The organism is Nonomuraea sp. NPDC004702 (assembly GCF_053601695.1).
Genome location: NZ_JBSGCE010000008.1, coordinates 54,215 through 250,635 on the forward strand (window position 1 = coordinate 54,215; position 196,421 = coordinate 250,635).

The 196,421-nt window shown below is 70.2% G+C and carries 197 protein-coding genes, 1 tRNA gene and 2 pseudogenes (1 of these 200 cut by a window edge); 119 read left to right on the forward strand and 81 right to left on the reverse strand.

What is annotated here, in order from left to right:
- Window positions 1-471, reverse strand: the 5' portion of a protein-coding gene (locus ACWEJ6_RS12955; RefSeq protein WP_358290632.1) for a phosphoribosylaminoimidazolesuccinocarboxamide synthase. The gene continues 366 nt to the left of window position 1, outside the view; only the first 471 of its 837 coding nucleotides appear in the window; its start codon is at window positions 469-471; its stop codon lies off the left edge, out of view.
- A complete protein-coding gene (gene purD, locus ACWEJ6_RS12960; RefSeq protein ID WP_452423604.1) occupies window positions 468-1,685 on the reverse strand; it encodes a phosphoribosylamine--glycine ligase in 1,218 nt (405 codons plus the stop codon). Before purD ends, ACWEJ6_RS12955 begins: the two co-directional genes overlap by 4 nt.
- Before the next feature lie 462 nt (window positions 1,686-2,147).
- Here purD and corA point away from each other — a divergent pair, with 462 nt between their 5' ends.
- Window positions 2,148-3,164: a magnesium/cobalt transporter CorA gene (corA, locus tag ACWEJ6_RS12965; protein WP_352357551.1), complete on the forward strand. Its 1,017-nt coding sequence runs from the start codon at window positions 2,148-2,150 to the stop codon at window positions 3,162-3,164.
- A gap of 63 nt (window positions 3,165-3,227) precedes the next feature.
- Here the strand turns inward: corA and ACWEJ6_RS12970 are convergent, their stop codons facing one another.
- Window positions 3,228-4,136 (reverse strand): glycerophosphodiester phosphodiesterase family protein, encoded by a 909-nt coding sequence (locus ACWEJ6_RS12970; protein WP_357966003.1) that lies wholly within the window; start codon window positions 4,134-4,136, stop codon window positions 3,228-3,230.
- A 155-nt stretch (window positions 4,137-4,291) separates the two neighbouring features.
- On the opposite strand from ACWEJ6_RS12970, the gene ACWEJ6_RS12975 reads away from it, so the two are divergent.
- Complete coding sequence (locus tag ACWEJ6_RS12975) at window positions 4,292-4,978, forward strand: GNAT family N-acetyltransferase (RefSeq protein ID WP_452423606.1); 687 nt, start codon at window positions 4,292-4,294, stop codon at window positions 4,976-4,978.
- 208 nt (window positions 4,979-5,186) lie between these two features.
- On the opposite strand, the gene ACWEJ6_RS12980 is transcribed toward ACWEJ6_RS12975, so the two are convergent.
- The 3 genes from ACWEJ6_RS12980 to fbaA form a co-directional block, all read right to left on the reverse strand.
- Window positions 5,187-6,470 (reverse strand): adenylosuccinate synthase, encoded by a 1,284-nt coding sequence (locus ACWEJ6_RS12980; protein WP_358290619.1) that lies wholly within the window; start codon window positions 6,468-6,470, stop codon window positions 5,187-5,189.
- Window positions 6,471-6,598: 128 nt separating this feature from the next.
- The gene (locus tag ACWEJ6_RS12985; RefSeq protein ID WP_352318011.1) at window positions 6,599-7,009 is read right to left on the reverse strand and encodes a DUF3151 domain-containing protein; all 411 of its coding nucleotides are present in this window, start codon (window positions 7,007-7,009) and stop codon (window positions 6,599-6,601) included.
- 34 nt (window positions 7,010-7,043) lie between these two features.
- Window positions 7,044-8,066, reverse strand: coding sequence for a class II fructose-bisphosphate aldolase (gene fbaA / locus ACWEJ6_RS12990; RefSeq protein ID WP_352318009.1), 1,023 nt, complete (start codon window positions 8,064-8,066; stop codon window positions 7,044-7,046).
- A 126-nt stretch (window positions 8,067-8,192) separates the two neighbouring features.
- On the opposite strand from fbaA, the gene ACWEJ6_RS12995 reads away from it, so the two are divergent.
- Together ACWEJ6_RS12995 and ACWEJ6_RS13000 are read left to right on the forward strand one after the other, a co-directional pair.
- Window positions 8,193-8,903, forward strand: coding sequence for a DedA family protein (locus ACWEJ6_RS12995; RefSeq protein WP_358290615.1), 711 nt, complete (start codon window positions 8,193-8,195; stop codon window positions 8,901-8,903).
- An 89-nt stretch (window positions 8,904-8,992) separates the two neighbouring features.
- Window positions 8,993-9,397, forward strand: coding sequence for a hypothetical protein (locus ACWEJ6_RS13000; RefSeq protein WP_452423609.1), 405 nt, complete (start codon window positions 8,993-8,995; stop codon window positions 9,395-9,397).
- Here ACWEJ6_RS13000 and pyrE read toward each other — a convergent pair.
- Both pyrE and ACWEJ6_RS13010 read right to left on the reverse strand, forming a co-directional pair.
- Window positions 9,372-9,905 (reverse strand): orotate phosphoribosyltransferase, encoded by a 534-nt coding sequence (gene pyrE / locus ACWEJ6_RS13005; protein ID WP_352357535.1) that lies wholly within the window; start codon window positions 9,903-9,905, stop codon window positions 9,372-9,374. The genes ACWEJ6_RS13000 and pyrE overlap by 26 nt on opposite strands.
- 10 nt (window positions 9,906-9,915) lie before the next feature.
- Window positions 9,916-10,614 (reverse strand): hypothetical protein, encoded by a 699-nt coding sequence (locus ACWEJ6_RS13010; RefSeq protein ID WP_452423611.1) that lies wholly within the window; start codon window positions 10,612-10,614, stop codon window positions 9,916-9,918.
- Between the two features lie 111 nt (window positions 10,615-10,725).
- Between ACWEJ6_RS13010 and ACWEJ6_RS13015 the strand changes: the two genes are divergently transcribed.
- Together ACWEJ6_RS13015 and ACWEJ6_RS13020 are read left to right on the forward strand one after the other, a co-directional pair.
- The gene (locus ACWEJ6_RS13015) at window positions 10,726-13,062 is read left to right on the forward strand and encodes a sigma-70 family RNA polymerase sigma factor (protein ID WP_452423613.1); all 2,337 of its coding nucleotides are present in this window, start codon (window positions 10,726-10,728) and stop codon (window positions 13,060-13,062) included.
- 186 nt (window positions 13,063-13,248) lie between these two features.
- The gene (locus ACWEJ6_RS13020) at window positions 13,249-14,511 is read left to right on the forward strand and encodes an NYN domain-containing protein (protein WP_452423615.1); all 1,263 of its coding nucleotides are present in this window, start codon (window positions 13,249-13,251) and stop codon (window positions 14,509-14,511) included.
- Window positions 14,512-14,580: 69 nt separating this feature from the next.
- On the opposite strand, the gene ACWEJ6_RS13025 is transcribed toward ACWEJ6_RS13020, so the two are convergent.
- Both ACWEJ6_RS13025 and ACWEJ6_RS13030 read right to left on the reverse strand, forming a co-directional pair.
- The gene (locus tag ACWEJ6_RS13025; protein ID WP_364327633.1) at window positions 14,581-15,210 is read right to left on the reverse strand and encodes a response regulator; all 630 of its coding nucleotides are present in this window, start codon (window positions 15,208-15,210) and stop codon (window positions 14,581-14,583) included.
- A gap of 3 nt (window positions 15,211-15,213) precedes the next feature.
- Complete coding sequence (locus ACWEJ6_RS13030) at window positions 15,214-19,404, reverse strand: HAMP domain-containing protein (protein ID WP_452423617.1); 4,191 nt, start codon at window positions 19,402-19,404, stop codon at window positions 15,214-15,216.
- Between the two features lie 189 nt (window positions 19,405-19,593).
- Between ACWEJ6_RS13030 and ACWEJ6_RS13035 the strand changes: the two genes are divergently transcribed.
- Window positions 19,594-21,069: a PP2C family protein-serine/threonine phosphatase gene (locus ACWEJ6_RS13035; protein WP_452423619.1), complete on the forward strand. Its 1,476-nt coding sequence runs from the start codon at window positions 19,594-19,596 to the stop codon at window positions 21,067-21,069.
- Window positions 21,070-21,119: 50 nt separating this feature from the next.
- Here the strand turns inward: ACWEJ6_RS13035 and ACWEJ6_RS13040 are convergent, their stop codons facing one another.
- The 3 genes from ACWEJ6_RS13040 to rho all read right to left on the reverse strand — a co-directional run bounded on the left by ACWEJ6_RS13040 (window position 21,120) and on the right by rho (window position 25,175).
- Window positions 21,120-22,886 carry a S9 family peptidase gene (locus ACWEJ6_RS13040; RefSeq protein WP_358290594.1) on the reverse strand — a complete coding sequence of 589 codons (1,767 nt, stop codon included), beginning with the start codon at window positions 22,884-22,886 and terminating at the stop codon, window positions 21,120-21,122.
- Between the two features lie 145 nt (window positions 22,887-23,031).
- Window positions 23,032-24,042, reverse strand: a complete 1,011-nt coding sequence (locus ACWEJ6_RS13045; RefSeq protein WP_387677601.1) for a putative RNA methyltransferase — start codon at window positions 24,040-24,042, stop codon at window positions 23,032-23,034.
- A 20-nt stretch (window positions 24,043-24,062) separates the two neighbouring features.
- Window positions 24,063-25,175: a transcription termination factor Rho gene (rho, locus tag ACWEJ6_RS13050; RefSeq protein ID WP_452423622.1), complete on the reverse strand. Its 1,113-nt coding sequence runs from the start codon at window positions 25,173-25,175 to the stop codon at window positions 24,063-24,065.
- A 386-nt stretch (window positions 25,176-25,561) separates the two neighbouring features.
- On the opposite strand from rho, the gene ACWEJ6_RS13055 reads away from it, so the two are divergent.
- The 4 genes from ACWEJ6_RS13055 to ACWEJ6_RS13070 are packed head-to-tail and all read left to right on the forward strand — an operon-like array spanning window position 25,562 to window position 27,837.
- Window positions 25,562-25,702 (forward strand): hypothetical protein, encoded by a 141-nt coding sequence (locus ACWEJ6_RS13055; RefSeq protein WP_352321299.1) that lies wholly within the window; start codon window positions 25,562-25,564, stop codon window positions 25,700-25,702.
- Between the two features lie 10 nt (window positions 25,703-25,712).
- Window positions 25,713-26,453 (forward strand): MBL fold metallo-hydrolase, encoded by a 741-nt coding sequence (locus ACWEJ6_RS13060; protein WP_452423625.1) that lies wholly within the window; start codon window positions 25,713-25,715, stop codon window positions 26,451-26,453.
- A 24-nt stretch (window positions 26,454-26,477) separates the two neighbouring features.
- Window positions 26,478-27,344 carry a TolB family protein gene (locus tag ACWEJ6_RS13065; RefSeq protein WP_452423627.1) on the forward strand — a complete coding sequence of 289 codons (867 nt, stop codon included), beginning with the start codon at window positions 26,478-26,480 and terminating at the stop codon, window positions 27,342-27,344.
- A 10-nt stretch (window positions 27,345-27,354) separates the two neighbouring features.
- The gene (locus tag ACWEJ6_RS13070; protein WP_452423629.1) at window positions 27,355-27,837 is read left to right on the forward strand and encodes an NUDIX domain-containing protein; all 483 of its coding nucleotides are present in this window, start codon (window positions 27,355-27,357) and stop codon (window positions 27,835-27,837) included.
- Here ACWEJ6_RS13070 and ACWEJ6_RS13075 read toward each other — a convergent pair.
- Complete coding sequence (locus tag ACWEJ6_RS13075; RefSeq protein ID WP_387677614.1) at window positions 27,796-29,697, reverse strand: sensor histidine kinase; 1,902 nt, start codon at window positions 29,695-29,697, stop codon at window positions 27,796-27,798. The genes ACWEJ6_RS13070 and ACWEJ6_RS13075 overlap by 42 nt on opposite strands.
- A 62-nt stretch (window positions 29,698-29,759) precedes the next feature.
- On the opposite strand from ACWEJ6_RS13075, the gene ACWEJ6_RS13080 reads away from it, so the two are divergent.
- The gene (locus tag ACWEJ6_RS13080) at window positions 29,760-30,173 is read left to right on the forward strand and encodes a hypothetical protein (RefSeq protein WP_387677616.1); all 414 of its coding nucleotides are present in this window, start codon (window positions 29,760-29,762) and stop codon (window positions 30,171-30,173) included.
- A 2-nt stretch (window positions 30,174-30,175) separates the two neighbouring features.
- On the opposite strand, the gene ACWEJ6_RS13085 is transcribed toward ACWEJ6_RS13080, so the two are convergent.
- Window positions 30,176-30,628 (reverse strand): hypothetical protein, encoded by a 453-nt coding sequence (locus ACWEJ6_RS13085; RefSeq protein WP_387677617.1) that lies wholly within the window; start codon window positions 30,626-30,628, stop codon window positions 30,176-30,178.
- 74 nt (window positions 30,629-30,702) lie between these two features.
- Here ACWEJ6_RS13085 and ACWEJ6_RS13090 point away from each other — a divergent pair, with 74 nt between their 5' ends.
- On the forward strand, window positions 30,703-31,230 hold the full coding sequence (locus ACWEJ6_RS13090; RefSeq protein ID WP_352357502.1) for a DUF6886 family protein: 528 nt from the start codon (window positions 30,703-30,705) through the stop codon (window positions 31,228-31,230).
- On the opposite strand, the gene ACWEJ6_RS13095 is transcribed toward ACWEJ6_RS13090, so the two are convergent.
- From ACWEJ6_RS13095 to lysS, 4 genes are read right to left on the reverse strand one after another with little or no spacing between them, the layout of a single operon-like run.
- Window positions 31,205-32,167 (reverse strand): ketopantoate reductase family protein, encoded by a 963-nt coding sequence (locus ACWEJ6_RS13095; protein ID WP_452423632.1) that lies wholly within the window; start codon window positions 32,165-32,167, stop codon window positions 31,205-31,207. The two genes, ACWEJ6_RS13090 and ACWEJ6_RS13095, sit on opposite strands and share 26 nt — an antisense overlap.
- A 19-nt stretch (window positions 32,168-32,186) precedes the next feature.
- Window positions 32,187-32,915 (reverse strand): glycosyltransferase family 2 protein, encoded by a 729-nt coding sequence (locus ACWEJ6_RS13100; protein ID WP_352321313.1) that lies wholly within the window; start codon window positions 32,913-32,915, stop codon window positions 32,187-32,189.
- 60 nt (window positions 32,916-32,975) lie between these two features.
- A complete protein-coding gene (locus ACWEJ6_RS13105; RefSeq protein ID WP_452423635.1) occupies window positions 32,976-33,515 on the reverse strand; it encodes an AAA family ATPase in 540 nt (179 codons plus the stop codon).
- 13 nt (window positions 33,516-33,528) lie between these two features.
- Entirely contained in the window at window positions 33,529-35,142 is a 1,614-nt protein-coding gene (lysS, locus tag ACWEJ6_RS13110; RefSeq protein ID WP_452423637.1) for a lysine--tRNA ligase, read from the reverse strand.
- A gap of 89 nt (window positions 35,143-35,231) precedes the next feature.
- On the opposite strand from lysS, the gene ACWEJ6_RS13115 reads away from it, so the two are divergent.
- A complete protein-coding gene (locus ACWEJ6_RS13115; RefSeq protein ID WP_452423639.1) occupies window positions 35,232-35,747 on the forward strand; it encodes a DinB family protein in 516 nt (171 codons plus the stop codon).
- A 4-nt stretch (window positions 35,748-35,751) separates the two neighbouring features.
- Here the strand turns inward: ACWEJ6_RS13115 and ACWEJ6_RS13120 are convergent, their stop codons facing one another.
- On the reverse strand, window positions 35,752-36,864 hold the full coding sequence (locus tag ACWEJ6_RS13120; RefSeq protein WP_452423641.1) for an ROK family protein: 1,113 nt from the start codon (window positions 36,862-36,864) through the stop codon (window positions 35,752-35,754).
- A gap of 90 nt (window positions 36,865-36,954) precedes the next feature.
- Here ACWEJ6_RS13120 and xylA point away from each other — a divergent pair, with 90 nt between their 5' ends.
- From xylA to ACWEJ6_RS13135, 3 genes are read left to right on the forward strand one after another with little or no spacing between them, the layout of a single operon-like run.
- The gene (gene xylA, locus ACWEJ6_RS13125; RefSeq protein WP_352357490.1) at window positions 36,955-38,106 is read left to right on the forward strand and encodes a xylose isomerase; all 1,152 of its coding nucleotides are present in this window, start codon (window positions 36,955-36,957) and stop codon (window positions 38,104-38,106) included.
- Complete coding sequence (locus ACWEJ6_RS13130) at window positions 38,103-38,846, forward strand: sugar phosphate isomerase/epimerase family protein (RefSeq protein WP_452423643.1); 744 nt, start codon at window positions 38,103-38,105, stop codon at window positions 38,844-38,846. The genes xylA and ACWEJ6_RS13130 overlap by 4 nt, the downstream gene beginning before the upstream one ends.
- Complete coding sequence (locus ACWEJ6_RS13135) at window positions 38,843-39,946, forward strand: Gfo/Idh/MocA family protein (protein WP_452423645.1); 1,104 nt, start codon at window positions 38,843-38,845, stop codon at window positions 39,944-39,946. The genes ACWEJ6_RS13130 and ACWEJ6_RS13135 overlap by 4 nt, the downstream gene beginning before the upstream one ends.
- A gap of 9 nt (window positions 39,947-39,955) precedes the next feature.
- Here ACWEJ6_RS13135 and ACWEJ6_RS13140 read toward each other — a convergent pair whose 3' ends face one another.
- Entirely contained in the window at window positions 39,956-41,236 is a 1,281-nt protein-coding gene (locus tag ACWEJ6_RS13140; protein WP_452423647.1) for an esterase-like activity of phytase family protein, read from the reverse strand.
- A gap of 313 nt (window positions 41,237-41,549) precedes the next feature.
- Here ACWEJ6_RS13140 and ACWEJ6_RS13145 point away from each other — a divergent pair, with 313 nt between their 5' ends.
- From ACWEJ6_RS13145 to ACWEJ6_RS13160, 4 genes are all read left to right on the forward strand, one after another.
- On the forward strand, window positions 41,550-41,825 hold the full coding sequence (locus ACWEJ6_RS13145; RefSeq protein ID WP_387677640.1) for a hypothetical protein: 276 nt from the start codon (window positions 41,550-41,552) through the stop codon (window positions 41,823-41,825).
- A gap of 120 nt (window positions 41,826-41,945) precedes the next feature.
- On the forward strand, window positions 41,946-42,308 hold the full coding sequence (locus ACWEJ6_RS13150; protein ID WP_452423649.1) for a nuclear transport factor 2 family protein: 363 nt from the start codon (window positions 41,946-41,948) through the stop codon (window positions 42,306-42,308).
- A 458-nt stretch (window positions 42,309-42,766) separates the two neighbouring features.
- Window positions 42,767-43,114: a hypothetical protein gene (locus tag ACWEJ6_RS13155; protein WP_452423651.1), complete on the forward strand. Its 348-nt coding sequence runs from the start codon at window positions 42,767-42,769 to the stop codon at window positions 43,112-43,114.
- A 17-nt stretch (window positions 43,115-43,131) separates the two neighbouring features.
- Window positions 43,132-43,485 (forward strand): YbaB/EbfC family nucleoid-associated protein, encoded by a 354-nt coding sequence (locus ACWEJ6_RS13160; protein ID WP_358290528.1) that lies wholly within the window; start codon window positions 43,132-43,134, stop codon window positions 43,483-43,485.
- A 15-nt stretch (window positions 43,486-43,500) separates the two neighbouring features.
- Here the strand turns inward: ACWEJ6_RS13160 and ACWEJ6_RS13165 are convergent, their stop codons facing one another.
- Window positions 43,501-44,409, reverse strand: coding sequence for a hypothetical protein (locus ACWEJ6_RS13165; RefSeq protein WP_452423654.1), 909 nt, complete (start codon window positions 44,407-44,409; stop codon window positions 43,501-43,503).
- 165 nt (window positions 44,410-44,574) lie between these two features.
- Between ACWEJ6_RS13165 and ACWEJ6_RS13170 the strand changes: the two genes are divergently transcribed.
- From ACWEJ6_RS13170 to ACWEJ6_RS13180, 3 genes are all read left to right on the forward strand, one after another.
- Window positions 44,575-44,805 (forward strand): hypothetical protein, encoded by a 231-nt coding sequence (locus ACWEJ6_RS13170; protein WP_452423656.1) that lies wholly within the window; start codon window positions 44,575-44,577, stop codon window positions 44,803-44,805.
- Window positions 44,806-45,091: 286 nt separating this feature from the next.
- The gene (locus ACWEJ6_RS13175) at window positions 45,092-45,667 is read left to right on the forward strand and encodes an RNA polymerase sigma factor (protein ID WP_452423658.1); all 576 of its coding nucleotides are present in this window, start codon (window positions 45,092-45,094) and stop codon (window positions 45,665-45,667) included.
- Window positions 45,664-46,524 (forward strand): hypothetical protein, encoded by an 861-nt coding sequence (locus ACWEJ6_RS13180; RefSeq protein WP_452423660.1) that lies wholly within the window; start codon window positions 45,664-45,666, stop codon window positions 46,522-46,524. The genes ACWEJ6_RS13175 and ACWEJ6_RS13180 overlap by 4 nt, the downstream gene beginning before the upstream one ends.
- 11 nt (window positions 46,525-46,535) lie before the next feature.
- On the opposite strand, the gene ACWEJ6_RS13185 is transcribed toward ACWEJ6_RS13180, so the two are convergent.
- A complete protein-coding gene (locus ACWEJ6_RS13185; RefSeq protein ID WP_452423662.1) occupies window positions 46,536-47,087 on the reverse strand; it encodes a hypothetical protein in 552 nt (183 codons plus the stop codon).
- A gap of 30 nt (window positions 47,088-47,117) precedes the next feature.
- Window positions 47,118-47,681: a hypothetical protein gene (locus ACWEJ6_RS13190; RefSeq protein WP_452423664.1), complete on the reverse strand. Its 564-nt coding sequence runs from the start codon at window positions 47,679-47,681 to the stop codon at window positions 47,118-47,120.
- Window positions 47,682-47,724: 43 nt separating this feature from the next.
- On the opposite strand from ACWEJ6_RS13190, the gene ACWEJ6_RS13195 reads away from it, so the two are divergent.
- Entirely contained in the window at window positions 47,725-49,128 is a 1,404-nt protein-coding gene (locus ACWEJ6_RS13195; protein ID WP_452423666.1) for a hypothetical protein, read from the forward strand.
- A 454-nt stretch (window positions 49,129-49,582) separates the two neighbouring features.
- On the forward strand, window positions 49,583-50,125 hold the full coding sequence (locus ACWEJ6_RS13200; RefSeq protein WP_452423668.1) for a hypothetical protein: 543 nt from the start codon (window positions 49,583-49,585) through the stop codon (window positions 50,123-50,125).
- Window positions 50,126-50,203: 78 nt separating this feature from the next.
- On the opposite strand, the gene ACWEJ6_RS13205 is transcribed toward ACWEJ6_RS13200, so the two are convergent.
- From ACWEJ6_RS13205 to ACWEJ6_RS13215, 3 genes are all read right to left on the reverse strand, one after another.
- Window positions 50,204-50,824: a TMEM175 family protein gene (locus tag ACWEJ6_RS13205; RefSeq protein WP_352357460.1), complete on the reverse strand. Its 621-nt coding sequence runs from the start codon at window positions 50,822-50,824 to the stop codon at window positions 50,204-50,206.
- A gap of 463 nt (window positions 50,825-51,287) precedes the next feature.
- Window positions 51,288-51,361, reverse strand: a tRNA-Pro gene (locus ACWEJ6_RS13210).
- Between the two features lie 64 nt (window positions 51,362-51,425).
- A complete protein-coding gene (locus ACWEJ6_RS13215) occupies window positions 51,426-52,289 on the reverse strand; it encodes a metallophosphoesterase (protein ID WP_352321394.1) in 864 nt (287 codons plus the stop codon).
- 89 nt (window positions 52,290-52,378) lie between these two features.
- Here ACWEJ6_RS13215 and ACWEJ6_RS13220 point away from each other — a divergent pair, with 89 nt between their 5' ends.
- A complete protein-coding gene (locus ACWEJ6_RS13220; RefSeq protein WP_352321362.1) occupies window positions 52,379-52,834 on the forward strand; it encodes a GatB/YqeY domain-containing protein in 456 nt (151 codons plus the stop codon).
- Between the two features lie 594 nt (window positions 52,835-53,428).
- On the opposite strand, the gene ACWEJ6_RS13225 is transcribed toward ACWEJ6_RS13220, so the two are convergent.
- Window positions 53,429-55,780 carry a transglycosylase domain-containing protein gene (locus ACWEJ6_RS13225; protein ID WP_452423671.1) on the reverse strand — a complete coding sequence of 784 codons (2,352 nt, stop codon included), beginning with the start codon at window positions 55,778-55,780 and terminating at the stop codon, window positions 53,429-53,431.
- A gap of 244 nt (window positions 55,781-56,024) precedes the next feature.
- Between ACWEJ6_RS13225 and ACWEJ6_RS13230 the strand changes: the two genes are divergently transcribed.
- The gene (locus tag ACWEJ6_RS13230) at window positions 56,025-56,321 is read left to right on the forward strand and encodes a WhiB family transcriptional regulator (protein WP_090771382.1); all 297 of its coding nucleotides are present in this window, start codon (window positions 56,025-56,027) and stop codon (window positions 56,319-56,321) included.
- Window positions 56,322-56,374: 53 nt separating this feature from the next.
- On the opposite strand, the gene ACWEJ6_RS13235 is transcribed toward ACWEJ6_RS13230, so the two are convergent.
- Both ACWEJ6_RS13235 and ACWEJ6_RS13240 read right to left on the reverse strand, forming a co-directional pair.
- Window positions 56,375-57,502: an ArsA family ATPase gene (locus ACWEJ6_RS13235; RefSeq protein WP_452423673.1), complete on the reverse strand. Its 1,128-nt coding sequence runs from the start codon at window positions 57,500-57,502 to the stop codon at window positions 56,375-56,377.
- On the reverse strand, window positions 57,499-58,503 hold the full coding sequence (locus ACWEJ6_RS13240) for an ArsA-related P-loop ATPase (RefSeq protein WP_452423675.1): 1,005 nt from the start codon (window positions 58,501-58,503) through the stop codon (window positions 57,499-57,501). Before ACWEJ6_RS13240 ends, ACWEJ6_RS13235 begins: the two co-directional genes overlap by 4 nt.
- A gap of 131 nt (window positions 58,504-58,634) precedes the next feature.
- Here ACWEJ6_RS13240 and ACWEJ6_RS13245 point away from each other — a divergent pair, with 131 nt between their 5' ends.
- The 4 genes from ACWEJ6_RS13245 to ACWEJ6_RS13260 are packed head-to-tail and all read left to right on the forward strand — an operon-like array spanning window position 58,635 to window position 60,898.
- Complete coding sequence (locus ACWEJ6_RS13245; RefSeq protein ID WP_452423678.1) at window positions 58,635-58,790, forward strand: hypothetical protein; 156 nt, start codon at window positions 58,635-58,637, stop codon at window positions 58,788-58,790.
- Entirely contained in the window at window positions 58,787-59,245 is a 459-nt protein-coding gene (locus ACWEJ6_RS13250; RefSeq protein WP_358290489.1) for a RidA family protein, read from the forward strand. The genes ACWEJ6_RS13245 and ACWEJ6_RS13250 overlap by 4 nt, the downstream gene beginning before the upstream one ends.
- 49 nt (window positions 59,246-59,294) lie before the next feature.
- Window positions 59,295-60,113, forward strand: a complete 819-nt coding sequence (locus tag ACWEJ6_RS13255) for an NUDIX hydrolase (RefSeq protein WP_358290486.1) — start codon at window positions 59,295-59,297, stop codon at window positions 60,111-60,113.
- Entirely contained in the window at window positions 60,110-60,898 is a 789-nt protein-coding gene (locus ACWEJ6_RS13260; protein ID WP_452423680.1) for an MBL fold metallo-hydrolase, read from the forward strand. The genes ACWEJ6_RS13255 and ACWEJ6_RS13260 overlap by 4 nt, the downstream gene beginning before the upstream one ends.
- Here ACWEJ6_RS13260 and ACWEJ6_RS13265 read toward each other — a convergent pair.
- Window positions 60,880-61,560 (reverse strand): Crp/Fnr family transcriptional regulator, encoded by a 681-nt coding sequence (locus tag ACWEJ6_RS13265; protein ID WP_352321378.1) that lies wholly within the window; start codon window positions 61,558-61,560, stop codon window positions 60,880-60,882. The genes ACWEJ6_RS13260 and ACWEJ6_RS13265 overlap by 19 nt on opposite strands.
- 133 nt (window positions 61,561-61,693) lie before the next feature.
- Complete coding sequence (locus tag ACWEJ6_RS13270) at window positions 61,694-62,122, reverse strand: hypothetical protein (protein ID WP_452423682.1); 429 nt, start codon at window positions 62,120-62,122, stop codon at window positions 61,694-61,696.
- A gap of 76 nt (window positions 62,123-62,198) precedes the next feature.
- On the opposite strand from ACWEJ6_RS13270, the gene nth reads away from it, so the two are divergent.
- Window positions 62,199-62,921, forward strand: coding sequence for an endonuclease III (gene nth / locus ACWEJ6_RS13275; protein WP_452423684.1), 723 nt, complete (start codon window positions 62,199-62,201; stop codon window positions 62,919-62,921).
- Window positions 62,922-62,970: 49 nt separating this feature from the next.
- On the forward strand, window positions 62,971-63,636 hold the full coding sequence (locus ACWEJ6_RS13280) for an NUDIX hydrolase (RefSeq protein WP_397154719.1): 666 nt from the start codon (window positions 62,971-62,973) through the stop codon (window positions 63,634-63,636).
- Window positions 63,637-63,651: 15 nt separating this feature from the next.
- On the opposite strand, the gene ACWEJ6_RS13285 is transcribed toward ACWEJ6_RS13280, so the two are convergent.
- Window positions 63,652-64,143, reverse strand: a complete 492-nt coding sequence (locus ACWEJ6_RS13285; RefSeq protein ID WP_352321385.1) for a HEAT repeat domain-containing protein — start codon at window positions 64,141-64,143, stop codon at window positions 63,652-63,654.
- 103 nt (window positions 64,144-64,246) lie between these two features.
- Between ACWEJ6_RS13285 and ACWEJ6_RS13290 the strand changes: the two genes are divergently transcribed.
- Entirely contained in the window at window positions 64,247-65,437 is a 1,191-nt protein-coding gene (locus ACWEJ6_RS13290; RefSeq protein WP_364327501.1) for a MarP family serine protease, read from the forward strand.
- Here ACWEJ6_RS13290 and ACWEJ6_RS13295 read toward each other — a convergent pair.
- The 4 genes from ACWEJ6_RS13295 to acs form a co-directional block, all read right to left on the reverse strand.
- Complete coding sequence (locus ACWEJ6_RS13295) at window positions 65,434-65,877, reverse strand: DUF309 domain-containing protein (protein WP_358290468.1); 444 nt, start codon at window positions 65,875-65,877, stop codon at window positions 65,434-65,436. The genes ACWEJ6_RS13290 and ACWEJ6_RS13295 overlap by 4 nt on opposite strands.
- A 15-nt stretch (window positions 65,878-65,892) precedes the next feature.
- On the reverse strand, window positions 65,893-66,810 hold the full coding sequence (locus ACWEJ6_RS13300) for an alpha/beta fold hydrolase (protein ID WP_387677880.1): 918 nt from the start codon (window positions 66,808-66,810) through the stop codon (window positions 65,893-65,895).
- Window positions 66,800-67,240: a phage holin family protein gene (locus ACWEJ6_RS13305; RefSeq protein WP_352321392.1), complete on the reverse strand. Its 441-nt coding sequence runs from the start codon at window positions 67,238-67,240 to the stop codon at window positions 66,800-66,802. The genes ACWEJ6_RS13300 and ACWEJ6_RS13305 overlap by 11 nt, the downstream gene beginning before the upstream one ends.
- Window positions 67,241-67,426: 186 nt before the next feature.
- Window positions 67,427-69,400, reverse strand: coding sequence for an acetate--CoA ligase (gene acs / locus ACWEJ6_RS13310; protein WP_452423688.1), 1,974 nt, complete (start codon window positions 69,398-69,400; stop codon window positions 67,427-67,429).
- Between the two features lie 371 nt (window positions 69,401-69,771).
- Here acs and ACWEJ6_RS13315 point away from each other — a divergent pair, with 371 nt between their 5' ends.
- The 8 genes from ACWEJ6_RS13315 to ACWEJ6_RS13350 all read left to right on the forward strand — a co-directional run bounded on the left by ACWEJ6_RS13315 (window position 69,772) and on the right by ACWEJ6_RS13350 (window position 76,787).
- Window positions 69,772-70,551, forward strand: coding sequence for a Fic family protein (locus tag ACWEJ6_RS13315; protein ID WP_358290459.1), 780 nt, complete (start codon window positions 69,772-69,774; stop codon window positions 70,549-70,551).
- A 734-nt stretch (window positions 70,552-71,285) separates the two neighbouring features.
- Complete coding sequence (gene ssd / locus ACWEJ6_RS13320) at window positions 71,286-72,326, forward strand: septum site-determining protein Ssd (RefSeq protein WP_452423691.1); 1,041 nt, start codon at window positions 71,286-71,288, stop codon at window positions 72,324-72,326.
- The gene (locus tag ACWEJ6_RS13325) at window positions 72,323-73,486 is read left to right on the forward strand and encodes a TadA family conjugal transfer-associated ATPase (protein WP_452423693.1); all 1,164 of its coding nucleotides are present in this window, start codon (window positions 72,323-72,325) and stop codon (window positions 73,484-73,486) included. The genes ssd and ACWEJ6_RS13325 overlap by 4 nt, the downstream gene beginning before the upstream one ends.
- Before the next feature lie 13 nt (window positions 73,487-73,499).
- A complete protein-coding gene (locus tag ACWEJ6_RS13330; protein ID WP_452423694.1) occupies window positions 73,500-74,213 on the forward strand; it encodes a type II secretion system F family protein in 714 nt (237 codons plus the stop codon).
- A gap of 270 nt (window positions 74,214-74,483) precedes the next feature.
- Complete coding sequence (locus tag ACWEJ6_RS13335; RefSeq protein ID WP_452423696.1) at window positions 74,484-75,272, forward strand: type II secretion system F family protein; 789 nt, start codon at window positions 74,484-74,486, stop codon at window positions 75,270-75,272.
- Window positions 75,273-75,438: 166 nt separating this feature from the next.
- A complete protein-coding gene (locus ACWEJ6_RS13340; RefSeq protein WP_452423699.1) occupies window positions 75,439-75,819 on the forward strand; it encodes a DUF4244 domain-containing protein in 381 nt (126 codons plus the stop codon).
- Complete coding sequence (locus tag ACWEJ6_RS13345; protein WP_397213596.1) at window positions 75,816-76,196, forward strand: TadE family type IV pilus minor pilin; 381 nt, start codon at window positions 75,816-75,818, stop codon at window positions 76,194-76,196. Before ACWEJ6_RS13340 ends, ACWEJ6_RS13345 begins: the two co-directional genes overlap by 4 nt.
- 228 nt (window positions 76,197-76,424) lie before the next feature.
- Window positions 76,425-76,787, forward strand: a complete 363-nt coding sequence (locus ACWEJ6_RS13350) for an Rv3654c family TadE-like protein (protein ID WP_452423701.1) — start codon at window positions 76,425-76,427, stop codon at window positions 76,785-76,787.
- A gap of 277 nt (window positions 76,788-77,064) precedes the next feature.
- On the opposite strand, the gene ACWEJ6_RS13355 is transcribed toward ACWEJ6_RS13350, so the two are convergent.
- The gene (locus tag ACWEJ6_RS13355; RefSeq protein ID WP_452423703.1) at window positions 77,065-77,928 is read right to left on the reverse strand and encodes an NAD(P)H-binding protein; all 864 of its coding nucleotides are present in this window, start codon (window positions 77,926-77,928) and stop codon (window positions 77,065-77,067) included.
- Window positions 77,915-78,283: a VOC family protein gene (locus ACWEJ6_RS13360; RefSeq protein ID WP_452423705.1), complete on the reverse strand. Its 369-nt coding sequence runs from the start codon at window positions 78,281-78,283 to the stop codon at window positions 77,915-77,917. The genes ACWEJ6_RS13355 and ACWEJ6_RS13360 overlap by 14 nt, the downstream gene beginning before the upstream one ends.
- Window positions 78,284-78,346: 63 nt before the next feature.
- Here ACWEJ6_RS13360 and ACWEJ6_RS13365 point away from each other — a divergent pair, with 63 nt between their 5' ends.
- Entirely contained in the window at window positions 78,347-78,805 is a 459-nt protein-coding gene (locus ACWEJ6_RS13365) for a MarR family winged helix-turn-helix transcriptional regulator (RefSeq protein ID WP_358290429.1), read from the forward strand.
- A gap of 604 nt (window positions 78,806-79,409) precedes the next feature.
- Here ACWEJ6_RS13365 and ACWEJ6_RS13370 read toward each other — a convergent pair.
- Window positions 79,410-81,764 carry a DEAD/DEAH box helicase gene (locus ACWEJ6_RS13370; protein ID WP_452423707.1) on the reverse strand — a complete coding sequence of 785 codons (2,355 nt, stop codon included), beginning with the start codon at window positions 81,762-81,764 and terminating at the stop codon, window positions 79,410-79,412.
- A gap of 409 nt (window positions 81,765-82,173) precedes the next feature.
- Between ACWEJ6_RS13370 and ACWEJ6_RS13375 the strand changes: the two genes are divergently transcribed.
- The 5 genes from ACWEJ6_RS13375 to ACWEJ6_RS13395 all read left to right on the forward strand — a co-directional run bounded on the left by ACWEJ6_RS13375 (window position 82,174) and on the right by ACWEJ6_RS13395 (window position 90,521).
- Entirely contained in the window at window positions 82,174-82,524 is a 351-nt protein-coding gene (locus ACWEJ6_RS13375; protein WP_043629845.1) for an STAS domain-containing protein, read from the forward strand.
- Window position 82,525: 1 nt separating this feature from the next.
- Complete coding sequence (locus ACWEJ6_RS13380) at window positions 82,526-82,951, forward strand: ATP-binding protein (RefSeq protein ID WP_358290423.1); 426 nt, start codon at window positions 82,526-82,528, stop codon at window positions 82,949-82,951.
- Window positions 82,952-85,190: 2,239 nt separating this feature from the next.
- Window positions 85,191-87,503, forward strand: a complete 2,313-nt coding sequence (locus ACWEJ6_RS13385; RefSeq protein WP_387677930.1) for a sodium-translocating pyrophosphatase — start codon at window positions 85,191-85,193, stop codon at window positions 87,501-87,503.
- 339 nt (window positions 87,504-87,842) lie between these two features.
- Entirely contained in the window at window positions 87,843-88,310 is a 468-nt protein-coding gene (locus ACWEJ6_RS13390; RefSeq protein WP_452423710.1) for a SixA phosphatase family protein, read from the forward strand.
- A 15-nt stretch (window positions 88,311-88,325) separates the two neighbouring features.
- A complete protein-coding gene (locus ACWEJ6_RS13395; protein ID WP_452423712.1) occupies window positions 88,326-90,521 on the forward strand; it encodes an FUSC family protein in 2,196 nt (731 codons plus the stop codon).
- Here the strand turns inward: ACWEJ6_RS13395 and serB are convergent.
- The 4 genes from serB to ACWEJ6_RS13415 all read right to left on the reverse strand — a co-directional run bounded on the left by serB (window position 90,511) and on the right by ACWEJ6_RS13415 (window position 94,152).
- Complete coding sequence (gene serB / locus ACWEJ6_RS13400) at window positions 90,511-91,728, reverse strand: phosphoserine phosphatase SerB (RefSeq protein WP_352357394.1); 1,218 nt, start codon at window positions 91,726-91,728, stop codon at window positions 90,511-90,513. The genes ACWEJ6_RS13395 and serB overlap by 11 nt on opposite strands.
- A gap of 79 nt (window positions 91,729-91,807) precedes the next feature.
- Entirely contained in the window at window positions 91,808-92,392 is a 585-nt protein-coding gene (locus tag ACWEJ6_RS13405; protein WP_397154682.1) for a hypothetical protein, read from the reverse strand.
- Window positions 92,393-92,488: 96 nt separating this feature from the next.
- A complete protein-coding gene (locus tag ACWEJ6_RS13410; RefSeq protein WP_452423715.1) occupies window positions 92,489-93,499 on the reverse strand; it encodes an S-adenosylmethionine:tRNA ribosyltransferase-isomerase in 1,011 nt (336 codons plus the stop codon).
- On the reverse strand, window positions 93,496-94,152 hold the full coding sequence (locus ACWEJ6_RS13415) for an SDR family NAD(P)-dependent oxidoreductase (RefSeq protein ID WP_387677940.1): 657 nt from the start codon (window positions 94,150-94,152) through the stop codon (window positions 93,496-93,498). Before ACWEJ6_RS13415 ends, ACWEJ6_RS13410 begins: the two co-directional genes overlap by 4 nt.
- A gap of 122 nt (window positions 94,153-94,274) precedes the next feature.
- Between ACWEJ6_RS13415 and ACWEJ6_RS13420 the strand changes: the two genes are divergently transcribed.
- Window positions 94,275-95,393: a GAF domain-containing protein gene (locus tag ACWEJ6_RS13420; RefSeq protein ID WP_452423717.1), complete on the forward strand. Its 1,119-nt coding sequence runs from the start codon at window positions 94,275-94,277 to the stop codon at window positions 95,391-95,393.
- Window positions 95,390-96,013, forward strand: coding sequence for a response regulator transcription factor (locus tag ACWEJ6_RS13425; RefSeq protein WP_352357384.1), 624 nt, complete (start codon window positions 95,390-95,392; stop codon window positions 96,011-96,013). Before ACWEJ6_RS13420 ends, ACWEJ6_RS13425 begins: the two co-directional genes overlap by 4 nt.
- 8 nt (window positions 96,014-96,021) lie before the next feature.
- Here the strand turns inward: ACWEJ6_RS13425 and ACWEJ6_RS13430 are convergent, their stop codons facing one another.
- Window positions 96,022-96,684, reverse strand: a complete 663-nt coding sequence (locus tag ACWEJ6_RS13430) for a hypothetical protein (protein WP_452423720.1) — start codon at window positions 96,682-96,684, stop codon at window positions 96,022-96,024.
- A gap of 169 nt (window positions 96,685-96,853) precedes the next feature.
- Here ACWEJ6_RS13430 and ACWEJ6_RS13435 point away from each other — a divergent pair, with 169 nt between their 5' ends.
- On the forward strand, window positions 96,854-99,640 hold the full coding sequence (locus tag ACWEJ6_RS13435) for a serine/threonine-protein kinase (RefSeq protein ID WP_452423722.1): 2,787 nt from the start codon (window positions 96,854-96,856) through the stop codon (window positions 99,638-99,640).
- Window positions 99,641-99,645: 5 nt separating this feature from the next.
- Here ACWEJ6_RS13435 and ACWEJ6_RS13440 read toward each other — a convergent pair whose 3' ends face one another.
- Complete coding sequence (locus ACWEJ6_RS13440) at window positions 99,646-100,362, reverse strand: hypothetical protein (RefSeq protein WP_452423724.1); 717 nt, start codon at window positions 100,360-100,362, stop codon at window positions 99,646-99,648.
- 68 nt (window positions 100,363-100,430) lie between these two features.
- Between ACWEJ6_RS13440 and ACWEJ6_RS13445 the strand changes: the two genes are divergently transcribed.
- The 3 genes from ACWEJ6_RS13445 to ACWEJ6_RS13455 all read left to right on the forward strand — a co-directional run bounded on the left by ACWEJ6_RS13445 (window position 100,431) and on the right by ACWEJ6_RS13455 (window position 102,523).
- Window positions 100,431-101,219 (forward strand): ABC transporter ATP-binding protein, encoded by a 789-nt coding sequence (locus ACWEJ6_RS13445; protein ID WP_452423726.1) that lies wholly within the window; start codon window positions 100,431-100,433, stop codon window positions 101,217-101,219.
- A gap of 95 nt (window positions 101,220-101,314) precedes the next feature.
- Window positions 101,315-102,241, forward strand: a complete 927-nt coding sequence (locus tag ACWEJ6_RS13450) for an SPFH domain-containing protein (RefSeq protein WP_452423728.1) — start codon at window positions 101,315-101,317, stop codon at window positions 102,239-102,241.
- Between the two features lie 51 nt (window positions 102,242-102,292).
- Window positions 102,293-102,523, forward strand: a complete 231-nt coding sequence (locus ACWEJ6_RS13455) for a hypothetical protein (RefSeq protein WP_352319104.1) — start codon at window positions 102,293-102,295, stop codon at window positions 102,521-102,523.
- On the opposite strand, the gene ACWEJ6_RS13460 is transcribed toward ACWEJ6_RS13455, so the two are convergent.
- From ACWEJ6_RS13460 to ACWEJ6_RS13475, 4 genes are all read right to left on the reverse strand, one after another.
- Entirely contained in the window at window positions 102,520-103,359 is an 840-nt protein-coding gene (locus ACWEJ6_RS13460) for an NAD(P)H-binding protein (RefSeq protein WP_387677963.1), read from the reverse strand. The two genes, ACWEJ6_RS13455 and ACWEJ6_RS13460, sit on opposite strands and share 4 nt — an antisense overlap.
- 29 nt (window positions 103,360-103,388) lie before the next feature.
- Window positions 103,389-104,210, reverse strand: a complete 822-nt coding sequence (locus ACWEJ6_RS13465) for a Rieske 2Fe-2S domain-containing protein (RefSeq protein WP_352357371.1) — start codon at window positions 104,208-104,210, stop codon at window positions 103,389-103,391.
- Window positions 104,211-104,330: 120 nt separating this feature from the next.
- Complete coding sequence (locus ACWEJ6_RS13470; protein ID WP_352319099.1) at window positions 104,331-104,942, reverse strand: HD domain-containing protein; 612 nt, start codon at window positions 104,940-104,942, stop codon at window positions 104,331-104,333.
- A gap of 1 nt (window position 104,943) precedes the next feature.
- Complete coding sequence (locus tag ACWEJ6_RS13475; protein ID WP_452423731.1) at window positions 104,944-105,432, reverse strand: molybdopterin dinucleotide binding domain-containing protein; 489 nt, start codon at window positions 105,430-105,432, stop codon at window positions 104,944-104,946.
- 143 nt (window positions 105,433-105,575) lie between these two features.
- Between ACWEJ6_RS13475 and ACWEJ6_RS13480 the strand changes: the two genes are divergently transcribed.
- Window positions 105,576-105,683 carry a DUF397 domain-containing protein gene (locus tag ACWEJ6_RS13480; RefSeq protein ID WP_452423733.1) on the forward strand — a complete coding sequence of 36 codons (108 nt, stop codon included), beginning with the start codon at window positions 105,576-105,578 and terminating at the stop codon, window positions 105,681-105,683.
- 182 nt (window positions 105,684-105,865) lie between these two features.
- Here ACWEJ6_RS13480 and ACWEJ6_RS13485 read toward each other — a convergent pair whose 3' ends face one another.
- A complete protein-coding gene (locus ACWEJ6_RS13485; RefSeq protein WP_397154657.1) occupies window positions 105,866-107,266 on the reverse strand; it encodes an MFS transporter in 1,401 nt (466 codons plus the stop codon).
- Between the two features lie 109 nt (window positions 107,267-107,375).
- Here ACWEJ6_RS13485 and ACWEJ6_RS13490 point away from each other — a divergent pair, with 109 nt between their 5' ends.
- The 4 genes from ACWEJ6_RS13490 (at window position 107,376) to ACWEJ6_RS13505 (ending at window position 110,559) form a co-directional block, all read left to right on the forward strand.
- Entirely contained in the window at window positions 107,376-108,203 is an 828-nt protein-coding gene (locus ACWEJ6_RS13490) for a helix-turn-helix transcriptional regulator (protein WP_387677976.1), read from the forward strand.
- 59 nt (window positions 108,204-108,262) lie between these two features.
- A complete protein-coding gene (locus ACWEJ6_RS13495) occupies window positions 108,263-109,336 on the forward strand; it encodes a CapA family protein (protein ID WP_452423736.1) in 1,074 nt (357 codons plus the stop codon).
- A 41-nt stretch (window positions 109,337-109,377) separates the two neighbouring features.
- Window positions 109,378-109,551, forward strand: a complete 174-nt coding sequence (locus tag ACWEJ6_RS13500) for a hypothetical protein (RefSeq protein WP_452423738.1) — start codon at window positions 109,378-109,380, stop codon at window positions 109,549-109,551.
- A 417-nt stretch (window positions 109,552-109,968) separates the two neighbouring features.
- On the forward strand, window positions 109,969-110,559 hold the full coding sequence (locus ACWEJ6_RS13505) for a TetR/AcrR family transcriptional regulator (protein WP_387678343.1): 591 nt from the start codon (window positions 109,969-109,971) through the stop codon (window positions 110,557-110,559).
- Between the two features lie 190 nt (window positions 110,560-110,749).
- Here the strand turns inward: ACWEJ6_RS13505 and ACWEJ6_RS13510 are convergent, their stop codons facing one another.
- On the reverse strand, window positions 110,750-111,043 hold the full coding sequence (locus ACWEJ6_RS13510; RefSeq protein WP_358290353.1) for a hypothetical protein: 294 nt from the start codon (window positions 111,041-111,043) through the stop codon (window positions 110,750-110,752).
- Window positions 111,044-111,216: 173 nt separating this feature from the next.
- Between ACWEJ6_RS13510 and ACWEJ6_RS13515 the strand changes: the two genes are divergently transcribed.
- Entirely contained in the window at window positions 111,217-111,747 is a 531-nt protein-coding gene (locus tag ACWEJ6_RS13515; protein ID WP_352357346.1) for a tetratricopeptide repeat protein, read from the forward strand.
- A 153-nt stretch (window positions 111,748-111,900) separates the two neighbouring features.
- Here ACWEJ6_RS13515 and ACWEJ6_RS13520 read toward each other — a convergent pair whose 3' ends face one another.
- The 7 genes and pseudogenes from ACWEJ6_RS13520 to ACWEJ6_RS13550 form a co-directional block, all read right to left on the reverse strand.
- Window positions 111,901-112,554 (reverse strand): hypothetical protein, encoded by a 654-nt coding sequence (locus ACWEJ6_RS13520; protein WP_452423741.1) that lies wholly within the window; start codon window positions 112,552-112,554, stop codon window positions 111,901-111,903.
- Window positions 112,555-112,772: 218 nt separating this feature from the next.
- A complete protein-coding gene (gene clpB / locus ACWEJ6_RS13525) occupies window positions 112,773-115,343 on the reverse strand; it encodes an ATP-dependent chaperone ClpB (RefSeq protein ID WP_352357342.1) in 2,571 nt (856 codons plus the stop codon).
- Window positions 115,344-115,373: 30 nt separating this feature from the next.
- Window positions 115,374-115,697, reverse strand: a pseudogene (locus ACWEJ6_RS13530) (heat shock protein transcriptional repressor HspR); the annotation flags it as partial.
- A gap of 3 nt (window positions 115,698-115,700) precedes the next feature.
- Window positions 115,701-116,882 (reverse strand): molecular chaperone DnaJ, encoded by a 1,182-nt coding sequence (gene dnaJ / locus ACWEJ6_RS13535; RefSeq protein ID WP_387677989.1) that lies wholly within the window; start codon window positions 116,880-116,882, stop codon window positions 115,701-115,703.
- Between the two features lie 21 nt (window positions 116,883-116,903).
- Window positions 116,904-117,503 (reverse strand): nucleotide exchange factor GrpE, encoded by a 600-nt coding sequence (gene grpE / locus ACWEJ6_RS13540; protein ID WP_387677992.1) that lies wholly within the window; start codon window positions 117,501-117,503, stop codon window positions 116,904-116,906.
- Window positions 117,503-119,374, reverse strand: coding sequence for a molecular chaperone DnaK (gene dnaK, locus ACWEJ6_RS13545; protein ID WP_364327391.1), 1,872 nt, complete (start codon window positions 119,372-119,374; stop codon window positions 117,503-117,505). The genes grpE and dnaK overlap by 1 nt, the downstream gene beginning before the upstream one ends.
- A 238-nt stretch (window positions 119,375-119,612) precedes the next feature.
- The gene (locus tag ACWEJ6_RS13550; protein WP_452423744.1) at window positions 119,613-120,056 is read right to left on the reverse strand and encodes a hypothetical protein; all 444 of its coding nucleotides are present in this window, start codon (window positions 120,054-120,056) and stop codon (window positions 119,613-119,615) included.
- Between the two features lie 81 nt (window positions 120,057-120,137).
- Between ACWEJ6_RS13550 and ACWEJ6_RS13555 the strand changes: the two genes are divergently transcribed.
- Together ACWEJ6_RS13555 and proC are read left to right on the forward strand one after the other, a co-directional pair.
- Window positions 120,138-121,019, forward strand: a complete 882-nt coding sequence (locus ACWEJ6_RS13555) for a proline dehydrogenase family protein (RefSeq protein ID WP_452423746.1) — start codon at window positions 120,138-120,140, stop codon at window positions 121,017-121,019.
- 39 nt (window positions 121,020-121,058) lie between these two features.
- Complete coding sequence (gene proC / locus ACWEJ6_RS13560; RefSeq protein ID WP_352357328.1) at window positions 121,059-121,853, forward strand: pyrroline-5-carboxylate reductase; 795 nt, start codon at window positions 121,059-121,061, stop codon at window positions 121,851-121,853.
- A gap of 34 nt (window positions 121,854-121,887) precedes the next feature.
- Here the strand turns inward: proC and ACWEJ6_RS13565 are convergent, their stop codons facing one another.
- The 4 genes from ACWEJ6_RS13565 to ACWEJ6_RS13580 all read right to left on the reverse strand — a co-directional run bounded on the left by ACWEJ6_RS13565 (window position 121,888) and on the right by ACWEJ6_RS13580 (window position 125,306).
- Window positions 121,888-122,631 carry an ABC transporter permease gene (locus ACWEJ6_RS13565; protein ID WP_452423748.1) on the reverse strand — a complete coding sequence of 248 codons (744 nt, stop codon included), beginning with the start codon at window positions 122,629-122,631 and terminating at the stop codon, window positions 121,888-121,890.
- Complete coding sequence (locus ACWEJ6_RS13570; RefSeq protein ID WP_352325260.1) at window positions 122,628-123,518, reverse strand: ABC transporter ATP-binding protein; 891 nt, start codon at window positions 123,516-123,518, stop codon at window positions 122,628-122,630. Before ACWEJ6_RS13570 ends, ACWEJ6_RS13565 begins: the two co-directional genes overlap by 4 nt.
- 82 nt (window positions 123,519-123,600) lie before the next feature.
- Window positions 123,601-124,260, reverse strand: coding sequence for a response regulator (locus ACWEJ6_RS13575; protein WP_387678005.1), 660 nt, complete (start codon window positions 124,258-124,260; stop codon window positions 123,601-123,603).
- Window positions 124,257-125,306, reverse strand: a complete 1,050-nt coding sequence (locus ACWEJ6_RS13580; RefSeq protein WP_452423751.1) for a sensor histidine kinase — start codon at window positions 125,304-125,306, stop codon at window positions 124,257-124,259. Before ACWEJ6_RS13580 ends, ACWEJ6_RS13575 begins: the two co-directional genes overlap by 4 nt.
- 205 nt (window positions 125,307-125,511) lie before the next feature.
- On the opposite strand from ACWEJ6_RS13580, the gene ACWEJ6_RS13585 reads away from it, so the two are divergent.
- The 9 genes from ACWEJ6_RS13585 (at window position 125,512) to ACWEJ6_RS13625 (ending at window position 132,728) form a co-directional block, all read left to right on the forward strand.
- Window positions 125,512-126,675 carry an acetoin utilization protein AcuC gene (locus ACWEJ6_RS13585; protein WP_358290323.1) on the forward strand — a complete coding sequence of 388 codons (1,164 nt, stop codon included), beginning with the start codon at window positions 125,512-125,514 and terminating at the stop codon, window positions 126,673-126,675.
- A 52-nt stretch (window positions 126,676-126,727) separates the two neighbouring features.
- On the forward strand, window positions 126,728-127,510 hold the full coding sequence (locus ACWEJ6_RS13590; protein ID WP_452423753.1) for a phosphatase: 783 nt from the start codon (window positions 126,728-126,730) through the stop codon (window positions 127,508-127,510).
- Between the two features lie 312 nt (window positions 127,511-127,822).
- On the forward strand, window positions 127,823-128,026 hold the full coding sequence (locus tag ACWEJ6_RS13595; RefSeq protein WP_026214222.1) for a helix-turn-helix domain-containing protein: 204 nt from the start codon (window positions 127,823-127,825) through the stop codon (window positions 128,024-128,026).
- A gap of 175 nt (window positions 128,027-128,201) precedes the next feature.
- Window positions 128,202-128,300, forward strand: a complete 99-nt coding sequence (locus ACWEJ6_RS13600; protein ID WP_018654693.1) for a 30S ribosomal protein bS22 — start codon at window positions 128,202-128,204, stop codon at window positions 128,298-128,300.
- A 22-nt stretch (window positions 128,301-128,322) separates the two neighbouring features.
- On the forward strand, window positions 128,323-129,318 hold the full coding sequence (locus ACWEJ6_RS13605; RefSeq protein ID WP_358290316.1) for an NAD-dependent epimerase/dehydratase family protein: 996 nt from the start codon (window positions 128,323-128,325) through the stop codon (window positions 129,316-129,318).
- On the forward strand, window positions 129,315-130,214 hold the full coding sequence (locus ACWEJ6_RS13610) for a lysophospholipid acyltransferase family protein (RefSeq protein WP_387678017.1): 900 nt from the start codon (window positions 129,315-129,317) through the stop codon (window positions 130,212-130,214). Before ACWEJ6_RS13605 ends, ACWEJ6_RS13610 begins: the two co-directional genes overlap by 4 nt.
- Before the next feature lie 72 nt (window positions 130,215-130,286).
- Entirely contained in the window at window positions 130,287-131,072 is a 786-nt protein-coding gene (locus ACWEJ6_RS13615; protein ID WP_358290313.1) for an SDR family NAD(P)-dependent oxidoreductase, read from the forward strand.
- A 58-nt stretch (window positions 131,073-131,130) separates the two neighbouring features.
- Window positions 131,131-131,712, forward strand: a complete 582-nt coding sequence (locus ACWEJ6_RS13620; protein WP_387678020.1) for an RNA polymerase sigma factor — start codon at window positions 131,131-131,133, stop codon at window positions 131,710-131,712.
- Between the two features lie 2 nt (window positions 131,713-131,714).
- Window positions 131,715-132,728: an LCP family protein gene (locus tag ACWEJ6_RS13625; RefSeq protein WP_452423757.1), complete on the forward strand. Its 1,014-nt coding sequence runs from the start codon at window positions 131,715-131,717 to the stop codon at window positions 132,726-132,728.
- 107 nt (window positions 132,729-132,835) lie between these two features.
- Here the strand turns inward: ACWEJ6_RS13625 and ACWEJ6_RS13630 are convergent, their stop codons facing one another.
- The 3 genes from ACWEJ6_RS13630 to ACWEJ6_RS13640 are packed head-to-tail and all read right to left on the reverse strand — an operon-like array spanning window position 132,836 to window position 135,002.
- Entirely contained in the window at window positions 132,836-133,705 is an 870-nt protein-coding gene (locus tag ACWEJ6_RS13630; protein WP_358290304.1) for an HAD family hydrolase, read from the reverse strand.
- Between the two features lie 22 nt (window positions 133,706-133,727).
- Window positions 133,728-134,378, reverse strand: a complete 651-nt coding sequence (locus ACWEJ6_RS13635; RefSeq protein ID WP_452423759.1) for a DUF5667 domain-containing protein — start codon at window positions 134,376-134,378, stop codon at window positions 133,728-133,730.
- Between the two features lie 60 nt (window positions 134,379-134,438).
- Window positions 134,439-135,002 (reverse strand): sigma-70 family RNA polymerase sigma factor, encoded by a 564-nt coding sequence (locus tag ACWEJ6_RS13640; protein ID WP_357966288.1) that lies wholly within the window; start codon window positions 135,000-135,002, stop codon window positions 134,439-134,441.
- Window positions 135,003-135,290: 288 nt separating this feature from the next.
- On the opposite strand from ACWEJ6_RS13640, the gene ACWEJ6_RS13645 reads away from it, so the two are divergent.
- A complete protein-coding gene (locus tag ACWEJ6_RS13645; protein WP_452423762.1) occupies window positions 135,291-136,685 on the forward strand; it encodes a putative quinol monooxygenase in 1,395 nt (464 codons plus the stop codon).
- On the opposite strand, the gene ACWEJ6_RS13650 is transcribed toward ACWEJ6_RS13645, so the two are convergent.
- The gene (locus ACWEJ6_RS13650; RefSeq protein WP_352322537.1) at window positions 136,682-136,915 is read right to left on the reverse strand and encodes a glutaredoxin family protein; all 234 of its coding nucleotides are present in this window, start codon (window positions 136,913-136,915) and stop codon (window positions 136,682-136,684) included. The two genes, ACWEJ6_RS13645 and ACWEJ6_RS13650, sit on opposite strands and share 4 nt — an antisense overlap.
- Before the next feature lie 113 nt (window positions 136,916-137,028).
- Between ACWEJ6_RS13650 and ACWEJ6_RS13655 the strand changes: the two genes are divergently transcribed.
- The 7 genes from ACWEJ6_RS13655 to hemL all read left to right on the forward strand — a co-directional run bounded on the left by ACWEJ6_RS13655 (window position 137,029) and on the right by hemL (window position 144,478).
- Window positions 137,029-137,706, forward strand: a complete 678-nt coding sequence (locus ACWEJ6_RS13655) for a redox-sensing transcriptional repressor Rex (RefSeq protein ID WP_352322536.1) — start codon at window positions 137,029-137,031, stop codon at window positions 137,704-137,706.
- Window positions 137,703-138,959, forward strand: a complete 1,257-nt coding sequence (locus tag ACWEJ6_RS13660; RefSeq protein ID WP_452423764.1) for a glutamyl-tRNA reductase — start codon at window positions 137,703-137,705, stop codon at window positions 138,957-138,959. Before ACWEJ6_RS13655 ends, ACWEJ6_RS13660 begins: the two co-directional genes overlap by 4 nt.
- Entirely contained in the window at window positions 138,956-139,861 is a 906-nt protein-coding gene (gene hemC, locus ACWEJ6_RS13665) for a hydroxymethylbilane synthase (RefSeq protein WP_387678039.1), read from the forward strand. Before ACWEJ6_RS13660 ends, hemC begins: the two co-directional genes overlap by 4 nt.
- 35 nt (window positions 139,862-139,896) lie before the next feature.
- A complete protein-coding gene (locus ACWEJ6_RS13670) occupies window positions 139,897-141,402 on the forward strand; it encodes a bifunctional uroporphyrinogen-III C-methyltransferase/uroporphyrinogen-III synthase (RefSeq protein WP_358290288.1) in 1,506 nt (501 codons plus the stop codon).
- Entirely contained in the window at window positions 141,399-142,382 is a 984-nt protein-coding gene (hemB, locus tag ACWEJ6_RS13675; RefSeq protein ID WP_397154615.1) for a porphobilinogen synthase, read from the forward strand. Before ACWEJ6_RS13670 ends, hemB begins: the two co-directional genes overlap by 4 nt.
- A gap of 128 nt (window positions 142,383-142,510) precedes the next feature.
- Window positions 142,511-143,140: a bifunctional DNA primase/polymerase gene (locus ACWEJ6_RS13680; RefSeq protein ID WP_452423767.1), complete on the forward strand. Its 630-nt coding sequence runs from the start codon at window positions 142,511-142,513 to the stop codon at window positions 143,138-143,140.
- 48 nt (window positions 143,141-143,188) lie between these two features.
- Window positions 143,189-144,478 carry a glutamate-1-semialdehyde 2,1-aminomutase gene (gene hemL / locus ACWEJ6_RS13685; protein WP_452423769.1) on the forward strand — a complete coding sequence of 430 codons (1,290 nt, stop codon included), beginning with the start codon at window positions 143,189-143,191 and terminating at the stop codon, window positions 144,476-144,478.
- On the opposite strand, the gene ACWEJ6_RS13690 is transcribed toward hemL, so the two are convergent.
- Window positions 144,420-145,319 (reverse strand): EamA family transporter, encoded by a 900-nt coding sequence (locus ACWEJ6_RS13690; RefSeq protein ID WP_452423771.1) that lies wholly within the window; start codon window positions 145,317-145,319, stop codon window positions 144,420-144,422. The genes hemL and ACWEJ6_RS13690 overlap by 59 nt on opposite strands.
- Window positions 145,320-145,502: 183 nt before the next feature.
- Between ACWEJ6_RS13690 and ACWEJ6_RS13695 the strand changes: the two genes are divergently transcribed.
- On the forward strand, window positions 145,503-146,423 hold the full coding sequence (locus tag ACWEJ6_RS13695) for a LysR family transcriptional regulator (RefSeq protein ID WP_352357281.1): 921 nt from the start codon (window positions 145,503-145,505) through the stop codon (window positions 146,421-146,423).
- Window positions 146,424-146,478: 55 nt separating this feature from the next.
- Here the strand turns inward: ACWEJ6_RS13695 and ACWEJ6_RS13700 are convergent, their stop codons facing one another.
- Window positions 146,479-147,339, reverse strand: coding sequence for a DMT family transporter (locus ACWEJ6_RS13700; protein WP_352357279.1), 861 nt, complete (start codon window positions 147,337-147,339; stop codon window positions 146,479-146,481).
- Between the two features lie 241 nt (window positions 147,340-147,580).
- On the opposite strand from ACWEJ6_RS13700, the gene ACWEJ6_RS13705 reads away from it, so the two are divergent.
- The 5 genes from ACWEJ6_RS13705 (at window position 147,581) to ccsA (ending at window position 152,080) form a co-directional block, all read left to right on the forward strand.
- On the forward strand, window positions 147,581-148,219 hold the full coding sequence (locus tag ACWEJ6_RS13705; protein WP_358290273.1) for a histidine phosphatase family protein: 639 nt from the start codon (window positions 147,581-147,583) through the stop codon (window positions 148,217-148,219).
- Between the two features lie 71 nt (window positions 148,220-148,290).
- A complete protein-coding gene (locus tag ACWEJ6_RS13710) occupies window positions 148,291-148,854 on the forward strand; it encodes a TlpA family protein disulfide reductase (protein ID WP_357966320.1) in 564 nt (187 codons plus the stop codon).
- On the forward strand, window positions 148,847-149,569 hold the full coding sequence (locus ACWEJ6_RS13715; protein WP_364327320.1) for a cytochrome c biogenesis CcdA family protein: 723 nt from the start codon (window positions 148,847-148,849) through the stop codon (window positions 149,567-149,569). Before ACWEJ6_RS13710 ends, ACWEJ6_RS13715 begins: the two co-directional genes overlap by 8 nt.
- The gene (gene resB, locus ACWEJ6_RS13720; RefSeq protein WP_387678053.1) at window positions 149,569-151,131 is read left to right on the forward strand and encodes a cytochrome c biogenesis protein ResB; all 1,563 of its coding nucleotides are present in this window, start codon (window positions 149,569-149,571) and stop codon (window positions 151,129-151,131) included. The genes ACWEJ6_RS13715 and resB overlap by 1 nt, the downstream gene beginning before the upstream one ends.
- Window positions 151,121-152,080 (forward strand): cytochrome c biogenesis protein CcsA, encoded by a 960-nt coding sequence (gene ccsA / locus ACWEJ6_RS13725; RefSeq protein WP_452423776.1) that lies wholly within the window; start codon window positions 151,121-151,123, stop codon window positions 152,078-152,080. Before resB ends, ccsA begins: the two co-directional genes overlap by 11 nt.
- On the opposite strand, the gene ACWEJ6_RS13730 is transcribed toward ccsA, so the two are convergent.
- Entirely contained in the window at window positions 152,077-152,364 is a 288-nt protein-coding gene (locus tag ACWEJ6_RS13730) for a PLDc N-terminal domain-containing protein (protein ID WP_352322521.1), read from the reverse strand. The two genes, ccsA and ACWEJ6_RS13730, sit on opposite strands and share 4 nt — an antisense overlap.
- 123 nt (window positions 152,365-152,487) lie before the next feature.
- On the opposite strand from ACWEJ6_RS13730, the gene ACWEJ6_RS13735 reads away from it, so the two are divergent.
- Both ACWEJ6_RS13735 and ACWEJ6_RS13740 read left to right on the forward strand, forming a co-directional pair.
- The gene (locus ACWEJ6_RS13735) at window positions 152,488-153,465 is read left to right on the forward strand and encodes a hypothetical protein (RefSeq protein WP_358290264.1); all 978 of its coding nucleotides are present in this window, start codon (window positions 152,488-152,490) and stop codon (window positions 153,463-153,465) included.
- 10 nt (window positions 153,466-153,475) lie between these two features.
- On the forward strand, window positions 153,476-153,718 hold the full coding sequence (locus ACWEJ6_RS13740; protein WP_357966334.1) for a hypothetical protein: 243 nt from the start codon (window positions 153,476-153,478) through the stop codon (window positions 153,716-153,718).
- 165 nt (window positions 153,719-153,883) lie between these two features.
- Here ACWEJ6_RS13740 and ACWEJ6_RS13745 read toward each other — a convergent pair whose 3' ends face one another.
- The gene (locus tag ACWEJ6_RS13745) at window positions 153,884-154,105 is read right to left on the reverse strand and encodes a BldC family transcriptional regulator (protein WP_026214226.1); all 222 of its coding nucleotides are present in this window, start codon (window positions 154,103-154,105) and stop codon (window positions 153,884-153,886) included.
- 257 nt (window positions 154,106-154,362) lie between these two features.
- Here ACWEJ6_RS13745 and ACWEJ6_RS13750 point away from each other — a divergent pair, with 257 nt between their 5' ends.
- The gene (locus tag ACWEJ6_RS13750) at window positions 154,363-154,581 is read left to right on the forward strand and encodes a DUF4229 domain-containing protein (RefSeq protein WP_352357263.1); all 219 of its coding nucleotides are present in this window, start codon (window positions 154,363-154,365) and stop codon (window positions 154,579-154,581) included.
- On the opposite strand, the gene ACWEJ6_RS13755 is transcribed toward ACWEJ6_RS13750, so the two are convergent.
- On the reverse strand, window positions 154,578-155,783 hold the full coding sequence (locus ACWEJ6_RS13755; protein WP_387678062.1) for a hypothetical protein: 1,206 nt from the start codon (window positions 155,781-155,783) through the stop codon (window positions 154,578-154,580). The genes ACWEJ6_RS13750 and ACWEJ6_RS13755 overlap by 4 nt on opposite strands.
- A gap of 150 nt (window positions 155,784-155,933) precedes the next feature.
- Here ACWEJ6_RS13755 and ACWEJ6_RS13760 point away from each other — a divergent pair, with 150 nt between their 5' ends.
- From ACWEJ6_RS13760 to ACWEJ6_RS13850, 19 genes are all read left to right on the forward strand, one after another.
- A complete protein-coding gene (locus tag ACWEJ6_RS13760; protein WP_364327303.1) occupies window positions 155,934-156,650 on the forward strand; it encodes a demethylmenaquinone methyltransferase in 717 nt (238 codons plus the stop codon).
- A gap of 160 nt (window positions 156,651-156,810) precedes the next feature.
- Window positions 156,811-156,981 carry a hypothetical protein gene (locus tag ACWEJ6_RS13765; protein ID WP_387678065.1) on the forward strand — a complete coding sequence of 57 codons (171 nt, stop codon included), beginning with the start codon at window positions 156,811-156,813 and terminating at the stop codon, window positions 156,979-156,981.
- Window positions 156,982-157,079: 98 nt separating this feature from the next.
- Window positions 157,080-157,241 (forward strand): hypothetical protein, encoded by a 162-nt coding sequence (locus ACWEJ6_RS13770; RefSeq protein ID WP_387678068.1) that lies wholly within the window; start codon window positions 157,080-157,082, stop codon window positions 157,239-157,241.
- A gap of 183 nt (window positions 157,242-157,424) precedes the next feature.
- Complete coding sequence (locus ACWEJ6_RS13775; RefSeq protein WP_452423780.1) at window positions 157,425-158,678, forward strand: geranylgeranyl reductase family protein; 1,254 nt, start codon at window positions 157,425-157,427, stop codon at window positions 158,676-158,678.
- A 64-nt stretch (window positions 158,679-158,742) separates the two neighbouring features.
- Window positions 158,743-159,138: an NADH-quinone oxidoreductase subunit A gene (locus ACWEJ6_RS13780; protein WP_352322513.1), complete on the forward strand. Its 396-nt coding sequence runs from the start codon at window positions 158,743-158,745 to the stop codon at window positions 159,136-159,138.
- A 2-nt stretch (window positions 159,139-159,140) separates the two neighbouring features.
- A complete protein-coding gene (locus tag ACWEJ6_RS13785; RefSeq protein ID WP_352322512.1) occupies window positions 159,141-159,692 on the forward strand; it encodes a NuoB/complex I 20 kDa subunit family protein in 552 nt (183 codons plus the stop codon).
- 98 nt (window positions 159,693-159,790) lie between these two features.
- A complete protein-coding gene (locus ACWEJ6_RS13790; protein ID WP_358290768.1) occupies window positions 159,791-160,396 on the forward strand; it encodes an NADH-quinone oxidoreductase subunit C in 606 nt (201 codons plus the stop codon).
- Window positions 160,393-161,718 carry an NADH-quinone oxidoreductase subunit D gene (locus ACWEJ6_RS13795; RefSeq protein ID WP_358290248.1) on the forward strand — a complete coding sequence of 442 codons (1,326 nt, stop codon included), beginning with the start codon at window positions 160,393-160,395 and terminating at the stop codon, window positions 161,716-161,718. The genes ACWEJ6_RS13790 and ACWEJ6_RS13795 overlap by 4 nt, the downstream gene beginning before the upstream one ends.
- Window positions 161,715-162,371: an NADH-quinone oxidoreductase subunit NuoE gene (nuoE, locus tag ACWEJ6_RS13800; protein ID WP_387678071.1), complete on the forward strand. Its 657-nt coding sequence runs from the start codon at window positions 161,715-161,717 to the stop codon at window positions 162,369-162,371. Before ACWEJ6_RS13795 ends, nuoE begins: the two co-directional genes overlap by 4 nt.
- A complete protein-coding gene (gene nuoF / locus ACWEJ6_RS13805; RefSeq protein ID WP_352322509.1) occupies window positions 162,368-163,660 on the forward strand; it encodes an NADH-quinone oxidoreductase subunit NuoF in 1,293 nt (430 codons plus the stop codon). The genes nuoE and nuoF overlap by 4 nt, the downstream gene beginning before the upstream one ends.
- Complete coding sequence (locus tag ACWEJ6_RS13810; protein WP_452423784.1) at window positions 163,657-166,044, forward strand: NADH-quinone oxidoreductase subunit G; 2,388 nt, start codon at window positions 163,657-163,659, stop codon at window positions 166,042-166,044. The genes nuoF and ACWEJ6_RS13810 overlap by 4 nt, the downstream gene beginning before the upstream one ends.
- Window positions 166,041-167,345 (forward strand): NADH-quinone oxidoreductase subunit NuoH, encoded by a 1,305-nt coding sequence (gene nuoH, locus ACWEJ6_RS13815; RefSeq protein ID WP_352322507.1) that lies wholly within the window; start codon window positions 166,041-166,043, stop codon window positions 167,343-167,345. Before ACWEJ6_RS13810 ends, nuoH begins: the two co-directional genes overlap by 4 nt.
- Window positions 167,332-167,847, forward strand: a complete 516-nt coding sequence (gene nuoI / locus ACWEJ6_RS13820) for an NADH-quinone oxidoreductase subunit NuoI (RefSeq protein ID WP_352357245.1) — start codon at window positions 167,332-167,334, stop codon at window positions 167,845-167,847. Before nuoH ends, nuoI begins: the two co-directional genes overlap by 14 nt.
- Complete coding sequence (locus ACWEJ6_RS13825) at window positions 167,840-168,622, forward strand: NADH-quinone oxidoreductase subunit J (protein WP_352357243.1); 783 nt, start codon at window positions 167,840-167,842, stop codon at window positions 168,620-168,622. The genes nuoI and ACWEJ6_RS13825 overlap by 8 nt, the downstream gene beginning before the upstream one ends.
- Window positions 168,619-168,915 carry an NADH-quinone oxidoreductase subunit NuoK gene (gene nuoK, locus ACWEJ6_RS13830; RefSeq protein ID WP_352322504.1) on the forward strand — a complete coding sequence of 99 codons (297 nt, stop codon included), beginning with the start codon at window positions 168,619-168,621 and terminating at the stop codon, window positions 168,913-168,915. Before ACWEJ6_RS13825 ends, nuoK begins: the two co-directional genes overlap by 4 nt.
- Window positions 168,916-168,927: 12 nt before the next feature.
- Entirely contained in the window at window positions 168,928-170,841 is a 1,914-nt protein-coding gene (gene nuoL, locus ACWEJ6_RS13835; protein ID WP_357966359.1) for an NADH-quinone oxidoreductase subunit L, read from the forward strand.
- Window positions 170,841-172,400, forward strand: coding sequence for an NADH-quinone oxidoreductase subunit M (locus tag ACWEJ6_RS13840; RefSeq protein WP_352322502.1), 1,560 nt, complete (start codon window positions 170,841-170,843; stop codon window positions 172,398-172,400). The genes nuoL and ACWEJ6_RS13840 overlap by 1 nt, the downstream gene beginning before the upstream one ends.
- Window positions 172,397-173,986, forward strand: coding sequence for an NADH-quinone oxidoreductase subunit NuoN (gene nuoN, locus ACWEJ6_RS13845; RefSeq protein ID WP_358290238.1), 1,590 nt, complete (start codon window positions 172,397-172,399; stop codon window positions 173,984-173,986). The genes ACWEJ6_RS13840 and nuoN overlap by 4 nt, the downstream gene beginning before the upstream one ends.
- An 11-nt stretch (window positions 173,987-173,997) precedes the next feature.
- Window positions 173,998-174,987, forward strand: a complete 990-nt coding sequence (locus tag ACWEJ6_RS13850; RefSeq protein WP_387678081.1) for a polyprenyl synthetase family protein — start codon at window positions 173,998-174,000, stop codon at window positions 174,985-174,987.
- Here ACWEJ6_RS13850 and rarD read toward each other — a convergent pair.
- Window positions 174,949-175,878: an EamA family transporter RarD gene (gene rarD, locus ACWEJ6_RS13855; RefSeq protein ID WP_387678083.1), complete on the reverse strand. Its 930-nt coding sequence runs from the start codon at window positions 175,876-175,878 to the stop codon at window positions 174,949-174,951. The two genes, ACWEJ6_RS13850 and rarD, sit on opposite strands and share 39 nt — an antisense overlap.
- A gap of 170 nt (window positions 175,879-176,048) precedes the next feature.
- Here rarD and msrA point away from each other — a divergent pair, with 170 nt between their 5' ends.
- Complete coding sequence (msrA, locus tag ACWEJ6_RS13860; RefSeq protein WP_358290230.1) at window positions 176,049-176,711, forward strand: peptide-methionine (S)-S-oxide reductase MsrA; 663 nt, start codon at window positions 176,049-176,051, stop codon at window positions 176,709-176,711.
- A 503-nt stretch (window positions 176,712-177,214) separates the two neighbouring features.
- Here the strand turns inward: msrA and ACWEJ6_RS13865 are convergent.
- Both ACWEJ6_RS13865 and ACWEJ6_RS13870 read right to left on the reverse strand, forming a co-directional pair.
- Entirely contained in the window at window positions 177,215-179,116 is a 1,902-nt protein-coding gene (locus ACWEJ6_RS13865; RefSeq protein ID WP_452423789.1) for a hypothetical protein, read from the reverse strand.
- Window positions 179,117-180,217: 1,101 nt separating this feature from the next.
- Entirely contained in the window at window positions 180,218-180,538 is a 321-nt protein-coding gene (locus tag ACWEJ6_RS13870) for a hypothetical protein (RefSeq protein WP_452423791.1), read from the reverse strand.
- A gap of 114 nt (window positions 180,539-180,652) precedes the next feature.
- Here ACWEJ6_RS13870 and ACWEJ6_RS13875 point away from each other — a divergent pair, with 114 nt between their 5' ends.
- Together ACWEJ6_RS13875 and ACWEJ6_RS13880 are read left to right on the forward strand one after the other, a co-directional pair.
- Window positions 180,653-181,894: a helix-turn-helix domain-containing protein gene (locus ACWEJ6_RS13875; RefSeq protein WP_452423793.1), complete on the forward strand. Its 1,242-nt coding sequence runs from the start codon at window positions 180,653-180,655 to the stop codon at window positions 181,892-181,894.
- 7 nt (window positions 181,895-181,901) lie between these two features.
- Window positions 181,902-182,378: a hypothetical protein gene (locus tag ACWEJ6_RS13880; RefSeq protein WP_452423795.1), complete on the forward strand. Its 477-nt coding sequence runs from the start codon at window positions 181,902-181,904 to the stop codon at window positions 182,376-182,378.
- Between the two features lie 99 nt (window positions 182,379-182,477).
- Here ACWEJ6_RS13880 and ACWEJ6_RS13885 read toward each other — a convergent pair whose 3' ends face one another.
- Both ACWEJ6_RS13885 and ACWEJ6_RS13890 read right to left on the reverse strand, forming a co-directional pair.
- Window positions 182,478-183,878, reverse strand: coding sequence for a replication initiator (locus ACWEJ6_RS13885; protein ID WP_452423797.1), 1,401 nt, complete (start codon window positions 183,876-183,878; stop codon window positions 182,478-182,480).
- Window positions 183,879-184,543: 665 nt separating this feature from the next.
- A complete protein-coding gene (locus ACWEJ6_RS13890) occupies window positions 184,544-186,052 on the reverse strand; it encodes a recombinase family protein (protein ID WP_452423799.1) in 1,509 nt (502 codons plus the stop codon).
- 40 nt (window positions 186,053-186,092) lie between these two features.
- Here ACWEJ6_RS13890 and ACWEJ6_RS13895 point away from each other — a divergent pair.
- From ACWEJ6_RS13895 to ACWEJ6_RS13905, 3 genes and pseudogenes are all read left to right on the forward strand, one after another.
- Window positions 186,093-186,191 (forward strand): annotated as a pseudogene (locus ACWEJ6_RS13895) (peptide-methionine (S)-S-oxide reductase MsrA); the annotation flags it as partial.
- A gap of 55 nt (window positions 186,192-186,246) precedes the next feature.
- Window positions 186,247-186,555 carry a type II toxin-antitoxin system prevent-host-death family antitoxin gene (locus ACWEJ6_RS13900; protein WP_237103413.1) on the forward strand — a complete coding sequence of 103 codons (309 nt, stop codon included), beginning with the start codon at window positions 186,247-186,249 and terminating at the stop codon, window positions 186,553-186,555.
- A 3-nt stretch (window positions 186,556-186,558) separates the two neighbouring features.
- Complete coding sequence (locus tag ACWEJ6_RS13905) at window positions 186,559-187,077, forward strand: type II toxin-antitoxin system RelE family toxin (protein ID WP_452423801.1); 519 nt, start codon at window positions 186,559-186,561, stop codon at window positions 187,075-187,077.
- A gap of 992 nt (window positions 187,078-188,069) precedes the next feature.
- On the opposite strand, the gene ACWEJ6_RS13910 is transcribed toward ACWEJ6_RS13905, so the two are convergent.
- Window positions 188,070-188,285, reverse strand: coding sequence for a hypothetical protein (locus tag ACWEJ6_RS13910; protein WP_364327272.1), 216 nt, complete (start codon window positions 188,283-188,285; stop codon window positions 188,070-188,072).
- Between the two features lie 111 nt (window positions 188,286-188,396).
- Here ACWEJ6_RS13910 and ACWEJ6_RS13915 point away from each other — a divergent pair, with 111 nt between their 5' ends.
- The 4 genes from ACWEJ6_RS13915 to ACWEJ6_RS13930 all read left to right on the forward strand — a co-directional run bounded on the left by ACWEJ6_RS13915 (window position 188,397) and on the right by ACWEJ6_RS13930 (window position 192,029).
- Complete coding sequence (locus tag ACWEJ6_RS13915; protein ID WP_452423804.1) at window positions 188,397-189,173, forward strand: hypothetical protein; 777 nt, start codon at window positions 188,397-188,399, stop codon at window positions 189,171-189,173.
- A 584-nt stretch (window positions 189,174-189,757) separates the two neighbouring features.
- Entirely contained in the window at window positions 189,758-190,720 is a 963-nt protein-coding gene (locus ACWEJ6_RS13920) for an N-acetyltransferase family protein (protein ID WP_452423806.1), read from the forward strand.
- A 295-nt stretch (window positions 190,721-191,015) separates the two neighbouring features.
- Complete coding sequence (locus ACWEJ6_RS13925; protein ID WP_387678103.1) at window positions 191,016-191,471, forward strand: helix-turn-helix domain-containing protein; 456 nt, start codon at window positions 191,016-191,018, stop codon at window positions 191,469-191,471.
- A gap of 3 nt (window positions 191,472-191,474) precedes the next feature.
- A complete protein-coding gene (locus tag ACWEJ6_RS13930; RefSeq protein ID WP_452423808.1) occupies window positions 191,475-192,029 on the forward strand; it encodes a PIN domain-containing protein in 555 nt (184 codons plus the stop codon).
- Between the two features lie 195 nt (window positions 192,030-192,224).
- Here ACWEJ6_RS13930 and ACWEJ6_RS13935 read toward each other — a convergent pair whose 3' ends face one another.
- Window positions 192,225-193,298: an erythromycin esterase family protein gene (locus ACWEJ6_RS13935; protein WP_452423820.1), complete on the reverse strand. Its 1,074-nt coding sequence runs from the start codon at window positions 193,296-193,298 to the stop codon at window positions 192,225-192,227.
- The gene (locus ACWEJ6_RS13940; protein ID WP_452423810.1) at window positions 193,231-194,436 is read right to left on the reverse strand and encodes an SDR family oxidoreductase; all 1,206 of its coding nucleotides are present in this window, start codon (window positions 194,434-194,436) and stop codon (window positions 193,231-193,233) included. The genes ACWEJ6_RS13935 and ACWEJ6_RS13940 overlap by 68 nt, the downstream gene beginning before the upstream one ends.
- A 117-nt stretch (window positions 194,437-194,553) precedes the next feature.
- On the opposite strand from ACWEJ6_RS13940, the gene ACWEJ6_RS13945 reads away from it, so the two are divergent.
- Window positions 194,554-195,450 (forward strand): LysR family transcriptional regulator, encoded by an 897-nt coding sequence (locus tag ACWEJ6_RS13945; protein ID WP_452423812.1) that lies wholly within the window; start codon window positions 194,554-194,556, stop codon window positions 195,448-195,450.
- Window positions 195,451-195,694: 244 nt separating this feature from the next.
- Here ACWEJ6_RS13945 and ACWEJ6_RS13950 read toward each other — a convergent pair whose 3' ends face one another.
- On the reverse strand, window positions 195,695-196,291 hold the full coding sequence (locus tag ACWEJ6_RS13950) for a hypothetical protein (RefSeq protein WP_452423815.1): 597 nt from the start codon (window positions 196,289-196,291) through the stop codon (window positions 195,695-195,697).
- Window positions 196,292-196,421: the final 130 nt, after the last annotated feature.

The window sequence follows — 196,421 nt, forward strand, 5'->3', positions numbered from 1 at the left end:
GTCGGCCGTCTCCGCGCCGACCTCGGCGACCACCTGCTCGAAGGAGATCGGCTCGTCGTGCTCTCCCTGGGGGGCCTTCGTCGAGGGGGTGAAGATCGGCTCCGGCAGCCGGGAGCCGTCCTCCAGACCGGGGGGCAGCGGCACCCCGGAGACCGTGCCGGTCGCGCGGTACTCCGACAGGCCGCCGCCGGTCAGGTAGCCGCGGGCCACGCACTCCACCTGGACCATGCGCAGCGGCTTGCACAGCACGCTGCGCGCGTCGTCGCCCCTGGCCAGGATGTGGTTGGGCACGACGTCCTTGAGCTGGTCGAACCACCACAGCGACATCTGCGTGAGGATCGCGCCCTTGTCGGGGATGCCGGGCTCCAGCACGTAGTCGAAGGCCGAGATGCGGTCGGAGGCGACCATCAGCAGCAGGCCCTCGTCGGTCTCGTAGAGGTCGCGTACCTTGCCGGAGTGCAGATGCTTCATCGGGCGATGTCCGTCCTGTGGTGCGAGCCGCGCAGCTCGACGCGGTCGACGAGGTCGTAGGCGTTGCGGCGGGCGCTCGCCTGGTCGGGGCCGTGGCCGACGACGGTCAGCACCCGGCCGCCGTTGGAGACGACCTCGCCGCCGGGGCCGCGCGCGGTGCCGGCGTGGATCACGTACGCGTTCTCGGTCTCGGTCAGGCCGGTGATCACGTCGCCCTTGACCGGGGTGTCGGGGTAGTTCTCCGCCGCGATCACCACGGTCACCGCCGAGCCGTCCTTGAACACCGGGTCGAGGCCGAGCTCGCCGGTGGCGCAGGCCATCAGCAGCCCGCCGAGCGGCGTCTCCAGCCGGTCGAGCAGCACCTGCGTCTCGGGGTCGCCGAACCGGGCGTTGAACTCGACCACCTTCGGCCCCTTCTGGGTCAGGGCCAGCCCCACGTAGAGCACCCCCTGGTACGGCAGCCCGCGCCGCCCCAGCTCGGCGATCGTCGGGTGCACGACCTCGCGCATGACCTGCTCGGTCAGCCCTTCCGGCGCCCAGGGGAGCGGCGTGTACGCGCCCATGCCGCCGGTGTTGGGCCCCTCGTCGCCGTCGTAGGCGCGCTTGAAGTCCTGGGCGAGCTGGAGCGGCACCGCCGTGCTGCCGTCGCACAGCGCGAACAGCGACACCTCGGGCCCGTCGAGGAACTCCTCGATGACCACCCGCTCGCAGGCCCGCGCGTGCGCCAGCGCCTGGTCGCGGTCGCGCGTGACGACCACGCCCTTGCCGGCGGCGAGGCCGTCGTCCTTGACGACGTAGGGGGCGCCGAACTCGTCGAGCGCGGCGGCGGCCTCCTCCTCGGTCTCGCAGGTGCGGGCCCGGGCGGTGGGCACGTCGGCGGCATTCATGATCTCCTTGGCGAACGCCTTGGAGCCTTCGAGCATGGCCGCCTCACGGGTCGGCCCGAAGCAGGCGATGCCGGCCTCGCGCACGGCGTCGGCCACGCCCGCGACGAGCGGCGCCTCCGGCCCGATGACGACGAGGTCGGCCCCCAGCCGCCCGGCCAGCTCGGCCACCTGCGCGGGATCGACGGGATCGACGGGATGAACGGTCGCGACGCCCTCGATGCCCGCGTTACCGGGAGCACAGTGGAGCTCGCTGACCTGGGGATCGAGTTTGAGCGAACGGCACAGGGCGTGCTCACGCCCTCCGGAACCAATGACTAGAACGCGCACGTGCCCCATTGTCGCAGGCCCGGACCCCCCGCCCGGCGCGGGTCCCGGGCGGGTTGCAGGCACGTCGAATGCCGGAACAAGCCCGCATCTTTGTGCGGTTCTACCTGAACCGAGCACCCTCCGGCGAGTATCGTCGTTTGGGTTCACCCGCCTGTGGTAGGTTAAGGCGGCTTTGCGGCGTCTCTTGTGATTGGAGGTGGTCCGGGATGAAACCTGGTGATCCCAGCAGTACGTGCTCTCCCACGTACGCCCCAGTTACCCCCGACCACTCCAATCCGGCAGCCTGATCGTGCCTCCACGCATTTGTGTCGATTGAGGTGACTTTTCATCGCGCGTGGAGCGTGCCAGGTCGGGCGGAAAGGGACTGCCATGCGCTCGTCCACGCTTTTCCGTCGCATCAACCGTCACCCTGTTCAGCCGCACGCCGGACGCCCGCTCACCAAGCCGGTGCGTGAGGTCTGCGTGCCCCCTGTCGACTCCATCGTCGAATTCGGCGCCTACATCCAGGGCAAGAAGGTCTGCGCCCCGGGCATCGTCGAGTCCCTCGACCTCGTCCGCGAGCACAACAAGAACTCCGACGGCGCGAACGCGTTCGTCTGGGTCGGGCTGCACGAGCCCGAGGCGCCCGAGGTGGAGTGGTTGTCCGAGGTCTTCGGGCTGCACCCGCTGGCCGTCGAGGACGCGGTCAAGGCCCACCAGCGTCCCAAGGTCGAGCGCTACGGCGAGTCGCTGTTCATGGTGCTGAAGACGGTCGCCTACCTCGACCACGACGAGCTGACGGCCAACAGCGAGATCATCGCCACCGGCGAGATCATGGTGTTCCTCGGGGTCGACTTCGTGGTCACCGTGCGCCACGGCGAGCACTGCCCGCTGACCCTGGTCCGCGAGCGCCTTGAGGACAAGCCCAAGCTGATGAACCGCGGCCCGGCCGGCGTGCTGCACGCCATCGCCGACCACGTCGTCGACCAGTACCTCCAGGTGGCCGACCTGATGCAGCTGGAGCTCGAAGAGGTCGAGGCGACCGTCTTCGCCGACGTCAGCTCCCGCGACATCAACCGGATCTACCAGCTCAAGCGGGAGATGCTGGAGATGAAGCGGGCCGTGACCCCGCTGCAGTCGCCGCTGTCGGCGCTGCCGCAGCGCCGCGTCATCCCCTCGGAGATGCGCGAGTACTTCCGCGACGTCGGCGACCACCTGTCCCGCGTGTGCGAGCAGGTCGAGTCCTCCAACGAACTGTGCAGCTCGATCCTGCAGGCCGCCCTGGCCCGCTCGAACGCCCTGGCCAACGAGGACATGCGCAAGATCTCGTCGTGGGTCGCCATCCTGGCCGTGCCGACGATGATCGCCGGCATCTACGGCATGAACTTCGACTTCATGCCCGAGACCAAGCAGGTCTGGGGCTATCCGGCGGTGCTGGCCGTGATGATCACTGCCTGCGTGCTGCTGCACCGCGGCTTCCGCCGCAACGGCTGGCTCTGAACGACGCGCCCGGACGCTCGGGGGCTCGTGCGGTGCTCAGACGCTCACGGGCTCGCGCGGTGCTCAGACGCTCACGGGCTTGAGCGGCCGGACGCCCTCCGGCAGGTCGAGGCCGCGCTCGCGCCACAGCTCCCGCATGCGGTCGGGATAGTCGGTCACGATCCCGGCCACGCCGAGGTCGATCATGCGGCCGGCCAGGGCCTGGTCGTTGACCGTCCAGACCGCCACGTCGAGGCCCGCCGCGGCTGCCTGGGCCATCAGCTTCTCGTCGACCATCACGTGCTCGGGCGAGAGCGTGGTGGCCCCGGCCTCGCGGGCGGCGGCCGGGATGTCGTCGCCCAGCCCGCCCTCGTGCCAGTGGAGCGTGTCGAGCTCGATCAGCGCGAACCGCCTGGCCGCCGGGGCGAGCCGGGCCGCGTGCCTGATGACGCGCCAGTCGAAGCTCAGGACGGCGGCGTTGCCCAGCCGGCCGTGCCGGTCGAGCTCCTCGACCACCAGCTCGGTGAACATCTCCGGGTCGGCCGTCAGCTCCGGCCTGGTCGGGTCGGACTTCAGCTCGACGTGCAGCCGCACGTGCTCGGCCTCGTAGGCGTTGACCAGTCCGAGCACCGCGCCGAGCGTCGGCATCCTGGTCTCCGGCATGGCGACCTGGGTGAGCGCGAACGGGTCGTCGAGGTGACGCGGCAGGCGTACGCCCACGTCGAGCGTGCGCAGCTGGGCGAGGCTGAGCGCGTTGATCGGCTTGCCCACGTACGGGAAGAGCGGATCGCCCTGCCGCAGCGGACGGCGGTCGGCACTGGTGACGGCCGAGACCGTCAGGTCGTGCGTGAGCACGAGGCGGCGATCGGCGGTGAGGGCGACGTCGAGCTCAAGCGCGTGAACGCCCAGCTCCATCGTGCGGCTCAGCCCTGGCAGGGTGTTCTCCGGCCACAGGCCCCGCGCTCCTCGGTGACCATGAATCTCAACGCGCACACCGGGGACACTACCCGGCGCGAGGCCCGCTGAGGCAGTGCCACGCCGTGTCCTTTTTATCCTGCTACGCCCTGGTCGGAAGGGAAGGCGCCAAGAGGACTCTCCGCCCGCTTATTGCACGATAAATGCAACTACCTTGCAATAAGCTGGAGCTCATGACGGAGGTTCTCAAACATGCCCATTCAGCAACAGTCCGGGCATGGGTGGACGGCTGGGTGATCTCCCGCAACGCCCCGCGGCCCGTACCCGAACCGTGGGGCCTCAGAGTGGACGTCGGCCTTCCCGGCCACGTGGCGCGGCACGTCGTCCCCACCCCTACCGCGGAGATCCTGGACCACCTGACCGGCACCCTCACCGTCCCCGGCACCTGGCTCAAGCTCTGCGCCCCCGCCGAGGCGGTCGCCCCCTCCCTGCCCCCGCAGTGGTCCGTGCAGGAGCAGGAGTACATGATGACCACCGCGTCCCTGGCCCGCACCACCCCGAAGGCCCCCGCGGGCTACACCCTGGCGATCACCACCAGGGCGGGGGTGACCGTGGCCCGGCTGCTCACCGCCGCGGGCGAGGTCGCGGCGCGCGGCCAGTTCGCCGTCGCGGACCGGGCCGCCGTGATCGACCAGGTGGAGACGGCCGCCGAACACCGCCGGCGCGGCCTCGGCACGGTCGTCATGGCCGCGCTCGCCGCCGCCGCCGTCTCCCGGGGCGCCCGCACGGGCATCCTGGTCGCCACCGAGGCGGGCCAGGCCCTGTACGAGACCCTGGGCTGGACCCTGCACACCCCGATGACCGCCGCCGTCCTCACCGCCGCGGACCCGGCGGAGGAGGAGCCCGCCGTCGGGCCGTAGTCCGGTGACACGCGGGGAGCCCGCCGTCGGGCCGTAGTCCGGTGACACGCGGGGAGCCCGCCGTCGGGCCGTAGTCCGGTGACACGCGGGGAGCCCGCCGTCCCGCCGTAGTCACCTGACACGTGAGGAGCCCGCCGTCCGGCCGTAGTTCCTTTCACACGCGAGGGGCCCGGCGCGTTGTCGCGCCGGGCCCCTCGTCACGTGCCGGTCAGACCAGCGACCGCACCACGACGGTCTGGTCGCGGCCGGGGCCGACGCCGATCGCCGAGATCGGCGCCCCGCTCATCTCCTCCAGCGCCCGCACGTACGACTGCGCGTTCGGCGGCAGGTCGTCGAACGACTTGGCGTTGGAGATGTCCTCCTTCCAGCCCGGCAGCTCCTCGTAGACCGGGACCGCGTGGTGGAAGTCGGTCTGGGTCATCGGGATCTCGTCGAACCGCTCGCCGTCGACCTCGTAGGCCACGCACACCGGGATGCGCTCCAGCCCCGACAGGATGTCGAGCTTGGTGAGGAAGTAGTCGGTGACCCCGTTGATCCGGGTCGCGTAGCGGGCGATCACCGCGTCGAACCAGCCGCAGCGACGGTCGCGGCCGGTGGTGACGCCGTACTCGCCGCCGGTCCTGCGCAGCCACTCGCCCGTCTCGTCGGTCAGCTCGGTCGGGAACGGCCCCGAGCCCACGCGGGTCGTGTACGCCTTCAGGATCCCGATGATCTTCGTGAGCCGGTTCGGCGGGATGCCCGCCCCGGCGCACGCGCCCCCGGACGTCGGCGAGGAGGAGGTGACGAACGGGTACGTGCCGTGGTCGATGTCCAGCAGCGTGCCCTGACCGCCCTCCAGCAGCACGAACTTGCCCTCGTCCAGCGCCTTGGAGAGCACCAGCGAGGTGTCGGCGATGTGCGGCTTGAGCCGTTCGGCGTAGGCCAGGTACTCCTCCAGCACGGCGGCCGGGTCGATGCCGCGCCGGTTGTAGACCTTGGTCAGCACCTGGTTCTTCTCGGTCAGCGCGACCTCGATCTTCTTGGCCAGGATGCCCGGGTCGAGCAGGTCCTGGACCCGCACGCCCATCCGGGCGATCTTGTCGCCGTACGCGGGGCCGATGCCGCGTCCGGTGGTGCCGATCTTGGCCTTGCCCAGATAGCGCTCGGTGACCTTGTCCAGCGCCTTGTGGTGCGGCATGATCAGGTGCGCGTTGGAGGAGATCAGCAGGCGTTCGGCGGAGATGCCCCGCGCGGCCAGCCCGTCGATCTCGCTCAGCAGCACCCCCGGGTCGATCACCACACCGTTGCCGATCACCGGTACGACGTCCGGCGACAGGATCCCCGTCGGCAGAAGATGCAGAGCGTATTTCTGGTCACCGATGACGACGGTGTGTCCCGCGTTGTTGCCACCCTGATAACGGACGACGTAGTCGACGTCGCCACCGAGCAGGTCGGTGGCCTTGCCCTTGCCCTCATCGCCCCACTGGGCCCCAACGAGAACGGCAGCCGGCATTGTTCAGTCTCCCGAGCACAAAACGAAACCCCTGGCGCAAGTGCGACAGGGGCTCTTGCGTAGAGAGACTACCCGAGTCTGCCCATTCGTCCCAAGGCGCGTGGGCCCAATGCGGGCCCAATGCGCTGCTAACCCTTGGTCAGCGCCTCATATCCGGTCTCGCTGCTGTCCTTGAGGAACTGCAGGCAGCGCTCGGCCTCGTCCTTCTCGCCGATGGACTGCGCCGCCCTGGACAGGGCGTGCAGGCAGCGCAGGAAGCCGCGGTTGGGCTCGTGCTCCCAAGGGATGGGACCGTGGCCCTTCCAGCCGTTCCTGCGCAGCTGGTCGAGGCCGCGATGGTAGCCCGTGCGGGCGAAGGCGTAGGAGGTGACGGCATGGCCCTGCGCGAAGTACTCCTCCGCGAGCGCGGCCCAGGCCGCCGGGTGGGCGGGGAAGCGGGCGGCCACGTCGGCGGCCTTGGCCCCGGATTCCAGCGCCTCCCTGGCCTCGGGCAGGTCCGGCAGGTGAGTCGGGGGCGGCCCGGCGAGAAGGTTATCCATAGGACAAGTCATACCCGCCGTGCCGCCCAAGTGGCTAGGAGATCTTCGTCCCACTGCTCTTGAGGTTGTGGCAGGCCTCCGCCACGCGGGCCGCCATGCCGGTCTCGGCGCTCTTGCCGTAGGCGCGCGGGTCGTAGGCCTTCTTGTTGCCGACCTCGCCGTCGACCTTCAGCACGCCGTCGTAGTTGCGGAACATGTGGTCGGCGATCGGCCTGGTGAAGGCGTACTGGGTGTCGGTGTCGACGTTCATCTTCACCACGCCGTAGGAGATGGCCTCGTGGATCTCCTCCAGCAGCGAGCCGGAGCCGCCGTGGAAGACCAGGTCGAACGGCTTGTCCTTGCCGTACTTGGCGCCGACCGCCTCCTGGATCTCCTTCAGCACGCTCGGCCGCAGCTTCACGTGGCCCGGCTTGTAGACGCCGTGCACGTTGCCGAACGTGGCGGCCAGCATGTAGCGGCCCCGGTCACCGACGCCGACGGCCTCGGCCGTGGCCAGCGCGTCTTCGGCGGTGGTGTAGAGCTTCTCGTTGATCTCGCCGACGACGCCGTCCTCCTCGCCGCCGACGACGCCGATCTCCATCTCCATGATGATCCGGGCGCGGGCGCACTTGTCCAGGAGCTCCTTGGCGATCTCCAGGTTCTCCTCCAGCGGCACGGCCGAGCCGTCCCACATGTGCGACTGGAAGAGCGGGTCGAGGCCCTTGGACACCCGCTCCAGCGAGATGTCGATCAGCGGCCGCATGTAGCCGTCGAGCTTGTCCTTCGGACAGTGGTCGGTGTGCAGCGCCACCGTGACCGGGTACTTGGCGGCCACCACCCGGGCGTACTCGGCCAGCGCGGTCGCGCCCGTCACCATGTCCTTGACCGTCGTGCCGGAGAGGAACTCGGCGCCGCCGGTGGACACCTGCACGATGCCGTCGCTCTCGGCCTCGGCGAACCCGCGCAGCGCGGCGTTCAAGGTCTGAGAAGAGGTCACGTTGATCGCCGGATAGGCGAACCCGCCCGCCTTGGCACGGTCGAGCATCTCGGCGTAGACCTCTGGAGTCGCGATGGGCATGAGTCATCTCCCTGAGAAGTACGGCTTCGCGCCTGCCCAGTATCCCGGCTCCCAACCACAACTGGTAGTGACAACGCGTGCCGGATGGCCACATCCGATTCGCTCGGCTCCAGGTAGGCTCACGGGGTGGACTGGCTCTGGAATCTCCTCGACCCGACGTGGTGGCTCACCATCCTCGGCGCCTTCGCCACCATCGGCGTCCTGGCGATCATCTTCGCCGAGACGGGTCTGCTGCTCGGCTTCTTCCTGCCGGGCGACTCGCTGCTGGTGGCGGCGGGGATCTTCAGTTCCGCGTCGCTGGTCGTGGGCGAGGCGCCGCCGATCTCCTTCCCCGTCCTGGTGATCGGCACACCGTTGTGTGCCATCGCGGGCGCCCAGCTCGGCCACTTCCTGGGGGCCAGGTTCGGCAGGAAGATGTTCGACCGGCCCGACTCGCGGCTGTTCAAACGCGAACACGTGGTGCGCGCCGAGGAGTTCTTCCAGAAGTTCGGCCCGGCGCGGGCGGTCGTGCTGGCGCGGTTCGTGCCGATCGTCCGCACGTTCATGAACCCGGTGGCCGGTGTCCTGGAGATGCCCGCCAGGCGCTTCTTCCTGTGGAACGTCATCGGTGGCGTGGTCTGGGTCGAGGGCCTGGTGCTGCTCGGCTACTTCCTCGGCAGCAAGGTCGATCCCAAGCAGATCGACAAGTACATCCTGCCGGGCGTGTTCATCATCGTCTTCATCTCGCTGATCCCGATCATCGTCGAGGTCGTCAAGAAGCGCCGCGAGCGCAAGCGGCTGCCGCTGCCCAACGGCAAGCACCACCGCGTGCCCTCCAGCACCGACCCCCAGCACTGACAGCAGGCACCGGCCCCCGGCGCTGACCGGGGGCCCTTGAGTTACCACCGGGTACAGTGCCCCCTGTGGGACGCCACAGGTCAGATCCGATGGGAATCGCCCGATCCGCCCTCGTCGTCCTCGCGGTGGGGGCCGTGGTGACGCTGGTGGTCGTCGGCGTGCGCGCCCTGATCGGCTCGTCCGGCTCGCAGCCGGAGCGGCCGCCCTCCGCGGCAGGGTCCACGGTCGTGCGGGCGAGCGAGGGCAGGGCGCCGACCGTGCGCATCGAGTGCGTGGCCGAGGTCTGCCCCACCGTGACCGTCCGCGTCCCCGGCGGGGACGTGCTGCACCATCGCGAGATGAGCAAAGGCGAAGAGGTCAGCTACTTCGAGCCCGAGCTCGACGTCGTGCTCGGCGACGCGGGCACCGTCCGCGTCACCGAGAACGGCAGCCCCCGCGCCCCCGGCGAGCAGGGCGCGAGGGAGGCCTTCACAGCCCGAGGTCCTGGAGGGTGAAGGCGGTGCGGTAGTCGAGCCCCTCCTCCGCCATCCGCGCGCCCGCGCCCCGGTCGACGATGGTGGCCACGGCCACCACCTCGGCGCCCGCCTCCCGCAGCGCCTCCACGGCGGTCAGCGGCGAGCCGCCGGTCGTCGAGGTGTCCTCCACGGCCAGCACCCGGCGGCCCTTCACCTCGGGCCCCTCGATCCGGCGCTGCATGCCGTGCGACTTCTGCGCCTTGCGCACCACGAACGCGTCGAGCGTGCGCCCGCGCGCCGCCGCCGCGTGCAGCATCGCGCAGGCCACCGGGTCGGCGCCCATCGTGAGCCCGCCGACGGCGTCGAAGTCGAGATCGTCGGTCAGGTCGAGCATCACCTTGCCGACGAGCGGCGCGGCCACCCCGTCGAGCGTGATCCGCCGCAGGTCGAGGTAGAAGTCGGCCTCCTTGCCCGAGGAGAGCGTGACCTTGCCGTGGACGACGGCCTTGCGCTTGATCTCGGCCAGCAGGTTGTCGCGGTCTGTCATGCGCCCAAGCTTAGGGTCCCAGGCTCAGCGTCCTGATGAGAGCCAGGGCCTGCGCGTGCGCGCGGGGGAGCCGGCGCACCCGGACGCGGGGGTGGCGGCCGTACAGGATCTCCGTGGCGCGCAGGTCGGCGATCTTGCCGGCCAGCCGGTCGTCCTCCCTGGTCACCGCGCCGACGCGGGTGGGCGCGAGCAGCGCCAGCGTCTCGTCGCCGGTGAACGCCCTGCGCAGCGCCGTGGCCAGGTTGAGCGCCGCCGCCAGCCGCTCGGCCAGTTCGGCGATCTGCCCGTACGGCTCGGCCACCACCAGCAGGTGCCCGCCCGCGACCGCCCCCCGGTAGAGCTCGCCCAGCCTGGTACGCAGGTAGGCCACCGTGGCCAGGCCGGTCAGCGGGTCCTCGCACTGCAGGTCGTTCATGGGCGCGAAGCTCTGCTCGGCCCACCCGGCCGCGTACGCCCGTACCAGCGGGAACGTCGGCTCTCCTCGATCGGTGACGGCGAACAGCGCCGCCAGATCGCCCAGCCCCTCGCTGATCCCGACCCCCGCCCCGGCGCGCGCCGCGCCCAGCTCCTCGCAGGCGCGCCGCAGGTCGCCGCCGTCCGTCACGGCCCTGATCGCGTACGCCACCGCCGGGGTCCACCAGTCGTCGGCCAGCGACCAGCCCTCCGCCATGCTCCGCCCGCGCCAGCGCGACAGCACGTCCTCGTCCATGCGTCCTCCCGTGGTCCTCGGAGGTAAAGACGGCGCTGCGGTTTAGTCATGACGGAGAATGCGGAATGATTGCGCGGGGCAACCCATCGTAATCGTGAGGTCACAATGAGTGTGGAATCGCCGCGAAGCGATGCGGACCTGCTGAAGGAGGTCCGCGCCGGCGACGCGACCGCGTACGGACGGCTCTACGAGCGTCACGTGGCCGCGGCCCGCGCGCTGGCCAGGCAGCTCGTCAGGGGCGAGTCCGAGGTCGAGGACGTCGTGGCCGAGTCGTTCACGAAGATCCTCGACCTGGTGGGCAGGGGCGGCGGGCCCGAGTCGGGGTTCCGCACGTACCTGCTGACCGTCGTGCGCCGTACCGTCTACGACCGCGGCCGGGTCGAGAGCCGCCAGGTGACCACCGGCGAGATCGAGCGCTACGACGCGGGCGTGCCCTTCGTCGACCCCGCGCTCGTCGGCCTGGAGCGGTCGATGATCTCGCGCGCGTTCCTGTCGCTGCCCGAGCGGTGGCGGGCGGTGCTCTGGCACACCGAGGTGGAGAAGTGCAAGCCCGCCGAGGTCGCGCCGCTGCTCGGCCTGTCGGCCAACGGGGTGGCGGCGCTGGCCTACCGGGCGCGCGAGGGGCTGCGGCAGGCGTACCTGCAGATGCACCTGCGCGCGGCGCCGCAGCACGAGTGCCGTCCGGTGCTCGGCAAGATGGGCGCCTACGTCAGAGGCGGCCTGGCCAGGCGCGACTCGCGCGCGGTCGACGACCACGTCAACGACTGCGAGGAGTGCCACGGCGTCCTGCTCGAACTGACCGACGTCAACCGCGGCCTGCGGGTCATCGTCGGCCCGCTGATCGCCGGCCCGGTGTTCGGCGGCTACGCCGCGGCGCTGGCCAAGGCGGGCGTGGCCGGCGGCGGAGCGGGCTGGCTGCTGCGGCTGTTCGGCTGGTTGCGGCGGGCGCCCTCGCGGCAGCAGGTCGTGGCGGCGGGCGGTGTCGCGGTCGCGTCCGCGGCGGTGGCGGCGTTCGTGCTGGTGTCCGGGGAGTCGCCGGTGGCCGAGCGGCCGGTGGCCACGCCCACACTGGTGGCCCGGCCCCCGGTGTCGGTGCGGCCGGTGCCGCTGCCCGTGGCGAGCGAGCCGCCGGCGCGCGTCCCGCCGCCGCGGCGGGAGCCGCGGGGCAGGGCGCGGCTGCGGGCCACGATCGGCGCGCTCGGCGCGCTCGTACGCGCCCAGCCCGGCATCGTCGGCATGCGCCTGCGCAACGACGGCGACGGCCCGAGCGGCGAGCTGGCCGCGACCGTCGAGCTGCCGCCCGGTGTGACCCTCCTGCCGCCGGCCAGACGCGGGCACGGCGTGGCGCTGCTCGAACCCGTGGGCACGGTCGACGGCTGGGCCTGCCGGCAGGCCGGGCAGGGCGCGCGGTGCGCCAGGCGGCCGCTGGCCGCCGGGGAGGGCACGGCGGTGTTCCTGCGCGTGCTGGTGTCGGAGCTGGCTCCGGAGGGCGCCGGGCCCGCTGTGCGCGTCGACGCCGACGACCTCCACGTCGACGCGCGGGCCGCGCAGGGCGTGCGCACGGTGGGGGCGTCGGCCAGGTTCGCCACCGAGGGCAGGGTGGCCGTCCGGGCGATCGGCAACACGCTGCTGAGCTGTCCCGAGGAGCACGACGGCTGTCCCGAGGCCAGGCGCCGCCTGGGCGACCAGCGCGACAACGACCTGTGGCCGATGACCCCCCTCGACCAGGACGCCAGCCCGGCCACCAGCGCCTCCAGCGCGGCCCGGCTCACCCTGCCCAAGGACAGCAGGGTCGTGTGGGCGGGCCTCTACTGGTCGGCGAGCGGCGCGGCGGCGGGGCCCGTCAAGGTCAGGGCGCCGGGCCGGCGCACGTACGTGTCGGTCCGTCCCGACCACGTCACGGCCCTCGACATGCCGCTCGGCCCGGCCTACCAGGCGTTCGCCGACGTCACCGCGCTGGCCGGGCAGGCGCGGCCGGGCGGCCTGTGGTGGGCGGCCGACGCGCCGATGGCGGAGGGGGCCTCCAGCCACGCCGGGTGGAGCCTGGTGGTGGTCGTGACCGGGCCGCGGCAGTCGTACAGCCAGGCCGTGGTGCTCGACACGGCGACCGTGATCGGCGGCGCGGACCGGAAGGTGCGCATGCCGCTCGGCGGCCTGAGCCCGGCCGCCGCGCCGGCCCGGGCCGAGCTGGTGACCTGGGAGGGCGACGCCGATCTCCAGGGCGACAAGGTCTCGCTCGGCACCGGCGCGATCGTCCCGGAGGGCGGCGACCGCGAGCGCGCCAACGTCTTCGACGGCTCCGCCAACGGCGCCGGGGGCATGACCTTCGGCGTCGACGTCGACACGGTCGACGCCGAGCTGGGCCGCGATCCGGCGCTGACGATCGTGACCGACAAGGACGTCGTGCTCTTCGGAGCGGCCGCGCTGACCGTCAGGGCACGCTCATGACCGCAAACAGGACGAACTGGTACGGTCTGCCTAAATGGTCCGGCTGCACGGCGGCCCGCGGTCGAATCGTCGGGATTCACCCTCGCGCGATCACCTGCTTTCATTACCCTGAAAGAGGGCCGCCGAGTCCGGTCTCTGACGGTGCAGAGCCAGCAAGGTCGGACCACCAGGAAAGGGGCGGTGTCAGTGGATCGCTGTGCGCTGTTCGTGGACGCCGGCTATCTGCTGGCAGACGGAGCGATGGCCGTGCACGGCACTCGCCATCGAGAGGCCGTCGCCTGGGACTATCCCGGGCTCCTCCAGCTGATGACCAACCTGTCGCGCGAACGCACGGGCCTGCCGCTGCTGCGGTGCTACTGGTACGAGGCGACCGTCGAGGGCCGCCGCACCCCGGAGCACGACGCGCTGGCCGACATCCCGGGCCTCAAGCTCAGGCTCTCGCGTATCCGGCCGGGCCGCCGCGAAGGCGTCGACGCCCAGGTCCATCGCGACCTCATGACCCTCGCCCGCAACAACGCCATCTGCGACGCCGTCGTCGTCAGCGGCGACGAAGACCTCGCCCAGGTGGTGTGCGACGCACAAGACCTCGGCATCAGGGTCACCGTCATCCACATCGCCGCCGACGGCGGGTGGGCCGTGTCCCGGTCGCTGCGGCAGGAGTGCGACGACCTGGTCGAGCTGGGCAACGCCCACCTGCGGCCCTACGTCACGATGGTGAGCGGCGTCACCGAGTCCTCCAACGGCCACCACCAGCCGCTCAGCAACGGGCACGCCGCCCCCTCGCTGCCGCCCGCGCCGCCGGCCGCGCCCCCGGTGACCCCGACGGCCTCGCTGCCGCCGGCGTCGTCCGCGGGCAGCCACGCGGCCGGGCAGCACTCCGGGAGCCACGCGGCCCCCTCCTCCGGCCAGTCGTCCGCCAACGGGCAGGGGTCCTCGGGCGGGCGGTCGGCCACGCCGCCGGTGCTGCCGTCGTACTCGGGGTACCAGGAGCAGCCGCCGTCGATCCCGCCGTCCGTGCCCCCGTCCGTGCCGCCGTCCGCGCCGGCGACCGGGCCGCTGCAGCAGCCGCAGTCCGCCTCGCCCAGCACCGGGCAGTTCGCCACGCCGTCCTCGGGAGGCGCCTACCAGCCGGCGCAGCTCGGGCCGTACACCGGGCCGCAGGCCGCGCCCGTCTCCCCGCCGCCCGCTGCCACCGCCGGGGCCACCACGCTGGCCGACGCCGTGAAGGCCGCCCATCGCGAAGGGCACGACTTCGGCGAGTCCGTGGCCCGCGACGCACCCGCGCTGTGGCTGGAGGCGGTGCTGGCCCGCAAGCCGCGCATGCCCTCCGACCTGGAGGCCCGCCTCCTGCAGGGCTCCTCGCTGCCGATCGACTTCCTGCTGCACGACGAAGTCCGCCACGCCCTGCGCCGCGGCTTCTGGGACGCCCTCGAACGCGCCCGCCACTGACCGCCTCCCGCGCGCAAGCCGGACGCCCGGGCGCCATGAGCGGCGGCCCGGGCGTCGGGCTGGACGAGATCAGGAGAGCGCGTCGAAGCCGGCGCGCAGATGGGCGACCCGATCGCCCAGGTCGGCCAGCGGCACGGCGAGCGCCGGATCCTGCGACTTGCGGGCCAGCTCCCGTACCCGGGCCAGCTCGTCCTCCACCGCCGTCAGCCGCCGGGACAACTCCGGCAGGACCGAGGCGTGGTCACCCGCCCCGGGCGGCAGCTCGCCGGTCAGCCGCTCGCGGAGCAACGACGCCTGCTCGGCCAGGCGCTTGTTCATGTTGTAGAGCTCGGTGAACACCGACACCTTCGCCCGTAGCACCCAGGGGTCGAACGGCTTGGTGAGATAGTCGACCGCCCCCGCCGCGTATCCGCGGAAGGCGTAGTCGGGGGCGCTGTCGACCACGGTCAGGAAGATGATCGGGATGTTCCTGGTCCGCTCCCGCCGCTTGATGTGGGCGGCCGTCTCGAAGCCGTCCATGCCCGGCATCCGGACGTCGAGCAGGATCAGCGCGAACTCGGTGTTGAGCAGCGCCTTGAGCGCCTCCTCGCCGGACCTGGCGCGTACGGGCACCAGGTCGAGCGAGCTGAGGATCGCCTCCAGGGCGATCAGGTTCTCCTCGCGGTCGTCGACCAGGAGGATCTTTGCACGGTCCGGCATCGATCACGACCCTTCAGCGGTTGAGGGCGACGAGTCGGTCGTGGCTCCCCGCCCACGGCTGAGCCAGCCGCGCAGCCGTTCGAGCAGGCGATCGACGTCGACCGGCTTGGGCACGTAGTCGGACGCGCCCGAGGCGATGCTCTTCTCGCGATCACCACGCATGACCTTAGCGGTCAGCGCGATGATCGGCAGGTCGGCGAACTGCGGCATGCGCCGGATGGCCGAGGTCGTGGCCCAGCCGTCCATCTCCGGCATCATGATGTCCATCAGCACGAGCGCGACGTCCTCGTTCCGTTCGAGCTGCTCGATGCCCTCGCGGCCGTTCTCGGCGTAGACCACCGTCGATCCGTGTCGTTCCAGCACGCTGGTGAGGGCGAACACGTTGCGGATGTCGTCGTCGACGATGAGGATCTTGGCGCCGTTGAGCGGGTCGTCGCCCTGCCACTGGGCGGGCGTCTCCACCGGCGGCTCGACCAGCTCGGGCATCGGCATGTCGAGCGGCGGCGGCTCGGGCAGGGTCGCGGCGGCGGCCTGCTCCTCGGCGGGCGAGGTCATGAGCTGCCGGCGCGGGGCCGTGCTGCCGTCGGTGGCGGCCAGCGGGCCGGTGTAGGAGGCCGGCAGGTAGAGGGTGAACGTGCTGCCCCTGCCCAGCTCGCTCTCGACGTGGATCTCGCCGCCGAGCAGCCGGGCGATGTCGCGGCAGATGGCCAGGCCGAGGCCGGTGCCGCCGTACTTGCGGCTGGTGGTGCCGTCGGCCTGCCGGAACGCCTCGAAGATGACCTCGCGCTTGTCGGGCGCGATGCCGATGCCGGTGTCGATCACCTGGAAGGCCAGCAGGTCGGTGGCGTCGTGGAGGGTGTCGTCGTCGAAGTCGATCCCTCGGGGGGCCGCCGCGACCCGCAGCTTGACCTCGCCCTTCGGGGTGAACTTCACCGCGTTGGACAGCAGGTTGCGCAGCACCTGCTGCAGGCGCTGCTCGTCGGCCCGCAGCTCGCTCGGCACGTCGGAGGCCACCTCGACGCCGAAGGACAACCCCTTGTCCTGGGCCAGCGGCGCGAAGGCCGCCTCCAGCAGGTCGACCATCTTGGGCAGCGACACCTGGATCGGATGGATGTCCATCCGGCCCGCCTCCACCTTCGACAGGTCGAGCATGTCGTTGATGAGCTGCAGCAGGGCCGAGCCCGCGCTGTGGATCGTGCGGGCGAACTCGACCTGCTGGGACGTCAGGTTGCCCTCGGCGTTCTCGGTCAGCAGCTTGGCCAGCACCAGCAGGCTGTTGAGCGGCGTGCGCAGCTCGTGGGACATGTTCGCGAGGAACTCGGACTTGTACCGCGAGGAGACCGCGAGCTGCTCGGCGCGCTCCTCCAGGGTGCGGCGGGCCTGCTCGATCTGGAAGTTCTGGATCTCGATCGCGCGGTTCTGCTTGGCCAGCAGCGCCGCCTTGTCCTCCAGCTCGGCGTTGGACCTGCGCAGCTCCTCCTGCTGCCGCTGGAGCTCGTCGGAGCGCTCCTGCAGCTCACGGGTGAGCCGCTGGGACTCGGTCAGCAGGTCTTCGGTGCGGGAGTTGGCGATGATCGTGTTCATCGTGACGCCGATGGTCTCGACGAGCTGCGTCAGGAAGTCGAGGTGCACCTCGCCGAACGGGGTGAAGGAGGCCAGCTCCAGCACGCCGAGCACGCGGTTCTCGAACAGGATCGGCAGCACGACGATCTGCGCGGGCGTGGACTGGCTGAGCCCGCTGTCGATGGTGATGAACTGCGGCGGCACGTCGTCGAGGATGATGTGCCTGCCCTCGGCCGCCGCCTGGCCGACGATGCCCTCGCCGATCGCGAAGCGCCGGCGCGGCCCCCGGTCGGGACGCACGCCGTAGCCGCCGATCAGCGTCAGCTCGTGGTCGCCCTCGGGGTCGATGCCGTAGAAGGCGCCGTAGCGGGCCGAGACCAGCGGAGTGAGCTCGCTCATCGTCAGCTTGGCCACCTCGAACAGGTCGCGGTGGCCCTGCATGAGCCGGGAGATGCGGGCCAGGTTGGACTTCAGCCAGTCCTGCTCCTGGTTGGCCTGGGTCGTCTCGCGGAGGTTGGCCACCATCGAGTTGATGTTGTCCTTCAGCTCCGCCAGCTCGCCCTGCGCCTCGACGGCGATCGACCGGGTCAGGTCGCCCCGGGCCACGGCGCTGGTCACGGTCGCGATGGCGCGCACCTGCGTGGTCAGGTTGCCGGCCAGCTCGTTGACGCTCTCGGTGAGCCGCTTCCAGGTGCCCTCGACGCCCTCGACCCGGGCCTGGCCGCCGAGCTGGCCCTCCGAGCCCACCTCGCGGGCCACGCGGGTGACCTCGGAGGCGAAGGAGGACAGCTGGTCGACCATCCGGTTGATGGTGGTCTTCAGCGCCAGGATCTCGCCCTGGGCGTCGACGTCGATCTTGCGGGTCAGGTCGCCGTTGGCCACGGCCGTGGTGACCTCGGCGATGTTGCGCACCTGATAGGTCAGGTTGTTCGCCATGAAGTTGACGTTGTCGGTGAGGTCCTTCCAGACGCCCGACACGCCCTGCACCCGCGCCTGGCCGCCGAGCTGCCCCTGCGTGCCCACCTCGCGGGCCACGCGGGTGACCTCGTCGGCGAAGGACGACAGCTGGTCGACCATCGTGTTGAGGGTGTCCTTGAGCTGCAGGATCTCGCCCTGTGCGTCAACGGTGATCTTCTTCGACAGGTTGCCCTGCGCCACCGCGGACGAGACGGCCGCGATCTGGCGCACCTGCGAGGTGAGGTTGTTGGCCATCGAGTTGACGTTGTCGGTGAGGTCCTTCCAGACCCCGGACACGCCGCGGACCTGCGCCTGGCCGCCCAGCTGGCCTTCGGTGCCCACCTCGCGGGCCACGCGGGTGACCTCGGAGGCGAACGAGGACAGCTGCTCGACCATCGTGTTCATGGTCGACTTGAGTTCGAGGATCTCGCCCTGGGCGTCGACGTCGATCTTGCGGGTGAGGTCGCCGTTGGCCACGGCCGTGGTCACCTGGGCGATGTTGCGCACCTGGTAGGTGAGGTTGTTGGCCATCGAGTTGACGTTGTCGGTGAGGTCCTTCCAGACGCCCGACACGCCCTTCACCTCGGCGCGCCCGCCGAGCTTGCCCTCGGTGCCGACCTCGCGGGCGACTCGGGTGACCTCGTCGGCGAAGGACGACAGCTGGTCGACCATCGTGTTGAGGGTGTCCTTGAGCTGCAGGATCTCGCCCTCGGCGTCAACGGTGATCTTCTTCGACAGGTTGCCCTGGGCGACCGCCGTCGCGACGGTGGCGATCGAGCGCACCTGCGAGGTCAGGTTGTTGGCCATGAAGTTGACGTTGTCGGTGAGGTCCTTCCAGACGCCCGACACGCCGGTGACCTGCGCCTGGCCGCCCAGCTGGCCTTCGGTGCCCACCTCGCGGGCCACGCGGGTGACCTCCTCGGCGAAGCCCGAGAGCTGGTCGACCATCGTGTTGACGGTGTTCTTCAGCTCGAACATCTCGCCCACGGCGTCGACCGTGACCTTGCGGCTCAGGTCGCCCTTGGCGACCGCCGTGGTGACCACGGCGATGTCGCGGACCTGCGCGGCCACGCGCGAGGACATCGTGTTGACGGCCTCGGTGAGGTCGCGCCAGCTTCCCGACATGCCCCGCAGGTTGGCGCTGCCGCCCAGCCGGCCCTCGGTGCCCGCCTCGCGGGCGACCCTGGTGACCTCGGAGTTGAACAGGGCGAGCTGGTCGACCATGCCGTTGATGGCCTTGCCCAGGCGGCGCACCTCGCCGCGGGCCGACCGGTCGAGGTCGATGCGCCGCGACAGGTCGCCCTTGGCCACCGCGTCGATCACGTCGGCCGCGCCGCTGACCGGGCTGACCAGGGCGTCGATCAGCATGTTGACCGACTCGACGCTCTCGGACCACGCCCCGACGCCCGGGCCGGGCGTCAGCCGCTCGCCGAAGCGCCCTTCCTTGACGACTTCTTTGCGAACTCTTGCCAGCTCGTTCGCGAGATGTTCGCGGCGGTCGGCCACTTCGTTCAGCAGCAGGCGCACTTCGCTGAGGATGCCGGGAGGAGCGTGCGGGACCCGACGCCGGAAATCGCCGTCACGCCAGGAGAAGAGAGTCTCCAGCACGGGAACGAGATCCGATTCCGTATAGGTCCGCTCCTCCGGGCTTGATGCGGCCTTGGCCGTGGTCATGGGGCCTCCTTCACTCGCGACGGGTCCCGGCGAGTGATTCAAGTCTGTCACGATGAGTAGCTCGTAGTCCTGCCCTTGGATTTACCCCAAGTCAGTGAGAAGTGTGGTAGGCACGATGGGATGACTGCTTCTCCCCACGCGGTCCTGGCCGCGACCTTCGCGCCTGGCGATACCGCTGTGACGGCTGCGATGAGGTTCACGCGCGAGGTGATGACCGCGTGGGCCACCGTCAGCGTGCTCCACACCGCCGAGCAGGTGGCCGGCGATCTGGCGGAGCAGGTCTCTGACGAGCCGTTTGAGGTGATTTGGAAGCATTACGGGGACTCAGTCCAGGTCGAACTGCGGCAGCGGATCACCGCGCACGGTGACCCGAAGGCTCCTTCCGTGAACGTGGAGGAGTGGGGAGTCACCTTCGCGGGCGATTCCCGTGTCCATTGGGCAAGGCTCACGCTACCCGGCTCCGTGGACCAGGTGGCCGCCGAATGGGCGGAGGAGAGCGCTCGGGGCCCCCACTGGCTCGGCTTCCTGGCCGACGCCAGCGACCTGCTGGCCGGCACCCTCGACCCCGACATGGTCCCGGCGATCATCGCCCAGATCGTCGTGCCGCGCCTGTCGAGCTGGTGCGCGGTCTACACCGCCGGCAACTCGGGCGGCCCGCTGCGGCTGGTCTACCTCTGGCACGCCGACGAGGCCCGCATCGACGGCCTGCGCGAGCAGCTCACGGACATGGACGTCGGCGCGGCCGACACCAGGGCCACGTCCGTCATCCACCTGAACGACTCCCAGGTGCTGGCCGTGCCGCTCACCGCGCGCGGCCGCGGGCTCGGCATGATGTGCCTGGGCCGGTCCGACCGCTTCCCCGACGAGGTCATCCAGTTCGCCGACGACATCGGCAGGCGCGCCGCGCTGGCCATGGACAACGCCCGGCTCTACGCCCAGCAGGCCGCGGCCAACCGGGCGTTGCAGCGCAGCCTCCTGCCGCCCAACGAGCCCGAGGTGCCCGGCCTCGACTACGGCGTCATCTACGAGCCCGCCGGCGAGGCCAACGAGGTCGGCGGCGACTTCTACGACCTGTTCAAGGCGGGCGACGACTCCTGGCGCTTCGCGATCGGCGACGTCTGCGGCACCGGCCCCGAGGCCGCCGCGGTGACCGGCCTGGCCCGGCACACGCTGCGCCTGCTGGCCCGCGAGGGCTACGGCGTCGCCGCGGTGCTCGGCCGGCTCAACCAGGCGATCCTGGAGGAGGGCGAGCGGGCCAGGTTCCTCACGCTGCTCCACGGCGACATCACGCCCGTGGCGTCCGGCCTGGAGGTGCGGCTGGTGTCCGCCGGCCATCCCGAGGCGCTGCGGCTCAGGCCGAGCGGCAAGGTGGAGGCGGTGACGACGCCGCAGTCGCTGCTCGGCGTCTTCCACGAGGTCGTGTTCGAGGCCGACACCATCCATCTCGACCACGGCGACGTGCTGCTGGCCGTGACCGACGGCGTGACCGAGCGGCGCTCGGGCGGGCGGCTGCTCGACGACGACGGCGGCCTGGCCAAGCTGCTGGCAGAGTGCGCCGGGCTGTCGGCCAGGGCGGTGGCCGAGCGCATCCGCAGGGGCGCGGCGGAGTTCGCCGCCGAGCCGAGCGCCGACGACCTCGCCATCGTGGTCCTGCGCGCGCGCTGACCGGCGCGGGAGCGTCCCCGCAGGAGCGCTCCCACGACGTGCGCGCGAGGTCAGCCGACGTGCACGTGCTTGCGGGCGAACTCCAGTTGCAGGGCCGTCTGCGCGATGCGCTCGGCGACCACGAGCGAGCCGCGGATGGCGCCGTAGGTGTAGAGCTCGTGCTCGCGGCCGTGCTCGGCGAGCTTGGCGACGTACTTCTCGATCTGGCGCAGCGGGCAGCGGGTGTCGTTCTCGCCGGCGAGGATCAGCAGGGGGCTCTTGATCTGGTCCACGTAGGTGATCGGCGAGCAGAACGCGTACCGCTCGGGCTGCTCGTCGGGGGAGCCGCCGAGCAGGGCGCGCTGGTAGGCGCGCAGGCTCTCGGCCTCGTCCTCGTAGCAGGTCTGGTGGCAGGCGATGGGCACCGCGGCGATGCCCGCGGCCCACAGGCCGGGCTGGACGCCCAGGCCGAGCAGCGAGAGGTAGCCGCCCCAGGCGGTGCCGGCCAGGATCAGCCGGGCGGGGTCGATCGTCCCCCGGTCCACCAGCGCCTGGCGCACGGCGGCGATGTCGGCCAGCTCGATGTGCCCGACGTCGCCGTGCAGCGCGTCCCGCCAGGCGGAGCCGTAGCCGGTCGAGCCGCGGTAGTTGACGCGGACGACGGCGAAGCCCGCGTCGACCCAGGCCGCGACCTCGGGGGAGAAGGCGTCGCGGTCGTGGTCGGTCGGGCCGCCGTGCATGAGGAAGACCGCCGGGTGGGGCGCCGCGCCGGTCTCGGGCTTGGACACCAGCGCGTGGATGCGCCCGCCTGGCCCTTCGACGTCGAGGTCCTCGACGGGGACGCTCGGCGGCGCCGGCGGGCCGCCCGCGTTGAGCACGACCTGGCCGTTGCTCGACCGGATGACCGGCGGGCGCGAGCCGCTGGACCAGGAGTACTCGATGTGGCCGCCGGGCCGCGGCGCGGCCTCGTCGATCACGCCGTGCGGGGTGTCGATGAGGGTCAGGACGCCGCCCGCCAGGTCGTAGCGGTGCAGGTAGCTGCGGGCGCGGTGGTCGCGCACGATCAGCAGGCCGCGGCCGTCGTCGAACCACTCGGCGGCCAGGTCGCCGGGGTCCTTCAGCCAGATCTCGCGCTGCTCGTCGGTGACCGGGTCCCAGACCAGGGGCTCGTGGCGCTGGCGTCGCTCGTGCAGCGTCAGCAGGCGGCGGTCGCCGAGCACCGGGGCGAAGCGGAGGCCGTGCACGCCCTTGTCGGGGCCGTCGTAGAGCTCGCCGACGGTCTCGCCGTGCTGGTCGACGACGCGCAGCGCCGGACGCCGGAAGTCGCCGTACTCGCCGTGGTTGATGGCGATGAGGGAGCCGTCGAGGGACATGTCGGTCACCCAGGCGGCCTCGGCGTGCTCGTACAGCAGCTCGGCCGGCGCGCCGGGGCGTACCAGATGGATCCGGAACGTGCCCTCGCTGGCCAGGCTGATGGCGGCCAGGCCGGTGGCCGACAGCGCGATGCCGCCCGGCTGGCCCGGCGGCAGGCCGGGCGCGGCCGGCTCGCTCGGACCACCCGCGAACGGCTGGCGCCACCAGGTGCCGAACTCGTCGCCGTCGGTGTCGGCGAACCAGTAGATCCACTGTCCCGCCGGGTCGATCGCCGCGTACGCGGTGCCCTTGGGCCGGTCGGTGACCTGGCGCACGGCGCCGGTCGCCCGGTCCCAGGCGTAGACCTCCCACGTCCCGGTGGCGTTGGAGCGGTAGATGGAGCGGTTCGGGGCCTGGCGGGCCCAGGCCGGCAGCGTCATGCGCGACGCGCGGAACCTGGCCTGCCAGCGTTCCTCCGCCTTCATCCGGCGCGCCCCCTCCCATCGATGGCCCACGCCCTCTGGGTGCGGGATGCCGTCCAGTATTGCGCCTGAGTCGGGGAAATACTCGGGGAATGTGGGGGAATTTCGGACTAAATGCCCCATCAGTAACACCAGTCGCAGATGCCCGTCAAGGAACAGGTCTTGAACGGGGCTCAGGCTCGAAGATAGACAGATGAAACGCGGCTCTGACCGTAACTTTATTCTGGCCATTCTTGGCATGTCGGCTGAAATAACCGGATATGCGGGCGGCCAGCTCGGCGGAATCAGTGTGCCACGCGCTCGGGCCCATTCCCACGACCTGGACCAGCTCGTCCGGTCCGAGCTCCATGTCGAACTCGATCGCGCGCCGTCCGGTCATGGTGAACCCCTGCATGCTGCGGGCGACCCGGAGATCCTTCTCCTCGTCCACCGAGAGCAGCCCCAGCTCCCCGACCAGCGGGCTCAGGTGCGCCGCCGCGGGGGTCGCGACGACCGCGGCCCCTCCAGGGCGCAGGATCCGCCGGAACTCGGGCCCGTTCCTGGGCGCGAACACATCGATCACCACATCGGCCACCCCATGCCGGATCGGGAGCGGCCGCCACACGTCCGCCACGAACGCCCCCAGCCTCGGATGCGCCCGCGCCGCCCGCCGTACGGCGTGCTTGGAGACGTCGAACGCCATCCCGATGCCATCGTCCACCGCATTGAGCACGGCCGCCAGGTAGTGCCCGGTGCCCGTGCCGGCGTCGACGATCAGCGGTGCGACCCTGCCCGCCGCGCCGAGACCTTCGACGGTCACCGGCCCACCTTGCGGACCGGCCTCCACTCCCGCCCCACCGTACGCTCCCGGCCCGGTTTCGTCATTCGATTCAGTAGAAGATTCACGTTTTTCTCCGGCCGCCACCCGTACGCGTACGGTTTCCGCCAGCGCCTGCGCCAGCGGGGCATAGTGCCCGGCCGCCAGGAACTCGGCCCGCGCGGCCACCATCGCGGCGCTGTCGGCGGTGCCGGGCGGGCGTGACCCGGTGAGCAGGCTGACGTACCCCTGCTTGGCCACGTCGAAGGAGTGCCCCCGCGCGCACCGCAGTGCGCCCTCGGCGAGCTCCACGTCCGCGTGGCAGACGGGGCAGATCAGATGTTCGACGATGTCGGCCAGCATGCGCCCATTCTCCAGCGGCCTCACGCCGCCGCGCGCAGCGCCTCCAGCAGGAACGCGGCGTTGGACGGCGTCGCGCGCAGTTTGCCGACGAGCGTCTCCAGTGCCTGCTGCCGGTCCAGCCCGGCCAGCGTGCGGCGCAGCCGCCAGATCACCTGCCGCTCCTGCGGGTGCAGCAGCAGCTCCTCGCGCCTGGTGCCGGAGGCCTCCAGGTCGACCGCCGGGAACAGGCGTCGCTCGGCCAGGTCGCGGGCGAGGTGGAGCTCCATGTTGCCGGTGCCCTTGAACTCCTCGTACAGGCTGTTGTCCATGCGGGAGCCGGTGTCCACGAGGGCGCTGGCGAGGATGGTCAGCGAGCCGCCGCCCTCGACGTTGCGGGCCGCGCCGAAGAAGCGTTTGGGCGGGTAGAGGGCGCGGGCGTCGATGCCGCCGGTGAGCACCCGGCCGCCGCCGGGCGCGAGGTTGTTGTAGGCCCGGCCGAGCCGGGTCAGCGAGTCGAGCAGCAGCACGACGTCGCGGCCGCCCTCCACCAGGCGCTTGGCGCGTTCGAGGGCCAGCTCCGCGACGGCGGCGTGGTCGCGGTCGGGATGGTCGAAGGTGGAGGCGAAGATCTCCCCCTGGACGGAGGCCCGCATCTCGGTCACCTCCTCGGGCCGCTCGCCCACGAGCACGACCATGAGGTGCACCTCGGGATGGTTGCGGGTGACCGCGGCGGCCAGCGCCTGCAGCACCATCGTCTTGCCGGCCTTGGGCGGCGCCACGATGAGACCGCGCTGTCCCTTGCCGATGGGCGCGACCAGGTCGATGACCCGGGTGCTGAGCGACCCGGTCTCGATGACCAGCCGCTCGTCCGGGTGGACGGGCGTCAGCTCCTCGAACCGCGGCCGGTCCCGCCACTCGGCCAGGCCGTTGACGGACTGGACGCCGGCCAGCTTGTTCCCGGCCACGGTGGCCACGACGCGGTCGCCGCGCCGCAGCCCGAGCTGCCTGACCCGCTCGGGCGGCACACGGACGTCGCCCGGCCCGGGAAGGTGTTCCGCGCGGATGAAGGCGGACTTCTCCTGTACGTCGAGGAGGCCGCTCACCTGCCCTGCGGGCGTTTCCGCGCGCTGTTGCGGAATGGTGTGAACAGACATGATGAGCCCCTTTGGGGGAGATGCGCCGACCGGAGATCGGCGAGTGCGATGAAGAAGCCGGGCCCGGAGAAACCTGGGCGGGGCTGGAGCAGAACCAGCGGAGCGGAAGCTCAACGCTTGTGGGGAAGATACCACACGTTCCGCCCCATCAAACGCCTAGCCCTCTTGGACTATTCCCGGACGGTTCTGGTGTGTTCTGCCGCGTGTCCCGGCCCGTACGCGTGACAATGTTCTTCATCGCACCCGGCCGTGAGGAAGACCCCCGGCCGGCGGTGCGAAGGCACACAACCCCCATCAGCGCAGCGGCACCGTGTCAAGTGACATGCAGGACCCCTGCAACTCGGCGGGGGTTCCATGGACACATCCGAGCTCCTTGGGGGAACACCATGAACACCGTCCACTGCCCGCAGTGCCAGCACACGCTCGACGAGGGCCCGATCATGTACCGGTGCGCCCACTGCTGCCGCGCCGTCTACGCCGCCGACCTGGAGAACGAGTACGTTCCGCGGCAGCCCGTCGCCGCCTAACCTAGGCGGGATGAAGCACAGCCCCATCACCGTCTCCGGCGTCGAGGTGACGCCGCTCTGCGACGCGGTGGGCCCGATGGGCCCCGCGATCCGCCTCCCGCTCGCCGAGATGTTCCCCGGATCCGGTCCGGCGGACGATCCGTGGGTCCTGCACTTCCACTGCTACCTGCTGCGCGACGGCGCAGGCCGCCTCACCCTCGTCGACACCGGCATCGGCGGGGAGGACTCCCCGGCGGCCAGTTGGGCGCCCGTGCCCGGCGTCCTGACGGACGAGCTGGCGGCGGTGGGCGTCGTGCCCGCCGACATCGGCACCGTCGTCCTCACCCACCTGCACAGCGACCACGCGAGCGGCGCGGTCACAGACGGCCGGCCGGTGTTCGAGAACGCGCGCCACGTGCTCCAGCGGGCCGAGGTGGACTCGGCCTCCGGAGCCATGTCCGACCTGCTGCTGACCCCGCTCAAGGACCAGCTCCACGTCGTCGAGGGGCAGGCCGAGATCGCGCCGGGCATCCACGTCCAGCACACGCCCGGCCACACCCCCGGTCACCAGATCGCCAGGGTCGGCGACCTGGCCATCACCGGCGACCTCGTGCTCCACCCGGTGCAACTGGCCGACCCGGGCATCCACTACGTCTACGACGACGACCAGGAGGCGGCCGCGCGCACGCGCACCGAGGTCCTGGCGGCGTTGCGGGCCGAGCGGGCGACGATCGCCACCGCGCACTTCAGCGAGCCGTTCATGCGTCTTTGATCCGTTACGGCACCATTGGCTGTCATGAAGATTCGTGTTGTGGCCGGGATCGCCCTCGGCGCCGCGCTGCTGGCCCCCGCCCCGGCGTCGGCGGCCACCGCGCCCGAGCTCTCGGGCGCCGCCGTCTACGCCGACGACGGCCACCGGCTCGCCCGCTACGAAGGCGGTGAGTGGAGCACCCTCGCCAAGATCGGCGCGCTGCCGCAGTTCGCCGTCTCGCCGGACGGCAGGAAAGCCGCCTGGGTGACCGACGGCGGCGACCTCCAGGTCAAGGACGGCGCCAAGACCGTCACCGCGGCCACGAAGCTCCAGGGCGGCACGCCGTGCCTGACCCCCGTCTGGTCGCCCGACTCGACGCAGGTCGCCTACGTCGGCAAGGGCGAGACCGTCATGGCGGTCAAGGCCGACGGCACCGGCAGGCGCAGGCTCGGCACGTCCAAGGGCGTGTGCCATCTGGCGTGGGCGGCGGGCGGCCGTTACCTCGCGGGCTACACCGGCGAGGCCGACGCCGTCTACCGGCTCGACGTCAGGACAGGGAAGGCCGCCAGGGCCAAGGGCGTCAAGCTCGTCACCCACGTGCAGAGCCTGTCGCCGAACGGCCGCAACGCGGTCGTCGCGGTCCCGGCCGATCCCGCCGCGCTCGGCGACGGGAGCTGGCCGGCGGCCTTCAAGCCCGCCGTGGTCGACCTGGTGACGGGCCGGAAGCTCACCCCGGCCGTCAAGGGCCGGCTGATCGGCGCGTTCTACCTGGCCGACGGGCGGCTGGTGGTCCGCGTGGCGGGCGGCGCGCACAACACGCTGGTCGTGCTGGACGCGGCGGGCAAGGAGAGCCAGCGGATCGAGGAACCGGCCAGGGCCAGGACCCAGGCGCTGCTGCAGGTGCTGCCGTAACGTTGGCCCGGTGAACGATTTCTGGTCCACCGTCAACCGGGTCGTCACCGGGGCCGCGGCCTACATCACCGACGAGCGGGGCCGGGCCCTGCTCGTCAAGCCCAACTACCGCGACCACTGGTCCTTCCCCGGCGGCATCATCGACGCGGGGGAGCACCCGGCGCAGGCGTGCGCCAGGGAGGTCGCCGAGGAGCTCGGCCTGGTGCTGGAGGTCGGCCGGCTGCTCGCCGTGAGCTGGGTCGACGGCCTGGCCTACGTGCCGTACGCGATGGTCAACTTCATGTTCGACTGCGGCGAGCTGCCGTCGGACGCGGTGATCACCCTGCAGGCCGAGGAGCTGGACGACCACGGGTTCTACACCCACGAGGAGGCCGCCCGCCTGCTGCCCGCCCACGGCCACCGGCGGCTGCTGGCGGCCGCGCGGGCGCGGGCCTCGGGCGGGACGGCCTACCTAGCTCCCGGCGAGGACCGGCTGGTCGGCCAGGAGGGCTGAGGGCAGGAAGACCATCGCGGTCAGGCCGCCGTAGGGCGAGGGCGCGAGGGTGACCTTGATGTCGTGCCGGGCGGCCAGCCGGCCGACCACGAACAGGCCCAGCCGGTCGCTCTGCGCCAGGTCGAACTCCGGCATCTTGGCCAGCCGGTCGTTGAGCTCGTCCAGCTCGACGCGGGGCAGGCCGAGGCCGCGGTCCTCGATCTCGATCATCAGGCCGTTCGGGGTGCTCGAACTGCGCACGTCCACCCTGGTCTGCGGGGGTGAGAAGAGGGTGGCGTTCTCGACCAGCTCGGCCAGCAGGTGGGCCACGTCCGTGACGGTCGCGCCGAGCAGCGCGGTCTGCGGCGGCGGAAGGATCTCGACGCGCTCGTACTCCTCGACCTCCGCGACGGCCGCGCGCAGCACGTCGAGGATGGCCACCGGGTTGCGCCAGCCGCGCCCGGGGGCCTGGTCGGACAGGATGATCAGGCTTTCCGCGTGCCTGCGCATGCGGGTGGTGAGGTGGTCCAGCTTGAACAGGTCGGCCAGCAGGTCGGGCTCCTCGGTGGCCCGCTCCATGCTGTCGAGCTGGAGCAGCTGGCGGTGCAGCAGCGACTGGTTGCGCCGGGCCAGGTTCACGAAGACCTGGCTGACGCCGTGCCGCAGCCTGGCCTGGTCGACGGCGGCCTCCACGGCCGTGGACTGCACGTGGTTGAAGGCCCGCACGATGTCGGCGACCTCGGAGGTCTCCGTCCTGACCTCCAGCGGCGCGACCTCGGCGGCCGTGGGCGGGCGGGTGTTCGTGCGCAGCCGCTCGATCAGCCCGGTCAGCCGCACCTCGGCCAGTTCGGTGGCCGCGTCGCGCAGCCCGGCCAGCTCGCGGACCAGCCGCCGGCGGAAGCGCAGCGACAGCAGGATCGAGGCGAGCACGGCGAGCAGGCCCACGCCGCCGGCCACGCCGATCTTGATCAGGATGCTCCCGGCGGCCGGCGTCACCCGGGCCACGATGCCCTCCACGGCCTGGCCCTGGTCGCGTTCGAGCACCGCCCACAGGTTCTGGCCGTCCACCTCCCAGGTGGCGGCGGTGGCGGGCAGGCCGTTCATCGCGGCCTGGCCCCGGATGGCGTCCTCGGCGTCGAGGAACTCCTTGTAGACGGGGGAGGTGGCCAGCTGCGCGTACGGGCCGCGCAGGCCGCCGTCCAGGTGCGAGAGCGCCTGCGAGTACAGCAGCCGCCGGGTCGCCACCATCCCGGTGAACGCCTCCCGCTCGACGGCCTCGACCCGCCCTCTGGCCAGCACCACGACGATCATCGCGCGCTCGCGCGAGACCAGGTCCTTGGCCTCGCCGAGCATGGTGACGGCCCGCGCCTGCCGGTACAGCGACATGTCGGGCACCAGCACCATCGCGTCGTACATGCGGAAGGAGGCGTCCACGATCTGGCTGTAGCCGTCGATCACGGCCAGCGGCGCGACTGTGCCGCCGTCCACCTCGGCGCGGATGCCGGACAGCAGGTCGAGCTTGGCGTTGAGGACGTCGAGCTGCGTGCGCATCTCGGGCGACATCCCGCGCTGGTCCTTGGCCAGCTTGCGGAAGGCCGCCACCGCCCGGTCGGTCTGCCCGCGCTGCCTGGCCAGCTTGTCCGCGCCGCGGTGGGTGGCCAGGAACTCGACCGAGGCCAGCCGCTCGTCCTGGAGCTCGGCGTTGATCCGCTCCGACGGCGTGGCCAGGTTCGAGGCCAGCTTGTTGATCTCCAGCAGGCGCAGGCCGTCGCCGCCGGTCAGGCCCGCCGCGAACGCCCACAGCCCGACCAGGGACAGCAGCGGCACGAGCAGGAGGATCAGGAGCTTCAGAGCAATGGGACGGCCACGCGTGGGGGGCATGCGACCTCCGGGTGCATGATGAGATCGCCTCGCAGATTACACCCCCCTTTGGAAGGATTTCTGTGCGTCTTCCGCGTTCCGCCGCCGGGTGGACCATCGGCGTCTTCGGCGTGCTCGCCTTCGCACTCGGGCTCGTCGGGCTGCTGTCGCCGGACTCCCTGCTGGTCCTGCTGGGTTTCGAGGTGCTCGGCGTACGCCCGTCCGGCGACTACACGCTGGTCTACATGGCGGCTTCGTCGATGGCGGCGGTGAACATGGGGGTCTATTACGTTTTCGCGGCATCCGCCGACTACACGCCGTTCTTCCGGTGGACCGTGCCGTTCCGGCTGGTGACGTTCGCGGTGTTCACGACGCTGGTGCTGACGGGGGCGGCGCCGGGCGAGTTCTTCGGCGTGGGGCTCTGGGAAGGCGTGGGAGCGCTGGCCACGGGGTTCGCGCTCTGGCGCGAGGGCAAGCTGCTGCCCTCGCGCCCATGAGCTCACGGCCTGGTGTCGTCGGGGCGGCCGCCGGCCACCAGCCGGTCGCCGTCCACCGGTTCGTGCGCGGCCCGCTCGCTCGCGACCCGTTCGTGCGCGACGCGGCCGTCCGTTCCGCCGTCCGTCACGCCGTCGCGCGCGGCGCGGTTGCGGTCGCGTTCGAGCCGCCGTTCGAGGTCGCGCTTCTCGTCCTCCAGGCGGGAGACCCGGTCGGACGCCTCGGCGCGGACGGCCCGCAGCCTGCGGCGCTTCCTGGCGGTCCTGCGCGACCCGGCGCCGATCAGCCAGATCCCCGCCAGCAGGGCGGCCGCGACGACCGCTCCGGCGAGGAACATCTGGACGTGGTCGAGCTGGTAGGTGTTGCCGAACAGGATGTACCTGGAGCTCTCCTCCGTCACCACCAAGGCGACGGCGCCGCCGGCGAGCAGGACCAGGATCAGACCCAATAAGACCATCCGAACTCACCCCTTGTCGTCAGAGCGCGTTTCTTCTGCCCTGACGGAGACGGGGTATGCGCATGATGGCGGGTATGAGACCCGAGCCCGGCCAGGTGCTGCACTTCTCCGAGGACCCGACCATCGAGCGGTTCGTGCCCCATGCCGCGGTGACGTCCTCGCTCGGCGAGCCGTACGTGTGGGCGGTCGGCCACGACCGCTGCCCCGACCACTGGTTCCCGCGCGCCTGCCCGCGGGCGATGGCCTGGCGCGGGCCGGACACCACCGACGAGGACGTGGCCAGGATCGCCGGCGCGGGCTGCGGCGACCGCGTGCACGCCGTCGAGTACGCCTGGCTCAAGGCCATCATGGACGTGCGCCTGTACGCCTACCGCCTGCCCGCGGCCGGGTTCGCGCCGATCGGCGACCCGCCGCACGCCGTGGTGTCGCGGGAGCCGGTCGTCCCGATCGGCCCGCCCGAGCCGGTGGGCGACCTGTTCGAGCTGCACGAGCAGGCCGGGATCCAGCTGCGCGTGCTGGACAACCTGTGGCCGTTCTGGCACGAGGTGACCGGCAGCAGCATGGAGTTCAGCGGGATCAGGCTGCGGAACGCGCGTCGATGAGCGCGGTCAGCTCGGCCACCGGCATCGAGGCGGGCGGCAGCTTCTCGCGGGCGACCCGGTTGGCCTCGCGGCGCAGCACTTCGTTGACCGGCGTGGGCACGCCGTGCTCGCGGCCGAGCAGGACGATCTCGCCGTTGAGGTAGTCGGCCTCGATCGAGCCGCTGCCCCTGGCCAGGCTCTGCCAGGACGATCCGCCGCCCCGCCGGACGCCTTCGATCGGCACGACGTCCACCTGGTGGCCGCGGACCCGGCGCTCGTCCTCGGCGGTGGAGTAGGGGATGCCCGCGTGCTCGAACACGCTTATGGCCTCGGCGCGGGCCCGGTCGGCGAGCTCTGCCATGCCGTCGGCGTGCCCGACGAGGGCTTCGACGGCGTTGCCGAGGTTGTTGAGCAGCTTGCCGTGCTTCCAGCGCATGACGTCGGGGGTGGCGCGGCCGAGCAGCCCGTGTTTGCCGAGGTCGTCGGCGATCTGCCCGGCGAGGTCGTCCACACCCCGGGGGTAGCGCCCGACGTGCAGCAGGCCCGAGTACGGCCGGCCGTAGGCGGCCACGACGCCGGGTTCGAGGTGCTGGGACGGCAGCCACACGCACATGCCGTAGACCCGCTCGGACCTGCGCAGGACGGTGCGCTCGTTGGCCACGCCGTTCTGCGCGCACACGACCGGCAGGTCCGTCGGCCAGGGATCGAGGGCGGCCAGGGTGTCCTGGGACTTCGTGGCCAGGATCAGCACGTCGTCGTCGCGGGTGGGGATCGGGCCGGAGGCCGCGGGGATGCGCAGGGTCTCGTCGGAATCGGGGGTGATCAGGCGGAGTCCGTCACGCTTGAGCGCCTCGTGGTGCGCGCCTCTCGCGACGAGCACGACCTCGTGCCCGCCCTGGTGGAGGCGGGCGCCGATGGTGCCGCCGACTGCTCCTGCTCCGATCACTATGTAGCGCATTGTCCGAGAATGTCACTTCTTACTTCGCGAGCGCCACCTCGGTCTGCGGCATCAGGGCGGTCCCGCGCGTACGCTCGCGCATGATCGTCTTCAGCACGCGCCAGCCGTCGCGCACCGCGTGCAGGTTGCTCGCGCCGTGGATCCGGGAGCGCTCGTGGCTGGGCACCTCGTGGATGACCAGGCCGGCCTGGGCGGCCCGGACGTTCATGAGGGTCTCGATCTCGAAGCCGTCGCAGTCGAGCTCCATGACGTCCAGGTGGTCGCGCCAGAAGGCGTTGTAGCCGTAGCACAGGTCGGTGAAGCGGGTGCCGTACAGCATGTTGGTCAGGCCGGTGAGGAACTTGTTGCCCAGCGACCGGATGGGGCTGAGGTCGTCGGAGCCGCCGCCGGGGGCGTACCGGGAGCCCTTGGCGAAGTCGGCGCCGTCGATGAGGGTCTCGACGAACGAGCGGATCTCCTTGCCGTCGGTGGAACCGTCGGCGTCGATCATGACGATGATGTCGCCCCGGGCGGCCTGGAAGCCCTCGATGAGGGCGTTGCCCTTGCCGCGCCGGCTCTGCACGACGACCCGGAGGTCGGGGCGCAGCCTGCGCGCGACGGCGACGGTGTCGTCGGTCGAGTTGCCGTCGACCAGGATCACCTCGTCGATCCAGTCGGGCAGCGTGGCGAAGACGTGGGGAAGGTTCTCGGCTTCGTTCATCGCGGGGACGATGACACTGACACTGGCGGCGAAGGGCTGCTTGTTCATGGGTACAAGGTGCACCTGCACACATGCAGCCCACTTGACACTGCCTTGCAGTGATCCTACTTATATGCGATCTCCACCCACCAATGCCTCGTCCGCCCGCGCGAGGATCTCCTCGACGGTCTCGGCGGGGGACTGGGCGGAGGTGTCCAGCCACAGGCCGATGCGCGGCGTTTCGGCCCGCAGGGCGGCGTCGAGCTGGGCGATCGTCCAGGCGCCGTAGCCGGTCTTGGCGCGTTCGCGCTCGCGGCACTCGACGGCGGCGGCGTCGGGGGCGAGCACGACCACCCGGAGCGGACGGGTGCGGATCCACCCGGTGAACCGCTCCAAGTCCTCTCCAAGGACCACATCTTGCACAATTGCTGTAAATCCGGCTTCGAAATACAAGTCCGCCGTTTGGGCCGCGAGCCGGTAGCGCAGCTGCAACTGGCGCACCGCCTCCTCCTCCGACCCGGGCGTCATCTCGGCCCGGCCGCCCACGACCATGCGGCGGAAGGTGTCGCCCCGGACGTGGGCCGACCGCGGCAGGCGCTCGGCCAGCGCCTGGGCGACCGTGGACTTGCCCGCGGCCGAGATCCCGGTGACCAGGACGACGCCGTTCACCCGCGGCCGCACCTCATCCGCCGACCAGCTTCCGCACCCGGTCGGCGCCCACCGCCATGAGCAGCGTGGGCAGCCGCGGCCCGGTGTCGCGGCCCACCAGCAGCCGGTAGAGCAGGACGAAGAACGCGCGCTGGGCCGCCTTCAGCTCCGGCGTGGGCTTGGCGTCGGCGTCGAGGCCCGCCTGGAGCTTCGGCACGCCGTAGACCAGGCTGGTCAGGCCGTCGAGCGTCCAGTCGTCGAGGCCGTCGGCCAGCAGCCGCAACGACTCGCGCTCGGTCTGGCCGAGGGAGTCGAGCAGGTCCTGGTCGGGCGTCTCGCGCACGTGGGTGCGCTGGTCGGCGGGCAGGTGGTCGGCCACCCAGCGCTGCGCCCGGTCGAGCCGGGGGCGGGCCTGGTCGAGCCGGTCGACGGCGTCGAGGTCGCGCAGGATGCGCAGCGCCTGCTCGTCGTGGCCGGTGGTGATGTCGAGGATCGAGGCCAGCGTGCGGTAGGGCACCGGGACCGGCGTGACCGGCAGCGGCCCGGCGGCGGTGCCCACGGCGCGGGCGTGGGCGGCCAGCTCGGCGGGCTGGGCCTGGCCGGAGTCGACCTTGCGGGCCAGGGCGTCCCACTCGTCGTAGAGGCGCTGGATCTCCTGGTCGAAGGCGATCTTGAAGGACTGGGCGGGCTTGCGGCGGGCGTACAGCCAGCGCAGCACGGGCGCCTCCATGATCCCCAGCGCGTCGGCCGGGGTCGGCACGTCGCCCTTGGAGCTGCTCATCTTGGCCATGCCGGTGATGCCGACGAAGGCGTACATCGGGCCGATCGGCTGCTCGCCGCCGAACACCTCGCCGACGATCTGGCCGCCGACGACCCAGGCCGAGCCGGGGGAGTGGTGGTCGACGCCCGACGGCTCGAAGACCACGCCCTCGTACGCCCACCGCATCGGCCAGTCGACCTTCCACACCAGCTTGCCGCGGTCGTGCTCGGCCAGGCGCACGGTCTCGCCGAACCCGCACTCGCAGGTGTAGGCCAGCTCGGTCGTCTCGTCGTCGTACGCGGTGACCTTCGTGAGGTCGCGCTCGCACAGCTCGCAGTACGGCCGGTACGGGAAGTAGTCGGCCACCTCCCGGCCGCCGTCCTTGGTCCGGTACGCCGCCAGGATCGCGTCGATCCGCGACCGCTCGCGCATGGCCAGCAGGATCTGCTCCCGGTAGGCGCCCGAGGTGTACTGCTCGGTCTGGCTGATGCCCCGGTAGTCGACGCCCAGCTCGGCCAGCGCGGCGGTCATCGGCGCCTTGAAGTGCTCGGCCCAGTTGGCGTGCGGGCTGCCCGGCGGGGCGGGCACCGAGGTCAGCGGTTTGCCGATGTGCTCGGCCCAGGACGGGTCGACGCCCGCGGGCACCCGCCGGAAACGGTCGTAGTCGTCCCAGGACAGCAGGTGGACGCAGTCGAGGCCGCGCCGCCTGATCTCGTCGGCGACGAGGTGGGGGGTCATGACCTCACGCAGGTTGCCCAGGTGGATGGGGCCCGAGGGGCTGAGCCCGGAGGCGCAGACGATCGGTTTGCCCGGGGCACGACGCTCCGCCTCGGAGATCACCTCGTCCGCGAACCTGGAGACCCAGTCGGCCTCTGCACTTTCCGCCATCGAGCCATTGTCGCGGCTCGCCCGGGTCATACGCGAACCGGCCGAAAATCCGGTGCGTCGCCGATGAGCCCTGCAGTAGCCTCCCGCGCATGACGCCACCCCGTGTACGTCCGCCCTTCGTGGCCGACGAACGTACCCAGCTCGTCGGCTGGCTGGACATGCAGCGCGCGATCGTCCACTGGAAGTGCGAGGGGTTGTCCGAGGCCGACGCCCACCGGCCGGTCCTGCCGACCTCGCCCCTGATGACGGTGGCCGGTCTGGTCGCCCACATGCGCTGGACCGAGCACTGCTGGTTCGAGGTGCTCTTCCTGGGCGGCAGCGCCGAGGGCAACCCGCAGTTCCTGGAGGAGCCCGAGGACGCCGACATGCTGGTCGAGGGCGTCACGCTGGCCCAGCTCCTCGACGACTACGCCAAGCAGTGCGAGCGCTCCAACGAGATCGTCGCCGCCCACTCGCTCGACGACGTCGGCAAGCACCCCGACTTCCGGTCGGCGGCGTCCTCGCTGCGCTGGGTGCTGATCCACATGGTCGAGGAGACCGCCAGGCACGCCGGCCACCTCGACATCGTCAGAGAGCTGGTCGACGGGAACAAGGGCTACTACTGACCCGTCACACGCCCAGCACGTCCGCCGGGTCGGCGACGATCCGCTGGATGATCAGCCCGGCCGCCCCCAGCACCGCCGCGTCGGCGCCGTTGGCCGAGACGACCAGGGCGGGTGGCGTGCCGCGCATCTGCCCCAGCCGGGCCGCCAGCACGTCCCGGGCCGGGGTCTCCAGCCACGGGAACAGCGGGGCGAAGACGCCGCCGAGCACGATCCGGCCGGGGTCCAGCAGGTGCACGGCCGACGTGAGCGCCACCCCGAGCGCCTCCCCGGCCCGCGCGCAGGCGGCCAGCGCGCGCCGGTCGCCCGCGGTCAGCGCGTCGGCCAGGGCGGCGACCGAGTCCAGGTCGCCGAGCAGGGCGTCCTGGCCCGCGTACACCTCCAGGCAGCCGCGGCCGCCGCAGCGGCAGGCGGGGCCGTCGGGGGTCACGACGACATGGCCGAGCTCGCCGGCCAGCCCGTACGTCCCCCGGAACACGGTCCCGTCCACGACCAGCCCGGCGCCGACGCCGATCTCGCCGGAGACGTAGAGGAAGTCCGTCGCCCGCGAGCCGAACCACAACTCGCCCAGCGCCGCCAGGTTCGCCTCGTTGTCGACCGCGCACGGCAGGTCGAGCAGGTCGGCCACCCGTACGTCCCGCCAGCCCAGGTGGGGGGCCTTGCGCAGCAGGCCGTCCTCGACCGTGCCGGGCACGGCCAGGGCGGCGCCGATGATCCGCAGCCCGGCGGCCTCGGCCTCCGCGGTGACCTCCTTCACCAGGTCGCGCAGCAGTTGCAGCACGTCGGCCGGGTCGGAGCCGCGGTTGTCGGCCGGACGGACGCGGCGCAGGCGTACGGACCGGGTCAGGTCCACCACGCAGGCGGCCAGATAGTCGATGTTGACCTCCAGCCCGAGCGCGGCCACCCGGTGCCCGCTCAGCCGCACGGCCACGCCGGGCCGCCCGCGCTCGCCGTCGCGCACCGCGCCCGACTCGCTCACCGCGCCGGCCTCCAGCAGGGCCGCGACCAGGCTGGACACGGTGGTCTTGGTCAGCCCGGTGAGCTCGGCCAGCGCCGCCCTGGTGAGCGGGCCATGCCCGTGGACGGCCTGGAGTACCACGGCCAGATTGCGGGCACGCATGGAATCATGCCGGACCCCCCTTGACGCCACCATGCATGCCTCCTCAGGATTATGTACAGATTATGGACTAAAGGTAGGGGACGTCAGCAAATGTCATCCTTCACTCCGACACCCGCCGATCGCTTCACCTTCGGACTCTGGACCGTGGGCTGGCAGGCCCGTGACCCGTTCGGCGACGCGAGCCGTCCCGCGCTCGACCCCGTCGAGAGCGTGCACCGGCTGGCCGAGCTCGGCGCGTACGGCGTCACCTTCCACGACGACGACCTGCTGGCCGTCGAGCCCGACCGGGACAAGGCGATCGCCGCCTTCCGCAAGGCCCTGGACGAGACCGGGATGAAGGTCCCGATGGCCACCACGAACCTGTTCACCCACCCGGTGTTCAAGGACGGCGCGTTCACCAGCAACGACCGCGACGTGCGCCGGTACGCCCTGCGCAAGGTCATGCGCAACATCGACCTGGCCGCCTCGCTCGGCGCGACCACGTACGTGTGCTGGGGCGGCCGCGAGGGCGCCGAGTCCGACGCGGCCAAGGACGTCAAGGCGGCCCTCGACCGCTACAAGGAGGGCCTGGACCTGCTCTGCCAGTACGTCCTCGACCGCGGCTACGACCTGCGCTTCGCCCTGGAGCCCAAGCCCAACGAGCCGCGCGGCGACATCCTGCTGCCGACCATCGGCCACGCCCTGGCGCTCATCAACGACCTGGAGCACCCGGAGATGGTGGGCCTCAACCCCGAGGTCGGCCACGAGCAGATGGCGGGGCTCAACTTCGTCCACGGCATCGCCCAGGCGCTGTGGCACGGCAAGCTGTTCCACATCGACCTCAACGGTCAGCACGGCCCGAAGTACGACCAGGACCTGATCTTCGGCCACGGCGACCTCAAGAGCGCCTTCTTCCTGGTCGACCTGCTGGAGAACGGCGGCTACGACGGCCCCCGGCACTTCGACTACAAGCCGCTGCGCACCGAGGACCCCGACGACGTGTGGGACTCGGCCGCCGCGAACATGCGCACGTACCTGATCCTGAAGGAGAAGTCGCGCGCCTTCCGCGCCGACCCCGAGGTCCAGGAGGCCCTGCGCGCCTCCCGCGTGGACGAGCTGGCCCGGCCCACCCTCGCCGCGGGCGAGACCTGGCAGGACCTGGCCGCCGACGACTTCGACCCCGAGGCGGCCGCCCGGCGCGGCTTCCACTTCACCCGGCTCAACCAGCTCGCCCTTGAGCACCTCATGGGGGTCCGTGGATGACCAGGCCGCTCAGCGTCCAGCTCTACACCGTCAGGGAACAGCTCGCCGCCGACCGCGACGGCACCCTTGAGCGCATCGCCGGCATCGGTTACGGCGCCGTCGAGCCCTTCGACCCGACCGCCGACCCCAAGGGCTTCCGCCAGGTGATCGACGACCTGGGGCTCACGGTGAGCAGCACGCACGCGTACGCGCTGCTCAGCCAGGAGCCCGCCGAGGTCTTCGACGCCGTCGCCACGGTCGGCGCCGACCTGGTGATCATCCCCGGCGGCGTCCCCGAGGCCGAGTTCACCACCCGCGACGGCCTCTCGCGCACCGCCGACCTGCTGAACGGCCTGGCCGAGCAGGCGGCCGGGCACGGCATGCGCATCGGCTACCACAACCACTGGTGGGAGATCGAGCCCAGGATCGACGGCCGGCACGCCATCGAGGCGCTGGCCGACCTGTTAGCCCCCGAGGTGTTCCTGGAGATCGACACGTACTGGGCGGCCGTGGGCGGCGCCGACGTGCCCGCCCTGCTCGGCCGCCTGGCCGGGCGCACCCTCGCGCTGCACGTCAAGGACGGGCCGATGGTGAAGGGCGAGCCGCACACGGCGGTGGGGGCGGGCGCGATGCCGGTTGCCGAGATCCTGGCCGCCGCGCCGGACGCCTGGCGGATCGTCGAGCTGGACACGTGCGCGACCGACCTGTTCACCGCCCTGGCCGACAGCCACGCCCACCTGACCGGCCTGGAGGGCTCGTGAGCGGCGGGCCGGTCGGCGTCGCGGTCGTCGGCGCCGGGGTGATCAGCGCCCAGTACCTGCGCAACCTCACCGCCTTCCCCGACGTGCGGGTGCTCGGCGTGGCCGACCTCGACACCGGCCGGGCCGCCGCGGCGGCCCGCGAGCACGGCGTGCCCGCCTCGGGCAGCCTGGCCGAGATCCTCGCCCTGCCCGAGGTCGAGATCGTGGTCAACCTGACGGTCCCGGCCGCGCACGCGGCCGTCGCGCTGGAGTCCCTGCGCGCCGGCAAGCACGTGTACGGCGAGAAGCCGCTCGCCCTGGACATGGACCAGGCGGCCAAGGTTATGGCCGAGGCCGCCAACCTGGGCCTGCGCGTCGGCGGCGCCCCCGACACCTTCCTCGGCCCAGGGCTCCAGGCCGCGGCGCACGCCCTGCGCTCCGGCCTGATCGGCGAGCCGGTCGGGATCACCGTCGCCTTCCAGAACCTGGGCCCGGAGTCCTGGCACCCCGATCCCGAGTTCTACTACCGGCCCGGCGGCGGCCCCCTGTTCGACATGGGCCCCTACTACCTCACCGCGCTGGTCTCCCTGCTCGGCCCGGTCGCCCGGGTCGCGGGCGGCACCCGCAGGGCCCGCGCCGAGCGGGTCGTCGGCTCCGGCCCCAAGGCCGGCACCCTGTTCCCCGTGGACGTGCCCACCCACGTCAACGCCTTGCTGGACTTCCCCGGCACGGCCACCGCCACCGCCACCTTCAGCTTCGACTCGCCCGTCAGCCGCAAGCTGATCGAGGTGATCGGCACGGAAGGAGCCCTGCTGCTGCCCGACCCCAACACCTTCGGCGGCCCGCTGCTGGTCCGCGGCCCGCACGACCCCGACTGGCGGGAGCTGCCCGTCGCCGCCGACCAGGCCGGGCGCGGCATCGGCGTGCTCGACCTGGCCCGGTCGCTGCGCGCGGGCACGCCGCACCGGGCCTCGGGCGAGCTGACGCTGCACGTGCTGGAGCTCATGACGGCCATCACCGAGTCGGGCGAACGCGCCGAGTTCCGCCCGATCACCTCGGCCGTGACGGCCCCCGAGCCCCTGCCCGCCGGCTGGGACCCGTACGCCAGCACGTTGTCCTGACGGGACGGCTCAGAAGAGCGGCTTGGCCAGCCGGATCGTCAGGATCCGGCTGGTCACCCCCGAGTCCACCAGGCGGCCGTCGGCGTCGAAGGTGCCGAGGCCGAAGTCGTTGTCGTTGGCCACGGCGAGCGTCACCGGGTCGAGCAGGGCGACGCCCTCGATCTTGCCGGGCAGGCCGGGGATCGCCGCCAGGTCCACGGCCAGGGCCTTGGTGGCGACGGTGACGTTCGACGGCAGCGACGCCTCCAGCGAGGGCGTGGTGGCCGGGTCGTCGTGCCGGCCGCCGAGCAGGTTCGTCGCCCGGCGCAGGTCCACGGTGTAGAGACGGGCCACGGCGTCGGTGCGCTCCTGGAGCAGCAGGCGGCCGGGGCTCAGCACGTTGAGGGCGGAGATCTTCATGTCGCCCTGCTCGGCCGCCGGGTCGAAGCCGGCCACGTTCTCCATCGTGTAGGCCCACTCGCCGGTCGGGCGGCCGGTACGCAGGTCCACCCGCAGGATGCGGGCCGTGCTCGACGCCTTGCCGGTCTTCTTGTCGGGGTTGGCGAGCGGGCTCTGCACGGCCAGGTACAGGGCGCGCTCGGCCTGCGAGACGCCGAGCGCCTCGATGCCGCGGTTCTGCTGCCGGGTCGCCAGGATCCCGGGCAGCGTCTCGTGGACCGGGTAGCCGGCGCCGGTGAGCTTCAGGCCCTTGGGGACGTACCTGGCCAGGACGCGGCCGTCGCTCGCCACGTGCAGCAGCGAGGGGGAGTACTCGTCCACCAGCCAGAAGCCGCCGCGGCCGTCGGTGACGACGTCCTCGGTGTCCAGGCCGTTCGGGTCGTAGGGGAGCTGCGTCAGGCCGTCCCAGGTGTAGGGGATCTCGTCGTGGCCGGACTGGTTGGACAGGCCGGTGATCGGGGTGCCGTCGGAGGTCTTCAGCGGGATGCTCTCCACGATGCGCGCCGTGTCGTGCCGCACGGCCACGCGGACGATCGCCGGCGCGAACTCCGGCACCGGGAACGTGCGCCGCTTCTCACCGTTGATCTTGGGCTCGCCGTTCGGGCCGCGGTCGGTGACCATCCAGTACTCGCCCGCGCGCCTGGCCGGGAACAGGCCGCTGCCGAGGCCGCCCAGCTTGACGCCGCGGGAGTCCTTGACGATGCCCGGCTCGAAGGCGGCCAGGTCGGGGGCGGGCAGCGTCACGTCGGACAGGACGCGCGGCTGCCGTCCCGAGGCGGCGTCGGCGGGCGCGGCGACGGTGGTGGCGAGGGCCGCGCCGACGGCCAGCATGGCGATGAACGAACGAGACATGACGCTTCCCTTGGCAGCAAATCTACAGATAAGGGTCGAAAGGTATCCGTGCTGGATGTCCTGCCGTTGAAGGGCGCGTGAATTCGTCACACGACATCCCACGAAATTTCACGACGGTCGGTGACATATCGTCAACGTCACGATCACGGCCGGCCCCGACCCCGGCAGGTACCTGTGCCGTACGGCCTTCTCCTGGAACGGCTCCCTGTCGGGCGAGGGCTGCACGGGCTGAGCCCGTCCCGGGTTCCTTGCCTGCCGGTGAGGTCCCCGGTTCGGCCGTTCCCTTCCCTTCGTTCGGGGCAGGAGGGTGCTCATGACCCATGACCCCTTCGAACCCCCCGGAACCGGGCTCATCACCTCCTGGATCGCGCTCCTCGACAACGCCCGCCACGAGAACCGGGTCATCTCGGTACGCCTGCTGAGCGGCGACTGCTTCACCGGCCACGTCACCCGCCGGGGCGACTCCGTCGTCACCGTCGAGTCCTCGGAGCGGACCTCCGGCGTCCGGGAGCACAACCTGGCCATCAGCGCCATCGTGTCGATCACCTTCGAGTCGCCGCCCGCTCCCGGCGGGGCCTCGCCCGCCTGAGCGCCCGCCGGAACGCCCGGCTGTGCGCCGGACGCGCCGGACGCGCCGGCCTGTCGCACGGGAACGCGTCGTCCCGTATCGTCCGCAGCAGCGACCCCGTCCACGTGAGGAATGATCAACATGTCCCACGATGTGGTACGACGCGTTTTCCAGGTGGTCGACTCGTTCGACCCCGACAAGTTCGCCGAGCTGCTGGCCGAGGACGCCACCCTGGTGTTCGGCAACGCCGAGCCCATGGTGGGACGCGCCGCCGTCGCCGCCGGCCTGCGGACGTTCTACTCGACCATCGGCGGCCTGCGGCACCAGATCGTCCGGGACTGGCAGGCGGGGGCCGACACGATCGCCGAGACCGAGGTGACGTACCGGCGGCTCGACGGCAAGGAGGCCGCGGTGGTGGCCGTGTCGATCTGGCGCACCCGGGACGACGGCCTGATCTCGGACTACCGCATCTTCGCCGATCTAGCCCCCGTATACGAGCCGTAGCCCCTGCCCTGTATTCCTGTCGGTATTGTGGACAACTCTCGTGTGCCCGCCGGCGGCCACGTACCGACAGGAGAACCGTCATGCCCACCTACGAGCCGCCCACCCCCACCCCGACCGGTACCCCCGCCCCGAGCCCCACGCCCCCGACCCCCAGCGAGCCCCCGACCCCCAGCCCCACGACCCCGTACCCCACCCCCACCCCGACCTCCACGGCAACCCCGTCACCCACCGCGACCCCGACTCCGACCGGGACCCCGACTGCCACCGGGACGCCAACCCCAAGCGGGACACCCACCCCGACCGGGACCGGCAGCCCGACCCCGACCGGGACCCCGACCCCCACTGGGACCCCGACCCCGACCACCACCCCCAGTGCGACGCCGAGCCCTTCAGGGGTGGCTCCGGCCCCGAGCGCCACCCCCTCGACCCCCGCCCCGGCCGCCCCCCAGGGCTCCGGGATGCCGACCACCGAGGTGCACGGCACCGCCTTCACCAAGGCCGCCGGCGCCTTCCTCGCCGAGCGCACCGAGTTCGCGACCGACACCCGCCGCATCCTCGACGCCCTCGACGCGCTGGGCGACTTCGCCGGCACCGACGAGACCGCGAACACCTTCAAGAAGAACTACGTGACGGCCCTGGAGAAGGCCGAGACCTACGTCGACGCCCTGCGCGACGTCTATCCGGCGGTGGCCGACCGCCTGGCCGACATGCGGACCAGCTTCGACGTCGCCAACTGGGCCACCATCGCCTCCCTGCCCGAAGTGTCCGACCCGCCCAAGCTCGCCCCCGACGGACAGTTCGCCTGACACCCCTGGAGCCCCCGATGACCACCCCCGAAGACCCCACCCCCTACCTCGACGACGAGATGCGCCGGCTCCTCGGCCAGTTCCAGGCCGACATCCGCCCGCTGGAGGAGTTGCAGGAGAGCCTCGACGCCGTCCGCGGCCGTGGCGAGGCCGCCGACGGCCAGGTGAGGGCCGAGGTGCTGCCGACCGGCGCGCTCGGCGGCCTGCGCATCGATCCGCGGGCCATGCGACTGGGCGCGGACGCCCTGGCCGAGGCCGTCCTGGCCGCCGCGAACGCCGCCGCCGAGGACCTCGCCGCCCAGATGACCGGCCTGATGACGACCGGTCTGACCCCTTTCGCCGACGAGGTCCGTCGCTTCACCCGGGACTGACGACGTGACCGGCACTCAGTACCGGCGCCACCGCCTGAACTGGTCCTGGCCCGCGGCGACCCCCAGCTTGGCGAGCATCTGCTGCCAGGTCGGCAACAGGCTGACCGGGTCGTCCACGACGTCGCCCGGCCGGTTGAGCGCGTTGGCGGTGGTGCTGAAGATGGTGGACCCGGTCAGGAACACGACCGCGTTACGCGCCGCCGGGTTCTTCGGCAGCACGTTCGCGGCCTTGCCGAAGTTGGCCGGGTCCACGTGGTAGAAGACCATGGCCGCCGCGAAGTTCTTCAGCATGTACTCGCCGCGGTCCCCCCAGGAGCCGGTGTCCTCGCCGCGCGCCAGCTTGAGCCCGTCGACGACCGCCTGGTCGAGCACGGTGTAGGCCAGGCTGCCCCCGACGGCGTAGATGAACCGCTTCCCTACGGCGTTCTCGAACATCTTGAGCAGCAGCCGCGCCTGCGACCTGCGCATCGCCCAGTTGATCAGCACCTGGACCTTTTTGTCGATCGCGGGCCAGCAGAAGAACATCAGCAGTTCGATCCACTGGATCATGGCCATCGTGCGCAACGCGTGCTGGGTCCGTTCCAGCAATTCCGCGTAATCCTCGACCGCGTCCGCCAGTCCGCGGATGTAGGCGGAGACGCGCGGCGGATAGGGTGCGATCTCCCGGTTGAAATACGTCCGGAACGCGTCGATGCCCGCTCCGCTGTTCGGTGGCAGCCAGACCCGGGCCGCGACCTCCTCCACGTCGTCAAGGCTGGCGTTCACGCGCCCGGCCAGTTGGCGCAACAACTCCGCGGCCGCCCGCGCCTTCGCCGGATCGCCGTCGGGATAGGCCACGCTCAACATCTGCAGAACCACACCGCCCACCCCGACGGCGGAGAACATGAACCCCGCCATGGGCAGCGCCCGGGAAGAAGGACTCATTCGACAACCCCATTCTCCTGATATCGGCAATAGTCATAGGATCATCCCACCAATGCTCTTGATTACGCCAGTCCCGGCCGGAACAGAACGACGGAACTGAGCCTTGAACCGGCCCGCAATTTCTCAATGGCCTCAATGCGGCTCATGTTCTGCATCGGAGGTACGGTGACCCCCGAATTCGCTCACATCTCCGCCGGACACCATCCCGATCCCGCACTGTCGATGTCCCTGCACGCCGACGCCTATACCGACCCGAAATGGCACGACATCGACCAGCGGGCCATCTTCGCCCGTTCCTGGCAGTGGCCGTGTCACGTGGAACGCCTGCGGACGCCGGGCGGCTACGTGACGGGGACGGTGGCCGGTGCCCGTCCCACGCCTGGAACTTCGACCTGACCGGCCGCCTGGGACGAGCGCGCAACACCGGCGGCATGCCCGGCTTCGACCCCTCCACGGTCTGCCTCGACCGGATCCAGGTCACCGAGCTCGCCGGCATGATCTACGTCAACCTGTCCCCCCTGAGAGATCGTCTACGACCCCGGCGGCTCGGGCCTGTCGGAACACCCCGACCAGAAGGCGCGCTTCCGGAGCCGGAGGCGGCCTTCTGCGTATTCGTCTGTCACGCCTGGAACCATCCGGACACCTGCCTGTTGTGACATACCCCTACGGAAGGGACGACCGCGTGGGCCCACCGGACCCCCGGCAGCGCTTCGAGGAGCTCTACACCGAGCACTACGCGACCGTCTCCGGCCATGTGCGGCGGCGCAGCGACGACCCTCACGACGTCGCCGACGTCATCGCCGAGACGTTCACGACCGCCTGGCGGCGGCTCGGCGAGGTGCCGACCGGCGACCGCGCCCGGCTCTGGCTGTACGGCGTGGCCCGGCGCACCCTGGCCAACCACCGCCGCGGCGAGTCCCGCAGGGCGGCCCTCACCACGCGCCTGCGCGCCGAGCTCGCGGAATGGACCGGCCCGGCGGCGGACCACGCGGCGGACCCGGGGGCGGACGCCGTGCCCGAGACCGCCCGCGCGGCCTTCATGCGGCTGTCCGCCGACGACCGCGAGGTGCTCTCGCTCGTCGCCTGGGAGGGGCTCGGCAATGCCGAGCTGGCGCAGGTGCTCGGCTGCTCGCGCCTCGCCGTCCGGCAGCGCCTGCACCGCGCGCGCAAGCGTCTGGCCGTCGAGCTCGCCGCCGACGACCCCGATCTCGCCCGGTACGGCCCGCGGGCCGTCCGTCTCGCCAAGGAGACCTCATGAACCCGCAGCTCGACGACATCGTCAGGCGGCTCGCGCCGCCCGCCGGGCCGGGGCTGACGCCCGGCGCCAAGGAGACGATGTACAAGATCATGGACGAGGAGCCCGCCCCGGCCCTGCCCGCGCGCAGGAGGCGGCGCGCCCTGCTCGCGCTGCCGGCCGCGCTGGGCGCCCTCGCGGCGTCGCTGGCCGTCATCGTCACCCTCGGGCCCGCCTCGGCCTCGGCCCTCGACGTCAAGGACGAGGGGGGCTACTTCGTCATCGAGGTCAAGGACGTGTTCGCCAAGCCGGAGGTGTACCAGCAGCAGCTGCGCGAGGCCGGGCTCGACGTCAAGCTGCGGCTGTTGCCCTCCACGCCGAGCAACGTCGGCTCGGTCGCCCCGAGCACGGTGGAACCGGACGGGATCAAGGTGATCGACCGGCAGGAAGGCTGCGAGACGGTGGGCGGCTGCCCGATCAGCATCAAGGTCCGCCGGGACTTCAAGGGCTCGGCCGAGCTCGTCCTCGGCCGGGAGGCGCGTCCCGGTGAGGAATACCAGATCATCACCGGCTTCGACGTGCCCGGCGAGCCCATGCACTGCGCGCCGTACTACAACAGGCCCGTCAGCGAGGTGCGCGCCCTGCTCAAGGACCGGGGGGTGGACATCCAGGCGTTCGACGTCCTCGGTCCCGCCTTCTGGACGAAGGAGGGCAAGGAGACCGAGCCGGTGACCAAGGCGTCGGTCCCGGAGACCATGCACGTCGTCGGCGGCTACCTGACGATGGCCGGTAAGGCGGCAGTCCAGGTCAGCGACTCGGACCTGCCCGCCGACCTCGTGCGCACGCTGAAGGAGAAGGCCGGATGCCCGCCTGAGACGTGATCGTCATCGCGCTACCCGGAGCCGACCTTGTCGTCGGAGGCCGGCGGGACGGCGGAGAACTCCGGCCTGCCGGCCGCGCGATAGAGCACGACGACCAGGGCGACGAGCGCGACGAACCAGCCGACGAGCAGGACGGGTGACAACTCGCTGTAGCCGTGAGCGGCCAGCAGGCCGGCCGTGCCCAGACCCGTCACCGCCCAGCGCAACACGTCCAGCAGGGGGACCTGTGAGCTGCCGCCCCCCGAGCGCATCCGGGTCATGAGCGCGTCCGCGATCAGCCAGACGGTGACCAGGCCGCCGACCGTGGCGGCGGTGCCGATCATGTACGTGATCGGCTCGTACGTAGGCGTACCGCCCGTGAAGACGGCCACCAGTGAGACGGGGATCATGCCGACCGCCCACGCTTGGGCCCTGGCGAAGGCGTCGCCCGGCCGCTGCAGACGCAGCAGCCCGTCGGCGCACAGTCCCCAGCCGACGGGGTCGAACAGCAGGTCGAGGCCGTTGAAGCGGAGGGCGCCGAAGGCGATGACCAGCCCGGTGGCGATCTTCGTGACGGGACGCACGCGCAGTGCCCTTCTCGTGTGGGGCGGCGGTCAGAACTCGCCGCTCACCGCCTTGTTGCACGCCATCGTGGCCAGGCCGCGCTGCCAGGCGACGGGAACACGGTCCGTCCTCCCTGTCTTCTCCCACGAAGCCGGCGTCACATCCGACGAACCCGACCCCAGCCAGGTCCGGTAGGTGAATCGGATCGGCTGCGGCTCGTGCGGCACCGCCCCGCAGTCGGTGATGACGATGCGCCGGCTCACCGTGCCGAATCCGTCGCCCTCAACAGTGATCTCGGCCGATTCGCCCAGCGATTCCTCGGGTGGGAGCAGGCGCAGCCCCGGTATGGACAGCGAGATATCCGTGATGGTGAATGGGGAAATCGCCTCGTTCTCAAGCTCGATCTCGGCCCTGGTGGACAGCACGCCATTGTCGTCCACCTGAGCCCCGACAAAGAAGTCGTCGATTAGCCAGTTGGTCTGCGGCGTTATCGCCCCCGACCACGACAAACCCCCCGCCACACACGTCAGCACGAGACAACAGGACACCACGAGCGGCAATCGTCGCGTACGCCGGGCAACGCCGAATTGCTGCCATATATCCGCTGAACTCACGAGACGGAACCATATATCGTGGCGCCTTGTGACGATACCCCCGGTGATTTTCTGGGTGGCGGTGCTGGTCACCGTACTGGCCGCAGCCGTGCCCCTCAGTCAGGGGCGCCTCGACCGGTTCGCCGTTCTGACGGGCCTCACCGTCACCAGCGCCAATGGCCGCCGGATCGTCGCCTATTTCGCTGGGCTGCGCCGGTGGCGGCTGGTGGCCGTGGTCCTCGCCGCCCCTGTGGCGGGGCTGACTGCGGATCCGTTCTATCTCGTTCTGGGCTGGTGCGCGGTTCCGGTTCTCGGTGTCGTACGGCCGCCGGCCGCTGACGCCCTTTATCGACGAGCTTGGCTGCTCGCCGTGTGCGGTTCCGCCGTGACAGGTTGCTACCTTCTGATATCGCGCGGATTCACCTCGACCCGGCTGGCCCATGCTGCCCTCGTGGTCGCGGTGGTGACGGTGATATCGCGCGGCGAGCGAAAGGCCCGGCCGGAAATGCCGGACCAGACGGAGTCGGCCATTCGCCGATGGTCTGTTCGCACCGGCTATTTGGCGGGAATCGCGACAGTGCTCGCCGGTGTGCTCATCGCGCCCCGGCAGGAGCCGGCGAGCGAACCGCAGCAGTACACGACGCCCCGGCAGTTTCCGGAGCAGCAGGCTTCCTTCCGGAAAATCGGCAAGGTGAAAAGGCCCACCTGCCCATGGTCCGATCAGATGGACGACCCGTGCCGCTACTGGCTGGTGGACGGCGACCCGTTCCCGCAGGCCGCGCCGTACGTCCTCATGAAGGGCGGGGCGCCGAGGGCGGCGCCGTTCGTGGTGAGCCCCGATCGGCGAACCGCCGTCTACCTGGACCGGACCTCGCGCCGCATGGTTCACGAACACGCGGGGAACCGGCGTGATCTCAGCGGCCGGCTCGCCGACGCGGACGTGCCCGAGGTGAGCATCAGCGACCGCGGCCGGTACGTCGCCCTGACCAAGAACGGCACCCGCGTCATCGACACCAAGTCGTGGAACGAGATCACGCTTCCCGGCGCGCTGCAAGTGCTTGAGGTCAACTCCGCAGGCGTGGTGACCACGACGGATTCCCGCCTGGTGGCCCACGACCATCGCGGCAAGGAACTGCTGAACATCGCCATCCGCGACGTGCTTCTGGACTCCCGCACCGCCTTCCTCAAGCCGGACCGCAGCCGGCTCGTGGTCATCAGCGATTACGGCGAACTCGTCGAGACCTACGACCTCACCACCCGCAAGCGCATCCACCGCGTGCGCCCCCGCCTCCCCGGCGGGGATGCGATCGAAGCAGGCGAGGGCTGGTCGACCAAGGGCCCCTTCCAGGTTCTCCGGGAGAACGCGGGGGCGGGGGAGCGCAGAACCTTCTTCCTCGACCTGGCAACCGGCAAGACCCGGTACGTCAAGAACGGCCTGCCGGACGGCTACCAACCCGCGAACCAGTAGAAAGAACCCGACACGGACCGTCCTGCCTGGTCCCTTCACCGCGGCACCCACCGAACTCGCCACCTCACCCGTGCAGTGAGCCCCCCGGCGCCGCGGGTGAGATCTGATCTGGCGATGTACGCGTAGGCAGGTGGTCCCACCGAGTTCTCGGGCGGCGTCCTTCGCTTTGTTTCACCATGGAGACGGCGGAAACCGCAAGGTCTATGTTGAAGGCGTGGAGCTCATAGAAGAACGTGAGTGGAATGCCGGCGCGCACGGCACCGAGAGTCCAGCGCGGCGAGGCGAATGCACGTGGGGAGCACCTTGCCCGAATCAGGCGACCCGAAGCGTCCTGGTGCGTGATGCCCGCGGAGAGAGTTGGTGGGCGGTGTGCGACCGGCACTTCGCTGACTCTCCGGTCTTTCGGTAGGCGTAACACCTCGACATGTAGGCCGGGAGTGGAAGGCAGAGCGGCATGAGCGACGCCGATGTGAAACAGATTGCCGCGTTGCTGAGGGAGCGGAACGGTGTCGATGAGAAGATCGCAGCGACTATCCAGCGTCCCATGACCGCGGGCCATCTGGGCGAGTGGATCGCAGCGCAAGTCTTCGGAATCCAGTTGGAGACGTCCGCCGTGGCCGCCGCAGTCGATGGCCAGTTCACGTCCGGTCCGTTGCGTGGCCGCACTGTCAATGTGAAGTGGTATCTCAAGCGCGAGGGCCTACTGGACGTCACCGAGCGGACAGTGCTCGACTACTACCTCGTGCTGACGGGGCCTGCATCTCCGGCGGCTTCGTCGCGAGGCGGCACTCGTCCTTGGTGTATCGAGTCGGTGTACTTGTTCGACTCCAAGCAGTTGCTGGCGGAGCTCCGTGCGCGCGGCGTCAAGATCGGAGCCGCCTCCAGCGTTCGAGCAGCGCAGTGGGCGGCAACGGAGATTTACCCGAACGCACATAGCCCGGCACTTTCAGTAACCCCCGAGCAAGCAGACCTGTTGCGACTTTTCGCACTTCGATGAGGCTGTCTGCCCGTGCGATCCTGCATGGGCAACGCTCTCGACAGGCCACCGCCGCCGTCGATGATGGCCTGCCGGGTGCTACGCAGCCTGTCGCCTGGGGCGCATGTCGAACATGTAGAAGATCAGCAGCAACACGTAGAACACGAGCGCGCCAATCGCGCTGAGCGCGCCGATGACGGTCGCGACGAGATAGAGCACCGGCCCCATGCCCCAGCGAAATCGCAACGAGCGCGCCTCGGCCGGAGTGATGTGCCCGCCGAGGTGACGATGCCCTGACGAGGCGTACCACCACACGGCGTTGTAGAAGATGCCGCCGATCACCAGCACGATTCCGTAGAAGACGGCGGCCATCTGGGTGCCGTGGTCGGCGTGCAGCGCCTCGGCCAGCACATGCGTGGGAAACGGCAGGAAGGCGACATCCATCAGGAGGAGCACGTTGAGGGCCAGCAGCAGGCCGTCAGTCCTCTGGATGAAGTGGAACATCCGATGGTGGTTCATCCAGATCATCCCCACCAGCAGGAACGTCACCATGTAGGCGAGGTAGGACGGCCACAGGCCGATCAACGCACCCCCGAGGTCCTCTTCCCAGCCTTCGGGCAGCCGGATCTCAAGCACCAGCAGGGTGATTGCGATGGCGAAAACGCCGTCGCTGAACGCCTCCAGGCGCCCGGTGCTCATCACGGAAGAGTCATCGCTCACGCCGCGTATCGTAGCGAGGGGATCAAGTCGCCCGATGACGGGCAGTTCGGTGAATTTCTACTGCTAGGCGGGACTCGGTGCCGTCTCGGCGGCACGGCGGGGCTGAACGTCGTAAGCACACCGAAGAACCTCAACCTTGACCATCCCGTGTGGCGCGGTCAAGCAAGGCGAATCGGAACCGGCTGGACACCTCGCGAACTACGTAAATCGTTCGTCTCCACCATGAGGGACCAGGGCGTCCCCATCGCCGATCTCATGGGGCACGCCGGGCACAGACGTCACAGAAGCGGTCTACCGGCACCAGCTCAAGCCGATGATCACCAAGGGCGCCCACACCGTGAACACGACCTTCGGTGACAAGCCAACGGGATGAGTCCGAATGAGATGACTCCCGTCGACTGCCGGAAATGGAAAAGGGCCCGACCCGCTTAGCGGATCAGACCCTCTACCTGGTCAAACTGTGTCGGGGTGGCGGGATTTGAACCCACGACCTCTTCGTCCCGAACGAAGCGCGCTGCCAAGCTGCGCTACACCCCGGTGCACGCCCGTCTTGCGCGTGCTTGAGAAAGTCTAGCGGACTTCGCGGGTACTCGTGACCGCCTCAGCGTCGCGGAACCAGCGTGAGCAACGTCGCCTCCGGGAAGCACGCGAAACGGGCCGGTGCGTACGGCGAGGTGCCGAGGCCGGCGGACACGTGCAGCCAGGCGTTCTCGTGCCGGCTCAGGCCCTTCACACGGGCACGGTCGATGCCGCAGTTGGTGACCAGGGCGCCGTAGAACGGGACGCAGAGCTGGCCGCCGTGGGTGTGGCCGGCGAGCAGGAGCTGGTAGCCGTCTTCGGCGAAGCGGGTCATGTTGCGGGGCTCGGGGGAGTGCATGACGCCGAGGCGGAGGTCGGCGTCGGCGGGGGCCGGGCCGGCGACCAGGTCGTAGCGGTCGCGGGAGATGTGGGAGTCGTGGATGCCCGCCACCGCGACGTCGAGGTCGCCGATCTTGACGCGGGCGGTGGTGTTGTTCATGTCCAGCCAGCCCTCGGCGGCCATGCCGGCGCCCAGTTCCTCCCACGGGAGGTTGGGGATGTGCTGACGGCGGTCGTTCTTCGAGGTACGCCAGAGGTAGCGGGCCGGGTTCTTCGGCTGGGGGGCGTAGAGGTCGTTGGACCCGTAGACGAACAGACCGGGACGGGACAGCAGCGGCTCCAGGGCGTGCAGGAGCGCGGGGACCGCTTCGGGGTGGGCGATCGAGTCGCCGGTGTTGACCACCAGGTCGGGCTCCAGGGCGCCCAGGGAGCGCACCCAGTTGATGAGCATCGTGCGCCTGGGGGTCAGGTGCAGGTCGGACAGGTGCAGCACGCGTACGGGACGCCGCCCGCGCTCCAGCACCGGCACGTCGAAGCGGCGCAGGCGGAACCAGTTGCGCTCCACGACGGAGGCGTAGCCCAGCCCGGCCAGGCCGAGACCGATCATGGACAGGGGCACTGCGACGGCTTTCCTCACGTACTCATGATGCCTGACAACGGGCACGAGCCGTCCCGGCAGACGGCAAGATGGACCGCATGAGCGCAATGAAGGACAAGCTGAAGGCCGATCTCACGGCCTCGATGAAGAGCCGGGACGAAGTCCGTCTCCGGACGATTCGCATGGCTCTGGCGGCCGTGAACGTCGAGGAGGTGGCGGGCAAGGCGGCCAGGGAGCTCAGCGATGACGAGGTCATCAAGGTGCTGACCAAGGAGGCCAAGAAGCGGCGCGAGGCCGCCGAGGCGTTCCAGAACGCCGGACGCACCGAGCAGGCCCAGGCCGAGCTGGACGAGCAGGCGGTGCTGGAGGAGTACCTGCCGGCGCAGCTCTCCGACGAGGAGCTGGCCCAGATCGTCGACGCGGCCGTGGCCGAGACCGGCGCGTCGGGGCCGCAGGCCATGGGGCAGGTCATGAAGGTGGTCAACCCCAAGGTCGCGGGCAGGGCCGAAGGCGGCCGCGTCGCCGCCGCCGTCCGCGCCCGCCTCACCGCCTGACCCCGGCCCCCTTCCCCCCACCGATCGCCACACCGCGCCGCCTTCGCACGGGACGCCTTCGCGTGGGACGCCGCCCCCGCGACCCGAGCCTCGGGACGCCGCCCTCGGGACACCAGCCTTGGGGCGGTAGCGGCCCCACAGGACGACGCAAGTGGTCCGCGGTCGCGGCGACGGCCCGACAGGGCGGTGGCGGTTCACATGGCAGCGGCGGTCCGACGGAGCGGCTCGTGGTGGCGGCAGCGGCCTAGAGGCGGTGGTGGTGCGAAGGAGCCGCGGCGATGGTCCGACGTGGCGCTAGCGGTCCTAGACGGCTGCGGCGTTCTGACGGAACGGTGGCGGCGGTCCGACGTGGCGGCCCGAGGGGGCGGCAACTGGCCTGCAGGCGGTGGTGGTCCGAGGGAGCGGCGCTGCCGGTTCGCCGGGCGGCCGCGGCGAGCGGGCCGCGGCGTCTGGGTGAGGGGCGTTGTGGGAGGTGGTCGGGGACGGCCGGCTGAGGGCCGTCCCCACGGAGCCTCTGAAGGCGTTGTGCGAGGGGCTGGGCGGCCATAGAGGGGCAATCGGTGGCCAAGGCCGTTCGGGGCCGCCCAGTGTCTCTCAGCGGCGGGTTCGGGCCGCCGGGGCTGTGGGCCCGAGGTTGGCCTGGCCGCCGAGCCCGTCGCCGAGTCCTCCGCCGAGCCCTCCGCCGCCGAACCCGTTGCCCGGCCGCTGCCAGTCGCCCGGCCCGCGCCCGTCCCCGCCGCCGTCGCCGCCGTCGCCGCCGTCGCCGCGGTCGTTGTGGTCGCCGAAGAAGTTGTCGAACGGATCGCCGTCCCTGGGCCCCTCGTCGCCGTCGCGCTTCTTCTTCTTGGGCTTCGGCGCGCACTTGTCGGAGCAGCCGCCGAACCGCGAGTGGTCCACCGGCGTGAACTCCACCGGCTCCACCCCCTTGAGCGCCTGCATCATCGCCTGCTTCCAGATGGGCCCGGAGATCGAGGCGCCGTACACGTACGGGAAGTACTGGCCCCCGATCGTGACCCCGATCAGCTTGTGGGTGGAGGCGCCGCGCGGGTCGCCGAGGCTCACGGCCGAGGACAGGTTCGGGGTGTAACCGGCGAACCAGGCGGACATGTAGTCGTCGGTCGTCCCGGTCTTGCCGGCCGCGTCACGACCGATGCCGCCCACGCCGCTCATCGTGCCCTTGGTGAACACGCCCGACAGGATGCCGCTGACCGCGTCGGCGACCTCCTCCTCCATGACCTGCGAGCACTTCGGCTTGTACTGCTTGGCGGCGCCGTTCCTGTCCTTGATCTCGGTGATGGCCAGCGGCTTGCAGTACTGGCCGCGCGAGGCGAACACGGCGTAGGAGTTGGCGATCGTCACGGGGTCGACCTCGTTGACGCCCAGCGTGAACGTCTCGACCTCGCGCAGCTTGCCGCCGTCGGCCCGCTTGACGCCGAGGCGCTTGGCGAGCTTGACGACCTTGCAGAGCCCGACCTCCTGCTCCAGCTTGAGGAAGAACGTGTTCACCGAGCCCCACGTGCCGGTCTGCAGGGTCTTGAAACCGCCGCCGCCCTCGCTGGAGTTGTGCGCGGTGTGCGAGGGGTCGCCGACGTTCTCGCCCTTGCAGTCCTTGAACGAGTTGTAGCCGCTCGCGGTGAACCCGGCCGGCGAGGGGAAGCCGTCGCCGTACTTCAGGCCCTCCTCCAGGGCGGTGGCCAGCGTGTACGCCTTGGCCGTCGAGCCCTGCTGCAACCCGCGCCCGCCGCCGTGCGCGGCGTCGGCGACGACGTTGTAGCTCATCTCGTTCTTCTTCTTGCTGCCGCCGAACTTGCGCGAGGCCGCCATCGCCTTGATCTCGCCGGTGCCGGGCACGACCATGGCCTGCGCGGCCACGGGCTTGTCCTTGGGGCTGACGTACTTCTTGATGGCCTTCTCGGCGGCCTTCTGCATCTTGGGGTCGAGCGTGGTCTTGATCGTCATGCCGCCGCGCTGGAGCAGCTTCCTGCGCTCGTCCTGGTTCTTGCCGAAGTCGTCGTTGTTGAGGATCTCGTACTGGACGTAGAGGCAGAAGTACGGGAACTTGCTGGCCTCGCAGCCGCCGGGGAACTTGACGTCCTTGTAGCCGAGCTTCTCGGCCTTGGCCGCGTCGGCCTCCGCCCGCGTGATCTTGTGGATCTCGGCCATCCGGTCGAGCACGGTGTTGCGGCGCATCAGCAGCCGTTCGCGGGACTCGGGGCCGACGTTGGGGTCGGTGCGGGCCGGGTTCTGGACGGCGCCGGCCAGCGTGGCGGCCTCCGACAGGTCGAGCTCGGAGGCGGGCTTGTCGAAGAAGCGCCTGGCCGCGGCCTGGATGCCGTGCGCGCCCGCGCCGAAGTAGGCGATGTTGAGGTACTTCTCCAGGATCTGCTGCTTGCTGTACTTGCGCTCGATCGCCATGGCGTACCGCAGCTCCTGGAGCTTGCGGGACATCGTCGGGGCGATGGCCGCCTGCTGCTCCTCCGGCGTCTCGGCCTTGTTGACCAGCACCTGCTTGACGTACTGCTGGGTGATCGAGGAGCCGCCCTGCATGACGCCGCCGCCGGTGAGGTTCTTCACCAGGGCGCGGGCGGTGCCCTCGACGTCGATCGGGCCGTGCTCGAAGAAGCGGAAGTCCTCGATCGCGATCAGCGCGGTCTGCATGATGGGCGCGACCTTGTCGAGGGTCACGGACTGCCGGTTCTCGTAGTAGAACTGGGCGATCTGCTTGCCGTTGGCGTCGACCAGCTTCGTGCGTTCCGGCAGCGGGGGTTCGTCGAGTTCCCTGGGCTTGAGTTCGAGTCCGTCCATGGCGGTCTTGGCCGACACGCCCGCCCCGCCGACCGCCGGCAGCGCCACCGCCGCCGCCAGCACACCCGCCGCCGTCCCGGCGATGATCAGACGCAGGACGCTGAGGAGCGGGTGGGAGCGGTCTTTGCCCTTCGCTTGCACGCTCCCAAGGGTACGTCGAAACACTGTCCTTATCGGTAACACGACACCATTTCGCCTTGACTGGGAGGGGTGACTAGTCATTCCCGGTCAACAGTCCGGCGAGAAATTGGTCCTCTGGGGTCTGTCGGCCCGAACGTGAAGTTGCGTACGTTCATCCTCTGCGGCAACTGAATACGGAGGCTCGGCGCCCGCGCCCGTCGGCCCCAAATGACGACTGACCACCTAAGGGGAGTGGGGTCGAAAAATGTGGATCACGGATTGGACCTCCCGTGCCGCCTGTAAGGGTGCGGACCCGGACGCGCTGTTCGTCCAGGGCGCCGCACAGAACAGGGCGAAGCTGATCTGTCGAGGATGCCCGGTCCGTACCGAATGCCTCGCCGATGCGCTGGACAACCGCATCGAGTTCGGGGTGTGGGGCGGTATGACCGAACGCGAACGCCGTGCGCTGCTCAGGCGCCGGCCCGACGTGGACTCGTGGCGCGACCTGCTCGAGTCCGCGAAGGAAGAGTACGAACGGACCAATGAGCTGATCGCGGGCTGATCTGGCCCGCGGCGGGAGAGCACGGCCGGCGCCGCCCGTCGGCCGTGCTTTCTCTACGCGCTCGCCAACAGGTTCCCGATCTGCCGCAGTCCGGCTAGATCGTGGACATCTCCGGACATCGCACGTACCTGTGCCACGGGCACCGTGGGATGAGCCGAGACGAAATGCTCCTGCTCGCGGCTCTCGCGAGTGGCGAGTTGCATCCGGCCGGTGTGCAGCCGCAGCACAGCGGCCGTCAACTCGTGTTCGCCCCTCGACTCCAGGTCCTCGGCCGCGGCGGCGCTGCGTGCCGCCGAGAGCGCCGAGCCGGGCGACACGTGCACCCGGTTCACCACGAGTCCGGCGAGCGGCATGCGCTCCTCGGCGAGCCGTTCCACGAAGTACGACGCCTCCCTCATCGCGTCGCGCTCCGGCGCGGCCACCACGAGGAAGGCCGTGCCCGGCGCCTGCAACAGCTGGTACGTCATCTCGGCCCGCTGCCTGAACCCGCCGAACACGGCGTCCAGGGCGGACACGAACGTCTGCAGGTCCTTGATCACCTGTGCGCCGAGCAGCTTGGTCATCGCTCCGGCCATCAACCCGAACCCGGCGTTGAGCAGCCGGAACGCGCTGCGCCCGCCTGCCTTGGCGGGGGCGGTGAGCAGCCGGATGAACCGCCCGTCGAGGAAGCGGCCGAGCCGCTCCGGCGCGTCCAGGAAGTCCAGCGCCGACCGCGAGGGCGGCGTGTCCACGATGATCAGGTCCCACTCGTCGGAGCGGCGGAGCTGGCCGAGCTTCTCCATCGCCATGTACTCCTGCGTGCCCGAGAAGCTGGAGGACAGCGACTGGTAGAAGGGGTTCGACAGGATCTGGCGGGCCCGCTCGGGGTCGGCGTGCGCCTCGATGATCTCGTCGAACGTGCGCTTCATGTCGAGCATCATGGCGAAGAGCTGGCCGCCGCCGTCGGGCGAGCTGACCAGGCGCGGGGTGTTGTCCAGCTCGGTCAGGCCCATCGACTGGGCCAGGCGGCGCGCCGGGTCGACGGTCAGCACCACCGCGCACCGGCCGCGTTCGGCGGCGCGCAGGCCGAGGGCCGCGGCGGTCGTGGTCTTGCCGACGCCGCCGGAGCCGCAGCAGACGATGATCCGGGTGCCCTTGTCGTCGAGGATCGCGTCGACGTCGAGGGGGATGGGCTTCTTCACACTGCTCCCCGGTGGGTGCGGAGGACTTCGGCCAGCTCGTACAGGCCGGCCAGGTCGACGCCGTCGGCCAGCAGCGGCAGCTCGACGCGCGGCAGGCCGGCCTCGGCCAGCGACTCGCGCTCGGCGTGTTCCAGCTCGGTGCGGTGGGCGTGCTCGACGACCTCCTCGGCGAGCGCCTCGGCCATCGCGGCGGCGTCGGAGGTGTCGGCGAGACCGGCCGCCTTCAGGCCGAGCGCCAGCTCGCCCACGTCGAATCGGCCCTTGACAGCCATGTCAAGAGCGGCCGGTGGAAGCAGTGATTCACGGACCATGTTGATGAAAACGCAACCTGCGGGAAGCCCGGCCGAGCGCAATTCGGCGACCCCGTCGAGGGTCTCCTGCACCGGCATCTCCTCCAGGAGAGTGACGAAGTGCACCATCGTCTCCCTGGACTTCACGACGCCGTTCACGAGTTCCGAGTGGTTCTTGATCGGTCCGACCTTGGCCAGGCCGGCGACCTCCTGGGTGACGTTCAGGAAGCGGGTGATGCGGCCGGTGGGCGGCGCGTCGAGGACGACGGCGTCATAGACCCGGCGCCCGTTCTTGCCCCGCCTGCGCACGGCCTCGGTCGTCTTGCCGGTGACCAGGACGTCGCGGAACCCGGGGGCCACGGTGGTGGCGAAGTCGACGATGCCCATCTTGGTCAGCGCGCGTCCGGCCCTGCGCATGCCGTAGAACATCTCCATGTATTCGAGCATGGCCTCTTCGGGATCGATGGCCAGCGCGTACACGTCGCCGCCGGAGGGCGCGACGGCGATCTTGCGCTCCTCGTAGGGCAGCGGCGGCAGGTCGAAGATCTGGGCGATGCCCTGCCTGCCCTCCACCTCGACGAGCAGCACCTTGCGCCCGCCCGCGGCCAGTGCGAGGGCGAGGGCGGCGGCGACGGTCGTCTTGCCGGTGCCGCCCTTGCCGGTGACGACGTGCAGCCGCACGTCGCCCCAATCCGTGTCCGGAGAGTCCACGTTTCGAGGCTACCGAACGGTTACTTGTCGAAACTCGACGGCCACCGTTTGATTGCTCACATTGTGGTCACCGCCCCCCGTATGGGTGGGGTGACAGGCCGGGAAGCGGCTTTCCATGAGATCGTCATGCCATGAAGAAATGGGAGTACCTCACCGCTCCGGTGCTGATCCACAACACGAAGATGATCCTCGACAACTTCGGGTCCGACGGCTGGGAGCTCGTCCAGGTCGTCCAGGGCGCCTCGCCCGAGCAGCTCGTCGCCTACTTCAAGCGGGAGAAGGCGTGAGCCCCGAGGAGCGGATCGCCGAGCTCGGGTACGAGCTGCCCCAGCCGGTGACCCCGCTGGCCGCGTACGTGCCGACCGTCCGTACCGGTGACCTCGTCTACACCTCCGGCCAGGTGCCCATGCTGGAGGGCAAGCTGCACCAGACCGGCAAGCTCGGCGTCGATCTCGGCGTCGACGAGGGCAAGGCGCAGGCGCGCATCTGCGTGCTCAACGCGCTGGCCGCGCTGAAGGCCGAGCTGGGCGAGCTGTCCCGGGTGCGGCGGATCGTCAAGGTCGTGGTCTTCGTGGCCAGCGCGCCGAGCTTCACCGAGCAGCCCCAGGTGGCCAACGGCGCCAGCGACTTCCTGGCCGAGGTGTTCGGCGAGGCGGGCAAGCACGCCCGCAGCGCCGTGGGCGTGGCCGCGCTGCCGCTGGACGCCCCCGTGGAAGTGGAGCTGATCGCGGAGGTCTCCTGACCATCAGGATGTGTCACCATGACCGAGTGATGTTCTAGTAGGAGGTCAGGTGGCCGGTCTTCCCCTTCCCGACGAGCTCGCCGCGCGAGCCAGAGAGATCATCGCCGGGCGGCTCGCCCCCGTCCCGGCGCGCGACGCCGCCACGGTGGTGATCCTGCGCGGCTCGGGCCCGCGCGGCGGGCCCGAGGTCTACCTGCTCCGGCGGAAGTCCACGATGGCCTTCGCGGCGGGCGCCTACGTCTTCCCCGGCGGCTCCGTCGATCCGCGCGACACCGACCAGGCGGTGGCCTGGGCCGGGCCGTCCCCCAAGGAGTGGGGCGAGGTCTTCCACGCCAGTGAGAACGTCGCGCGCGGGTTGGTGTGCGCGGCCGTGCGGGAGACGTTCGAGGAGTCCGGCGTGCTGCTGGCGGGGCCGGGGCCGGACAGCGTGGTCGAGGACACCACGGGCGACGACTGGGAGGCCGACCGGCTGGCGCTGATCGACCGCAGTCTGGCCTTCGCCGACTTCCTGGCCAAGCGGGGCCTGGTGCTGCGCTCCGACCTGCTCAAGCCGTGGGCCCACTGGATCACGCCGGAGATCGAGCAGCGCAGGTTCGACACCCGGTTCTTCGTGGCGGTGCTGCCCGAGGGCCAGCGCACGCGCGACGTGGGGGGCGAGGCCGACCACGTGGTGTGGCGGCGGCCGGCCGAGGCGATCGAGCTGTGGCGCGCGGGTGAGATCTTCCTGATGCCGCCCACCTCCCACACGCTCACCGAGCTGGCCGGGCACGACAGCGTGGCGTCCGTGCTGGCCGAGGAGCGGCGGATCACCGCGATCCTGCCGGCGGCCGTGGAGGTCGAGGGGGAGATGAGGTTGATGACGCCGTGAGCGGCCTGCACATCCCGCTCGGCACGCCCGACGGCTCCCGTACCGAGCACGCCGAGAACCTGCTGGCGCCCAACCCGTCCGCCATGACGCTCGACGGCACCAACACCTGGGTCATCGGCACCCGCGACGCGGTCGTGGTCGATCCCGGGCCCGACGACGAGGCGCACCTGCTGCGCGTACGCGACCATCTGGGCGAACGGCGGGTCACCCAGATCCTGCTCACGCACGGCCACGCCGACCACAGCGGCGGCGCGAAACGGTTCGCCGAGCTGGCCGACGCCCCCGTACGCGCCCTCGACCCGCGCCACCGGCTCGGCGACGAAGGGCTCGGCGACGGCGACGTGATCACGGTCGACGGCCTGGAGCTGCACGTCCACGCCACGCCCGGCCACTCGTTCGACTCGCTGTGCTTCTGGCTGCCCCAGGACCGGGCCATGCTGACCGGCGACACCGTCCTCGGCCGGGGCACCACGATCATCGCCCAGGACGGCGGCCTCGGCGACTACCTGCGCAGCCTCGACCGGCTGCGGGCGGCGGCCGAGGGCCTGGGGGCGCGGGCGCTGCTGCCCGGCCACGGCCCGGTGCTGCCCGACCCGATCGCGGCCCTCGACGGCTACATCGCCCACCGGCGGCAGCGGCTCGACCAGATCAGGGCGGCGCAGGCGCAGGGCGCGCGCACGCCGCGGGAGGTCGTCGAGATCGTGTACGCCGACGTCGACAGGTCGCTCTGGCCCGCCGCGGAGGTCTCCGTGCGGGCCCAGCTCGACTACCTGGAACGGTTGTAGAGCCGGTCCATGTCGAGGATGACCACGGCCTTGGCCTCGATGCGCAGCCAGCCGCGCTGGGCGAAGTCGGCCAGGGCCTTGTTCACCGTCTCGCGCGAGGCCCCGACGAGCTGGGCCAGCTCCTCCTGCGTGAGGTCGTGGTGCACGCGCATGCCGTCGTCGGTCTTGGCGCCGAACCGCTCGGCCAGGTCGAGGAGCTGCTTGGCGACCCGGCCGGGCACGTCGGTGAAGACCAGGTCGGCCAGCACGTCGTTGGTGCGGCGCAGCCGCTGGGCCAGCGCGCGCAGCAGGTGCAGCGCCACCTCGGGGCGGCCGGTCAGCCACGGGCGCAGGTCGTCGTGGCCCAGCCCGGCCAGGCGCACGTCGGTCAGCGCCGTCGCCGTGGCGGTGCGCGGACGCGGGTCGAACAGCGACAGCTCGCCGAACATCTCGCTCGGGCCGAGCACGCTCAGCAGGTTCTCGCGGCCGTCGGGCGAGGTGCGGGAAAGCTTGATCTTGCCTTCGAGCACGACGTAGAGCCGGTCGCCGGTCTCGTTCTCGTGGAAGAGGGTCTGTCCCTTGGACAGCTGGACCTCGGTGATGCTCGTCCGCAGCGCCGCGGCGCTCTCGCGGTCGAGCGCGGCGAACAGGGGGGCCTTGCCCAGCACATCTTCGGTGTTCACTCTGCCTCCTCTGCTGCCATTGTGACTCACCCCACTCCGGGCGGCACACACAGGCTATGGGAATGCCCGGGTTAGCCCGGGATTGCCCTGTTGTGTTGCGCACTGAAGTGTATGAACAAATCGGGTGACCTGCTTACTTCCGCAGGAGGTCGTCCACGGAGGCGACCGCCGTCGCCATCGTGTGGCCCAGCAGGACGCGTACGACATGGGCCGCCGAAGGGCGGCCGGCCGGCTCCGGACGGCGGCACCGCTCGACGATCCCGCGCAGCGGCTGCGGCAGCGCGCCGGACCCGCTCGCGAACCTCACCAGCTCGGCCCAGTCCCGCACGTCGGCGGCCTGGCCGCCGCGGCCCGGCGAGCCCTGCACACCCACCAGCACCTGGCCGCGCGTGCCGAGCGCGACGTTGTCCGGAGTGAGCCGCAGGCCGGTCACGCCATGGGCGTGCATCCTGGCCATGGCCGCCGCGCTGCCCAGCGCCAGCCGGTGCAGCGCCGCGCCGCGCAACGGTCCGCCCGCGCTGACGAACTCGGTCAGTGACTCGCCCTTGTGCCGATCGCCCATGGTCGCCGCCCTCCAAGCCGCCAGGTTGTACGCGAACGCGGCGTAGAAGGTTCAACCGTTCCCATAGTCTTGCGGCATGGCCACGAACGCGGCGGGGCGCAAGCCGGAGACCCAGCTCGCCCTGGTACGGCGGGCACGCAAGATGAACCGCATCCTCGCCGAGACCTACCCCGACGCCCACTGTGAGCTCGACTTCCGCAACCCGCTGGAGCTCCTGGTCGCCACCATCCTGTCGGCCCAGTGCACCGACAAGCGGGTGAACATGGTGACCCCCACCCTGTTCGCCAAATACCCCACCGTCGAGGACTACGCCGCCGCCGACCGCGCCGAGATGGAAGACATCATCCGCTCGACCGGCTTCTTCCGCGCGAAGACCAACAGCATCATCGGCATGGCCCAGGCCGTGTGCGAGCGTTACCGCGGCGAGGTGCCCGGTCGGCTCAGAGACCTGGTCACCCTGCCCGGCGTGGGCCGCAAGACCGCGAACGTGGTGCTCGGCAACGCGTTCGGCGTGCCGGGGCTGACCGTCGACACGCACTTCCAGCGGCTCGTGCGCCGCTTCGGCTGGACCGAGGAGACCGACCCCGTCAAGATCGAGCACATCGTGGCCGAGCTGCTGCCCCGCCGCGAGTGGACGATCTTCTCCCACCGGGTGATCTGGCACGGCCGCCGCATCTGCCACGCCCGCCGCCCGGCCTGCGGCGTGTGCCCGCTGGCGAACCTGTGCCCCTCCTTCGGCACCGGGCCCACCGGCGAGGCGGAGGCCGAGAAGCTGGTCAGGCCCGGTCCCTTCTCCTGATCCCCGAGCCGCGGGAAGTGATCGAGGCCGTGCCGTGTTGGAGGTTGGCGTGACAGAAGTGCCCGACTGGCTCGAACGGCTGGCGGCGCAGGCCGCGCGCATCACGGTCCCCCGATACCTGCGTCCCCCGGCCGACGGCGGGCGCCTGGCCGCGGTGCTGATGTTGTTCGGCGAGGGCCCGCTCGGCCCCGACGTGCTGCTCATCCAGCGCAGCTCGCGCGGGCGCAGGCACGCGGGCCAGCCCGCCTTCCCCGGCGGCGGCGTCGATCCCGGCGACGGCGGCCCGGTCGGCGCGGCCCTGCGCGAGGCGGAGGAGGAGACCGGCGTCGATCCGCGCGGCGTCCGCGTGCTCGGCACGATGCCCGAGCTCTACCTCGACCACAGCGACAACCGGGTCACCCCGGTGTTCGGCTGGTGGCACACGCCGTCCGCCGTGCACGCGGCCTCGCCCGACGAGGTGGAGTCCGTGGAGCGGGTGCCGATCGCCGAGCTGGTCGATCCGGGCAACCGGGTCATGTTGCGGCATCCCAGCGGGCTCGCCGGCCCGGCCTTCCACGTGCGGGGCATGCTGGTGTGGGGGTTCACCGCGATGGTGCTCGACGTCGTGCTGCGCGAGGGCGGCCTCGAACGTCCCTGGGACCAGGCGCGGCTGGAGGACCTGCCGGCCGAGGTCGTCCGGCTGGGCCTGCGCGAGCGGACCACTCCGGCGCCCTGACGCAGGACGCCGGGGTCACTCCGGGGCTCTGAGCGAGACGCCCAGGGAGGCCCAGTCGGCCACGTCGGCGTCGTCGTCGGCGGCCAGGGTGCGCAGCATCTCCAGGCCGGCCCGGTCGGGCGGATCGCCGAGCACGTGCTGCAGCGCGTACGCCGCCCCGTACCGCACCCTCGCGTCGCCGTGACAGGCCAGGTCGATCACCGAAGGCAGCGAGCGGGGGTCGGCCAGGTGGCCGAAGGCGATCAGCACCGAGTACAGGACCATGGCGTCGTCCTCGCTGGCGGCCAGGTAGCGCAGCACCGGCAGCGTACGGTCCACGAACGGCCGCAGCATGCCCATGATGTCCACCCCGAGCAGGCGCTCGGCCACGTTGTCCGCAGCGCACAGGCGGCGTGCCTCGATGAACGACTCCAGGTCGGCCCGCTGGCGCAGCTGGCAGATCACGTGCCAGCGCAGCGGGCCGTCCGGATCGGTGTCGCTGAGAGCTGCCTGGATGAGATCGCGCACTGTTCCCTCGGCCGGCGGCATACCGCTCAAGATAGCCAGGCGGGTGACGCCGTCCTGGCGGAAGACGTGCACACTTGACCGTATCGCTGGTTACCTTTGAAGCGTGCGCGGTGATCTGCTTGACCTCATATTGATCGGCCTCGTGATCGCCTTCGGCGTATCCGGCTACCGACAGGGCTTCATCATCGGCGCGATGAGCTTCGTGGGGTTCGTGGGCGGCGCCGTGCTCGGCATCTTCATCGCTCCGCCGGTCGCCAAGGCCGTCGTCGACGGCGACACCCCGCAGGCGCTGCTGGCGATCGTGATCGTCTTCCTGGCCGCCACGATCGGCCAGTTCGCCTCCTCCACGGTCGGCGCGGTCGTGCGCAGCCACGTGACGTGGGAGCCGGCCAAGATGGCCGACGCGGTGGGCGGCACGTTCGCCAGCGCGCTGTCCGTGCTGGTGATCGCCTGGCTGATCGGGTCGCTGATCGTCTCCACGACGTTCACCCCGCTGGTCGACCAGGTCAAGAACTCCGCGCTGCTGACCACCGTCGACGACGCGATCCCGCAGGCCGCGCGCAACTGGCAGCAGCCGTTCAAGAAGTTCGTCGACCGGTCGGAGTTCCCGCCCGTCTTCGACGCGATCGGCGCCGACACGCTGATCGACGTGCCGCCGCCCGCGCAGAGCATCCTCCAGGGCGCCAAGCTGGGCCGGGCCCAGCGGGCCATCGTCAAGGTGCAGGGCAACGCCGAGAGCTGCAACAAGCACATCGAGGGCACCGGCTTCGTCTACGCCGACGGCCGGATCATGACGAACGCCCACGTCGTCGCCGGCGTCACCCGCGACCTTGAGGTCATCGACTACAAGAACGTGCGCCACCCGGCCAAGGTCGTGCGCTACAACCCCCAGCGCGACATCGCGATCCTCTACGTGCCCGGCCTCGACCTGCCGCAGCTCAGCTTCGAGGCCGACGGCAAGCGCGGCGCCAACGCGATCATCGCCGGCTTCCCCAGGGGCAAGGGCTTCACCGCCGAGCCGGCCCGCATCGGCGGCCGCCTCGATGCCGAGGGCCCCGACATCTACCACGGCAGCAACGTCCGGCGGAAGGTCTACGCGATCCGCGGCAAGGTGCTGCCGGGCAACTCCGGCGGCCCGCTGCTCACCGTCGACGGCCGCGTCTACGGCGTGATCTTCGCCGCCGCGGTCAGCGAGAAGGACACCGGTTACGTGCTGACCGCCGAGGAGGTCGCGCCCGACGCCGGCCAGGGCAGGAACGACACCACCGCGGCCAGCACCCAGGAGTGCGACTAGCCGGGCAGCTCGCCCAGGACCAGGGCGATCGCCTCGACGGGGTCGCTGTCCTGGGTCAGGCCGGTGACCGCCCTGCCGACGGCGTCGTAGTCGCCGCCGTACGCCTGCGCCCTGGCCGCGCCGCGGCTGAACAGGGTGACCGCGCCGCGGCCGTTGCCGCGCTGGAGGTGCGTCAGGCCGACGCAGATCTGCGCGAGCCCCTGCCACAGCTCGCGCTCCTCCTCGGGCGCGCACTTCCAGCGGCCCTCGAAGACCTCGTGCGCGTTGAACGGCAGCCCCTCGGCCAGGAAGCGCCGTGCGTCGGCGAGCGCCTGGTCGGCGGTGGGGGCGTAGTCGTCGGGGACCCGGTCGACGCCGGGCGAGCCGTAGGGGAGCGGCCTGCCGTACGCGTCGCGTGGCCTGGCGTTGCGCGGCTTGCCCTGGGGGTCGCGGTCTCTCATCGCTCGCGGGGCTTCCTATCGGTCGGGCTCGGGGTCGGCCAGCCAGCCGAGCAGCTCGGTGTCGAACACGTCGGGGATCTCTTCGTGGGGGAAATGGCCCGCGCCCTCGAACAGCCGCCAGCGGTAGGGGGCGGCGACGTACCGGCTGGAGCCCTGGGCGGTGCGCGGCAGCACGCACGGGTCGAGCGCGCCGTGCAGGTGCAGCGTCGGCGCCTCGATCTCGGTACGCATGACCCTGGCGTAGCGGCGGCCGTCGGGCCGGAGCTGGGAACGGCCGAACCAGCGGTGGTACTCCAGCGCCGAGTGGGCCACGGCGGGGATCCGGAACGCCTCCCGGTAGGTGCGCGCGGTCTCGGCGTCGGGCCAGCCGGGCGCCGACCAGCCCGCCAGGATCCGGCCGACCAGGGCGGCGTCGTGCCGGGTGAGCCGGCGTTCGGGCAGCAGCGGGAGCTGGTAGCCGAGCGCGTGCCGGCCGGCCCTGACCTGGGCGAAGTCGGTCACCAGCGCGTTGCGCAGCCGCAGCGGGTGCGGCGCCGAGACCACGACCAGCCGGCGCACGCACTTGGGGTCGAGCACGGCCATCGTCCAGGCCAGCAGGCCGCCCCAGTCGTGCCCGACGACGACCGCGCCGGTCTCGCCCAGCGCGCGGATCAGCCCGGTGGCGTCGGCGGCCAGGGTGGGCAGGTCGTAGCCGCGCGGCGGCTTGTCGCTGCCGCCGTAGCCGCGCAGGTCGGCGGCGACCGCCCGGAAACCGGCCCGGGCGAGGGAGGTGAGCTGGTTGCGCCAGGTCCACCAGAACTGCGGGAACCCGTGCAGCAGCAGGACCAGCGGCCCCTCACCGGCCTCCACGACGTGGAAGCGGGTGCCGCCGGCGTGCACGGCCCGGTGTGTCCACGGGCCGTCGATCTGGACGACCGACTCGTCAGGTGCCATCACGACTCACCGGCTGGCCCTCGGGGCTGGGCACGGGAAGCGGCTGCTCCTCCGGCGTCGCGATCTCCTTGAGGCCCTTGATCGACCTGGCGGTGCGCTTCATCCCGGCCAGACCCTTCAGCCTGCGCACGCCGACCAGCACCAGCAGGCCCGCGGCCACCAGGTAGAAGACGGTCACGATGAGGAAGGCCAGCCAGTTGGGCAGCCACTGGGCCAGCACGTACGCGATGGTGAACGAGGCCAGGATCAGGCACAGGTGCGCCATGAACGCGGCGGCGGCGAACAGGCCCGCGGCCATGCCCACCCGCTTGGCGTCGAACTTGAACTCGGCCTTGGCCAGCTCGATCTCGGAGCGGACGAGGTCGGAGATATGGCTGCTGGCCTGGGCGACCAGCGAGCCCAGGGATTCTTCCTCGGGAGTCTGCGGCATGAACGTCTCCTATCGAGGCCTGGTGGCCGTGTCAAACATCCCGTACGGACGGCTGGGCGCCACCGAACACGCCGAGGACGCTGCTACTCACAGAACTACCCGATCGCCCACGATAACGCCGTCCGGTGGAGACAGCTGAGGCGCATGCCCGGTTCGGGCATGCGCCTCAGCTGACTTGCGGCCTGATCAGTCCTCGGACTTGGCCGCGGGCAGCTTCTCGGAGATGAGGTTCATCACCGTGCTGTCGGCCAGCGTGGTGACGTCGCCGATGCTGCGGTTCTCGGCCACGTCGCGCAGGAGGCGGCGCATGATCTTGCCGGAGCGGGTCTTCGGCAGCTCGGGCACGACCAGGATCTGCCGCGGCTTGGCGATCGGACCCAGCGTCTTGGCCACGTGGTCACGCAGCTCGGCGGCGATGTCGTCGCTCTCCTCGGCGCTGCCGCGCAGGATCACGAACGACACGATGGCCTGGCCGGTCACCGGGTCGGTGGCGCCGACCACGGCCGCCTCGGCGACCTTGGGGTGGCTGACCAGCGCGCTCTCCACCTCGGTGGTGGAGATGTTGTGGCCGGAGACGAGCATGACGTCGTCGACGCGGCCGAGCAGCCACAGGTCGCCGTCCTCGTCCTTCTTCGCGCCGTCGCCGGGGAAGTACATGCCCTCGAAACGCGACCAGTACGTGTCGATGTAGCGCTGGTCGTCGCCCCAGATCGTGCGGAGCATGGCGGGCCACGGCTCACGCACCACGAGGAAGCCGCCGCCGCCGTTCGGCACGCTGTTGCCCTGGTCGTCGACCACGTCGGCGTTGATGCCCGGCAGCGGCCGCATCGCCGCGCCCGGCTTGGCCGAGGTGACGCCCGGCAGCGGGCTGATCATGATCGCGCCGGTCTCCGTCTGCCACCAGGTGTCCACGACCGGGCAGCGGTCGTGGCCGATGTTCTCCCGGTACCAGACGTAGGCCTCGGGGTTGATCGGCTCGCCGACCGAGCCCAGGACGCGCAGGCTGGACATGTCGAACTTGGCGGGGATGTCGTCGCCCCACTTCATGAACGTCCGGATCGCCGTGGGGGCGGTGTAGAGGATCGTGACCTTGTACTTCTGCACGATCTCCCAGAACCGGCCGCGGTGCGGGGTGTCCGGGGTGCCCTCGTAGATGACGCTGGTCGCGCCGTTGGCGAGGGGGCCGTAGACGATGTAGGAGTGGCCGGTGACCCAGCCGATGTCGGCCGTGCACCAGTAGATGTCGGTCTCGGGCTTGAGGTCGAAGACCGCGTGGTGCGTATAGGCCGTCTGGGTGAGGTAGCCGCCGGTCGTGTGCAGGATGCCCTTGGGCTTACCGGTGGTGCCGCTGGTGTAGAGGATGTACAGCGGGTCCTCGGCGTCGTGGGGCTCGGCGGTGTGCTGGTCGCTCTGGCGCTCGACCAGGTCGTGCCACCACACGTCCTTCTCGCCCACCGCGACGTCCTGGCCGGTACGCCGTACGACGAGCACGTTCTCCACCTGCGGGCACTCGGCGACGGCCTCGTCCACGGTGGGCTTGAGGGCGCTCGGCTTGCCGCGGCGGTAGCCGCCGTCGGCCGTGATCACGAGCTTGGCGTCGGCGTCGTCGATGCGGCTCTTGAGCGCGCCGGCGGAGAACCCGCCGAACACCACCGAGTGGATCGCGCCGATGCGGGCGCAGGCCAGCATCGCGATCGGCAGCTCAGGGATCATCGGCATGTAGATGGCCACCCGGTCGCCCTTGCCCACGCCGAGCTCCTGCAGGGCGTTGGCGGCCTTGCTGACCTCGGTCTTGAGGTCGTTGTAGGTGAGCGTGCGGCTGTCGCCCTCGGGCTCGCCCTCCCAGTGGTAGGCGACCTTGTCGCCGCGTCCCTCCTCGACGTGCCGGTCGACGCAGTTGTAGGCGACGTTGAGCTCGCCGCCGACGAACCACTTGGCGAACGGCGCGTTCCACTCCAGCGTCGTGTCCCACCGCCTGGCCCAGGTCAGCCGCTCGGCCGCGCGCTCCCAGAAGGCGAGACGGTCGGCGTCGGCCTCGGCGTAGGCGGCGGCGGTCACGTTCGCGGCCGCGGCCAGCTCAGCCGGTGGTGCGAACCGGCGATTCTCCTGCAGCAGGTTGGACAGCGCCTGGGTCTCGTTGCCAGGGGTCTCCGGGGCCACTTCGTGCTCCTTCTATGGCCAGGTGGGATAGGTCGGGTCCCACTTCACCAGCTCACGGCCTCCCCACACAAGAGGTCTAGACAGGTCTGTACCGATTCGCGTGGGTGGCCGCATGATTATCAGCTCGCATGACAAACGCAATTGAACTGTTGTCATCCTGAAATCAGGAGAATATGCGGTTCGGCGTGGCGGGAAAAAGCGGGGGTCGCCGTAGCGCCTAATCCGGCGGCGGTCCGGTCCATGGCGGGGGCGGCGTGGCGCCTCATATGGCGGTGGTCGTGGTTCGTGGCGGGGCACGGCGTGGTGCCTTTTGCGGCGGGGGGTGTGGTCCCTGGCGGGGCATGGTGTACCCGCCGGTAAGGTCGGTTTTCGTGAGTGACCCATTGGCCGTCATCGCGCGGTTCCCAGGCGTGTCCGAGGCGGTTGACGAGGCGCGGCAGGCCGTCGACCGGCTCTATCGGCATCGCGTCCTGCGCCGGGCGAGCCCGGCGGTGTCCACCGAGTCGTCCCTGCGCGGCGCGCGGGCCTCGGCCGCGATCGAGGGCGCCGACGTGCCGCTGGACGCGCTGCGCCGCGACGAGGTGCACGACCCGCTGGTCCAGGGGGCGCTGCGGGCGTCCGCGGAGATGGGCCGGCTCGGCGCCACCTGGCGGAAGGCACCGAGGCAGGTGCTGGCCCGCCTGCACACCGTCGCCGCCGCGGGGCTCGCCGACCAGCCCGCATTGGGACGTCCCCGTACGGACGACTCCGCCCCCGACCCGCTCGGGCTCGGCCCCGCGCCGGGGGCCGCGGAGACCGCGACGCGGATGGAGGCCCTGCTCCGGCTGCTGGAGGGCGCGGGCAAGGCGCCCGCGATCGTGCTGGCCGCCGTGGTGCACGCCGAGCTGGCGGTGCTGCGTCCGTTCGGTACGTGCGACGGCGTCGTTGCGCGCTCCGCGGAGCGGCTGACCCTGGTCGAGTACGGGCTCGACCCGAAATCGCTGGTCGTCGTGGAGATCGGGCACCTGGAGCTGCCGTACGCGGAGGCACTGCGGGCGTACCTGACCGGGACTCCGGAGGGCGTCGGCCAGTGGGTACAACACTGTGCCTCGGCGGTAAGCCTGGGGGTGCGGGAGACGACCGCGATCTGCGAAGCGATGCAGCGGGGCTGACGGACGGGCTGGTCACATAGCTGACGGCGTCTCGTCCGAGACGCCGTCCGCCGGTGCATCACACCGGGTTACCAAGCGTGCACCTCAATCCGTCGCAGCGGGTCAAGCCCGTCACGACGCGCCTCCCGCGGCTGGTCGCACGTGGGTGCCCGGCTGATGCACCCGGACAAGTGGTCCGTAACACCTTTCTACGTCGGATCCCCCCTGATGGGAACCCCTTGGAGCAAGACCTTTACCGAGCCGTGGAGCGGCCGGGAGGGTCCCGTTGCGGCGCCCGCGAACGCCAACCCGTTATCTACCTGTGACGATTACGGACAGTGATCGCCTTTACGTGATTGTTATGGGGTGGCGAAAAAACTTGGCGAAAATGCCAGATTACTGCTCGACGAAACTCGAGTGGATCGGGCAGCATACGGTGGTATCGCCCGAAACTGGAGCGGCTGTGTGAGGGATTGCTTTGCAAGTCTCTTGCCATGCTCCGGTGAAGTGATGAAAGCTTTCTTCTGAAACGGGACCGGCTCTACCCCCCCGGAGCCGGACCGATCAGGCGACCCCCGCTCTCCCCCCCCGGCGGGGGTCGCCCTTTTTCCGCCCCAGGACGTGCTGGGCTCACCGGTTGTCCACAGGCGGCCCGCGCCTCCGCGCCGCCGTCCCCAGAATCCCGTTCGCCCTCTCGCGGCGTCCGTCCTCCTCGGCAGGGTTGGCCTCCCACGCCCCCGCAAGAGGAGGACCCCGTGCACCGCCCCCTGGTCATCACCGAGGACCACGACCTCCTCGACGACCTGGTCCGCATCGCGGCCGCCGCCGGCGCCCAGCTCGACGTGGCCCACACCCCCGCCGGCGCCCGCCCCTACTGGAACCTCGCCCCCATGGTCGCCGTCGGCCCCGACCAGGCCGACGCCCTCTCCGCCACCTCGCCGCCCGCCCGCGACCAGGTGCTCCTGGTGACCCGCGCCCCCGACGACCCCGACACGTGGCGAAAGTGCGTGGCGGTGGGCGCCCAGGCCGTCGTACGCCTCCCGGGCGACGAACGCCACCTCGTGGAACGCTTCGCCGACGCCATGGAGCCCGAGCCCCGGTCCGGCGCGGTGACCTGCGTGATCGGCGGCCACGGCGGGGCGGGCGCGAGCGTGGTCGCCGCCTGCCTGGCCCTGCGCGCCTCGGGCGACCGCCTCCGTACGCTGCTGATCGACGCCGACCCGCTGGGCGGCGGCATCGACGCGCTGCTCGGCCACGAGGAGTCGGCGGGCGCCCGCTGGGGCGACCTCGTGGCGAGGGAGGGAAGGATCGGCTCCAGCGCCCTGCAGGCGGCGCTCCCGTCGTTCGGCGACCTCGCCGTCCTGTCCTTCCACCGCGGCGAGGTGGCCGCCATCCCGCCCCAGGCCATGCGCTCGGTCCTGGAAGCGGGCCGGCGCGGCTTCGACCTGATCGTCGTCGACCTGCCGCGCCATCTCGACCCGGCCGCCGTGGAAGCCCTCACCAGGGCGACCACGACCCTGACGGTCACCACGGCAGACCTGCGCGGCATCCTGTCCACCGTCCAGGTCCTGGGCGAGCTGCGCAAACACACCTCCGACGTGCGGGCCGTGCTCCGTCCCGGCGTCCTCGACGAGGAGACGGCCGCGGCGTCCCTCGGCATCCCCGTCGCCGCCCACCTGCCCGACCATCCGAGGCTCACCGCCACCCTCAACCGCGGCGAGCTGCCCAGGCTCGGCCCGCGCACGGTTCTCGGCACCCTCTGCGCCGCCCTCCTCCGCGACCTGCTTCCGGCATGAGCGCCGCCGAGGAGGTCTCACCGGAGCTCGTGGAGGCCGTCCGCGTCCGGCTGGCGCGCGCCGGCGTGGAGCCGACGGCGGCCCAGGTGGCCGTGGCGCTCCGGGCCGAACGCTCGGTCTATGGAGACGCCGAGATCCTGGCGGTGGCCCGCGCCCTGTGCGCCGACCTGATCGGCGCCGGCCCGCTGGAGCCGCTCCTGGCCCGTCCCGACGTCACCGACGTCCTGGTCAACGGCCCACGCGAGGTGTGGATCGACGACGGCGGCGGCCTGCGCCGCACCTCCGTCACCTTCACCGACGACGGAGCGGTCCGCAGGCTGGCCCAGCGCCTCGCGGCCGCCGCCGGCCGACGGCTCGACGACGCATCGCCTTATGTGGACGCGCGGCTGGCCGGCGGCGTCCGGCTGCACGCCGTCCTGCCGCCGATCGCGTCCGGCGGCACCTGCGTGTCACTGCGCCTGCCGCCGCGCCGCACCTTCACCCTGTCCGACCTGGTGTCGGCCGGCACGATCGCCCCGGCGGCCGTCACGGTGCTGACGGCGATGGTCGACGCCCGCCTCGCCTTCCTCGTCACGGGAGGCACCGGTACGGGCAAGACCACGCTCCTGTCGGCCCTGCTGTCCCAGGCCGACCCGGCCGAACGCCTCCTGCTGGTGGAGGACTCCGCCGAGCTACGCCCTCTGCACCCCCACGTGGTCCGCCTGGAGACCCGCCCGGCCAACCTCGAAGGAGCGGGCGGAGTGGGCCTGCGCGACCTGGTGCGCCAGGCGCTGCGCATGCGTCCCGACCGGCTCGTGGTGGGCGAGGTCAGGGGAGCGGAGGTCGTCGACCTGCTCGCCGCCCTGAACACCGGCCACGAGGGCGGCTGCGGCACGCTGCACGCCAACGCCGCCGCCGACGTGCCACCCCGCCTGGAAGCCCTCGGCTGCGCGGCGGGCCTGACCAGGGAGGCCGTGCACAGCCAGCTGGCCGCGGCCCTCGACGTGGTCGTCCACCTGACCCGCACCCGCAGCGACGGCCGAAGGCGCGTCGCCGAGATCTGCCTGCTCTCCAGAACCCCGGCCGGCCTCGTCGAGTCGCTCCCCGCCCTCACCTTCGCCCCGAACGGCTCCGCCCACACCGGCCCCGGCTACGAATCCCTGTTGCGCAGGACCTCATGAAGGCCCCCGGACGATGACCGCCGCGATCGTCTCAGCGCTGTCCATAGCCTGTGCCATCTGGCTGTGGACCGGCCCCGCCACGCCCGCCCTCCGCCTGCACGCGCTCCTGACCGCTCGCCATCGCCGTCTCCCATGGCAGCACCTGCTGCGGGCCACCCTCACCCGCCCCGGCCCTGCCCGCCGCGCCGACTCCTGGCGCCGGGCCTCCATAGAGCTGTGCCAGTCGCTCTCGGCCGAGCTCGCCGCGGGCCGCACCCCCGGTGAAGCCCTGACCCGAGCCATCGCGGCAGTCGACTTCCCCGACCCGGAAGCCCTGCGCCCAGCCCTGGCCGCCGCACGAGACGGCGGCGACGTCTCCGCGGCCCTCACGGCGGCGGCGCCGGCTCAGGGCGGCGAGGGCCTCCGCCGGCTCGCGGCCTGCTGGGACGTCAGCCTCACCGTGGGCGCCGGCATGTCCGCCCTGGTCGAACGCGTCGGCGGCACGCTCCGCGCCGCCCAGGCCCACCGCCAGGACGTCGCCGCCCAACTGGCCGGCCCCCGCACCACAGCCCGGATGCTCGCGGCCCTGCCGGTTCTCGGCCTGGTCATGGCGGGAGCGCTCGACATGCACCCGCTGAGCTTCCTGTTCGGCACCTTGCCGGGCCTGCTCTGCCTCCTGTCGGGCATCGCCCTCGACGTCTGCGGCCTGTGGTGGACCCACCGCATGGCCACCAAGGCCCAACCCTGACCCGCCACGCCCCGAACACCTGTAGGCCAGGGCTCCGGCGAGTCCTGTGGCTCTGCACTCATGCGAGTCCTGTGGCTCTGCACTCATGCGAGTCCTGTGGCTCCGCACTCATGCGAGACCCGTAGGCCAGCACTCCAGGGAAGCCTGTGAGCCCTTGTTCCGGCGAGTCGTCCTCCCTGAGTCGTGCTCATCCTCGTCCGTCCGAGTCGTCCTCATCCCCGCCGTCGAGTCGTCTTCATCCACGTCCGCCCGAACCACTGGATCCGCCCGATGCTCCCTTTGCTGTCCGCCTTCTGCGCAGCCCTCGCCGCCTTCTTGTGGTCGGCCCCACGCACCCCCGTAGACCGCCTCACCCGCCTCCTGCCCTCCCCCGACCCGCCGTCGAGCCCCGCCATCTCTCCGACGGACACCCCCGCCCAGCCCGACTGGCTTGACAAGAAGGACCCCCACCACCGCCGCCCGACCCGCAGAACCGTCACCACCGCCGCCATCACCGGCGTGATCACCGCCCTCCTGGTCGGCGGCCTCCCAGGAATCGCGGTGGCCCTGCTGCTGACCCCGGTCACCGCCCTGATGCTGCACAGGAAGGAACCCCAGCGGTCCCGTCAGGAACGCGAGCAGATCACCGCCGATCTCCCCTTCGCCGCCGACCTGATGACCGCCTGCCTTCTCGCCGGACAGCCGGTGACCGCCGCCACCGACCTGGCTGCGACCACGATCGGCGGCCCCCTCGGTCAGCGTCTGGCATGGGTGGGCAGCCAACTCCGCCTGGGCGCCGACCCCGAGCCGACCTGGGCAACCCTGGCGAAGGACCCGGCGCTGAGCCAGCTGTCGAGAGCCATGAGCCGGGCCGCGCAGACCGGCGCTCCGCTGGCGGACGTCCTGACCCGCCTGGCCGACGACGCGAGAGACACCGCCAGAGCCGCCTCACTCGCCGCCGCCCGGACCGTGGGCGTGAAAGCGGTCGCCCCGCTGGGCCTGTGCTTCCTGCCGGCCTTCGTCCTGCTGGGCATCATTCCGGTGATCGCCGGCCTCGCCTCCACGATCGTCCTGCCGTGACGTCCCGACGGCGGCGTTGTCCACAGCCTGAGAGCCGAGCCCACTGGACAATCCCCAGAACGCCATTCGGCCTGACGGCGGCTGTGCCTTCTCGGCGAATCTTGGACTCCCGCCGGACAAGACCCGGCTCCGACCACCTGGAGGCACGATGCAAGGTCCCGCCACCATGCCAGGCACCCTCAGCCCCACTCCAGCTCACGCGTACGCCACTTCATCCCTGCCCACCGCCTGCACCGAGCCGGCCACCACCGCGCCGCCCCTCGAAGCCGACGACTCCTCCAACGCCGAGCCGGAAGCCAGCCGCGCTTCCTCGACCACCTCCGCACCTCCGGGCGGACCCACCGGGCAGGGCTCGCGCTGGTACCCGGGCAAGTGGATCACCTGCGCTGTCGCGAACAGAGAGCGCGGCATGTCCACAGCCGAATACGCAGTCGGCACCATCGCGGCCTGCGCCTTCGCCGCGCTCCTGTTCAAGGTGGTCAGCAGCCCAGAGGTTCAGGAAATGCTGAAGTCCCTCATAGACCGAGCGCTCAAGATGACCGGATGACCCTCCACCAGACGCGGAACGCCGCCACCAGGCAACGGTCGGCATCACGCGGCTCGGTGACGGCCGAGACCGCCGCCATGCTGCCCGCGCTCATGATCGTCCTGGCAGCCGCGCTCTGGGCCATACAAGCGGTGAACGTCCAACTGGAATGTGTAGACGCAGCCCGAGCGGCAGTGCGCGCCGCAGCCCGAGGTGAGCCGCTGGACCAGGTCCGCGAGCTCGCCCGCTCGGCCACTCGCCCAGACGCACACGTAGAGATCACCCGCGACGCAGAATTCACTCACGTAGAGATCGCAGTAGATGTACGACCAGCTTGGGGCGTTTCGCTACCGGCCGTCCCCGTGTCGGCCTCGGCGACAGCCGCCACAGAACCATGACGTCACGCACGTACTCGCCGAAATGAGATCTGCCAGGAGGACATGAGCCCTCGTGTCCTCCTGGCAGTCGGGGGGCGAAATCTCCAACCCCTACGGCGTCTTCTACCCACAAGAAGAGACAACAACTCCGCGACGCGGCACGGAGATCGTCCGCGCGGGAGGCGCAGAAGCGTCTCAAAGCTGGGCGAAGCGACGAGCTTTCACCGATCAATCACTCCGAGGACAAGGATGATCAAGCACAAGGAACGAGGGTCGGCGACCTTATGGGGAGTGGCCCTCATGGGGCTCCTGATGGCGGTTGCCGGAGGGTTGGCCTCCGTGGGGGCGGTTCGGGTGGCTCGCCATCGGGTCGACAGCGCGGCCGATCTGAGCGCTCTGGCCGCGGCCAGAGCGGCGATCACCGATCCGGAGGGCGCTTGCGGCAGGGCGGCCGCGTTGGCCAGAAGGAACGGCGTCCGACTGGCGGCTTGTGAGATCACGGGAGAGATCGCGGATGTCCGGACCTCTCTGTCGATCACCTTGCCGATCGCCGGAGCACACACTCTGACGGGCAGGTCTCGCGCGGGGCCGGTCACGATGTCACCTGGGTAGCAACTGTTTGCAGCAGTCGGCCGTCAGGCCACCGTCCTGGGCCTTGGGGGCGCGTGACCGACCGCGACACGTGCAAGCCTGGGGGCGTGTCGCGCGAGTCCGGCGACCGGCTCCTCAGGCTGAGAAACGCGTGCCGGCGCCGTGGCCCACATGCGTGCCGCCTCCGTGGCCGCCCGCTTCGACGTGATCCAAACTGACGGCGTTGCGCCAGACGCGCTGATCGGGAGAAGGGGCGGCGTGAGCCGAGATGTCGACTCGCCTGCGCCAGCCCCGGTGTTCACTCTGCTGTCAGTCCCGCGACCAGGCCGGTAGTTGGCCTGCCGAGGAGTCGAGGAAGATCGTCACCGACCCGAGCGAAGACCCCGGCGGCGATGGTTTCATCGAGACGTGCCAAGAAGCCGGCCAGCTCGCTGTCCATCCCCGAGTTGATGAGCGCTGCCTGCAATTCTTCGGGAGTGACAGGCCGGTAGGTGACCTCGCGCTTCAGGACGACCGACATTGCTTCGGCTATGTCGGCGTAGGTGAAGTTCGTGTCGCCGGAGAGGCTGTAAGTCACATTGTCGTGCCCGTCTGTGGTGACGACGGTGGCCAACGCCTCAGCCAGGTCCTTCCGGCTGGCTGGGGCAACGACGGCGTTGCCGGTCGCGGCGGCCAGAACGCCGGAGAAGCGGGGGCCTGCCAGCGCCTGGATGTAGTTCTCGATGTACCAGGTGTTCCGCAGGATCGTGTACGTCACGCCGGAAGCGGTGAGAGCGTCCTCTGTCGCTCTGTGGTCCGCGTTGATCTCGAACCGGTCGTCGTCGGCCCGGACTCCGCTGGTGTAGTAGACGTGTCGGACCTTGGCGTTCTTCGCCGCCTTGACGATCGACTCGTGCTGAGCAAGGCGGTTCGGGTCTCTGCCCGAGATCAACACGATGTCGGAGTGCCTGGCAACCAGCGCTGCGACGCTGGCCGAATCCGACAGGTCGACGGCGGCGGTGTTGAACCCGGCGGAAGCAAGTTCCCCGAGGCGCGCTTGGTTCCGACCGGCTGCGGTGATCGTTCCTGGGCTGGTTCCCCGAGCGACCAGCGCGTCCAGGACGTGGCCACCGAGTGCCCCGGTGGCCCCGAAGACCAGGGTGCTCGCCTCAGGCGCGGTCATGGAGGGTGATCTGGTAGCCGTCGGGGTCGGCGAAGGTGAAGGTGCGGCCGAAGGGGCCGTCGATCGGGGCGGAGACGATGGTGTGACCGTCGGCGACGAGGGCGTCGTGGATGGCCTGGACGTCGGTGGCGTGGAGCCAGATCGCGGCACCGATGCCGGGCTGGGCAACGGAGGCGAGATCGGTGCCGGGAACGACCTCGCGGAGTGCGAACGCGATCGGCTTCGTCTCGAAGACGACGGCGTGCGGAGGCCCGGCCTGCGAGCGGACGAGGCCGAGGTACTGCTCGTAGAACGCTCGCGAAGCGTCGAGGTCGCGCGCTTGCAGCGAGATGAAGTCGGGGCCGGTGACGGGCATGGTGATGCTCCTTGTCGTCATGTCAGTTAGCTGACACGTCGCAATGTATGTCAGAATACTGACATGAGTCAAAACGGTGCCGGCGTCGACCTGGACAAATCGCTGGGCTACCTGCTGAAAGAGGCTTCGAGCGCCCTGCGCGCGGCCATGGAGGAGGTGCTGCGGCCACTCGGGATGACCGTGACGCACTACTCCTGCCTGGAGTTGCTGGCTCAACGGCCGGGCTTGTCGAACTCCGAGCTGGCGCGTGGCGCGTTCGTGACCAGGCAGTCGATGAACGTGCTGCTCCAGACCCTGGAACGAGACGGCTACGTGACCAGGCCAGCGGAGGCGCCCGTCGGAAAGGCTCTTCCGGCGCGGCTCACTCCTCGCGGACGACGGAGTCTGGAGAAGGCGAGCGCGGCGGTCCGGTCCGTCGAGGTCAGAATGCTGGCCGGCATGACCGACGCCGAGCAGTCGGACGCGTTCCGGATTTTGCAGAGCATGATTCATTCGCTGCGCGATGGTGACGGTGGTGCATAGCTTGTTTCTCGTGCACGGTTCGCCGCGTCGGGGCAGGGGTGCGGCCGGGCTTGGAAATCTGCGCGAGTGATCTCGAAAAACCGGCACCTTGTTCTGCGATTGAGCCGATAGATCGTCGGGCGAGCGAATTAGTGAAGGCCGTGTGGCGCAAGCTGTAGGGGCGAGGCGGAGCCCAGGGTGGCGAAGGTGCCAGGTGGGGCGTCGGGGGAGGTGTCGGTTGTTCTGCCGATCCAGCTGAGCGTGCAGGACTTACGCGCGGCCCAGGAAGTAGAGGAGTCAGCCCGTCATGGGGCTCGGCCGGAAGCGGGCCGGGAAACGGCGGGGAGACAGGCCGGGATGCGTGGCAGGAGCCGCCGCGTATCGCATTGCCCAGCTGAGCCGTCACGGACGTTCCCGAGCCCGGCCCGCTGTCCCACCCGCCACCCCTGGAGCAGCGATGGGACGACTACCTGCCCCCGTCGCCCAGGTGCATGGAGGACAGCGGCTTCTGGGAGCGTCCGCTGCTGGGCGCCGGCGATTTCTGGGCCGCCGACGATGACGATGACGCCTACGACGACGAAGAAGAGCGGGCGTGTGCAGGACGTCGGCCGGAGAAGGGTGACAGTCAGGACAGGGGGCCGGGGGTGAGGAGGATGTCCAGGAGCTGGAGCGCGCCGCGTTTGTGCAGGGGCTCGTTGCCGTTGCCGCACTTCGGGGACTGGATGCAGGACGGGCACCCGCGCTCGCACTCGCAGGACGCGATCGCCTCACGCGTGGCCGTCAGCCAGTCGGTGGCCCGCGCGTAGCCGCGTTCGGCGAAGCCCGCACCGCCTTCGTGGCCGTCGTACACGAAGACGGTGAGCAGGCCGGTGTCGGCGTGCAGTTCGGTGGAGACGCCGCCGATGTCCCATCGGTCGCAGGTGGCGAACAGGGGAAGCAGACCGATCGAGGCGTGCTCGGCGGCGTGTGCGGCGCCGCCGAGGTCGATGTCCGCCGCCGCGAGCGGCGCGACCGCCGTGGCGGGCAGGGTCCACCAGACCGCGCGGGTGCGGAGGGTGCGGGGCGGCAGGTCGAGGGGTTCGTCACCGAGCATCTCGCCTGACTGCAGGCGTCTTTTCAGGTACGAGACCACCTGCCTGGTCACCTCCACCTCGCCGAAGTGCAGCGTTCCCGGGCCGAGGGGGCGGGAGCGCTGGGTGGCAAGGATGGAGATGTCGGTGATGTCGCGGGCGAACGTGGAGTAGTCGGGATTGGCGGCCTCGACCAGGGCGACTCCGGAGTCCAGGTCGAGGGTCTCCACGAGGAAGGTCTCGCCCTGGTGGATGTAGACCGCGCCGGTGTGGACCGTGGTGTGGGCGGACGGCTCGTCCACGCTGCCGAGCAGGCGGCCGGTCGAGGACTCGACCACCTGGATCGGGGCGCCTCCACCGCCTCTGATGTCGGCGAGGTCGGTGGCGCGTTCGCGACGGGTCCAGAACCAGCCCGCGGGACGGCGTCTCAGGAGGTTCCGGGCGACCAGGTCTTCCAGGACGTCGGGGGTGGTGGCGCCGAAGACGGGCAGGTCGTCGTCCGTCAGCGGGATCTCGGCGGCGGCGGCGCACAGGTGGGGGCCCAGGACGTACGGGTTGTCCGGGTCCAGGACGATCGCCTCCACCGGCCGTCCGAACAGGGCCTGCGGGTGGTGGACGAGGTAGGTGTCCAGGGGATCGTCCCTGGCGATGAGCACGGCGAGGGCGTCCTGGCCGTCGCGTCCCGCCCGGCCGGCCTGCTGCCAGAGGGAGGCGCGGGTGCCGGGCCAGCCGGCGATCAGTACGGCGTCCAGGCCCGAGACGTCCACGCCGAGTTCGAGGGCGTTCGTGGTGGCCAGGCCCATGAGGGTGCCGGCGCGCAGGGCCTTCTCCAGGAGGCGGCGGTCCTCGGCGAGGTAGCCGGCGCGGTAGGCGGCGACCTTGTCGGGGAGGGTGGCCAGGTCTTGGACGTCGTCGGGGATGGCCCAGGTGAGCGGGCTCGCGGGGGTGGGGTGGCGCGGGTCCTGGGCGTCGGAGGTGGGGCTTGCGGTGCGGGAAGCGGAGTCCTGGGAGGTCGCGGAGGAGGCGAGCGGCGGGGGCTCGGCGCTGGGGGAGCAGTCCGCGGGCGCGGCTTCGGGCGTGGCGTGCGGGTGCCAAGGCGCGGCTTCGGGGGTGGCGTGCGGGGGCCGGGGCGCGGCTTCGGGGGTGGCTTGGGGAGGCCAAGGCGCGGTGACGGAGAAGGCGACGTCGGCGAGTTTGGCGCGGGCGGACAGGGCGACCGTCTCCGCGCCGCGTCGCGAACGCACGAACGCGAGCGTCCGTACGTTCGCCAGAACCAGGTCCGCGAGGAGGTCAGCGGTCTCCGCGGTCGCCGTGCGACGCACAGGAGCCCCTCCCTCGCCCCGCAGATCCGTCAGGGGCGGTTCCCAGAGCGCGATGGTCGTGGAACCCTTCGGCGAGGCATCGGTGGTCACCTCGTCCATCTCAAGCCCCGTCAGCCTCATGGCGAACACGCCGGGCTCGCTCGCCGTGGCCGAGGCGAGCACGAACGTGGGGCGCGAGCCGTACCGGGCGCAGACCCGGCGCAGGCGGCGCAGGATCTGGGCCACGTGCGAGCCGAAGACGCCGCGGTATCCATGGCACTCGTCCACGACGACCATGCGGAGTCGGCGGAAGAACGAGGACCACTGCGCGTGCCGGGGCAGGACGCCGCGGTGGAGCATGTCTGGATTGGTCAGGACGTAGTTGGCGTGCTGACGGACCCACGTACGTTCCTCGAAAGGAGTGTCGCCGTCGAAGCAGGCGGCGCGCACTTGCGTGATGCGCAGTTCGCGCAGGCCGCGGAGCTGGTCGGCGGCCAGGGCCTTGGTCGGCGTCAGGTACAGGACGGTGCCGCCGTCGAGGCAGGAGGCGACCGCCGGCGTGAGGTACGCCAGGGACTTGCCGGAGGCCGTTCCCGTACTGATGATCACGTTTCGGCCACGGAAAGCCAGGTCGGCGGCTTCGTACTGGTGGGGCCAGAGTCCTGTAACTCCACGGTTCGCCAAGCGCGTAACCAGGACTTCCGGAGCCCAGTCCGGCCAACGGGCTTGACCCGCCTGACGTGCTGGAACATGCTCCACATGGGTGACACGCTCATGACGTGCGGGAACTCCGAGCAGGTGGGCGAGGAGTGGACCTGCCTGTTGTGGGGAGGATGCCGAGGAAGTCACTGTTTCCAGTCTTGCATCGATGGGCAAAGTCGCCGGGAATCGTGATTTCGTATAGACACAAGCCAGACGCGTGGTTGAATGCCGCGCGTCAGGGTCGGACAGTCTGGGGCCACGCTCCAGATTGCCAGGCCCGCAAGAGTACTTTCGCAGGCGAGGCGCTGGAGGATCTGTGGATCTGAAGTTGGATCACCGCACCGAAGACCGACTCACCATCGTGGAGGTCGAGGGTGAGATCGATGTCTACACGGCGCCGAGATTGCGTGAGCTCCTCATCGACCTGGTGAACAAGGGCAACTTCCACCTTCTGGTGAACATGGAGAAGGTCGACTTCCTCGACTCCACGGGGTTGGGAGTGCTCGTCGGAGGGCTCAAGAGGGTCCGGGCGCACGACGGCTCGCTTGAGCTGGTGTGCACCCAGGAGCGCATCCTCAAGATCTTCCGCATCACCGGTCTGACCAAGGTCTTCGGGATTTACGCTTCCGTCGACGAGGCCAAGGAAGCTCACGGCAAAGACAAGTAGCATGGCTACCGTCGAGCTGACGTTCAGCGCTCTCCCCGCGCACGTGCGGACCGCCCGGCTGGTGGCCACGGCGATCGCCCGTCGTACCGGCGTGGAGGAATCGCTGCTGGACGAAGTCAGGCTCGCCGTGGGTGAGGCATGCTCCCGGGCGGTCGAGGCGCATCGACTTCACTGCCCGGGCGAGCCCATCCGCATCGAGCTACGTGACGACTCCGGGCGTTTCGAGGTCACGGTCAGCGATCTGGCCCCCAGTGACGAGATCAAGCAGGAGCAGCCGCTCGATCTGGGCATGCTCTCTGACTCGTTCATGTCAGGCTTCGGCATCGCCGTCATCTCGGGTCTGGCCGATGACGTCGAGGTCTTCCCCAGCCCCAAGGGGACGAACATCCGGATGAGCTGGCCCGCCTCCAACGGGGTGGGTTCCTGACCTGACATCGCTTGGATCGGTCCCTTGTCTCCCTAGGGGCGTGTTCGAGCTGGTCGGGTGTGGTTTTTAGGGGCGATAGACGGGGATGAGGGGATGTCCGGTTGTGGCATGCCTTCCTCCCCGTCGAGTCGCACCACGTTTCCGCATGTCCTGACGAGGTCGCTGAGTGCCTCGTTCTGTCGGCATGCCCGGACGGCCTGCGCCGCTCTGCGACAAGCGGCAGCGCGTGTGCGCACGGACGTCGGACGGCCCGGCCGCCGGATTCGGCCACGCCTGGTGCGAAGCTCGGCGAAGTCTGGTGCAGGGGTTCGGTTGGAGCGGTTCAGCGAGGTCCGGTGCAAGGGCTCGGTGCCGCAGGGACTTCGGCGTGTACCGGCCGAAGCGGCTCAGGGCGGTCCGATGCGGGGGCCTGGCATGGCGTCGAAGCAGCGTGAGGGGCGCACGCCTCTACGCCTGACGCTTCTGCGCCTGACGCTTCTACGCCGCACGCTTACGGAGCTTTGGCCTCGGAGCAGGCCAGAGCCCGGCTTCGCACGTTCAACCGCTGTGTCGTGCGGCGAGACGCCCAGGTTCCGATCGGGCGGTTGCTCTCAGGGGGCGGACTGCGGGCCGGCTGTGCAGGCGGCTCCGCAGGGCGCGGGTCAGTGGCTGGGGTCGAAGGGCCATGGTCTACGGCGGCGAAGCCGAAGGCTGAAGGCCGAAGGTCAGTGCGGCGAACGCCTGGGCTGAGGGCTGAAGGCTCAGTCGCTGCGAAGGCTCCGCATGGCGCGGTCGCGACCGAGGGGCGAAGGCCAGGGCGGCAAATACGGTCTGGGCCTGCTTGGGGTGTTTTGGTGGAGCGATGGGACTGCCCCATAGGATCTTGCTCCCCCCAGTGGTGTCTGTGGAAGGTGACGAGAGTTATCCACAGACTGTGGATGGGCGGGGGATAGTCAGCCCGGGTCGTCATGAGGCCTCGCGGTGGGGCGGCAGAAGCATGGGGTTGAGGTGGGTGACTGGCGGCGACTGGAAGGAAGGCGTGGCGGCCGCACATGGGGCTGTCAGGACTGACATCTGGAGGGCCGCGTGGGAGCTCCAGGCCGAGATTGAGGCCTCGGGTTTGGCTATTGGCTGGCGTGCTTCTCGGCCGCCGCAGGGGCTTTTGAGGCGGTGTAGAGCCTTTCGGGCCGACGCGCGAGCTGTCGGCTGTCGGGGAGGTGGCCTGGAGGGGCGGGGCGGTGTCGGCCAGGGGCCCGATTGGCGCCCGCTCGGGAGGTCAAAGGGGGGGCGTACGGCATTGGGAGGCGCCGGGCTGTCGGGGAGGTGGTCTGAGGGGCGCGGTGGTGTCGGCCAAGGGCGTGAGTGCTGGCCGACGGGAGGTCATGGGCGGCTCGCGGCACTGGGAGCGCCGGGCTGTCGTGGAGGTGGTCTGGAGGGGCGGGGCGGTGTCGGCCACGGCCCGAGTGGTGCCCGGCCGGAGGACAGGGACGGCGTACGGCTCCAGGAGGCGGTGGGGGGCCGGGTCGCTGGGCCCGCGTCGGTTGGTCGCGTCCGGTGGGCCGTGTCGCGGGAGGCGCGGCGGCCGGGCAGCTCCGGCGGGTCATGTCATCGGCTGCGTCGACCGGGTGTCCCTACGAGGCCGTGTCATCGGGCCGCGTTGGCTGGGACGTGTCCTGGCGGGCTGTGTCATTGGGCCGCGTCGGCCAGGGGGCGTTCGGCGGGCCGTGTTGCTGGGGCGCGTCCGTCGGACGTGGCGTCCCGCCGCATCTCGCGGAGGTGGCGCGCGGAGGGAGCGCGGAGGTGGCATCCGGCGGTCGCGTCTGGAGGTCGCGCCAAGCGGTGCTGCCAAGCGGTGCTGCCAAGCGGTGGTGCCGGGGTGGTGCGGGGGACTCGGGTGGCCGGTGGGGAGCTGGTGCTGGTGCGGGTGGCGGGTTGGTCGGCGTGTCGTGGGGATTAAATCTGGGTTTCGGGCGGTCCGATTTGTGGGGTTGTCATGCCCGTAAACCTGAGGAAATTTCGCCTGTCAGATCTCAAACCGGCCCGCTGTCAGGGGATTACTGAACGCCCGCGCAAATAGCCGCCCCGAGAGCCTTCATATCCGTTCAGTGCCTGCGTAGACTCCCGGCACCGGCCAAGGTGATCCGGCGGAACCGCGGATTCAACCGGAAGCGGCACCCACAACCCGGATGGTGCCGCACCCGCCCGCCGAGAAATCCGCAGCACCGTTCGGGCAGGACGACCGGTCTTGCCGAGGAGAACGATGAGCAGGCACATGCTGGCATTGGCGCCAGCGCCCAATCTGTCCCTGAGCGGTAACAATCTCACCATCGTGATCGTGGTCGCCGCGGTCGCGCTGATCGCGCTAGCCGTCGCCGGCGGCCTCGTACGCGAGGTGCTGTCCGCCGGCCAGGGCACCGAACGCATGCAGAACATCGCGCGAGCCGTGCAGGAAGGCGCGGCTGCCTATCTCACGCGCCAATTCCGCACACTGGCGATCTTCGTGATCGTCATTCCCTTCCTGTTGCTCTTGCTGCCGGGCGAAATGGACGTACGCGTCGGTCGCTCGATCTTCTTCGTGGTCGGTGCGGTGTTCTCCGCATTGACCGGATTCATGGGCATGTGGTTGGCGGTGCGCGGAAACGTGCGCGTCGCCGCCGCGGCCAACGAGTCGGGCGAGAAGCGCGCCATGCGCGTCGCCTTCCGCACCGGCGGCGTCGCCGGCATGTTCACCGTCGGCCTCGGGCTGCTCGGTGCGGCCGTGGTCGTCTTCATCTACCAGGGCGAGGCGCCCCACGTTCTCGAAGGCTTCGGGTTCGGGGCGGCGCTGCTGGCGATGTTCATGCGAGTCGGCGGCGGCATCTTCACCAAGGCCGCCGACGTCGGCGCCGACCTGGTGGGCAAGGTCGAGCAGGGCATCCCCGAGGACGACCCGCGCAACGCCGCGACGATCGCCGACAACGTCGGTGACAACGTCGGCGACTGCGCGGGCATGGCGGCCGACCTGTTCGAGTCGTACGCGGTCATGCTGGTCGCCAGCCTCATCCTGGGCAAGGTGGCCTTCGGCGAGCAGGGCCTGATCTTCCCGCTGATCGTGCCCATGATCGGCGTGCTGACGGCGATCATCGGCATCTTCGTCACGGGGCTGCGCGACCGCGACCGCAGCGGCATGGCGGCGATCAACCGCAGCTTCTTCATCTCGGCCGGGATCTCGGCGGTGCTGGTCGCCGCGGCGGCCTTCTGGTATCTGCCCAGCAGCTTCGGCGCCCTGTCGGGCTCGACCGTCACCTCCGACGCCGACCCGCGCCTGATCGCGGTGGGCGCGGTGCTGATCGGCCTGGTCCTGGCCAGTGCGATCCAGCTGCTGACCGGCTACTTCACCGAGACCAACCGCCGTCCGGTGCGCGAGATCGGCGAGAGCTCGGCCACCGGGCCGGCCACCGTCATCCTCGCCGGCATCAGCGTCGGCCTGGAGTCGGCCGTCTACTCGGCGCTGATCATCGGCGGCGCGGTCTACGGGGCGTTCCTGCTCGGGTTCGGGAACGTCACGATCGCGCTGTTCGCGGTGGCCCTGGCCGGCACCGGCCTGCTGACCACGGTCGGCGTCATCGTCTCCATGGACACCTTCGGCCCGGTCTCCGACAACGCCCAGGGCATCGCCGAGATGTCCGGCGACGTCGAGGGCGAGGGCGCGCGGGTGCTCACCAGCCTCGACGCCGTCGGCAACACCACCAAGGCCATCACCAAGGGCATCGCCATCGCCACGGCCGTGCTGGCGGCGACGGCGTTGTTCGGCGCGTTCCGCACGGCGGTGGAGGACCAGCTCTCCAAGGCCGGCCAGGACATCAAGGCGGCGCTGGGCGCCTTCTCCACCTTCAGCCTCAGCATCGACCAGCCGAACGTGCTGGTGGGGCTGATCGTCGGCGCCGCGGTGGTGTTCCTGTTCTCCGGCCTGGCGATCTCCGCGGTCGGCCGCGCGGCCATGCGGGTGGTCTTCGAGGTACGCGACCAGTTCCGCAACAAGCCGGGCATCATGGACGGCACCGAGAAGCCCGAGTACGGCCGCGTCGTGGACATCTGCACCCGCGACTCGCTCCGCGAGCTGGCCACGCCCGGCCTGCTGGCGGTGATGACCCCGATCGCGGTCGGGTTCGCGCTCGGCTACGCGCCGCTCGGCGCGTTCCTGGCCGGCGCGATCGCCTGCGGCACCCTGATGGCCGTCTTCCTGGCCAACTCCGGTGGCGCCTGGGACAACGCCAAGAAGCTGGTCGAGGACGGGCACCACGGCGGCAAGGGCTCCGAGGCCCACGCCGCCACGGTCATCGGCGACACGGTCGGCGACCCGTTCAAGGACACCGCGGGCCCGGCCATCAACCCGCTGATCAAGGTGATGAACCTGGTGGCGCTGCTGGTCGCGCCGGCCGTCGTCCTGTACGCGGGCAACGCCGCGCTGCGGGTCGGCATCACGGTGGTGGCGGTGGCGGTGGTCGTGGCGGCCATCGTCGTCTCCAAGCGCAGGTCGGTGACGAGCGAGCCGGCCAACAACGACCGCGAGCACGAGCCCGTGGCCTCGTAACGACCGATCGACGAGACGCCCGTCCCGGCCAGGGGCGGGCGTCTTCGCATGCGGGTGGGTGGCGCGGGGACGGCGGGGGCGCGGTGGGAAACTGGGCGGGTGGAAGAGGACAACCGGCCCTCGGGCGGGAAGACGCTGGGCCTGATCCTGCTGGCGATGCTGGTCATCCTGGGCGTGATCATCGGGCTCGGGATCTGGGCGTCGAAGGGATGACGTGCCGGACGATGACGTGCCGGACGATGACGTGCCAGATGGTGACGTGCCAGATGGTGACGTGCCAGATGGTGACGTGCCGGGTGATGACCTGTCGAGGGGATGACGTGCCGAGGTGATGACGTGATGCGGACCCTGATACTGCTCCGCCATGCCAAGGCCGCGCAGGTGCCCGGTCTGGCCGACCGCGAACGTCCGCTGACCGAGCGCGGCGAGCGGGACGCCAGCCGGGCCGGCGACGAGATCAGGGCGGCCGGGCTGAGCCCCGACGCGGTGCTCTGCTCCCCGGCGCTGCGGACCAGGCGGACCGCCGAGCTGGCCTTCCCGGGCATGGAGATCAGCTACGAACGCGACATCTACCAGGCATATCCCGAAGAACTGCTCGAACTGCTCCGCAGGACCGACCCGGAGCTGGGCACGGTCGTGTTGTGCGGGCACAATCCTGCGGTGCACGAGCTGGCCCTGCAACTGGGCGGCGGCGACTACGGCTTCCGGCCGGGGGCGTTCGCGGTGATCCAGGTGGAGGCGGCGTGGGTAGACCTGTGGCCGGGGGAGGGACGCCTGGTCACGCACTGGGATCCCAAGGAGCACTGACCGGGGACGACGCCTATGCGGGGGGCCGCCAGAGCGCTGCGTGACGGCTTCTCGCTGCCCGCGCGCCCGCCCTGGGGGTACGGGCTGCTGTGCGGGCTCGCGGTGGCCGGGCCGCTGCTGGCCGGGGTGCTGGCGGGCCGGCCGCAGTCGGGGGCGTTCCTGGCCCTGGGGGCGTATCTGACGGCGTTCGGGGACATGTACGGGCAGCCGTACGCGGCGCGGGCGCGGTCCATGGCCGTCAAGATCGTGCTGATCGCCGGCGGGTGCTGGCTGGGCCTGTACCTGGCGGACCGGCCCTGGTGGGCGGTGCTGGCGCTCGGAGCGGTCGCCGCGGCGGGCGGCCGGTGGCGCACGGTCGGGACGCCGCCCGCGTTCGCCCTGGTCACCGGGTTCTACCTGGCGGTGCCCGCGGGGTTCGGGCCGCCCGAGCTGATGGTGCTCGGCGGCCTCCTGTACGCCGTGCTCGCCCTGGCCCTGTGGCCGTTGCGCCGGTTCGACCCGTTGGCGACGGCGCTGGGGGAGGCCGTCCGCGGCGTGGCCGGGCTGCTCGACGGGCTCGCCGGCGGCGACTGGGACGACCGAAGGGAACGCGCGTCCAAGGCCCTGGGGACGGCGGCCACGGCGTCGGCGTCGTTCGAGAGCATGGACGCGGCCGGACGGTCCGCCGACGCGTACGTCGAGGCGCTGGTCCGGATCTTCCACGAGACGGTGGCGCTGCGCGCCCTGCGCGCGGCCGCCCCGGACGAGCAGGACGGGATCGACGACGTGGCCACGACGCTGGCCGCGGACCTGCGGGAGGCCGCGGACGGGCGGCGGGCCGGAGTGGTGGAGGCGCTGGCCGTCACCGCCGACTACGCCGAGCGCCTGGGCGCGCGCGAGCCGGGCGCCGACCCGGCGGCGCTGCGCAGCGCCGCGGTGCTCGGGCAGGCCCGGCGCTGCCTGGACCGGATCGCGGTGGCGGTGCGCACGGTCGGCCTCCTGGCCGCCCGGCACGTGCCCCCGGCCGGCCGCGGGCTGCTGCCCGGGTTGCCGGGAAAGCCTGCGGCGGGCCGCGGGCTGCCGGCGGGGTTGCGGGGAAAGCCTGCGGCGGGGCGCGGGCTGCCGGCGGGATTGCCGGAAGAGCCTGCGGCGGGGCGCGGGCTGCTGCCTGGGAAGCCTGCGGCGGGGCGCCGGCTGTTCGCGCGGTTGCCGTGGAAGCCGCCGCCGGGCGGTTCGGGGCCCGGGCACGCCGGGCGGCTGGGGCTCACCGCCGCCGTGGCGATGGCGCTGATGCTGGGGGTGCACGAGCAGTACGGCAAATGGTTCGTGTTCACCGTGCTGCTGGCGGTGCGGCCCACCTACGGGGACACCGTCGAGCGGGTGGTGCTGCGGGTGGCCGGCACCGTGGCGGGGGCCGCGGCGGCGGCGCTGATCCTGGCGGCGGTGCCGGGGCCGTACACGATCGTGGGGACGGTGCTGGTGTTCGGCACGCTCGGGTTCGCCCTGCGCGAGGTCAGCTACGGCTACTGGTCGATCTTCGCGACGCCGCTGGCCATGATGCTCACCGACTTCTCGACCCGGCTCGACTGGGAGGCGGCGGCGATCAGGCTGGCGCTCACCGCGGGCGGCGGCGTGCTGGCGCTGGCGGCGGCCCGGCTGCTGTGGCCGCGCGGCCAGGCGGGACGGTTGCGCGGCCTGGCCGCCGAGCTGCTGCGCGAGCACGCCTGCCTCGTCCGCGCGCTGGCCGAAGGCGACCTGGACCGGCTGCCCGACCGTACGGAGGCGGCCGGGACGGCGGCCGACCGGCTGCGCGAGTCGCTGGACAAGCTGGACAAGGAGCCGGGCGGCAGCGCGCCGGCCGAGCTGCGGGCCGCGCTGACGCTGGCCAGGAAGCTCAGGGACGACGCGATCCTGCTCGGCGCCGTGCTGCGCGGGGCCGAGCCCGGCTCGGACGCCACCGCCGGCGTGCTCGACGCGGTGGCCGACCGCCTGGACGCCGTGGGGCAGGCCGTACGGGAGCGCGAGCCGCCGCCCGCCGCCGACGCGTTCGAGTCGCAGCTCGACGAGGTGGCGCGGGAGGTCAGCTCGCTGATGGAGGAGGCGGCGGCGGGCGAGGGCACGGCCGTGCGCAGGCGGCTGCGGCACGCGGTGACCGCCCACCCGGCGCTCAGGTCGCTCTGCAAGGACGCGCTCGACCTGGCCGCCGAGGTCACCGCCCGGTTCAGGACGTGAGCACGCCGTCCTCGGCGTCGGCGGCCTCGACCTCGTCCCTGGAGATGCCCAGGAGGTAGAGGATCGAGTCGAGGTAGGGCGTGTTGACCGCGGTGTCGGCCGCCTGCCGGACGACGGGCTTGGCGTTGAAGGCGATGCCCAGCCCGGCCGCGGCGATCATGTCGAGGTCGTTGGCGCCGTCGCCGATGGCCACCGTCTGGGAGATGGGCAGCCTGGCCTCCCTGGCGAACCGCTCCAGCGCGCGGGCCTTGCCCGGCCGGTCGACGATCTCGCCGACGACCCGCCCGGTGAGCTTGCCGTCGATGACCTCCAGGACGTTCGCCGCCGAGTAGTCGATGCCCAGCTCCTCGACCAGGGCGTCGGTGATCTGGGTGAAGCCGCCGCTGACGATGGCGAAGCGGTAGTCGAGGCGCTTGAGCGTACGGACGAGGGTGCGGGCGCCGGGGGTGAGCACGACCTCCTGGCGCACCTGCTCGAACACCTCGGCCGGCAGCCCTTCGAGCAGCGCGACCCGGCGGCGCAGCGACTCGGCGAAATCGAGCTCGCCGCGCATGGCCTGCTCGGTGACCCGGGCGACCTCGTCGAGGCAGCCGGCGTGCGCGGCCAGCAGCTCGATGACCTCGCCCTGGATGAGGGTGGAGTCGACGTCCATGACGATGAGCCGCTTGGCCCGGCGCGACAGGCCGGTGCGCTGGACGGCGACGTCGACCTCCTGCGCGGCGGCCTCGGCGGCCAGCTCGACGCGCAGGGCGGTCGGGTTGGCGCCGGAGACCGACAGCTCGATGCAGGTGACGGGCCACTGGGCGAGGCGTTCGATGCGGTCGATGTTGGCGCCGGCGGCGGCGATGCGGCCGGCGATGCCCGCGATGGCGGCGGGCTGGAGGGTGGCGCCCAGCACGCTGACCGACAGGCGGCCGCGGCGGCGCTGTTCCTTGGCCTGGGAGCCGGTGGAGAGCTCGACCTCCATCCCGAGGTCTTCGGCCACCCGTTCGACGGCGGTCCACATCGCGCCGAGGGTGGTGCCCGTGCCGGTGGACGGGCCGCCGGCGTACGCGACGAGCACGCCGAGCGTGAGTCTGCCGCGGATGACGACCTGTTCGATGTCCGCGACCGTCACCGGGAACCCGGACAGCACGGAGAAGAGCCTGGAGGTGACACCGGGCCGGTCGGGGCCGGTCAGGGTGATCAGGAGGGTGCGCTGGTCCACATCCAGCCACGGTACTGCGCCCGGTCCGGTGCCCGCGCAGCAGGCTCGCCATTCGGACACGGGCGCAGCGGCCGCGGGACTAGCGGACGATCTTCGTCTTGGCGGTCTTGGCGTAGCCGTGCTCAGGAATGCCGAGGCGCTCGAGCTCTTCCTGGGCCAGGGACCACGTGCCCTTCTCCTGGTCCCACATGCCCTGCTGGACGTCGTAGGTGACCACGCCGAGGGTCGCCTTCTGCGTGCCCACGGCGCTCTTCTTCAGCTTGGCGTAGAACTCGAGGCGGACCCAGTCGTCCTTCTCCAGGACGTAGGGAACGCTGCAGTACAGGGCGCGGCCGTCGAGGGCGCAGATGGTGCCCTTGGGAGCGCTGTAGCGGATCTTCCGGAGGTCCACGCCCTTCGGGAACTGGCCGCCGACGAACCAGGCGTCGGCCGAGTACGGGCCGGTGTTGGTCGCCTGGAGGCTGTACTTGATCTGGCCGCCGGCCTTGGCCGTCTTGGACGCCTTCAACTTGATGTCGAAGACCGCGAAGGGGGCGTCGGCGGCCTTGGCGGCCGTGGCGGTGTGGGCGGCGGTGGTCGTCGTGGCGGACGCGGGCACCGCCGGGACAATCAGCGCACCGGCCAGCAAAGCCAGCGAGGCGACCTTAGTGAGGGAGTTGCGCATTAACGTCTCCGGAGAGGAAGTGGCACGGGGACGCGCTTGAACAAGCCCCCGTAAATGTCGGCTGTTCCTATCACGAGGGCAAAATGTGTGTAAAGCTTATTTATCCAGAATCAGGTGCGTGTCGCCGAACTCGTGCCACAGATATCCCTTCCGCAGCGCCTCTTCGTACGCGCGGGCCAGCGCCCTCTCGCCGGCGATCGCCGTCAGCATGAGCAGGTGGCTGGAGCGAGGTTCGTGCAGGCCGGTGATGAGCCCGTTGACCGCCCGTACCCCGGTGGCCGGGGTGACGACGTGGCCGGTCCAGCCGGAGGCCGCGCCGACCAGGCCGTCCGGGCCCACGGCGGTCTCCAGGGCGCGCACGACGGTCGTCCCCGCGGCGATCACCCGGCCGCCGTTCCGCCGGGTCAGGTTGACCAGCCGGGCGGTGGCGGCGGGCACCTCGTACCGCTCGGCGTAGGGCCGCTCGTCCTTCTCCGGCGAGGCCACGCCGGTGTGCAGCGTGACGGGCGCGATCGTCACGCCCCGCGAGACCAGCGCGGTGACCAGCTCGGAGGTGAACGGCCGGGCCGCGCTCGGCATCTCCGCGCTGCCCGGCACGGTGGCGAACACCGTCTGGTAGGCGTCGATGGGCCAGTCGGCCGGCACGTACGAGTAGCGGATCGGACGGCCGTGCTCGCGCAGGTACGGCAGCACGTCCCGGTCCAGCCGCGCCCGCCACAGCCGCGGCGTCTCCCGTTCGATCAGCCGCAGCGTGGCCCGGCCGGGCAGCGGCAGCCACTCGCCCGGCTCGCCGCCCCCGTACGGCTCGGACGCCTTGGCCGTCCTGCGGCGCAGCTCGACCAGCCAGGTGCCGTCCTCGCGGGCGGTGGAGAAGTGCACCGCGAGCCGGTCGAGCCGGACCGCCGCGGGCAGCGTCGCCGAGTTGTTGACCACGATCAGGTCGCCGGGGTCGAGCAGTCCGGGCAGGTCGCCGAACCGGTGGTGGGCGGGGTCGGCCTCGCCGCGCGAGACCATCAGGCGCACCGCGTCCCTGGCCAGCCCGCGCGCCTCGGGCGGCTCGTGGGCCGACAGGTCGTCGGGCAGCGCGAAGTCCAGCAGCGCCGTCATTGCAGGCTCACCTTCCCGCCGGCCGGCCGGGACGTGACCAGGTCGCGCAGCGCCGCGGCCACCTTGGCGGGGTCGGTGGCCGACGACGCCTCCTCGGCCCCGACGGCGTCGGCGAGCATGCGGGTGTTCATCTCGCCGGGATCGGCCCACCAGACCCGCAGGCCGGGCTCCTCGGCGGCCAGCACGTTCGACAGCTGCTCCAGGGCGGCCTTGGTCGCGCCGTAGCCGCCCCAGCCCGCGTAGGCGCCGGTGGCGGCGTCGGAGGTGATGTTGACCACGGCTCCGCCGGCCGCGCGCAGGGCGGGCAGCGTGGCCTGGATGAGCGCGAGCGGCGCGGTCACGTTCGTCTCCAGCAGGACCCGGAACGCCTCCAGCGGGTAGCCCGCCAGCGGCGGCAGCGGGGTCACCCCGAGGTCACTGGCGTTGTTGACCAGGAGGTCCAGCTCGGGCACGGCCCGTCCCAGCCGCGCGATGTGCTCGGGGTCGGTCACGTCGCCGGGGATCGCGGTGGCGCCCAGCTCGTCGGCGATCCGGCGCAGCTCGTCGGCGCCGCGGGCGGTGAGCACGAGGTTCCAGCCCGCCTCCGACAGCGACCTCGCCAGGGCGAGGCCGAGGCCGCGGGAGGCGCCGGTGATGAGAGCGGTGTTCGTCATGACATCGACGCTAGGATCGGCGCGCCGCGCCGGCATCGGGCGCAGGGCCCGCTCCCGCCTGGGCACATCGTCCTAGGACGTCCTAGGACTCCGCCCCTGGAGCGGGACCCTAGAGTGGGTCCGTGAGCTCATCGGACCGGGACGAGATCCTGCAGGCGGTGAGTTCCGCCGTGCTCGCGGTCACCCGCCATCTGTCGGTCCGCGAGGTGCTCCAGGTCATCGTACGGTCGGCGCAGCGCCTCCTCGACGCCCGCTACGCCGCGCTCGGCGTGCCCGACGACGACGGCTCGTTCGCCGAGTTCGTCGCCGAGGGCCTCACCGACAAGCAGTGGGCGGCCATCGGCCCGCTGCCCAGGCAGCACGGCATGCTCGGCGCGATGCTCCGCGAAGGCACCCCGGCCCGGCTGCCCGACCTGCGGGAGGACCCGCGGTTCGAGTGGTGGCCGAAGGCGCACCCGGTGATGAAGGACTTCCTCGGCGTGCCCATCCGCGACGCCGACCAGGTGATCGGCATCATCTTCCTGGCCAACAAGCGCACCCCCGGCGGGTTCACGCAGGAGGACCAGGAGCTGCTGACGCTGTTCGCCGCGCACGCCGCCATCGCGCTCACCAACGCCAGGCTCTACGAGCGCGGGCGCGAGCTGGCCATGCTGGAGGAGCGCAACCGGGTGGCCCGCGAGCTGCACGACGCGGTCACCCAGAAGCTGTTCTCGCTCCGCCTGACCGCCCAGGCCGCCGCCACCATGCTGGACAAGGCCCCCGAGAAGGCGCACGCCGAGCTCGAACGCGTCCAGCGGCTGGCCGGGGAGGCGCTGTCGGAGCTGCGCGCGGTGATCGTCGAGCTGCGCCCGGCCGAGCTCGACCGCCACGGGCTCGCCGAGACGTTGCGCAAGCACGTGCGCATGCTCGACCGGCTCCACCCCTCGCTGGTCACCTTCGAGTGCGACGAGCTGCCGCCGCTCGACTCGGCGGTGGAGGTGGCCGTGCTGCGGGTGGCCCAGGAGGCGCTGCACAACGCGCTCAGGCACTCCGGGGCCTCGCGGGTGTCCGTCCGCCTGGTCCTCGACGGGGGGACGCTGGCGCTGACCGTCCACGACGACGGCGACGGCTTCGAGCAGGGGGAGTCGCACGGCCTCGGCCTGGTGTCGATGCGCGACCGGGCGGAGTCGGTCGGCGGGGCGATGACGGTCTCCTCGGCCCCCGGCCAGGGGACCACCGTACGCGTGGAGGTGGGCGTGTGATCCGGGTGCTGATCGCCGACGATCATCCGGTGGTCCGGCAGGGGCTGCGGACGTTCCTCGACCTGCAGGACGACATCACCGTCGTCGGCGAGGCGGCCGACGGCGCGCAGGCCGTCGAGCTGGTCGGCGAGCTGACGCCCGACGTGCTGCTGCTCGACCTGAAGATGCCGGTGCTCGACGGGCTAGGCGCGCTGGAGCGGCTGGCCGGCTCGGCCACGCGGGTGGTGGTGCTGACGTCCGTGAGCGACCGGTCCGACGTCGGCCCGGCGATGCGGGCGGGGGCCGCGGGCTTCCTCTACAAGGACGTCGATCCGTCCGCGCTGGTCCAGGCCGTGCGGGCGGTGCACAACGGTCAGGTGCTGCTCGCGCCGGAGGCGGCCGAGGCGATGTTGTCCGCCCCGGCGCCCGTGGCCGCCGTGCCGGGGCCGGCGCCGCTGACCGAGCGCGAGCGCGAGGTGCTCGCCCTGATCGCGGCCGGGCGGTCCAACAGGGAGATCGCGCGCAGCCTCGCCGTCGCGGAGAAGACGGTCAAGACCCACGTGTCGAACGTGCTGATGAAGCTGGGCGTCCAGGACCGGACCCAGGCCGCGCTGTACGCCGTGCGGCACGGCCTGGCCTGATCAGCCGGTCAGGTGTCCTTCTTCTGGTTGGACTCCTCGTGGCTGGCCGGCGGGTTGTACTCCTTGACGGGCGGCGGCGGCGTCCAGCGCTTGGTGGGCTTGCGCGGCGGCACCACGATCTTGGTCTTGGCCGTCCTGAGCCAGGAGTAGCCCTTGATGCCGAGGCGCTTGAGCTCTTCCTTGTCGATGTTCTCCATGCCCTGGTCGACGTCGTACGCGATGACGCCGAGCTTGGCGACGGCCACGCCCCTGGTGCCCTTCTTCAGGGTGACCTGGAAGTTCAGCCAGTCCGTCTTGCCCTTCGGCAGGACGAATTTGCCCCAGCACCAGAACCAGCGGCCCTCCCAGGTGCACTTCGTGCCCTTCGACGCCCCCCAGCGCAGCGTGGGCACCACGCCCTTGGGCACCTGTCCGCCGATCCAGTAATAGTCGGCGTAGTACGGCCCCAGATTCTTCGCTTTGAGGTAGTAAGTTATCTTTCCGCCGCTTCTGGTGCGGTTGTTGTACTTAACGGAGATCTTGAAGTTCGAGAACGGCTTGGCCCTGGCGGCGACGGCCCGCGTCGTCGCGGTGGTCGCGGTCGTGGTGGTCATGGCCTCTGCCTGGGCCGGGGCCACCAACGGCACGGCGGCCAGGCCGCTGACTAAGAACAGGCTGAAGCTCTTGCGCATGTGACGGCTCCCCGTACGGTGCTGGAAATCCCCGATCTTCTCCGTGATTATTACGTAGGGCAAATTTTTCGCAAAGAGCGATGATCTTTCGTGACTTGGGATGGCTTGCGGGCTTTTCGCATGGTTCATCACGCTTCGATCGGGGGTCTCAGCGCAAGGGGAGGACCAGGTGCCGGAGACGCACCCATTACAGCCCGGCGATCCGCGATCTCTGGGCGCCTACCGGCTGCTGGAGCGCCTCGGCAAGGGGGCCCAGGGGGTCGTCTTCAAGGCGGCGGGGCCCGACGGGCGGCTTGTCGCGATCAAGCTGTTGAACACGCTGCTCGACCGGCCCGGACTCGACGGGGAGCGGTTCCTGCGCGAGGTCGCCGCCGCGCGCCGGGTCGCCCAGTTCTGCACCGCGCAGGTGCTGGGGGCCAACCTGGACGGCGAGCAGCCGTACATCGTGAGCGAGCTGGTCGACGGGGTGTCGCTCCAGGTCGTGGTGCAGCGGGAGGGGCCGCGCCAGGGCGGGGCGCTGTACCGGCTGGCCGTCGGCACCGTCACCGCGCTGGCCGCCATCCACCGGGCCGGGATCGTCCACAGGGACTTCAAGCCGAGCAACGTGCTGCTGGGGCCCGACGGGCCGCGCGTGATCGACTTCGGCATCGCCAGGGCGCTGGACTCGGCGATGACGATCAGCAGCGGGGTGGTCGGGACGCCGGCGTACATGTCGCCCGAGCAGATCTCGGGCGAGCGGGTGGGGCCCGCCGGCGACATGTTCAGCTGGGCGCTCACCATGCTGTACGCCGCCACCGGGCGGCCCGCGTTCGGCCAGGACAGCCTGCCCGCGGTCATCTACCGGGTGATGAACGAGGAGCCGGATCTGTCGGCGCTGCCCGGCGAGCTGCGGCCGTTGGTGCAGGCGTGCCTGAGCAAGCGCGCCGAGGACCGGCCCACGGCGGCGGACGCGCTGTTCGCCCTGCTGGAGAACCAGGGGGCGGCGGCCCAACGGGACGCCGAGGTCGCCCTCAACACCGGCTCCCAGCTCGCCGCCGACCACCCCCAACCCGCCGCCGACGGCCTCCATCTCGCCGCCGACCACCCCCACCCCGCCGCCGACGGCCCCGGCCCTTCGGTCCCGCCGCCTTCGGGTCCTTTCGCTTCGGGTTCCCGGCCCTCGGGCGCCGGGCCGTCGGGGCCCGCGCCCGCCGGCGGGGTGAGGGATCCGGGGCCCGTAGGGGCTCGGGGGCCGCAGGAGGCGCCCGCGCCGACCGGATGGGCCAATCCGTCCGGGGCGTCCTACACCCCGCCGCCGCCCGCCGCCCGCCCGGCCGTCCAAGGCGGGCCCGCGGCGGGTGGGGCCGGGCGAGGGCCGGCCGGTCCAAAGGCGCCGTTCGGTGGGCCTGGGGCGGGTGGGGCCGGGGGAGGGCCTGCTGGTCCCGGGGTGCCGTCCGGTGGGCCTGGGGCGGGTGGGGCCGGGGGAGGGGCGGCTGGTCCCGTGGCGCCGTTCGGAGGGGCTGGGGCGGGCGGTGGGCAGGAGGGGGTCACGCGATACGTCCGGCAGGCGCCTGCCGGACCCTACGGGCAGCCGCCGCGGCTGCCGCCGCCGTACCCCATGGGCCCGCGGCAGGCGCCGGCCGGGAGCGGCAACGACGCGTTCTTCAGGCACGCCCCCGCCGTCGTACCGCCCGGTGAGGTCAGGGCCAGGCGCAGGCGCGCGATCATGGTGTCCAGCGCGCTCGCCGTGGCGCTCGCGCTGGCCGGCGGCGTGCTGTTCCTGGGGCCGAGGATGTTCGGCCCGGAAAACCCGCCGAGCCCGGGCGCGGCGGCCGAGGCCACCACGTTGCTGGCCCCGAGCCCCGGTCTGCCCACTGTCCAGCCCACGGCGACGCTGCCCGCCACCGCCACCCCGCCGTCCACGTTGCCCGGCACCGCCACCCCGCCGTCCACGCCGGTCCCGAGCCCCACCGTCACCCCCATGCCCACACAGACGGTCCCGCCGCAGGCCGTCGCCGCCATCGGCAAGCAGGACGGCAAGTCGCTCAAGGGCCACACCAAGGGCGTCCAGACGATCTCCGCCCTGTCCCTGGGCGACGGCAGGACCTGGCTGGTGTCCGGCGGCCAGGACGGCCGGGTCCGCCTGTGGGACCTGGGCAGGCACAAGCCGCTGGCCACCATGAGGGGCCACAGCGAGGAGGTGTACGCCGTGGCCGCCGTCATGATGGGCAAGACGCCCATGGCGGTGTCCGGGGGCTACGACGGCAGCGTCCGCCTGTGGAACCTCAAGACGCACAAGGGCAAGGTCCTCGGCTGGCACGGTGACGCCGTCTACTCGGTCGCGCTGACCAAGGCGGGCGGCAAGTGGATCGCCGTGACCGGGGACGCCAACGGCTGGCTGCGCTTCTGGGACCTGAAGAGGCGCAAGGCCACCGGCAGGGCCGTCAAGGCCCACCGCACCTCCGTGAACTGGCTCAACGCCACCCACCTCGGAGACCGCGCGATCGTCGTCTCGGCCGGCGAGGACGCGACCCTGCGCCTGTGGGACGTGGCCCGCCACAAGCCGTACGGAAAGGCGTACAAGGGTCATACGAAGGGCGTGTACGCGGTGACCACCGGCAGGCTCGGAGACCGGACGGTGGTCGCGTCCGGCGGCAAGGACCGGAAGATCCGGATCTGGGACCCGAAGACCGGCAAGACCATCGGCTCGCCCCTGCCGGGTCACAAGAAGATCATCTACTCCTTGTCCTTCGGCACGCTGGGCGGCCGCACGGTCCTGCTGTCCGGCTCGACCGACGGGACCATCCGGCTCTGGGACCCCGACACGCACAAGCCTCTGGGCAAACCGGTCAAGGCCCACAAGCGCGGCGTGTACGCGGTCGGGATCGTCCCCTCGGACGGCGGCCCGGTCGTCGTGTCGGCCGGCAAGGACAAGGTCATCCGCGTCTGGAGGCCGAAGGAGGAGGCCGGGTCCTGAGCCGCCTACGAGTGGCGTACCGGCTCGAAGATGGCGTGATGAGCGGCGACCAGGGCGCGGCGGACGGCCCGGTCTAGCTCCCGCAGGGCCGTGGCCCTGGCCGCGACCTGCGTCGAGGTGAGCCCGCGGTCGTCGGCCAGGACGAGGACGGCGGCCAGCCGGGTGGCCAGCGTGGAGACGCGGTGGGCGCGGGCCGGGTAGCCGGGGGCCAGCTCGCCGCCGCGCCGGGGCTGGTCGGGCCGGGCCTGGGCCGGGCCTTCGACGCCGGTCAGCGCCTCGGTGGCGGCGCGCATGGCCGACGACAGCTCGTGCTCGGCCTCGGCCAGCGAGGGCAGGTCCTGGCGTACGGGCCCGGCGTCGTGCACCTCCAGGCGGGTCCCCACGTACGAGGAGCCGCGCCGGTCGGGGACGGGCACCAGGCCGAGCCGCCGGTCGCGCAGCACGGCGACCGCGGCCTGCCCGGCGTCGACGGCGGAGGAGTTGAACGTCGCCGGCCCGGACAGCCCGAGCGGGTCGCCGGGCGCGGGAAGGGCGAGCCGGAACTCGTGCAGGCCGTCGGACCGCAGGTTTGCGAGGTATTTACGCAGCGGCACGTCACCGGCGACGACAGGCCCCGCGACGGCTTCCACGTGGTCAGCCGCCTCGTCGAGGCCGACGTGACCGGAGAGCCACGCGTTGCCCCAGGCGACGAGCGAGGGACAGACAGGTGATTCAGGGTGCACCGATCCACGATAAGCGCTCGCCCTGCAATAGGTTTGTCCCCAGGGTGACTCCAAGGGAGGGAACGGGGATGGGTGGTCAGGTGCTGCGGCTCCAGGACGTCGCCGTCAGGCGCGACGGAGCGGCCCTGCTGCGCGGCATCGACTGGACGGTCAACGAGGACGAGCGCTGGGTCGTCATCGGTCCCAACGGCGCGGGCAAGACCACGTTGTTGCAGGTCGCCGCGACGTTGCTCTATCCGACCGAGGGCGTGGTCGAGGTGCTGGGGGAGCGGCTGGGGCAGACCGACGTGTTCGACCTGCGGCCGCGCATCGGGCTGGCGAGCGCCGCGCTGGCCGAGCGCATCCCGCCGGAGGAGAAGGTCATCGACCTCGTCCTGACCGCCTCGTACGCCATCATGGGCCGCTGGACGGAGGAGTACGACTCCAACGACGTGACCAGGGCCGTCGAGCTGATCGACATGATGGGCGCGGCCCACCTGATCAGGCGGCGGTTCGGCACCCTGTCGGAGGGCGAGCGCAAGCGGGTGCAGATCGCCCGCGCGCTCATGCCCGACCCCGAGATCCTCCTGCTCGACGAGCCGGCCGCCGGCCTCGACCTGGGCGGCCGGGAAGACCTGGTGCGCCGGCTGTCGGCGCTGGCCGGCGACTACCGCTCGCCGACGCTGGTGCTGGTGACGCATCACGTCGAGGAGGTGCCGAGCGGGTTCACGCACGGCCTGCTGCTGCGGCACGGGTCCGTGGTGGCGGAGGGGCCGCTCGACCACGTGATGACGGCCGACAACCTGTCCCGTACGTTCGGGGTGCCGCTGACGCTCGACCGGAGCGCCGAGGGCCGCTGGTACGCCCGGGCACACTGACCTCACTGGATCACCATTTATGCGGATATCGGTCGCCTAAAGGTGAAACGAAATATCATGCACCGAGTCGGTCCCCTCGACTCCGGAGCTTCGCCATGTCGACCGAGCAGCTCGTCGTCGCCCTCGTCGTGGTCGCGGCGATGGGCTTCGTGGTGGCCCGCAGCATCCGCATCATCCCGCAGGCCACGGCCGCCGTCATCGAACGGCTGGGCCGCTACCACCGCACGCTGACGCCCGGGCTCAACATGGTGGTCCCGTTCGTCGACCGCATCAAGGGCCTGATCGACCTGCGGGAACAGGTGGTCTCGTTCCCGCCGCAGCCGGTGATCACGTCCGACAACCTGGTGGTGTCGATCGACACGGTGATCTACTTCCAGGTCACCAACCCCAAGGCCGCCACGTACGAGATCGCGAACTTCCTGATCGGCGTCGAGCAGCTCACCGTCACCACGCTGCGCAACGTGGTCGGCGGCATGGACCTGGAACGCACGCTGACCTCGCGCGAGGAGATCAACACCGAGCTGCGCGGCAGCCTCGACGAGGCCACCGGCAAGTGGGGCATCCGGGTCAACCGGGTGGAGCTGAAGGCCATCGACCCGCCCGTCTCCATCCAGGACTCGATGGAGAAGCAGATGCGCGCCGACCGGGACAAGCGCGCCGCCGTGCTGGCCGCCGAGGGGCAGCGCCAGGCGGCGATCTTGGCCGCCGAGGGCGACAAGCAGGCCGCCGTGTTGCGCGCCAGGGGCGAGGCGGAGGCGGCCGTGCTGCGGGCGCAGGCGGACGCCGAGGCCCAGGCCATGCGCGCCAAGGGCCAGGCGGACGCGATCGGCATGGTCTTCAAGGCCATCCACGACGGGAAGCCCGACCAGCGACTGCTGGCCTACCAGTACCTCCAGACCCTGCCCGAGATCGCCAAGGGCGACGCCAACAAGGTCTGGATCGTGCCCTCGGAGATGGGCAAGGTGCTGGAAGGGCTGGGCGGGCTGTTCACCCCGCCCGCGCCGAAGAACCCCGAAGAATAACTCAAACACATGTACGGATAAATACCGGCCTAAGTGGGTATAAATCAGTACATGAAGGGTGATCGGGTGGAGATCGTCATCGACGCGGGCGGCTCCCCGCGAACCTACGAGGTCACGGCCACCCGCGCGGGCCGGCGCGTCGAGGTGGCCAACCGGCGCGGGCTGGTGGAGGTGAGCGAGGTCACCCGGAGCGGCACGCCGGTGCGCACGGCCCGCTTCATGTCCAGCCGGATCCTCGCCCTCGTGGAGCATCCGGCCGACGAAGCCGCAGGCGACGACTAGCGGAAGTCCGCCACGTGGTCCTCGGCCCACTGACGGAAGGTCAGCGCGGGCCGGCCGAGCAGCCGCTCCACCGTGTCGGTCACCCGCTCGGGGTTGTGCACCGCCGCCCCCCAGCCCTTCAGCGCGGCCTCCACGAACCCGGGATCGCCCCAGGCGGCCGTCAGGTGCTCGCGGGCCTCGTCCAGCGGCTGCTCCTCCCAGCGCACCTCGTGCCCGGCCGCCTCGCCGATGATCCGCACCTGCTCGGCCTGGGTGAGCTGTTCGGGGCCGGAGAGCACGTACTTGCCGCCCGTGTGGCCGGCCGAGGTGAGCACGTGCGCGGCCACCGCGGCGATGTCCTTCTCGTGGATCAGCGCCCTGACCGCCTGCCCGAACGGCCAGCGCACGACGCCCTGCCGGATCTGGGCGGCCCAGCCCAGCGTGTTGGCGGCGAAGCCGCCGGGCCGCAGGAACGTCCAGGCGAGGCCGGAATGCCGGATCAGCCGCTCGACACTCTGGTGGAACAGCGTCGGCTCCTCGCCGTCGGCCAGGTCCTCGACGTCGGCGGACAGGTAGACCACGCGGCGGGCGTGCCTGGCGAGGGCCGTCACCGCGCCCGCGGTCGCCGCCTCGGAGTAGCCGGGCCACAGCAGGAAGACGCTCTCGACGTCCCGCAGCGCCGGTTCAAGGGTCTCGGGCACGGTCAGGTCGCCGCGCACGGCCTCCACGCCCTCGGGGAGCCGGGCCTTGTCGGGGTTCCTGACCAGGGCCCGCACGTCCAGGCCCGCCTCCGCGAGCTGGGAGACCACATGTTTGCCCACATTGCCGGTCGCGCCGGTCACCAGAATTTTGCTCATGGCCCCGACGGTAGGACCTCAAGTTAAGTTCAGGTCAATCCCGGCCGTACCTGGATCGTGCCGTCGCGGCGGACGCGGGTCTCGAACATGGGCGCGGGCGCGGTCGCGGGACCGTGCTTGACCGAGCCGTCGGCCAGCCGGAACGTGCTGCTGTGCCACGGGCAGACCACGCACGCCTCGCCGTCCTCCATGACCAGCCGGCCCTGGTGCAGCGGGCCGGCCAGGTGCGGGCAGCGGTCGGCCAGCACGGTCACCCCGTCGCCCTGGCGCAGCACGAAGAGCTGGATGTAGCCGAGCCGGCGCGCGACCGGCCTGCCGTCGGGCAGGTCCTTGAGCGGGCACAGGTCGTGCCAGCCCAGCGGTACGAGATGGGCGACCTGCGGCGCGTGGTTGGCCCCCGCGGCCTGCCGGTAGGCCATGTGGCCGCCGAGGTAGCCGCCCAGCCCGCCCAGCCCGAGCCCGACGTAGGACAACACGCGCCCGGCCCGCTCGGCGCCGCGCAGCCGGGCCACCAGCGAGGCCGACATCAGGCCCAGGGCGGTCATGTTGGCGGCCATGTGCACGAAGCCCACGCGCTGCTGCTCGCGGTGGAGCGAGGACCAGTCGGTCAGCCCGGCCGCCGCCGTGGGCAGCGCGTTGGCGATGCCCGTGGCCAGGAGCAGCCTGCTCGCCCTGGGGTCGGCGTGGGCCAGGTCGAGCACGGCGGCCGACAGCCAGCAGCCGAGCGTGACCGTGGCCAGCGGCGGGTGCAGTGGTTTCCCCGTGGGCACGCCGTGCAGCAGGTCGCGCAGAGTGCCCTGACGCAGGCGCTCGCGGACGACCTTGGCCAGCCCCCGGATCGGTTTGTCCATCGCCTTCGACTTCTCAAGTCGATCGGCGAGGTCAACCGGACCGACGAAACCCCGCAATTGCCGACGTCTCGCTCGCACTGTCTCTTTCACGACAAGTCCCCTACCCCGGCCTTGACGGGATCACTCGGAGAGGTGTCCCCTGGCCACGGAGAGTTCTACCAGCTCCAGCGCGTACGCGCCGAGAGAGGCCGATCCCTCCTGGATGATCCGCACCTTCTCCCTGACCTCGCCGGCCGTCACCTTGAACAGCGGCCACGTGCCGCCCTCGGTGTGGTGGTTGGCCAGGATCGGCGCGAACCGGTCGAGCGCCTTGGCGAACCTGGCCTCGGGCGTCTGCCTGGCCTCGAACTCGTCCCAGAGCTCCCGCAGCCGGGCGCCCTGCTCCGCGGGGAGCAGGCCGAAGATGCGGTCGGCCGCGGCGGTCTCGGCGGCGGCCTGGGCGGCGACCGCCACATGGTCGTAGACGAAGGTGTCGCCGGCGTCGATCTCGACCAGGTCGTGCACGAGTAACATCGCCACCACCCGCTGCAGGTCCGTTCCGGGCGGGGCGTGCTCGCCGAGGACCATCGCCAGCGTGCCCACGTACCAGGAGTGCTCGGCGGAGTTCTCCCGCCGCGACCCGTCGATCAGATGGTTGCGGCGGATGATCCGCTTCAACTTGTCGATCTCGACGGCGAACGCGATCTGGGCGTACAGGCGGTCCTCTTCTGGCGCGATAGTCACGCGCGACACCCTAATGTGCGGTGATCACCCCGGTTGGTGAAATCGTGACCGGAACTCCGTTGAACACTGCGTTACCACTTGGGATATCCAGGGCGGATTCGTCCGTCAGCACGTTCGTGTTGACACCGGCGTGTTGGGCCGCCACCTGCTGCGTGCTGCCCGCGTGCCCCCAGCCGTGCGGCAGGCTCACCACGCCCGGCATGATCGTGTCGGTGGGCTCCAGCGTCACCGTGAGGCTTCCGGTGGCCGAGGTGACCACGGCCTGGCCGGTCAGGCCCAGCCTGGCCACGTCGGCGGGGTTGATCTGGAGCGTGCAGGTGTTGGTGCCGCCGACCAGCGGGCCCACATTGTGCAGCCAGCTGTTGTTGGAGCGCAGGTGTCGCCGCCCGATCAGCACGATGTCCGGCGGCTCCGCCGCCAGCCCGCCGCGCAGGCGCTCGACGTCGTCGAGGAGCTGCGGCGGGCCCAGCTCGATCACGCCGGAGGCGGTCTTCAGCACCTCGGGCAGCCGGGGCTCCAGCGCGCCGAGGTCCAGGCCGTGCGGGTGGTCGAGCAGCTTGCGCAGCGACAGGTCGCCCTTGCCGGCCCACTCGCCGTACGGGCCGAGCAGCAGACGGCAACGTCGCCCTACGGGACAGCAAGGTGGAGGACGGCCCCGTGCTCGTCTTCACGCCGTCCGAATGGGCCGCCTTCACCGCAGGGGTGCGTGACGGCGAGTTCGACCTGCAGACCCTGGCCGCCGCCGGGTGAGCAAGCGGCCCTGACGAGTTGGCGACACAACCTTCAGGGCCGCCCACGAGGAGGCCCGGCACGAGCTCGTCGGCCTGTTCCGTCTCGTAGGGCTTCCAAAACCGGCCCGCCGCAGCGTTCAGCGCGGCAGAACGAGCGCGGCCGACGAGCAGATGATCTGTCGATCACCGCCGGCTGGCACGTCAGCGGCGGCGGATCAGGAAGAGGCTGCTCAGGCCCGCCAGGACGGCCAGGCCCGCCATCGCGACGGCGGCCATGAGGGAGGCCGAGACGGTGCCGTGGCCCTGGCTCAGCGAGATGAACAGGGTGCCCACGGTCGAGACGCCGATGACCTGGCCGAGCTGCATCACGGTGAGCAGCGCGCCGCTCGCGTCCGCCGCGTACGCGCCATCCACCTGCTCGGTCGCCATGTTGGTCACCGCCACCTGCACGCCGAGCCCGGCGCCGATGAGGGCGCTCATGACGGCGTACAGGACGCCGCCGTCGGCGGCGAGGCCGAGGCCGAGGTAGGCGGGCGCGGCCACCACGTAGCCGACCGGGACGAGCGGGCGCTGCAGCCCAGCCGGCAGCCGCGGCCACAGCAGGCCGACGATGCCGAAGGCGAGCGCGCACGGCACCAGCATCATGCCCGAGCCGAGCGGGGACAGGTGCAGGTCGCCCTGGAGGTGCAAAGCCGAGGTGAACAGGAACGCGCCCCACGTCGCCGGGCCGAACAGCAGGATCGCCAGGCCGGGACGCATGCCGGGCGCGGCCAGCACCTTGGCGTCCACCAGCGGACGCCCGCCCCGGCCGGTCACCCAGCGCTCGACCCGGACGAACGCCACGAACATCACGACACTGAGCCCCATCGACACCCAGCCCCAGACGGGCCAGCCCAGGTCACGTCCGAGCACCAGCGGCACCACGAACAGCAGCACGGCCGCCGACAGGGTCACCAGGCCCCACGGGTCGAGCCCGGTCCTGCCGCCGCCCTCGTCGGCGGGCAGGGCGCGGAACCCGATGCCGAGCAGCACCGCCCCGACCGGCACGAGCACCAGGAACACCACCCGCCAGCCGGCGCCGAAGCCGAGCAGGATGCCGCCGAGCGCCTGGCCCACGACGATGCCGCCGCTGATCACCAGTGACCAGAGCCCGATCGCCCGTCCGCGGGCCGCGCCCTGGTAGTTGCGCTGGATCAGGGTCAGCACCTGCGGCATCATCATGGCCGCGCCGGCGCCCTGGGCGAGGCGGAAGCCGATCAGCCAGCCCGTCGAGGGCGCGAGGCCGGCGCCGAGCGTGGTGACGGTGAACACGGCCAGACCGCCGAGGAAGGCGTTGCGATAACCGAAGAGGTCGCCGATCCGGGCGCCGGTGATCAAGAGGACGGCATAGACAATGGTGTAACCGGCGACGATCATCTGCAGCCCCGCGCCGGAGGAGTGCAGGTCCGCCTCGATGGTCGGGGTGGCCACGTTGACGATGTTGACGTTGAGGATGGCCAGGAACTGCCCGACGAGGATCACTGCGAGGAGCAGACCGCTGGCCTTGGCCCTGTCCGGTGGGGTGACCTGGACAGGAGTGGTGACAGTGGCGGATTCGGTCATGTGTTTCATTATTGTGCGAATCCGATACCAGTAACGAGAGTCCCTTTATACTGGTATTGGCGGCACCTGGATAAGTGTGCGCGGATGCCCCCATAGTGGAGGTGTGACCGTGACCGAGGCAAGACGTACGGATCTGGCGGCGTTCCTCCGGACCCGCCGGGAGCGCATCACCCCCGAGATGGTGAACCTCGCGCCGGGCCCCCGCAGGCGTACGCCGGGGCTGCGCCGCGAGGAGGTCGCCCAGCTCGCCGGGGTGGGCGTCACCTGGTACACGTGGCTGGAGCAGGGCCGGCCGATCAACGTCAGCGGCCAGGTGATCGACGCCGTCGCCCGTACGCTCATGCTGGACAACGCCGAGCGTCAGCACCTCTACCGGCTCACCGGCCAGGCCGAGCCCCCCGCCGTCGCCGACGCCAGCCGCATGCCGCCCGAGATGCAGGGCATCCTCGACCAGCTCGGCGACATGCCCGCGTCCGTCACCAACAGCCGTTCTGACCTGCTGGCCTGGAACGCCGCCTACGCCACCCTGTTCCCGCACGTCGTCGAGGCCCCGGACGGCGAGCGGAACTCGTTGTGGCAGACGTTCGTCAACCCGCACGCCGCGACCACCCTCGTCAACCGCGAGTCGGAGCTGCCGCGCGCGGTCGCGGTCTTCAGGGGCGCCTACAGCCGGCACGCCGACGACCCCTGCTGGCAGGACTTCGTGCGGCGGCTGAGCGCGGAGAGCGCCGAGTTCGCCCGCATGTGGGCCAGGCAGGACGTGGCCGAGCCGGGCCCCCGCGTGAAGGTCTTCAAGCACGAGGTCGCCGGCGACCTCCGCTTCAGCACGACCAGCCTGAACGTCTCCGCCACCCCGGAGACGCGGCTCGTCGTCTACAGCCCCAAGGACGACGCCACCAGGTCCGCTTTGACCTGGTTGATGGGTACCAAGTCCTAATCTGCCGCCCATAGAATGCTCGATCCGTAAAAGTCTGGATCGAGCGGAAATGGCGGTAGATGAGACTCCCCCGTGTCCTACCGGTGCTGGTCGTCGCCGCCTCCCTCGCGGCATGTTCGTCGGCACCTGACAAAGAGCCGCAGAGCAAGCAGGTCGAGCAGCAGGCGGCCGAGTCGCCGAGCTCGAAGCCGAAGCCCGCGCGCCGGCCGTTCACCATCTCCTTCGGCGGCGACGTGCACTTCGAGGGCGTGCTGCGCGGCAGGCTCGCCAACCCGGGCACCGCCCTCGGGCCCATCGCGAACGTGCTGCGCAAGGCCGACCTGACGATGGTCAACCTGGAGACCGCCATCACCACGGCCGGGACGCCCGCGCCCGGCAAGCAGTTCACCTTCCGCGCGCCCTCGACCGCGTTCAACGCGCTCAAGGCGGCCGGGGTGGACGTCGCCTCCATGGCCAACAACCACGGCATGGACTACATGGAGAGCGGCCTGGCCGACTCGCTGGCGGCCATCAAGCGCAGCAAGTTCCCCGTCGTGGGCATCGGGGCGAACGCCGCGCAGGCCTACAAACCCTTCCGCAAGACAGTGAACGGCAACCGGGTGGCGATCATCGGCGCGACGCAGGTGCTCGACGCCGAGTTCATCCAGTCGTGGACGGCCACGGCCGACAAGGGCGGACTGGCCTCGGCCAAGGACGAGGCGAGCCTGCTGAAGGCGGTACGCCAGGCGCGCAAGAACTCCGACACCGTCATCGTGCACCTGCACTGGGGCACCGAGATGCAGAAGTGCCCCAACGAGGCCCAGCGCTCGCTCGCCCCCAAGCTGGTCGCGGCGGGCGCCGACGTCGTGGTCGGCGGGCACGCGCACATCCTGCTCGGCGCCGGATACCTGGACAACGCCTACGTCAGCTACGGCATGGGCAACTTCGTCTTCTACAACTCCACCCCGGGCACCACGGGCAGGACGGGCGTGCTGACGTTGACGATCAACGGCCGCAAGGTGCTCAAGGACCAGTGGACCCCGGCCACGATCCAGGGCGGCATCCCGATCCCGATGACGGGCACGGCCAGGACCCAGGCCGTGAGCGACTGGAAGGCGCTGCGCGCGTGCTCGGGGCTGGCCGCGCGGCCATGATCGATCTATCCTCTGGACAGTCCGTCCAATAGGAGGTCGCCATGCGGCAGGTCGAGTCCGGCGGGGTGCGGCCGGCGGTCTTCGAGGAGGGCGCCTCCACCGCGCCGCGCGACCGGCCGGCCTCCTTCACCAGCCTCGGCGGGCCGGGGCTGCGGCAGGCGTCCCACTTCATGCGGCGGCGCCGGCTCGGGCGGCGCAGATATCGCTCGAATTGAAGATTATTCGCGAAATATCGTCTCGCAATATAGTGTGCCGGGATTGTGTCGAACAATATGACGGTCCCCGTCGGGGAACGTTTATCGAACATATCATCGGCGGGGTTGTTATCCAGGGACTCGTCTCGCAGGAGCCGCGCCGGACCACCAGGCGTCCGCGCTGGGCCGCGGGCCGCGCGCCGGGCCGGATCCGGCGCGCCGACCAGTACGGAAATTCGGTTATGCCGGCCCGTGGATTTCGCCACGGGCGACCCGGCAGGCAGTCATCCGAGAAATCCCGCAAATGAGTAGGTAACGATCGTGCAGACGAGAGAAGATGAATCCGTGTCTTCGCCGCAAATGGATGATGACTGCGTCCACCCCAAAGCTCTCCGGCGGCAGCCGGCCCAACGCCGCAGCGCCCGGCGCGTCGAGCGCATGCTCGACGCCTGCGCCGAACTCCTCGACGAGACCGGCTACGAGGCCCTGTCCACCACCCGCATAGCCGAGCGGGCAGGCGTCGCGATCGGCTCGGTCTACCAGTTCTTCCCCGACAAGCGGGCCATCACCCAGGAGCTCACCCGGCGCAACGTCGAGCAGTTCGTGGCGCGGGTGGGGCTGCGGTTCATGGAGGAGGAGTACCGCGGCTGGTGGGAGGCCGTCGACGCGATCATCGACGAGTACGTCGACATGCACCGCACGGTCCCCGGCTTCCGGAGCCTGCACTTCGGCGACGTCGTCGACCTCAACCTGCTCGACTCCGACTCCGAGAACAACACGGTCATCGCGGGCAGGCTGCGCGGCCTGCTGCTCAAGGAGTTCGGCCTGGCCGACAGCGAGACGCTCGACCTGGCCGTGCTGGTCGCGGTCGAGGCCGGCGACGCGGTGCTCAAGCTGGCCTTCCGGCGCGACCCCGCCGGCGCGCCCGACATCATCGACGCCGCCAAGCACCTGATGCGGGGGTTCCTGTCGCGTCAGCTCAAGTCGTGGTCGCCGCACGTGCTGACCGAGGGCGAGGGGGGACGCTGACCGAGATCTGGGCATGACAGCGACGAGCGATCGTCACTGTCCGTCACGGGTCTTCCGGAGGTGAAGATGTACGATCTTCCGCCGTCCGCCTTCAAGCGCAGTGCCCCCTTCGATCCCCGCCACAGGCGTGGGCCGGTCCGCGTCGCGCTCGGGCTCGCCCGGGCCGTGCGGTCCGTGGTCGCCGGCCGGATCACCGGGCCGTACCGGCGATGACCGGCCGCCGGGCGCCGGGCGCGGCCCGCTGCCGCGCCTCGGGCACCTGCTGGATGCGCGGCGTCACCGGCGTACGCAGGCAGGGCAGGGGGAACGACACCGGCCGGACGTCCCGGGCCTGCCGGACGTCGAGCCTGGCCTGCAACGCGTGCAGGTTGCGTTCGGCCGTGCGGATCGCCTCCAGCCGGGCCGACAGATACCCGGCCACGCCGGGCCCGAGGGCCGAGAGAACGACGGCGCAAGCCAGCGTGAAGGTCATCTGCCTGGACATGCCCATTACAGCCCCCTCCGCCCGCGTACCGCAAAGCATGCCGTATATGCCCGCTGACCTGCACATACACGCGCAGCGTGACCAGCCTTGGACGAGACGTTGCCGAATTTGCATGTGACCGGCGATGCGCATTGACCGGGCAAACCGCCTGGCGGCTCGGTAGTCTCGCGGGTGTGGCGCATGTGACCCGAGAGCACCTTGATCGTCTGCTGGAGCAGGCCCTGCTGGCCGACGACCACAGTTCCTTGGCCAGTCGGCTTTACGACGTCGCGCTCGGTTATTCGTCCGGCGACGTCTCCAGGGCGTCCATCCTCGTCCTGGCCGCCGAGGAGTGGCGAGCGGCGGGACAGCCCGCACGCGCGATGGAGTGTTTCCAGCGCGCCGTGGAGGACGGCGGCGACGCGGGCTTCGACCCGCGCGCGGGCATCGCCGACACCCTCTTCGAGCTCGAACGGCCCGACGAGGCCCGGGAGCTGATCGAGACCATCCGCGCGGAGGGCGACGTCTCCACGGCGACGGCCCACACCATCGCGGAGACCCTGGTCGCCTACGGCGATCTGCGGGGCGGCCTCGAATGGGCCACCCAGGCCGTGCTGGGCTGCGAGGAGGGCGACCCCGAGCAGGTGGCGCTGCTGCGGACGCGATACCGGATCAGGGTCGACCTCGGCCTTCCGGAGGACGAGCTCGACGAGCTCGTCTCCTAGTCGCGGGGGCCGGCCGGCGGGCCCCCGCGCGGGGCCCGGCTTGTCGCGTGCCCGCGAAGCCGGGCCGGAGGGGCCGCGACAGTGCGCGGCCACGGCCCCTCCGGTTGAGGAAGCCGGGCGCGGCAGGCACGACCCGCGCCCGGACACATTGGCTCAGTGCAGGTCGAGACCGGGCAGCAGGCGGCTGAAGCCGTCGATCGCGGGATAGCCGCCGGGCAGCGTCGACGCGCCCTCGATGCTCTCCACGGCCCTGGGCAGCAGGTTCGAGATCAGATCGCCGCCGACCTCCCGCACCGGCTGCCGCGCCCGGCCCGGCGACTTCGCGGCGCGGGCCGAGGCGGGGGTGGTCGGCCTCTCGCCGAGCGTCATCTCGGCCGGCACCCGGGCCGCGACGGGCGTCTGCGGCAGCGCGGGGAGGGCGGGCAGCGCGGGCACCTGCAGCGTCGTGGCCAGATCACGCATCCCGCTGTTGCCGGAGGCCGCGGGGAACAGCGCGGGCGAGGTGCTGTTCAGCGAGGGCATGCCCCACGTCGCCCCGACGCCGCCGAGGTCGGCCAGCGGGCCCATGGCGGACCTGGCGGCCGCCAGACCCGTCAGGCCGAGCCGCCTGGCCATGTCACCGGCGGCCATGGCCAGCTTGCCGACCTCCTCGGTGACGACCCGGTGGCCGTTCGTCCTGCCCTCGTTGAGCTGGAGCTTGGCGTGGCCGTCGCAGTACGAGGCGACCGCCTCGGCAGGCGGCCGGCAGGTGTCGGCCACCGAAGGACCGGCGACCGGCCAGGTGACGGCCACGGTCAGAACGGCCACCGTGAGGATGCTTCGGATCTTACGAGATGACACCGCACGTCCCTCTGATCGGAATCGGTGATCTGACGAACGCCGAAGCTAGCCACGTGTTCGGCCGGTCGCGTGCGGCTTGTCCGAAGGGTGGCGGGAACCTTACCCCGCGGCGACGGGATATGACCCTGGCATGACATGCCGGAGCCCGGAGATCCGCGGGGATCTCCGGGCTCGACGGCACCGCCTCAGCCGCGCTGGATGAGCAGCTCGTCGTCGCCGAGCTCCACCCGGACCTTGTCGCCGTCGGCGATCTCGCCGGACAGCACGGCCTTGGCCAGCTTGTCGCCGATGGCCGACTGGACCAGGCGGCGCAGCGGACGGGCGCCGTACAGGGGGTCGTAGCCGGTCAGCGAGAGCCATTCGCGGGCGGCCGGGCTGACCTCCAGCGTCAGGCGGCGGTCGGCCAGCCGCTGGGCCAGGCGGTCGACCTGGAGGTCGACGATCTGGGCCAGCTCCTCGGAGCCGAGCGCGTCGAAGAGGATGACGTCGTCGAGCCGGTTGAGGAACTCCGGCTTGAACGAGCCGCGCACCGCCCCCATGACGGCCTCGCGCTTGGCGTCGTTCTCCAGCTTCGGATCGACCAGGAACTGCGAGCCGATGTTGGAGGTCAGGATCAGGATCGTGTTGCGGAAGTCGACCGTGCGGCCCTGGCCGTCGGTCAGCCGTCCGTCGTCGAGCACCTGGAGGAGGATGTCGAACACCTCCGGGTGCGCCTTCTCCACCTCGTCCAGCAGCACCACCGTGTACGGCCGCCGCCGGACGGCCTCGGTGAGCTGGCCGCCCTCCTCGTAGCCGACGTAGCCGGGAGGCGCGCCGACGAGCCTGGCCACGCTGTGCTTCTCGGAGTATTCGCTCATGTCGATGCGGGTCATCGCCCGCTCGTCGTCGAACAGGAACTCCGCCAGCGCCTTGGCCAGCTCGGTCTTGCCCACACCGGTGGGCCCGAGGAACAGGAACGAGCCCGTGGGACGGTCGGGGTCGGCGATGCCGGCCCGGCTGCGGCGCACGGCGTCGGAGACGGCCTGTACGGCCTGCTGCTGGCCGATGAGCCGCCGGCCCAGCTCCTCCTCCATCCGCAGCAGTTTGGCCGTCTCGGCCTCCAGCAGGCGGCCGGCGGGGATGCCCGTCCAGGAGGAGATGACCTCGGCGATGTCGTCGGCGCCGACCTCCTCCTTGACCATGGCGTTGTCCGGCGGCGCGGCGTCGGAGGCGGCCTGGAGGGCCTGCTCCAGCCGGGGCACCTCGGCGTACATGAGCCGGGAGGCGGCCTCGAAGTCGCCGTCGCGCTGGGCCCGCTCGGCGGCGCCCCTGGCCTCGTCGAGCTGCTTCTTCAGCTCGCCGACCTTGTTGAGCCCCGCCTTCTCGTGCTCCCAGCGGCCGACGAGGGCGTTGAGCTCCTCCTGGCGGTCGGCCAGCTCCTGGCGCAGGCGGTCGAGCCGCTGGACCGACGCCTCGTCGGTCTCCTTCGTCAGGGCCAGCTCCTCCATCTTCATGCGGTCGACGCTCCGCTGGAGCTGGTCGATCTCGACGGGACGGGAGTCGATCTCCATGCGCAGCCGCGAGGCGGCCTCGTCGACCAGGTCGATGGCCTTGTCGGGGAGGAAGCGGTTGGTGATGTAGCGGTCGGACAGGGCGGCGGCGGCGACCAGCGCGCCGTCGGCGATCTGCACCTGGTGGTGCGCCTCGTAGCGGCCCTTGAGCCCGCGCAGGATCGCGATCGTGTCCTCGACCGTGGGCTCGCCCACGTAGACCTGCTGGAAGCGGCGTTCCAGCGCGGGGTCCTTCTCGATGCGCTCGCGGTATTCGTCGAGCGTGGTCGCGCCGATCATGCGCAGCTCGCCGCGGGCCAGCATGGGCTTGAGCATGTTGCCGGCGTCCATGGCGCCCTCGGCGGCCCCCGCGCCGACGACGGTGTGCAGCTCGTCGATGAACGTCACGATCTGCCCGTTGCTCTCCTTGATCTCGGAGAGGACGGCCTTGAGACGCTCCTCGAACTCGCCGCGGTACTTCGCGCCGGCCACCATCGCGCCCAGGTCGAGCGAGATCAGCCGCTTGTTGCGCAGCGACTCGGGCACGTCGCCGGCCACGATGCGCTGGGCCAGGCCCTCGACGACGGCGGTCTTGCCGACGCCGGGCTCGCCGATCAGCACCGGGTTGTTCTTGGTGCGGCGGCTGAGCACCTGGACCACGCGGCGGATCTCCGAGTCGCGGCCGATCACCGGGTCGAGGCCGCCGCCGCGGGCCCGCTCGGTCAGGTCGACGCCGTACTTCTCCAGCGCCTGGTAGGTGTCCTCGGGCGTCTCGCTGGTGACGCGGGCGTGGCCGCGTACCTTCTCGAAGGCGTCGAGCAGCGCCTGCGGGGTCGCGCCCTGCGACTTGAGCAGCTCGGCCATCGGGCCGCCGTCGGCCGCCAGGCCGACGAGCAGGTGCTCGGTCGAGACATAGAGGTCTTCGAGGCGGTTGGCGTGCTGGGCGGCGGTGTTCATGACGGTGAGCAGCTGCCGCGAGCTCGACGGCGCGCCCACTGTCGCGCCCTGAGCCTTCGGCAGCGCCGCGAGCTGCTCCTCGACGCGCGCCCGCAGCGTGCGCCAGTCGGCGCCGACCGCTTCGAGCAGCGGCACGGCCGTGCCGCCCGTCTGGGAGAGCAGCGTGGAGAGCAGATGGGCCGGAGAGATCTCCGGGTTGCCCTCGGCGGCGGCTCGCCGCATGGCACCCGAGAGAGCTTCCTGGCTCTTCTGGGTGAGCTTGTAGTCCATAACCTAGGCCCCCGGTGGCAGCTCGTAGCGGATCAGCGCCCGGACCATCCGCATCTCGGCGCGCAGGCGGTGAACCTCCTCACGCAGCCGCAGAGCTTCGTTCTCGAGCTCGAGAATCCGCTTGATGCCCGCGAGGTTGATGCCCTCCTCCTGGGAGAGCCGCTGGACCTCGCGGAGCTGGATGATGTCTCTTGTGGAGTAGAGGCGGCCGCGCCCGGCGGTGCGGCCCGGGCTGACCAGGCCGAGCCGGTCGTACTGGCGCAGCGTCTGCGGATGGAGCCCGGAGAGCTGCGCGGCCACCGAAATCACATAAACAGGCGTGTCGTCGGACAGGTCGAAATAGTTGGCGTCCATCGGCTACTCGCTTCTGGCTCGCTGAATGAGATCGGCGCGCGGGTCGTCGCCCGCGGTCGCGGTGTTGAACTCGTTGAGGAGCTCGCGCGACTTGTCGTCGAGCGTCTTCGGCACGAGCACCTCGACGCTGGCGAGCAGGTCACCCTTGGTGCCGTCCTTGCGGGTGACGCCCCTGCCCCGCACGCGGAACGTGCGGCCGTTGGGCGTGCCCGCCGGGACGCGCAGGGTCACCGGCATGCCCTTGAGGGTCGGCACCTTGATCTCGGCGCCCAGCGCGGCCTCCGAGAACGTCACGGGAACCGTGATCGTGAGGTTGTCGCCCGTCCGGCCGAACACGTGGTGCGGCTTGACGTGCGTCAGGATGTAGAGGTCGCCGGCCGGGCCGCCGTTCTCGCCCGGCGCGCCCTTGCCCTTGAGCTTGACCCGCTGCCCGTCGGCCACGCCGGCGGGGATCCTGGCCTGGATCGTGCGGGTGCTCTTGGCCCGGCCGTTGCCCTCGCACACGGGGCAGGGGTCGTCCACGAGCAGCCCGCGGCCCTTGCAGTCGCGGCAGGGCTCGGAGAAGGCGAAGTTGCCCAGGTTGCGGCTGGCCGCGCCGGTGCCCTCGCAGGTGGGACAGACCCGGGGGGTCGTGCCCGCCTTGGCGCCGGTGCCGCTGCACGCGGTGCAGGCGGCCGAGCTGGTCAGCCTGAGCGAGACCGTGGTGCCCTCGACGGCCTCGGTGAACGAGAGCGTGACCTCGGACTCGACGTCCTGGCCGCGGCGCGGTCTGGTCGCGCTCGTCGTGCGGGTGGAGCCCCCCGCCCCACCGCGGTTGAACAGCCCGCCGAACAGGTCGCCGAGCCGCTCACCGGCGCCCCCGCCCTGCTGGCCGGCGGTGCCGCCGAACAGGTCGCCGAAGTCGAACGGGAAACCGCCACCGCCGGGGCGCTGTCCGCCCACCCCGGACCCGAACAGCGTGCGCGCCTCGTCGTACTCCTTGCGGCGCTTGCTGTCGGACAGGATGTCGTACGCCTCCGAGACCTCCTTGAACTTGGTCTCCTTGGCGGCGTCGCCCTGGTTGGTGTCCGGGTGGTACTGCCTGGCCAGCTTCCGGTACGCCTTCTTGATCTCGTCGGCGGTGGCGGTCTTGGGCACACCAAGGACGGCGTAGTAGTCCTTTTCCAGGTAGTCCTTGGTGCTCATCTACGGCCCTTCGTCCTTTTGTCAGTTTGCTTCGTCGTCATTGGACGCGGGAGGAGCGTCCTCGGGCTCGGCCACCGCCACCCGCGCCGGGCGCAGCACCCGCTCACCCATCCGGTAGCCGGGCTGCAGCACCTCGATCGCGGTGGGCTCGGTCACGTCGGGCGAGTAGCTGTGCATCAGCGCCTCGTGGACCGTCGGGTCGAACGGGTCGCCCTTCTGGCCGAAGGCGCTGAGGCCCAGCTTGGTGAGCACCGACTCCAGCGACTCCGCCACCTTCGCGAAGCCGCCGGTCAGCTCGCCGTGGTCACGGGCCCGTCCGATGTCGTCGAGCACGGGGAGCAGCTCGGTCAGCGCGCCGGCGACGGCCTGCTCGCGGACCGCCACCCTGTCGCGCTCGACCCTTCTGCGGTAGTTCGTGTACTCCGCCTGGAGGCGCTGGAGGTCGGCGGTCCGCTCGGCGAGCTGGGCCGCCAGCTCACCGTCGTGGGCCGCCGCCGGCGCCTGCTCGGCGGGCGCCTCGGGCTGCTCGCCCGAGGTCTCCCGAACCTCGCCCGTCTCCGGGTCGATCTTGCGCTTGTCGCGGATCACCGGCTCCTCGTGCCCGTTGTCGCGCGCCGGCATCACTGGTCCTTCTTCGGCTGGTCTTCGTCGACGATCTCGGCCTCGACCACGTCGTCGTCGGCCTTGGCGCCCTGACCGGCCGAGGCGTCCTGCGGAGCGCCCTCGGGGCCGGCCTGCTGGCCCTGGCTGGCGGCGTAGATGGCCGAGCCCATCTTCTGGCTGACCGTGGCGAGCTTCTCCGCGGAGGTGCGGATGACGTCGGTGTCGGTGCCCTCAAGAGCCTTCTTCAGCTCCGCCAGGGCGTCGTTGACCTCGGTCTTGATGTCGCCGGGGACCTTGTCGTCGTTCTCGCGGAGGAACTTCTCCGTCTGGTAGGCCAGACCGTCCGCGTTGTTGCGGACCTCGGCCTCCTCGCGGCGCTTCTTGTCCTCCTCGGCGTACGACTCGGCCTCGCGCATCATGCGCTCGATGTCGTCCTTCGGCAGCGCGGAGCCGCCGGTGATGGTCATCGTCTGCTCCTTGCCCGTGCCCAGGTCCTTGGCGGAGACGTTGACGATGCCGTTGGCGTCGATGTCGAAGGTGACCTCGATCTGCGGGATGCCGCGCGGCGCCGGGGCGATGCCGGTCAGCTCGAAGGTGGCCAGCTTCTTGTTGTACGAGGCGATCTCGCGCTCGCCCTGGTAGACCTGGATCTGCACCGACGGCTGGTTGTCCTCGGCCGTGGTGAAGACCTCCGAGCGCTTGGTCGGGATCGTCGTGTTGCGCTCGATGATCTTGGTGAAGATGCCGCCCTTGGTCTCGATGCCCAGCGACAGCGGGGTCACGTCGAGCAGGAGGACGTCCTTGACCTCACCCTTGAGCACGCCGGCCTGGAGAGCGGCGCCGATGGCGACGACCTCGTCGGGGTTGACGCCCTTGTTGGGCTCCTTGCCGCCGGTCAGCTCGCGGACGAGCTCGGTGACGGCGGGCATGCGGGTCGAGCCGCCGACGAGCACCACGTGCGCGATGTCGGAGACCTTGATGCCGGCGTCCTTGATGACCTGGTGGAACGGACCCTTGGTGCGCTCGAGCAGGTCGGCCGTCAGGCGCTGGAACTCGGCCCTGGTCAGCTTCTCGTCGAGGTGCAGCGGGCCCTCGGAGGAGGCGGTGATGTAGGGCAGGTTGATGTTGGTCTCGGCCTGGCTGGACAGCTCGATCTTGGCCTTCTCCGCGGCCTCACGCAGGCGCTGGAGGGCCATCTTGTCCTTGGCGAGGTCGACGCCGTGGGCGTTCTGGAAGCGCTTGACCAGCTCGTCGACGACGCGCTGGTCCCAGTCGTCGCCACCGAGGTGGTTGTCGCCGGAGGTGGCCTTGACCTCGACGAAGCCGTGGCCGTCCTCCTGGCCGACGTCGAGCAGCGAGACGTCGAAGGTGCCGCCGCCGAGGTCGAAGACCAGGATCGTCTGGTCCTGCTCCTTGTCGAGCCCGTAGGCGAGGGCCGCGGCGGTCGGCTCGTTGATGATGCGCAGAACGTTGAGGCCCGCGACCGTGCCGGCCTCCTTGGTGGCCTGGCGCTGGGCGTCGTTGAAGTAGGCCGGGACGGTGACCACCGCGTCGGTGATCTTCTCGCCCAGGTACGCCTCGGCGTCCTGCTTCAGCTTCTGCAGCACGAAGGCGCTGATCTGCTGCGGGGAGAACTTCTTGCCGTCGATCTCCTGGGACCAGTTGGTGCCCATCTCGCGCTTGACCGAGCGGATCGTCCGGTCAACGTTGGTGACGGCCTGCCGCTTGGCGACCTCGCCCACCAGGACCTCGCCGTTCTTCGCGAAGGCGACCACGGACGGCGTGGTCCGCGAGCCCTGCGCGTTGGCGATGACGGTGGGCTCACCGCCCTCGAGGATCGAGACGACGGAGTTGGTCGTCCCAAGGTCGATACCTACCGCACGTGCCATGAGTACGTCCTTGTAGTCAAAGTTGAGTCGGTTGGACTCAAGCTACGGATTCGTGTCGTCTTTGTCAAACGACTTGAGCCTACCCGACTCAACCCCGATGAGCGCGTCGGCATTCCCACGAACTGGGGTGATTCCACACATCAGGCGTAACGGGGGCGGACGCCCGGCGGTTCCACCGGCATGAGGAAGCCGCCCACCTCGCGGTCATGAGGAGGGCGGCCGAGGGGGACGTCTGGCGTTAGGGCTTCGCGCCGTCCACGAGCTTGCGCTTGCCGAGGGCGTGCTTGAGCTTGACGGTCGTGGTCTTCTCCACAGCCAGCATGATGCAGGACACGTCCTTGGCCTTGGGGGACGTGCCCTCGTACAGGGTGATGGTGACCTTCTTGGCGGTCTCCTTGACCTTGACCTTGTCCAGCACGGTGCACGGCTCCACGCCCGACCACCAGGTGAGCCTGACCTGCTTGCCGCGTGAGACGGCCGTGGCCTTGGTCCAGCGGACCTTGTGCACGTTGATGGCGTCGCCGGTGGGCTTGACCGGCTCGGGGGCCTTGCTGGGGGCGGTGGTGACCGGTGTCACGACGTGCTCGGCGGGCGTCTGCGGCAGCGGACGGGCGGCCGGCGGCGATGTGGCACAACCCGTCGCGAGCACCAGAGAACCGGCGAGAAGAGTCGCTGTCGTCATTGTGCGCATATCCATAAGACGAAAAGGGCAGGTCCGCGGTTCAGCGATATACCCGGGAAGTGGGCGGTTAGTGTGGGTCACGTGCTCCGTCAGGCAATGCTCGCCGTCTCCAAGAGCGAACGCGCCGAACGCGTCATCACCACATCGCCGCTGACCAGGGACGTGGTCAAGCGATACGTCGCCGACGACGTCGGCGAGGTCATCCGCGGGTTGTCCCACGAGGGCCTGCTGGTGACCGTCGACCACCTGGGCGAAGAGGTGACCGACAGGAGACAGGCCGAGGCGGCGGTGCGCGAGTACCTGTCGCTGCTCGACCGGCTGCCGCCGGGCGGCGACGCCTCGGTCAAGCTGACCGCGCTCGGGCTGCGGCTGTCGGAGCAGGTCGCGCTCGACAACGCGGCCACCATCTGCGAGGCGGCGGCCGCCCGCGGCATCACGGTCACGCTCGACGCCGAGGAGCACGACACGATCGGCGGCCTGCACTTCGTGCACGCCACCCTGCGCAAGGAGCACCCCGACGTCGGGATCGTGGTCCAGGCGTACCTGCCCGACGCGCTCGAACGCTGCGAGAAGCTGGCCGGCGCCCGCGTACGGCTCTGCAAGGGCGCCTACACGGCCCCCGGCGCCTACAGCAGGCCGGCCGACGTCGACCGCTCGTTCGTCCGCTGCCTCAAGATCCTCATGGCGGGCACCGGCTACCCCATGATCGCCACGCACGACCCCAGGATGATCCAGATCGCCTCCACCCTGGCCGTGCTCGACGGCCGCGACGTCAACGGCTTCGAGTACCAGATGTTGTACGGCGTGCGCCCCGGCGAGCAGCGCCGTCTGGCCGGGCTGGGCGGCCAGGTGCGCGTGTACGTCCCGTACGGCGCATACTGGTACGCCTACCTCATGCGCCGCCTGGCCGAACGCCCCCGCAACCTGGCGTTCTTCCTCAGATCGCTGCTGTCGCGGGGCTAGTAGGCTGGGCCGGCGTCCGTTCCCCTTCGAGAGGTCGAGATGATCGCGATTCTGGGCACCGGCAAGATGGGCGAGGCCCTGCTGTCCGGGCTGCTGCGCGCCGGGTTCAAGCCGGGCGACATCATGGCGACCAGCCGCCGTCCGGAGCGGGCGCAGGCGCTGCGCGAGACGTACGGCGTGCGCACGGTCGACAACGCCGAGGCGGCCAAGTCGGCCGACACCCTGATCCTGGCCGTCAAGCCCCAGGACATGGCGACCCTGCTGGCGGAGATCGCCCCCTACGTCCCGGCCGACCGCCTGGTCATCACGGCGGCGGCCGGCATCACCACCGCGTTCGTCGAGCAGCGACTCGGCGTCGAGGTGCCGGTGGTCCGGGTCATGTCCAACACGCCGATCAAGTTCGACGAGGCGATGAGCGTGATCTCGGCGGGCGCGCACGCCGGCGAGGAGCACCTCAAGCTCACCGAGGGCCTGCTCAAGCCGGTCGGCAAGGTGCTGCGCATCCCCGAGTCCCAGCAGGACGCCGCGACCGCGCTGTCCGGCAGCGGCCCCGCCTACTTCTTCTACCTGGTCGAGGCCATGGTCGACGCGGGCATCCTGCTCGGCATGCCGCGGGCCGCCGCGCTCGACATGGTCACCCAGTCGATCGTCGGCGCGGCCGTGATGCTGCGCGACTCCGGTGAGCACCCGGTGATCCTGCGGGAGGCCGTCACCTCGCCGGGCGGCACCACGATCGCGGCCATCGCCGAGCTGGAGCGCCACAGCGTGCGCGCCGCCTTCCTGGCCGCCATCGAGGCCGCCCGCGACCGGGGGCGCCAGCTCGCCTCGGGCTGACCGGCGGCGGGGGAGCCCGGCCGCTGGGTGCGGCTCAGGCGTCCCGCCGCTGCAGGAGCACGGCCCCCGCGGCCACCGCGACGGCGACCCACAGCGCGTAGACGCCGAGCCCGCTCCACGGCCCCAGCGGGTTCCCGGGCTGGTCCAGCACGATCTCCATGCCGGCGTTGGTGGTGAAGTGGTCGGAGACGGCCTTGCCCCACTCGCCGGGCAGCGCGCTGGTGAGCTGCGGCAGCACCATCATCAGCGCGATGGCCGAGACGATCGCGCCCGGCGTGTGCCGGATCACCGTGCCGAGCCCCAGCCCGAACAGGCCGCAGGCGGTGAGGTAGAGCCCGGCCCCGAACACCGACTGCGCCGCGGTGCCCACGTCGACCGAGTCCGGCCGGAGGATCGCCACGCCGACGGCCACCGCGGCGGCCGCCGCGACCGTGGAGACGACCAGCGCCGTCACGGTGAACACCACGATCTTGCCGGTGAGCAGCTTCAGCCGCCGCGGCACGGCCAGCAGCGACGTGCGGATGCCGCCGGTCCGGTACTCGCTGGAGATCACCAGCACGCCCAGCGTGGCCATGGACAGCGCGGCGAACATGATGCCGGTCAGGCTCGTCATGACGGCCTGGTCACCGGTGATGGCCTGCCCGTCGGCCGTGGCCCTGGACGCGACCGACAGCAGCCCGCCCAGGCCGATCAGGAGCACGGCGGTGACGGCGAGCGTCCACACCGTCGAACGCACCGAACGGATCTTGGTCCATTCGGACCTCAGGATGTCGGTCATGACGAGTACTCCACACTGTCCTTGGTGAGCTCCATGTACGCCGCTTCGAGCGAGGGCTGCACGAACGTCAGCTCCTCCAGGGGGATCCCGGCCCGAGCGGTCAGGGTGCCGATCTCCAGCGTGCTCATCGCGGTGACGCGCAGGTGGTCGGGGTAGAGATCGCCCACCTTGACCAGGTCGGCGACCTCGGCCAGGCGCGGGGAGCGCACCCGTACGTAGCCCTGCGAGCTGCGCCCGATGAACTCCTGCACGCTCGTGTCGGCGATCAGCCGGCCCCGGCCGATGACGATCAGGTGGTCGGCCGTCTGGGCCATCTCGCTCATGAGGTGGCTGGAGACGAACACCGTCCGCCCTTCGGCGGCCAGCTTGCGCATGAACGTGCGGATCCACAGGATGCCCTCGGGGTCGAGCCCGTTGACCGGCTCGTCGAAGAGCAGGATCTCGGGGTCGCCGAGCAGCGCGGCCGCGATGCCGAGGCGCTGCGACATGCCGAGCGAGAACCCGCCGATCCGCCGCCGCGCCACCTCGCGCAGGCCGACGGCCTCCAGCACCTCGTTCACCCGGCCCGCCGGGATGCCGTTGCTCTGGGCGATGGCCAGCAGGTGGTTGCGGGCGCTGCGGCCGCCGTGCACGGCCTTGGCGTCCAGCAGCGCGCCCACCTTGCGCAGCGGGTGCCGATGCTCCTGGTACGGCCGCCCGTCCACCAGCACGGACCCGCTCGACGGCCGGTCGAGGCCGAGGATCATCCGCATGGTCGTGGACTTGCCGGCGCCGTTGGGCCCGAGGAACCCGGTCACCTGGCCGGGCTCGACGTCGAACGACAGGTCCGCGACGGCATGGGTGGCGCCGTAGCGTTTGCTCAGATTGGTTGCGCGAATCGCCGTCATGCCACCAAGCGTGCCGCCCGGGGCCTGCCGTTCTCTTCGGCCGTGAGGACGTTCTTGCCGGGCGCGGCCTGGGAGCCTGGTCCTAGTCTCCAGGTTTGATCAGCGCCGCCTCGTACGCGACGATCACGGCCTGCGCCCGGTCCCTGACCCCGATCTTGGCGAACAGGCTGGTCACGTGGTTCTTGACGGTCGAGGGGGAGACGGCCAGCTGCCCGGCGATCTCGGTGTTCGACCGGCCCCTGGCGATCAGCACGAGGATCTCCCGCTCGCGCTCGGTCAGCGCGTCCAGCACGGGCGGCGCGGGCGCGGCCGGCGGCCTCGACGCGCGCACGAACGTGCCGATCAGCCGGGTCAGCAGCCGCGGCGCGACCGCCGACTCGCCCCGGTGCACCACGCGCACGCCCTCGATCAGCTCCTCGGGGGAGACGTCCTTGGGCAGGAAGCCGTCGGCGCCCGCCCGCAGCGCCGCGAGCACGTTCTCGTCCAGGTCGAAGGTGCTCAGCGCGAGCACCCGCACGCCCGGCAGCTCCGAGGTGATCAGCTCGGTGGCCCGCACGCCGTCGAGCCCCGGCATGTGCAGGTCCATCAGCACCACGTCGGGACGCAGCCGCCGGCTCAGCTCGACGGCCCGCTCGCCGTCGCCGGCCTCGCCCACCACGGACAGGTCGGGCTGCGCGTCGAGCATCAGCCGGAACCCCTTGCGGACCAGCTCGTGGTCGTCGACCAGCAGCACCGTGATCATGTTGCCTCCAAGGGGATGCGGGCGTGCACCCGGAATCCTCCCCCGGGACGCGGGCCGGTCGAAAGCTGGCCGCCGCACAACGCGACCCGCTCGGCCATGCCGCCCAGCCCGAACCCCGGCGCGCCGCCCTGCTGCGGCACGCCGTCGTCGAGCACCTCGACCTCCACCGCCTCGGACCCGTAGGCCAGGCGCACGCTGGCCCTGGCGCCGGCCGCGTGCTTGCGGGTGTTGGTCAGCGCCTCCTGCACGATCCGGTAGACGGCGTGGTCCACGGCCGAGGGCAGCGTCACCGGCTCGCCCGTGACGGTCAGGCTGGCGGGCAGCCCGGCGCTCCTGGCCTCGCCGATGAGCGCGGGCAGGCGGTCGGCCCCCACGCCGGTCGCGGCGTCCGGGCCGTCGTTGCCGTCGGCCCGCAGCACGTGCAGCAGCCGGCGCATCTCCGACATCGCCTGGCGAGCGGTCTGCTGGGCGCTCTCCAGCGCCTCGCGGGTGACCTCCTGCTCGGGCGCGAGCGTCGCCCGCGCGCCGCCGACCAGGGCGTTGATCACCGTGATGTGGTGCGCGACGACGTCGTGCAGCTCCCTGGCGATCCGCCGCCGCTCGGCCTGTACGGCGGCGTCGGCGGCCTCCAGCCTGCTGCGCTCGTTCAGCTCGGCCCTGGCCTTGACCAGCGCGCCGATGCCGGCCGGGATCGCGACGACGAAGGCGCCGGCCAGGAACTGCCCGAGGCCCGGCCCCTTGATCTCCATCACCGTGCCGTAGACCACGATCCCCACGACCGTCATGACCAGCGACGGACGGCCGGAGGAGTGACGCACCAGGCTGTAGAAGGCGATGCCCTCCGGGATGGTCGCCGACGTCACGAGTCCGGCCGCGATGCCGACCACGTCGAACGCCGTGACGGCCCCGGCCACCAGCACCGGCCTGCTCCGGCGGACCAGCAGCAGCACGCTGGTCAGCAGGAAGTGCGCCGACCCCAGAGCCCCGTCGGCCCCCGTCTGGACGGACGACACGATCACCCCGAGGCCCGCGAACAGGGCGAGCACGACCACGATCGTGGTGTCGAAAACCCGGGGACGTCGGAAGAAATGGAAGATTCTGCGGAAAGGTCGCGCCCAGCGCACCATAAAACACTAAGTCACGAAATTCCTGATGCGACCGAGGCCGTCCCCGACGATCACCCGGGCTACAACCGGAACAGGGCGCTGCGGTAACGTCGGCGCAAGGTGAGGGACGCGCGGAGGGCGGGGCATGAGCCGAACGGCACGAGTCATCTGGGACGACGCTCTCACCTCCTACAACTTCGGTCCGAGCCACCCGCTGGCGCCCATCAGGGTCGAGCTGACGATCGCTCTCGCCCGCGCGCTCGGCGTCCTCGACAAGGTCGAGATGGCCGGTTGCGCGCCCGCCGGCGACGACGAGCTGGCCATGGTGCACGACCGCGGCTACATCGAGGCGGTCAAGGGCGTCTCCGTGGCCGGCGTGCCCGACCTGCGGGCGGGGCTCGGCACCACCGACAATCCGGCCTTCAAGGGCGTGCACGAGGCGTCCGCGCTGATCGCGGGGGCGTCCCTGGCGGCGGCGCGCGCGGTATGGGAGGGCGCGGCCGAGCACGCGGTCAACGTCGCGGGCGGGCTCCACCACGCGATGCCGGCCGCGGCCAGCGGCTTCTGCGTCTACAACGACCCGGCCCTGGCCATCGCCTGGCTGCTGGAGCAGGGGGCCACGCGAGTGGCCTACGTCGACGTCGACGTGCACCACGGCGACGGCGTGCAGGCCGTCTTCTACGACGACCCCCGGGTGCTGACGATCAGCCTGCACGAGAGCCCGCGCACGCTGTTCCCGGGCACCGGCTTCCCGCACGAGACCGGCGCGGAGGGCACGGCCGTCAACGTGGCGCTCCCGGCCGGCTGCGGCGACTCCGGCTGGCTGCGCGCCTTCCACGCGGTCGTGCCGCCGCTGCTGCGCGAGTTCGGCCCGGAGATCCTGGTCACCCAGCACGGCTGCGACAGCCACGCGCTCGACCCCCTCGCCAACCTCATGCTCAGCATCGACGGCCAGCGCGCGGCCTACGCGGCCCTGCACGACCTGGCGCACGAGACGGCGGGCGGCCGGTGGATCGCGGTGGGCGGCGGCGGTTACGAGCTCGTCCAGGTCGTGCCGCGCATCTGGACGCACCTCATCGCCGAGGCCGCCGGGCATCCCGTCGATCCGGCCACGCCCACCCCCGACGCCTGGCGCCAGTACGTCAGAGAGCGCACCGGCGAGGCGCCCCCGCTGACCATGACCGACGGACGTAACCCGGAATTTCGCGACATCTCCGGCGGTTATGACCCAGCGGACCCCATCGACCGTGCGGTCATGGCGACCCGGCAGGCGGTGTTCCCTCTGCACGGCCTCGACCCGATGCCCTGACGACCGCCCCGACGACGCTCGACGTCCTCGATGCCCCTGATGAGGAAGACCTGTGCTGAGCCGCGACGAACTCCGCCGACATCTGATCCACAGCCGTATCGCCGGTGACGTCGCGACGTCGCGCGAGAACAACCTCGACCACTACAGCTCGCTGGCCAACCGCGACCCGTACTACATGCTCGGCCTGACGTTCGAGCAGCCGTGGACCTTCCGGGACGTCCTCGACCTGATGGCCAAGTCGGCCGGCGTGGTCGCCGATCCCGGCCACCGCCGCGGCCAGGACACCATCGACCCCGACCTGACGATCGACGCGATCGACGCCATGGCGGCGCGCATCGCGTCGGTGTTGTCGCGGCCGTCCCCGCGGGTGCTGTTCGCCACCGGCCACCCGACCGGGCTGCTCGCCGTCCACCTGCCGCTGGCCAGGTTCGCCGTCGAGCGCGGCGCGACCCTGCTCACCCCGGCCGAGGGCTGGACGTACGCCGGCTCCGGCTTCGGCCGTCCGCGCCGCATCCGCTACCTCCAGGACGTCGCCATGCTCGACGACCGCGGCGGCTTCGTGCACACCCACGACTCGGCCCCGATGCGGCACATGCTGGACGAGCTCGAAGACGGGCTGCCCGACCTGGTGATCGCCGACCACGGCTGGGCGGGGGCGGCGGGCGAGGCGGGCGTGCCGACGGTGGCCTTCGCCGACAGCAACGACCCCGGACTGTTCCTCGGCGAGGCCGAGGGAAAGATCGACGTCGTCGTGCCACTCGACGACAATGTGCTACCCCGCTATTACGCTCCGCTGACCGAGCGGTTGGTCACTCTGGTCTCACGAGCCCTTTGAGTCGAAAACGGCCCTCCCCATACCGTCTTTTCGCGCCTGCATTCCAAGAGGCTCGCTGTCCCTTTGCCAACTTTTGATGGGGCTTGGGCGACTCTTATGTGTGGCAACTTGGACAGTTCCAAGGTCCAGGCGAGGTGCTCGGCCTGGCTGCTAACCAGCGACTTTACTGGTCCGGCTGACAGGTGGCTCCGCGGACTGAGAAAATAGGGGGTTTGCGCACCCGGAGTCCCGACTTACGCTGACGGCAGTACACGTGCGTGAGCAATGGCACCAGTGGGGATAACCCGGAAACACGTGCGGAAGAGGCGTCCGATGGGTGCAGGCGAAAGACCTCTCAGCGAGGTGAAGTTCCTGACCGTGGCTGAAGTCGCGACGGTCATGAGGGTGTCCAAGATGACGGTGTACCGGCTCGTCCACTCAGGGGAGCTGCCGGCCATCCGAGTTGGCCGGTCGTTCAGAGTGCCCGAGCAGGCGGTCCACGACTATCTGCGGGAGGCCTACATCGAGGCAGGTTGAAGTAGCGGCGCGCCCGAACGCGCCGTGAATTCGGTCGCGGGAGAAGCCCGGCCTGCGCACCACGAGGCCGGGCTTTCACCCCCCAAGGGGCGATCCACCCCCGATCGCCGGTAGTCTGTCACCCGGTGTGCGCTCGCACATCGATTCAGACTTGCTATCAGTACCTGGGGGTCCCGTGGGCTCTGTGATCAAGAAGCGCCGCAAGCGGATGGCCAAGAAGAAGCACCGCAAGCTGCTCAAGAAGACGCGCATCCAGCGGCGTAACAAGAAGTAACCGACGCAGCTGCGAGGCGCTGATGACCCACACCGTGCTTGTCACCGGGGTCTCGCGCCACATAGGCGCCCGGGTGGCGAGCGTCCTCGCGGCTGACCCGGAGATCAGCCGCGTCATCGGAGTGGACACCGTGCCGCCCCCCTCGCTGACGCGGGACGGCGGCATCACTCTGGGCCGGACGGAATTCGTCCGGGTCGATCTGCGCAGCCCCGACATCGCCGAGGTGATCGCGGCCGCGGACATCGACACCGTTGTGCACATGAGCCTGGTCAGCGCCCCGTCCAAGGGCGATGGCAGGGCCGCCATGAAGGAGCACAACGTCATCGGCACCATGCAACTGCTCGGTGCCTGCCAGCGGTCGTCGACCGTGCGGCGCGTGGTGGTGCGCTCCACCACCGCCGTCTACGGCTCGTCCCCGCGCGATCCCGCGGTGTTCACCGAGGACCTGGAGCCGCACGTCGGCCCGGTCCACGGCTACGCCAAGGACGCGGCGGAGGTCGAGGGCTACGTGCGCGGTTTCGCGCGCCGCCGCCCCGACGTGACGGTGTCGCTGCTGCGCTTCGCCAACTTCATGGGTCCGGGCGTCGACTCGCCGCTCACGCGTTACTTCACCCAGCCCGTCCTGCCGACGGTGTTCGGCTTCGACCCGCGGTTGCAGTTCGTCCACGAGGACGACGCGGTCGAGGTGCTGCGCAGGATGGCGAACGAAGACCACCCCGGCACGTTCAACGTGGCCGGGGCAGGCGTGTTGCTGCTGTCGCAGTGCGCGCGCCGGGCCGGGCGGGCGTCGCTGCCGCTGCTCGCGCCCGTCTTCCGCACGCTCGGCAACACCGTGCGCAGGCTCGGCCTCGTCGAGTACTCGCCCGAGCAGCTGCGGCTGATGAGCTACGGCCGGGCGGTCGACACCGCCAGGCTGGAGGCCGAGCTGGGCTGGCGGCCCAAGTACACCACCGCGGCGGCCTTCGACGACTTCGTGCGTTCACGGGGTATGCATCCGTTCGGAGGTGTGCGTCCGTGAGCGTGCCGCACGAGGAGGAAGGCCGGGTGATCCCGATCAGCGCCGCGCCGTCCTACGAGGAGCCCGACCCGCTGGCCCGGCTGCTGGCGTTCGTCCGCCGGCGCATCACCGGCGAGTACGAGGTCGACGAGTTCGGCTACGACCCCGAGCTGACCGACAAGGTGCTCCTTGAGCTGATCAGGCCGCTCTACCACCGCTGGTTCAGGGTCGAGACGGCCGAGCTGAAGAACGTGCCCGCCGAGGGCGGCGCGCTGGTGGTGGCCAACCACTCCGGCACGCTGCCGATCGACGCGCTCATGATGCAGGTCGCCCTGCACGACGAGGCGGGCCGGGCCGTCCGCCTGCTCGGGGCCGACCTGGTCTACCAGCTCCCGCTGCTCGGTCACCTGTCCCGCAAGACCGGCCACACGCTGGCCTGCCCCGAGGACGCCGACCGGCTGCTGCGCAAGGGCGAGCTGGTCGGCGTGTTCCCCGAGGGCTTCAAGGGCGTGGGCAAGCCGTTCTCCGAGCGCTACAAGCTGCAGCGGTTCGGCCGGGGCGGGTTCGTGGCCTCGGCGATCCGCGCGGGCGTGCCGATCGTGCCCACGGCCATCGTGGGGGCCGAGGAGATCTATCCGAAGATCGGCGACCTGAAGTTCCTGGCCCGCATCCTCGGCGTCCCCTACCTGCCGATCACGCCGTTCTTCCCGTTGCTCGGGCCGCTCGGGCTGGTGCCCCTGCCGTCCAAGTGGATGATCGAGTTCGGCGAGCCGATCCGCACCGACGAGTACGAGCCCGCCGCGGCCGACGACCCGATGCTGGTGTTCAACCTGACCGACCACGTGCGCGAGGTCGTCCAGCAGATGCTCAACGAGTTGCGGCTGCGCAGGGGGCCGGCCTTCCCGCCGTTCCTGTGAAGGGTGCAACCGGTCGCGTCCGGCCGGTGTTCTTGCGGGTGCAGTCATTGACACCCGAGAGGAACCTCTTCGATGGATCTCCAGCTTTCCGGCCGTGTGGCCGTCGTCACCGGCGCGTCCAAGGGCATCGGCCTGGCCGTCGCGCGCACCCTGGCGGAGGAGGGCGTGCACGTCGTGGCGGCCTCGCGGACCGCGCCCGACGCCAAGGTGACGCACGTCGCGGTGGACCTGATGGACCCGCAGGCGCCCGCCCGGGTGATCGCCCGAGCCGTCGAGGAGTTCGGCGGGGTGGACATCCTGGTCAACAACGCCGGCGGGCCGCCCCCCGGCGTGACGCTGCCCCGGGTCGGGTTCATGGCGCCGGGCGACGACGACTGGCAGGCCATGTTCGAGTTCAACCTGTTCGCGGCCGTACGCATGATCCGCGCGGCCGTGCCCCTCATGGTGGAGCGCGGCGGCGGCTCGATCGTGAACATCTCCTCCGGCTCGGCCCGCCAGCCAGGGGCCATGAACGTGGACTACGGCGCGGCCAAGGCCGCCATGAACCACGTGAGCAAGGCCGTCTCGGAGGAGTACGGCCCGCAGGGCGTCCGGGTGAACACGATCTCGCCCGGCCCGGTGCTGACCGACTGGTGGACCAAGGACGGCGGCGCCGCCGACGTCATCGCCGGGATGGCCGGGGCCTCGAAGGAGGACGTCATCGCCCAGGTCGCCCCCGGCATGATGAAGCTGGCCACCGGACGCCTGGTGAGCCCGCAGGAGATCGCCGACATGGTGGCCCTGCTGGTCTCGCCGCGCTCGGGCAGCACGACCGGCGCCGACATCGCCGTGGACGGCGGGTTCCTGAAGGAGATCTGAACCCTTTTGGCGGGTTGTGGCAAGACATCCGTGACCGATTCTCCACAGAAGGGCGGAGATGATCACGCAACCCGCCACCAGGGGGGCGGACTCGGAGCTCGTGAGCGCCTCCCTGACCGAGCCGGAGGCGTTCGCCGAGCTGTTCGACCGCTACTCCGCCATGCTGTACCGGTACGTCTCCAAACGCCTCGGCCCTGAGCCCGCCGAGGACCTCGTCGGCGAGACGTTCCTCGTCGCGTTCTCCCGCCGCAAGAGCTACGACCTGTCCTGCCCCGACGCCAGGCCGTGGCTCTTCGGCATCCTCACCAAGCTCATCTCCCGCCACCACCGCAAGGAGGCGGCGCGGTACCGGGCGTTCCTGCGGTCCCCCCTCGACCAGGACGTGGAGTCGCCCGCCGACCGCGTCGCCGCGGGGGTCACGGCGCAGGCCGCCCGTCCCCGCCTGGCGGGCGCGCTGGCCGCGCTGCCCGCCAAGGACCGGGACGTCCTGCTGCTGATCGCCTGGGGCGACCTCACCTACGAAGAGGTCGCCCTGGCGCTCGGCATCCCGATCGGAACCGTGCGCTCCCGCCTCAACAGGGGCAGGCGGAAGGTGCGGGCCGCGCTCGGCGACACCAACCCCATGCTGGCGGAGGAGTGACCATGGACGACCTGCGGATGCTCCGCGACCTCGGCGGGGAACTGGAGCACGAGCCGCCCCCGACGCTCGCCCGCCAGCGCGACCGCCTGCTGCGGGAGCGCCCGCGCCGCCGATGGAACGCCTACTGGACGGCCGGCCTGGTCGCCGTGGGCACGGCGGCGGCCGTCGCGGTGCCGACCATGCTGGTCAACGGCAACATCGTGGCCGCTCCGTCGACGGGCGTGCGGCCGGTCGACATCACCGGCGCCCGCAACATCCTGGTGATCGGCTCCGACACGCGCGGCGGGCCGGGCAACGCCAAGTACGGGCCCCACCTGGCCAGGACGCCCGACAAGGGCGGCAGGCGCTCCGACACCATCCTGCTCGTGCACGTGCCCGCCGACCGCGGCCAGGCGGTCGGGGTCAGCGTGCCGCGCGACTCGATCGTGCAGATCCCGTCGTGCGGGTCCGACCCGGCGCGGAAGGACATGATCAACTCGGCGTACAACACCGGGGGAGCGGGCTGTCTGGTCAAGACGCTGGAGCAGCTCACCGACGTCCGCATCGACCACACGGTCGAGGTCGACTTCGCCGGCTTCAAGGGCATGGTGGACGCGCTCGGCGGCGTGCAGATCACGCTCAGGACGCCCGTGGACGACAAGGCGTCGAAGCTGAAACTGCCCGCGGGCAAGGTCATGCTCAACGGCGAGAGCGCCCTCGGCTACGCCCGCCTGCGCCGCTACGGCGACGGCTCGGACGTCCAGCGGATCAAGCGGCAGCAGATCCTGCTGCTGGCGATGCTGAAGAAGGCGAGGAGCACGGCCGCCGACCCGGCCCGGCTGCGCGGCTTCCTCGGCGAGGTGCGCAAGTCGGTCAAGACGGACCTGAGCCTGGAGGCCATGGTCGAGCTGGCCAGGGCCACGTACGCGACGAAGGTGGCGTTCGTCACCGTGCCCTGGAAACCGGCCCAGGACGACCCCAACCGGATCGAGTGGCTGCAACCGGACGCCAGGAAGCTGTTCGAACGCCTGCGATGACCGGCGCCGGCGCGCGCCCGGCCGTGGACGTCAAGGAGCCGTCCACGCCGCCGGGCCGCGCCGGCGGCGTCGTCGGCGGCATCGTCGGCGGCATCGCGGGCGGGCGGTCAGTGGGAGCGGTAGTGCCTGCGCAGGGCGATGCCGGCCGCGACGCCGCCCGCGATCGCGCCGACCCCGGCCGCGATCGGCAGGGCGGTCATGGTGGCCTTGCGGCCGGTGCGGAAGTCCTTCACCGGCCAGTCGTGCTTCCTGGCGTGCTCGCGCAGCTCGCTGTCGGGGTTGATCGCCACCGCGCTGCCGACCAGCGACAACATCGGCAGGTCGTTGGCCGAGTCGCTGTAGGCCGTGCAGCGGGTCAGGTCGAGCCCTTCGCGGCGGGCCAGCGCGCGCACCGCCTCCGCCTTGGCCGGGCCGTGCAGCAGGTCGCCCACCAGGTGGCCGGTGTAGACGCCGCCGGCGGTCTCGGCGACCGTGCCGAGCGCGCCGGTGAGGCCGAGCCGCTGGGCGATGACCCGGGCCAGCTCGACGGGCGTGGCCGTGACGAGCCAGACGCGCTGGCCGGCGTCGAGGTGGCTCTGCGCGAGCGCGCGGGTGCCGCCCCAGATGCGGTCGGCCATGACCTCGTCGTAGATCTCCTCGCCGAGGCGGACGACGTCGTCGACCTTGGCGCCCGCGACGAAGGCGAGCGCGGTCTCCCGGGCGACCGCGATGTGCTCCGGGTTCTCGTTGCCGCGCAGCCGGAACACGGCCTGGCCGACGGCGAACTTCAGCAGATCGGATGTGGTGAACATGCCGCGCGTGGCCAGCCCGCGGGCGAAGTGGTAGATGGACGCGCCGCGCATCATGGTGTTGTCGACGTCGAAGAAGGCCGCCGCCTCCAGGTCCGGCTCGACCGGCTCGGTGGGCGCGACGGTGACCGCCGCCCGCGCCGCGGCCTCGCCGGCGGCCTCGGCCCCAACCTCGTGTCGTCGTCGCATTAGCCGCCACATGCGGTTCAGCTTACCTAGCCGGTGCCACGAGCCCCTCGATGTAGTCGAGGTAGCCGGCGGCCTGTCCCTTCTGTGCCTCGTTGAGGTGGTCCAGCATCGGCTCGACCGTCTCCCGCTGCTTCTGGGCGAACTTCTTGATCTTGGACGAGCGGGGCTGCGTACGCGTCAGCCGGCTGATCCCGGAGCGGGTGGAGTCCTCCATGTCCTTGAGCGTCTGGCCGACCAGCGGGCTGTCGGTGGACGAGCCGAGCAGGCTCGCGACCTCCTTGGCGCGGGTCTCGGCCGAGGCCAGCTCGCGCTCGCCGCGTTGGGCGTCGTCGGTGCTCAGGTGCACGAGGGTGCTCTCCGCGGCCCTCTTGAGCGGGTAGAGCGTGTCGCCCGGGACCGCCTGGTACGTGGCGAAGGACGCCACCATCATGGCCCCCGCCAGGCCGAGCGTGGCGACCTGGGACAGCAGCGGACGGCGTCGGCGGCGTACGGACGGGACGGCCGGGCCCGGCGCGCGCTCCTCGTCGGGGGCGGTCAGCAGCAGGCGGCCGGAGACGAGGTCGTCGCGCAGGCGCTCGCGGAACGCCGCCTCGGGGCCGCCGCCCAGAGACGGGCCGTGCAGCTCCGTGAGACGCTCGATGACGAGCTCCCGCCGCCTGCGCGCCCTACTCATGACAGCTCCCTGAGGGATCCAGCCGTGCCAACTGGCCTAACGAGGTGCGGGTGGGAGAGGTTACGCCAGGTCGTGCTTGAGTGCCCTGGCGAGCGTTCGAATGGCCCGAAACTGCAGCGCTTTGATCGCTCCACTCTTCTTCCCCATGATCAACGCGGTTTCCGCGAGCGAGAGGCCGTGCAGGAAGCGCAGCACCACGCATTCCTGCTGGTCGGGATTGAGATCGCGGACGGCGCGCAGCACCCGGTCGTTCATGATGGCCGTGACCACCGCGTTCTCCGGGATGTGCGCGCCTTCGAGCGGCACGTCGATCAGCTCTCCCGTCGGGATCTCCAGTCGGTAGCGGCCGGACTTGAAGTGGTCGGCCACCAGGTTCCTGGCGATGGTGACGAGCCAGGCGCCGAAGTCGCGCCCCTGCCAGGTGAAGTCGCCGATCCTGCGCAGCGCGCGCAGGAAGGTCTCGCTGGTCAGGTCCTCGGCGAGCTGGTGGGAGCCGACCCGGAAGTAGATGTAGCGGTAGACGAGGTCCACGTAGCGGTCGTAGAGCGTGCCAAAGGAGTCCGTGCATCCGTTCTTGGCGTGCAGCACCAGCGTACGGATGTCGTCGGGCACTTCTTCGCGCACGCCAAGCTCGCCCGTCCGGGCAGGTCCAGCGACCGCTGGAGCAAGCAGCCCGGCGAACGGCCACGAATCAGGCATCCGGTATCCCTAGGGGTAAGGGGTGCGGCGTGCTCGAATACTCTAGAAATCAACTGGAAATTCCACAATCCGCGCCTGCTGGCCTGGCTACGAGTAATCGCCCTATACCGTATAGGCGCCTACCCCACAGCCTGCGGTGAAGCCCCTCATGGAGCGCCTGTTTCCTCTTCGGCTACCGGCCGGGAGGCATCGTCCGGCAGCATTGGAGTCACCATGGAGATCCTCGTTGCTGTCATAGCCCTTGCCGGTGCGCTCCTCGCCGCCGTCGCGACCGGAGCCCTGATCCGCCGGCTGCGCGACGAGCCCGAGGGGTGGTTGATCGCCTGGACCGTTGCAGCTGGAGCCCTGTGCCTGTCGCTGGCCGCGATCGGCGTCGGGTCCGTCCTGGGGTTCGGGCCGGTCACGTTCCGCGTCTACCAGGTGACGGGGTCGCTGCTCGCGCCGCTCTGGCTGGCCGTGGGCCTGATCCAACTGCTGTCCGACAAGGTGCCGCCGAGGTTCCTGGCCTGGCTGTTCGGCATCGCGCTCACCATCGTCTCCGTCGCGATCCTGACCTTCGACCCGCTCAGGTCCACCGACCTGGGCAAGTCGCTGCCGTCCGGCTCGGCCATGTGGGGGCTCATCCCCGACAAGCTGCTCATCGGCGTGCACGCCATCGACGTGCTCGTCCTGCTGGCGTGCGTGGTGGTGGCCGGGCTCAAGTGGCGCGGCGGCGACGAGTACGACACCGACAACCTCCATGCGGTCCTGGTCATCGCGCCGTCGAGCATCGCCCTGGTGGGGGCCATGCGGTTCTCGGTGCCGCCGCTGTTCACCACCGCGCTGCTCGCGGTGGGCGCGGCGGCGATCTGGTACACCGTGCTGCGCCCGCTGGCGCCGTACGAGGACGACGAGGACGACCTGGAGACGCCGCACGACGACGTGGAGCGCCGGCCGGGCCGCAGGGTCGCGCCCGAGCCCGTGCCGGTGCCGGCGCCGGCCGCCGAGCCGCCTCCCGTGGCGCCCCCGCGCCGCTCGCCCGGCCTGGGCGACCTGGTGGCCGAATACCGGGCGGGCGACCAGCAGGTCGACTACGCCGCCCGGATGGGGGCCGCGCCCGACTCGGGCCCCGCGACCGGCTACATCATGAACGGCTCCCCGCCCCCGCGCATGGACACCTCCCCGCGCATGGACGCCCAGCCCTCCCGGCCCGACTACTCGATGCCCGGCACCGGCGTGGCCTACCCGGGCGCCGAGCTGTTCACCCCGTCGCAGCCGCAGCAGGCGGGCGGCCGGCCCTCGCCCAGCATCTACGGCCTGCTCACCGTCTTCACGATCATGGACGGCGCCGGCGACGCGTTCGACCGCCTGGCCGAGGCCACCGTCGAGGCCGTGCGCCGCGGCGAGCCCGACACGCTCGTCTACGCCTGCCACGCCGTCAAGTCGGCGCCCCTGCAGCGCATCGTCTACGAGCTCTACCGCGACGAGGTCGCCTACCGCGACCACCAGCGCCAGCCGCACGTCGAGCGGTTCCTCAACGAGCGTCAGGCGATGGTGCTGGCCACCAACGTCATCGAGCTCAACGTCAACGCCGCGAAGGTGGTGCCGCTGCCCACCGTCATGTTCTAGGCGAGAGCGGCGCGCAGGCGGGCCTCGTCGACCCGCCAGAAGTCGTGCTGCACGCCGTCGATCAGCGTCACCGGGATCATCTCCCAGTACTTCTCCCTGAGCTCCTCGGAGGAGTCGATGCTGACCTCCTCCCACGGCACGCCCAGCTCTCCGGCCACCCTGGCGATGACCGCGCGGGCGTCGTCACAGAGGTGGCAGCCGGGTTTGCCGAGCAAGGTGATGCGATGCATGTCCCCAACCGTAGCGCCCCTACTTTGTGCATCGGTTCACAAAGGGATTAACCTGAAAGACGGTTCTAATCCGTTCAGCGGTCCCCACCGCCCGTTCCCTGGAGCTCCGGCACGTGAAGAGCACGTCCCAGTCCCGTGACCGCGGCATCCCCGAGGCGACGGTCGCCAGGCTTCCGTTGTACCTGCGGGCGCTGCACGGGATGGCGGAGCGCGGCGTCGCGACCGTGAGCTCGGAGGACCTGGCCGTGGCCGCGGGCGTGAACTCGGCCAAGCTCCGCAAGGATCTTTCGCACCTCGGCTCGTACGGCACCCGCGGCGTAGGCTACGAGGTGGAGTACCTCGTCTACCAGATCTCCCGCGAACTCGGCCTGACCCAGGACTGGGCGGTCGCGATCGTCGGGGTCGGCAACCTCGGCCGCGCCCTGGCGAACTACGGCGGCTTCGTCTCCAGGGGCTTCCGCGTGGCCGCGCTCTTCGACGCCGACCCCGAAGTCGTGGGCGACACCATCGCGGGGTTGAATGTGGAGCACATCGACGAACTGGAAGCCGTCATCAAGCGGCGTGGAGTCTCGATCGTGGTACTGGCGACACCGGCGGCAGCGGCGCAGGAAGTGTGCGATCGTGTTGTCGCCGTGGGCGTGACCAGCATCCTGAACTTCGCCCCAGTCGTCCTCACCGTTCCGGACACCGTCGACGTCCGGAAGGTCGACCTATCAATCGAACTGCAGATTCTCGCGTTCCACGAGCAACGCAAGGCTGGGGGGCCACTCATGGCGGTGGACGGTCAATGAGTGTTCTGGCGATCGGACTCAGCCACCGGACCGCTCCGGTGGCGCTTCTCGAACGCGTCTCGGTGACCGGTGACGCGCTGGTCAAGCTGCTGCACGACGTGCAGCAGGACACCAGCGTCGCGGAGGCCATGGTGATCTCGACCTGCAACAGGGTCGAGATCTACGTCACGGTCGACCGCTTCCACGCCGCGGTCACCTCGATCAGCGGGCTGCTGGCCGTCCACTCCGGCGTGCCGGCCGACGAGCTGACCCCGCATCTCTACGTGCACTACGAGGAGCGGGCCGTCGAGCACCTGTTCTCGATGGTGTGCGGTCTCGACTCCATGGCCGTCGGCGAGGGCCAGATCCTGGGCCAGGTCCGCCAGGCGCTCAAGCTCGCCCAGAAGCACGGCACGGTCGGCGCGACCCTCAACGAGCTGACGCAGCAGGCGCTGCGCGTCGGCAAGCGCGCCCACACCGACACCGGCATCGACCAGGCCGGCCCCTCGCTGGTCTCGGCGGGCCTCGCGCTCGCCGGCGACCTGGCCGGGCGGCGGGCGCTGGTGGTGGGCGCGGGCTCGATGAGCTCGCTGGCCGCCGTCACGCTGCAGCGCGCCGGGGTCACCGACATCGTCGTGGCCAACCGCACGTACGAGCGGGGCGCGCGGCTGGCCGAGTCGGTCGGCGGCCGGGCCGTCGCGTTCGCCGCCGTGCGCGAGGAGCTGGCGGACGCCGACATCGTGATCACCTGCACCGGCGCCGGGCGGCACGTCATCACCCCCGACATGCTGACCAGGGGCGCGTTCCTGCTGGACCTGGCGCTGCCGCACGACATCGACCCGGCCGTGCGCGAGGTGCCCGGCGTCACGCTGGTCGACCTGGAGACGATCCAGGAGTCCGGCGTCGGCTCGCGCGGCGGCGACGCCGTCGAGTCCGTGCGCGCGCTCGTGGCCGAGGAGCTGAACGCCTACCTCGACGCCGCCCGCGCCGCCCGCGTCACCCCGACCGTGGTGGCGCTGCGCAGCAAGGCGGCGGGCGTGGTGGAGTCCGAGCTGGGCCGCCTGATGATGCGCATGCCCGATCTCGACGACAAGGCCAGGGACGAAATCGCCATGACCGTGCAGAGGGTCGTTGACAAACTGCTTCACGAGCCGACTGTGCGTGTCAAGCAGCTCGCCGCCGGTCCAGGGGGCGATCATTATGCGGAAGCCCTGCGTGAGTTGTTCAATCTCGATCCGAAGATGCCCGCGGCCGTGAGGGAGGTGGAGCTGTGAACCTGCGGTTGGGCACCCGCCGCAGCATGCTGGCGACCACGCAGTCCCAGATGGTGGCCGACGCCCTCACCGCGCGCACCGGGCACCCGGTCGAGCTGGTGGGCGTGACGACCTTCGGCGACGTGACCAAGGCGCACCTGGCGCAGCTCGGCGGCACCGGCGTGTTCGTCAGCGCGTTGCGCGACAAGCTGGTCGAGGGCGAGATCGACTTCGCCGTCCACTCGCTGAAGGACCTGCCGACCAAGCAGGACCCGCGCTTCACGCTGGCCGCGCTCCCCGAGCGCCATGACCACCGCGACGCGCTGGTCGGCCCGCACAAGTTCGCCGACCTGCCCGCCGGGGCCCGGGTCGGCACGGGCTCGCCGCGCCGCGTCGCCATGCTGAGCGCGCTCCGGCCCGACCTGGAGTACGTCCCGATCCGCGGCAACGCCGACACGCGCATCGGCAAGATCGCCGCGGGCGAGCTCGACGCCGTCGTGCTGGCCAGCGCCGGGCTCACGAGGCTCGGCCGTGGCGGCGAGATCGCGCAGATCTTCGAGGTCGAGGAGCTGCTGCCGGCCCCCGGCCAGGGCGCGCTCGCCGTGGAGTGCCTGGCCGCGCGCACCGACCTGATCGAGACTCTCTCCGTGCTCGACGACCCGCGCACGCGCAGCGCGGTGACCGCCGAACGCGCCGTGCTGTCCGCCCTGGAAGCAGGCTGCGCCGCACCCGTGGGTGCTTTCGCGGCCGATCACGGGCACACTCTGAACCTGACCGCAGTGGTCGTCTCCATCGACGGCCGCGAAGCGGTCCGCAAGTCCGCCGCCGGTTCTCCTTCGGAGGCTGCACAGCTGGGCCGCCTCCTGGCGGCCGAGATGATCGCCGAAGGGGCCGACAGATTGATGGGGGAGCAATCCCATTGAGCTCCGATAGTCCAACCTCCGGTTTCGTCGCCTTCGTGGGGGCGGGTCCCGGTGACCCCAACCTGCTGACGCTCCGCGCCGCCGAACTTCTCGGCAAGGCGGACGCCGTCGTGCTCGACGACGAGCAGTCCGGCCCGCTGCTCAAGCACTGCCGCGAGGGCGTCGAGGTCGCCGAGGGCGACTACGTCCAGCGGGCCAAGGCCGGGCAGCTCGTGGTGCGCCTGTGCGCGGGCGACCCCATGTTGTTCTCCTCGATCGACGACGAGGTCGCGGCCTGCGTGGCGGCGGAGGTGGACTTCGAGATCGTGCCCGGCGTGCCGCCCGCGACCGCGGTGCTCACCTACGCCGGCATCCCGGCGGCCACGGCCGTGCCCGAGTTCCGCGTCGTCGACGCCGCTCAGGAGCAGGACTGGTCGTCCCACGCCGCCACCCGCGGCACGCTGGTGATCTACAACGGCATCACCGAGGCCGTCGCCATCGGCAAGGCGCTGATCGCCGGAGGCAAGCCCGACACCACGCCGGTCGCCGTCAGCAGCGGCGGCACCACCACCGAGCAGTACACCGTCGTGTCCTCGCTCGGCCGGCTCCAGGCCGACCTGAAGCACGCCGGGTTCACCGAGCCCGCGCTGATCGTGGTCGGCGAGGCCGTGGGGCAGCGCGAGCGGCTGTCGTGGTTCGAGACCAAGCCGCTGTTCGGCTGGCGGGTGCTGGTGCCGCGCACGAAGGAGCAGTCCCGCAGCCTGTCCGAGCAGCTCGTGGCCTACGGCGCGGTGCCCGAGGAGGTGCCGACCATCTCGGTCGAGCCGCCGCGCACGCCGCAGCAGATGGACCGCGCCATCAAGGGCCTGGTCACCGGCCGCTACGAGTGGGTGGCCTTCACCAGCGCCAACGCCGTCAAGGCGGTGCGCGAGAAGTTCGAGGAGTACGGGCTCGACGCGCGGGCCTTCGCCGGGCTCAAGGTGGCCGCCGTGGGCGAGGCCACCTCGCGGGCCCTGGTCGAGTTCGGCGTCAAGCCCGACCTGCTGCCCTCGGGGGAGCAGTCCTCCGAAGGGCTCGTGGCCGAGTGGCCGCCCTACGACTCGATGCTCGACCCGATCAACCGGGTGCTGCTGCCCCGGGCCGACATCTCGACCGACACGCTGGTGGCCGGGCTCACCGAGCTGGGCTGGGAGTGCGACGACGTGACGGCGTACCGGACGGTGCGCGCCGCGCCGCCGCCCGCGCCCATCCGCGAGGCGATCAAGGGCGGCGGCTTCGACGCCGTGCTGTTCACCTCGTCCTCCACCGTGCGCAACCTGGTCGGCATCGCGGGCAAGCCGCACAACGTCACCGTGATCGCGGTGATCGGGCCGCAGACGGCCAAGACGGCCGAGGAGTTCGGGCTCCGGGTCGACGTCATGTCCGACAAGCCATCCGCATCAGCCCTGGCCGCAGCGCTGGCCGAGTTCGGTGCCAAGCAGCGCCAGGCGGCCGTGGCCGCGGGTGACAGCCCGCGCAGGCCGTCCCAGAACCGCCGTGGCGCCAGGAGGAGAGCCAAGTGAGCGCCCAGTACCCCGTCGCACGTCCCCGGCGCCTGCGTCGCAGCCAGGCGCTGCGCCGGATGGTGTCGGGCACGCGGCTGCACGCCGCGGACCTCATCCTGCCGCTGTTCGTCAAGGAGGGCATCGACGCGCCGCAGCCGGTGTCGTCCATGCCGGGCGTGTTCCAGCACACCCGCGACTCGCTGCGCAAGGCCGCGCACGACGCGGCCGAGGCGGGCGTGGGCGGCCTGATCCTGTTCGGCATCCCCGCGGTCAAGGACGCGACCGGGTCGGCGGCCGACGATCCCGACGGCATCCTCCAGGTCGCGCTGCGCGAGGTGACCGCCGAGGTCGGCGACGCCCTCGTGGTCATGGCCGACACCTGCCTCGACGAGTTCACCGACCACGGCCACTGCGGGATCCTGACCCCGTCCGGCGAGGTGGACAACGACGCCACGCTGGAGCGTTACGCCTCCATCGCGCTGGCCCAGGCCGCCGCCGGCTCCCAGATGATCGCGCCGAGCGGCATGATGGACGGCCAGGTCGGCGCCATCCGCGCCGCGCTCGACGGGGCCGGCCACGCCGACGTCCCGATCCTGTCCTACTCCGTCAAGTACGCCTCCGCCTTCTTCGGCCCGTTCCGCGAGGCCGCCGAGTGCGCGCCGCAGTTCGGCGACCGCAGCACCCACCAGCAGGACCCGGCCGGGCCGCTGGAGGAGGCGCTGCGCGAGGTCAGGCTCGACCTGGCGGAGGGCGCCGACGCCGTCATGGTCAAGCCGGCGCTGGCCTACCTCGACGTCATCACCCGGGTGCGCGACGCGGTCGACGTGCCGGTGGCGGCCTACCAGGTGAGCGGCGAGTACGCGATGGTCGAGGCGGCGGCGGCCAACGGCTGGATCGACCGCGACCGGACGATCATGGAGTCGCTGGTCGCCATCAAGCGCGCCGGCGCCGACATGATCCTCACGTACTGGGCGACGGAAGTGGCGCGACAGCTCTAACCAAGGGGTTTCCCGTCAACTCCTGAGGCGTGTGCGTTAGAGTGCGATGACAAGTGCTGGTGTGTCCCGCGGTGTGCGAACGGCCCGGAGCCGGGACCTCCTCAGGCGCTGACTCGACGGGAGACACCATGGTGGGGGTACCACTGGCTCGGCGTACCAGAAAGCGGTCGCGGCCGACACGCATCGATTCCGTGCTGGAGTACGCGTCCCTGGGCTGGCCCGTGGTGCCGGGAGCCTTTCCGCTGCGGCACGGCCCGCGCGCGTGTTCGTGCGACCGCGTCGGCTGTCCCGACCCCGGCGCCCATCCGCTCTCGCCCGCCTGGCACATGCAGGCCACGACGGACACGACGCTGCTGACCCGCTGGTGGGAGAGCGAGCCGGAGGCCAACGTGATCCTGCCCACAGGGCGCGTGTTCGATGTGTTCGACGTACCGCTCGCCTCCGGCCTGTCGGCCCTCACCAGGATCGACGCCGCCGGAGCCCACCCAGGCCCGGTCGCCGCTCAAGGCGACCGGGTCTTGTTTTATGTGGCCACCCGCGGCAACCCCGAGGACGAGGACGAGTGGTGGTCCTGCCAGCTCGACTGCGACCCGGCCACCATCGACGACACGCCGGGCCTGCGCTGGCACTGCCGCGACAGCTACGTGCTCGCGCCGCCCTCCATGCTGCCCTCGGGCCAGCCGGTCTCCTGGCTCCGGCCCCCGGACGGCCGTCCGCTGCCCGACCCGCTGCGCATCCTGGAATGGCTCGCCGACTGAGCACGCCCCGCGGCGGGGGCACGGACCTGCGGGACTAACCTGGGTCGGGTGAGCCGTACACAGAACTCCGAAGGTCTTTTCACCCGCGCCAGGGAAGTGGTGCCCGGCGGCGTCAACTCGCCCGTGCGCGCGTTCGGCGCGGTGGGCGGCACGCCGCGTTTCATGGCCTCGGGCCAGGGGCCGTACATCACCGACGTCGACGGCAACCGCTACGTCGACCTGGTCTGCTCCTGGGGCCCGATGATCCTCGGCCACCGGCATCCCGCGGTCGTCGAGGCCGTCTCCGGCGCGGTCGCGCACGGCTTCTCCTACGGCACCGCCACGCCGGGCGAGGTCGAGCTGGCCGAGGAGATCGTCTCCCGGATGGCGCCGGTCGAGAAGGTGCGCCTGGTCAGCTCCGGCACCGAGGCGACGATGAGCGCGGTGCGCCTGGCGCGCGGCTTCACCGGGCGGTCCAAGGTGATCAAGTTCGCCGGTTGCTACCACGGGCACGTCGACGCCCTGCTGGCCTCGGCCGGGTCGGGAGTGGTGACGTTCGGGCTGCCGGACACGCCCGGGGTGACCGGGGCGTCGGCGGCCGACACGATCGTGCTGCCGTACAACGACATCCAGGCGGTGGCGGAGGCGTTCGCGGCGGCCGAGGTGGCCTGCGTGATCACCGAGGCGTGCCCGGCGAACATGGGGGTCGTCCCGCCGCGCGACGGGTTCAACGCCCGGCTGCGCGAGCTGTGCACGGCCAACGGCGCGCTGCTCATCGTGGACGAGGTGCTGACCGGCTTCCGCGTCTCGTCCGCCGGCTGGTACGGCCTCGACCCGGTCGACGCCGACCTGATGACGTTCGGCAAGGTCATGGGCGGCGGGCTGCCCGCGGCGGCGTTCGGCGGCCGGGCCGACGTGATGGCCTTCCTGGCTCCGGAGGGCCCGGTCTACCAGGCGGGCACGCTGTCCGGCAATCCGCTGGCGTGCGCCGCGGGCCTGGCGACCCTGCGCGCCCTCGACGCCGACGCCTACGCGCGCATCGACGCCGCGGCGCTCGCGGTGGGCGACGCGGCGGCCGACGCGCTGGCGAAGGCGGGCGTGCCCCACCGGTTGCAGCGTGCCGGCAGCCTGTTCTCGATCTTCTTCGCCGAGGGCGAGGTGCGCGACTTCGACCAGGCCAAGGCGCAGAACACGGCCGCCTTCACCGCGTTCTTCCACGCGATGCTCGACCAGGGCGTCTACCTGCCGCCGTCGGCGTACGAGGCGTGGTTCCTGTCGGCCTCGCACGACGACGAGGCGCTCAACCGGATCGCCGAGGCCCTGCCGGCAGCGGCGAAGGCCGCCGCGGCGGTTCTGTAGCCCGGCGCGGCCTGGTGCCGGCGTACAGCACGCCGGCGACGATGAGGGCCGCGGCCAGGAGCTCGATCCAGGAGAGGGGCTCGCCGGCCACCAGCGCGGCCGACGACATGCCGAACACCGGCACCAGCAGCGTGTACGGCGCCACGGTCGAGGCGTCGTACCGGCGCAGCAGCCAGCCCCACACGCCGAACCCGCCGAGCGTCGAGACGAAGGCCACGTAGGCCAGCGACAACCAGCCCTCGGCGGGGGCCGTCAGCACGGGCGGCCCCTCGACCAGCAGCGACAGCAGCAGGAGGGGCGGCGCGGAGAAGGCGCTCACCCACACCATGAACCGTAGCGAGTCCGGCGGCGCGGCCCTGCGCTGCACCACGTTGCCGAGCCCCCAGGCCGCGGCGGCGGCCACGCACAGGGCGAAGGCGCCCAGCGGGCCGGACACCCCGAAGTCGAACGCGACCAGGGCCAGGCCGCCGAAGGCGACCGCCAGGCCGAGGACGCGGCGGGCGGTGAGCCGCTCGCCGAGCAGCGTCACCGCGAACAGCACGGTGAACAACGCCTGCATCTGCAGGACGAGAGAGGTCAGTCCGGCCGGCATGCCCGCTCGCATGCCCACCAGCAACAGGCCGAACTGACCCACTCCGAGAGTGGCCGCCACCCCGGCGACCCAGCGCCACGGGACTCCCGGCCGCCCCGCGAGCAGCAGGGCGGGGAACGCCGCCAGGGTGAACCTGATCCCCGCGTACAGCAGGGGAGGGAAGTGCTTCAGGCCGACCTGCATGACGACGAAGTTGAAGCCCCACACGGCCGCGAGGCCGACGGCGAGGGCGAGGTGGCGGGGGCTCACGCAGAGCGGGTCTTCTGGTACCGGTTGCGCTGCTCGCGAGCCTGCTCGGCGAGGACCTTCAGGTACGAGGTGGAACGGGTCTCGGGCTTCCTGCTCTTAATGATTCGCATGCATATATTTTCATCTGCTTCAGATACAAGGACAAGCGAGACTTTCTACGCTAAACCCTTTAGTCTGGCTTACATGTTGGACCTGAACCGGCTCAAGGCACTTCACGCCGTGCACGTGTACGGGTCGGTCGGCGCCGCGGCCGACGCGCTCATGGTCACGCCGTCGGCCGTCAGCCAGCAGATCGCCAAGCTGGAGCGGGAGACGGGCGCCCGGCTCATGGAGCGCAGCGGCCGGGGCGTCCGGCTGACCGACGCCGCCGGCCTGCTCGCCGAGCACGCCGAGCGCATCCTGGCCCTGGTCGAGACCGCGGAGGCGGACTTCGAGGCGCTGCGCGGCGAGGTCGTCGGCCGGCTCAGCATCGCCGCCTTCGCCACCGCGACCCGCGGCCTGATGCCCGGCGCGCTCGTCCAGCTCAAGAGGCACCACCCCGACCTGCACGTGCAGCTCTACGAGCGCGAGCCGGAACGGGTGCTGCGCGAGGTGGCCAGGGGCGAGCTGGACCTGGGCGTGATGCAGGACTGGCTCAACCGGCCCATCGCCATGCCCGAGGGCCTGTCCAGGGCCACGCTGCTCGACGACGTGGCCGACGTCGCCATCCCCGCCGACCATCCGCTGGCCGGGCGCAGGGAGGTGGGGCTGGCCGAGCTGCACGGCGAGCGGTGGATCAGCTCGTCGCCCGGCACGGTCTGCCACGACTGGCTGGTCTTCACGCTGCGCAACGCCTCGCTGGAGCCGGAGATCGCCTGCATGGCCGACGAGTACCCCACCCAGCTCGCGCTGGTCGCCGCCGGGCTCGGCTGCGCGATCGTGCCGCGCCTGGGCCGCGACTGCGTGCCCGACGGCGTGCGGCTGGTCCCGATCATGCCGCGGCAGACGCGCCGCATCTACGCGGTGTGGCGCACCGACGCGGCCCGCCGTCCCGCGATCAGGGCCACGGTCGAGGCGCTGATCGGCGTCAGCCGCGAGCAGGAGAACGCCTGGGCGGTCAGCTGAGCACCCGGCCGCGCAGCCGGCCGTGCACCCGACCGGGCACCCGGCCGGGCCGCGCTCAGCTGAGCGCGATCGCCACCACGCCGCCGAGGATCACGCCCGCCGCCAGCAGCCGCCGCCGCAGGTCGCCCTCGGCCAGCAGCCGCCCGCCGAGCAGCACCGCGATCAGCACGCTCACCTCGCGCGCCGGCGCCACCACGCTCACCGGCGCCATCGTGAACGCGATCAGGACCAGCAGGTACGACAGGAAGATCAGGAACGCCGCCCCCACGATCCGCGACCGGTGCTCCCGCCACACGGCCCCGACCAGCCGCCGCCTGGCCCCGGCGACGAACGGCGTGAGCGCCAGCGCCCGCCCGACCTCCCCCAGGTAGTTGAGCATGATCGGCGCCACCGCGAACGCGCTGACCACCTGCGAGTCCCACACCGTGTACCCGGCGATGAACAGCCCCACGACCAGCCCCGACACCAGCCCCCGCAGGTCGCCCCGCCCGGCCGCGCCGCCGCTCATCATGAACACCCCGACCCCGACGAGCACGATCCCGGCCACGCCGGCCGGCGCCGGGTGCTCGTCCAGGAACAACACGGCGACCAGGCTGGCCAGCATCGGCCCCGTCCCGCGGGCGACGGGGTAGACCAGCGACAGGTCGCCCGCGCCGTAGCCGCGCTGGAGCAGCACGAAGTACCCCAGGTGCAGGGCCGTGCTGCCGCAGATCACCGCCAGGTCGCCCCACGACAGCCGGGCCCCCGTGACCAGCAGGAACCCGGCGAACAGCGGGCTCCACACCACCGTGGCCACGACCCCGACCAGCCAGAGGAAGACGATGCCGTCCGCCTGGGACGCCTTCTTGCTCAGCAGGTTCCAGGTGGCGTGCGCGACGGCGGCGACGAGAATGAGGACCAGCGCCCAAGGGCTCATCCGGGCGACTCCTTCCAGGGGTGACGGAGAGGAGCCTCCAGGCTTTTGTCCCGTCAGCTGTACGGCCCGGCGGGCCGCGGCGCCGCTCGGACCTGTCTTCCGGCCCTGGTTGTGTGACGGGGGAGGCGGACCGGACGCGGAACCCTAGGCGCAGTCGTCCCGACCATACCTCCGCGCGAAATGCCGGACCAGGCAGCCCCTGACTATGACCGGCATCGAAACGGATAGGCTGTGGCACACCATGGCTGAAACCACCGTCGTCCACCTTTTGCGCCACGGTGAGGTGCACAATCCCGGCGGCATCCTGTACGGCAGGCTGCCCGGCTACCACCTGTCCGACACCGGCAGGCTCATGGCCGAGACGGTCGCCAAGGCCGTCGGCGGCCGCGACATCGTCGCCGTCCACAGCTCGCCGCTCGAACGCGCGCTGGAGACCGCGGCCCCGCTCGCCGACAAGCTCGGCCTCGACGTGACCAAGGACGACCGCCTGCTCGAAGCGGCGAACATGCTGCAGGGCCGTCCGGTCGGCCAGGGCCTGGCCATCCTTCGCAACCCGCGCAACTACCGCTATTTCTGGAACCCGCTGCGCCCGTCGTGGGGCGAGGCGTACCCGGCGATCGTGGCGCGCATGAAGGCGGCCGTCGACGACGCCAGGGCAGCGGCGCGCGGGCACGAGGCCGTGCTGGTCAGCCACCAGCTCCCGATCTGGACGATCAGGATGGCCGCCGAGGGCCGCCGGCTCTGGCACGACCCGCGCCGCAGGCAGTGCGCGCTGGCCAGCCTCACCACCTTCACCTTCGAGGGCGACCGCCTGGTCAGCGTCGGCTACAGCGAGCCGGCCGGGTCGCTGAGTTCGGGGCCGTCGATACCAGGGGCCTGATGTCCGGGCCATGTCTGCCCGCCGGTAGAGTTGCAAGCTCTACCGGTTGTAGTACAAGGAGATCATCCTCCGTGCGCGCGACGTCCATCTCCCTCGTTCTCCTGGCCGCGCTGGCCGCGGGCTGCGCGGCAAACCAGAGCGGGCAGCCCCAGGTGGGCGACACCCGGTTCGTCGCGGGCGACGGCAAGATGCAGGTCTTCGACGCCGCCGACCGCAAGGCGGCCCCGCCGGTCGAGGGCCCCACGCTCGACGGCGGCACGGCCTCGCTGGCCGCCCACAAGGGCAAGGTCGTGGTGATCAACTTCTGGGCCTCGTGGTGCGGCCCGTGCCGGGCCGAGGCGCCGGTGCTCAAGGAGGTCGCCGCCAAGACCAAGGGCGACGTGCAGTTCATCGGCATCGACTTCAAGGACCGCCAGGCCGACGCCCTCGCCTTCGAGCGCACCGAGCAGACCGGCTACTCCCACATCTTCGACCAGCCCGGCAAGGTCGCGCTGTCCTTCCAGGGCACCGTGCCGCCCGCGGCGATCCCGTCCACGCTGGTCATCGACAAGCAGGGCCGCATCGCGGCCAGGGCGCTCGGGGCGGTCAAGTACACCGACCTGATGAACACGGTGACCAAGGTGCGCGATGAGTGACGTCGTCGCCTCGGGCTCGTTGCTGCTCGCGGTGCCGATCGCGCTGCTGGCCGGGGTGGTGTCGTTCCTGTCGCCGTGCGTGCTGCCGCTGGTGCCGGGCTATCTGTCGTACGTGACGGGCATGAGCGCCGACCCCAAGCGGGGGCGGCTGGTGCTCGGCACGGTGCTGTTCGTGGCCGGGTTCGCGCTGGTGTTCGTGCTCAGCGGCGCGCTGTTCGGCGGGCTCGGCTCGATCATGCTGGGCAACGCCCAGGTCATCACGCGGGTGCTCGGCGTCCTGACGATCCTGCTCGGGCTGGCCTTCCTCGGCGTGCTGCCCGGCCTGATGCGCGACGTGCGCATCCACAAGCTGCCGGCCGCGGGCCTGGCCGGCGCGCCGCTGCTCGGCGTGGTGTTCGGCCTCGGCTGGACGCCGTGCATCGGCCCCACGCTGGCCGTCGTGCTCACGCTCGGGCTCAACGAGGGCAGCGCCTCGCGCGGCGCGCTGCTGGCCGTGGCCTACGCGCTGGGCCTCGGGCTGCCGTTCGTGGCCGCGGCCCTGGCCTACAGCAAGGCCCTGCGCACGTTCCAGGCCGTGCGCAAGCACACCCGGCTGATCACCAGGATCGGCGGGGGCATGATGGTGGCCGTCGGGCTGCTGCTCGTCACCGGACTGTGGGGTGCGATGATCGCGGCCATGCAGGGGCTCATCGGCGCGTTCGAGCCGGTGATCTGATGAGCGTCGACGAGCTGGTGCGCGAGGAGCGCGAGCCCCGGCAGGCCGGGATGGGGCCGGTCGGCTGGCTCCGGTGGGGCTGGCGCACCCTCACCTCGATGAAGACCGCGCTGATTCTGCTGTTCCTGCTGGCGCTCGGCTCGATCCCGGGCTCGCTGGTGCCCCAGCGCAGCGTCGAACCCGACAAGGTGGCCCAGCTCTACCAGCAGAACCCCACCCTGGCCGAGTGGTACGACCGCTTCCAGCTCTTCGAGGTGTTCACCTCGGTCTGGTTCGCCGCCGTCTACCTGCTGCTGTTCACCTCGCTCGTCGGCTGCATCATCCCGCGTACCGCCACCTACCTGCGCGAGCTGCGCCGCAAGCCGCCCGCCGCGCCCAAGAACCTGTCCCGGCTGCCCCACTCCGACTCCTTCGAGGGCGACCTCACGGTGGAGGAGGCCGCCGGGCGGCTGCGCAAGATGCGCTTCCGCGTCGTCACCGGCGACGGCTGGGTGGCGGCCGAGAAGGGCTACCTGCGCGAGACCGGCAACCTGTTCTTCCACGTCGCGCTGATCGGCATCCTGCTCGCCGTCGGCTTCGGCTCCCTGTACGGCTACCGCGGCAACGTCCTGGTCGTCGAGGGCGACGGCTTCGCCAACACCGTGGCCGCCTACGACAGGTTCATCCCCGGCAGCCGGGTCTCGGCCGAGTCGCTCCAGCCGTTCTCGTTCGAGCTGACCGACTTCAAGGCCACCTACCAGGTCGAGGGCGACAAGAAGGGCCAGGAGCTCGACTACTCCGCCTACCTGAAGGTGCACGACGAGCCCGGCGCGCCCGCCCGCGACTACGAGCTCAAGGTCAACGACCCGCTGGAGGTCGACGGGACGCAGACGTACCTGATCGGCCACGGCTACGCGCCCGTCTTCAAGGTCACCGACGGCAAGGGCCAGGTCGCCTACGAAGGGCCCGTGGCCTGCCTGATCGACCAGAAGGCCACGCTGACCTCGTCGTGCGTCGTCAAGGCGCCCGACGCGCAGCCGTCCCAGCTGGGGTTCCTGCTGCGTTTCCTGCCCACCAGCGTGCCGCTGACCGACGGCAACTACGCCTCGGCCTTCCCCGGCGAGCTCCAGCCGCAGGTGCAGCTCCTCGGCGGTTACGTGGGCGACCTCGGCATGCGGTCGGGCAAGCCGCAGTCGGTCTACAAGATCCTGCCGGACGAGCTCGACGGCAAGGTCGTGCCCGTCGTGCGCGGATCGTTCGCGACCAAGCCGCTGTCGGTGGGGGAGTCCGCCGAGCTGCCCGGCGGGGCGGGGAAGCTGGAGTTCACCGGCGTCAAGGAGTGGATCACGCTCCAGACCGCCTACGACCCCGGGCGCGTGCCCGCGCTGATCGCCGCGGCCGTCGCGGTGGTCGCCATCGCGCTGTCGTTGATGATCCGCCGCCGGCGCGTCTGGGTGCGGGTCAGGGAAGGGCGGGTCGACGTGGGCGGCCTGACCCGTACCGAGGGCTCCGCGGCGGGCTTCGCCGAGGAGTTCGCCGAGATCGTCAAGGCTCTATCAGCAGGAGAACAGCATGTCCGCTGAGCAATTGGCCGGGCTGAGCGACAACTTCGTCGTCGGCGCCGTCCTGCTCTACATCATCGCCATGGTGGGCTTCGCGATGGAGCTGGCCTTCGGAAGGGCCGTCCTGGGCAAGGCGGCCGTGAAGCGGGCCGCCCGGCAGCCCGTCACGGTCGGCGCACCCTCCGAAGGCGACGCCGGGCCCGAGGCCGAGGCGCCCGTCGCCGATCCCGTGCCCGTCATGGCGGGCGGGGCCAGGGCCGGGCGGGTCGCGCTCGTGCTGGCCTGGATCGGGTGGGCCGCCAACCTCGGCGCCATCATCACCCGCGGCCTGGCGGTCGGCCGGTGGCCGTGGGGCAACATGTACGAGTTCGTGGTGGCCATCTGCTTCGCCGCGGTGACCGCGTTCCTGTTCACCCAGGTCCGCCAGAACGTGCGGTTCCTGGGCGCGTTCGTCATGATCGCCGCCACGCTCGGGCTCGGGTTCGCGGTCAAGGTGCTCTACACGGCGGCCGGGCCCGTGGTGCCGGCGCTGAACTCGTACTGGATCGCGATCCACGTCACCGCGGCGATCCTGGCCAGCGGGCTGTTCACGCTGGCCGGGGTGTCGGGCGTGCTGTTCCTGGTGCGCGGCGAGGGGCTGTCGCGCCTGCCCAGCCGCGACGACCTGGAGCGGGTGGCCCACCGCGCGATCGTGCTGGCCTTCCCGCTGTGGACGTTCGCCGTCATCGCCGGCGCGCTCTGGGCCGACCGCGCCTGGGGCCGCTACTGGGGCTGGGACCCCAAGGAGGTCTGGTCGTTCATCACCTGGGTGGCGTACGCGGCCTACCTGCACGCCAGGGTGACGGCCGGCTGGCGGGGCAGGGCCGCCATGATCGTGCAGCTGCTGGCGTTCGGGTGCCTGATCTTCAACCTGGTCGGCGTCAACATCTTCATCTCCGGCCTGCACAGCTACGCCGACGTCAGCGGTTAGTCCTCGCCGCGCATCCGCCGGTCGAGATCTCTCAGGAAGTCGGGGTCGTCGTCCGGGCCCTTCGGCGCGCCCGGGCCCGGCGGCACCGGCCACGGGTCGCGCTCGGCCCTGGGCCGCCCGCGCAGCATCCAGATCACGCCGCCGAGCAGCGGGACCAGCACGACGATGAGGACCCACAGCGCCTTTGGTACGTTCCTGACCTCTTCCTCGGGTGCGGTGATGACGTCGAAGAGCGAGAAGAGCCAGAAGGCCAGCAACGCCAGGCCGATCAGAACACCTGCCATGCCCGAACTGTAAGCCATCCGCGACGTGATCGTGTCGGACGATGTCCCGTTTCGGATGACTCGGGAAGATCGGCGTCGTACCGTGGAACCCGGTTCGCCATGGACGCGGCGTGAAGGGGTGCGATGGCCTTTTCTCACGACAAGGGCCGACATCGGCGCGGCCGTTGGTGGCGCCGCGGGTCGTACCTGTTCTCGCGGCGTGACGAGGCTCCTCCGGACGCGGACCGTTCCTTCTGGTCCCGGCGGAAGGAGAGCCGCCCGGAGGCCCCGAGAGAGCAGCTCAAGGGCGCCGAGCGGCGCAGGGAGCAGCAGCCGGAGCGGTTCGCCCGTCCGGGCGGCCCCCAGCGGCGCGAGGTCACCTGGGACGGCCTCTCGCTGCGCGAGCGCGCGCCACGCCTGCCCGCCGCCGTCGCCGAACGCCCCCGCTACACCTGGTACGACTTCGAGCTCGACGACACGCCGCCCAGGGCCCAGCCCAACAGGCCGGAGGCCCCCTCCATCGGCGACGGGCTGCGCCACTGCGGCAAGCTGGAGAAGATCCTCCACCGCCAGTGGGACGCCCGGCACGGCCCGCCCTCCAGGGACGCCGTACGCGCGGTGGAGAGCCTGGCCCGGCTGCCCGACCGGCTGAAGGAGCTGCTGGCCGCCGGTCTCGAAGGCATCTACGTCGGCCCCGGCGGCGTCCCCGACCTCGACGACATGGGCTACTTACGCGGCGCGCCGCTCCCGTCCGGCCGGGCCACCTGGGACATCTGCGCCGGCGCGTACGGCGACCGCAAGATCGTGGTGGGCGACCGCCCCTCACCCACGCCGGACGTGATGATGCACGAGGTCGGCCACGCCATCGACGACCTGGACTCGTTCCACGGCGAATGGGTGTCGGACTCGCCGGAGTTCGTCCGGCTCTACGAGAACGCCTTCCCCAAGCTGGCCTCGACCTTCCACCGGCAGGGCAACGGCCTGGGCCGCAAGGAGTTCTTCGCCGACGCCTTCGCCGCCATCGCCGCCCGCCAGCGCCCGGCCCTGGTCGACATGCTCGGCGGCGACACACGGATGGCGCTCGACGTCATGCTCTTCTTCAACCGGCGCTACGGAATCTAGGTGATCAGCCATGTACGTCATCCGGCTCGCTGACGGGACCCTGCGCGTGCCGCAGAGCCTGACCAGCGAAGACGGGCGTCTGATCGGCAACGCGTACGTGGACGTGCAGCCCGGCGATCCCGACTACGACAAGTGGCTGCCCGAGTCGCTGACCGAGGAGGAGGCGGCCGAGCGCCGCAGTCGCTGGGAAGAGGAGAACGACGACCTCGAACGCGAGTTCCTGGCCTTCAAGGCCAGCCAGGAGGACGCCTGAGAAGGACCGGCGCCAGCCACGGTCGGCGGTTGGCGCCGCCCCGTGCCTGCCGTCGGGAAGTGTGGCCCGCAGGCACGCTCGACCACGGCCTCACGACGTGAGGCGGATTGAGGTCCCGCCAGCGGTGATCCTGGCGGATCTCAGGATCACCGACTAGACGGAACGTCAGACGCGCGGGGACTCACCTGCTGGCCTGTCGGCCGTGAGAACGTCCTCGCCTCGAAGAAGGGCGTGCACTTCCGACTCGCGGAAGCGCCGGTGCCCTCCGGGGGTGCGGATACTGCTGATGCGGCCTGCCGCAGCCCAGCGCGTAACCGTCTTTGGGTCTACCCGGAAGAGGGCGGCAACCTCTCCTGGGGTCAGCAGACGCTCGCTGCTACTCTCCACCAATCTCTCCCCCTCGCATCCCGCTTCCTGCCAGCGGGCGGACAGGTAACCAGTGTGTCGAGCGAAGCCTGATTTATCCGTGGTTTTCGACAAAGATCACGGGTTGTTATCAGCTGACTGCCCGATTGTTATATGATAGAGCCTCTTTGGGGCTCTCGTGGGTGTTTCTTTACGAAACACCCTTACTGGGCACAGTAGCAGCGCTCGCGTCCGATGCGAAGAGCGACCGCTACGCAGGGACGAGTAACCTCGAACCCGTGCATCCCGTTCTCGTTTACACCGCGTCGCGGATCGGCCTGTTTGTCGTGACCCTGGGTGTTCTGTACCTCGTCGGCCTGCAAAACCCGCTGTTCCTGCTCGCAGCCGCTTTCGTGATCAGCGGCATTGCCAGCTACGTGCTGCTGTCGAGGCAGCGTGACGCCGTCAGCGCACGCCTCAGCGGCCGGATCGACCGGCCGGAGCCGCAGGACGACTAGGGCAGGGGGAACATGCCAATCCGGGCATGGTACTCCCGTCCGAGTCGCGTTGTGTCACTACCGACTAGTAGGCCGGTCTTGTGCGCCAGAAATGCCTTCACGCCGATGCCCCGCTCCCGGCCGGGATTCCAGGCGAGCGCCTTTCCCGTACGCGGATGAATGGCGCCGATGCCCTCGCGGGGCACCGCTCCCGGGCCGGCCGAGTCGCGGCCCTGCGGGTTGTCCAGCCAGCGCTGGTGGCCGCCGACATACACGGCTGAGCCGGTGACCGCCACCGCGTAGAGCGAGTCGCCGCCGGTGGCGTTGGTCCAGGTCGGCCTGACGTCCGGGCCTGCGGCGTACGTCTCGAACCGGGCGGCCGTGTCGCACATGCGGCCCTTCGGGCCCCCGGTCGTGACCACCACGAAGGAGCGGCCGTCGGGGGCGAAGTCCAGGCCGCGCACGTAGGAGGGGAAAGCCTCCGCGCAGCGCTGGGCGTAGACCTCGGTGCGCCAGTCGGCGACCCTGGCCACCGGCCCGCTGACGTCGATCAGCCCGAGCTGCGGCCGGGACCGCCCGCCGAGCGTGGTGAACGAGCCGTCGACCGCCAGCCGGCCGCCCGACAGGGCGAGGGCCTGGACCTTCACCCTGGGCGTGAGCGGCTCGCCCGGCGTGACGGCGAAGCCGGGGTCGGCCACGCCCGTCGCGGCGTCGAGCCCGGCCAGGGCGACGCGCGGCCGGACGAAGTCGCCGCCGACGTAGAGCCTGGAGCCGTTCCTGACCACGGTGGTGACCATGCCGCCGTCGATCCGGGGCATGAAGCCGTCGACGAGCTGCCCGTCGGCGACGTTGATCCGGGCGAGCGCGCGGGCGCCGACGTTGTTGACGCCGGGGAAGGCGCCGCCCACGTAGACCGTGCCGTGGTCGCCGGCGGCCAGCCCGTAGACCGGCCCGGCGACGGACGGCGCGAAGCCGCGCAGGATGCGACCGGTCGCCAGGTCGTAGGCGAACAGGTTGGCCCGGCGCAGCGTGTACGTGCGCCCGGCGTCGCTGACCTCGCTGAACGAGCCGCCGACGACGACGGTGCCACCGACCAGCGCGATGGCGTTGACGATGCCGTCGAGGACGTGGGGGGTGTTGTCGACCGGGTCGGCCGAGACCACGCGGGAGTGCGCGACGGGGGCCGAGGCGATGATCGCCGCAAGGGCGACACGGGCAAGCATTCACCAACAACTAGCAGACGTTCGGTAGCGGTGCCGCTACTTTGCGTCAATTGCCGCAAGGGCCGGGCTCGCCGGAGGCCCGGTGGTGGCTGGTCAAAGGCCGTAACGCCCGGCGAATACCGCACGGGCCGCCTGAGTACTCTTGTCCGCATGACGCGCGCTCAGTTGGACAAGCAGCCGGACGAGGTCGCCGCGATGTTCGATCGCACCGCCCGGCGCTACGACCTGGTCAACGACGTGGCCTCGCTGTGGCAGGTCAGGCTCTGGCGCAAGGCCGTGGCCGCCGCCGTCGACGCGGGGCCCGGCGAGGTCGTGCTCGACCTGGGGGCCGGCACCGGCACCTCCACCGACAGCTTCACCGGTCTCGGCGCCCGCGCGGTGGCCTCCGACTTCTCCCTCGGCATGTTGCGCACGGGCGTGCAGCGGCACGGCGGCAACGCGCTGAGCGGGCCCGGCATCCCGTTCGTGGCCGGCGACGCCATGCGGCTGCCGTTCGCCGACGACGTCTTCGACGCGGTGACGATCTCGGTGGCGCTGCGCAACGTGCACGACACCTCGCAGGCGCTGCGCGAGATGCTCCGCGTGACCAGGCCGGGCGGCCGGCTGGTGATCCTGGAGTTCTCGCACGTCACGTTCGGGCCGTTCGACCTGGTCTACCGCGAATACCTGATGAGGGCCCTGCCCAAGGTGGCCAAGGTGTTCGGCTCCAACGACGACTCCTACGACTATCTGGCCGAGTCCATCAGGGACTGGCCCGACCAGCGGGCGCTGGCCCGGACGATCGGCGACGCCGGCTGGGAGCGGGTCGCCTGGCGCAACCTGACGATGGGCATCGTCGCCGTCCACCGGGCGTTCAAGCCCGCCTGAGCCGCGCGGGCGGCCATGGCGGGAGTTCCTGGAATCGTTTTCCGCCTTTCCGCCCGTCTCGGCTTTGATGTGTCGGACGGAAGCCCCGTGCAATTCCCGCTGGGATGACGACAGGGCCTCTTTCGGACGAAACCAGGGGCGAGGATTGCCATCGCACTTTGTGGGCATATCTCTCGATTTCTCGGAAGGAGCCCCGCCGGCTGCTGACGGAGGAGCCGCGCTGCGCTGCTCGACCGCGCTCGACGAGGCCGTGCCGCGCCGGCGCTTCGGCACCGCCATGGACGAGGAGGAATCGCGCGAATTCATCGCGTCGTCGGCAGATCAATCGTAACGACATGGTTATCGCGGCGCGTCTTGCAGGTCCGGCCGATCTTCTGTTGGCTACCGTCATTGGTCCAGACCAATGAGACTCGGGAGGTAGTCCGTCCGATGAGCGGCCCCACTGTCTCGCCGGGCGGACGGCGCAGGATCAGTCTCAGCGCGGTCGCCGGCGAGTGCGTCGAGTTCGCCCGGAGCACGACCGGCGACGTGCTGTCGCGTGACTCGAAAGACCTCTCGGGCGGAGTGCGCAACGCCGAGTTCGAAGTCTGACGTTCCCGTGCCCGGCCCTTCGTTGACGACGGAGGGCCTTCTTGTGTCCAGGATCCGTACCCCGACTGCCACTATGTACAGGAAAAGCAGTAGACTGCGGGCCGACAAGTTTGTGAAGGGGTTCACAAAGGAACGAAGGCGCAAGACCCCGAGGCCTTCGAGCGTGTAGGACAGGACAGTCCAGTGACCGTGCCACCAGCCATACAGGCTGACGCCGACGTCATCGTCGTCGGCGCCGGTCCCGCCGGTTCCGCAACCGCCTTTTACCTCGCTCAGGCCGGTCTCGACGTGCTGCTCCTGGAGAAGACCAGGTTCCCCCGCGAGAAGGTCTGCGGCGACGGCCTGACGCCACGTGCCGTCAAGCAGTTGCTCAACATGGGCGTCGACATCGGCGCGCCCGGCTGGATCAGGAACAAGGGCCTGCGCGTCGTCGGCGGCGGCCTCCGCTTCGAGCTCGACTGGCCGCAGTTGGAGCGCTTCCCCGACTTCGGCCTGGTCCGCACCCGCAAGGACTTCGACCAGATCGTCGCGGCCAACGCGGTCAAGAACGGCGTGCGCCTCATGGAGGGCGTCACCGTGACCGGGCCGGTGCTCGACGACCGCAGCGGGCACATCGTCGGCGTGCGCACCAAGGACGGCGCGACGTACCGCAGCCGGGTGGTCGTGGCGGCCGACGGCAACAGCACCCGCCTGGCGATCGGCATGGGCCTGCACAAGCGGGAGGACCGGCCCATGGGCGTGGCCGTCCGCACCTACTTCGAGAGCCCCCGCCACGACGACGACTACCTGGAGACCTGGCTGGAGCTGTGGGACGGCGACACCCTGCTGCCCGGCTACGGCTGGGTGTTCGGGGTCGGCGACGGCACCGCCAACGTCGGGCTCGGGCTGCTCAACACCAGCGCCCAGTTCGGCAACATCGACTACCGCGACCTGTTGAAGCGCTGGTGCAGGGCCATGCCGGCCGACTGGGGCTTCACCGAGGAGAACATGACGGCCCCCATCCGCGGCGCCGCTCTCCCGATGGCCTTCAACAGGCAGCCGCACTACACCCGGGGTCTTATCCTCGTGGGTGACTCCGGCGGGTCCATCAACCCGTTCAACGGCGAGGGCATCGCCTACGCCATGGAGACCGGCGAGATCGCCGCCGAGATCATCGCGAAGGCACTCAAGGACACCACTCCCGCACAGCGCGAGCGGATCCTGAGGACCTACCCCCAGGTGATGAAGGACGCCTACGGCGGCTACTTCACACTAGGGAGGTTGTTCGTCGAGGCGATTGGGAAGCCGGGTGTGATGAGCTTCGGGACCAGGCACGGCCTGCCACACCCGAGGCTGATGCGCTTCGCGCTCAAGCTCCTTGGTAATCTCACCGACCGGCGAGGCGATGCGTCCGACATGATCATCAACGCTCTCTCGAAGGTCGCCCCACCAGCATGATTCCCACGACAGACACATCAAGCTGCGCGCCCGCGCGCGCGGCGACTCCAGAGGAGGCGTAGCGATGGACCTTTACGTGCCCATCCTGGTGCTCGCCGTTCTCGCGGGGGGCTTCGCGATCTTCTCGGTCGCCATCGCTCCCTTCACCGGACCCAAGCGCTGGAACCGCGCCAAGCTTGACGCCTATGAATGCGGCATCGAGCCGACGCCCCAGCCGGTCGGTGGCGGACGGTTCCCGCTCAAATACATGATCACCGCGATGCTCTTCATCGTGTTCGACATCGAGATCATCTTCCTCTACCCGTGGGCGGTCTCCTTCGCGCCGCTGAAGAACGACGCGGGCACCACCATCGCGTCCGGCCTCGGGCTGTTCGCGCTGGTCGAGATGCTGCTGTTCATCGTCACCGTGCTCGTCGCGTACGCGTACGTGTGGCGCCGCAAGGGTCTGGACTGGGACTGAAAATGGGACTTGAAGAGAAACTCCCCAGCGGGTTCATCCTCAGCACGGTCGAAGCCGCCGCAGGATGGGCGCGGAAGAGCTCGGTGTGGCCGGCCACGTTCGGCCTCGCGTGTTGCGCCATCGAGCTGATGGCCACCGGTGGCCCCCACTACGACCTGGCGCGCTTCGGCATGGAGCGCGCTTCGGCGTCTCCCCGTCAGGCCGACCTCATGATCGTCGCCGGGCGCGTGTCGCAGAAGATGGCGCCCGTCCTGCGGCAGATCTACGACCAGATGGCCGAGCCCAAGTGGGTCATCGCCATGGGCGTGTGCGCCTCCAGCGGCGGCATGTTCAACAACTACGCCATCGTGCAGGGCGTCGACCACGTCGTGCCGGTCGACATCTACCTGCCCGGCTGCCCGCCGCGGCCCGAGATGCTGATCGACGCGATCGTGAAGCTGCACGACAAGATCCAGAACATGAAGTTCGGCGCCCACCGCGCCAAGCAGATCGAGGACCTCGAACTGCGGGCGCTGCGCACGCTGCCGCTGATCGACCAGGGGGCCGGAAAGTGACCTCGCCCGACCACCTTCCCGGGAGCCCGGAGAGCGGGGAGGCCCCCGAGGCCGCCTCGGTCCCGGCCGTCCCCGAGGCGCCCGTCGCCCGGCACGGCATGTTCGGCGCGCACGACTCCGGCGACACCTCCGGCTACGGCGGTCTCGTCGTCCGCCGGGCGCCGCAGATCTCCACGCCCCGCCCGTACGGCGGCTACTTCGACGAGCTGGTCGACGCCCTCGCCCTCGACGACGCCATCGAGCGTGTCGTGGTCGACCGCGGCGAGCTGACCCTGCACGTCCGCCGCGAGCGTCTGGTGGAGGTCGCCCAGAAGCTGCGCGACGACCCGGCCCTGCGTTTCGAGCTGTCGCTCGGCGTCTCCGGGGTGCACTACCCGCACCTGAAGGGCGAGGAGCTGCACGCCGTCTACCACCTGTGCTCGATCACCCACAACAGGCGCGTGCGCCTGGAGGTCAGCGCACCGGACACCGACCCGCACATTCCATCCACCGTGGGCGTTTACCCTGGTCATGACTGGCATGAGCGGGAGACGTACGACTTCTTCGGAATCGTCTTCGACGGCCATCCGTCGCTCACCCGGATCATGATGCCGGATGACTGGGACGGTCACCCGCAGCGCAAGGACTACCCGCTCGGCGGCATCCCGGTCGAGTACCGGGGCGCCACCATCCCCTCGCCGGACCAGAGGAGGTCTTACTCATGAGCACCGCTTATGACGAGGCGACAGAGGGCAAGGTCTACTCGGTCACCGGCGGAGACTGGGACGAGGTCGTCGGCGGCGCGCGCGACACCGAGGAAGAGCGCCTGGTCGTCAACATGGGCCCGCAGCACCCGTCCACGCACGGCGTGCTCCGCCTGGTCCTGACGCTCGACGGTGAGACGGTCACCGAGGCGCGCAGCGTCATCGGCTACCTGCACACCGGCATCGAGAAGAACATGGAGTACCGGACGTGGACCCAGGGGACCACGTTCGTGACCCGCATGGACTACCTCTCGCCGATCTTCAACGAGACCGCGTACTGCATGGGCGTGGAGAAGCTGCTCGGCATCACCGACCGCGTGCCCGAGCGGGCGCAGGCCATCCGCGTGATGATGATGGAGCTCAACCGCATCGCCTCGCACCTGGTCGCGATGGGCACGTTCGGCATGGAGCTGGGCGCGACCACGCCGTTCCTGTTCGGCTACCGCGACCGTGAAATGATCATGGACCTGTTCGAGTACATCACGGGTCTGCGCATGAACCACGCCTACGTCAGGCCGGGCGGCGTCAGCGTCGACCTGCCCGCGGGCGCGGTCGACAAGGTGGGCGAGTTCCTCAAGGAGATGCCCAAGCGGATCAAGGACATCCGCAAGCTTCTCGACGAGAACCCCGTCTACGTGCGCCGCACCAAGGACGTGGGCTACCTCGACCTGACCGGCTGCATGGCGCTGGGCATCACCGGCCCGATCCTGCGCGCCGCCGGGCTGCCCTGGGACCTGCGCAAGTCGCAGCCCTACTCCGGCTACGAGACGTACGAGTTCGAGGTCGCCACCGAGCGCGGCTGCGACGTCTACTCGCGCTACCTCGTGCGCATGCGGGAGATGGAGGAGTCGCTCAAGATCATCGAGCAGGCTCTCGACCGCATCGCCGGCCCGCTCAAGGGCGACCCGGTCATGATCGAGGACAAGAAGATCGGCTGGCCCGCGCAGCTCGCGCTCGGCCCCGACGGCTTCGGCAACTCGCCCGACCACATCGCGCACATCATGGGCAGCTCGATGGAGGCCCTGATCCACCACTTCAAGCTGGTGACCGAGGGCTTCCGGGTCCCGGCCGGCCAGGCGTACGCGAGCATCGAGTCGCCCAAGGGCGAGCTCGGGGCGCACGTCGTCAGCGACGGCGGCACCCGCCCGTACCGCGTGCACTTCCGCGAGCCTTCCTTCTGCAACCTGCAGGGCTTCCCCGCCATGGCGGAGGGCGGCCAGGTCGCCGACGTGATCGCCGCGGTGGCTTCTATCGACCCCGTCATGGGAGGTGTGGACCGGTGACTTACTCACCGGAAGTCCGCGAGCGTCTCGAACAGGACGCCAAGGAGATCATCGGCCGCTACCCCAAGACGCGGTCCGCCCTGCTGCCGCTGCTCCACCTCGTGCAGTCGGCCGACGGCTACGTCTCCGACGACGGCAAGGAGTTCTGCGCCGAGATGCTGGGCCTGAGCAAGGCCGAGGTCACCGGCGTGGCCACCTTCTACACGATGTACAAGCGCAAGCCGGCCGGCGACTACCACGTCGGCGTCTGCATCAACGCGCTGTGCGCCGTCATGGGCGGCGACGAGATCTGGGACGAGCTGTCCGAGCACGTCGGCGTCGGCCACGAGGAGACCACCGGCGACGGCAAGATCTCGCTGGAGCGCCTGGAGTGCAACGCGGCCTGCGACTTCGCCCCGGTCATGATGGTCAACTGGGAGTTCTTCGACAACCAGACCCCCGACTCGGCCAAGCAGCTCGTCGACGACCTGCGTGACGGCAAGGACGTGCGGCCGACCCGCGGACCGAAGAAGCTCTGCACCTTCAAGGAGGCCTCGCGCGTGCTCGCGGGCCTGCCCGACGACCTGGCGGGCGACGGCCCGTCGGCCGCCGGCCCCTCGCTGGAGGGCCTGAAGGTGGCCAAGGCCAACGGATGGAAGGCCCCCGAGGCATGAGCACCACACTGACCCCGGTCCTGACCGCCAACTGGGACCAGGCCGACTCCTTCACCCTCGACGGCTACGGCGGTGACTACAAGGCGGCCAAGAAGGCGCTGGGCATGGACCCCGACGCCGTCATCCAGGCGGTCAAGGACTCCGGCCTGCGCGGCCGCGGCGGCGCGGGCTTCCCCACCGGCATGAAGTGGGGATTCATCCCGCAGGGCGACGGCAAGCCCCACTACCTCGTCGTCAACGCCGACGAGTCGGAGCCGGGCACCTGCAAGGACATCCCGCTGATGATGGCCAACCCGCACTCGCTGGTCGAGGGCGTCATCATCACCGCGTTCGCGATCAGGGCCAACTACGCCTTCATCTACGTGCGCGGCGAGGTGCTGCACGTCATCCGCCGGCTGCACGCGGCCGTGCGCGAGGCGTACGAGAAGGGCTTCCTGGGCGAGGACATCTTCGGCTCCGGGTACAACCTGGAGCTCGTCGTGCACAGCGGCGCCGGCGCGTACATCTGCGGCGAGGAGACTGCGCTGCTCGACTCGCTGGAGGGCTTCAGAGGTCAACCGCGACTCAAGCCCCCGTTCCCGGCCGTGGCGGGCCTGTACGCCTCGCCGACTGTCGTGAACAACGTCGAGTCGATCGCCAGTGTTCCCTCGATCATCAGCAACGGCGCCGACTGGTTCGCCTCGATGGGCACCGAGAAGTCCAAGGGCTTCGGCATCTTCTCCCTCAGCGGCCACGTCACCAGGCCCGGCCAGTACGAGGCCCCGCTCGGCATCACGCTGCGCGAGCTGCTCGACATGGCCGGCGGCATCCGCGAGGGGCACCAGATCAAGTTCTGGACCCCGGGCGGCTCGTCCACGCCGATCTTCACCGACGAGCACCTCGACGTGCCGCTCGACTTCGAGGCCGTCGGCGCCAAGGGCTCGATGCTCGGCACCCGCGCGCTGCAGATTTTCGACGAGACCACCTGCGTGGTCCGCACGGTGCTGCGCTGGACCGAGTTCTACGCCCACGAGTCCTGCGGCAAGTGCACGCCGTGCCGCGAGGGCACGTACTGGCTCAAGCAGGTGCTCAAGCGCCTGGAGAAGGGCCAGGGCACCGAGGAGGACCTGTCCACGATCACCGACATCGCGGACAACATCCTCGGCCGCTCGTTCTGCGCCCTCGGCGACGGCGCGACCAGCCCGATCCACTCCTCGGTGAAGTACTTCCGCGAGGAGTACCTCAAGCACTTCGAGATCGGCGGCTGCCCGTTCGACCCGAAGAAGTCCACTCTCTGGGGTGAGCAGTGACCGTCGTAGAAACAGAAACCACCCTGGTGACCCTCACCATCGACGGGTTCCAGGTCAGTGTCCCCAAGGGCACCCTGATCATCAGGGCCGCCGAGCTGCTGGGCATCCAGATCCCCCGGTTCTGCGACCACCCGCTGCTCGACCCGGCGGCCAACTGCCGCCAGTGCCTCGTCGACATCCCCGACGCGGGCAACGGCCGCGGCTTCCCCAAGCCGCAGCCGTCCTGCGCGATCGAGGTCGCCGAGGGCATGGTCGTGCAGACCCAGCTCACCTCGCCGGTCGCCGAGAAGGCGCAGCGCGGGGCCATGGAGCTGCTGCTGATGAACCACCCGCTCGACTGCCCGGTCTGCGACAAGGGCGGCGAGTGCCCCCTGCAGAACCAGGCCATGTCGAACGGCCAGGGCGAGTCGCGGTTCCAGGAGCAGAAGCGCACGTTCCCCAAGCCGCTGCCGCTGTCCACGCAGGTGCTGCTCGACCGTGAGCGCTGCGTCCAGTGCGCCCGCTGCATCCGCTTCTCCGACCAGATCGCCGGCGACCCGCTCATCGAGTTCTTCGAGCGCGGCGCCAAGGAGCAGGTCCGGGTCGCCGACGGCAAGCCGTTCAACTCCTACTTCTCCGGCAACACGGTGCAGATCTGCCCGGTCGGCGCGCTCACCGGCGCGGCCTACCGGTTCCGGGCGCGCCCGTTCGACCTGGTCTCCACGCCGAGCGCGTGCGAGCACTGCGCGTCGGGCTGCTCCCTGCGCACCGACCACCGGCGCGGCCGGGTGACCCGCCGCCTGGCGGGCAACGACCCGCAGGTGAACGAGGAGTGGAACTGCGACAAGGGCCGCTGGGCCTTCTCCTACGCCACCCAGCCCGACCGGCTCAAGACGCCTCTGGTGCGCAACGAGGAAGGCGTGCTCGTGCCCGCCTCGTGGCCGGAGGCGCTGGCGGTCGCCGCCGAAGGTCTGGCCGCCGCCCGCGGCAGGGCCGGCGTGCTGGTCGGCGGCCGGGTCACGGTCGAGGACGCCTACGCCTACAGCAAGTTCGCCCGGGTCGCGCTGGGCAGCAACGACATCGACTTCCGCGCCCGTCCGCACTCCGCCGAGGAGGCGCAGTTCCTGGCGCACGCGGTCGCCGGCAAGGGCATCGAGATCAGCTACGCCGACCTTGAGAAGGCTCCGGCCGTGCTGCTCGTCGGGTTCGAGCCCGAGGAGGAGTCGCCGATCGTCTTCCTGCGCCTGCGCAAGGCGTGGCAGAAGAAGGGCCTGAAGGTCACCGCGATCGCGCCGTTCGCCTCCGCCGGGCTGGCCAAGATGGGCGGCACGCTCATCGCCACCGCCCCGGGCGCCGAGGCCGACGCGATCGGCGACCTGGTCGGCACGCTGGCCGAGGGCACGATCGTGCTGGCCGGCGAGCGGCTGGCCACCGTGCCGGGCGCGCTGTCGGCCCTGGTCCGCCTCGGCGCCGGCTCCGGCGTCCGGCTGGCCTGGGTGCCGCGCAGGGCCGGTGAGCGCGGCGCGCTCGAAGCCGGCGCGCTGCCCAACCTGCTGCCGATCGGCCGTCCCGTGGCCGACGAGGCCGCCAGGACCGAGGTCGCCAGGGTCTGGAACGTGGGCTCGCTGCCCGCCGTGCCCGGGCGCGACACCGACGGCATCATCGCCGCCGCCCGCGCCGGCGAGATCGACGCGCTGGTCGTGGCCGGCGTCGACCCGCACGACCTGGCCGACCCGGCCGCCGCGCTGGAGGCGCTGGAGAACACGCCGTTCATCGTCAGCCTGGAGATCCGCGCCAGCGCCGTCACCGACCGCGCCGACGTGGTGCTGCCGGTCGCGGCGGTGCAGGAGAAGGGCGGCACGTTCGTCAACTGGGAGGGCAGGGGCCGCTCGTTCGAGGCGCCGCTGCGCGTGCCCGGCCTCCAGAGCGACCTGGCCGTCATCGGCAACCTCGCCGACCGCATGGACGTGCACCTCGGCCTGCCGGACGCCAAGGCCGTCCGGCGCGAGCTGGCCAGCCTCGGCGCCTGGCGCGGGGTCCGCGTCGCCGCGCCGAGCACCGCCACCCGCGCCCAGGCCGCCCCGGCGGCCGGCGAGGCGCTGCTGGCGACCTGGCACCTGCTGCTCGACGAGGGCAGGCTCCAGGACGGCGAGCCGTACCTGGCCGGCACCGCCCGCGCCACCGAGGCGCTGGTGTCGGCGGCCACGGCGGCCGAGATCGGCGTCATCGACGGCGACAAGCTCGTCGTCGGCGGCCCCGGCCCCAACGCGGTCACGCTGCCGGTCCGCGTCGCCGACCTGCCCGACCGGGTGGTCTGGGTGCCGGCGAACTCCGGCGGCTGCTCGGTCACGCGCGACCTGCGCGCGCTGGCCGGCGACATCGTCACGATCGGGAGCGCATCATGACCCACGTTCTCGCGGCCGATCCCACCCTTGCCGACTTCGGCAAGGACCCGCTGTGGATCACCATCATCAAGGCCGTGATGCTGTTCGCCTTCCTGATGCTGGGCATCCTGTTCGGCGTCTGGTACGAGCGCAAGCTGATCTCGCGGATGCAGCACCGCTACGGCCCCAACCGGGCCGGCAAGTTCGGTCTGCTCCAGTCGGTGGCCGACGGCATCAAGATGGGCCTGAAGGAGGACATCTTCCCGCGGACCGTGGACAAGGTGCTCTACCTGCTGGCCCCCGTGATCATGGTCGTGCCGGCGTTCCTGGCCTTCTCGATCGTGCCGTTCGCGCCGATGGTCAACCTGTTCGGCGTCCAGACGCCGCTGCAGCTCGTCGACCTGCCGGTGGCGGTGCTGTTCATGCTGGCCATGGGCGCCATCTCGGTCTACGGCGTGGTGCTGGCCGGCTGGTCGTCGCGCTCGCCGTACGCGCTGCTGGGCGGTCTGCGGTCGGCGGCGCAGGTGGTCTCGTACGAGATCGCGATGGGCCTGTCGTTCGTGGCGATCTTCCTGTTCGCCGGGACGCTGTCCACCTCCGAGATCGTCAAGGCGCAGGGCGAGCAGGGCTGGTTCGTCTTCCTGCTGATCCCGTCGTTCGTGATCTACGTGATCTGCATGTTCGGCGAGGCCGCCCGAATCCCGTTCGACCTCCCCGAGGGCGAGGGTGAGCTGGTCGGCGGCTTCCAGACCGAGTACTCCTCGTCCCTGAAGTTCGCCCTCATCATGATGGGCGAGTACCTGCACACCTTCACCGCCTCGGGCATCGCGGTCACCCTGTTCCTGGGCGGCTGGCGGGCTCCGTGGCCGATCTCCCTGTGGGACGGCGCCAACACGGGCTGGTGGCCGGTGCTGTGGTTCTTCATCAAGTTCGTGCTGACCTTCAGCTTCATCGTGTGGGTGCGTGCCTCGCTGCCGCGCGTGCGGTACGACCAGCTCATGTCCCTGGGCTGGAAGGTGCTGATCCCGGTGAACCTGGCCTGGATCCTGCTCGTCGCCGCGGCTCGCAACGTGGTCGTCAACGAGGGCAACAAGACGGTCGGCATCGTGATCGGCGCGGTCATCGTGGTCGGCGCGCTGGCCATCTGGATGCGGTTCGACACCGTCAACCAGCGGCGCAAGGAGGCGCGCAAGGCCGAGGTGGAGGCCGAGTTCGAGCAACTGTCCGACGAGCCGACGGCCGGCGGCTTCCCTGTGCCGCCGCTCGATCTGCCGCACTACCACGGGGTGCAGCACAAGGAGATTCCCAGTGGGACTAACTGATTGGCTGAACCCCGTCAAGGGCTTCGGGGTCACCTTCCACACGATGTTCAAGAAGCCCGTCACGACCAACTACCCGGAGGTCAAGAAGCCGACGGCTCCTCGCTTCCACGGTCGTCACCAGCTCAACCGCTGGCCGGACGGGCTGGAGAAGTGCGTCGGGTGCGAGCTGTGCGCGTGGGCGTGTCCGGCGGACGCGATCTACGTCGAGGGCGCGGACAACACCGACGAGGAGCGCTTCTCGCCGGGTGAGCGTTACGGGCGCACGTACCAGATCAACTATCTGCGGTGCATCCTGTGCGGCCTGTGCATCGAGGCCTGCCCGACCCGCGCGCTCACCATGACCAACGAGTACGAGCTCGCCGACAGCAGCCGCGAGAGCCTCATCTACACCAAGGAGATGCTCCTCGCGGACCTGACGCCGGGCATGGAGCAGCCGCCCCACCCGATGCGTCTCGGCGAGACCGAAGAGGACTACTACCGGCTGGGACGAACCAATGGGTGAGACCATCACATTCTGGGTTCTCGCCGTCGTATCGGTCGGCGCGGCGCTCGGCATGGTCTTCAACAGGAAGGCCGTCTACTCAGCGCTGATGCTCGGCACCGTGATGCTCTGCCTCGCGGTGCTCTACGCCGTCCAGGACGCGCCCTTCCTCGCCGCGGTGCAGATCATCGTCTACACCGGCGCCATCATGATGCTGTTCCTGTTCGTGCTCATGCTGGTGGGCGTGGACTCCTCCGACTCCTTCGTGGAGACGCTGAGGGGCCAGCGCTTCTGGGGCGCCCTCGCGGCCCTCGGCTTCGCCGTCCTGATCATCCTGGCGGTGGGCAACGCGATCTTCTCCGGTGAGGCGGGCCTGGCGCAGGCCACGGCGCAGGGCGGCTACGTCCGCTCGATCGCGCTGCTGCTGTTCACCAAGTACGTCTTCGCGTTCGAGGTCACCTCGGCCCTGCTGATCACCGCCGCCCTGGGCGCGATGGTCCTGGCGCACCGGGAGAAGTTCACCGAGAAGGCCACGCAGAAGGACCTCTCGCGCGCCCGGTTCCTCGGCGAGCGTCCCTCGCCGCTGCCCGGCCCCGGCACCTACGCCAGGAACAACGCCATCGACATGCCGGCGCTGCTGCCCGACGGCTCGGTCGCGGAGTCGTCGGTCAACCGCTACATCGCCCGCTACGACGTCGAGCACGGCCACCTCCCCGAGGACCCGAAGCTCGCCGAGGCCATCAAGCACACGGCCGAGGATGACGCCGAGGAGACGACCAACGAGGTGACCAAGTGACGACCCACTACCTGATCCTGTCGGGTGTGCTGTTCGCGATCGGCGCGCTCGGCGTGCTGATCAGGCGCAACGCGATCGTGGTGTTCATGTGCGTCGAGCTCATGCTCAACGCCTGCAACCTCGCGTTCGTCACCTTCGCCAGGCAGAACGGCAACCTGGAGGGCCAGATCATCGCGTTCTTCGTGATGGTGGTGGCCGCGGCCGAGGTCGTCGTCGGCCTGGCCATCATCGTGACGATCTTCCGAACCCGCAGGTCCGCGTCCGTCGACGACGCCAACCTGCTGAAGTACTAAGAGAGGTGACTGATGCAATCTGAAATCGCTCAGATCACCCCTCACGTCGGCGGTGTGATCGGGAACGCCTGGCTGATGATCGCCCTTCCGCTCGTGGGGGCGTTCATCCTGCTGGTGTTCAACAAGTTCACCAACCGCTGGGGCCATCTGCTGGGCGTGGTCATGTCGCTGGCCTCGTTCGTGGTGGCGGTGCTCGCGTTCTTCGAGCTGATCGGGTTCGGCGAGGAGGAGCGCCGCCGGGCGGTGCACCTGTACGAGTTCATCCCCGGCATGGTCGACATGGGCCTGCTCATCGACCCGCTGTCGATCAGCTTCGCGCTGCTCATCACGGGTGTCGGATCGCTGATCCACATCTACTCCATCGGGTACATGTCGCACGACGAGCACCGGCGCAGGTTCTTCGCGTACCTGAACCTGTTCGTCGCCGCGATGCTCCTGCTGGTGCTGGCCGACAACTACGTGGGCCTGTTCATCGGCTGGGAGGGCGTGGGCCTGGCCTCGTACCTGCTGATCGGGTTCTGGCAGTTCAAGCCCTCGGCGGCGGTCGCGGCGAAGAAGGCGTTCGTCGTCAACCGCGTCGGTGACTTCGGCCTGCTGGTCGGCATGTTCATCATCTGGACGTCGTTCGGCACCCTGGCCTTCAAGGACCTCGGCGCGAAGATCGGCGCTGGTGGCGCCTCCGACGGCACCATGCTCGCCATCGGCCTGCTGCTGCTCCTCGGCGCGTGCGGCAAGTCGGCGCAGCTCCCGCTGCAGTCCTGGCTCCTCGACGCCATGGAGGGCCCGACCCCGGTCTCGGCCCTGATCCACGCGGCGACCATGGTCACCGCCGGCGTCTACCTGGTCGTCCGCTCGGGCGCGTTCTTCTTCCCCGAGGGCTCGGGCGCGGCGCTCGCCGTCGCGATCGTCGGCGCGGCCACGCTGCTCGCCGGTGCGATCATCGGTTGTGCGAAGGACGACATCAAGAAGGGCCTGGCCGGCTCGACGATGTCGCAGATCGGCTACATGATGCTCGGCGCGGGCCTCGGCCCGGCGGGCTACGCCTTCGCGATCGGCCACCTGATCACCCACGGCTTCTTCAAGGCCGACATGTTCCTCGGCGCCGGATCGGTCATGCACGGCATGAACGACGAGGTGAACATGAGGAAGTACGGCGGCCTGCGCAAGTTCATGCCGATCACGTTCGTCACGTTCTTCATCGGCTACCTGGCGATCATCGGGTTCCCGCTGCTGTCCGGCTACTTCACCAAGGACGGCATCATCGAGACCGCGGTCCACCACCAGCCGATCCTGGGCTGGCTGGCCGTGCTCGGCGCGGGCATCACCGGCTTCTACATGTCGCGGATGGTCTTCATGACCTTCTTCGGCCAGAAGCGCTGGGCCGACGACGCCCACCCGCACGAGTCGCCGCTCGTCATGACGGTGCCGCTGATGATCCTGTCGCTGGGAGCGCTCGGTCTGGGCGCCTACCTGGTGCTGGGCGGCAGGCTGTACGACTTCCTGCGGCCCGCCGTGGGCGGCGAGGCGGAGGCCCCGAGCTTCCAGTTCGCCAGCACGCCCGGCCTGGCCACCCTCGCGCTCGTCGCCGTCGGTGTGGTCTTCGCCTGGATGAGGTACGGCCGGGCAGAGGTGCCCTCGGTGCAGCCGCGCGGCTCCTTCCTCACCACGTTCGCCCGCCGTGACCTGTACGGCGACGCCCTCAACGAGTCCCTGTTCATGCGTCCCGGCCAGTGGCTGACCCGCATCGCGGTGTTCTTCGACAACCGCGGCGTCGACGGGCTGGTCAACGGTCTGGCGGCAGGCATCGGCGGGAGCTCGGGTCGCCTGCGCAGGCTCCAGACGGGCTTCGCGCGAACGTACGCGCTGTCCATCCTGATCGGTGCCGCCCTGCTGACCGGCGCCCTGCTCCTCGTTGGGAACATCTGATGTCACCCTGGCTCCCGATACTCATGGCGGTGCCCGTTGTGGGCGCCATCGTGGTGGCCCTGCTTCCCAAGGGCGGCGACAAGCTGGCCAAGCAGGTCACGCTGGCGGTCTCGCTGCTGACGATGGTGCTGACGGGCGTCATGGCCGCCGGGTTCAAGCCCGGTGGCGAGCGCTTCCAGTTCAAGGCGGAGTACGACTGGATCCCGAGCTTCGGCGTGAAGTTCGGGGTCGGCGTCGACGGCGTCGCCCTGGTGCTGATCGCCCTGTCGGTCGTGCTGGTGCCGATCGTCGTCCTGGCCTCCTGGCACGACGCCGACGGCGTCAGGACCGCGGACGGCACGCTGATCACGCCCAAGCGGTCGGTCAAGACGTACTTCTCGCTGCTGCTCGTCCTTGAGACGATGATGATCGGCGTCTTCGCGGCGACCGACGTCTTCCTCTTCTACGTGTTCTTCGAAGCCATGCTGATCCCGATGTACTTCATGATCGGGTCGTACGGCGGCGCCCAGCGGTCGTACGCGGCCGTCAAGTTCCTGCTGTACTCGCTCTTCGGCGGCCTGCTCATGCTGGTCGCGGTCATCGGCCTGTACGTGCTGGCGAACAAGGGCACGTTCATGTTCGAGCCGCTCGTCGGGGCCATCAAGGACCCGACGACGCAGAAGTGGTTGTTCGGCGGCTTCTTCATCGCCTTCGCCATCAAGGCGCCGCTCTGGCCGGTGCACACCTGGCTGCCCGACGCGGCCGCCCAGGCCCCGGCCGGCGCCGCCGTGCTGCTCGTGGGCGTGCTCGACAAGGTCGGCACGTTCGGCATGCTCCGCTTCTGCCTGGAGCTGTTCCCCGACGCGGCCAAGGCGTTCACGATGCCGATCGTCGTCCTGGCGGTCATCAGCATCATCTACGGCGCGATCGTGGCCATCGGCCAGACCGACATGAAGCGGCTCATCGCCTACACGTCGATCTCGCACTTCGGCTTCATCGTGCTCGGCGTCTTCGCCATGTCGTCGGTCGCCCAGTCCGGCGCGGCCCTCTACATGGTCAACCACGGCTTCGCCACGGGCGCGCTGTTCCTCGCCGCCGGGTTCCTCATCGCCCGGCGCGGCTCGCCGTTCATCGCCGACTACGGCGGCGTCCAGAAGGTCGCCCCGGTGCTCGCCGGCTTCTTCCTGGTCGCCGGTCTGGCCGGTCTCTCGCTGCCCGGACTGTCGTCCTTCGTCAGCGAGTTCATGGTGATGATCGGCACGTACTCCAGCGAGGCGCACGGCTCCGGCGCGCTGACGGTGGCCGCGATCATCTCCGCGGTGGCCGTGATCCTGGCCGCCGTCTACATCCTGTGGATGGTCCAGCGCACCCTGAACGGCCCGACCGCCGAGCCGGTCAAGGCGTTCAAGGACCTCAACGCCCGGGAGATCTGGGTGCTGGCGCCGCTGGTCGCGCTGATCATCGGGTTCGGCTTCTTCCCCAAGCCGCTGCTCGACGTGATCAACCCGTCCGTGCAGCAGACGCTGACCAACGTGCACGTACCCACTGCCACCATCGCTGAGAAGGGGACAGGTCAGTGAACGACGTCATCCCAGCGCCGACGATCGAGTACGGCACGCTGGCGCCGTTGCTGATCATCTTCGGCGCTGCCTGCATCGGCGTGCTCGTCGAGGCGTTCGCGCCCCGCTACCTGCGCAAGTCCATCCACGTCCCGCTCACGCTGCTCAGCCTGATCGGCGCGTTCGCGCTGGTCATCCTGCAGGTCATGCGCGGCGTGCCCACCCAGGCCGCCGCCATGGGCGCGGTCGCGGTGGACGGTCCCGCGCTGTTCATCTGGGGCGTGATCATTGTCCTGTCGTTCGTGTCGGTGCTGCTGATCAACGACGAGGGCCACTTCGTGGCCTCGGCGGCGGCCGTGCCGGGCAGCGCGGACGAGGAGGAGGCCGAGGCGGCCGACAACGGCGCCGGGCAGACCGAGGTCTACCCGCTGGTGCTGTTCGCGGTCGGCGGCATGCTGCTCTTCCCGGCCTCGCACGACCTGCTGACGATGTTCGTGGCCCTTGAGGTCATGTCGCTGCCGCTGTACCTGCTGTGCGGCCTGGCCCGCCGGCGCCGCCTGCTGTCGCAGGAGGCTTCGATGAAGTACTTCCTGCTCGGCGCGTTCTCCTCGGCGTTCTTCCTGTACGGCACCGCCATGATCTACGGCTACGCGGGCACCGTCTCGCTGCCCGGGATCAACGCCGCCCTGGCCAAGGGCGCGCTGCTCGACCCGCTGCTCATGGCCGGGCTCGCGCTGCTCGGCGTCGGCCTGCTGTTCAAGATCGGCGCCGCGCCCTTCCAGGCGTGGAAGCCCGACGTCTACCAGGGCGCCCCGACCCCCATCACCGCTCTCATGGCCTCCGGCACGCTCGTCGCGGCCGTCGGCGCCCTGCTGCGGGTGTTCTGGGTCGGTCTGGGCAACCTGGACTGGAACTGGCGGCCGGTCATCTGGGCCGTCGCGGCCCTGACGATGATCGTCGGCTCGATCCTGGCGATCACGCAGACCGACATCAAGCGCATGCTGGCCTACTCCTCCATCGCGCACGCGGGCTTCCTGCTCGTCGGCGTGATGGCGACGTTCGGCTCGGCCGGGCAGAACGCCCAGTCGCTCAAGTCGATCCTGTTCTACCTGGCGGTCTACGGCATCACCACGGTCGGCGCGTTCGCGGTGGTCACGCTGGTGCGCGACCCCGGCGGCGAGGCGGGACACCTGTCGCGCTGGGCCGGGCTCGGCAAGCGTTCGCCGGTGCTCGCCGGGGTGTTCGCCTTCTTCCTGCTCGCCTTCGCCGGAATCCCGCTGACCAGCGGCTTCTTCGGCAAGTACGCCGTGTTCGCGGCCGCGCTGAACAGCGGCACGCAGCCCGGCGACTCGATGGGCGGCTGGATGGCCGGCCTGGTCGTGGTGGGCGTGGTGGCCTCGGCCATCGCCGCGTTCTTCTACGTCCGGGTCATCGTGCTGATGTTCTTCAGCGAGCCCGCGGCCGACGGCCCGGCGATCTCGGTGCCCAGTATGGGGACCGTGGCCGTCATCGCCGTTTCCCTGCTGGTTACCGTAGGAGTGGGGCTCTACCCGGAGACCCTCCTCGGTGTCGCCAACGACGCCGCTTCGGCACTGTTCATTAGATAAGGGGATCTCGTATGTCTGCGCCGCCCGTGGTTGACCTTCCCATCGAGGACGAACGGTTGGCGCAGGACGTGGCCACCGGATTGGCCGCGGTCGAGAAGCTCCTGCGCTCGTCGGTGGAGAGCGAGGACGCCTTCGTCACGGAGGCGTCCAAGCACCTCATCGAGGCGGGCGGCAAGCGGTTCCGCACACTGATGGTGCTGCTCGCGGCCCAGTTCGGCGACCCGTCCGCGCCGGGTGTCGTGCCCGGCGCGGTGGTCATCGAACTGACCCACCTGGGCTCGCTCTACCACGACGACGTCATGGACGAGGCCCCGGTGCGCCGGGGCTCGCCCTCGGCCAACGCCCGCTGGGACAACACCGTGGCGATCCTCACCGGCGACTACCTGTTCGCCCAGGCCTCGGACCTCCTGGCCGACCTCGGCCCCGAGCTCATCCGCATCCAGGCCCAGACGTTCTCCCGCCTCGTCCAGGGGCAGATCCGCGAGACGGTCGGCCCGCGCGACGGCGAGGACCCCGTCGGCCACTACCTGAGCGTCCTGGCCGACAAGACGGGCTCCCTCATCGCCGCCTCCGGCCGGTTCGGCGCGCTGCTGTCCGGCGCCCCCGCCGACGTCGAGGAGCGGCTGAGCCGCGCCTGCGAGGCCGTCGGCGTGGCCTGGCAGCTCGGCGACGACCTGCTCGACGTGGCCTCCTCGGGCGCCCAGTCGGGCAAGACTCCCGGCACCGACCTGCGCGAGGGCGTCCATACCCTGCCGGTCCTCTACGCGCTCACCAGCGGCGAGCAGTCGCGGCTGACCGAGCTGCTGTCCGGCCCGGTGCCGGAGGAGCACGTTGAGGAGGCGCTCACCCTGCTGCGGGCCCACCCGGCCATGGAGCGGGCCCGCGCCGAGCTGACCGCGTGGGTCGACCGGGCCCGCGTCGACCTCTCCGCCCTGCCCGACATCCCGGCCAGGGCGGCGTTCCTAGCTCTCTGCGACTACGTGGTCGAGCGTTCGGGCTGACCGCCTGACCCGGGCGGCCGTCCGTGCCGCCCGGAGGCTGTCGTAGGTGAAGATGGCCAGGGCCAGCCACACGATCGAGAACCCGATCCACCGGCTGGGCGGCATGACCTCGCCGGCGATCGTCACCCCCACGATGAACTGCAGGATCGGCGCGATGTACTGCAGCACCCCGACGGTGCTCAGCGGCACCCGGATGGCCGCCGCGCCGAAGAAGATCAGCGGCACGGCCGTGATGATCCCGGCCCCCACCAGCAGCAGCGCGTGCCCGAAGCCCTGCTGCCCGAACGTGGCCTGCCCCGCGAACTCCAGATAGATCAGGTACCCGAGCGCCGGCAGCAGCAGCACCAGCGTCTCGACGGCCAGGCTCTCGGTGGCGGCCACGTTCGCCTGCTTCTTGACCAGCCCGTACACGCCGAAGCTGACGGCGAGCGTGAGCGCGATCCAGGGGAGCCTGCCGTAGTCCAGGGTCAGCACGACCACCGCCAGCGCCGCGAACCCGACCGCCGTCCACTGCAGCGGACGCAGCCGCTCCCGCAGCACCAGCACCCCGAACAGCACGCTGACCAGCGGGTTGATGAAGTACCCGAGGGCGCTCTCGACCACGTGGCCGGTGTTGACCGCGTAGATGTAGGTGCCCCAGTTGACGGTGATGACGATGGCGGCGATCGTCAGCAGGACGAGCTTGCGCGGCTGCCGGGCCAGCTCCCTGAACCAGCTCCAGTGCCGGCGCACGGCCAGCACGACGGCGACGGCGACCAGGGACCAGACCATCCGATGAGCCAGGATCTCCACGGCTCCGGACGGTTTGAGCAGCGGCCAGTACAGGGGGAACAGCCCCCACATGGTGTAGGCGGCGATCCCGAACAGTACACCGCGCCGAAGGTCAGGCATGTAACCCATTTTCGGGCCTTACCAGCTTAAATACAAATGTGTGTCACTATACGGGAATGTTTAGGTGTCCTTAACTGTTCGGGCGTTGTGTAGGCGCAATCCCGCCACCCACGCCACGCCGCCGCCCGCGGCGCTTGCGTAGGGTGGAGACACCTGATGGAGGTGGCACGATGGGCTGGCTGTTCGGCGGCAACAAGACATCGATGGTCCGACCCGAGGACGCTCTGCCGGGCCGCTCGGAGGCGATGCCCGTGCCCGCGCGGCACGCGGTCCTCGACGCCCCGCTCGCCCCGCCGTACCCCTCCGGCCTGGAGGTGGCCGACTTCGGGCTGGGCTGCTTCTGGGGGGCCGAGCGCAAGTTCTGGCAGACGCCCGGGGTGGTGACGACCGCCGTCGGCTACCAGGGAGGCTACACCCCCAACCCGACGTACGAGGAGGTCTGCAGCGGCCTCACCGGGCACACCGAGGCCGTCCGGGTGGTGTTCGACCCGGCCCAGGTGTCGTACGAGGAGCTGCTGAAGGTCTTCTGGGAGAACCACGACCCGACCCAGGGCATGCGGCAGGGCAACGACACCGGCACCCAGTACCGGTCGGCGATCTACTACCACTCGCCGGAGCAGGAGAAGGCGGCGGAGACGTCCCGCGCCGCCTACCAGCAGGTCCTCACCCAGGCCGGCTACGGCACCATAACCACCGAAATAGCCCAGGCCAAGCCTTTCTACTACGCCGAGGACTATCACCAGCAGTACCTCCACCGCAACAAAAATGGCTACTGCGGGATCGGTGGGACTGGCGTGGCCTGTCCGGTGGGCCTGACCTCCGGCGAGGCGTAGACCTGCGGAGATAGCTAGTTCCTGGCTCATGGTCGCCCGGTACGTCCGGCGTCGACCATGGGCCAGACCCGTCTTCGGCGACAACCTTCCTTACAGGTTCAAGGGCGTGCCGCCTGCGGCCGCCCGCCGCGCGTCGGGCGGTCGCTGGCCGCGCTGCGGCTCTTCGGCCGGTCACGGCCAGCACCGCGCACGCGCCTTCAGCGATACGGCGAAGAGCTTGAACGGCGAAAGGCATATCACGGCCAAGCTCTCGATCATCTGGGCCTGATGTTGCGCATCAGACCGCTACCGCTGAGGACACCGCAGGCTCAAGCTTGCCGAATTGCACTCTTAGGAGATCAAGCGGCGGCGCTCCGCGCCGCCGGTGCGGGCCTGCGCTCGGCCGCACGCTGCGCGTGCGGCCTAGGGGCCGTTCTCGCGCACGGCCGTGCTCGGCCCGCAGTGAAGTAGCACGCAGGACGATGACCTCACGTCACGGTGTGCTCCCTCTGGAAGACCCGTCGCTAGCCGCTGGCCTGCTGCCACTGTTCGCCGATAGCTCGAATTCTTCGAGCTATCGCTGCTTTCGGCATCGAGGAACGATAACCGTGTTTAGATTCTTCTACGACTGCGATTCTTGGAGAGGTCAGAAATCTTAACGCTTCTAGTACCTCTTCTTCGCTGGCGAGAAAGTCATAGCGACGAAGCTCTCGACGAATGCTCGTAAGGTCAAGCCATCCGTCCTCTTGGAGCGGGTTGAGAGCTTCTTCTTCAAGGACCTCTATCACGGCATGTTCCACCTTGGAACGACGCTCCTCTCGGCGCCATAGCCCAGAAAGCGTTTCATCGCGTTGCGCACAACTGAGGGCGGGATCCACAAGAGGTGCTAGTTGCATCACCGTGAGAGGAGTTATAGCTTGTCGGCGTACCGTTTCGGCAAGAAGTGAAGCAAGAATCACGGCGATATTCGGGTCTCTGTCTGCTGCCTGCTGGAGTCGCCGGTCAAATCCTGGACCAACTAGCAGTGTATGTGCTGCGCCAGCCTTTTCTCTATGTTCAGGTAGCCCGAGAAGGTTTGCTGCCTCTTCAGAGACGCGACCCGTTGCTGAACTCTTTGTTTCAAGAGTTAGTAGTTGGCTCTGTACGCCGATTCCAGTTCGTACTGTTCCATCTGGCCGGCCGGATCCTCCGATGTGATTGCTGGGCATACCGAGGTAGTTGAATGCCGCGACAGCCGCTCTTTCAAGGCGCTGATAATTTGCGCTATCAATACTAGCTGCCTCGATTTCGTCGGCCAGTGTCTGAGCGTCACTTACTGCGTTGGGTGATATATCTGCTGCAGTCTGGGGTTTAGCGTCGACTTCGGAGCTGGGTTCGCTTGGGCAGGCGATATCCTGACAAAGGATTGTGCTGCGAAAGAGCCGACCTAAGGAGGTGACGCGGTAATCGGTAGTTCTTAATTTTTCAATCAGCCCGCAAGCTATTAGGATGCTCACGCGACTGTTGATGGCCGTGTCTATAAGGCCACGACCTTCCGGGTGATAGTTGGCGCTGCGCTGCACTAGCGCTTTCGGATAGTGGCTGATACTGGGGTCATCCAGATCATGAAGGATCTCGCCGAAATACCATACGTGTGCATGCGCAATGCGGACGAGATCTAGAGGATCCTGGCTTTCTAGCCATGACTTAGCGAGCGCAGTTGTACTCCACGAGTCCGATGAGACTTGTTCGATGATTCCCAAGGCTTTAAGGGAGCCGATGATAGATTCTGCTGAGGAGTCCTGAATGTTGAACTCGCTGACGCAGAAACTTTTCAGCTCAGTCGTTTTGACTGCCGGTATCGCCAACTCAGCAAATGCGGTCAAAACGTCTAGTTTGTCCGAGTATTTTTTGTCCCTGGGTAGGTAGAGCATGCCGCCTCGGGCTCTACTGGCGAGCGTGGCGGCGTTCAAAGTCCCAAGTAGCTCTGCTACTGCAGGGGCTGGATCACTGATTGATGGAGCAGGTAGTTCGGCATCGGATAGTGGAGATGCGACCTCTATTTTATCGAGAACGCGCTGTCCGGCTTCCGTGAGATGTAGACGTTTATTGTAGAAGTCTAGGATTCCTAAAGTTCGGAGCCAATTTGTGCGATTACGGATCTGAGTGTCCGACTTCCAGTGTAAACCATATTGAGTATCCGCTATTTCCATTAATTCGTTATGGGTAAGTGCGCCCTCTTGGGAAAGTGCTAGTAGTAGCTCTCCTATAAATCGAATATTACAGTGAAATATTACAGTGAGAAGTTCGTCGTCACCCGAAGCCAGCCAGTGCTTTCCTTGAGGTGTGACTCGGATATGGGGCCCATCCAGAGTGATCAGGCCGGTGCGTCGAATGTTTTTAGCGGCTTCGCCAGCCGTCAGGGAATCACTGCCCCGCGGCCACATGATTCGAGTGGACGCAAGAGTCTCTGTGGTGAATGCTGTCAGCAAAGACCTTAGAAGTTCTGGCCACTCTTTATACGTGCCTGGGAACAGGGGTAGTCCCATGGCGCGTGTGATCCAAGGCAGCGGTCGGAACACGCTAGTAGGTGCCTCGGCAACGCTCTCTTCTAGCACATGAAGGATCATAGCTAGCGTCAGCGTTCTTGTTCAGAGGTTCTGAAGCAATTCTCTCAAACCACAACCGAAGCCAGGTACCTGTTGGGGGAGGCTCTGAGTTAGGGGTCCTCCTGTCAGCGGGGCCCCGCCTTCAGGACGTCGGGGAACCGGAGAGCGCGGCGCAAGTGTGAGTGACGAGAGCTCTCTACCCGCAGTCCGGTAACTTCTGTCCTCCTCGCTGCCCAAGTGTCCCGGCCGTGCCCACCGCCTCAAGGGCGCCTACGGCGTCGCTTCGCGATCGGCTCCGCCGCCCCTTGACCCGGCGAACCCGGCCTTGGGGATCGGCAGCTACGAGGAGGATGGGGGCAGATTAGGGGCCAGCTCGGCACTGCTCCAGGCCGCATGCGTGATCACCATGCACGGGTTGCAGTTCGCCGTCATCCCGGTACGTTCTGGATGGACCGCCGAGCCGTCGCGATCCAGGTTGGACGGATCTGGACGCCTGAGATCCGAGCTGCTAATGCGGTTTGGTCCATGTTTTGACTCCGCCGTAGAGGTGCGGGCCTCCCGATCGCCTTGCCATGGCTGGTCGCCGTAGGGTGTTTGGGGGCGATCGACGGTCCAGGGCTTCGTCCCTCAGCCCCGGCCCACCGGGTATCAGGCGCAGGTCGGATTGGGAACTTGGGCTTCCGCAACGCCTCTGCCGCTTGGCCTGGAAGCCCTGCGCTCCTGGTCAGTTAGCTGAGGAATCACCTGTGACAGGTGCCCGTGACTTCTGGAGCCTAATTTCGGCGTGTAGGTTCCCGGCCAGCTCCTCCAAGGTCTCTCCGCAACGCACGTTGGAGAGACCGCTGACCTTAGGTAGGAAGTTGACTCGTATGGCGACCCAGCCTCCGGGCATATCGGTGATCTGCCAGCCGGGGAATCTGTTGAGCACTTGCTGCACGGTCAGGGGCACGGCTGCGCTCCGGCGATCAGTGACGAGAGCGGATGCGACATGCGCAGTTGCGTGTAGCGGAGGGCGACTCGGTAGGCGGCGCGGGCTGGCTGGGTGAAGGGGTGGCCTGCGTAGATCGGTCGGTGTCTGCGTGGGTTCCAGCCGGTGCGCCACCAGTACGTGCCATCCGCACACCAAACGATCAGGTCGACCCAGACCGACACCATGGGCGTGCCGTAGTCGTGATGGACGTCGGCAGTGATTCCCTCGTCCCCAAGGGCGGCAGCCAGTTGTTGTGCGGCGGCCAAGGGGTGAGGCGGTAGTTCGTTCATGTACTGAGCGTTGCTGTCATGCAACAGCAGGTGAACGGCCTAGTGCTGCTGGTGGTACGGGTATTCCCGTCACGAATATCGGTACGGCCGAGGGCAGCGGCTTAACCTAGCGTTGTGACCCAGATACCGCCGCAGTTCTGGTCCGGGCCAGTCGTGGCCGCCGCTCTCGCCGAGTGCGATCTACCAACCATCCTCGAAGAGGTGCGGCGGGCGCAGGGTTGGACGCAGGGCCAGCTCGCTGAGGCGGTCGGCTACTCCCAGAGTTGGGTGTCCAAGGTGTTGCGTGGTCGTCAGCCGCTCACTGTGGACCAGGTCCGGGAGATATCCATCCAGATCGGGGTGCCGCTTCACTTGCTCCGATTCGGAGCCCGAGGGGATGACGATCCGACGAAGCGCAGAGATTTCGGCAAGGCGCTGGCGTTGACCGCGCTGGCGGGGGTGGCCCTGCCCAAGCGTCCCGATGTGGACGAGACGACGGCTGCCACGCTGACCAGCATCACCGGCGCCCAGCGTCGGTTGGAGGCCGTCACGCCTGCACGCGAACTCGCCAGGCCGGCTGTGGCGCAGGTCGATCTCGCGAGCCGCGTTCTCGGCCGCGCGTCGCGGTCTCCGCATGCTGACGAGATCCGGGCCGGTCTGAGCGAGGCGGCAGGCTTCGCGGCTTGGGTGCACGCCGAAATGCAGGACACCGGTTCGGCGCGGCTCTACTACCGTCGCGCCGTCGACAGTGCACGACAGGCCAACCATGCGCTGCTGGCGGCGTACATGATCGGCAGTCTGGCCGCGTTCGAGATCGACGCCAACGACCCGCTGATCGGACTGAATCTCTTGGCGCGGGCGCGGCGGGAGATCGGTGAGCGGCCACCGGCCATCGCCCGCGCGTGGCTGTCGAGCCTCGAAGCGCTCGGCCATGCGACCGCGCGGGACGAGGCGGCGGCGCTTCAGGCGTTGAGTGTGGCCGAGGCGGCGGTACGGGCTGGTGAGCGGGCCGCCGCGCCGCTTTGGCCGTGGGTGTTCCCGTTCGATGGCGCGAAGCTGGCGGGATATCGGGCTCTGGTGATGGTACGGCTCAAGCGGCCGGTTGAAGCCGTTGCCGCGTTCAACGAGTCGCTTGCGTCGGCCCAGCCCGGTGCGAAGCAGCGGGGTGTGCTCATGACAGAGGTGGCGACGGCTGAGGCCATGTCGGGGCGCTATGACGAGGCGCTGTATCTGGCGTCCAATGCGCTTACGGTGGCGACGACGTATGGCTCCGAGCGTGTCCTGCACCGGGTCAAGAACTTCCGGCGATCGTATGCCGGGCCGTCGTCCAGCGGTTTGCGCTCGTTCGACGAGCGTCTTCACGCCACTCTGATCTAGGGGGATCATGGTTCGCATCGCTGTGTCCGGCCATCGGGGCTTGCCGGAGGGAACCGCCGTACTCATCGACGGGGCGGTACGTGAGGCGCTCGCGGAGTACGGTCGTGAAGTCGCCGGATTGTCCTGCCTGGCGGACGGGGCTGATCAGATTTTCGCTCGCGCGGTACTCGACCTCGGCGGCGTGCTGGAAGCCGTGATCCCGGCCAAGGAGTATCGGGACGGGCTGCCGGGCGAGTGCCATGCTGCGTACGACGAGTTGCTGGGCCGGGCGGTCCGAACTCACCGGCTGGACTTTGTGGAGTCCACCGCGGAGTCGCACATGACGGCCAGCGCGCGGATGCTGGACGACGCCGATGTGTTGTTCGCCGTCTGGGACGGGCAGCCGGCCCGAGGCTATGGCGGGACTGCTGACGTGGTGGCCGAGGCACGGCGGCGGGAGGTGCCCGTACGGGTGATCTGGCCGGATGGAGCCCAGCGAGATTAGGAGCCTCTAGACGTTAGGTGCCTGGTCAGGCGGCTGATGAGCCTCTAGGTGTGCCTCTAGACCTAGAGGTGATCTCTCTAGGTCTAGAGGCACAGGGTTCTATCGGTTCTCGCCTGCTTGCTGTCGTGCGATCTCGCGAGCGGTGGCGATCCGTTGGCGTGCTACCTCGGCCCAGAAGGCCTCTCCGTGGCGATGGCCGCTTCCGGCATAGTGCCATTCGCCTACCGTCACGGTCTTCTCTGGATCGGGAGGCGGGGTGCCAGTGATCAGCCGGGCTTGCTCGGCGCGGAAGTCGGCGCGGGCCTGTCGAAGGTCCCCGAGTCTGATCGAGTAGTGGCGCGACTTGGTGGAGAAGTGTCCCCGGTAGCCCAGCATGTGCGCCCACTGTCGCAGGAGCAGGGTTCGGTAGGGATGGAGCTCGGCGAGGCTGAAACAGGTGTAGATCATGCGGCGGGCGTGCTCGGTGACCTCCAGGTCGGCGATCTGTCCGGCATGCCGAATCGGACGGTCTACGGTGCCTGCGGACTCGGCTCCCTTAGTGGCGTACTTGGCCACGTACGCGGCGACTCGCTGATCGCTCAGTCCGCCCAGCTCGGCTGAGACGTATACGGGTCGTACGTCGAGCTGATCGCCCCACCGGACAGGTGAGGGCGGCCCGTCCTCTATTCGGACCGCGACCTGACTGGCGGTCCGGCGTATGGCCCGGTCGAGCAGGTTGATAGTGATGTGGTCCGGAGGACGGTCGGCGGGTCCGTCCGGTCCGTCGAGTCTGACGATGGCATGGAAGTGGACCAGGCCGCGCGCTTGGTACTCGGCGACCTTGGCGTACGAGAGGCGGATCGTGCGGCGTAGCTCCATGCGGGTGATGCCGAGCAGACGAGCCAGGACGCTCGGCACCGTCTTGGTGAACTCCCGCCAGAGCATGCCTGCGTGGGCGTTCCACAGGACGGCTCCGATGTAGTCGTAGCAGTCCACGCACAAGGGCTGCCCGACCTGGATGTCATCGCGTTCGTGACGCGAACCGCAGCCCTTCTGCCGGCCATGCTCGCAGACGGGACGGTCCCGGCGCGGACGACATGGGAGCGTCCGGCCGGACTGCTCGCGGTGGGCGTGGACCGCACCGAAGGATGGAGCGGTGAAGGTGACAAACGCTCGGGGATGCTGGCTGACCGCCTCCGGAACGCCCTTGCCGCCGCGTAGGCCAGTGATGATCAGGTGGTACGTGTCGTCCTTGTAAACCGCCGAGCATGCCGGGCACCTGGACGCGCGCCGGTTGCCGCAGGCTGTGAGCAGGAAGCCGGTCGGCTCGTCGGCGGTCCGGTACATGTCGAGGATTTCACCCGTCCGGCTGTCCAGCGTGTACCTCTCGCCGCGCAGCCGGACCGGTTGGGCGCAGCCGCCCGTGGCGTGGACCATCTGTTGCCAGCGGGCGAAGTCGGGCATGGCCGCTCGCTGCATCACAGCCCGCATCTCGGGTGACAGGTGAGGAACCTCGCTCATGCGGCGTCCTTCCCGGAGGAGCCGTCGGGCGAGGTTTGGCGGGCGACGCATACGCCGAGCACGGTGGCGATGCGCTGCCACTTCTCTTCTGACCAGCGAGGGGATCGTGCGGCTTGCTGCTTGCCCCACTCCTGGGCAGACAGCTCGTTCGGTTGGTTCAGGTGGCCTCCTCAGCTCGTGGGCGGGAGCCACCGCCGTACCTGACGAGCACGACCAGACGCCAGCGCCAAGGCAGCCTGAAGACAGCCGTTGGCGGTGGTACCAGCAGCGAGAGAACAGGAATGGAGTGCGGCGAGGAGGTGAATGGCGCGCTCTTTGTGGACACCTGCCGTCGGGCCGGGAAATCCGACGGGTCATCAGTGGTCGTGGATGTGCTTGCCCGGAATCGTCTATGCGCCTTGAGGTGATTCGCCGAGATGTTCGCTGCGGTCGTGCTGTAGAGGGACGGTGGCTCTTGGTGTGAGTACGTTGTACCACTCGAAGAACGTGTCTACGCAGGTCGGAGTTCCGGCGGCGACCCGAGGGCAGACGTCCGGTACGTACCGTAGACGTCCGGCCGGGTCCGTAGACGTCCGGTTGTCACCGGTGGTTCGAGGGCAAAGTAAGAAGGCTGTCGCCCAAAGGTAAGGGAGACAGCCTTCTCGGACGTCCTGGACGTCTTGGGCTCAGCCTTCTCGCCAGATCGGCTCAAGCAGGTCGGGGTTGAACGTCCTGCGTCCCTTGCCTGAGGGATAGATGATCACGGCTAGGAGGGCTTCGCGGATATACGACCGCTTGATGGTGAGGGGGAGCCCGTCTTCCTCCTCTGGCAGGTACCAGCGCCGTCGGATGTCGCTGATGTCGGTGTCGGAACGGGCTTGGCGGCGTTGAGCGGCGGCGGTGAAGCCTTGAGCCTCGGTGCGAAGGCGGGCGATGCGCTTCTCAAGATCAGGGGCCGTCGAGAAGAACAGTTCATTCGTGATGTTGCCAGCTGTCCACTGCACGCGCAGTTCCTCCAGCCGGGTTTTCGCGCCCTCGTACTCGGCCTGGCCCGGCCATTCGGCGGGGGTGGCGGACGCGGCGAGTTGGACCTGCTCCAGCTTGGCGAGGACTGCTTCCGAGATGAAGAGATCAACCATGTCACCGCGCCGCCCGAGTCCGCCGCAGCCGCCGACGGTCTTGCCCGGGCAGATGTAGATGTGCTGGATGCAGTCCTTGCTGTGGGTGACGCGCAGCGAGGTGTTGCAGAGGGAACCGTCCGGCTTGGCGCGACCGCAGCGGAGGAAGCCGGTGAGCAGGTAGTTCGGCTCGCGGAAGTCCGGTGTGAGGATGTGGCCGATGCGCCCGTCCCGGTGGATGTAGTGGCCTCTGCGGGCGTCGAAGATGTTCTTGACCGCCATCCACTGTTCGGGTGTCACGATCGGTTCCCACTGCCCGACCACGGGGTTGCCCTCTGCGTCCCGGACGAGTTCGCCGTTGATCTCCCGCCAACCGCAGACGCGAGGGTTCTGCACGGTGAGCTTGAGCGACTGAGGGGTCCACTCGTTCCCCAGCGATGTCTTTGCGCCCTCCCGACGCCATTGGTTGGCAATGGAGTAGAGCGAGCGGCCTGCGACGAGGTCAAGGACTGCCTGCCGTACGAGAGGTGCCTCCTTAGGGTCGAGGGTGAGTCGGTCGGGCTTCCAGCCGAAGGGGCGCGTACCGCCGACGGGCAGTCCTTGCTCGGCTCGCGTCCGATGCGAGCGGCGCATACGGCGCTGCATCTTGCGGACCTCCATCTTGGAGATCACCGCGCCGAAGAGGCCCATGCTTTCGGTGTCCTCGCTGTACAGGTCCTTCGTGCCGCGAGCGTCGGCGAACACGCGCCCGTCCTGGTACGTGATCGCTTCGACGAAGCGCTCGTAGTCACCGGGGCGTCGAGCGAGACGGTCTTCCGCGACGATCACGACGCCTTGCACCGCCGTACCGTCGGGGAGTTCGCCGGCTCGGAGAACCCGCAGCATGGCCTCGAAGTCGTCGCGTACGACATCGGCCTTCGCCGCTGACTTGTCGTTGTCCGTGTACTCGTGGACGACCGTCCACCCCTGCCGTTCCGCCGTCTCCCGGTTGAGGCGGTGCTGGTCCTGCACCCCGTGCTCATCCCGCCTGATGTCGGCGGAAATGCGAGCGTAGGAGACGACCGGGACAATGGTCATGTAACTCTCCTCACATGAATTGTTGCGGAGAGTCAAGTTCTACCACCAGCAGTACCTGTACAAAGTGCCCAACGGGTACTGCGGAATCGGCGGAACGGGCGTCGCCTGCCCGGTGGGCCTGACGTCCGGCGAGGCGTGAGCCGAACGTCGGCCCAGGCGTCGCACTTCTGTGCAGATAGATATACAGTTAATGCATGACTGTTCTGCACGACGCTACTGAGCTGAGCGTCACAGAGGCGGCCCAGCGAGGGGTTGCCCGCCTAGTGGCTGATGCGGAGCAGGGGACTGATCTGGTGGTCACCCGTCGGCGTCAGCCAGTGGCGGCGGTAGTGAGTATCCGCCGGCTCAATGAGCTGGAGGAGGCGGCGGCTGATCTGCGTGATCTGGCGCTGGTGCTCGCCCGGTCGGTTACGGACACGGGGGAGCGGGTCTCACTCGATGAGGTGCTTGCCGCCTTCGGGCATACTCGCGAGTCGCTGTCCGCCATCCCGGACGATGAGTGAATCGTGTCCGACGTCGCCTTCACGGCGCCGGCGGTCGACGACCTTCGGCGGATCGGCCCAGACGCGGTACCCAAGGTGCTCAAGAAGATCCTTCTCCTGCTGGACAACCCTGAAGCTGGTTATCCGCTTGGCGGGGAACTGACCGGTTTCCGGAAGCTGGTGGTCGGTCGCAACACCTGGCGTGTCGTCTACCGCATCACCGAGGACAAGTCGGTGGAGATCTGCGAGGTGTGGGCTGTCGGTGAACGTGCCGACGCCGAAGTGTACGAGGAGGCGACGGCGAGGGTCCGGGAGGCGGGTACGGGCCGGCCTGAGATCATCCAGCTCGGCCAGGTGATCGAACGTCTCGGCGCGCTGGCCGATCACATTCGGGTGGAGAAGGCATCTCCCAGGGAACCCGTTCCAGATTGGCTCGCGGACCGCTTGATCTACACGGTCGGGATGGCGCGTGAGGATGTTGCCGCCCTTGACCTTGAAGAGGCGGTCGACACGTGGGCTGAGTACCGGTCCAGGCGTCATTAGGTCACGCATCTATCGCCTGAAGCAAAGCGCTACCGCCAGCAGTGCCTGTACAAAGTTCCCAACGGCTACTGCGGGATCGGCGGAACGGGTGTGGCCTGCCCGGTCGGCCTGACCTCCGGCGAGGCGTAGACCTGCGGAGATAGCTAGATTTTGGCCCATGGTCGCCCGGCACGTCCGGCGTCGACCATGGGCCAAAGCCGTCTTCGGCGACAACCTTCCTTGCAGGTTCAAGGGCTCGCTGCGCCGGCCGCCGGCCCGCTTAGCGGTCTGGCGGGCTTGCGCGTGCGGCCTGGGGCAGTTCGCGCCCGCCACCGCACGCGGGCCGGCGGCCCCCGACGATGAGCTTCAAGTTTCTGCCGCCCTGCTCCCGGTGCTCGGGTCTGGAGGCCCTGCGCTCCGGGTCGGGTTGCCAGCGATCTACCCGGGTTTCTCCCTGTGGTGGAGGCTGGCGTATTGCGGGGCCGTTTCAGACGCTTCGAAGGGAACTTTGCTCCCCGCTGCCCTGTCTGGTCTCCGCCTGCAGATTCGCAGCCAGTTCATCCAACGTCGCCCCGCAACGGACGTTGGACAGTCCGCTTGCACAGGGAACGGGCTGCTTCCGAATGGCCACCCAGCCTGCGGCAATCTCCTGAACCTGCCATGCCGGGTACTGGGCGATCAGCTTCGCCAAGGTCATGGGCACGGGTGCGCTCCGGCGAGCGGCGTACCGATCGGCTGAGACTCCCGTAGTTGGGCGTAGCGGAGAGCGATTCGGTGAGCGGCCTGAGCGGGTTCGGTGGAGGGGGGCCAGGCGTATATGACTCGCTGTCGTCTCGCATCCCATGCCGATCGCCACCAGTAGCGCCCGTCGTGACACCAGACGACCAATCCGGCCCAGACGGACACCAGCGCCAGGCCGTAGCCGTCGTGCACGTCTGCGGGGACTCCCTGGGCGGCGAGGGCGTTGGCCAGGGCAGCGGCGGCGTGGGTCTCCGGTGCGAGCGGAGGGCGGCTCACAACGCCTCCTCTGCTGTCTCCTGCTCCTTCAGCTGCTCGGCGAGATGGACGATGTCGTCCGCGTCGATCGTCTGAGACAGGCCGTGATCTACTTCGCGCGGGGACAGGCGACGGCCGTTCCGGGTGGCCCAGAGACGGCCCGCAGAACTACGCCAAATGCACCAACCGGGAAATGCCGCTTGGAGGTCTTCGAGAATCACCGGAGTGGACATGCGATCAGCGTGCTTACCTGAGCGTGACAAACCCACCGCGTTATCAAGACGTCCAGGACGTTACAGCGTTACGCTCCGAACGTCCTGACGTCCTCCAGTTCGAGGTGTGCCGTGGCCAACGTCCCCCTACGCAGCGCCATGCTGAACGCCCAGGTCACGAACCAGCTTTTGGCCGACCGATGTGGCGTGGACGTCAAGACGGTGGAACGCTGGCTGCAGGACGAAACCCGCGTTCCGCACATGCGGCATCAATGGGCAGCCGCAGAGGCACTAGGAGTTGAGACAGCCGTGCTATGGCCGGATGCAATTCGCAATACGGTGAAAACTGGGCCGGATAAGGAAGTCTTGACCGTCTATCCGTATCGCTCCGCATGTCCGAAATCAATCTGGCGCAATCTCATCAGCTCGGCGCGCAACGAGATCGTGTTCGCCGGTTACACCAACTACTTCCTGTGGCTGGAACACCCCAATCTCGCGAAGGTGCTCAAGCGGAAGGCGCAGCAGGGGTGCAAGATCCGGTTCCTCGTCGGCGATCCGGAGAGTGAGGTGACGCGCCACCGCGAGGACGTGGAGAACGTTCCGCTGACCGTCTCCACGCGCATCCGGATCACTCTGTCGGAGATCGAGCAGCTACGCGACGTTGCCGGTGTCGAGGCCCGGTTCGGTGACGAGCACATCGCCATGAGCGTGTTCCGGTTCGACTCGGAAATGCTCGTCACGCCGCACTTGGCGAAGCTCGTTGGTCACGACTCGCCCATGTTGCACTTGCGGCGGTATCAGGACGACGGCCTGTTCGATCGGTTTGCCTACCATGCCTCTGAGCTGTGGGGCAACGGCCGAGACGTGTGGCAGCAGCCCCAGCCCGCAGGCCCGATCCTGGGTGACTAATTGAGCGACAACCGGCTTCCCGCGATCTCGGTTAGAGGCACGGGGCCCTATCGCTTCTCGTCTGCTTGTTGTCGGGCGATCCTGCGAGCGGTGGCGATGCGATGGCGTGCTACCTCGGCCCAGAAAGCCTCTCCATGGCGATGGCCGCTTCCGGCCTAGTGCCACTCGCCTACCGTCACGGTTTTCTCTGGATCGGGAGGCGGAGTGCCAGTGATCAGCTGGGCGTGCTCGGTGACCTTCAGGCCGGCGATCTGTCCGGCATGCCGAATCGGTCGGTCTACGGTGCCTGCGGACTCTCCCTTGGTCGCATACTTGGCCACGTACGCGGAGTCGCTGATCGCTCATGCCGTCCAATTCGGCTGAGACGTAGACCGGTCGTACGTCGAGCTGATCGCCCCACCGGACGGGCGAGGGGGCCCATCCTCTATTCGGATCGCGACCTGACCGGCGGTCTGGCATATGGCCCGGTCGAGCAGGTCGATCGCACCAACGGCTACTGCGGCATCGGCGACAAGGGTGGCGTTCTGTCCGGTGGGGCTGACGTCCGGTGAGGCGTGACCTGTCCCATGCTGGGTCGCCCACAGGTGGACAAAAGGTCCACTAAGCTCTTTTTGGTGATTTCCTGTCGTGCGATCGTCCCTGCGGAGCTGGACCGTGTGACCTCGTGGGTCGTGACGGAGCCCGTCGGTTGGATCTCCGCCGACCGTTACCTCGCAGAACTGGCCGAGAACATGTACCGGTCGGAGTGGACGTGGATCGCCGAGGTCGGTGACCGGGTCGCGGGACGTGCGCTGTGGTGGGGGCCGAGGGGCAGCGCGTACCCGGTCGCGCTCGACTGCCTGGACGTCGATCCCGCACTGGGTGAGCGCATCGTCGTCGCCACCGAACTGATCAGGGCCGCACTGGCAGTGTTCCCGGAGCCGGTGCAGTACGCGATCAAGGCGTCCGGCGGCTGGCGTGACGATCCGGTCACCTCGGCGGCCGTGGAATGGCGGCGAACGGCAGCACACGCGGCCGGCCTTACCCGGGAGGTCGAGCGGCTGCAGTTCGAGTGGGCGCCGGCCGACGGGGTGCCCCCGGTGGCTGGGGCGCTGCGGTTCGCCGAGGCGTCCGATGAGGAGTTCCTGGCGGTGTTCAGGAGAATCGCCGAGGGCAGTCTGGACTTTCAGACCCGAACGAACGTAGCGGCCAAAGGCGTGGACGCGACCGCGCGCGAAGAGATGGACTTCTATCTCGGCGCGCCGGGCAAGCGGGAGTGGTGGCGGATCGCCTACACGTTCGAGGGCGAGGTGGCAGGCATGGCGATCCCCTCGGCGACGCCGTACAGCGTGAACGTCGGATATCTCGGGGTGGTCCCGGAGTTCCGGGGGCGCGGATACGTGCACGAGGAACTCGCCGAGATCACCCGCATGCATGCGGCCAACGGAGAGACGCGCATCACAGCCACCACCGACGTGGGCAACGCGCCGATGGCGGCCGCGTTCCTGCGCGCCGGGTACCGCAACACGGAGATCCGGATCAACCTCTCCAACGACCCCCAGTCCTAGGGATTCGTTGCCGGGAGCCGAGCAACCAAGAGCAATGCCCTGTACAAAGCCACCAACGGCTACTGCGGCATCGGCGGCCGTGGCCTGTCCGGGCGGCCTGACTTCCGGCGAGCGTAGACCTGTAGAGATAGCTAGATCCTGACCCATGGTCGCCCGGCACGCCCGGCGTAGATCATGGGTCAGCGCCGTCTTCGGCGACAGCCTTCATCACAGGGTCAAGGCGGTGCCGGGCTGCTGGCGATCGTGCTTGCGTTTGCTTCGCTTGTTGCGGATACTGCGAAGAGGGGGTGACGTCATGACTGACGTGCAGGCCAAGCGAGTTCAGCCGGGAAGCATCGATGCGGAGGTGGCCGCTCGCGCGGTCCGCCGGATCAAGGATTACCTCATGCGGTATCCCGAGCAGTCGACCGTGCAGGTCGTCGGTGAGCACGGGGAAGAGGACCCCTTGATCCTGCCTCGTGAAGCAGTAGCTCTGCTTGCCTTCATCCTTGCCCAAGCAGCTGAAGGGCGCGGAGTCACGGTGATTCCGTCCCATGCTGAGCTGACGACACAGCAAGCGGCGGACATGCTGAACGTCTCACGCCCGTACGTCATCAAACTCCTGGAGACGGGAGAGATACCGTTCCGGTTGATTGGCAAGCACCGTCGAATCAAGTACGAGGACCTCCAGGAGTACAGGCGTCGCGATGACGCCAAGCGCCGGACCGCGGCCGACGAACTCGCTGCGCTGGGGCAAGAGTTGGGCATCTGAGCCATGACATTCGTGGTGGTCTACGACGCGAACGTGTTGTACGGCAACACCCTGCGTGACCTGCTCATTCGCCTCGCCATGACGGCACGGGTGCAAGCCAGGTGGACCAACAGCATCCTCGACGAGATGCAGCGCAACCTCGCAGCCAACCGCCCCGACATTCCTGCGGAAAAGCTCGACAAGCTCCGCCGACTGATGAACTCCGCTGTCCGCGACTGCCTCGTCGAGGGGTATGAGCCACTGATCGAAGGGCTGAAGCTCCCAGACGTTGACGATCGACATGTGCTCGCCGCAGCGATCAAGGTGGGCGCGAAGGCCATCGTCACGTCGAATCTCAAGGACTTCCCTGCTGACTACTTGGCTCCATGGGATATCGAGGCGAAGTCGCCCGACGACTTCGTCCTCGACCAAATCGACTTGGACGGAAGGGTCGTCTGGGCGTGTGTGCAGCAGATTGCGGACTCACGGACCAGCCCGCCCGAGACCGTCGAGGACGTGCTCGACGCTCTGGAGGCGGCCGGTCTCGTTGAGGCTGTCGCTGCCCTTCGAGCTGGGTGAAGCCTCTTCCCGGCTGGTTCTGCGGCACGAAGTGAACAGGCACCGCCGGCAGCAGCGGTACAGAGTCAGGCCCGAACGGCTGCTGCGGGATCGGTGGCTGTCCGGTCGGCCTGACGTCTGGCGAGGCGGAGACCGGCCCATGGTCGACCGGTACGTCCGGGGGCGATCATGGGCCGGGGGGCGTCCGGCATGCCGTCAGCGGGTGAGGGTGGCCGCCTTGACCTGGTGGAGGTGGATCACCACGTCGAAGGAGCGGCTCAGGGAGGCCTGGACGGCCTGGTCGGGGGACCAGAAGCCGCCGCCGATGAGCCGGGTGGGCCGGGCCTGCGCCAGCCACGTCCGAGCCGTCCGCGGAGCTGTCCGCGTGTCCAGGATGAAGTCGCGGTGGCGCACCTGGTCCAGGACGTACTCGTTGTAGTCGGGGCCCGCGGCGGGGACCCAGCCCTTGCACGTCCCCGGCCGTTCGGCGGGCTTGACGCCGTCGGGGCAGGCGGTCTCGGAGCTGGAGAAGTTGTAGCCGCCCTGGTAGAAGCTGGTGCCGACGGTGACGAAGCGGTCGCCGAGCCGCTCGCGCAGCTCGCCGCCCATTGGGGCCGGCACGTACGTGGTGTCGATCGGGGTGTAGCTCAGGTGCGCGTTCAGCCCGGACACCTGGATCTTGGCGCCCGTCGTGCGGTTCCACCAGGTGACGTTGTCGGCCAGCACCTGGTCCCGGTAGATCGCCGCCTGGCGGCGGCCGTCCGCGGTGGCCTGGTCGAAGGCGAAGTCGGTGAAGGTCTGCGACAGCGCGCGGGCGTGCTGGACCGTCCATCCGTCGGCGCCCTCCTTCTGGAGGAGCTTCAGGGCCCGGGTGGCCCGCTCGGCGTTGTCCTGCCGGGTCTCCAGCGGTACGGCCAGCGCCTGCGCCATGTACTCGCCGGCGTTCTTCGTGGTGGGGCGCAGCCCGTCGTACAACTGGGTGAGCTCGGGCAGCAGGGCGGGTCGGTGCTGCTTGGCGTACGCCAGCACCTTGTCGAAGAGGATGTCGCCGGGGTAGAGCAGGTCGGCGCCCATGAACTGGACCTTCTTGGCGTGGCCGGCGTTGTGGGCGCGCATCCACTGGACCAGGTCGAGGAACTCGCGGTTGTCGAACAGGTCGTAGGGGCCCTTGACCTCGTCGTGGAAGATCGCTTGCGGGTCGCCCTGGCCGTACAGAACATAATCATTCAGGCGCAGGCCGGTGCTCCAGCTCAGCTCGCGGGCGAACGTGGTGAATCCTCTCTCGGTCACCAGGTAGCGGAACAGTCGCTGGTTGAGGGCGTAGAACTCGGCGGTGCTGTGGGTGGCCTCGCCCACGCCGACCACCTCGGCCCGGCCCACCATGGCGCCGAAGGCGTCCAGGTCGTGCGCCCGGGCGCCCGGCGAGGTGGAGACCAGCGGCTTGGCGACGCTGTCGAGCGCGGACACCACTCCGGTGTCGGCCGACGCCGGGGTGGCGGTCCCGGCGAGGGTCACGGCGGCCAGGCAGCTCAGGGCAAGAAGCTTCATGACGTTTCCTGATACGTGAAGGGGATTGTTGGGGCAGGTCCGAATCTCCCGGGCAGCGCTGACAGCCGGTTGAAGGCCGGCTGACGGCGCCCCGGGGCGTTGTCAGCTCAGATCCGGGGCCGAGGAAGCAGCCGCCGGAGGCGTCGACGACCTGGCCGGTCACCCACCGCCCGGCCTCGGAGGCCAGGAAGGCGACCACGTCGGCGATGTCGTCGGGCTGACCGACGCGCGGGATGGCGTTGCCGGTGCCGACCATCTGCTGGACGTCGGGCTTGCCGAGCATCCACGGGTTCATGTCGGTGACCGTCGGGCCGGGCGCGACGGCGTTGACGGTGATGCCCCGCGCGCCCACCTGCTGGGCGAGGGAACGGCTGAGTACCTCGATGCCGGCCTTGCTCATCGCGTACGGCGCCTCGGGCATCGCGATCCTGGTCGCCGCGGTGGTCACGTTGACGATCCGGCCGCCGTCGTTCAGCAGGGGAAGCGCCCGCTGGATGATGAACAGCGGCGCCTTGGTGTTGATCGCGATCAGCCGGTCGAACGCCTCGGGGGTGATGGCCTCGATCGGGCCGCCGGTGTTGACGGCGGCGTTGTTGACCAGGATGTCCAGGCGTGCCTGCCCGGTTCGCGCGGTGAGGCCCGCCTCCAGTCCGGCGAACAGGGCGTCGACGTCACCGGGCGTGCCCAGTTCGGCCCGCACCGGGAAGGCCCGGCCGCCGTCCTTCTCGATCAGCTGCACGGCCTCCAGGGCCGCGTTCTCGTTGCTGCCGTAGTGCACGGCGACCAGCGCGCCGGCGGCGGCCAGCCGCCGCGCCACGGCCCGGCCGATCCCCCGCGAAGCCCCGGTCACCAGCGCCGTCTTCCCTGCCAGGTGCATCATGTCGTCACTCCTGAATCATCTGACTTGTCCGGTGACCAGGATCCGGGCACTAAATAGCCCGAAACAATGACAAAATGCGCAAGGCAGAATTAACCCCGAAGACAACGTGGGGGAGTCGTGGAGCTTCGCGACATCGAGATCTTCCTGGCCCTGGCCGAAGAGCTCCACTTCGCCCGCACCGCCGAACGACTGCACGTCACCCCGGCCCGGATCACGAAGGCCATCCAGAAGCAGGAACGCCAGATCGGCGCCCCGCTCTTCGAACGGACCCCGCGGTCGGTACGGCTGACGCCGCTCGGCCGGCAGCTCCGCGACGATCTCTGGCCGATGTACAGCGGCCTCCAGGAGAGCATGCGCCGGGCCAGGCTGGCCGCCGAGGGCATCACCGGCGTGCTGCGCGTCGGCATGATCCCGCACAATTCGCACGACCTACGGCACTACTGGGACACGTTCCGCAGCAACCACCCCCAGTGGAAGCTGCAGATCCGCATCTCCCCCTTCGCCGATCCGTTCGCCGGGTTGCGGCGCGGCGACATCGACGTCCTCGTCGCGTGGCTGCCCGTCGAAGAGCCCGATCTGACCACGGGGCCGGTCCTGTTCACGGACCCGCGCCTGCTGGCCGTGGCCGCCGACCACGAACTCGCCCGGCGCACCACCGGCCTGCTGGAGATGCTCGCCGACTTCCCGCATGTGGACACTCCGTCCAGGCCCGACTACTGGGCGGACGGCTTCCTTCCGGCCCGGACTCCTGTGAGCCGGCGGATCGAGCGCGGCCCCCTGGCGCGTAACACCGAGGAGATCCTCTCCCTGGTCACCACCGGAGAGACCGTCAGCCTCGTCGCCCACCACATGAGGCGGTACTACCTGCGGCCGGACATCACCTACCTGACGCTTCGGGACGACGATCCGCTGCAGTACGCGCTGGTGTGGTCGACCGAAGCGGAGAACGACCTGATTCGCGCCCTCGCCCAGACCGTCCGCGACCTCGGCCCCCTCGACCTGCTCACCCTCTGACCGGTCGGGCGCCGAAACTCATCCGCGGGGCCCGCCGCGGACGGCCGGCTGACTCCTCCGCGACGATGTACGCAAGGACTGCTCGGCAGTGGTCGGCGTACACCTAAGGGGCACGGAGTAGGTGGCCATCGCTTAGTGATGGTCCGAGAGGTCTCTGGGGGCAGACGCCCGTTCTATGCCAGGACGGGGGGCAGACAATCACGGCTGCTCGCGTCGTCAACCGGTTCAGCGCTTGTGGCGGGGGTCAGAACTTGCCTGACTGTACCTCTATGCGGTGTCCCAGTTGCTTGCTCAACTCCGTGTGGAAGCTGGCGCTGAGAGGTGGCCATCCCCAGAAGTCGAGTGCGAGTGCCCCGAGGTCGAAACCGGACCCGAACTGCCACGCGGTGACCGGGACGGAGGCGCCGCATGAGGAGCAGGTGACACTTCCTTCGCCGGTCTCCTTCCAGGTGTCGATGCCGTCGCTGAACGGCTGCCAAGCCGCCTGGCTCGCCTCCCACGCGTTCGGGTAGTCGATGATCACAGTCGTCGCGTCACATCGTGGGCAGGTCGCCGAGTCCGCCTCGCTCATCCCCTGGCCTCCGACGTGGTGATCCCGCCCGACGATGACCGCCACCGGGCCCGGTATCCACGTCGGGTCCGAGGAATCAGCCACTGCCCGTCGCCAGTTGGGGCCGGGCTCGTATCCGTCGTCCACTTGCAGGCTGTACATGCCGTCGCTGGACCTTTCGCGCGTGATCAGCCCTTCGGCAACCATCCAGTCGACCATCCGCTCTGCGAGCGACTCCGCCTCTTGGCCGGTCACCTCGACATCGACGATCCGCTCGAAGTAGTCACCCATCGTCTTTCAACTCCTCCTCGATAACTGATGCCCACTGACGTGATCTCAGCCAATTGCCGGTAGGTAGTTGTGCTCGAAATGGGTGAGGACAAGCGCTGCGCGTGCGATGTCGCCGATTCTGCTCGGGCTG

What these genes read in the sequence shown, in the direction of transcription:
- ACWEJ6_RS13095 (WP_452423632.1), bottom strand. Translation starts at nt 32,167, where the DNA reads ATGCGCTACATAGTGATCGGAGCAGGAGCAGTCGGCGGCACCATCGGC.
- nuoF (WP_352322509.1), top strand. Translation starts at nt 162,368, where the DNA reads ATGAGCACCACACTGACCCCGGTCCTGACCGCCAACTGGGACCAGGCC.
- ACWEJ6_RS13365 (WP_358290429.1), top strand. Translation starts at nt 78,347, where the DNA reads ATGAGTCAAAACGGTGCCGGCGTCGACCTGGACAAATCGCTGGGCTAC.
- ACWEJ6_RS13065 (WP_452423627.1), top strand. Translation starts at nt 26,478, where the DNA reads ATGAAGATTCGTGTTGTGGCCGGGATCGCCCTCGGCGCCGCGCTGCTG.
- ACWEJ6_RS13085 (WP_387677617.1), bottom strand. Translation starts at nt 30,628, where the DNA reads ATGGTCTTATTGGGTCTGATCCTGGTCCTGCTCGCCGGCGGCGCCGTC.
- ACWEJ6_RS13200 (WP_452423668.1), top strand. Translation starts at nt 49,583, where the DNA reads ATGAGCGACGCCGATGTGAAACAGATTGCCGCGTTGCTGAGGGAGCGG.
- ACWEJ6_RS13355 (WP_452423703.1), bottom strand. Translation starts at nt 77,928, where the DNA reads ATGACCGCGCCTGAGGCGAGCACCCTGGTCTTCGGGGCCACCGGGGCA.
- ACWEJ6_RS13570 (WP_352325260.1), bottom strand. Translation starts at nt 123,518, where the DNA reads ATGACGGCGATTCGCGCAACCAATCTGAGCAAACGCTACGGCGCCACC.
- ACWEJ6_RS13230 (WP_090771382.1), top strand. Translation starts at nt 56,025, where the DNA reads ATGTGGATCACGGATTGGACCTCCCGTGCCGCCTGTAAGGGTGCGGAC.
- ACWEJ6_RS13245 (WP_452423678.1), top strand. Translation starts at nt 58,635, where the DNA reads ATGAAGAAATGGGAGTACCTCACCGCTCCGGTGCTGATCCACAACACG.
- ACWEJ6_RS13645 (WP_452423762.1), top strand. Translation starts at nt 135,291, where the DNA reads ATGGAGATCCTCGTTGCTGTCATAGCCCTTGCCGGTGCGCTCCTCGCC.
- ACWEJ6_RS13625 (WP_452423757.1), top strand. Translation starts at nt 131,715, where the DNA reads ATGGACGACCTGCGGATGCTCCGCGACCTCGGCGGGGAACTGGAGCAC.
- ccsA (WP_452423776.1), top strand. Translation starts at nt 151,121, where the DNA reads ATGTCCGCTGAGCAATTGGCCGGGCTGAGCGACAACTTCGTCGTCGGC.
- ACWEJ6_RS13390 (WP_452423710.1), top strand. Translation starts at nt 87,843, where the DNA reads ATGCGGACCCTGATACTGCTCCGCCATGCCAAGGCCGCGCAGGTGCCC.
- ACWEJ6_RS13270 (WP_452423682.1), bottom strand. Translation starts at nt 62,122, where the DNA reads ATGGGCGATCGGCACAAGGGCGAGTCACTGACCGAGTTCGTCAGCGCG.
- ACWEJ6_RS13730 (WP_352322521.1), bottom strand. Translation starts at nt 152,364, where the DNA reads ATGGCAGGTGTTCTGATCGGCCTGGCGTTGCTGGCCTTCTGGCTCTTC.
- ACWEJ6_RS13130 (WP_452423643.1), top strand. Translation starts at nt 38,103, where the DNA reads ATGACCAGGCCGCTCAGCGTCCAGCTCTACACCGTCAGGGAACAGCTC.
- ACWEJ6_RS13430 (WP_452423720.1), bottom strand. Translation starts at nt 96,684, where the DNA reads ATGCGCAAGAGCTTCAGCCTGTTCTTAGTCAGCGGCCTGGCCGCCGTG.
- ACWEJ6_RS13465 (WP_352357371.1), bottom strand. Translation starts at nt 104,210, where the DNA reads ATGGACAAACCGATCCGGGGGCTGGCCAAGGTCGTCCGCGAGCGCCTG.
- ACWEJ6_RS13030 (WP_452423617.1), bottom strand. Translation starts at nt 19,404, where the DNA reads ATGACCACGGCCAAGGCCGCATCAAGCCCGGAGGAGCGGACCTATACG.
- ACWEJ6_RS13295 (WP_358290468.1), bottom strand. Translation starts at nt 65,877, where the DNA reads ATGAGAGACCGCGACCCCCAGGGCAAGCCGCGCAACGCCAGGCCACGC.
- ACWEJ6_RS13045 (WP_387677601.1), bottom strand. Translation starts at nt 24,042, where the DNA reads ATGCTGGCCGACATCGTCGAACATCTGATCTGCCCCGTCTGCCACGCG.
- ACWEJ6_RS13585 (WP_358290323.1), top strand. Translation starts at nt 125,512, where the DNA reads ATGAGCCGAACGGCACGAGTCATCTGGGACGACGCTCTCACCTCCTAC.
- ACWEJ6_RS13620 (WP_387678020.1), top strand. Translation starts at nt 131,131, where the DNA reads ATGATCACGCAACCCGCCACCAGGGGGGCGGACTCGGAGCTCGTGAGC.
- ACWEJ6_RS13345 (WP_397213596.1), top strand. Translation starts at nt 75,816, where the DNA reads ATGACCCTCCACCAGACGCGGAACGCCGCCACCAGGCAACGGTCGGCA.
- ACWEJ6_RS13900 (WP_237103413.1), top strand. Translation starts at nt 186,247, where the DNA reads ATGACTGTTCTGCACGACGCTACTGAGCTGAGCGTCACAGAGGCGGCC.
- ACWEJ6_RS13650 (WP_352322537.1), bottom strand. Translation starts at nt 136,915, where the DNA reads ATGCATCGCATCACCTTGCTCGGCAAACCCGGCTGCCACCTCTGTGAC.
- fbaA (WP_352318009.1), bottom strand. Translation starts at nt 8,066, where the DNA reads ATGCCCATCGCGACTCCAGAGGTCTACGCCGAGATGCTCGACCGTGCC.
- ACWEJ6_RS13695 (WP_352357281.1), top strand. Translation starts at nt 145,503, where the DNA reads ATGTTGGACCTGAACCGGCTCAAGGCACTTCACGCCGTGCACGTGTAC.
- ACWEJ6_RS13330 (WP_452423694.1), top strand. Translation starts at nt 73,500, where the DNA reads ATGACCGCCGCGATCGTCTCAGCGCTGTCCATAGCCTGTGCCATCTGG.
- nth (WP_452423684.1), top strand. Translation starts at nt 62,199, where the DNA reads ATGGCCACGAACGCGGCGGGGCGCAAGCCGGAGACCCAGCTCGCCCTG.
- ACWEJ6_RS13405 (WP_397154682.1), bottom strand. Translation starts at nt 92,392, where the DNA reads ATGCGCAACTCCCTCACTAAGGTCGCCTCGCTGGCTTTGCTGGCCGGT.
- ACWEJ6_RS13790 (WP_358290768.1), top strand. Translation starts at nt 159,791, where the DNA reads ATGTTCGGCGCGCACGACTCCGGCGACACCTCCGGCTACGGCGGTCTC.
- nuoL (WP_357966359.1), top strand. Translation starts at nt 168,928, where the DNA reads ATGCAATCTGAAATCGCTCAGATCACCCCTCACGTCGGCGGTGTGATC.
- ACWEJ6_RS13760 (WP_364327303.1), top strand. Translation starts at nt 155,934, where the DNA reads ATGACGCGCGCTCAGTTGGACAAGCAGCCGGACGAGGTCGCCGCGATG.
- nuoH (WP_352322507.1), top strand. Translation starts at nt 166,041, where the DNA reads ATGACCCACGTTCTCGCGGCCGATCCCACCCTTGCCGACTTCGGCAAG.
- ACWEJ6_RS13120 (WP_452423641.1), bottom strand. Translation starts at nt 36,864, where the DNA reads ATGCGTGCCCGCAATCTGGCCGTGGTACTCCAGGCCGTCCACGGGCAT.
- ACWEJ6_RS13865 (WP_452423789.1), bottom strand. Translation starts at nt 179,116, where the DNA reads ATGTGGCCGCGGGGCAGTGATTCCCTGACGGCTGGCGAAGCCGCTAAA.
- ACWEJ6_RS13550 (WP_452423744.1), bottom strand. Translation starts at nt 120,056, where the DNA reads ATGACGACAGCGACTCTTCTCGCCGGTTCTCTGGTGCTCGCGACGGGT.
- ACWEJ6_RS13100 (WP_352321313.1), bottom strand. Translation starts at nt 32,915, where the DNA reads ATGAACAAGCAGCCCTTCGCCGCCAGTGTCAGTGTCATCGTCCCCGCG.
- rho (WP_452423622.1), bottom strand. Translation starts at nt 25,175, where the DNA reads ATGTCTGTTCACACCATTCCGCAACAGCGCGCGGAAACGCCCGCAGGG.
- ACWEJ6_RS13565 (WP_452423748.1), bottom strand. Translation starts at nt 122,631, where the DNA reads ATGACCGACATCCTGAGGTCCGAATGGACCAAGATCCGTTCGGTGCGT.
- ACWEJ6_RS13500 (WP_452423738.1), top strand. Translation starts at nt 109,378, where the DNA reads ATGCGGCAGGTCGAGTCCGGCGGGGTGCGGCCGGCGGTCTTCGAGGAG.
- ACWEJ6_RS13180 (WP_452423660.1), top strand. Translation starts at nt 45,664, where the DNA reads ATGAACCCGCAGCTCGACGACATCGTCAGGCGGCTCGCGCCGCCCGCC.
- resB (WP_387678053.1), top strand. Translation starts at nt 149,569, where the DNA reads ATGAGCGTCGACGAGCTGGTGCGCGAGGAGCGCGAGCCCCGGCAGGCC.
- ACWEJ6_RS13455 (WP_352319104.1), top strand. Translation starts at nt 102,293, where the DNA reads ATGAAGGGTGATCGGGTGGAGATCGTCATCGACGCGGGCGGCTCCCCG.
- ACWEJ6_RS13595 (WP_026214222.1), top strand. Translation starts at nt 127,823, where the DNA reads ATGGGTGCAGGCGAAAGACCTCTCAGCGAGGTGAAGTTCCTGACCGTG.
- ACWEJ6_RS12985 (WP_352318011.1), bottom strand. Translation starts at nt 7,009, where the DNA reads ATGGATAACCTTCTCGCCGGGCCGCCCCCGACTCACCTGCCGGACCTG.
- ACWEJ6_RS13715 (WP_364327320.1), top strand. Translation starts at nt 148,847, where the DNA reads ATGAGTGACGTCGTCGCCTCGGGCTCGTTGCTGCTCGCGGTGCCGATC.
- ACWEJ6_RS13445 (WP_452423726.1), top strand. Translation starts at nt 100,431, where the DNA reads ATGGGTGGTCAGGTGCTGCGGCTCCAGGACGTCGCCGTCAGGCGCGAC.
- ACWEJ6_RS12980 (WP_358290619.1), bottom strand. Translation starts at nt 6,470, where the DNA reads ATGCCGGCTGCCGTTCTCGTTGGGGCCCAGTGGGGCGATGAGGGCAAG.
- ACWEJ6_RS13910 (WP_364327272.1), bottom strand. Translation starts at nt 188,285, where the DNA reads ATGTCCACTCCGGTGATTCTCGAAGACCTCCAAGCGGCATTTCCCGGT.
- ACWEJ6_RS13505 (WP_387678343.1), top strand. Translation starts at nt 109,969, where the DNA reads ATGCTCGACGCCTGCGCCGAACTCCTCGACGAGACCGGCTACGAGGCC.
- ACWEJ6_RS13450 (WP_452423728.1), top strand. Translation starts at nt 101,315, where the DNA reads ATGTCGACCGAGCAGCTCGTCGTCGCCCTCGTCGTGGTCGCGGCGATG.
- ACWEJ6_RS13305 (WP_352321392.1), bottom strand. Translation starts at nt 67,240, where the DNA reads ATGCCGCAGACTCCCGAGGAAGAATCCCTGGGCTCGCTGGTCGCCCAG.
- ACWEJ6_RS13880 (WP_452423795.1), top strand. Translation starts at nt 181,902, where the DNA reads ATGGTTCGCATCGCTGTGTCCGGCCATCGGGGCTTGCCGGAGGGAACC.
- ACWEJ6_RS13885 (WP_452423797.1), bottom strand. Translation starts at nt 183,878, where the DNA reads ATGAGCGAGGTTCCTCACCTGTCACCCGAGATGCGGGCTGTGATGCAG.
- ACWEJ6_RS13340 (WP_452423699.1), top strand. Translation starts at nt 75,439, where the DNA reads ATGCCAGGCACCCTCAGCCCCACTCCAGCTCACGCGTACGCCACTTCA.
- ACWEJ6_RS13825 (WP_352357243.1), top strand. Translation starts at nt 167,840, where the DNA reads ATGGGTGAGACCATCACATTCTGGGTTCTCGCCGTCGTATCGGTCGGC.
- ACWEJ6_RS13850 (WP_387678081.1), top strand. Translation starts at nt 173,998, where the DNA reads ATGTCTGCGCCGCCCGTGGTTGACCTTCCCATCGAGGACGAACGGTTG.
- ACWEJ6_RS13010 (WP_452423611.1), bottom strand. Translation starts at nt 10,614, where the DNA reads ATGGACGAGGACGTGCTGTCGCGCTGGCGCGGGCGGAGCATGGCGGAG.
- ACWEJ6_RS13385 (WP_387677930.1), top strand. Translation starts at nt 85,191, where the DNA reads ATGAGCAGGCACATGCTGGCATTGGCGCCAGCGCCCAATCTGTCCCTG.
- ACWEJ6_RS13700 (WP_352357279.1), bottom strand. Translation starts at nt 147,339, where the DNA reads ATGAGCCCTTGGGCGCTGGTCCTCATTCTCGTCGCCGCCGTCGCGCAC.
- ACWEJ6_RS13325 (WP_452423693.1), top strand. Translation starts at nt 72,323, where the DNA reads ATGAGCGCCGCCGAGGAGGTCTCACCGGAGCTCGTGGAGGCCGTCCGC.
- ACWEJ6_RS13160 (WP_358290528.1), top strand. Translation starts at nt 43,132, where the DNA reads ATGACCACCCCCGAAGACCCCACCCCCTACCTCGACGACGAGATGCGC.
- xylA (WP_352357490.1), top strand. Translation starts at nt 36,955, where the DNA reads ATGTCATCCTTCACTCCGACACCCGCCGATCGCTTCACCTTCGGACTC.
- ACWEJ6_RS13870 (WP_452423791.1), bottom strand. Translation starts at nt 180,538, where the DNA reads ATGAACGAACTACCGCCTCACCCCTTGGCCGCCGCACAACAACTGGCT.
- ACWEJ6_RS13485 (WP_397154657.1), bottom strand. Translation starts at nt 107,266, where the DNA reads ATGACCGAATCCGCCACTGTCACCACTCCTGTCCAGGTCACCCCACCG.
- ACWEJ6_RS13220 (WP_352321362.1), top strand. Translation starts at nt 52,379, where the DNA reads ATGAGCGCAATGAAGGACAAGCTGAAGGCCGATCTCACGGCCTCGATG.
- ACWEJ6_RS13115 (WP_452423639.1), top strand. Translation starts at nt 35,232, where the DNA reads ATGACGCCACCCCGTGTACGTCCGCCCTTCGTGGCCGACGAACGTACC.
- rarD (WP_387678083.1), bottom strand. Translation starts at nt 175,878, where the DNA reads ATGCCTGACCTTCGGCGCGGTGTACTGTTCGGGATCGCCGCCTACACC.
- ACWEJ6_RS13060 (WP_452423625.1), top strand. Translation starts at nt 25,713, where the DNA reads ATGAAGCACAGCCCCATCACCGTCTCCGGCGTCGAGGTGACGCCGCTC.
- ACWEJ6_RS13660 (WP_452423764.1), top strand. Translation starts at nt 137,703, where the DNA reads ATGAGTGTTCTGGCGATCGGACTCAGCCACCGGACCGCTCCGGTGGCG.
- ACWEJ6_RS13155 (WP_452423651.1), top strand. Translation starts at nt 42,767, where the DNA reads ATGCCGACCACCGAGGTGCACGGCACCGCCTTCACCAAGGCCGCCGGC.
- ACWEJ6_RS13165 (WP_452423654.1), bottom strand. Translation starts at nt 44,409, where the DNA reads ATGAGTCCTTCTTCCCGGGCGCTGCCCATGGCGGGGTTCATGTTCTCC.
- dnaJ (WP_387677989.1), bottom strand. Translation starts at nt 116,882, where the DNA reads ATGAGCACCAAGGACTACCTGGAAAAGGACTACTACGCCGTCCTTGGT.
- ACWEJ6_RS13350 (WP_452423701.1), top strand. Translation starts at nt 76,425, where the DNA reads ATGATCAAGCACAAGGAACGAGGGTCGGCGACCTTATGGGGAGTGGCC.
- ACWEJ6_RS13335 (WP_452423696.1), top strand. Translation starts at nt 74,484, where the DNA reads ATGCTCCCTTTGCTGTCCGCCTTCTGCGCAGCCCTCGCCGCCTTCTTG.
- ACWEJ6_RS13630 (WP_358290304.1), bottom strand. Translation starts at nt 133,705, where the DNA reads ATGCGACGACGACACGAGGTTGGGGCCGAGGCCGCCGGCGAGGCCGCG.
- ACWEJ6_RS13460 (WP_387677963.1), bottom strand. Translation starts at nt 103,359, where the DNA reads ATGAGCAAAATTCTGGTGACCGGCGCGACCGGCAATGTGGGCAAACAT.
- ACWEJ6_RS13705 (WP_358290273.1), top strand. Translation starts at nt 147,581, where the DNA reads ATGGCTGAAACCACCGTCGTCCACCTTTTGCGCCACGGTGAGGTGCAC.
- ACWEJ6_RS13380 (WP_358290423.1), top strand. Translation starts at nt 82,526, where the DNA reads ATGGCTACCGTCGAGCTGACGTTCAGCGCTCTCCCCGCGCACGTGCGG.
- ACWEJ6_RS13495 (WP_452423736.1), top strand. Translation starts at nt 108,263, where the DNA reads ATGAGACTCCCCCGTGTCCTACCGGTGCTGGTCGTCGCCGCCTCCCTC.
- ACWEJ6_RS13635 (WP_452423759.1), bottom strand. Translation starts at nt 134,378, where the DNA reads ATGAGTAGGGCGCGCAGGCGGCGGGAGCTCGTCATCGAGCGTCTCACG.
- ACWEJ6_RS13360 (WP_452423705.1), bottom strand. Translation starts at nt 78,283, where the DNA reads ATGCCCGTCACCGGCCCCGACTTCATCTCGCTGCAAGCGCGCGACCTC.
- dnaK (WP_364327391.1), bottom strand. Translation starts at nt 119,374, where the DNA reads ATGGCACGTGCGGTAGGTATCGACCTTGGGACGACCAACTCCGTCGTC.
- ACWEJ6_RS13770 (WP_387678068.1), top strand. Translation starts at nt 157,080, where the DNA reads ATGAGCGGCCCCACTGTCTCGCCGGGCGGACGGCGCAGGATCAGTCTC.
- clpB (WP_352357342.1), bottom strand. Translation starts at nt 115,343, where the DNA reads ATGGACTACAAGCTCACCCAGAAGAGCCAGGAAGCTCTCTCGGGTGCC.
- ACWEJ6_RS13055 (WP_352321299.1), top strand. Translation starts at nt 25,562, where the DNA reads ATGAACACCGTCCACTGCCCGCAGTGCCAGCACACGCTCGACGAGGGC.
- ACWEJ6_RS13145 (WP_387677640.1), top strand. Translation starts at nt 41,550, where the DNA reads ATGACCCATGACCCCTTCGAACCCCCCGGAACCGGGCTCATCACCTCC.
- ACWEJ6_RS13150 (WP_452423649.1), top strand. Translation starts at nt 41,946, where the DNA reads ATGTCCCACGATGTGGTACGACGCGTTTTCCAGGTGGTCGACTCGTTC.
- ACWEJ6_RS13940 (WP_452423810.1), bottom strand. Translation starts at nt 194,436, where the DNA reads ATGATGCACCTGGCAGGGAAGACGGCGCTGGTGACCGGGGCTTCGCGG.
- ACWEJ6_RS13510 (WP_358290353.1), bottom strand. Translation starts at nt 111,043, where the DNA reads ATGTCCAGGCAGATGACCTTCACGCTGGCTTGCGCCGTCGTTCTCTCG.
- ACWEJ6_RS13890 (WP_452423799.1), bottom strand. Translation starts at nt 186,052, where the DNA reads ATGACCATTGTCCCGGTCGTCTCCTACGCTCGCATTTCCGCCGACATC.
- ACWEJ6_RS13780 (WP_352322513.1), top strand. Translation starts at nt 158,743, where the DNA reads ATGGACCTTTACGTGCCCATCCTGGTGCTCGCCGTTCTCGCGGGGGGC.
- ACWEJ6_RS13925 (WP_387678103.1), top strand. Translation starts at nt 191,016, where the DNA reads ATGACTGACGTGCAGGCCAAGCGAGTTCAGCCGGGAAGCATCGATGCG.
- ACWEJ6_RS13785 (WP_352322512.1), top strand. Translation starts at nt 159,141, where the DNA reads ATGGGACTTGAAGAGAAACTCCCCAGCGGGTTCATCCTCAGCACGGTC.
- ACWEJ6_RS13075 (WP_387677614.1), bottom strand. Translation starts at nt 29,697, where the DNA reads ATGCCCCCCACGCGTGGCCGTCCCATTGCTCTGAAGCTCCTGATCCTC.
- ACWEJ6_RS13575 (WP_387678005.1), bottom strand. Translation starts at nt 124,260, where the DNA reads ATGATCACGGTGCTGCTGGTCGACGACCACGAGCTGGTCCGCAAGGGG.
- lysS (WP_452423637.1), bottom strand. Translation starts at nt 35,142, where the DNA reads ATGGCGGAAAGTGCAGAGGCCGACTGGGTCTCCAGGTTCGCGGACGAG.
- ACWEJ6_RS13410 (WP_452423715.1), bottom strand. Translation starts at nt 93,499, where the DNA reads ATGACGGCGCTGCTGGACTTCGCGCTGCCCGACGACCTGTCGGCCCAC.
- ACWEJ6_RS13840 (WP_352322502.1), top strand. Translation starts at nt 170,841, where the DNA reads ATGTCACCCTGGCTCCCGATACTCATGGCGGTGCCCGTTGTGGGCGCC.
- ACWEJ6_RS13950 (WP_452423815.1), bottom strand. Translation starts at nt 196,291, where the DNA reads ATGGGTGACTACTTCGAGCGGATCGTCGATGTCGAGGTGACCGGCCAA.
- msrA (WP_358290230.1), top strand. Translation starts at nt 176,049, where the DNA reads ATGGGCTGGCTGTTCGGCGGCAACAAGACATCGATGGTCCGACCCGAG.
- pyrE (WP_352357535.1), bottom strand. Translation starts at nt 9,905, where the DNA reads ATGACAGACCGCGACAACCTGCTGGCCGAGATCAAGCGCAAGGCCGTC.
- ACWEJ6_RS13025 (WP_364327633.1), bottom strand. Translation starts at nt 15,210, where the DNA reads ATGCCGGACCGTGCAAAGATCCTCCTGGTCGACGACCGCGAGGAGAAC.
- ACWEJ6_RS13930 (WP_452423808.1), top strand. Translation starts at nt 191,475, where the DNA reads ATGACATTCGTGGTGGTCTACGACGCGAACGTGTTGTACGGCAACACC.
- ACWEJ6_RS13740 (WP_357966334.1), top strand. Translation starts at nt 153,476, where the DNA reads ATGTACGTCATCCGGCTCGCTGACGGGACCCTGCGCGTGCCGCAGAGC.
- ACWEJ6_RS13680 (WP_452423767.1), top strand. Translation starts at nt 142,511, where the DNA reads ATGGTGGGGGTACCACTGGCTCGGCGTACCAGAAAGCGGTCGCGGCCG.
- ACWEJ6_RS13615 (WP_358290313.1), top strand. Translation starts at nt 130,287, where the DNA reads ATGGATCTCCAGCTTTCCGGCCGTGTGGCCGTCGTCACCGGCGCGTCC.
- ACWEJ6_RS13395 (WP_452423712.1), top strand. Translation starts at nt 88,326, where the DNA reads ATGCGGGGGGCCGCCAGAGCGCTGCGTGACGGCTTCTCGCTGCCCGCG.
- ACWEJ6_RS13000 (WP_452423609.1), top strand. Translation starts at nt 8,993, where the DNA reads ATGGGAATCGCCCGATCCGCCCTCGTCGTCCTCGCGGTGGGGGCCGTG.
- ACWEJ6_RS13605 (WP_358290316.1), top strand. Translation starts at nt 128,323, where the DNA reads ATGACCCACACCGTGCTTGTCACCGGGGTCTCGCGCCACATAGGCGCC.
- ACWEJ6_RS13040 (WP_358290594.1), bottom strand. Translation starts at nt 22,886, where the DNA reads ATGAAGGCGGAGGAACGCTGGCAGGCCAGGTTCCGCGCGTCGCGCATG.
- ACWEJ6_RS13140 (WP_452423647.1), bottom strand. Translation starts at nt 41,236, where the DNA reads ATGTCTCGTTCGTTCATCGCCATGCTGGCCGTCGGCGCGGCCCTCGCC.
- ACWEJ6_RS13755 (WP_387678062.1), bottom strand. Translation starts at nt 155,783, where the DNA reads ATGCTTGCCCGTGTCGCCCTTGCGGCGATCATCGCCTCGGCCCCCGTC.
- ACWEJ6_RS13215 (WP_352321394.1), bottom strand. Translation starts at nt 52,289, where the DNA reads ATGATCGGTCTCGGCCTGGCCGGGCTGGGCTACGCCTCCGTCGTGGAG.
- grpE (WP_387677992.1), bottom strand. Translation starts at nt 117,503, where the DNA reads ATGCCGGCGCGCGACAACGGGCACGAGGAGCCGGTGATCCGCGACAAG.
- proC (WP_352357328.1), top strand. Translation starts at nt 121,059, where the DNA reads ATGATCGCGATTCTGGGCACCGGCAAGATGGGCGAGGCCCTGCTGTCC.
- ACWEJ6_RS13735 (WP_358290264.1), top strand. Translation starts at nt 152,488, where the DNA reads ATGGCCTTTTCTCACGACAAGGGCCGACATCGGCGCGGCCGTTGGTGG.
- ACWEJ6_RS13300 (WP_387677880.1), bottom strand. Translation starts at nt 66,810, where the DNA reads ATGGCACCTGACGAGTCGGTCGTCCAGATCGACGGCCCGTGGACACAC.
- ACWEJ6_RS13035 (WP_452423619.1), top strand. Translation starts at nt 19,594, where the DNA reads ATGAGGTTCACGCGCGAGGTGATGACCGCGTGGGCCACCGTCAGCGTG.
- ACWEJ6_RS13090 (WP_352357502.1), top strand. Translation starts at nt 30,703, where the DNA reads ATGAGACCCGAGCCCGGCCAGGTGCTGCACTTCTCCGAGGACCCGACC.
- ACWEJ6_RS13415 (WP_387677940.1), bottom strand. Translation starts at nt 94,152, where the DNA reads ATGACGAACACCGCTCTCATCACCGGCGCCTCCCGCGGCCTCGGCCTC.
- ACWEJ6_RS12975 (WP_452423606.1), top strand. Translation starts at nt 4,292, where the DNA reads ATGACGGAGGTTCTCAAACATGCCCATTCAGCAACAGTCCGGGCATGG.
- ACWEJ6_RS13795 (WP_358290248.1), top strand. Translation starts at nt 160,393, where the DNA reads ATGAGCACCGCTTATGACGAGGCGACAGAGGGCAAGGTCTACTCGGTC.